Origin of the sequence: Thioalkalivibrio sp. XN279 (genome assembly GCF_011089885.1) — a bacterium.
Classification (GTDB): domain Bacteria; phylum Pseudomonadota; class Gammaproteobacteria; order Steroidobacterales; family XN24; genus XN24.
Window position 1 is genome coordinate 55,431 of the sequence record NZ_JAANBD010000025.1, and the last position, 228,117, is coordinate 283,547.

Consider the following 228,117-nt stretch of genomic DNA (forward strand, 5'->3'; position numbering starts at 1 on the left):
TCGCGGTGCTGCGGGCCACCGGCGCCATGGACGCGCTGCTCGGCGCCATCCTGCGGCGCATCGGCCACAGCCCGGGGCTGCTGATCGGCATCGGCCTGGCGCTGTTCGCGCTGGGCTCGGGGACGCTGGGCGTGTCCACCGAGTACATCCCTTTCGCCGCCATGCTGGTGGGCCTGTGCGTGGCAATGCGGCTGGACGCCATGACCGCCATGGGCATCATGATTGGCGGCTACTGCATCGGCTACGGCGTCGCCACCATCAATCCCTACACCGTGCTGGTGGCCCAGGGCGTGGCGGACCTGCCGCCTGCCTCGGGGATCGGCTACCGCCTGGCGCTGTTCATCCCCTTCGTCGCCATCGGCGTGCATCACACCTGGCGCTACGCGCAGCGGGTGCGGCGCTCACCGGAGGCCAGCCTGGTGGCCGGCGTGCCGGAGGCGCAGCCGGGCCCGCCCGCAGAGTACCCCGCCCTGGAGTCCCGGCACCTCGCCATCCTCGGGCTCACCGGGCTCGCCCTGGCAGGCATGGTCTACGGCATCCTCGTGCAGGGGTGGTACCTGGTCGAGGCCGGCGCGGTCTGGCTCGGGCTGGGGCTGGCGGCCGGGCTTATCGGCCGGCTCGGGGCCGACGCCACGGCGCGCCATTTTGCCTCCGGCGCGGCTGCGCTCGCGGTCGTGGCGCTGCTGGTCGGTTTCGCGCGCGGGATCGGGGTGATCCTCGAGGACGGCCGCGTGCTGCACACCATCGTGCACGGCATCTCGCTGCCCCTGCAGCAGCTTGGACCCGAGCTGTCCGCGGTGGGCATGATGCTGGTGCAGGCGGTGATCAACCTGTTCGTGCCCTCGGGCAGCGGCCAGGCCTTCGTCACCATGCCGATCATGGCGCCGGTGGGGGATATCGTCGGCATAAGCCGCCAGGTGGCAGTGCTGGCGTTCCAGTTCGGCGACGGCTTCGCCAACCTGGTGGTGCCGACCAACGTGGTGCTGATGGCGATCCTCGGGGTCGTGGGCGTGCCCTACGATCGCTGGATGCGCTTCGCCTGGCCGCTGTTCCTGAAGCTGATGGCGGCCGGCGCGCTGGCGCTGGTGCTGGCGGTGCGGATCGGCTACGCCTGAGCCGGGGCCTTTTCAGCCAGGGCCAGCAGATGCCGACCGTAGCTCGCCACGTCGTCCCAGTCGGTGTAATCGATCACCGTGCTGCGGTCGGTGGGGCCGTGGGTGAACTTCATGATCATCTGGATCATGAGCGTGTCCAGCCAGCCCCACGAGGGGTAATCGACCTTGCCGGCGATGACCTTCAGGTCCTGCGGCTTCCACGGCGAGAACTCGAGGAACTTCTGCATGTAGCGGTTGCCCTCGACGGTGGATTTCTCCGGCGTGCGGGCGACCACTGATACGTTGAAGAAGCTGTTGGGCTTGCGGTCGAGCTCGGTCTTGTGGGCCGTGATGAAGTCGTACACCGACTTGTCGTAGGTGCCGTAGTACACAGGCGCGCCGAGCACGACGACGTCGTAGCGCCGCCAGTCCACGCCTTCCTTGTTCGCCTCGACGAGCCCCATCATGTCGGCCTTGCCGCCGGCCGTCTCGATGCTTTCGCAGATGTGCCGGGAGATGCGGGCGGTGTGGCCGCCCTTGCTCATGTAGAGCACCAGTACGGATGTCATGACGGCTGCTCCAGGGTGTCGTATCGCTCCCATCCTGCACCGGCCGCAGGCACCTCGCCATGCGGGTTTTCCCAAGTGGCGGCTGCCGGGCGCTAAACTCTGGTCCTTCTTCACCAGCCCTGGAGCAGTCGTGGTTCAACAGCTCCGCTTCGAGGTCGCCACCCGCGGGCGCGGCACGCTCGACGTCACCACGCAGGTGGCAGACGCCGTGCGCCAGTCGGGCATCGCGACCGGCATCGCACACGTGTTCATTCACCACACCAGCGCCTCGCTGGTGATCACGGAGAATGCCGACCCAGCCGTGCATCGCGACCTGGAGCGCGTGCTGGCGCGGCTGGCGCCCGACGGCGACCCGGCGTTCGAGCATGACGACGAGGGGCCGGACGACATGCCGGCGCATGTGCGCGCCATGCTCACCTGCACCAGCGTGTCGGTCCCGGTGACCTCGGGGCGCCTGGCGCTCGGCACCTGGCAGGGTATCTACCTGTACGAGCACCGCACAGCGCCGCACCGGCGGCGGATCACGGTCACGGTGCTCGGGAGTTGAGTGACGCGGCGCCGCCGTTCGCCGCAGCGCTGGGTGCCTGGGCGCGGATTGCGCTGCTTTCTTTTGGCGGGCCCGCGGCGCAGATCGCCGTGATGCATCGCGTGCTGGTGGAAGAGAAGGGGTGGGTCGACGAGCGCCGCTTCCTTAACGCGCTCAACTTCTGCATGTTGCTGCCGGGGCCGGAGGCCATGCAACTGGCCACTTATCTCGGCTGGATGACCCACGGCGTGCGCGGCGGCCTGGTTGCCGGGACTTTGTTCGTCCTGCCGGGATTCATCTCGATTCTCGCGCTTTCGTATGTCTACGTCCTGCTCGGTGATACGCCGGCTGTCGCAGCCATGCTGTTCGGACTCAAGGCGGCCGTGCTCGCCGTGGTGCTGGTGGCGCTGAACCAGCTGCGCCGGCGCGTGCTGCGTGACCGCGCCAGGCTCGTGCTGGCGCTGGCCGCCTTCGTGGCGATGTTCTTTTTCCAGCTGCCGTTCCCGCTGGTCATCCTGGCGGCCGCGGGCTTCGGGCTGTGGCAGGCGCGACACCTGCGGGCGCCGGCCGGACCGGTCCCCGGTCCCGCGCAAGGGGCGCGGACCCTGGTGACGGCCGCGATCGGGCTGGCGGCCTGGCTGGTGCCCCTCGGCGCCCTGGCCTTGTGGCTCGGGCCGGCGCATGTGCTGAGCCAGGTCGGGCTGTTCTTTAGCCAGGTCGCGGTGGTCAGCTTCGGCGGCGCCTATGCCGTGCTGGCCTACGTGGCACAACACGCTGTGGAGACCCAGGGCTGGCTCAGCCCGGTGGAAATGGTGGACGGGCTCGGGCTGGCGGAGACCACGCCGGGACCGCTGATCCAGGTGCTCCAGTTCGTGGCGTTCCTCGCGGCCTGGCGCGATGCGGCGCCCTTCGGCCCCGTGCTGGCCGGCTTGTTCGCCAGCATCGTCGCGACCTGGGCCACGTTCGTGCCGTGCTTTCTCTGGGTCTTCACGGGCGCTCCATGGGTCGAGCGCTTGTTGCACCAGCCGCGCGTATCCGGCGCCATGGCCGGCATCGGGGCGGCCGTCGTCGGCGCCGTGCTGAACCTGTCGGTGTGGTTCGCCTTGCACGTCCTGTTCCAGCGGCTCGATACGCTGCAGGCTGGGCCGGTGCGCCTGTTGCTCCCGGATCCCGCGAGCCTGGATATAAGGGCGCTGGTATTTGCGCTCGCCGCGCTGGTCCTGCTGGCGTGGCGCGGCTGGGGTCTTCTCACCGTGCTCGGCCTCGCCGTGGCGGCGGGCGTGATCCTCGAGGTGTCAGCCGCCTGACTTGCCCCCCGCCGCGACCGCGGCGCGGATGAATTCCTCGTGGCGGCCGACGCGCAGGTCCGCGAGGACCGCGTCCCGGATCACGCCGTCCGGGTCGATGAGGAAGGTGGCACGGCGCACGCCGATGCCGAGCGGGCCGTCGACGCCATAGGCCTGCACCGCCACCTTGTCGGGGTCGGCCACCAGGGTGAAGGGGAGGCCGTGCTTGTCGCGGAAGCGGGCGTGGCTGTCGGCGTCCTGAGGGCTGACGCCGACCACGCGCATCCCCGCCGCGGCGATCTCGTCGTGCATGTCGCGAATGGAGCAGGCTTCCTTGGTGCATCCGGGCGTGAAATCGGCCGGATAGAAATAAAGCACCACGGGTCCGTCCCCGAGCAGGGCATGCAAAGACACTTGGTTGCCGTCCTGGTCGGGCAGGGTGAAATCAGGGGCCTTGTCGCCGGCTTTCAGCATCCTCAGTCTCCCGCGCCGGCCTCGAGCACGGTGTAACCGCTCTCGTGCATGCCGAGTTTCAGGTAAGTGGCGCGGGCGCGTTCATTACTCTTCAGCACGTAGAGGCGCACGGCACGGACGTCGTCGGTTGCGGCCAGCGCTTCGATGTGGCGGTACAGGCGCGAGAACACGCCGCAGCCGCGGAAGTCGGGATGCACGTAGACGCTCTGGATCCACCAGATCCAGCCGTCGCGCCAGTCGCTCCATTCATAAGTGATCATGGTGGTGCCGACGATGCGACCATCCACCTCGGCGATGAAATAGCGGCCCTTGCCCACATCCTCGAGCAAGCGGCGCACCCCGGCACACAGGGTGTCCCAGTCGAGGTCTTTGTCCTCGGTCTCGGCCGCCAGGGCCCGGTTGAACTCGGCGATGGTCGCCCAGTCGGTGGCTTCGGCATTGCGTACGAGTATGTCCATGCAATAGAATTCCCGGCTTCGCGTGGGGCCGTAGCTCAGTTGGGAGAGCGCCTGGATCGCACCCAGGAGGTCGTCGGTTCGATTCCGATCGGCTCCACCATCCCCCCGCTTCTGTGCACATCATGCAGGATTCATCGGAAGGTACAACCCGCCAGGTCGCCATGGTGGGATTCGATGGCTTTCAGCTGCTCGATGTGACGGGTCCGCTGGAAGTCTTCAGTTCCGCTTCCCGCCTGCTGCGGGCGCAGGGATATCGTGGTCCGGAGCCTTACCGCGTGGAGCTGCTTGCTGCCGCGCCGGGCCTGGTGCGCAGTTCGTCCGGTCTTGGGATTCATGCAGCACGGTCCTGGCGGGACCTGGATGCAGTGGACACCTTGCTCGTGGCCGGCGGCGGCGGGATCGCCGAGGCGCTCGACGACGCTGAGCTGGTGCAGTGGATTCGCGTGCAGGCGCCCCGGGCGCGACGGTACGGCTCGGTATGCACCGGCGCGCTGCTGCTGGCGCGTGCCGGATTGCTCGAAGGGCGTCGCGCAACCACTCACTGGGCGGCCGTCGATGAGCTCGAGCGTCTCGAGCCGGCGCTGCGCCTGGTCCGCGACGTCGTGTTTGTGCGGGACGGACGCCTGTGGACTTCGGCCGGCGTGACTGCGGGCATGGACATGGCGTTGGCGATGGTGGGCGAGGACTGGGGGCGCAAGCTGGCGCTCGAGGTGGCACAGCAGCTGGTGATGTATATCAGTCGAGCGGGCGGGTCGGCGCAGCGCGGGCCGCCACTCGAGGTGCAGGTCCGGGCGCTGGAGAGCCGCTTCGCCCACCTGGCCACGCGGGTCCAGGAGCAGCCCGGAGCGAAATTGTCGGTGGACACGCTGGCGTCCTGGTGCGGGATGAGCCCGCGGCACTTCGCCCGTTGCTTCCGCAAAGAGATGGGCGTTACGCCGGCACAGTTTGTCGAAGGCGTCCGCTTCGAGGCGGCCTGCCAGGCGCTGGGTTCCACCGCTGCTCCAGTGAGCAAAATCGCTGCGCTGTGCGGCTTCGGCAGCTCCGAAACGCTGCGGCGCGTCTTCATGCGCCGGCTTGGCGTCACCCCTGGCATTTACCGGCGCCAACGCCTGGGCGCGGACGCCACTGCGGCCTGAGCCCGGAAGGGGTTTGTGAGCCCGATGCATGGGCTGGCACAATACGTCGCCCCGCCCCGGTAGCTCAGGGGATAGAGCGACCGCCTCCTAAGCGGTAGGTCGCAGGTTCGATTCCTGCCCGGGGCGCCAACTCCCCCCCGCGTGTGCTATTTTTTTGGCACACGAAGGGAGGACGCGCATGCACAAGAGCGCAACCGTTGCGGCCATCGTTGCCGCTGTCCTGCTGTATGGCCCGCCGGCCCCGGCGGCCGATCCACCCCCCAAGGCCGCACTTTGCGCCGCGTGTCACGGCGAGGCAGCGCCGAGTCCCTACGCGGGTGTGCCCACCATCCACGGCCAGCCGGCTACGGCGCTGGAAAACGCCCTGTACGATTTCCGGGCGACGATCCGGCCCTGCCGCAAGCCGGAATGCAGCCCGGGGCAGTCGTGTCCTGAACTGGATTTCTGTGCCATCGTCCGCGACTTGTCGGACGAAGAAATTGCCGCCCTTGCGGCGTGGTATGCATCGCAACCTTATGCGCCGCTGCCGCAGGACTGGAATCCCGCACTGGCAGCGCGCGGCCAGGCCCTGCATGCGGCCCACTGCGAGAGCTGTCACAGCGGCGGCGGCCTGAGCCCGGACAACCAGGCCACGATCCTGCGCGGGCAGCCAAAGTCGTACCTGCATGTCGCTATTCGCGACTTCCGGCACGATCGTCGTATCGCAGTGGCGGAGATGGACGCCATGATCCGCGAGCTGTCCGAGGAGGATATCGCGGCCCTGGTGGAGTTCTACGCGCGCCCGGTGCAGTGACCGTTATGCTCCGGCACGACTGGCCGCCGAGGGAGAAATCATGATCAAGAGAATCGTGTTGCTGGCCCTCGTCCTCGCTTCGCCCGCCGCCGGCGCGGAGGAGGCTGCTGCTCAGGCGGACGCCGCGGCACAGGCGCCAGGCATGGTCGGCTTCTGCGCTGTGTGTCACGGCGAGACCGGTCCGAGCCCGTTCCCTGACGTCCCGACCATTCACGGACTGCCGCACGGCGTGATCGAGAATGCGCTGTTCAGCTACGCCCGCGGGATGCGCCCGTGCCGGCTCACCGCCTGCAGCGAAAGCGGCGCGTGCCCGGGCATGACCATGTGCGATATCGCTGCCGGCATGAATCACGATGTCCGGGACGAGCTGGCGGAGTGGTACGGCCAGCAACCCTTCCCCGCGCACCAGGACCCGTACGACCCCGAGCTGGCCGCCGTCGGTCGCAAGCTGCACGACGAGCACTGTGAAATCTGCCATACCAACCTGGGCTCGGACCCCGTCGACGATGCGAGCATGTTGCGCGGACAACGCAAGGTTTACCTGCGCACCGCCCTCGAAGACGTGCACCAGGGCCGGCGCGTGTTCGGGCTGGCAGCGATGGAAGAATTGATCAAGGGCATGTCTGCACAGGAGCTGGACGCGCTTGCGGAGTTCTATTCCGGCCCGGCGGCCTACCCGTTGGCGGAGGAATAGGGTCCCGCATGCGGTTGAGCTTCCACGGGGCGGTCGGCGGGGTCACAGGCAGTTGTTACCTCCTGGAGTGCGCCGGCCGCCGCGTGCTGCTGGAATGCGGACTGGTGCAGGGCGGGCGCGAGGCCGAGCAACTCAATCGCGCACCCTTCCCGGTGCCGGCCGAGTCGCTGGACGCGGTCGTCCTGAGCCATGCCCACATCGACCACTCCGGGCGCCTGCCCCTGCTGGTGCAGCAGGGATTCAGCGGACGCATCTACGCGCAACGAGCCACCACGGACCTCTGCGACATCATGCTGCGGGACGCAGCATACCTGCAGGAAAAAGACGCCGAGACAGAGAACCGCAAGCGCGCGCGCAAGGGGCTGCCGCCGCTGCCGCCGCTGTACGACACGCGTGACGCGGAAAAGACGCTGCAGCATTTCGAGTCCCTCGACTACGGCGAGATCGTGGCAGTGGCGCCCGGCATCCGGCTCCGGCTCCGGGATGCGGGCCACATTCTGGGCTCGGCCATCGTGGAGCTGTGGGTGAGCGAGGATGACGCCACGCGCAAGGTGGTGTTCTCCGGCGACCTGGGCTTGCGCGACGCCCCGATCCTGCGCGACCCGGAGTTGGTGCATGAGGCCGATGCCGTACTGCTCGAGTCCACCTACGGCGATCGGCGGCATCGTTCGCGGGAAGAAAGCCTGCAGGAGATGGGTGAGATCTTTGCGCGCGCGCATGCGGACGGCGGCAACATCCTCATCCCCGCCTTCGCGGTGGGCCGCACCCAGGAACTGCTTTACCTTTTTATGCGTCATTTCGACGCCTGGGGGCTGAAGCACTGGCGCGTGTGCCTGGACAGTCCCATGGCGATTCGCGCCACCGAGGTCTACGCCAGTCACGTGGGCCTCCACGACGCAGACGCGGTCGCCTTGTGGCGCGGGCAGGGTGACGGCCTTGCCGGCCGGCTCGAATTCATTCGCACGCCGCAGCAGTCGCGCGCCTTGAACAAGGTGCGTTCAGGCCTCGTCATCGTCGCCGCCAGCGGCATGTGCGAAGGCGGTCGCATCCGCCACCACCTGAAGAACCAGCTCTGGCGGCCGCGCTGCCACGTGGTGATCGTCGGCTACCAGGCGCGTGGCACCACCGGGCGCCAGCTGGTCGACGGCAACGCCTACGTCTCCCTGTGGGGCGAGGCCATCCGCGTGAAAGCCCAGGTCCACACCATCGGGGGATTCTCGGCGCACGCCGACCAAGAGGGGCTGGTGGACTGGTACCGGGGCTTCCACCACCGGCCGCCAGTGTGGCTGGTGCACGGCGAGGACGATGCCAGGGCGGCCCTGGCGCAGCGCCTGCAGCAGGTCACAGGGGCCAGGGTGCGGGTGCCGCAGCTCGGCGACGTGCTGGAGCTCGGGGAGCTGCCGGGCCGCGGCTAGAGCTGCTTGTCCTCCAGCCGGAGCGTGCCGATCTGGCGGTCATCGCGCCAGTGTTCCAACTGCACGAAATGGAACACCAGCAATGGCGCCGACCACCCGTCGAGCCACTCGGAGTCCGTGCCAAGGCGAAACGGCAACGCCTGGTAGCTGCCGTCCGGTGTTTCTACCGTGCCGGGCTCCCCGACCTCCAGGCGCCAGGTTTCCATTGCGCCGTCGGCACGCCAGACGGCGTACTCGGCGCTGCGCAGGCCGCGCGCGATATCGGCGCGGGCCCGCAACCGCACGGAAAACTCGTCCAGCGCGGTGCCTGGGTGCGCGGCGGGCGGCGCTACCGGGCCGTCGCCAGGATCGAAATCGAGCACGGACAGCCGGCCGTCGGCAAAGTCCAGGCGGGCGCGGCGCACGCTGGAGCGTGTGAACCAGCGCGCCCAGCCCTGCGGCAGGGTCCATTCCACGTATTCGAGGACGCCGTCGGGCTGTTCGCGCAGGGTGATCTCGACCTTGACCGGCCGCATGCCCTCGCGACCGGTGTATTTCAGGCCATGATCACGCGGCAGGTAGTCCTGGGCCGGTGCGAGGGTCGTAAACGCCAGCAGGCAGAGGGCTCCGGCGAGGCGGCATGGCCGGGTCATGATCTTTGCCCGTCGTGCGGTGGAAGCCATGCCGGCCATGCTAAGAGCCGCTCCAGCCCTCGGCAAGTGAGACCTGCTCGCGTTCCAACGGCCGGTCAGTTGCCTTAGAATGCGTACATCTACTGACCCGCCACGAGTGCCACGCTCCGCGCCATGAGCAAATCCCTTCAGGAACGCTACGCTACAACTCCTCTTTCCGGTGGCAATGCGCCCTATGTCGAGGCGCTCTACGAGCAGTACCTGGAGGATCCCGATTCCGTGGATCCCGGGCTGCGTCGCTGGTTCGACGGCATCGCCGACGGTGGCACAGAAATCCCGCGCGGGCCGATCGAGCAGGCCTTTGCCGCCCGCGCGCTTAAGCCCCGCGCGGCGGCGAGCAGCGGCGTGTCGGACCAGGTGCTGGACAAGCAGGCCGCCGTGCTGCGGCTCATCGAGGCGTACCGGCTGCGCGGGCACCGCATGGCGAAGCTGGATCCACTGGGGCTGGTGGAGCCGCAGCCGTTGCCCGAGCTCGACCCGGCGTTTCATGGCCTGGGCGATGCGGACAACGACACCGTGTTTGCCACGGCCGGCTTCGGCGGTGCTGAGCGGCTCAAGTTCCGTGACATCCGGGCCCGACTGGCACAGGTGTACACCGGCACCATCGCCGCCGAACTCGGCCACATCACCGACACCGAGGAACGGCTCTGGCTGCAACGGCGCTTCGAGGCGGCGGCGGCCGGCGGGCGACTTGAGGCGGCCGAGCGTCGCCACGTGCTGGAGCGGTTGACCGGCGCCGAGGGTATCGAGCGCTACCTGCATACCCGTTATGTCGGGCAGAAGCGCTTCTCGCTGGAGGGCGGCGAGAGCATGATCCCGCTGCTCGGCGACGTCATCCAGCAGGCGGGCGCGCGCGGCATGGAAGAGGTCGTCATCGGCATGGCCCATCGCGGCCGGTTGAACGTGCTGGTCAATGTGCTGGGCAAGCCGCCGAAGGACCTGTTCTCCGAGTTCGAGGGCGCCTACGATCCGATGCAGCGCCGTTCCGGCGACGTCAAATATCATCTCGGCTTCTCCTCGGACATCAGCACGCCGGGCGGCAATATCCACGTCGCGCTGTCGTTCAATCCTTCGCACCTCGAAATCGTCAACCCGGTCGTCACTGGTTCGGTGCGGGCCCGCCAGGACCGGCGTGGCGATCCCATCGGTGCCACCGTGCTGCCGATCCTGATCCACGGCGACGCGGCCTTCGCCGGGCAGGGCGTGGTGATGGAAACCCTGCAGATGTCGCAGACCCGCGGCTTTGCCACCGGCGGGACGCTGCACGTCATCTGCAACAACCAGGTCGGCTTCACCACCAGCCACCCGCAGGACGCCCGCTCCACGCCGTATTGCAGTGACGTGGCGAAGATGATCGAGGCGCCGATTTTCCACGTGAACGGCGACGACCCGGACGCGGTGGGGCTGATCGGCCGGCTGGCCTTCGATTACCGCATGAAGTACCGCAAGGACGTGGTGATCGACCTGGTGTGTTATCGCCGCCACGGCCACAACGAGGCTGACGAGCCGGCGGCCACGCAGCCGACCATGTACAGCGTGGTGCGCAATCATCCGACCACCCGCAAGCTCTACGCCGACCGCCTCGCCGCAGACGGGGTGATCAAGGAAGAAGAGGCCCAGCAGATGGTGGACGCGTACCGCCAGGGCCTGGACGAGGGGCGGGTGGTGTCGGCCTCGGTGGGCTTCGTCGGTAACAAGTTCACGGTCGACTGGACGCGCTTCGACGAGGTCAATTTCAGCCAGCCGGTGCGTACCCGGATCACGCCGCAGCAGGTCAGGGACTTTGCCACGGCGATCACGCATGTGCCGGAGGGGCACAAGCTGCATCCGCGCGTGGAACGCATCATGGCCGATCGCGGGCGCATGGCCGCGGGCGAGATTCCCATGGACTGGGGTTTTGCCGAGACCATGGCCTATGCCAGCCTGGTCACGGAAGGCTACGACGTGCGCATCACCGGCCAGGACAGCGGTCGTGGCACCTTTTTCCATCGCCACGCCGTGCTGCACGACCAGGCGGGCCGCGACCCGTGGATCCCGCTCAAGCACGTGACCGATGACCAGAAGAGCTTCACGGTCATCGACTCGCTGCTGTCCGAGGAGGCCGTGCTGGGTTTCGAGTACGGCTACGCCACCACCAACCCGGACACGCTGGTCATCTGGGAAGCCCAGTTCGGCGACTTCGTCAACGGGGCCCAGGTGGTCATCGACCAGTTCATCAGCTCGGGCGAAACGAAGTGGGGACGTTACTGCGGCCTGATGCTGTTCTTGCCGCACGGCTACGAGGGGCAGGGCCCGGAGCATTCCTCGGCGCGACTCGAACGCTTCCTGCAGCTGTGCGCCGAGCACAACATGTCGGTCGTGGTGCCGTCCAACCCGGCGCAGATGTTCCATCTCATCCGCCGCCAGATGGTCCGGCCTTTCCGCAAGCCCACGGTGGTCATGACGCCGAAGAGCCTGCTGCGCCATAAGCTCTCGGTCTCGCCGCTGGATACGCTCTCCGAGGGCCGCTTCCTGCGCATTATCCCGGAGGTCGACGACATCGCCCCCGAGGCGGTCTCGCGCCTGGTGCTGTGCAGCGGCAAGGTCTACTACGACCTGCTCGAGGCGCGCCGCGAACAGGGGATCGACGACGTCGCCATCGTGCGCGTCGAGCAGCTCTATCCTTTCCCGATCCGCCGCTATGCAGCGCTCATCGAGGAATTCCCTGCGCTCGAGGACGTCGTGTGGTGCCAGGAAGAGCCGCAGAACCAGGGCGCCTGGTACCAGATCCGGCACCGCCTGCAGGAGCCGCTGCATGCAAAGCACCAGCTGTTCTATGCCGGGCGCAAGGGCGCAGCGGCCCCGGCGGCGGGTTACTACGGCTTGCACCAGCAACAACAACAGGCGCTCGTCGAGACGGCCCTCAGCGGCAGCCGTACGGCGCGCCAGAAAGCTACCAGCAATAAAGCGACCAGGAAGAAAGCATGAGTATCGAAGTCAAGGTGCCCCAGCTGCCGGAGTCGGTGGCCGACGCGACGCTCGTCGCCTGGCACAAGTCGCCCGGCGACGCGGTCAGCCGCGATGAGAACCTGGCCGACCTGGAAACCGACAAGGTGGTCCTCGAGGTGCCGGCGCCTGCCGACGGCGTGCTCAAGGAAATCCGCATCTCCGACGGCACCACCGTGACCGCGGGCGAGATCCTGGCGATCCTGGAAGAAGGCGGGCAGGCGGCGGCCAAGGCCGACACGGCCGAGGCGCCCGCCGCTGCCGACGACGAGCCGGAAGAGGACGCAGACGAGAGTGCCGCGGAGCCCGGCAAGGCCTCAGGCAGGCTGAGCCCCTCGGTGCGACGGCTGGTGGAAGAGCACGGGCTGGATCCGGCGGCCATCCCGGGCAGCGGCCGCGACGGCCGCATCTCCAAGGCCGACGTGATGAGCTTCCTCGAGCAGCGCGACAAAGGCGGCAAGCCTGCACCGGCCGCGAAGCCGTCCCCGGCGCCTGCGGCCCCTGCGGCGCCAAGTGGCGCGCGCGAAGAGCGGCGCGTGCCGATGACGCGCATGCGCAGCCGCATCGCCGAGCGCCTCGTCGACGCCCAGGCCACCGCCGCCATGCTCACCTCCTTCAACGAGGTGGACCTCGGCGCGGTGATGGAGATCCGCAAGCGCTACCGCGACAGTTTCGAGAAAAAGCACGGCGTGAAGCTCGGCTTCATGAGCTTCTTCGTCAAGGCCGCCATCGAGGCGCTGCGCAAGTTCCCGGTGGTGAATGCCTCGGTCGAAGGCGGCGACATCATCTACCACGATTACTACGACATCGGGGTTGCGGTCTCGACCGACCGCGGCCTGCTGGTACCGGTGCTGCGCGACGCCGACCTGATGGGCTTCGCCGACATCGAGCGTGCCATCGGTGACTTCGCCGGGCGCGCGCGCGAGGGCAAGATCGGTGTCGACGAGCTCACCGGCGGCACTTTCACCATCACCAACGGCGGCGTGTTCGGCTCGCTGATGTCGACGCCCATCATCAACCCGCCGCAGAGCGCCATCCTCGGCATGCACAAGATCCAGGACCGGCCCATGGTGGTGAACGGCGAGATCAAGATCCGGCCGATGATGTACATCGCGCTGACTTACGATCACCGCATCATCGACGGACGCGAGGCGGTGCAGACCCTGGTCAGCATCAAGGAAAGCCTCGAGGATCCGGCGCGGCTGCTGATCCAGCTTTGATAAAGGTAAAAGAATGAGCGACAGCTACGACGTCATCGTCATCGGCGGCGGCCCCGCCGGTTATCCCGCGGCCATCCGTGCCGCGCAGCACGGCCTCAAGGTCGCCTGTATCGACGACTGGCAGAACTACGACGGCAGCCGCAGCTTCGGCGGCACCTGCCTCAACGCCGGCTGCATCCCCTCCAAGGCGCTGCTGGAGTCCTCCGAGTTGTTTCACCGCGCGCACGAGGAGTTCGGCGTCCACGGCATCAAGACCGGCGGGGTCGAGCTGGACCTGGCCGCCATGCAGAAGCGCAAGGCCGGCATCGTCACGCAGCTCACCGGTGGCATCGGCCAGCTGTTCAAGGCCAACAAGGTTTCGGGAATGCAGGGCCGCGGCCGGTTCCTCGGCGACGGCAAGGTCGAGTTCACGGACCCTGACGGCAAGCAGCAGACCCTGCAGGCGAAACACGTGATCCTCGCCGCCGGCTCGCAGCCCATCGAGCTGAAGAGCGTGCCCTTCGACGGCAAGCAGGTCGTCGACTCCTGGGGCGCGCTCGAGTTCGACACCGTGCCTGGGAAGCTCGGCGTGATCGGCGCCGGCGTCATCGGCCTGGAGCTCGGCAGCGTGTGGAAGCGGCTCGGCTCCGAGGTGGTGATCCTCGAGGCCATGGACACGTTCCTGCCGATGGCCGACGCGCAGATCGCGCGCGACGCGCAGCGCCAGTTCAAGAAGCAGGGCCTCGATATCCGCCTGGGTGCCAAGGTGCAGGGCGCGAAGACCGGCAAGAGCGGCGTCACCCTGAGCTACGAGGACAAGGACGGCACCCACGATCTCAAGGTGGACAAGGTCATCGTCTGCGTGGGGCGCAAGCCCTGCTCAGCCGGGCTGCTCGCCGAGGGCACCGGCGTGGAGACCGACGAGCGCGGCTTCGTCAAGGTGGACGAGGAGTGCCGCACTGGCGTGCAGAACACCTGGGCCGTCGGCGACCTTGTGCGCGGGCCGATGCTCGCGCACAAGGCCACCGAGGAAGGCGTGATGGTGGCGGATCTCATCGCCGGCAAGATCGCCGAGGTGAACTACGAGGTCATCCCCTCGGTGATCTACACCGCGCCCGAGATCGCCTGGGTCGGCAAGACCGAGGCCCAGGCCAAGGAAGCCGGCATCGACTACAAGGTCGGCACCTTCCCCTTCGCCCCCAACGGCCGCGCCAAGGCCATGGAGCAGGCCGCCGGCATGGTGAAGCTCATCGCCAACAAGCGCGACGACTCCCTCATCGGCGCCCACGTGATCGGCCCCATGGCCGGCGAGCTCATCAGCGAGCTCGTCGTGGCCATGGAGTTCCAGGCCAGCATCGAGGACCTCCAGCGCACCATTCATGCGCACCCGACCCTGGCCGAGGCGATCCACGAGGCCGCCCTGGCGGCCGACGGCAAGGCCCTGCACGGCATCAACAAGTAGGCCTCAGGGCGCCTGCACCGGGATGCGCTTGCCCGCGGAATTGGCGGAGCCGAAGGATACCCTCGGGATCGCCGGCGAACTCAGATCCGTGCTCAGGAGCAGCTCGATTGACGACTGGCCGCCGGAGTATGTGTCCCCGCGTAGCGTCGCTTCGGCGCGCACGCTAAGGTACCCGAGATGCTGGCCGGGGAACAGGCAACCAAGGCCGGCGAGCGCTTCGTCCGTTGAATGTTCGAAGCCTGGCCCGCAAAAGACCATCTTCAGGAAGCTGAAGCGGATCTTCCCACCGCCGATGCGCTCCCAGCTGCCGAAGCCGTCGCTGGCCGTCAGGTTGAGAGGTGCCAGCGGAACCGGGTTGGCGTGCAACGATCCGTTGGTCTCCGCCAGCGTGCCGTTGTGATGGAAAGTGAGGAATTCCATGAACGGCGGCGGGGGCTCCGGGGTCTCGGGCGGCGCGCCTGGCGGAAGCGCGGGGAAACTGACCTCCACCAGCCAGGTGCCGACGGGGTCATTGGCGTTGTTGCCTGCCTGAACGGGCATGGCGCCGAGACTGAGCAGCAGGCCGCACAGGGCGGCGAGCCAGGTGGTTTTTTTCATTTCACTGTCCTCTTGTGTTGAGTGTCGGTTAGCGGCGGGTAGAATCGCCTACCTGTAAACGCGACATTCCGACCGAAATCCCGACACCGGGCCAAAGGGGGGCTTGGGAGATGACCGGGTCCAGGGGCCGCGCCGGGCCAGCCGGCGCCGCAAGGGGTGCGTGCCGGTGAGCGGCGAACGCATCACGCGGCTTTTGGAGCAGGCCGAAAACGGCCGGCCCGGCGCTCTCGACGAGGCCGTCACCCTGATGTACCGGGACCTTCACGGCGCTGCCGACCGCCTGTTGCGGGACCGCTACGGCGCCGGCCTGCCCGGGGCCACGCTGGAACCCGCAGCCCTGGTCAACGAGACTTACCTGAGCCTGCTGCGCCAGCGTTCCGGCTACCAGAACCGCAGCCACTTCATCGCCATCGCCAGCCGCCAGATGCTGCGGGTGCTGGCGGATTACGAGCGCGGCAAGGGCCGGCAGAAGCGCGGCGGCGACCAGCTCCGGGTCACGCTGACCGGCGTCGCCGCGGACCTGGTCGCCGCGGACGACACCGGCATCGAGGAGTTCGCCGCGGCGCTGGACCTGCTGGAACAGCTCGATCCCCGCTCGGCCGAGGTGGCCCGCCTGCATTTCGTCTGGGGCCGCGGGCTCGAAGAAGTCGCGACGCTGCTAGGGGTGTCCACCCGCACCATCGAGCGCGACGTGCGTTTCGCGCGGGCCTGGCTGGCCGAGACGCTCGCGGAGGGATCGCGGTGAGTCCCGAGACCTTTGCCGAAATCCGCGCCTTGTTCGATCGCGTCGAGGAGTTGTCGCCGGAGGCTCGCGAGCGCCTGCTCGCGGCGGAGGCGGCGGCACGGCCGCGGGTCGTAGCCGAAGTTCGCCGCCTGCTCGACGCGGAGCCGAGCCGGCTGGCCGCGGTGGAATCCGCGCTCACCGCCGCGCTGGCGGGCCAGGACGGGCGCATGATCGGGGTGTATCGCCTCGAGTCGCTGCTCGGCGAGGGCGGCATGGGCCAGGTCTGGCTGGCCGAGCAAACCAGGCCGATCCGCCGCCGCGTCGCGGTCAAGATGGTCAAGGCCGGCATGGACACGCGCCGGGTCATCGCGCGCTTCGAGGCCGAGCGCCAGGCGCTCGCGACCCTGTCGCACCCCGCGGTCGCAGCCGTGCTGGATGCCGGGGAGACCGCGCTCGGTCGCCCGTATTTCGTCATGGAGTACGTCGACGGGCTGCCGCTGGACCGGTATTGCGACGAGCACCGGCTGGACACGCGGGCGCGCCTGGCGCTGTTCCTGCGGGTCTGCGAGGGCGTCCAGCACGCCCACAACAAGACCATCGTGCACCGCGACCTCAAGCCCTCGAACATCCTGGTCACGACCCAGGAGTCCGGCCCGCAGCCCAAGATCATTGATTTCGGCATTGCCAAGGCGCTGTCGGGCGCGCCGGAGCCGGGCGAGCGGCTGACGGAAATCGGGCGGCCCGTGGGCACGCCGGAATACATGAGCCCGGAGCAGCTGGGGCAAGGCGACGAGGTGGTCGATACCCGCAGCGACGTCTATTCCCTCGGGGTCATGCTCTGCGAGCTGCTGACCGGCTGCCTTCCACATGCCCGGGCGCAGGGCGACACGGCCGGTCCCACTGGCCGCACCGCGCCGGTGTTCGGCCCGACCCAGCCCAGCAGGCTGCTGGCACGCTCCGGCACGCTGGTCGCGGTCGCCCATGCCCGTGCTACGTCCGGGGAGGACCTCCTGCGCCTCGTCCGGGGCGATCTCGACTGGATCATTCTCAAGGCGATCGACCCGGACCCGGAACGCCGTTACGACTCGCCGCGCGCGCTCGCCGCGGACCTCGAGCGCTTCCTCACCGCCCGGCCGGTGCAGGCGCGGCCGCCGACCCTGGGCTACCTGCTTTCGCGCTTCGCCAGGCGGCACCGACTGGCGGTGAGCCTCAGCGTCGCCCTGGCGCTGTCGGTGATCGTGGGGGCAGGGGCCGCCCTGGCAAGCTGGCTGCGCGCACTCGAGGCCGAGCAGGTCGCGCGCCAGGAAGCCGAGACTGCCGGCCAGACAGTGGAGTTCCTCACCGGGCTTTTCAGCGCTGCCGACCCCGCGCTCGGCGGCCGCGCCACGGTGAACATCCTGGAGCTGGTCGAGGCGGGCGCGCGCCGGCTGGAGTCCGGGGAAATTCGCGACCCCGTGGTGGCCGCTTACCTCGCCTCGACCGTCGGCGAGGTCTATAGCAAGCTGTCGGTGCCCGAGCGTGGCTTCGCCTGGCTACTGCGAGCCCACGAGGCGCAATCGCGGTTGCTCGGTCGGGAGCATCCCGACACCCTCAAGACGGCCCGGCGTATTGCGTTCGCCTACTGGGGCTACGGCCCCGTCGAGCGTGGCGTGGCATTCCAGCAACGCGTGGTCGACGCTTACCGGGAGCGCTACGGGGTGGCGGCCGCCGCCACGCTGGACGCGGAGCTGATGCTGGCGCGCATCTGGTTCCGCCTCGGGGAAGGTGCGCGTGCCGAGGCGCTGGCCACCGAGGTGCTGGCGCGCGCGCGAGAGGCGGGCTCCGCCGCCGTGGAACAGGAACTCGCAGCGGGGGCCTTGCTGGCGGCAGCGCTGCGCTCGCAAGGCCGTCTGGCCGAGGCCGAACAGGCGCTGCGGGAAGTCATCGCGGGACGCCGGGAGGCGCTGGGCGCCGATCACATCGACACCGCCGCCGCCGAGCAGATGCTTGCCGCGGTCCTGGTCGCGCTAGGCAATTTCGAAGAGGCCGAGGCCCTGATCGATTCCTTGCGCGGCAAGGTCCTGACGGCCTTCGGGCCCGGCCACAAGGCGGAGTTCCGCCTGCTGAGCAACGAGGCCCTGCTGCGCCGCGCGCAGGGGCGGCTGCCGGAGGCCGAGGCCCTCGAGCGCCGGGTGCTGGCAGGCTTCAGGGGCATGCTGGAACCGGGTCACCCGGATATCGGCCTGGCAGCACGCGCGCTGGCCGAGACGCTGCTGGCGCAGGGCCGGCACGCGGATGCCGAGGCGCTGCTGCTGGACGCGCTGCGCGAGGAGCGACGGGCCAACGGGGGCCTGGGCCCGAACGCCAGGCCGACAATCGCGATGCTCGAGCGCATCCACACCGAGCAGGGGATGCCGGAGCGGACCGCGGTCCTGCTCGCCGCGCTGGAGGCAGGCTGAAGACTCAGGCTTTCCGCCGCACCGAAGTCACGTTCGGCAGGCGCCCGATCCGGTGCAACAACCGGCTCAGGTGCTCGAGGCTGCCGATGCCGGCGGTGATGTCGATCGTGGCCTGGTGGATCGAGCGCTCGGTGCGCGTGGTCATGGCGTTGATGTCGATCTTTTCGTCGGCGAGCAGCGCCGAGATGTCGCGTATGAGCCCGGTGCGATCCCACGCCTGGACCTCGATTTCCACCGGGTAGCTGGCGTGCTCGCGCCGTCCCCAGTCCACCGACATGAGCCGCTCCGGATGCTCCGCCTGCAAGCGCAGCAGGTTCTTGCAGTTGGCGCGGTGGATGGACACGCCGCGGCCCTGGGTGATGTAGCCGGCAATCGGTTCCGGCGGCAAGGGACGGCAACAGCGCGCGAAATTGGTCATGAGGTCGCCGACACCCGAGATGGATACGGCGGCCTCGGTGTAGGCGGGCCGGCGTGCCTTGACCTGGACTTCCTCGGTGACTGCCGGTTGCGCCGCCGGGGCCTCGCGTTCGCAGGCGGCGATCACGGCCGGCAGCGTGAGGTCACCGGCACCCACGGCCAGCCAGAGCTGTTCCTCGCCGTGCAGCCCGAAGCGCGCCGCGACGTGATCGAGGTCGGCCTCGAGTCCCAGCCGGGCGAGTTCCTTTTCCAGGGTCTGCTTCCCGGAGCGGCGGTTCTGGTCCTGGTCCTGCTGGCGGAACCACGAGCGAACCTTGCTGCGGCTGCGCGGCGAGGCCAGGTAACCGGCCTGCGGCAGCAGCCAGTCGCGGCTGGGGCGGGCGTTCTTGGCGGTGAGGATCTCCACCTTGTCGCCGTTCTTCAGCTGGTGCGTCAGCTGCACCATGCGGCCGTTCACGCGCGCGCCGCGACAGTGGTGCCCGATGTTCGTGTGCACCTGGTAGGCGAAATCCAGCGGCGTGGCCCCGGCCGGCATGTCCACCACGTCGCCTGCAGGCGTGAAGGCGTAGACGCGGTCCTCGAAGATCTCGGTACGCAGCTGTTCCAGCAGGTCGCGATCGGCTTCGCCTTCTTCTCCGGGCGCGAGCAGCTGGCGCAGCCAGTTGATTTTCTGCTCGAAGGCCGGGTCGCCGCGGCCGCCTTCCTTGTAGCGCCAGTGGGCAGCGACGCCGAGCTCGGCATGCTCGTGCATTTCCCGGGTGCGGATCTGCACTTCCAGCGGTTCCTGTCCCGGGCCGAGCACGGCGGTGTGCAGCGAGCGGTAGAAATTGCCCTTGGGGTTGGCGATGTAATCGTCGAACTCCCCGGCGATGTAAGGCCACAGGCTGTGCACCTGGCCGAGCACTGCATAACACTCGGGGATGGTGTCGACCAGCACGCGCACGGCGCTGATGTCGAACACCTGCTCGATGCCCACGTGCTTGCGCTGCATCTTGCGCCAGATGCTGTAGATATGCTTCGGACGGCCGTCGATTTCGCCGCGGATACCGGCCTTGGCCAGCTCGGCGCGCAGGATGCGCAGCACCTCCTCGATGCGGGCTTCGCGCCCCTCGCGCGTCTGCTTCAGGTACTGGGCGATGCCGCGATAGGTTGCCGGCTCCAGGTAGCGGAAAGCCAGGTCCTCCATCTGCCACTTGAAATGCCAGATGCCGAGACGGTTCGCCAGCGGGGCGAAGATTTCGCGCGTCTCCATCGCGATGCGCTCACGCGACTCCGGCTCAACGTCCCGGGCGTGCTGCAGGCGGTCGAGCTGGTCCGCCAGGCGCACCAGCACCAGGCGGACGTCCGCCACGATGGCCAGCAGCATCTTGCGCAGGGTCTCCGCCTGCGGGCCGGGGAGGGGTGTGCCGGAACTCCAGTTCTCGGGCAGGCCGAAAGAGCCGAGGCGCTGCAGTTCATCGATCCGTCGCCGCATCTCGGGCCCGTATCGCCTGGCGAGCGCCTCGCCGGTGATCGCTCCGGCGGCGACCAGCGGGTAGAGTACGGCTGCGGCGCGAATTTCCGGCTCCGCCCGGATTTCCTCGAGCAGGGCGGCAATCGCGAGCCCGCGGCCCGCAGCCGATTCATGGCCAGCGGCGGCAAGGTCGCGGGCCTGGACGGTCGCGGCCGCAAGGACGGATTCCGGGGAACTGTTATCCAGGGCGTCGGTCTGCATGTAGGTGTGAAAAAATTCCGTTTATAATACCGAACCTAACAGTTCTTTCTTAAAGTCGATTTGGAGGTCTTATCATGGCGCGCTGGCTGGCCCTGTTGCCGATTCTCGCTTTTTCCACCGTCGCTGCTGCGGCGAACGGGATCGATCTCAACGTAAACGATAAGGCGGTGCGGGTCACGGGGGAGCTCCAGTTGCGCCGCGATATCGTGTTCGATGCAAGTATCTACCACCATGACGACCGCGGCGACGTCTTCGGCGTGGGCATCCATGCCACTGGCGCCGCAACCGGTGGCCCCAATCCGCTGCGCGCTGGCCTGGGCGCCCGGCTGTTCCGCATCGACGCAGACGTCGGCGCGCGAGATTCGGGCACCGCGCTGCCGCTGGGCGGCTTCATGAATTACCGCATCCCGGGGTACGACCGTTTCAGCGTGGGCGGCAGCATGTACTACTCGCCGGACGTGCTTTCTTTCAGCGACGTGCGCAAGTACTGGGAATACAATGCCTGGGCGGCGTACGACGTGTTTCGCGCCGGGCAGGTGTACCTCGGCGTGCGCGGCATCAAGGCGGACTTCGAAGACAGCCCGGAAGTGACCTTCGACACCGGGGCGCACGTCGGCCTGCGGCTCAAGTTCTGATCCGCCCGCCCTCCGGAACGACATTCGAACAGGGTAAAATCCCGATTTCACTCACCCTGCAGGAACTCCATGGCTGGCCACAGTAAATGGGCGAACATCAAGCACCGCAAGGACGCCCAGGACAAGAAGCGCGGCAAGATCTTCACCAAGCTGATTCGCGAGATCACCAGCGCGGCGCGCGCCGGTGACCCGGATCCCGGCATGAATCCCCGCCTGCGCCTGGCCATCGACAAGGCCAAGGCGGCGAGCGTGCCCAAGGACACCATCGAGCGTGCCTGGAAGCGCGGCGCAGGCGAAGACGGCGGCGCGGATTACCAGGAAGTGCGCTACGAGGGCTATGCGCCGGGTGGCGTCGCCGTGCTGGTGGAATGCCTGACGGACAACCGCAACCGTACCGTCGGCGAGGTGCGGCATGCCTTTACCAAGTGCGGCGGCAACCTCGGCGCGGACGGCAGCGTCTCGTATCTCTTCCAGCATTGCGGGGTGCTCAGTTACCCCTCCGGCACGCACGAAGAAAGCCTGCTCAACGCCGCGCTCGAGGCCGGCGCCGAGGATGTGGTGGCGAACGAGGACGGCTCCTTCGACGTGCTTGCGGCGCCGTCCGATTTCGAGCAGGTGCGCGACGCGCTCGTGGCTGCGGGGCTCGAGCCGGAAGAGGCCGAGGTGACCATGCGGGCCGCCACCGGCGTGGAGGTGGATGGGGACGATGCCGACCAGGTGCTCAAGCTGCTGGAGATGCTCGAAGACCTGGACGACGTGCAGGATGTATACAGCAACGCAGAACTTTCGGATGAAGTGCTCGCGGGCGCCTGAACGGGGCCCGGGCGGAGGCGGATGACGGCGTCACTGACCATCCTCGGCATCGACCCCGGTTCGCAGGTGACCGGCTTTGGCGTCATCACCGCCCGGGGGACGACGCTGGCCTACCGGGCCAGCGGCTGCATCCGTACCGGCGGCGGCGAAATGGCCGCGCGACTGCGCATCATCTTCGAGGGCGCTGCACGCCTGGTGGAACAGTACGCCCCGGACGAAATCTGTATCGAGCGGGTGTTCATGCACCGCAACGCGGACAGTGCCCTGAAGCTGGGCCACGCGCGCGCGGCGGCACTGTGCGGCACTTTTACCCGGCCCGTCCCGGTGCACGAGTATGCCGCCCGCGAAGTGAAGCAGGCGGTCACCGGCAGCGGCGGCGCCGAGAAGTCGCAGGTCGCGCACATGGTGCGCCGCTTGCTCGCCCTGGAAGGGCCATTGGCGGCCGATGCGGCGGATGCGCTGGCCGTGGCGATCTGCCACGCCCAGTTGCGCGGTGGCCGTGCCCTGAGGGCCCAGCTCACGGCAGGAGGGCGCGCATGATCGGTTTTCTCAAGGGCGTCCTGGCAGCAAAGCATCCGCCGCAACTGCTGGTGGATGTCGGCGGCGTGGGCTACGAGATCGATGCCCCCATGTCCACCTTTTACCAGTTGCCCGAGACGGGCGAGCCCGTGCACCTGCTCACCCACCTGCTGGTGCGCGAGGACGCGCACGTGCTCTACGGCTTCGCCACGGAGCAGGAGCGGCAGCTGTTTCGCAACCTGATCAAGGTCGGCGGCGTGGGCGCGCGGACTGCGCTCGCCATCCTCTCGGGCATCAGCGTGGAGGCCTTCGCGCGCTGCGTGCAGGCCGAGGACGCGGTCTCGCTGACGAAGATCCCGGGGGTGGGGCGCAAGACCGCCGAGCGTCTCATCGTGGAGATGCGCGACCGGTTGAAGCAGACCGGCGCCGGCGTGGCGCAGTCGATCTCGACCGGCGCCACCGGCTCGCCGTCCGACGAGGCTTTCGGCGCCCTGGTGGCGCTCGGTTACCGCCCCGCCGAGGCGCAGCGCCTGCTGAAGCTGGTGGAAGACAAGGCGGACTCGACCGAGGCCATGATCCGCGCGGCGCTGCAGGCGGCAGCAAGGTGAGCACATGATCGAGCACGATCGCCTGGTGACCGCGGCCGCGGGGAGCGAGGACGAGGCGCTGGACCGGGCCATTCGGCCGCGGCTGCTGGATGACTATGTCGGCCAGTCCTCGGTGCGCCGCCAGATGGAGATCTTCATCAAGGCCGCGCGGCAGCGCCAGGAAGCGCTGGACCACGTGCTGATTTTCGGTCCGCCCGGACTGGGCAAGACGACGCTGGCGCATATCGTGGCCAACGAGCTCGGCGTCCACCTGCGCCACACCTCGGGCCCGGTGCTGGAGCGTGCCGGCGACCTGGCGGCCATCCTGACCAATCTCGAGCCGCGCGACGTGCTGTTCGTGGACGAGATTCACCGCCTCAGCCCCGTGGTCGAGGAAATCCTTTATCCGGCCATGGAAGATTTCCAGCTCGACATCATCATCGGCGAGGGGCCGGGCGCGCGCTCGATCAAGATCGACCTGCCGCCTTTCACGCTGGTGGGTGCGACCACGCGTGCCGGGCTACTCACCTCGCCGCTCAGGGACCGCTTCGGCATCGTGCAGCGGCTCGAGTTCTACGACGACCAGGAGCTGACGCGCATCGTGACGCGTTCGGCGGGGATCCTCGACGTGCCGGCGGACCCTGAGGGCGCGCACGAGATCGCGCGGCGCTCCCGCGGCACGCCGCGCATCGCCAACCGCCTCCTGCGCCGGGTGCGGGACTACGCCCAGGTCGAGGGCGGCGGTCATATCGACGCCGCCGTGGCCCGGGCGGCCATGGACATGCTCGAGGTCGATCCGCGCGGTTTCGACCAGATGGACCGGCGCCTGCTGCTGACCATCATGGAGAAGTTCGACGGCGGGCCGGTCGGGGTCGACAGCCTCGCCGCCGCGATCGGCGAGGAGCGCGGCACCATCGAGGACGTGCTGGAGCCGTTCCTCATCCAGCAGGGACTGATGATGCGCACGGCGCGCGGCCGCATGGCGACGCGCCAGGCCTACCTGCATTTCGGGCTCCCGGCCCCCTCGCGGGCGCTGGATCCCGAGACCCTGTCGCTGTTCGAGCAGGGCGAGTCGGCGTCGCCGGGTTCGGAATGATGGACGCGCGGCTGGCGGCGCCCTTCGCCTGGCGTGTGCGCGTGTATTACGAGGACACCGACCTCGGCGGGGTGGTGTACTACGCCAATTACCTCAAGTACCTGGAGCGCGCCCGCAGCGAATGGCTGCGCCACCTCGGCGTGTCCCAGTCCGCCCTGCTGGCGGAGGCGGGCCTGCTGTTCGCCATCACGGCCGTCAACATCCGTTACCTCAGGCCGGCGCGCTTCGAGGACGAGCTGGTCGTATCCGTGGCGCTCGAGCGCATGCGCCGCGCCAGCATGAGTTTCAGCCAGTCCATCAGGCGCGACACGGCCGATGGGGAACTGTTGTGCACGGCGGAAGTCACAGCAGCGTGCCTGCGCGCGCAGGACATGCGACCTGCGCCGCTCCCGCCGCATCTTTTCCAGGAGTAGAGCCAGCATGCAACACGACCTATCCATCCTGAGACTCATCCTGGAAGCCAGCCTGGTGGTGCAGCTGGTGATGGCGCTGCTGCTGCTCGCATCGGTGGCCTCATGGGCGGTGATCATCCAGAAGAACCGGGTCCTGAACAGCGCCCGCTCGCAGGCCGAGGGTTTCGAAAAGGAGTTCTGGTCCGGCGGCGACCTCAACGGCCTGTATCGCCGCATCTCGGCACGCGAGAGCGCCTCCACCGGCATGGCGGGCATCTTCGAGGCCGGCTTTCGCGAGTTCAGCCGGTTGCGCAAGCAGGAGGACCTGCAGGCCAGCCAGGTGGTGGAAGGGGCGCGGCGCGCCATGCTGGTGTCGCAGATGCGCGAGGCGGACCGGCTGGAGCAGAACCTGGCCTTTCTTGCCACGGTGGGCTCGACCAGTCCCTACGTCGGGCTGTTCGGCACCGTGTGGGGCATCATGAACGCCTTCATCGCGCTGGGTAACGTGCAGCAGGCCACGCTGGCCATGGTCGCGCCGGGCATCGCCGAAGCGCTCATCGCCACGGCCATGGGCTTGTTTGCGGCCATCCCGGCCGTCATCGCCTATAACCGCTACGCCGACACCGTGACGCGCCTGGAAAGCCGCTACGACACCTTCATGGAGGAGTTCTCCACCATCCTGCAGCGGCACGCGCGGCGCGCGGCGGAGGCCTGAGCATGCCTCCCGGTCGCCGCGGCCGCCGGCTCATGGGCGAGATCAACGTCGTGCCGTACATCGACGTGATGCTGGTGCTATTGATCATCTTCATGGTGACGGCCCCGTTGTTGACGCAGGGCATCGAGGTGGAACTGCCCAAGGTGGGCGCACAGCCGCTGGATCCTGCGGACTACCTCGACGAGGAGGCGCTGGTGCTCTCGGTCGATGCCGCGGGCAACCTCTACCTGAATTTCGGCGAGCGCACTGCGCCCGTCAGCGTGGAAGACGCGACCGAGCAGGCCAGGGCGTTGCTCAGCCGGGGACCGGACAGGCCGGTGCTCGTCCGCGCCGACGCGCGTGCCAGCTACGGCGACGTCGCACTCGCCATGCGGGTATTGCAGGACGCGGGCGCCGGACAGATCGGCATGGTGACCGATCCCGAGGAACTGAACATTCCGGGAGGCCGCTAGGCCGTGCTCGATTTCCTGCAGCAGCACGCGCGGGCCCTGGTGCTGGCGGGCTTGATGCACGCGGCGCTGATCGCCGTGCTGGTGCTGGGCCTGCCCGGCCTGCCGGTGACCCAGGTCGGCGCCCCGCCGGTGGAGCGCCCGCCGGTGCAGGCCGTGGCGGTCAGCGAGGCCGACCTGCGCGCGGTGGAGCAGCAACGCGAGGCCGACCGGCAGGCGGAGCTGCGCCGCCAGCGCGAGGCGGAGGAAGCGCGCCGCCTCGAGCAGCTGCGCATCCAGCGCGAGCGCGAGGCCGCCGAACAGCAGGCGCGCGCCGAAGCCGAACGCCAGGCCGAGGCGCAGCGGGCTGCGGAAGCGGCTCGCAAGGCAGAGGAAGCGCGCAAGGTCGAGGAAGCCCGCCAGGCCGAGGCGGCGCGCAAGGCCGAGGAAGCGAAGCGTGCCGAGGAGGCGCGCAAGGCGGAGGAGGCCAGGCGCAAGGAAGAGGCGCGCAAGGCGGAGGAAGCCCGGCGTGCCGAGGAGGCGCGCAAGGCGGCCGAGGCAGCGGCACGGCGCGAAGCAGAGCGCCTGGCCGCAGAAAAACGTGCGCAGGAGGAGCGCCAGCGGCAGCTGGCGGCGCAGATCGAGGAGGAACAACGCATCATGCGCCTGCGCACGTCGCAGGAGTATGGTGCCTGGCTGGGCGCGATCCAGTCCCAGGTCCAGCGCAACTGGAACCGGCCGCCATCGGCTCGTCCCGGGCTGCAATGCGAAGTCCGCGTCGGGCTGATCCCGGGCATGGAAGTCGTCAGCGCGGAAATCGTAAGCTGCAACGGCGACGATGCCGTGCGCCGCTCCATCCTGGCGGCAGTGGAACGGGCCTCGCCGTTGCCTCGCCCTTCCGATCCCGCACTTTTCGAGCGCAGTATTGTCTTCATATTCAAGCCCGAGGATTGAACCGACCCATGAGCCAACGCATCGCCGCCCTGTTCGCCTTCCTTTTCCTGCTCGTGCCTGCGGCGCAGGCCGAGCTGCGCATCGAGATCACCCAGGGCGTGAGCGAGGCGGTACCCATCGCCGTGGTGCCGTTCGGCTACACAGGAGAGGGCAGGCCGGCGCTCGACCTGGCTGCGGTGATCGACAGCGACCTGGCCTCGAGCGGGCGTTTTGCACCCATGGACCGACGTGACATGGTGGCGCGGCCGACGCGCGCCGAGGACGTGCGGCTGGATGACTGGCGCCTGCTGAAGACCGACATCCTGGTGATCGGGCAGGTCAGCCCGCTGGACGGCGACCGCTACGCGGTGGAGTTCCAGGTTTTCGACGTCTTTCGTGGCGAGCCCCTGATGGCTTTCAGCCTCACGGCGGCGGCTGCGAACCTGCGCGGCGCGGCGCACCGCATCGCCGACATGATCTTCGAGCGGCTCACCGGCGTGCCCGGCATTTTCTCGACCCGCATCGCCTACGTCACCGTCGACAAGTCCGGCGAGCGGAATCGCTACCGGCTGTGGCTCGCGGATGCGGACGGCGCCCGGCAAACCGCGATCGCCGAGTCATCCCAGCCGATCATGTCCCCCGCGTGGGCGCCGGACGGCCGGCGCATCGCCTACGTGTCCTTCGAGTCGGGCGTGTCGCGCATTTTCGTGCAGGAAGTGGCCACGGGGCGGCGTGAGGTGGTGTCGGGCCAGCCGGGTATCAACTCCGCCCCCGCATGGTCGCCCGACGGCCGCAAGCTTGCGCTCGTCCTCGGCGGCGTGGACGGCAATCTCGACATCCACGTGCTCTCGCTGGACTCGGGCCGGCTGCAGCAGGTCACGCGACACCCCGCCATCGACACCGAGCCCGACTGGGCACCGGATGGCCGCAGCCTGTATTTCACTTCGGACCGGGCCGGCCGGCCGCAGGTGTATCGCGTGGGCCTGGACGGCGACACCCCGCGACGCGTGACCTTCGAAGGCGTGTACAACGCGCGGCCGCGCATTTCGCCGGACGGCTCGCAGCTGGCCGTGGTGCACAACGACCGGGGGAATTTCCGTATCGCGCTGTTCGACCTGGCGCGCGGCTCGCTGCGGGTGTTGTCCGAAGGGCGCCAGGACGAGTCGCCGAGTTTCGCCCCCAACGGCAGCATGGTCATCTACGCCACGCGTGATGGCGGCCGCGGCGTGCTGGCGGCGACATCCACCGACGGGCGCGTGAAGCAGCGCATCGCGACCACCGAGGGAGAAGTGCGCGAGCCGGTGTGGTCGCCTTACCCCCGCTAGTGCGAACAGTTAACATAGTGCAACTTATCGCCACGCCACCTGCGGCGCGGCAAGGCCAAGAGGAACAAAACGCCATGTCCATGCGCAAGATTTTCATCGTGCTCGCCAGCGCGCTCGTGCTCGCCGCCTGCACCCGGACGACCGAGCCCGAGGAACCGGTTTCCGGCTCCGCCGTGGAGCCGGAGGACGGCTTCGTCACCCAGCCGTTGCCCGACGACGGCAGCTACGTCAATGGCCGCCCGGTGGAAGGCGGCTTCGGCGCCGGGGAAGGCGCCGAGGCGCTGTTGGGCCGGTCCATCATTTATTTCGACTTCGACTCCGCCGCGATCCGCGCCGAGTACACCGAGACGCTGGCGGCGCACGCCGACGAGCTGGTGGGCAATCCCGCCCTGACGGTCCGCCTCGAGGGACACACCGACGAGCGCGGTTCACGCGAGTACAACATCGGCCTGGGTGAGCGCCGTGCACAGGCGGTGCGCCGTGCGCTCATGCTCCAGGGCGTGCCCGCCGCGCAGCTGACCACGGTGAGCTACGGTGAAGAGCAGCCGGCCGTGACGGGGAGCGACGAGGAGGCCTGGGCCATGAACCGCCGCGTCGAGATCGTGTACCCGCAATGAACATGCGCAAGACCTGGCTGGTACTGGCAAGTGCCGCCTTGCTTGGCGGCTGCCTGCTGCCCCCCGAGGAAGATCCCGTGCTGATCAAGCTCGAGGAACTCGACCGTCGCGTCGGCGCGATCGAGCGCGTGGTACGCAACGAGAGCCTGTTGCAGATCGCCACCGAGCTCGAGGTGCTGCGCGAGGAAGTGCGTGGCCTGCGCGGCGCTTCCGAGGCGCTGCAGTACGAGGCGGAGAATGCCGCCACGCGGCAGCGCGACCAGTACCTCGACCTCGACCAGCGCCTGCAGTCGCTGGAACGCCGTACGCGCGGGGGGCAGCCTGAAGACGCAGTCGAGGGGCTGCCGGGGGGCGGTGCGTTGGCCGTGCCTGTGCCGGTGACGCCGGCGCCGGCCGCGAACGGGTCGGCCGGAAACGTGTCGGCCGGCAACGGCCAGGCCGCCTACCAGGCGGCGCTGGAGCTGCTGCGCCAGGGACGTTATGCCCAGGCCGAGGAGGCGTTCCGCCAGTTCCTGGCGGATTTCCCCGACAGCGACCTGGTCGATAACGGCTTGTACTGGCTGGCCGAGACCCATTACGTCAACCGGGACTTCGAGACGGCCCTTGCCACCTTCCGCCAGGTGCTCGAGAAGCATCCGAACTCGCGCAAGGCGCCGGATGCACTCTTGAAGGCGGGCTTCTGCGAGTACGAGTTGCAGCGCTTCGACGAGGCGCAGGCAACGCTACAGGCCGTGATGGAACAATATCCCGACTCGACGGCGGCGCGGCTGGCGACGCAGCGGCTCGAACGCATCCGCTCCGAGCAGCGTTAACGGCAGATGAGCGCGGCGAGCGAGGAGGCCGTGCGCGCCGAGGCGGCGCTGCGGATCACCGAGATATTCCTTTCGGTGCAGGGCGAGGCGAGCAGCGTCGGCTGGCCGACGGTGTTCGTGCGCCTGACCGGTTGTCCCCTGCGCTGCACTTATTGCGACACGGCCTACGCATTCCACGGCGGCGAGCGGCTGTCACTGGACGAGATACTGGCCCGTGTCGCCGGCCACGGCGTGCGCCACGTCTGCGTCACCGGCGGTGAGCCGCTGGCGCAGCGCGCCTGCCTCGACCTGGTGACGCGCCTGTGCGACGCCGGATACGCCGTGTCGGTGGAAACCAGCGGCGCGCTGGATATCGGCGGCCTGGATCCGCGTGCGCAGCGCGTGATGGACGTCAAGACGCCGGCCTCGGGAGAATCCGCCCGCAACCTTCCCACCAACCTGGACGCGTTGCGCCGCCAGGACTGCGCCAAGTTCGTCGTCTGCGACCGCGCCGATTACGATTGGGCGCGGCAGTTCGTCAGTGAACACGGCCTGGCGACGCGCTGCGAGGTGCTGTTCTCGCCGTGCTGGGGCCGGGTGGCGCCGGCAGCGCTGGCGGAGTGGATCCTTGCGGACCGGCTCCCGGTCCGTTTCCAGTTGCAGCTGCACAAGGTCCTGTGGGGCGATGTCCCGGGACGGTGATACGTCGGCCGCACGTGCGGTCGTGCTGCTGTCCGGCGGCCTGGACTCGGCCACCGTCCTCGCCGCCGCGGTGCACGCGGGACTCGAGTGCCACACGCTGAGCTTCCGTTACGGCCAGCGCCACGACGCGGAGCTGGTCGCGGCAGCGCGCATCTCCACCGCCCTGGGGGCGGCTTCGCACCGCGTCATCGGCATCGACCTGGGCACGGTCGGCGGCTCGGCGCTGACCGATCCGGATATCGCGGTTCCCGAGGCGCCGTCCGCGGGCATCCCGGTGACCTACGTGCCGGCGCGCAACAGCGTTTTCCTGGCTCTCGGGATGGGCCTCGCCGAGGTGCTGGAGGCCGACGAACTGCACATCGGCGTGAACGCCGTGGACTATTCCGGATATCCGGATTGCCGCCCCGAGTTCATCGCGGCCTTTACGCGCGTGGCCGCGCTGGCGACGCGTCGCGCGGTGGAGGGCAGGCCGCTGTGCATCCAGGCGCCGCTGATCGAGCTCAGCAAGGCGGACATCATTCGTTGGGGCGTCGCACTCGGCGTGGACTATGCGCTCACCGTATCCTGCTACCAGGCCGACGCGGACGGGACCGCCTGCGGCCGCTGCGATGCGTGTCGCCTGCGTCGCGAGGGCTTCGCGGCGGCCGGCGTGCCCGACCCGACCCGATACCGCAGCCCGGAGTGATGGGCTAAACTGTCGCGCCCGCGGGACCTGCCCGCGCGTGTCCCGCCCGTAAGGGCCGTTAGCTCAATCGGTAGAGCAGCGGGCTTTTAACCCGTTGGTTCTGGGTTCGAGTCCCAGGCGGCCCACCATTCACTCCTGCACGCAGCCTATCGCGGCGGTGCGCCGTGGCGTCCCTGGCCGGCGCTGAAAGCCGCTGCACCGTCACGGGCTTCAGTGCGCAGGGCGTCCAGCCCGGCGGCAAACTCGGCCTGCAGCGCCGCCATCTCGTCGGGAAACACCCCGTAGCGCAGGGCGTCGCGGTCGCTGCGCAGGCAGGCCTGTGGCGCCTCAGCCAGCGCAGCGGCAAGCGCGAGGGCGGCAGAAAGCGCGGCGCCGTGTTCGACGACGCGGTCGCACAGGCCGATGGCGAGGCATTCCTCGGCATCGATCCGCCGCCCGCTGAGCACCAGGTCCAGGGCGCGGCCCAGGCCGACGATGCGCGGCAGCCGGACAGTGCCGCCGTCGATCAGCGGTACGCCCCAGCGCCGGCACAGCACGCCCATCCAGGCGCTGCGCTCCATCACCCGCAGGTCGCACCACAACGCCAGTTCCATGCCGCCGGCGACCGCGGGTCCGGCGATCGCCGCGATCACCGGCTTGCTCAAGCGCAATCGCGTCGGTCCCATCGGGCCGAGGGGCGGCTCGCCGCGCTCGCCGAAATGCAATTGCGCCAGCCAGGCATCGGCCTGCCCGGCGGCCAGGGTCTTGAGGTCGAAGCCGGCACAAAAGCTGTCGCCGCTCCCGGTCAGCACGGCGACCGCGGCGTCGGCATCGGCTTCGAAAGCCAGCATCGCGTGGTAGAGCTGCAAGGCGGTAGCCGGGTCTACGGCGTTGCGCACGCCCGGCCGGGCAAGCGAGATCACGGTGACGTGCCCCTGGCGGGTGCTTTCGACGGTCCGTGGCGAGGTCTGGTCGATGGGCTCGGACATGTTCGTAAGCTATTGATTTGAAATGGGACTGCGCGACATGTTACCCTGCCTTGACTCGACGTGACGACCTGGAGACCGCTGCTCGCGCGGCGCCTAGCCGATGATGCGTGCCGGACCAGACCGCAGGCTTGCCCGGATCACCGGGGGTTTCGCCGCCGCCGTTGCCCTGGGCGACAGGTACAGCGCGGACGTCAATCACTCGCACTAAGACAATACAGGCCCCGGTGCCGAACGCCAGGGTCGCAAGGAGTTTTTTCATGTGTGGAATCGCCGGCGAGATTCGCTTCGACGGCGCTGCGGCCGACACCGGGCGCGTGCAACGGATGCTTGACCTGATGAGCGCGCGCGGGCCCGACGACGACGGGCTGGTGGCACAGGGGCCGGTCGCCCTGGGCCACCGGCGCCTCGCGATCGTCGACCTGTCGGAGCGCGGTGCACAGCCGATGCGCGACCAGGAGCTCGGCCTGACGATCGTCTTCAACGGCTGCATCTACAACCACGACGAGTTGCGCCGTCGCCTCTCCGGCAAGGGTTACCGCTTTTTCTCCCGCAGCGACACCGAAGTGATTCTCAAGGCCTACCACGCCTGGGGCGAGCGTTGCGTCGAGGAGTTCAAGGGCATGTTCGCCTTCTGCCTGCGCGAGCACGACAGCGGGCGGCTGTTCCTGGCGCGCGATCGTCTCGGCATCAAGCCGCTGTATTACAGCCACGAGGCCGGCGTGTTCCGCTTCGCCTCGGCCTTGCCGGCGCTGCTGCGCGACGGCCTGGCGAGCAAGGCGCTCGATCCGGTCGCACTGCATCACTACATGAGCTTCCATTCCGTGGTGCCGGCGCCGCGCACGCTGCTGCAGTCGATCCGCAAGCTGGCCCCGGGCTGCCGCATGCGTATCGAGACCGACGGCACCATCCGCGAAGAGCGCTACTGGTCGCTGGAGTTCGGCGCCCGGGAGGGCGATCCGCAGGGCGCGGAGGAATGGGAAGATGCGGTGCTGGAGTCCATGCGCCAGGCCGTGCGTCGTCGCCTCACCGGCGATGTGCCGGTGGGCGTGCTGCTGTCGGGCGGGCTCGATTCCAGCCTTATCACCGGGCTGCTGGCGCGCGAGGGCGTACCGCACCTGAACACCTTCACGGTCGGGTTCGAGGACGTCGGCAAGGAAGAGGGCAACGAGTTTCGCTACTCGGACCTCGTCGCCCAGACCTTCGGCACCGAGCACCACCAGGTGTTCATCGACTCCAGTACGCTGCTCAAGCACCTGCCGGGCTGTTTCTCCGCCATGGCGGAGCCCATGGTGAGCCACGACAACATCGGCTTCTACCTGCTGTCGCGCGAGGTCTCCAAGCACGTCAAGGTGGTGCAGAGCGGGCAGGGCGCCGACGAGGTCTTCGGCGGTTACCACTGGTATCCGCCGCTGCTCGAGAGCCGTGACCCGGTGGCGGACTACGCCCGGGTGTTCTTCGACCGCGACCATGCCGAGTTTGCCGAAGCCGTGCATCCGGACCTCGTGGAGCGCGACTTCAGCCGCGAATTCGTGGCGGACTGGTTCGACTCGGCGGCGGCGACGGCGCCGGTGGACAAGGCCTTGCACATCGACACCAACGTCATGCTGGTGGACGACCCCGTGAAGCGGGTCGACAACATGACCATGGCCTGGGGCCTGGAGGCGCGGACGCCGTTCCTGGACCACGAGGTGGTGGAGCTCGCCGCGCGTTGTCCCGCGCCGCTGAAGCTGGCGCAGGAGGGCAAGGGCGTGCTGAAAGAAGCCGCGCGGCGAGTGATCCCGGACGGCGTGATCGACCGTCCCAAGGGCTACTTCCCGGTGCCGGCACTGAAGTACCTGCGTGGCGAGAGCCTGGAGATGGTGCGCGACGCCCTGACCGGGCGCGCCGCACGAGAGCGCGGCGTCTTCAACCCCGCCTACGTCGAGCGCCTGCTGCAGGCGCCCGAGGAGCACCTGACGCCGCTGCGCGGCTCCAAGCTCTGGCAGCTGGCGGTGTTCGAACTGTGGATGCAGACACACGGGATCTGAGGTCATGAGCGGAAAGAAAGTCTCAGGCGGCGAGCGTGGTGCGTCGAAGGGCGGACACCCGGCCTCCGACCGCTCGCGTCACCGGCTCGAACGCCAGGGCTCTGCCACGCTGCGCGGCTTCGTCGAGGAGGATCCGCAGCACAAGGGCACCCCGCTGAAACCCAACGCGACGCTGGACTGCGGCTGGGGCCGGCTGGTCTTCGCCCACACTTTCAGCGACAACGCCGAGCTGGCGCGCACCCTGCTGCAGGAGAAGGAAGGGCAACGCGACATCGCGATCTACCTGCGCGACCCGCACGTCGTTCTCGCCATGGCGCCGCAGGACCTGTTCCTCGACCCTTCGCACACCTACCGCTTGTGGTTTTTCAATTACCGCCCGGCACGGGTGCAGCCGCGCGGTTTCCGCGTGCGCCGACTGCGCAGCCGCGAGGACGCCGATGCCATGTACCGCCTGCTCAGCAGCCGCCGGATGGTGCCGCCCAGCCCCGAGTTCGTGCTCGAGCGGCTCAAGTCGCGCGCGTTGTCGTTCTTCATCGCCGAGGACGAGGACAGCGGCAGGATCATCGGTACCGTGACGGGGGTCGACCACGTCCATGCCTTCGGCGACCCGGAAAAGGGCTCCAGCATGTGGTGCCTCGCAGTGGATCCGCAGGCGGCGCAGCCTGGCATCGGCCGCGCCCTGGTGGCATGGGTGGCCGACCACTACGCGGCCCGCGGACGTGCATTCATGGACTTGTCGGTGATGCACGACAACGAGGCCGTCATCCGCCTGTACGAGAAGATGGGCTTCGAGCGCGTACCGGTGTTCGCCCTGAAACGGAAGAACGCCATCAACGAGCCCCTGTTCGTCGGCCCGGAGAACTACGACGCGCTGAACCCATATGCGCGCATCATCGTCGACGAGGCACGCCGGCGCGGCATCGGCGTGGAGCTGGTCGACGCCGAGGAAGGATATTTCGCGCTCACCCTGGGCGGACGCAGCATCCTGTGCCGTGAATCGCTCTCCGAGCTGACCAACGCCGTCGCCATGAGCCGCTGCGACGACAAGCGCATCACGCGCAAATTGCTCGCCGAGGCGGGCCTGAGCGTGCCGGCCCAGCAGGTGGCGGGCGACGCGGACTCCGATCGGGCTTTCCTGGCTGAGCATGGCGCCGTGGTGGTCAAGCCCGCGCGCGGGGAGCAGGGCCGGGGCGTTGCGGTGGACATCACGGATGCAGATGAAATGTCCGCGGCGATCGCGGCGGCCGGGCGCGTCTCTGATCGCGTCATCCTCGAGTCCTGTGCGCGCGGCGATGACCTGCGCGTCATCGTCATCGACTACCGCGTGGTCGCCGCCGCCTTGCGCAAGCCCGCCGAGATCACCGGCGACGGACGGCACGACATCCGCACGCTGATCGAAAAGCAGAGCCGCCGCCGTGCCGCGGCGACGGGTGGCGAGAGCCGGATCCCGCTGGACGAGGAGACCGAACGCTGCGTGAGCCGCAAGGGTCACGCTCTCGACGAGGTGCTGCCGCCGGGCGAGACACTGCGCGTGCGCGCCACGGCCAATCTGCACACCGGCGGGACCTTGCACGACGTGACGGAGCGCCTGTCGCCGCAGCTGCGCAAGGTGTGCGAGACGGCGGCGCGCACGCTGAAGATTCCGGTCGTCGGCCTGGACCTGCTGGTGACGGACCCGGCCGGGGACGACTATGTCTTCATCGAGGCCAACGAGCGGCCGGGACTGGCCAACCATGAGCCGCAGCCCACGGCTGAGCGCTTCGTCGACTTCCTCTTCCCGCAGACTGTACAGGTGAGCGATGCGACCCCTGCAAATTGACCTCGATTACCTGCAGCAGGTGCTGGTGGAACTGCTGCGCATCCCCAGTCCGGCCGGCTTCACCGACGAGGCAGTCCGCTACACCCTGGCGCGCCTCGAGGATCTCGGCATTCCCGCGGAGATCACGCGTCGCGGCGCCATTCGGGCCGACCTGAAAGGTGCACAGCAGAGCCCGGATCGCGCCATCGTCACCCACCTCGACACCCTGGGGGCGATCGTGGCGGACCTGAAGGACAACGGACGGCTGGAGCTCCTGCCCATCGGCACGTGGTCGAGCCGGTTCGCCGAGGGCGCGCGCGTGACCGTGTACACCGATGACGGCAGCTACCGGGGCACGATCCTCCCCATCAAGGCGTCGGGCCATGCCTACAACCTGGAGATCGATACCCTCCCGGTCAGCTGGGACTGCGTCGAGCTGCGTCTCGACGAGGAGTGCTGCACACGCGCGGACCTGGTCCGTCTCGGGCTCAACCGGGGCGACTTCGTGGCGGTGGACGCGCTGCCGGAGATCACGCCTTCGGGCTTCATCAACTCCAGGCACCTGGACGACAAGGGCGGTGTCGCCACCGTCCTTGCCGTGGCCAAGGCCCTGGTGGAGAGCAAGACGCGCCTGCCCGTGGACTGTCACCTGCTGTTCACCATCAGCGAGGAAGTCGGCTCCGGCGCCTCGGCCGTCCTGCATGGCGACGTCGCGGAGATGGTCACGGTGGATACGGGGCCCGTGGCGCCCATCCAGGCCGGCGACGAGTTCGGAGTCACCATCTGCATGAAGGACTCCGCCGGGCCGTTCGACTATCACCTCACGCACAAGCTGCTCGAGCTGTGCAGCGACTACGGCATCCGCCACCAGCGCGACGTGTTCCGGCACTATCGTTGCGACAGTGCCTCGGCCATCGAAGCGGGCAACGACATCCGCACCGCCCTGGTGTGCTTCGGCACGGACGCCACGCACGGTTACGAGCGCTGCCATCTGCGTGCGCTGCAGGCACTGGCAGACCTGCTCGGCCTCTACGTGCAGAGTCCGCCGACGGCGCGCCGCGACCGGCTGGGCCTGGGTTCTCCCGAGGGATTCACGCACCTGCCGGTGGGTGACGGGGGGCGCGACGACTGACCGGGTGCTTCACCTCGCCCGCGCGCCGCCTTAAGCTGCCGCGGGGAGGTACGGCAATGCCATCGAACGCTTTCATCACCGGTGCGGCTTCCGGAATCGGGCGCGCCACGGCACAGTTGTTCGCGCAGCGTGGCTGGCGCGTCGGGCTGGCGGACCGGGATGCCGAGGGCGTCGCGGCGCTCGCCGCCGAGCTCGGCGAGGAGCGCGCCATGGCCTGCCCTTGCGACGTCACGAATCCGGCCTCACTGCAGCGCACACTGGACCAGTTCTGCGGCCCTGGCGGCGCACTGGAGCTGCTGGTCAACAACGCGGGCTTGCTGCATATCGGCCCGTTCGAGGAAATGCCGCCGGCCGCCCACAGGGAGCTCATCGAGGTGAACGCCCGCGGCGTCGTCGAGGTGCTGCTTGCCGCTTTCCCGGCCCTGGCCCGGGCGCGCGGCGCGGTGGTGAACCTCTCCTCGGCGTCCGCATGCTACGGCTCGCCGGACTACGCCACGTACTCGGCCAGCAAGATGTTCGTGCGCGGTCTCAGCGAGGCGCTCGACATCGAGTGGCGCCGTCACGGCATCCGTGTAGCCTGCATCATGCCTGCCTTCGTCAGCACGCCGATGATCGAGGGCTGGCGCAGCAACGCCATGGACCGGCTGGGGGTGCAGTTGCGCCCGGAAGACGTTGCCGAGGTCATCTGGAAGGCGGCGCACGGACGACGGCTGACCTGGCATGTGGGATGGCGTTACCGCGCCCTGCGGGCGCTGAGCGAGCCTCTGCCCGCGGGCGTGAAGCGCACCATGATGCGGTGGGTGTCGGGTTACCCGGGGAGGACGGGATGAGCAGCGCCATGGAGGGATTTCGCGGTCGCACCGCCCTCGTCACCGGGGCCGGTTCCGGGCTGGGGCTGGGCATCGCCACCGTGCTGGCGCGTAGCGGGGCGACCGTCGTCATGACCGACGTGGACGCAGCGGCCTGTGAGCAGGCCGCGGCAAGCTTGCGCGCATCCGGGTTCACGGTCGAGTCCACCGTGCTGGACGTGCGCGACGGCGAAGCGTTCTCGGCCTGTTTCGACGCTGCCTGGGCCCGTCACGGCAGGGTGCACCTGCTGTTCAACAACGCCGGCATCGGCGCCGCAGGCGATGCGCGGGACGTCGATGTGGCCACCTGGAGGCAGGTGGTGGAGATCAACCTGATGGGCGTGATCCACGGCTGCCATGCCGCCTGGCCGCGCATGGCGGCGGCGGGCGGCGGGCAGATCGTGAACACGGCCTCTGCGTTCGGCCTGCTGCCCGGGCCGCTTTACGCGGCCTACAGCGCGACCAAGCACGGCGTCGTCGGCCTGTCCCGCTCGCTTCGGGCCGAGGGCAGGGACCTCGGGATCGGCGTGACCGCGTTGTGCCCCGGTTTCATCCGCACGCGAATCCTGGACAACGCGCTGATGGACGGAGTCGATCGCGCCAGCGCCGAGGCGGCGGTGCCGTTCCGCTTCCTGGACCCTGACAAGGCCGTGCGGACCATACTGCGCGGTGTGCAACGCAATCGCGCGCGCGTGGTGTTCCCCTGGGAAATCCGCGCCCTGTGGTGGCTCGACCGCCTCAGTCCCGCGCTAATGGACGTGATCAGCGCGGCGGCGGCGCGCCGTTACCGCCGCGTCGCGCGCCGCTGACGCTCAGGCGCGGACGCGGCGCTTGTTGCGTCCGTGCAGCTTCTTGCGGCCGACGGCACGCGCGCGCTTCTGCGCCAGCGCGATCAACTGTTCCTGGGCGCCACGTTGTTCTTCTTCGCCGGCCGGGATGCGCTGCACGTAGCTGCCGTCAGGCTGCATGTCCCAGGCGCTGCGCCGGTCGTTGAGCTGGACCTCCAGTATTTCGCGCAGTGCGCGCTGGCAGTCCGGGTCCTCCACCGGCACGACCGTTTCGACGCGGGATTCCAGGTTGCGCTTCATGCAGTCGGCCGAACCGATGAAATATTCTTCGGCGCCGCCGTTTCGGAAGAAATAGATGCGAGTGTGCTCGAGGAATCTGCCGACGATGCTGATGACGCGGATGTTCTCGGACAGGTCCGGCACGCCCGGCCGTACGCGGCAGGTGTCGCGAATGATGAGGTCTACCGCGACGCCGGCCTGGGAGGCGCGGTAGAGCGCGCGCACGATATCCGCATCCTCGAGTGCGTTGGTCTTGAACTGGATGTGCCCCAGCTCGCCGGCCGCCTGCAGCTCGATCTCGCGCTCGATCCGCGCCAGCAACGCGCGTTTCAGGTGGGTCGGCGCGGGCAGCAGCTTGTCGTAGCGACGCTTGGCGACGTAGCCGGTGGTGAGGAAATTGAACAACTCGGTCAGGTCGCTGCCGAGCACCGGGTCGCAGGTGAGCAGGCCGAGATCGCTGTAGAGACGGGCCGTGCCGGAATGGTAATTGCCGGTACCGAGGTGTGCATAGCGCCGCAGGCCGTCATAGTCACGACGCAGCACGAAGATGACCTTGGCATGGGTCTTGAGCCCGAGCACCCCGTAGGAGACGTGGATGCCGGCTTCTTCGAGCGAGTTGGCCCAGCGCACATTGGCTTCCTCGTCGAAGCGGGCCTTCAGCTCCACCGCTACCGCCACCTGCTTGCCGTTCTCGGCCGCGTCGATGAGGTACTCGATGATCTTTGACTTGCGGGCGGTGCGGTAGAGCGTCATCTTGATGGCCAGCACTTTCGGGTCCTGGCTGGCTTCGCGCAGGAAGCGCTCCACCGAGGTGGTGAAAGACTCGTAAGGGTGCTGCAGCAGGATCGGTCCGCTGTTGCGGATGAGGTGGAAGATGTTCGGCGCGTCCACCAGCTTGGGGTGTTCGATCGGGTGGTGCGGCGGGTCCTTCAGCTCGGGCCGGTCCAGCCCGATCAGCTCCATCAGGTCGCGACGCTGCATCAGGCCGTCGACCTCGAAGACGTCCATGCCCTCGTCCAGTCCCAGCTCGGCGGCCAGCATGCCGCGATGGACAGGCGGCATGTCGGTGCTCACTTCCAGCCGCACGGTGGGCGCGAACTTGCGGTCGCGCAACTCGGCCTCGATGACCTGCAGCAGGTCATTGGCCTGCTCCTCGTAGCGTTCGACGATGGCGTTGCGCGTGACGCGGAACAAGTCCCAGCGCTCGATGTCGAGTTCGGGCAGGAGCTGGTCCAGGTTGTGTGCAATCACGTCTTCCAGCGGCACGAAGTGGCTCTGCTCACCGACCCGCACGAAGCGAGGTATACCTTCGCCGACAGGCACCTTGATCCGCACCATGCGCGGGCCGGGCTGGCCGGCGGCGCGGTTGATGCTCACCAGCAGGTTCAGCGACAGGTTGGAGATGAACGGGAAGGGATGCGCCGGGTCCATGCCGATGGGCGTGAGCAGGGGATAGATGTTTTCCAGGTACCAGGCGCGCAGCCCGGCCTGTTGCTCGGCATCGAGTTCCCAGTAGCGGCTCAGCATGATGCCGGCCTCGCGCAACTCGCTCACGAGGCGCGGGAAGAGTTCGTCCTTGCGCTCCTTGATCGCCACCACCTCCGCCTGGCACTCGCGCAGCTGCTGTTCCGGAGTGCGGCCGTCCACGGACAGTTCGTGCACGCCGGCGCCCACCTGCTGCTTCAGGCCGCCGATGCGCTTCATGAAGAACTCGTCCAGATTGGAGCTGACGATGGCGAGGAACTTGACGCGTTCGAGCAGGGGCGTGCGCTCGTCTTCGGCCTCGTTGAGGACGCGCCGATTGAATGCCAGCCAGGTGAGTTCGCGGTTGAGGTACCAGGCCGGATCCGAGAGGTCCACGCCGGCGCCGGCGCCGGCGGTGGTGTCGGGGGCTGCTGCAATCTGTGTCATGGACGGGCTCCCTGCATATCGTTGCCATCTTATACAAGCCGGGTTACAAAAGCGTGGCCGGACACACGGATTGCAATGCCTTGTCCCGAGGAGTAACTTTATTCGTATTCGCCGGCGGCGCAGATCAACAAGCAAGATGCCGCCGCGACTTGACCCCGCCCTCGTGGCGGGTTCTTTTTTTCTCAGCCATGGCCGGAACTGCTAAATTGCACCCAACGGGCCAGGGTTCGGGAGCCCCGATGCGCACGGTCACAGTATTTGCCCCTGCTTCCGTCGGCAACGTCGGCGTCGGATTCGATGTGCTCGGCCACGCCATAGAGGGCGTCGGTGACACGGTGACTTTGCGCCGCTCGCCCGGGCCGGGGATGGTCCTCACCCAGATCAGCGGCGTCATCACCGAATTGCCGCGCGATGTCGAGCAGAACTCGGCGACGCGGCCGTTACTGCGCATGGCGCAGGAGCACGGCGTCGAGGGCGGGCTCGAGATCGAGCTGCACAAGGGGATTCCGCTGGGATCGGGCATGGGCGGCTCGGCGGCGTCGGCCGTGGCGGCCGTGGTGGCGGCGGATGCGCTGTGGGGCCTGGGCCTGCCGATGAATCACCTGCTCGAGTACGCGCTGGAAGGTGAAGGCGCCGCCAGCGGCGCGGCGCACCCGGATAACGCCGCGGCCTCTCTCTACGGCGGACTGGTGCTCACCGAGCCGGGGCCGCCGTTGTGCTGCACCCGCCTGCCTGTTCCCAGCGGCATCGCATGCGTGCTGTGCCACCCGGACCTGGAGGTCAGGACCCGCGACGCGCGCAGCATCCTGGCGGCCACGGTGCCGCGCGAGCTGTGGGTGCGCCAGTCGGCCTGGCTGGCGGGCTTCGTCGCCGGCTGCCTGCGCGACGACCTGGCGCAGGTGGCGCGGTGCCTGCAGGACGAGGTGATCTGGCCCCAGCGTGCGCGCCTGGTTCCGGGCGCTGCCGCCGCGCTGGAAGCGGCGCGCGCGGCCGGCGCCATCGGTGGCTCCTTGTCCGGCAGCGGACCGTCCGTGTTCGCCTGGACGCCGCAAGACAAGGCGGCTGAGGTTGCGACGGCGCTGAGCCACAGCTTCGCCGCGACCGGCATTCCCTGCGAGACCTGGATTTCTACGCCGGACGCCCCGGGCGCGCGCGTGGTATCGGGCGGCTGAGCGCTGTGCCGGACACAGCGCGCACCGGGTCGATCTACGCGACCGCCGCTTTCATGTTCTGGGGCCTGACCCCGATCTACTACAAGCTGTTGCCGCACGTCCCGCCTGCCGAGATCCTGGCTCACCGCGTGGTCTGGAGCGTGGTGTTCGGCGCGCTGTTCGTGGCGCTCTCGCGCAGCTGGCCTGCGGTGCGGGCAAGCCTCGGGGAATGGCGTATCCTGCGGGCCCTGGCGCTGACGGCCGCGCTCGTCAGCACCAACTGGCTGGTCTACATCTGGGCCATCGCCAACGACCAGGTCATGTCGACCAGCCTCGGCTATTACATCAATCCGCTGGTGAATGTCCTGCTGGGCATGCTGTTCCTGGGGGAGAAATTGAACCGGGCGCGGGCCGTGGCCGTGGCGCTCGCAGTCGTCGGCACGACCAGCCTGGCCATCGACGTCGGCAGCCTGCCCTGGGTGTCCCTCACCCTGGCTTTCAGCTTTGGCTTCTACGGGCTCATCCGCAAGCGGCTGGGACTGCCGGGCATCGCCGCCTTGTTCGTCGAGACCTTGCTGGTGGCGCCGCTGGCCCTGGTCGCGCTGGCCTGGTTTCATCGCGACGGTCAAGGGGCTTTCGGCACGGACCTCTCCACCAGCCTGCTCCTGGTGCTGGCCGGGCCGGTGACGCTCCTGCCCCTGCTGTGGTTCGCCGAGGCCGCGCGGCGGCTGCCGCTGGTCACCATCGGTTTCTTTCAGTACCTTGGACCCACCCTGACTTTCCTGCTGGCCACGCTGGTGTACGGGGAGGTGTTTACCTTGGCCTGGGCCATCACGTTCATCCTCATCTGGAGTGCGCTCGCGGTCTTCAGCCTCGACAGCCTGCGCACCCGCGCACGCCTGAAACGTGCGGCGCGCGAGGCCGGTGCGTGACGCTGCCCGTCTCATCCTGGTACCTGCCGGCGGGGGGCGCGTTGCTCGGGCTCATGGCCGTGGCGGGGCTGTGGAGCTGGTACCGGCGGCGCGACCGGCTGGACCTGATGCTGCGCAAGATCGCCTGGAAGCGGCTGACGGACGTGGTGGTCCCGGATGACGTCGATGGCGAGATTCACCTCGACCTGGTGCTGCTCACGGCCAAGGGCATACTCGTGCTGGAGGTGCGGCGGGCGACGGGCACACTGTTCTGGGGCGACCAGCTCGAATACTGGGCCCTGCTCGACGGCCGGCGCCGCAGCCAGATCCGTAACCCCTTGCCAGGGCTGCTGGCGAAGCGCCATGCGGTGCATGCGCTGGCGCCGCGCGTTCCGGTCAGCGGCCGTGTCCTGCTGCTCGGCACAGTGTCCATCTCCGGCGCGACGCCGCCCGGCGTGGTCACGGCTGAGCAACTTCTCGCCGAGTTCCCGCCGCACGGCCGCAAGCCCGTGCCCGAGGCGCTGCAGTCCGCCTGGGCGGAATTGTCCGCCCAGGCCCGCCCCCTGGCCTCGTCCGCCTGAGTCCGGCCGCGCCGCTCAGGCCGCCTGGGCGACGTCCGCGCGGCGGTAATGGTCCGCAAGCACGCGCGCTACGCAGGCCGTGATGCGCTTGCCGGTCTCGATGTGCAGGAACTCGTTCGGCCCATGCGCGTTGGAGTTGGGGCCGAGCACGCCGGTGACGAGGAACTGCACGCCCGGGAATTTCTCGCCCAGCATGCCCATGAACGGGATGCTGCCGCCCGTACCCATGTACAACGCCGGCTTGCCGAAGAAGGCCTCGGACGCGGCCTGCATGGAAGCCTCGAGCCAGGGCGCGACCGGCGGCGCGTTCCAGCCGCCCATCGACGACTCGACGTCGAACTCGACCTCGGCGCCCAGGGGCGGGTCCGTTTCCAGCACCTTCTTTACCGCGGCGGCCGCCCGGGCGGGATCGGCGGTGGGGGGCAGTCGGAAGGAGAGCTTGAGGGAGGTCCAGGGCCGCAACGTGTTGCCGGCCGCGCCCGGCGTGGGCATCCCGGCGGCACCGGTCACCGAGAGGGTCGGCCGCCAGGTGTTGTTGAGGATCAGTTCGACCGGTTCCTGCGCCACCGGGCGCGTGCCGCCGGCCCAGGGGAAGCGCTGGTGCACGTTGTCGCCCAGCACTGCGGCTGCGGCCCTGGCCTGCTCGAGGCGCGCCGCCGGCACGTTGCCCTCGAGTTCCGGCACGCGGCTCGCGCCGGTTTCCGGGTCTTCCAGCCGGTCGAGCAGCAGGCGCAGCACGCGGAAGCTCGAGGGCACGATGCCGCTGGCGCCGCCGGAGTGCACGCCCTCCTTGAGGACGGCGGCCTTCAGGGTGCCGACCAGGTTGCCGCGCAGCGAGGTGGTGGTCCAGAGCTGCTCGTAGTTGCCGCACTCGGCGTCGAGGCAGACCACGAGGCTGGGCGTGCCGATGCGCGCTTCCAGGTGGTCGATGTAGTAGGGCAGGTCGAAGCTGCCGCTCTCCTCGCAGCCCTCGATCAGGACGACGCAGCGGGCATGCGGCAGGCCCTGCTCCTGCAGGGCGCGGATGGCGGCCAGGGAGCCGAACACCGCGTAGCCGTCGTCGGCGCCGCCGCGGCCGTAGAGCTTGCCGTCGCGAATCACCGGCTCCCACGGGGTCAGGCCGTCGCTCCAGCCGTCAAATTCCGGCTGCTTGTCGAGATGGCCGTAGAGCAGCACCGTGTCGTCGTTGTCCCCGTCGATCTCGATGAACAGCAGTGGGGTACGGCCTTCCAGGCGCACGATCTCGACCTGCATGCCCTTGACGGGCTGCTTGCGGCACCAGTCGGCCATGAGCTCCGCGGCCTGGTCCATGTACCCGTGGCTGTCCCAGTCCGGGTCGAAATTGGGGGACTTGTTGGGAATCCTGACGTAGTCACACAGGGTGGGGACGATGCTTTCATCCCAGATCCGGTGGGTGAACTCGAGGACCTTGGCGTTATCCATTGTCTGGCTCCATCTCGTCAGGCATGTCAGCCGGTGATTGTACTAGAGAGCGAACAGCGTCTCGGCATTGGCCGTGGTGGCCGCGGCGAGCCGCTCGGCATCGATGCCCATCAGTCCGGCGAGGGCATGCAGCACGTGCGGCAGGTGCATCGGCTCGTTGCGCCGTGTGCGCGGCTTCGGGTCGAGGTCGCGGGGCAGGAGGTAGGGCGCATCGGTCTCGATCATGACGCGGTCCAGCGGCAGGAAACGCGCCGCGGCGCGCAGGGCGTCACCGCGGCGCTCGTCGCAGATCCAGCCGGTGATGCCGATGTACAGGCCGCGGTCGAGGTAAGCGCGCATCTCCTCCGGCCCCCCGGTGAAGCAATGCGCCACGCCGGCGGGCATGCGCGCGCCACACTCGTCGAGGATGGCGACGAAGCGCTGGTGCGCGTCGCGCTGATGCAGGAACACCGGCAAGCCGGTCTCCATGGCCAGCCCGAGCTGCAGGCGGAAGGCCGCCTCTTGCCTGTCGCGCGGCGAAAAGTCGCGGCAGAAATCGAGGCCGCATTCGCCCACCGCGACGGCACAAGGTTGCGCCAGCAGCTCACGCAGCCGCGGCAGGTCGGTCTCGGCCAGCTCCGACGCGTGGTGCGGGTGCACGCCGACGGTGGCATAGAGCCCGGCGGCGGTCCCGGCCAGGCGGATTGCTGCCGCGCTGGACTCGAGCGTGCTGCCGGTGATGATTATGCGCGTCACGCCGAGCGCGTGCGCGCGCTCGATGACCGCCGCGCGGTCGGCGTCGAAGCTGTCGTGCGCCAGGTTGACCCCGATGTCGACGAGATTCATGTCTTGGGCGCGGCAGGCTTCCTGGCGCTGCGCTTGCGCCGGGCGGGGGGTTTCTTGGCTGCCGCCTTGCGGGACCTGGCGGCGGGCGTTTTGCGGGCGGGTGCAGCCGCCGGCGTTGCGCCGCTGCCAGCCAGCACGCCGCCGGGACCGGATTCCGCTTGCGGATCGCGCTCCGCAGGCGCCTCCAGGACCGCGCGTACTTCCTCTTCGAGCGCTTCCATGGCGTCGTACAGGTAACCGCGCATCTCGGGCAGGTGCGGCATCGCCTCGTAGCCTGCGATCATGCCGAAGAACATGCGTCCGGCGTAGCTGTACACCGTGATGTTCATCACCATGTCCGGCGGAATGGTCGAGATCGGGAACACTTCCTCGAGCCGCGCCCCCTTGAGGTGCAGCTTCACCGGCGAGCCGGGCAGGTTGGAGATCAGGATGTTGCCCGCCGGCGGCACCATCGCCGAGACATGCAGAATGTCGACCGCGATGGCCGCGCCCTGGATGAGCAGCGTATAAGCCATCACTGTCTCGCGCGACAGCGCCATCAACGCATCTTTCATCTCCGCGGTCGAGCGGTGGATTTCGCGCAGGCGCTTGAGCGGGTTGCGGCTCACGCCGGCGAGGCGCACGGGGATGATGCCGAGGATGTTGGTGGACGAGTTTTCTCCCGGGCGACGCAGGTTCACCGGCAGCTGCGCCACCAGCGGCGTGCGCGGCAGTTCCGCGTAGCGCGCCAGGTAGCGCCGCAGGGAGATGTCGCACAGCGTGACGATGACGTCGTTGAGCGTCGTGCCGGTGGAGCGGGCCAGCGCCTTGAGTCGCTCGATCTCTATGCTGCCGCCGGCGATGCGGCGCGCGCGCGTGATGTGGCCGTTCAACGCGGTGCGTGGCGCCGTGAACGGCACGTCCAGCCCCGACTTCGCGAGCCCGAGCCGGTCCAGCGCCATCTTGCCGGCCACGCCGGACAACTCCTTGCCCATGGTGAACAGGCTCTTCAGGTTGCCGCCGATCTCTCCCATCGCGGCGCGGATGTCACGGTGGGGGTGCTCGCGCCGCGAGCCCCCGGCCATCTGCCAGAAGGCCCGGACCGTGGGATCGTCCGGGTCCTCGGTGAGCGAGGCATTCGCCAGGCGCACCAGGGTCGCGCCGTCGCAATAGGCGTGATGGATCTTGGTGTAGATGGCGAAGCAGCCGTCGTCCAGGCCCTCCACGAAGTGCAGCTCCCACAGCGGGTGTTCGCGGTCCAGCATGTAGGCATGCAGCCTGGAGGCCAGGTCGGCCAGCTGGCGGCGGGTGCCGGGCGCGGGGAGTGCTGAGCGCCGCACGTGGAAGTCGAGCTCGAAGTTCCGGTCCGGCACCCACTGTGGCATGCCGGTGAGCGACACCTTGAGCCGCTGGTTGAACGGCTTGTCCACCTTGTGGCGGCGCAGCGCGTCGATCAGGTCGCCGACGAAGTCGCCCTGGTAATCGTCCGGCGGCCGAAAGATCTGCAGCGAGCCCACGTGGCGCGGACTGTCGGCCGTCTCGGTCAACAGGAAGGCGTAGTCGGTGATGGATATCCGGCTCATCGGGGGCTCCGTCGTGGCGCAAATGGTACAACATGCGGCAGCGCCCTTGGCATCGCGACATGCCCCGGCTTTGGCCGCGGCTTTGGTTGCGGCTGGCGTGCCGGTTATAGTCGGCGCGGATTTCCCCCGGCAGGCCGTCATGAACCATTACCCGCATCTGCTCGCGCCGCTCGATCTCGGTTTCACCACGCTGCCAAACCGCGTGCTCATGGGCTCGATGCATACCGGTCTGGAAGACCGCGCTGCAAACTACCCGAAGCTGGCGGCATATCTCGCCGAGCGCGCCGCGGGCGGCGCCGGGCTGATCGTGACCGGCGGTATCGCGCCCAACGTCGCGGGCTGGGTGGCGCCCTTCGCCGGCAAGCTGTCGGCGCGCCGGGAAGTGCCGCGCCACCGGCAAGTCACGCAGGCCGTGCATGAGGCGGGCGGGCGGGTGTGCATGCAGATCCTGCATGCGGGCCGTTACGCCTATCACCCCTTGTCGGTGGCGCCGTCCCCGCTGAAGTCGCCCATTACCCCATTCAAGCCGCGCGGCCTGAGCGCCCGCGGCGTGGAAGCGCAGATCCGGGCCTTCGCCCGCTGTGCTGCGCTGGCGCGCGAGGCGGGCTACGACGGCGTCGAGATCATGGGTTCCGAGGGCTACCTCATCAACGAGTTCATCGCCGCGCGCACCAATCGCCGCGAAGATGCCTGGGGCGGCGACTTCGAGCGCCGCATCCGCTTTCCAGTCGAGATCGTGCGCCGGGTGCGCGAGGCCGTCGGGCCCGACTTCATCATCATTTACCGCCTCTCTGCGCTCGACCTGGTGGAAGGCGGCAGCGACTGGGAGGAGGTGCTCGCCCTCGGACACAAGGTGCAGGCGGCCGGGGCGACGATCATCAACACCGGCATCGGCTGGCACGAGGCGCGGATCCCGACCATCGCCACGCTGGTGCCCCGCGCCGCCTTCGCCTGGGTCACGTCGCGCCTGCGCGAGGCGCTGGACGTACCTGTGGTGGCGACCAACCGCATCAACACGCCGGAGGTGGCGGAGGGCATCCTGGCGCGCGGCGAGGCCGACATGGTGAGCCTGGCGCGCCCCTTCCTCGCGGACGCCGAGTTCGTGCGCAAGGCGGCCGAGGGCCGGGCGGACGAGATCAACACCTGCATCGCCTGCAACCAGGCCTGCCTCGACCACACCTTCGCCGGCAAGCGTTCCAGTTGCCTGGTGAACCCGCGTGCCTGCCACGAGACCGAGCTGGTGATCCGCCCCGCCGAACGGCCGTTGAAGGTCGCCGTGGTCGGCGGCGGGCCGGCCGGGTTGGCTGCGGCGACGACTGCAGCGGAGCGCGGGCATGCGGTGACGCTGTTCGAGGCGGCGCGGGAAATCGGCGGCCAGTTCCAGATGGCGCGACGCATTCCCGGCAAGGAAGAATTCTCCGAGACATTGCGCTACTTCCGCAGGCGCCTCGAGGTGACCGGCGTCGAGCTGCGGCTCGGCCAGCACGCGACTGCCGAGGGGTTGGCCGCGGCCGGTTTCGACCGTGTCATCGTGGCGACCGGAGTGGTGCCGCGCACGCCCGCGATCCCGGGCATCGACGGCCCGCAGGTGCTGTCGTACATCGACGTCCTGCTGGGACGGCGCGAGGTCGGGCGCCGCGTCGCCATCATCGGTGCCGGCGGTATCGGGTTCGACGTCGCCACGTTCCTGTCTCATCCGCACGCGGGCGCGGAGCCGGTGGCCGAGTACAACCAGGAATGGGGCATCGATCCCGCCGCACGCGCCGGCGTCGAAGGCGTCGAGCCCCGTCCAGACGGCACGGGACGCGAGATCTGGCTGTTGCAGCGCAAGCAGGGCAAGCCGGGTCGCGGCCTGGGCAAGACCACCGGGTGGGCGCACCGGCTCGGCCTGCAGCGCCGCGGCGTGCACATGATCCCCGGGGTCACTTACCTCGGCGTCGAGCCGGCGGGATTGCGCGTGCGCATCAAGGAGGCGGAGCAGCTGCTCGAGGTGGACAGCATCGTGGTCTGCGCCGGCCAGGAGTCGCTGAGCGTGCTGGCCACCGAGCTCGAGTCGCGCGGCGTGCGTGCCGACCTGGTGGGCGGGGCGCTGGAAGCGGCCGAGCTGGACGCCAAGCGCGCGATCGACCAGGCCACGCGGCTCGCCGCAGCGCTGTGAGTGCAGCGGACACGCCGGACCAGCTGGCGCTGTTCGGCGCCGAGGCGGCCGTCGTCGTGCGGCGGAGCGCACGCGCGCGCAGGCTTTCGCTGCGCGTTTTCCCCCATGGCCTGGTCGAGGTGGTGGCGCCCCAGCGCGCCGCCGAGCGCAGCATCTATCGTTTCGTCAGCGACCACCAGGCCTGGATCCAGCGGGCAAGGCGCGAGTTCGGCGCCTCCCCGCAGGCGCGCATGGTCGATCCGCCCGCCGAGATCGGCCTCGCAGCGGTGGGCGAGGCGTGGGTGGTGGCTTACGGGGAGGGCACGCGAAGACTGCGTGCGGTCCCTGGTGCGGACGGCGGCTCTATCCGGCTGACCGGCCCGGCGGACCCGGTGTGGCGGGTGCAGCAGTTGCGCCGCTGGCTGCAGCAGCGCGGCCGCGCCGTCCTCGAACCATGGCTGGCGCAGGTGGCGTTCGAGACCGGGCTGGCCTACCGCGGCGTGACGGTGCGAAGGCAGCGTTCGCGCTGGGGCAGCTGCTCGGCGCGCCACGACATCAGTCTCAACTGCGCGCTGCTGTTTCTCGAGCCGGCGCTGGTGCGCCACGTGCTGGTGCATGAACTCGCGCACACGCGCCACCTGAATCACGGCCCGGCTTTCTGGCGGCTGGTGGGTCGCCTGGCGCCCGACTTCGAGGCAGCAGAGCGCGAACTGCGCGCCGCCTGGCGCAGCGTCCCGGCCTGGGTCAATCACGATCCGATGTAACTCAGCCCCCGCAAACTCTGTATGATGCCTCGTGTGCTGCGCTTGGGGGGCGTGAGCGATGAGTAGTGACGGCGAAGGATCCGGTGGCGGCGGGCTGTTCGCGGAGCTGAAGCGGCGTCGCGTCATCCGGGTGGTCGTGCTGTATGCGATCGGCGGCTGGATCGTCATCGAGGTCGCATCCACGGTCCTGCCCAACCTCAATCTTCCGGACTGGTCGGTCACCCTGGTGACGGCGCTGGTCGGGCTCGGTTTCCTCCTCGCGGTGTCACTGGCGTGGGCCTTCGACCTCGGTCCTGGCGGCATAGAGCGCACGCCGCCGCGGGGCGCTGCGGAGCCCGTGCCGCCGCCGCCCCAGCCGGCGCCGCCACCGCCCGCGGCACCGCCCGAGCCCGCTCCTGTCGCGAAGCCGGCGGATACCCGCAAGTCCATCGCCGTCCTGCCCTTCGTCAACATGAGCGGCGACGCAGAGAACGAATACTTCAGCGACGGCATCGCCGAGGAGATCCTGAATCTCCTGGTCAAGCTGCCGCAGCTGCGCGTCGCTTCGCGCACCTCGTCGTTCATTTTCAAGGGCAAGTCGGCGGGCATCCCGGAGGTGGCGGCCAAGCTGGGCGTCAGCACGGTGCTCGAGGGCAGCGTGCGCCGGGCCGGCGACCGCGTGCGCATCACGGCGCAGCTCATCGACGCCGACACGGACTCGCACTTTTGGTCGGAGACCTACGACCGCGAATTGAAAGACGTGTTCCAGATCGAGGACGACATCGCCAAGAGCATCGTCGACGCCCTGCAGATGACGTTGACGCCGAAGGAACGGCGCGCCATCCAGGTGGTGTCGACCTCGGACGCCAAGGCCTACGATTACTACCTGCGCGGCCGCAGCTACATGTACACCATGACGCGCCGGGACTACGAGTGCGCCATCCGGATGTTCGAGCAGGCGATCCTGCTCGACGACAAGTATGCGCTGGCCTATGCGGGGATCGGCGATGCGTATTCCCACCTGTACCGCTATGCCGAGGCTACGCAGGAGAACGTGCGCAAGGCGGTGGAGGCGAGCGAGAAGGCGGTCGCGCTGGATCCGGACTCTGCTGAAGCGCGGGCCTCGCACGGCCTTGCCATGTTCATCAGCGACGACTACGAGGCGGCCGAACGCGAGTTCAGCCGGGCGATCGAGCTGAACCCCAACCTGTGGGAGCCGTACTATTATTTCGGGCTTGCCTGGTCGTCCAAGGGTGAGTTCGAGAAAGCCATCGAGATGTACAAGAAAGCGATGGAAGTGAACCCTGCGGACTACCAGGCGCCGATCTTCATAGCCCAGAGCTACGCGTCCCTGGGGCGCAAGCATGACGAGATGAAAGCCCGGCTGGCCTCGCTGGAACAAATCCAGCGGCACCTCGACATGAACCCCCACGACACGCGCGCGCTTTATGTCGGCGCCAACCAGTTCGCCAACGTCGGCGAGTTCGCCAAGGCCCAGGAGCTGGCCGACCGGGCCCTGGGGCGCGACCAGGGGGAGCCCGTGGTGCTCTACAACGTGGCGTGTTTCTACGCCATGAAAGGCGACACGGACCGCGCCATGGAGCTGTTGGAACGCGCCGTGGATAACGGCTGGGGCGACAAGGCCTGGCTGGAGACCGACCCTGACCTCGACTCGCTGCGCGAAGATGGCCGTTTCCAGGCGCTGATGGAACGGATTCACTGACAGCGAGCCGCACGGGCTATCGCTGGCGACGCGTCAACTCATGAGCCGCCAGGCTATCCAGGCCAGCGAGAACAGCGCCCCCGAAACCAGCCCGACCCACGCCAGCGTCCGCAGCGCCGGCCCCGGCCGTGCCTCCTGCGGCACATGCGGGGCGGTGACGGCGCGGAGCGTGATCCAGGCGATCAAGGGCGCGGCCACGAAGGAGAGGGTGGTGGCGAAGTCGATAAGACGGGTGAATCCCTCGCCCGCAAACACCAGCACCAGCAGCGCGCCGCCGCTGACCACCCCGACGCCGGCCAGGTAGGGGCCGCGCCGCGGCGGGCGTGCGTCGCCGGCGTCATCGACGCGCGCCGCCGCGGCGTCCAGGATGGCCGCAAGCACGCGCGGGTAGGCGTCGGCGACGGCCAGGGTGGTGCTGAACATCGTGCTCAGCGCGGCAATGGTGATCAGGGGCCGGCTCCATGCGCCGAGGTTCTGCGTGTACAACTCGACCAGCTGGCCGGAAAAGCCCACGGCTGAATCGGCAAACCTGAGCCCGCTGGCATGCATGAGCAGGGCGCCGAGCAGGACGAACGCGGCTGCCAGCACCACTGCGCCGGCGTAACCCAGGCGAAAGTCGGTAAGCGCCTCGGCCAGGGTCGGTGCATGCCCCGTCTGGGCGGCGCGCTCGCGCGTCCAGAGCGAATGCCAGGCGGCCACCTCCACCGGGATCGGCATCCAGCCGACCAGCGCGAGGAGGAAGGCGATGCCGGTCGCGGTGCCGAGCGCGGGCAGGCGGTCCAGGCCGCTGAGGCCGCTCCAGTCCGGAGTGCTGACGAGGGTCAGCGCCAGCGCGAGCAGCGTCGACACGGTCAGCACCGCCATGAGCAGCTTCATGGCCAGGTCGAGGCCGCGGTAATTCCCCACCGCGAGCAGCAAGATGCAGAGCGCGAGCACGCCGGCGGAGAGCTGCAGCGGTGGGGCTTCGATGCCCAGCAGCAGTCCCGCCAGGCCGGCGGTGACCAACGTGACCACGGCCAGCACGATGAACATGGTGCCCACGGTGACGAGGCCGAAGAGCCACAGCGCCCACTGCCCCAGCCGCCGGTATCCCACCAGCAGATTCTCGCCGGTGGCCGCCGCATAGCGGGGGCCGAATTCCAGGAACGGGTACTTCAGCAGGCAGGCCAAAAGCACGACCGGTAGGAGCAGCAGGCCGTACTCGGCGCCGGCACGTGTCGACTGCACCAGGTGGGAGACGCCGACCGCAGCGCCGGCCATCAGCAGGCCGGGGCCGAGCACCTTGCGCAAGGCCGGAGCGGCTCGGGAGGGATTGTGGGGCGCCATATGTATTAGTGATAAAACAGTAATATAAACTTCAAAGCTAAGGTGATTTCTTGATCAGGGCGGCGACCATGGCGGGGAGGCTGAGAGCGGCCGGGCCGGTCACGACGAAATCTGCCTGTGCGCTCAGGGGCGTAGGGTGCAGGTTGATCTCGGCGACCCGAGCGCCGGCCTGGCGCGCCACTTCGGGCAGGGCTGCCGCGGGCGTGACGAGGCCGGAGGTGCCTACGGCCAGCAGCACGTCGGCCTCGGCGGCGCCGCGCCACGCCCGTTGCAGGGCTTCACCGGGGATGGCCTCACCGAACCACACCACGCCCGGCCCCATCAGCTCGCCGCAGTCCGGGCAGGGCGGGGGCGCGGCGATTTCCGGATCGAGCTGGGGCGCCTCGTGGCCGCAGGCGCGGCAGCGGTTGGAGAACAGGTTGCCATGGAACTCGACGGTATCGGCGCTGCCCGCGCGCTGGTGCAGGCCGTCGACGTTCTGGGTCACCAGCAGCGTCTCGGGGAGCCAGGCCTGGAGCGCGGCGATCGCGTGATGCGCCGGATTCGGCATGACCGCGGCCACCTGGCGGCGGCGTTCGCGGTACCAGTCCCACACCAGCTGCGGGTCGCGCCGGAACGCCTCCGGCGTGGCGAGTTCCTCCGGCCGGAAGCGGGACCAAAGGCCGGTCAGCGCATCGCGAAATGTCGGCACGCCGCTCTCGGCCGACACTCCGGAGCCGGTCAGGAAAACGACCCGGCCGGCCTGCCGGAGAGCATCCAGCAGGCCGGCCGGCAATGTCGCGGACGCCACGGGCGCCCTGTGCTCAGGCGGCCTGGTCGGCTGAGGCTAGCTGGCGCAGCACGTAGTGCAGGATGCCGCCGTTCTGGTAGTACTCGCGCTCCTTCGGCGTGTCGATGCGCACGCGGGCAGTGAAGACGATGTCCTTGCCGCCCTCGCGCGTCGCCGTGACCGTGACCTCCCGGGCACTGCCGTCACCCAGGCCGTCGATGGTGAAGGTCTCGGTCCCGTCGAGGCCGAGCGAGGCGGCGCTGTCGCCCTCGTTGAACTGCAGCGGCAGCACGCCCATGCCGATCAGGTTGGAACGGTGGATGCGCTCGTAGCTCTCCGCGATCACCGCGCGCACGCCGAGCAGCTTGGTGCCCTTGGCGGCCCAGTCGCGCGAGGAGCCCGACCCGTATTCCTTGCCGGCGAGGATCACCAGCGGCGTGCCGTCCTGCTGGTAGCGCATGGCGGCATCATAGATCGCCATGATCTCGCCGCTGGGCAGGTACCGGGTCCAGCCGCCCTCGACGCCGCCGGCCAGCGCGTTACGCAGGCGGATGTTGGCAAAGGTGCCGCGCATCATGACTTCGTGGTTGCCGCGGCGCGAACCGTAGGAATTGAAGTCGTTCGGGTCCACGCCCTTGCCGACCAGGTACTTCGCCGCCGGGCTGTTGGAGGCGATGCTGCCCGCCGGGGAAATATGGTCGGTGGTCACGGAGTCGCCGAGCACGGCCAGCGCACGCGCGCCCTTGATCGGCTGCACCGGCTCCGGGGTCATGCCCATGCCGACGAAGTAGGGCGGGTTGCGCACGTAGGTCGAGGCCTCGGGCCAGTCGTAGATCTCGCCCTCCGGCACCGACAGGCCGCGCCAGTTCGCATCGCCGTCGAACACGTGGCCGTAGCTGCCCTGGAACATGCTGGAGTCCAGGCTCGAGAGGATCACGTCGTGGACTTCGTGCGCGCTCGGCCACACGTCTTTCAGGTACACCGGGCCGTCGGCGCCTTCGCCCAGCGGCTCGTTCAGCAGGTCCACGTCGAGGTTGCCGGCAAGCGCGTAGGCCACCACCAGCGGCGGCGAGGCCAGGTAGTTCATGCGCACCAGCGGATGGATGCGGCCCTCGAAGTTGCGGTTGCCCGAGAGCACCGAGGTGCCGACGATGTCGTGCTGGGTGACGGCCTCCGCGATGTCCTCGGGCAGTGGTCCGGAGTTGCCGATGCAGGTGGTGCAGCCGTAGCCGACCACGTTGAATCCCAGCGTCTCGAGATCGTCCAGCAGCTCGGCTTTCTTCAGGTACTCCGTCACCACGCGCGAGCCGGGGGCGAGGCTGGTCTTCACCCAGGGCTTGACCTTCAGGCCCTTCGCCGCGGCGTTGCGGGCGAGCAGGCCCGCGGCCAGCATCACCGCCGGGTTCGACGTGTTGGTGCAGCTGGTGATCGCGGCGATGAGCACCGCGCCGTCGCGCACCACGAATTCCTCGTCGCCCCGCGCGACGCGCGCCAGGCCGGGTGCCGGCGCCGTGGCCGGGTTGCCGACAGAGCCGTCGCCGCCCTCGCTCACGAACCGCGACTCGGCGACGCCCTTGCTGTCGGCGCGGGCCGCCTCGATGGGCTGCAGCTGCTTGAGGAAGGCCGCCTTGGCGTCGGCCAGCAGGATGCGGTCCTGCGGGCGCTTCGGGCCGGCGATGCTGGGCTTCACGTCGCCCATGTCCAGCTCGAGGATGTCGGTGTACTCGGCTTCCGCCTGGCCGTCCTCGCGCCACAGGCCCTGGGCCCTGGCGTAGGCCTCGACCAGCGCGATGCGCTCCGGGTCACGGCCGGACAGCTTGAGGTAATGCACCGTCTCGGCGTCGATGGGGAAGATGGCGCAGGTGCTGCCGAACTCGGGCGACATGTTGCCCAGCGTGGCGCGGTCCGCGAGCGGGAGGTTGGACAGGCCGTCGCCGAAGAACTCGACGAACTTCCCGACCACGCCCTTCTTGCGCAGCATCTCGGTGACCGTGAGCACCAGGTCGGTGGCCGTGGCGCCTTCGGCCAGGCTGCCGGTGAGGCGGAAACCGATGACCTGCGGGATCAGCATGGTCACCGGCTGGCCGAGCATGGCCGCCTCGGCCTCGATGCCGCCCACGCCCCAGCCGAGCACGCCGAGGCCGTTGATCATGGTGGTGTGCGAGTCGGTGCCCACCAGGGTGTCCGGGTAGGCGATGAGCGTGCCGTCCTTCTCGGTGTCGAACACCACGCGCGCGAGGTATTCCAGGTTCACCTGGTGCACGATGCCGGTGTTGGGCGGCACGACCTTGAAGTTGTCGAAGGCGTTCTGGCCCCAGCGCAGGAAGCTGTAGCGCTCCTGGTTGCGGCCGAACTCGATCTCGTTGTTCTTCGCCAGCGAGTCCGCGGCGCCGAAGGAATCCACCTGCACCGAGTGATCGATGACCAGCTCGGCGGGAGACAGTGGGTTGATGGCCTCGGCGCGACCGCCCAGCTTCACCACTGCATCGCGCATGGCGGCGAGGTCCACGACGGCCGGGACACCGGTGAAGTCCTGCAGGATGACGCGCGCCGGGGTGAAGGCGATCTCGGTGTCCGGCTCAGCCTTAGGGTTCCATTCCAGCAGGGCGTCGATGTCCTTGCGGGTGACGTTGACCCCGTCCTCGTGCCGCAACAGGTTCTCGAGCAGGATCCGCAACGAATAGGGCAGCCGCGCTACCCGGTCCTTGCCGAGGCTGTCGAGCGACCAGAGCTGGTATTCCTTGCCATTGACCTTGAGCGCTGAACGCGCGTCCACCGTGTCCTTCATGATTCCTCCGAGACCGATCGAGGGCGTACCGACCCGAGCAGCTGCTGCCGGGCGGAGACAGCCGTTGATTATAGCGGATGGCTCAGGCGGAGAGCGGGGCGCCGTGCCTGGCCGTCGCCTCGGGCCGGCTCGCGCCCGGGTCGCCGCCCACGCGCTCGATGGTGGCGCCGCCCAGGCACAGCGGCCCGTCGTAGAAGACGACGAACTGTCCCGGCGTGAGCGCCCTTTGCGGCGCGTCGAACAGGACCTCAAGGGTGCCGTCGGGCCCGGGCATGACAGCGCAGGGCCGGTCGGGCTGGCGGTGGCGCGTGCGCGCGGTGCAGCGCAGGGGCCATGCGTCCGGGGCGTTGCAGATCCAGTGCGGATCGACGGCCAGCAGCCGGCGGTGCAGCAGCGCCGGGTGGTCGTGTCCCTGCACCACGAGCAGCGTGTTGCGCCCCGGGTCTTTGCCGGCGACGTACCACGGAGCGTCGGCCTGCCCCTGGATGCCGCCGATACCCAGGCCCTGGCGCTGTCCGAGCGTGTAACGGCTCAGCCCCTGGTGGCGGCCGAGCAGCGTGCCGTCGGGGCCGACGATATCGCCGTGCCGGTCGGGCAGGTAGCGGCCGAGGAAGTCGGCGAAGGGGCGCTCGCCGATGAAGCAGATGCCGGTGCTGTCCTTGCGGTCGTGGTTGGGCAGCCCGTTGGCCTTGGCGATGGCGCGGACCTCGCTCTTGAGCAGGTCGCCGAGCGGAAACACCGCATGGCGTAGCGCTTCGCGCGGCACGGCATGCAGGAAATAGGTCTGGTCCTTGCCTGTGTCGGCGGCGCGCAGCAGGCGGCCGCTGCCGTCGCTGCGTGCGTAGTGGCCGGTGGCGATGGCCTCGGCGCCCAGCCGGCGCGCGTGGGCGAGGAAGCTGCCGAACTTGATCTCCCGGTTGCACAGCACGTCGGGGTTCGGCGTCACCCCGCGGCGGTAGCCATCGAGAAACGCAGCGAACACGCGCTCGCGGTACTCGCGCGAGAAATCAACCCGGTGCAGCGGAATGCCGAGGATTTCGCACACGGCGCGCGCGTCCTGGAAGTCCTCGGCCGCCTGGCAATAGCCTTCCTCGTCTTCGGCCCAGTTCTGCATGAACAGCCCCTGGACGGCGTGGCCCGCTTCCAGCAGCCGCAGCGCGGCGACCGAGGAATCGACCCCGCCCGACATCCCGATGATGATGTTGCGCCGCTGCATGGCCGCTTATTCTACCCGGCCGTCGCCAGGCGCGTGCGTCGCGGCGTCGTGCCTCAGATGCCGAGTTCCCGCAACTCGGCGGCGTTCTCGCTGCGCTGCCACATCTCGTCGAACTCCGCCAGGTAGCGCCGCGCCATGCGAGGCTCGCAGGTGTCGGCAATGCCCTGCCAGCGTTCGGCACGCGCGCGGTACACCAGGGCGGAACGGTCCGCGATCATGAATGCGTCGCCGCGGCCCTGGAAGGTCTCGGGCAGGTGGCGGAACTCGATGAAGGTGGACAGGCGCCTTCCGACGTAGAGGAAGCGGTTGACGCTGTGCTGGATGCGACCGGGGTCGCTGATGAGCACGCGGATGCGGGCGTGGCTGCGCGACAGCACCAGCCGCTTGATAGCGTCGAGGAAGGGGCGGGTGTCGTATACGCCGTGCTCGAGGTCGGGCGTGAAGATGGCGAGGGAGCGCTGTGCCATGGCGGCCACCTCGGCGACGGCCTGCGCAAACTCTTCCTTGCCGCTGATGACCCGGCGCGTGCCGGCTGCGGTCGCGCTCGTCTCCGGGCGCGTTGACTTCTCAGGCCGCAGGGACAGCCGCATCAGGCGATGCGGAATACCGGCTTCCTCGAATTCCTCGCCCTCGGCGACGAAGCCGTAGCGGCCGTAGAAACCCAGCACCGGGACCTGGGCGTGGAGGTAGAGTGACTCGAGGCCCTGCGCCCGCGCCTCTTCGATGAGCCGGAGCAGGAGCATGGCGCCGACCCCGCGGCCGCGCCAGTGCGGCAGCACCGCCATGCGTCCGACCTTGCCCGAGGGATGCAGCCGGCCCGTGCCGACGATGCCTTCTTCCGTCGCCTCAGCCACGACGTGGCGGCACTCCGGGTCGAGGCCGTCCCATTCTTCTTCCTCGCTGACGGCCTGCTCCTCGACGAAGACGCGCGTGCGCACGGCGCGCAGTCCGGCCTGGTCGCCGTCCCAGTCAGCGACCCGGATGGTCAGGCCGGAGAGGTCTGCGGCAGACGACATGGGTCGTTACAGGTCCCGGGCCAGGCGGGCTGCGAGGCCCGTGTAAGCGCCGGGGGTCATGGCCAGCAGCCGGCGCCGCGTGTCCTCGGGCAACTCGAGCCCGGCGACGAATTCCCGGAGTTGCTCGGGGGTGATCCTGCGCCCGCGCGTGAGCGCCTTGAGCTGCTCATAGGGGTTGGGCAGGCCGTGACGCCGCATCGCGGTCTGGATGGCTTCACCGAGGACCTCCCAGTTCTGGTCCAGGTCCGCGGCCATCCGCTCCGGGTCGGCCTCGACGCGCTCCAGGCCCTTCATGACCGACGCGCAGGCGATCAGCGTATGGGCCAGGGCCACGCCGATGTTGCGCAGCACGGTGGAGTCGGTCAGGTCGCGCTGCCAGCGGGAAATCGGCAGCTTCGCCGCGAAGTGCTCCAGCAGGGCGTTGGCGATGCCCAGGTTGCCCTCGGCGTTCTCGAAGTCGATGGGGTTGACCTTGTGCGGCATGGTCGATGAGCCCACTTCGCCGGCGACCGCTTTCTGGCGGAAATAACCCAGCGAGATATAGCCCCAGAAGTCGCGGCACAGGTCGAGCAGGGCGGTGTTGAAGCGCGCCAGCGCGTGGCAGTACTCGGCAATCCAGTCGTGCGGCTCGATCTGGGTGGTGAAGGGGTTGAACCCGAGGCCCAGCGATTCGACGAAATCACGCGCCACGTTCGGCCAGTCCACGTCCGGATAGGCGGCGAGGTGCGCGTTGTAGTTGCCCACGGCGCCGTTGATCTTGCCCAGCGCCTCGACCGCGAGGAAAGCCTGCTTGAGGCGCTTGAGGCGCCATGCCAGGTTGGCGACCTCCTTGCCCAGGGTGGTGGGCGACGCGGACTGGCCGTGGGTGCGCGAGAGCATGGGCAGGTCGGCATAGCGCTCTGCCATCTCGCCCAGGCGGAAAACCAGGTGGCGCATTTCGGGTTCGAGCACCTGGTCGCGGGCGTCGCGCAACATCAGGGCGTAGGCCAGGTTGTTGATGTCTTCCGAGGTGCAGGCGAAATGCACGAACTCACGCAGACGCCCGCCCGGGTCGACGGGCGCGAGCTGCTCCTTGAGGAAATATTCCACCGCCTTGACGTCGTGGTTGGTGGTGCCCTCGATGGTTTTCACCGTCACCGCCTGCTCCAGCGCCAGGCCGTTCGAGAGCGATTCCAGCACCTCAAGCGCCTTGCCCTCGATCGGGGCCAGTTCGACGATGCCGGACTCCCGGGAAAGCGCCAACAGCCAGCGCGCCTCGACCGCAACCCGGTAGCGGATCAGTCCATACTCGCTGAAGACCGGCCGCAGCGGGGCCACGCGGCCCGTGTAACGCCCGTCGACAGGCGAGACCGCCGTGAGAGGATGCGTCTGCATTGGATTCAAGCCGAAGGTGTTAGGATTGCGCCATCATACCGCAAGGCTTGCCGCGTCCTGAACAGGTCCGGCCGCGACATGGTTTCGTCTTAATAAATAAGCTGTATTTCAAATAGTTGAACGATTGTCTTCTTACCAATTATGAGCTTGGAGGAAGCGCATGAGCGCGCAGGAATATCGCATCGAGAAAGACAGCATGGGGGAGCTGAAGGTGCCGGCAGACGCGCTCTGGGGTGCGCAGACCCAGCGCGCCGTGCAGAACTTCCCGGTCAGCGGGCGTGCCATGCCTCCGGGGTTCATCGCGGCGGTCGGGCTGGTGAAGTGGGCGGCGGCCGGGGCGAACGAGGAACTCGGGCTGCTTGAGCCCGCAGTGGCGGCTGCGATCCGCGAGGCCGCGGCGGCGGTCGCTGCAGGCCGGCACGACGACCAGTTTCCGGTGGACGTGTTCCAGACCGGGTCCGGCACCAGCACCAACATGAATGCGAACGAGGTCATCGCCACCCTGGCCAGCCGGATCGCGGGCGCAACGGTGCACCCGAACGACCACGTCAACATGGGCCAGAGCAGCAATGACGTCATTCCCACCGCGATCCACGTCAGCGCGGCCCTTGCGGTCGAAGGCGAGTTGCTGCCCGCGCTCGACCACCTCGCCGGCGTCATCGAGAAGAAGGCGGTCGCCTGCCGCGACATCGTCAAGACCGGCCGCACGCACCTGATGGATGCCATGCCGGTGCGCCTGGACCAGGAACTCGGCGCCTGGGCGACCCAGGTGCGCTCCGGCATCGCCCGGGTGCGGGGCACCCTGCCGCGGCTATGCCGCCTGGCACAGGGCGGGACAGCAGTCGGCACCGGCATCAACGCTCACCCCGACTTCGGCGCGCGGTTCGCCGCGCAGCTGGCCGGCCGCACCGGTGTCGAATTCCGGCCGAGCGAGGATTACTTCGAGAGCCTGAGCTGCCAGGACACCGCGGTCGAGCTTTCGGGCCAGCTGAAGACCGTGGCGGTGAGCCTGATGAAGATCGCCAACGACCTGCGCTGGATGAACAGCGGCCCGCTCGCGGGGCTCGGCGAGATCGCGCTCCCGGCGCTGCAGCCCGGTTCCAGCATCATGCCGGGCAAGGTCAATCCCGTGATCCCCGAGGCTACGGCGATGGTGGCTGCCCAGGTGATCGGTAACGATGCGGCCATCACGGTGGCAGGCCAGTCCGGCAGTTTCCAGCTCAACGTGATGCTGCCCCTGGTCGCCGATCGGCTGCTCGACAGCCTGCGGGTGCTGGCTGCCGTGGCGCGCGTGCTGGCGGACCAGGCGATCGCCGGGTTCACCGTGAACGAGGACAACCTGCGCGCGGCACTGGAGCGCAACCCGATCCTGGTGACGGCGCTCAACCCCGTGATCGGCTACGAGCTCGGTGCGGCGACGGCGAAGAAGGCGTACGCCCAAGGACGGCCGATTCGCGAGGTCGCGCTGGAGATGACGGACCTCGGCGAGGACGAGCTGGCGCGCCTGCTGGATCCGGCCGGGCTGACGGAGGGCGGCATCCGCAAGTGAGGCAGCTGATCGCGCGGTGCTTTGCCGGCACCAGCCCGGCGCCCCCGGAGCGTTACCGCATTCCCGGGGTGCCCGGCGACCTGCCGCCGGCGCTGGAGCGATTGCGGCCTGCGCGCCTCGTCCCGGCGGCAGTGCTGGTGCCGCTCATCGAGCGGCCGCAGGGGCTGACGGTGCTGTTGACCGTGCGGGCGCCCGGCTTGCGGCACCACGCCGGGCAGGTGAGCTTCCCCGGCGGCAGGCTGGACCCCACGGACACGGGTCCCCTGCAGGCCGCTTTGCGCGAGGCTCGCGAGGAAGTAGGACTGTCCGGGGAGCTGGTCGAGGTGGCCGGCTACCTGCCCAACTACATGACCATCACCGGCTTCTCCGTCACGCCGGTGGTGGGTTTCGTCGCAGGCGAGTTCCAGCCGCACCCGGACACCACGGAGGTCAGCGAGGCTTTCGAGGTGCCGCTCGAGGTGCTGCTCGATCCCGGCAGCATGCAGCTCCGTCACAAGCGTTTCATGGGCGTGAAGCTGCCGTTCTTCGAGATGCCTTGGGGAGAGCACCTCATCTGGGGCGCGACCGCGGCCATGCTGGTGAATTTCCGCGACATCCTGCGGGGGTACGGCGAATGAAGCAGATGGAAGAACTGCTCGAGGTCATGGCCCGCCTGCGCGATCCCGCGCACGGGTGTCCCTGGGACGTGGCGCAGGATTTCGCCAGCATCGCGCCCTACACCATCGAGGAAGCGTACGAGGTCGCCGACGCCATCGAGCGCAACGACCTGGTGGCGTTGCGCGAGGAATTGGGCGACCTGCTGTTCCAGGTGGTGTTCCATGCGCGCATGGCGGAGGAGCAGGGCGCCTTCGACTTCGCCCGCGTCGCGGGCGAGCTCGCCGAAAAGATGCGCCGCCGCCATCCGCATGTGTTCGGTGAAGCCGAGGTGGCCGACGCCGCCGCACAGACCGAGGCCTGGGAGGCCCACAAGGCCCGTGAGCGCGCCGCCAGGCGCCAGGGCGCGCTGGACGACGTCCCGGTGAACCTGCCGGCGCTGGCGCGCGCTCAGAAGCTGGGGCGGCGGGCGGCCCGGGTGGGATTCGACTGGCCGCATGCCCCGGCGGTGCTCGAGAAGCTCGACGAAGAGCGGACCGAGCTGGCCGTGGCCATCGCGCAACGCCGCGACGCACCGGAAGCCGTGGAGGAGGAATTCGGCGACCTGCTGTTCACCATGGTCAACCTGGCCCGGCACCTCGACGTTGACGCCGAAAGCGCGCTGCGCCGTGCGGCGTTGAAATTCGAGCGGCGCTTTCGCCGCATAGAGGAGCGGCTCGCAGCCGACGGGAAGACGCCGGAGGAGGTCGACGCCGCCACGCTGGAACGCCTCTGGAACGAGGTCAAGGAGTCGGAAGCTGGGCGCTGAGACCCCCGCGCCGGACCTGGCGCCGCGCCTGGAATTCCCAGCCGAGCTGCCGGTCTCGGTCGAACGCGAGCGGATCGCCGCAGCGCTCGAGGAAAGCCAGGTCGTCGTGGTGTGCGGCGCCACAGGCTCCGGCAAGACCACCCAGTTGCCGAAGATCTGCCTGCTTGCGGGTCGCGGCCGCGACGGCATGATCGGTCATACCCAGCCGCGTCGCATCGCGGCGCGCGCCGTGGCGGCGCGGGTCGCCACGGAGCTCGGGCCGGCTGGAGACCGGCTGGTGGGCTGGAAGGTGCGGTTCAACGATCGTACCGGGCCGGACTGTCGTCTCAAGCTCATGACCGACGGGATCCTGCTGGCCGAGATACGCAGCGACCCGCTGCTGCGGCGCTACGACACCATCATCATCGACGAGGCCCACGAGCGCAGCCTCAACATCGACTTCCTGCTCGGCTACCTGAAGCAGCTGTTGCCGCGTCGGCCGGAGCTCAAGCTCATCGTCACCTCCGCCACCATCGAGCCGGCGCGCTTCGCCGCGCACTTCGACGGCGCACCGGTGATCGAGGTGGGCGGCACTTCGTACCCCGTGGAGGTGCGTTATCGTCCGCCTGCGGACCCTGATGAGGCCCGACTGCAGGACGGCGTCCTGGCGGCGGTGGACGAACTGCGCGGCCCGGCAGAGTCCGGCGGCCTGCCCGGCGATATCCTGGTATTCCTGCCCGGGGAGCGGGAGATTCGCGAGACCGCGGAAGCACTGCGCAAGCACCACCCGGCCAACACCGAGGTGCTGCCGTTGTACGGCAGGCTCTCGGCGGGCGAACAGGACAGGATTTTTCAGCCGCACGGACGGCGCCGGATCGTGCTCGCCACCAACGTCGCGGAGACCTCGCTCACCGTGCCGGGTATTCGCTGCGTGGTCGACTCCGGGCTGGCCCGGATCAGTCGCTACAGCTATCGCTCCAAGATCCAGCGCCTGCAGGTGGAGCCGATCTCCCAGGCCAGCGCGTGGCAGCGTCGCGGCCGGTGCGGACGCGAAGCTGCAGGCGTCTGCATCCGCCTCTACGAGGAGAGCGATCACGACGCGCGGCCGGAGTACACCGATCCCGAGATCCGGCGCACCAACCTCGCCAGCGTCATCCTGCAGATGGAGACGCTCGGGCTGGGCGAGATCGGCGAGTTCCCGTTCATGGATCCGCCGGACCGGCGTTTCATCAACGACGGTTACCGGTTGCTGCGCGAGCTGGGCGCCGTGGACGAGCGCCGCGGCGTCACCGCATTGGGACGCCGCCTGGCGCGGCTGCCGGTCGATCCGCGTCTCGGGCGCATGCTGCTCGAGGCCGGTCGGCTGGGCTGCGTCGCGGAGCTGCTGGTCATCGCCGCCGGCCTGTCCATCCAGGACCCGCGCGAGCGTCCGGCGGAGACCGCGGCGCAGGCGGACGAGAAGCACGCCTTGTTCCGCGACAAGCAGTCGGACTTTCTCGGCCTGTTGCGGCTGTGGGAGGCCTGGCAGGAGCGGCGGCGGCACGACTCCGGCAGCGCGCAGCGGCGCTGGGCCCGTGAGCATTTCCTGTCTTTCATGCGCCTGCGGGAGTGGCAGGACGTGCACCGCCAGTTGCTCGAGCTCACCGCGCAGATGGGCATGCGCCGCAACGAGGTGGCGGCCGATTACGCCGCCGTGCATCGGGCCATTCTCAGCGGCATGCTGTCGCACATCGGCCGGCTCGACGAGAAGGGGGAGTACCAGGGCGCGCGCAATTTGCGCTTCCGCCTGTTTCCGGACTCCGCCCTGGCGGCAAAGCCGCCCCGCTGGGTGGTGGTGGCTGCGCTGGTGGAGACCGCCCGCGTCTGGGGGCGCATGGCCGCGGCGGTCGAACCGGCATGGATCGAGGCTGCGGGGGGTGACCTGGTGCGGCGCAGCTGGTCGGACCCGCACTGGCAGGAGTCGCGCGGTTTCGTCGCGGCGCGCGCGCAGGCGGCGCTGTTCGGGCTGGTGCTGGCGACCGACCGGCGGGTGGATTTCGCGCGCGTGGACCGGGCCGGGGCGCGGGAAGTGTTCCTGCGTGACGCCCTCGCGGCCGGGCGCCTGCGCACCAGGGGCGCTTTCCTGGCGCACAACCGCGCCCTGGTGCGGACGGTACAGGCGCTCGAGGCGAAGCTGCGCCGGCGCGAGCTGCTGGCAGGCGATGCGGCCATCGCGGCGTTCTACGCGGCCCGTGTTCCTGAAGAGATCTGCTCAACCGCGGCGTTCGAGCGCTGGCGCAAGCGTGCCGAGCGTGATGCGCCGCGGCTCTTGTACATGTCCCTGGACGACCTGCTGAGCGGCGCGCCGCTGCCGCGCGGGGAGGACTTCCCCGACGTGCTGGAGTGCGACGGCAACCGTTTGCCGCTGCGCTATCGCTTCGATCCCGCCGCCGAGGACGACGGCGTGACCGTGCAGGTGCCGCGTCATCTCCTGCCGCTGCTCAGTGAAGACCGGCTGGACTGGCTGGTGCCGGGCTGGCTGGAAGAGAAAGTCGTCGCCATGCTGCGGGCCTTGCCCAAGTCGGCCCGGCGCCGCATCGTCCCGATCCCGGATCATGCGCGTGCCTGCCTCGCCATGCTGCAGCCAGGGCAGGGCCTGCTGCGTGCAGCGCTGGCCGAGGCTTTGCGCCGCGACGCCGGCCTCGAGGTGCCGCCCGAGACCTGGAGCGGCCTCGAGTTCGAGCCCTGGCTGCGTTTTCGCGTCGAGGTGACCGACGGCGACGGCAAAGTACTGGGTGCGTCGCGCGACCTCGACGGACTGAAGCGGGCCTTCGCGCCGGCGGCCGGGGCTGTGACCGAGGGAGCCGTCGCGGAGTGGTCCGGCCAGGGCCTGCGCCGCTGGAGCTGCGGGCTGATGCCGCAGCAAGTCGAAGTGCGACGCGGCCGCACCGTGCAGCGCCTGTTCCCCGCGCTGCAGGATGACGGCGGCGCGGTGTCCTGCCGGTTATTCCCGACTGCCGCGGAGGCCGCGGAGAACCATCGCCACGGCGTGTTGCGCCTGTTGCTGCTGGCGTTGCCCCAGCAGCAGCGTGCATTGCTGCAGCGAGCGCGTGGCGAGCACGCCCTGCTGCTGCGCGGACGCGGCCTGGCGCAGGCCCGGGACCTGGCCGAGGACCTCGTGACTGCGGCTTTCGCGCGCGTATTCCTTGGTGCCGATGCCGAGCTGCCACGGGACGAAGCCGGATTGCAGGCGTGTCTTGACGCCGGCCGGGCCCGGATCATGCCGGACGCCGAGCAGCTGCTGGCTACGGCGGTGCAGGTGCTGGAGCTCCACGACGAATGCAGGTCGAGGCTGGAACGCGGCCTGGTCGGCCCGGGGGCGGCCGAGGCGGCCGCAGACATCGACGGGCAGCTGCGCGAGCTCGTGTACCCCGGTTTCCTGGCGAGTACGCCGCCGGAGCGACTCGACGACCTGCCGCGCTACCTGAAGGCCGTCCTGGCCCGCATGGAAAGGCTGGCGCTGGGCAAGGGCGAAGCACGCCAGGTGCTGGAGCTGCGGCCCCATCGCGAGCGGCTGGCGGAAAGCGCCGCGGCACGCTGGAGCAATCCGGCCGCGGCCGCTGCGTTCAGGCAGTACCGCTGGATGCTGGAAGAGTATCGGGTGCAGCTGTTCGCCCAGGCGCTGGGCGTGCGCGAGAAAGTTTCGCACGCCCGGCTCGAGGCCCAGTGGCAGAAGTGTCGGGAGCTGCAGGCCGGGTTGCGGCCCGCGAATTGACGCACGCGGTGCGCCGCACGGACAATCCCGGCATGTCCGAGCCCAGAGACTGACCATGCGTGTCGGATTCGTCGTCGATGCAAGCTGCGATTTGCCCGACGCATGCCTGGAGCGCCACGGCGTGCGCATCCTGCCGCATGTGCTCGAACTCGGCAGCCGCACCTGGATCGACGAGCGCGATCCCGAGCAGACCATGATGCTGTATCGGCGCTTCATTGCGGATCGCTCGGTCGAGGCGAGAGTGAACGCTGCCAGCACGGCCGAGATCCGTGACATCTTCCTGCAGGAACTGGTGCTTGACTATGACCGCGTGCTGGTCATCAGCGCCGCGGCTGAATTCAGTGACATGCACGCCCACGCGACGGAAGCGTCTTACGCCATCCTGCAGGCCTACCGCGAGCGCCGCGACGCAGCGGACCGCGCCGGAAGCTTCGCCTTGCGCGTGCTGGACAGCCGCAGCCTCGGCGCCGGCGAAGGGGTTGTGCTCTGTCGTGCCCTGGAACTGCTCGAGGACGGCAGGCAAGGCTTCGAGAAGATCCGGCTCACCGTGCGGGACGAGCTGGAGCGCGTCCGGTGCCTGTTTGTGCCCGGGGACCCGTGGTACTTGCGGCGGCGGGGGATGGATGGTCGCGGCAAGGGTATCGGGCGCGGCGAGTACCTGCTCGCCGAACTCGCCGGGGTGCGTCCGATCATCGAGCTTTCCCGCGGCGTGCAGCAGGTGGTGGCGCGCCCGCGCGGCTACGCGGCGGCGTGCGCCCAGGCCATGGATGAGGCCCGCAAGGCGATCGCGCGCGGCCTGGGTACGCCCGCACTGGTGCTGAGCTTCGGCGGCGACCCGCGGGTCATCCGGAAGATGGAGGCCTACCAGGAACTGGAGGCGGCCGCGGTCAGCGCACAACTGGACATGCACCTTGCGGTGATGGGCGCCGGAGCGGGCGCCCGGCTCGGACCGGGCGCTTTTTCCATAGGGTGGCTCGAAGCGTCCGAGTAGCGCCCGGGGTTCAAGCCCGCGGCGCTTGCTCCGGCGCCTTGTCGCCGGGGCGAGACGGCAGCCGGTCGAGCAGCGGTGCGACCAGGTCGAGCGGCAGCGGGAACACGATGGTGTTGGTCTTCTCGCTGGCCACCTGGCTCAGCGTCTGCAGGTAGCGCAGCTGCATCGCCTGGGGTTCGCGGGCCAGCATCTGCGCCGCCTCGAGCAACATCTGCGAGGCCTGCTTTTCGCCCTCCGCATGGATGACCTTGGCGCGCCTGGAGCGCTCGGCCTCGGCCTGCTGGGCGATGGCCCGGATCATGCTCTGTTCGAGGTCGACGTGCTTGATCTCCACGTTGGTGACCTTGATGCCCCAGTTGTCGGTCTGCTGGTCCAGGATGCCCTGGATGTCCGAGTTGAGTTTGTCCCGCTCGGAAAGCATTTCGTCGAGGTCGTGCTGCCCGAGCACGGAGCGCAGGGTCGTCTGCGCGACCTGGCTGGTGGCCTCGTAGACATTCTCCACCTGGATGATGGCGCGCTCGGGATCGACGATGCGGAAATAGACCACGGCGTTGACCTTGACCGAGACGTTGTCCTTGGAGATCACGTCCTGGGTCGGCACGTCCATGACCACGATGCGCAGGTCGGTCTTGACCATCTGCTGGATGACCGGGATGACGATGATCAGTCCCGGGCCTTTCACCTTGTAGAAGCGACCGAGCTGGAAGATCACGCCCCGCTCGTACTCCTTGAGAATCTTGATCGCGCTGATGAGCAGCAGCAGGACGCCGGCCAGGAGCAGCGTGGTGAAGTAGCTAAACATGTCAGTTCTCCTTGGATTCGTCCGCTTCCACTTCCAGGGTCAGGCCGTGCATCGCCTTGACCCGCAGGATCTGTCCCTGGCTCACCGGTGCGCCGGCATGGGCGTTCCACAGCTCGCCGTGCACGCGCACCAGCCCGGTGCCGGAAAAGTCGTCCAGCGCCACCGCCTCGGCGCCGAGCATGTCCTCGCGCCCGCTCACGATCGGTCGGTTGCGGGCCCGTACGGCGAACCAGACGATGGCCATCACCGCGCTGCCGCCGAGCAGGGCGATGGAACCGATCAACGCCAGCGGCACGCCGAAGCCCGGCACGTCGGTGTCCATCAGGATCACCGACCCGACCACGAAGGCGATGATGCCGCCTATCCCCAGCGCGCCGAAGCTCGGCACGAAAATCTCCCCGATCATCATCAGGACCCCAAGGACGATCAGGGCCAGGCCGGCGTAGTTCACGGGCAGGATCTGGAAGGCGTACAAGGCCAGCAGCAGGCAGATGGCGCCGACCACGCCGGGCACGATCGCGCCGGGGTTGTAACCTTCGAAAATGAGACCGTAGATGCCCGCAAGCAGCAGCATGTAAGCGACGGTGGGGCTGGTGATCACGGACAGCAACTCGGTGCGCCAGTCGGGCTGAACGCTCTCCACGGCGAGACCCTGGGTCTGGATCACCACGTCGCCGGCTTCGGTGGACACCGTGCGGCCATCAATGGCGCGCAGCAGCTCGCCCATGTCGGCGGCGACCAGGTCGATGACGTTTTCCTCCACCGCGCGCTCGGCGGTCATGCTCGCCGACTCGCGCACCGCGCGCTCCGCCCAGTCGGCATTCCGACCCCGTTGCTCCGCAAGACTGCGAATATAGGCGACGGCGTCGTTCACCGCCTTGGCTTCGGGGCCGCCCTTCATAGGGGCGGGCTCGGTGTCGTCCGCGCCCACGCCCTCGCTCTCGCCCTGGCCGGAGGCGTCGTCGCCGGGGTCGGCCGGGGGCTCCCCGGGCGCGGGCTGCTGGCCGCCACCCACGGGCACCGGGGTCGCGGCACCGAGGTTCGTCGCCGGGGCCATGGCCGCGACGTGGCTGGCATAAAGGATGTAGGTGCCGGCGCTGGCCGCGCGTGAGCCGCCGGGCGCCACCCAGGTCACGACCGGGACCGGCGAGCTCAAGATGGCCTTGATGATGTCGCGCATGGCGCTGTCGAGCCCGCCGGGCGTGTCCATCTGGATGATGATGAGCTGCGCCCGTTGCGCTGCGGCCTCTTGGATGCCGCGGACCACGTAATCGCTGGTGGCGGGTCCCAGCGGACCGTTGATTTCCAGCAGCACTGCGCGCCCCGTGCCGGCCCCGTCGGGCGGTGCAGCCGCCTGCTGGCTGAGAGCCGCGACGGCGACCAGGCAGAGCACCGATACGAGGAGGGCGCGCAGCGTGTTCATGGGCCCATGTTAACCACAGCGCGTGGCCGGTGCCACACGCCTTCCGCGGCGGCGATATACTTGCGGCCCCAGGCGGCGGCAGGCGCGGAAATGGCATCCAACCGTATCGTTTTTCTCAGCACCGGCGGCACCATCGACAAGGTCTATTTCGACGAGGCCAGCCGCTTCGAGGTGGGCGAGACCGTGGTCGCCAAGATCCTGCGCGACGGTGGCGTGACTTATGACTTCGAGGTCGTGCCCTTGATGCGCAAGGACAGCCTGCAGATCAGCGACCGGGACCGCGCTGCAATCCGTGCCGCCGTGGAGGTGCGTGACGAGTCACGGGTCATAGTGACGCACGGCACGGACACCATGGTGGAGACCGCGAAGGTTCTGGCAGGCATACCGGGCAAGACCATTGTCATGACCGGTGCGCTCAGCCCGGCGCGTTTCCAGGCTTCCGACGCGGTGTTCAACATCGGCATGGCGGTCGCGGCGGTGCAGACCTGCCCGCCCGGCGTCTGGATCGCCATGAGCGGGCAGGTCTTCCCCTGGGACCACGTGCGCAAGAACCGCGGGCTCAACCGCTTCGAACGCCTCGACGGTTGATCAGTCCAGCTCGAACTTGATGCCCTGCGCAAGCGGCAGCTCGTGGCTGAAGTTGATGGTGTTGGTCTGGCGCCGCATGTAGGCCTTCCACGCATCTGAGCCGGCCTCGCGCCCGCCGCCCGTCTCCTTCTCACCGCCGAAGGCGCCACCGATTTCGGCGCCCGAAGTGCCGATGTTGACGTTGGCGATGCCGCAGTCGCTGCCGGTGGCCGAGAGGAAGCGCTCCGCGGCCTGCAGGTCGTCAGTGAAAATGGCGGAGGACAGCCCCTGGCGCACGGCATTGTTGAGGGCGATGGCCTCGTCGAAGTGGTGGAACGGGATCAGGTACAGGATCGGCGCGAAGGTTTCCTCCTGCACCACGTCCCACTCGTTGCTGGCCTTGACGATGGTCGGCTGCACGAAATGGCCCTTGCCCTCGATGACGTGGCCGCCGGTCAGCACGCGACCGCCGCGCACGATGACCTTTTCGATCGCCGCTTCGTAGCGCAGCACGGCGTCGCCGTCGATCAGCGGGCCCATCAGGGTCCCGGCGTCCAGCGGGTCGCCCACCTTGACCTGCTGGTAGGCATGCATCAGGCGATGCGCCAGCTCGTCGAACAGTTTCTCGTGCACCAGCACGCGCCGCGTCGTGGTGCAGCGCTGCCCCGCCGTGCCCACGGCGCCGAACACGATGGCAGGCACCGCCAGCTCGAGGTTGGCTTTCTCGTCCACGATGATGGCGTTGTTGCCGCCGAGCTCGAGCAGCGATCGTCCCATGCGGGCGGCCACGCGTTCGCCCACCTTGCGTCCGACCGGCGTCGAGCCGGTGAAGGAGACGAGGTCCACGCGGGGGTCGTCGACGAAGGCCTCGGCCATGGCGACGTCGCCTTCGATGAAGAGGTTGAAAATCGGCGGATAGTCGTGTCCGGCCAGCGCTTCGTTGCAGATCTTCTGCACGGCGAGCGCGCACAGCGGCGTCTTCGGCGACGGCTTCCAGATACACACGTCCCCGCACACCGCGGCGATGAACGCGTTCCAGCTCCATACCGCGACCGGGAAATTGAAGGCGCTGATGATCCCGACCACGCCGAGCGGGTGCCATTGCTCGTACATGCGATGGCCCGGGCGCTCCGAGTGCATGGTGCGGCCGTAGAGCATGCGCGACTGGCCGACGGCGAAATCGGCGATGTCGATCATTTCCTGCACTTCGCCGTCGCCTTCCGCCTTGATCTTGCCCATCTCCAGGCTGACCAGGCTGCCCAGCGCGTCCTTGTGCCGGCGCAACGCCTCGGCGCACAGGCGCACGGCTTCGCCGCGCTGCGGCGCGGGCATCGCGCGCCAGAGGTGGAACGCTTCTTTCGCGCTGCCGACGATCTCTTCGTACTCGTCCGGCGAGGCGGTGCGGATGCTCGCGATGCGCTCTCCCGTGGCCGGGTTGAACGAATCGATCTTGCGACCGCGGCCAGGCAGTTCCCGGCCGCCGGCCCAGGCGCCGGAGTTCTCGTCCTCCAGGCCAAGGCTCTTCAGGATCTCGTGCATGTCAGTCTCCCTTTGCGCGCTGGTGCCCCACGGCGCCAGTGGCGATCATGCGGGCCGACACCTCGTAGGTGCCCCCGTGTGCGTAGTAGCGCCCGAAGCGGTTATCGAGCACGTCCCTGAGGTGAAAACTCTCCTGCGTCACGAACCCCCGGTGTTGCCCCGGGTTGGCCAGCACCAGGTCGGTGACGGCGCACACGCCGGCGGCCGTCGTCACCTGGATGGCAGACCACAGCCGACCGGCGATGACCTGCGGATAAATCTTGTTGACGTAGTTCTCTTCGCGCAGCTCGCCGTCCTGCTTGCCGACGACCGACACGTAGACGATGACCACGTCCTGCAGGGTCCGCGGCACGGCGTTCTCGAGGACGCGCTTCAGGGTGTCGCGGTCGTGGTTGAGCTTGAGCCCGTTCATGAGCAGGCGCATCTGGTTGCAGTGCCCGGGGTAGCGCATGGTCTTGTAGTTCATCTTGCTCACGCGGCCGCGCCAGGAGTCGGCGAGGGAGCCAAGGCCGCCCGAGGTGTTGAATGCCTCGTACTTGGTGCCGTCGATCTCGATCTCCTCCAGGCCTTCGAGCGGCAGCACCTTGATCACTTCGCCGTCCTGCACGGCCTCGCACATGTTGCCGTACTCGTTGATCAGGCCGTCGGTGGACCAGGTCAGCGAGTACTTCAGCACGTTGTTGGGATGCTGGGGCAGGGCGCCGACACGCAGCTTCACCGTGCGCAGGTCGTCGAAATGTTGCGCCAGTTCGTTGGCGGCGATACTGACGAAGCCGGGCGCCAGGCCGCACTGCGGCGCAAAGGCCGTATCCGCGCCGGCGGCGATGGTGCGGACCTGCTCGGTGACCGCGACGTCCTCGGTGAGGTCGAAGTAGTGCATGCCGCGCTGACGGCAGGCCTCTGCCACCGGCACGTTGCAGAAGTAGGGCAGGCCCGAGATGACGGCGTCCGCCGGATGGGCGTCGAGGTGGGCGTCCAGCGCGCCGCGATCGGTGGCGTCGAAGCCGAAGGCCTGGACGTTGGGCAGGCCGTGCGCCTTGGCCACGGCGGCCGCGGCCACCGCGTCCACGTCGGCCAGGGCCACGTGGTAATCGCCGGATTCGGCCAGCAGGCCGGAAATCAGGGCCCCGATCTTGCCGGCCCCGAGAACGAGAACTCGATGCATGTGGTGCTCCCCAGGCTGGGCCGGCCCCGTGCCGACCCCGGTGTTCAAAGAGCCCGGTCGGACGACCCGGCTCGCGTGTGCGCCAATTATCGCGGCTCAGCCGCATGCGCGCCAGCCGGACTGCCGCGCCCCGGGCTTTTGCACTGCGGCATTAATGGTTACGATGCGCCCATGAGTGCAGATCCCGCAAGAATCGAGTGGCATCCGGGCAGCTGGCAGGCCCGGCCCGCCCTCCAGCAACCTGCGTACCCGGACGCAGCGGCGCTGAACGTCGTGGTGGAGCGCCTGTCGCGGTTGCCCCCGCTGGTGGTCTCGTGGGAAGTCGAGGCGTTGAAAAAGCAGATCGCGCGCGCCCAGCGCGGCGAGGCTTTCCTCCTGCAGGGCGGCGACTGCGCCGAGAATTTCTCCGACTGCAACTCCGACCAGATCGCGCGCAAGCTGAAGATCCTGCTGCAGGTGAGCGTGGTACTGCTGCACAGCCTGAAGAAACCCGTGATCCGCGTCGGGCGCATGGCGGGTCAGTACGCCAAGCCGCGCTCGGCAGACACCGAGACGCGCGACGGCGTGACGCTGCCGAGCTACCGCGGCGACCTGGTGAACCGCAACGCCTTCACGCCGCAGGACAGGGCGCCGGACCCCGAGCTCATGCTCGAGGGTTACCATCGCGCGGCGCTGACGCTCAACTTCGTGCGTGCGCTGGCGGAGGGCGGCTTCGCCGACCTGCACCACCCGGAGTACTGGGACATCGGCTTCGCCAAGTCGACGCCCTTCGAGCAGGCCTACAAGCGCATCGTCAAGAGCATCACGGACTCGATGGATTTCTTCGAGTTCATCTCCGGGCAGCCCGTGCACCGCACCCGGCGCATCGACTTCTACGCCTCGCACGAGGGCCTGCACCTGCTGTACGAGCAGGCGCAGACGCGCCTGATCGAGCGCTGGGGCCGCTGGTACAACCTCTCCACGCATTACCCCTGGATCGGCATGCGCACGGCGCAGCTCGATGGGGCCCACGTGGAGTATTTCCGCGGTATCGCGAACCCGGTCGCGGTGAAGGTCGGCTCGGGCATGAGCGTCGAGTGGCTGGAAGGCCTGCTCGACGTGCTCAATCCCGGCAACGAGCCCGGCCGCCTGACGCTGATTCACCGCTTCGGCTCCGGCAAGATCGCCGAGCACCTCCCGGCCATGATCGACGCCGTGCGCGCCAAGGGGGCCACCGTGCTGTGGGTGTGTGACCCCATGCACGGCAACACCGAGACCACCTCGAGCGGCATCAAGACACGCAGTTTCGATCGCATCCTCTCCGAGGTGGAGCAGGCTTTCCGTATCCACGAGGAAATGGGCAGTTACCTCGGCGGCGTGCATTTCGAGCTCACCGGCGACGACGTCACCGAGTGCATCGGCGGGGCGCGCGGGCTTACCGAGGCCGACCTCGAGCGCGCCTACCTTTCCCAGGTGGACCCGCGGCTGAACTACGAGCAGGCCCTCGAGCTGGCGATGCGGATCGCGGAGCTGCGCGGGCGCTGAGCCAGTCCGGCGGGACTTCCACCTCGCGCCATTCCCCCGGCTGCAGTCCCGCGAGGCTGAACGGCCCCACCCCGGTGCGCACCAGCCGCAGGGTCGGGTAGCCGACCGCGGCGGTCATGCGCCTGACCTGGCGATTGCGGCCCTCGCGGATGCGCAACTCCAGCCAGCTGTCCGGGATTTCGCGCCGCACGCGTATCGGCGGATCCCGCGGCCACAACTCCGGCGCCGGCATGCACCGGGCCTGCGCCGGCAGGGTAAGCCCGTCTTTCAGCTCGACCCCGGCGCGCAGGGCGCGCAGTGCCGCCGCGTCGGGAATCCCCTCGACCTGCGCCCAGTACGTCTTCCAGGTGCGGTGGCGCGGCTGGCTCAGCAGGGCCTGGAGCCGGCCGTCATCCGTGAGCAGCAGCAGGCCCTCGCTATCGAAGTCGAGCCGCCCCGCCGGGTATACGCCGGGCACGTCGATGTAGGCGGCGAGGGTGGCGCGCGCGCCGCTGGCGCTGAACTGGCTCAGCACGTGAAACGGCTTGTTGAAGAGTAGGAGGCGGGGCCCGCTCATCGGGGCATGATGCAGTGGCCATTGCGGAACTGTCACGCCTGCGGCAAGGTCTGTGCCGTTATGAACTCGATCCATGCCCGGAAAGGAAACACCGTGTTGCGCACCCTGGCTGCTTTCTTCCTGCTCACCCTGTCCGCGGCGCCGGCCGGTGCCGCGGTTCGCTTTGCGGACTGGACGCCCGCAACGATCGGCGCGGTGATGGAAACGGCCGCGACGCGGGACGGCTACGTGATGGTGGTCATCACGCAGCCGGACTGGTGTCCGGGCTGCATCCAGCTGGACCGCGAGTTGCTGCGCAACCCGCAGGCAGAGGGCATTGCCGCGCTGACCGCCGACTGGCAGGTGCTGGAAGTGCTGGGCTATGACGAACCTGACGCCACCTTCCTGGCGGAGCAGGGACTGGGCTTTCTCGGTACCCCCACTACCTTGCTGCTGCGTCCGCAGCAGGGCGACCAGCGGCTGGGTGATGCGCGCCAGGTGGCTGCGATCGTGGGATATCCGGAGGACTACGAGGCCCGGCTGCGCCAGGCCGCCGAGGGCTACGACGCCATCGTGGTGGCGCAGGCCGCGGTGCGCGAGCGCAACGACGTCGCGGCGCTGGAAGGCCTGGCCCAGGCCTACCTGGCGGCCGGCCGGGCCGAGCCTGCCCGCCGCGTGTTTCGCAGCCTGCTGCTGCGCGAGGAGCTGACGGCAGAGCAACGGCGCGACATTGCCCTGCGCGGCATCCTGCAGCCCACCCAGCGTGTCGAGAACGACCACGCGCGTACGCTCGAGGAGCTAGAGGAATGGGCCGGGCGTTATCCGGAGGGTCGCAGCAGGCAGGATTTCATGTACGCCAAGGCCTGGGCCCTGCTGGCCACGGGCCAGCTCGACGCGGCCGCGGCCTACATCGACGAGGTCTATGCGGGGAGCGGGGATGCCGAGACCGTGGCGCAATATCTCTACCTCGCATTCCGTGAACCGACCCGGACCCTGCTGCCGGCGGCGGAGGCGCGTGCGCGGGCCGCGATCACGGAGTTTCCGGAGCAGGCCGCGCGGTTCTACTCCGCTCACGGGCGGCTGTTGCGACGCATGGGACGGCTCGAAGAAGCGGAGCGGGCCTTCGCGGCGGCCGTCGGCCAGGCGGCGCCCGACAACCCGAGCCTCGGGACCTACCAGGGCCAGCTCGAGTTCGTGCGCCGGGAGCTCGCATCCCGCGGCAGCTGAGCCCTCTTCTCGAGCCCCCGGACACCCCTGGGCGCCGCATGGCGCTTTGCATTGACCGTGCCGGGGCACTAATATGACGCAGTGCAGAAATCATTCGGCGAGGGTCGCTGCGCTCTCGCCACCAGGCGTTTTTACCCGCCCGGTTCTGTGCCATCCCGCTCCCGATCGAGAAGGACAGCCATGACCCACGCACCGTCCGACACTGGTTACCGGATCCTCGGCCCCATGCGCCCCGGCTACGAGGAAATTCTCACCACCGAAGCGATGAATTTCCTTGCGGACCTCGCGCGCCGCTTCGGGCCCCGGGTCGACGAGTTGCTGGAGCGGCGCAAGGTCCGCCAGGCGGACATCGATGCCGGGACGATGCCGGATTTCCTGCCCGAGACTGCGGATATCCGCGCCGGTGACTGGCGTGTTGGCGAGATCCCGGCCGACCTGCAGGACCGCCGCGTGGAGATCACCGGGCCGGTCGATCGCAAGATGATCATCAATGCGCTCAACTCCGGCGCCAAGGTGTTCATGGCGGATTTCGAGGACTCGATGACGCCGGCCTGGGACAACCTGCTGCCGGGCCAGCTCGCATTGCGCGACGCGGTGGCGCGCACCATCAGCTTCACCTCGCCGGAAGGCAAGCAGTACCAGCTCAAGGACCAGGTGGCGACGCTGTTCGTGCGGCCGCGGGGCTGGCACCTGTTCGAGAAGCACGTCGAAGTCGATGGACGCCAGGTGCCCGGCGGACTGTTCGACTTCGGGCTGTACCTGTTCCACAACGCCCAGGCCACCAAAGAGATCGGCTCGGGCCCGTACTTCTACCTGCCGAAGCTGGAGAGCCACGTCGAGGCCCGGCTGTGGGCCGAAGTGTTCCGCTATGCCGAGGATGCCCTCGGGCTCGAGCGCGGCACCATCAAGTGCACGGTGCTGATCGAGACCATTCTCGCGGCCTTCGAGATCGACGAGATCCTGTACGAGCTGCGTGAGCACATCGTCGGCCTGAATTGCGGTCGGTGGGACTACATCTTCAGCTTTATCAAGAAGTTCCAGAACTATCCTGAGTTTACACTTCCAGACCGGCACCAGGTCACCATGGCCACGCACTTCCTGCGCTCCTACTCGCAGCTGGTGATCAAGACCTGCCACCGCCGCGGCGCGCTGGCGATCGGCGGCATGGCGGCGCAGATCCCGATCAAGGGCGATCCCGAGGCCAACGAGGCCGCGCTCGCCAAGGTGCGTGCCGACAAGGAGCGCGAGGCCGGCGACGGCCACGACGGCACCTGGGTGGCGCACCCCGGCCTGGTCCCGGTCGCGATGGAGATTTTCGACCAGCACATGCCGAATCCGAACCAGCTCGACCGCCTGCGCGAGGACGTCGAGGTCTCGGCGGCGGACCTGCTGCAGATGCCGGAAGGCGATATCACCGAGACCGGCCTGCGCAGCAACGTGTCCGTGGGCATCCAGTACATGGCCGCATGGCTCGGCGGCAACGGCTGCGTGCCGCTGTACAACCTGATGGAGGACGCCGCCACGGCCGAGATCGCCCGGGCGCAGATATGGCAGTGGATCCGGCATCCGCAGGGCGTGCTGGACGACGGACGCAAGGTTACTTACGCCTTGTACGAACAGATTCGAGACGAAGAATTGGCCAAGATCAGGGAAGAAGTGGGCGGGGACGCATTCTCCTCGGGTCACTACACAGAGGCGGCCAAGCTGCTCGACCGGATCACGGCCGAGAAGCATTGCATGGACTTCCTGACGCTGGTGGCCTACGAGGCCATCGACTGAGGGGACACCGGGGACATCACACAGAGGAACACGCGATGACACGCCTGTCGGCAGATGCACTGAAGAAGGACTGGGAAGAGAATCCGCGCTGGAAGGGCGTTACGCGGCCCTATAGCGCCGAGGATGTCGCAAGGCTCCGCGGCACCGTGGACATCGAGTATTCGCTCGCGCGCCAGGGCGCCGAGAAGCTTTGGAAGTACCTCCACGAGAAGCCGTTCGTCAACGCGCTCGGCGCGCTGACCGGCAACCAGGCCATGCAGCAGGTGAAGGCCGGGTTGAACGCGATCTATCTTTCCGGCTGGCAGGTGGCGGGCGATGCCAACCTCGCCGGCGAGATGTACCCCGACCAGTCGCTGTACCCGGCCAACTCGGTGCCCGCGGTGGTGCGCAGGATCAACCGCACCCTGCTGCGCGCCGACCAGTTGCACCACGCCGAAGGCAACGACAGCATCGACTGGATGCAGCCCATCGTGGCGGACGCCGAGGCCGGCTTCGGCGGCGTGCTCAACGCCTTCGAGCTGATGAAGGACATGATCGACGCCGGCGCCGCGGGCGTGCATTTCGAGGACCAGCTGTCCTCGGCGAAGAAGTGCGGCCACATGGGCGGCAAGGTGCTCGTCCCCACCGCGGAGGCTGTCAGCAAGCTGGCCGCCGCGCGCCTTGCGGCCGACGTCTGTGGCGTCCCCACCCTGCTGGTGGCGCGCACGGATGCCGATGCGGCCAACCTGCTGACCTCTGACATCGACGAGCGGGACCGTCCCTTCATCACCGGCGAGCGCACGTCCGAGGGTTTCTTCCGTGTGAACGCGGGTATCGACCAGGCCATTTCACGCGGCCTGGCCTATGCGCCGCTGGCCGACCTGGTGTGGTGCGAGACTTCCGTGCCGGATCTCGGCATGGCGAAGAAGTTTGCCGAGGCCATGCACAAGGAATTCCCCGACCAGATGCTGGCCTACAACTGCTCCCCGTCCTTCAACTGGAAGCGCCACCTGGACGACGCCACCATCGCCAAGTTCCAGAAGGAACTCGGCGCCATGGGCTACAAGTTCCAGTTCATCACGCTGGCCGGCTTCCATGCCCTCAACTACAGCATGTTCACGCTGGCCAAGGGCTACAAGGAAAGCCAGATGAAGGCTTACGTGGAGCTGCAGGAAGCCGAGTTCGCCAGCGAGAAGGACGGCTACACGGCCACCAAGCACCAGCGCGAAGTCGGTGCCGGGTATTTCGACGCCGTGACCCAGGTGGTGACGGCAGGCCAGTCGTCTCTCAGCGCTTTGGCGGGATCCACGGAGGAAGAGCAGTTCCACGCCGGCTGAGGCTGCTTGTGCAACAACAAGGGGTCCCGGCGGCGCGTCTGCCGGGACCCTTCGTTTTTAAGGAGGATGCTTGATTGCGGAACTCGCAGAATTTCTGAATAACTGGACCATCACCATCGTCTGGGCCGCGATCGTGGCTGCCTGCCTGGCGGTGCTGGTATTCGACTTGCGCCGGCGCAATCCGCAGACGATGAGCCTGATGCGCGCCGTGTGGTTCCTGACCGTCCTTTATTCCGGCCCCATCGGACTCGGCGTCTACTGGTTCTCGGGACGCAGGCAGATTCGCCGCGACTCGATCTGGCGCCGCGGCTGGCGCTCCGTGAGCCATTGCTATTCCGGTTGCGGCGCTGGCGAAGTGATCGGCGTGGTGGTGACCATTGGCCTGCTCGCTTGGGCCGCCTGGCCGGCAGCAATCGCGACCTTCACGCTGGCTTACGTGTTCGGCTACGCGATGACCGTCGGGCCGCTGCTGCAGGAAGGCGTCGGACTGCGCGCCGCCCTGTGGGATGCCTTCACTTCCGAGAGCGCCTCGATTTTCTTCATGGAGATCGTGGCCATCGGCGTGGACATGCTGATTGCGGGCGACGCCACCATCGGGCAGCCGCTGTTCTGGAACGGGATGATAGTTTCCTTGTCCTGCGGGCTTATCGCCGCGTGGCCCGTCAACGTGCTGCTGATCCGCTGGGGCGTGAAGTCCGGCATGCACGACCCGCGGGAAACGGCTGCGTCCGGACACCACGGGCAGGAGGGCTGAGCCCATGCAGTATGTCGTGCGCGCCATTCTCCCGCTTCTGCTGCTGGCTTTAACCCTGCCCGCGGCGGCCAGCGCAGCGCCGCGGCAGCGGGTCGAGACGCTGTCGCTGCAACAGGCGCTGGAACTGGCGCAGGCGCAGAACCCGGAGGTGCTCCTGGGTCGGGTCCGGCAGGCCCGGGCCGAGGCGGCGCGCCTGCAAACACAGCGCGGGGTACTGCCGACCGTCACGGCGGATGCAACTTACTTGCACGCAGACCTCGGGCTGCTCGAGGCGCCCTTGCCCGAAATCCCCGGCACTCTTCCCCTCGCCGGCGGGGTGAGCCTCGATCCCTTCGAAGGCACCATCCTCGGGGTGCAGCTGGTGCAGCCGCTCGTAAATGTGGGCGCGTGGCACGCGCGGGAGCAGGCGCAGCTCCAGGTCGAGGCCGCGCGCACCGGGTTGGGGAGAATCTCGGCCGAGGTCGCGGTGACAACGATCGAGGCCTATTTCGCTGCGGTCACTGCCGCCGCGCAGGTGGAGGCCGAGGCCGGGGCGCTTGCCGCGGCGCGGCGCGCGCTGGCACAGGCCGAGGCTGCGCATCGCGAGGGGCTCGTATCGCGCCTCGACGTGCTCAATGCCCGTACCCGGGTGGCCGAGATGGAGGCGCGGCTCGGCAGCGCCGAAGCACGCGTGATTGCGGCCGAGTCGGCCCTGCAGGAAACGCTAGGCATCGACGACGACGTGTCCATCGAACTCACTGACCCCGTCCCGGACCCGCCGCTGCGCCTGGCGGCGGGCGAAGAGCGACTGCTGCAGAGGGCAGACGTGCGCGCACTGCAGCAGGCCGTCGCCGCGGCCGAGGCGGGCGTGAAGCGGGCGCAGGCCGGGCACCTCCCGGACGTGAACCTGTTTGCGCGCTACCAGCGCGTCGATCTCAACAATCCGCTCGATTACGACGAGACCGACTGGATCGTCGGCGTGACTCTCGGCTGGACGCTGTTTTCGGGTTTCGGGGTCGCGGGCGCAGTCGACGAAGCGCAGGCGGACGCATGGCGACGGCGCATCGAACTCAGCGCCCGGCAACGGCGTGTGCAGAGCGAAGCCAGCGACACACGGGCCTGGTGGCAGGCGGAGCTGCAGGCATGGCAAAGCGCCACACGCAGCATCACGGGCGCAGAGGAGGCCCAGGCGCTGGCGGAGCGCCGCTACGCCGAGGGGCTGAACGACATGACCGAAGTGCTGCAGGCACAGGCCAGCGCGCTCGGGGCAAGGACCCGGGCGTTGCAAGCCCGGTACAAGGCCGTGGTCGCCGCACAACGGTACCTGCTCGCCATCGGTGCGCAGGACGCAGGGAGGTTGACACCTTGAGTGATGCAACACGCCGTGTGACGAGAAATCGGGCTGCGGGTTTTCTCGCCGCCTGTGCGCTGGCCGCGGTGCTCGCGGCCTGTGGCGAGCAACAGGCCACGTCCGGGCCTGATGCCGACCGTCCAGTGGAAGTGCATGTCGCGACGGCCGCAGCCGTGTCGCAGAGCGGCGTGATCCGGGTCGCGGGCGTCGTGCGCCCGGCCACTCGCGCGCAATTGAGCACCCGCCAGGCAGGCACGGTCGAAGCCGTCCTGGTGGTGGCCGGCGAACGGGTGGCGATGGGGCAAGAGCTCCTGCGGATCGATGCCCGCGACCTCGTGGCGATGCGCAGCGCCGCGGCCAGCCAGCGGGATGCGGCCCGCGAGGCCTGGACGCAGGCCGTGCGCAACCGCGACCGGTTCGCCCGCCTGTACCAGCAAGACCTGGTGGCGAAGGTCCGGTTCGAAGAGGCCGAGCTGCAGGCCGAGCAGGCCGCAGGGCGTCTTGAGCGGGCCGAGGCCGAGCTTGCCGCCGTCGAGATGAACCTCGAGTACACGCGCCTGCGCGCGCCCTTCGCCGGCGTCGTCAGCGAGATCATCACCGAGGAAGGCGCCTTCGCTTCGCCGGGACGGCCCCTGCTGATGCTCGAAGACCGTACACGCCTGGAAGTCGAAGCCGGCGTGCAACAGGACGGCATCGCCGCCCTCGAAACAGGCACGCGCCTGTCGATCCGGGTCCACGGGATTGCGGAGCCCATCGCCGGTCGAGTGCAGGCCCTGCTGCCGGCGCTCGGTCAGAACGGTGCCGGAATGCGCCTGCGCATGGAGATCGAGGCGCCGCCGGCCGGGCTCATGCCCGGCATGACCGCCGAAGTGCTCCTGCCGTCACCACGGGGCGCGACGGCGGGGGTGAGTATTCCGGCCGAGGCCCTGCTGCGGAGAGGTCAACTCAGCGGCGTGTTCGTGGTAGCAGAGGATGCGCAAGGCGCCCAGCGTGCGCGCCTGCGCTGGGTCACCCTGGATGTGGCGGCCAGCGACGATGCAACGGCGCGGGTCAGGCGCGGGCTTCGCCCGGGCGAGCAGGTCGTTGTCGGCAGCATCGTGAGCGACCTGGCGGACGACCAGGTCGTCGTGCCGAGGGACTGATGGCCAGGCTCGGGCTCGCCGGCCGTCTCGCCGATCGCCTGATCGACTCTGCGCTCGTGCCGCTGCTGCTCGCAGCGTCGCTCATCTTCGGCGCCGCAGGCCTGTTGTTGACGCCCCAGCAGGACCGGCCTGACGTCGAGGTGCCCACCGCCCAGGTCGTCGTGCCGTTCCCCGGCGGTGGCGCCGAGCGGGTGGATGAACTGGTGGCGCGTCCCGTGGCCGCGTGGGCCGGCCAGCTCGAACATGTCGTGGAGGTGCGCAGCGTGGCATCGGCCGATGCCACGCTGCTGGAGGTCGAGTTCGCGACCGGCGTCAGCGATGCCCAGGCGTACGGTGAACTGAAAGAGTTGTTCGACAGTCACCGTCACCGGCTTCCACGCGGCGTCGGCGCGGAGACGATCCGCACGCTCGGCGACGACCTGCTCACCAGCCTGATGGTCACGATGTATAGCGAAAAGCTCGATGGCTTCGAGTTGCGGCGCATCGCCATTGAACTCGCGAGCCGGGTTGGCGCCATCGAGGGCGTGCGCGACGTCATCGTGCATGGCGGCGAGTCGCGGCAGGTTCGTGTCCTGCCCCGGCCCGCGGACCTCGCGGCGCACGGCGTCGACTTTTCCCAGCTGGTCGACGCGATCGAGGGCGCCAGTGTGCGCGTGCCCGCCGACGCATTGTGGGCTGATCCGGTGCGCCAGGTCAGGGCAGGAAGCCTGCCCGCATCGCCCGAAGCGCTGCTGGAAATCCAGGTGGGCGCCGGTACGGCCGGGGTGGTGGAGCTCCGGGACGTGGCCGAGGTGGTCGACGGTCCGGGCCCGGCCCGCTCGCAGGCGCTGCACTGGCAGCGGGGCGCCGATCGTGAAGCCCCGGCGGTCAGCCTGGCGATCACTACGGTCCCGCATTACAACGTCAGTGATGTCACCGATCGAGCCATGGCGCTGATCGAGAGCGCGCAGGGCACCCTCATCCCCGCCGGGATCGACCTGCGGGTGGCTTACGATGCGGGCCGCGCCGCAACCGAAACGGTGCGCAGCGTGCTCCGGAACTTCGCCACTGCCATGGCCGTGGTGGTGGTCATCATCCTGCTCGGGCTCGGCTGGCGGGCCGCGCTCGGCGTGTTCATCCTGATTCCGGCCAGCATGGCTATCGTGCCCTTCGCCTACTGGCTGACGGACTTCACGCTCAACCCGATCTCCATCGCGGCCATGATCCTGGCCATCGGCCTGATTGCCGATGACAACGTCATCATCATGGAGAACATCGGGCGCTACTTCCGCGACGCCGGCGAGCGCAGCCGCGAGCTCACGGTGAAAGCCGTCGACGAGGTGGGGAACCCGACCATCCTCGCGGTGGTCCTGATCATCATCACGCTGTTGCCGACCGCGTTCATCAGCGGCGAGATGGGGCAGTACACCCGCGTCATTCCCGTGGGCGCGTCGTGGGCGCTGTTGTTCTCCCTCACCGTCGCCCTGACGGCGACGCCGTATCTCGCCTTCCGCCTGCTGCGGGCAGGATCTTCGGGCCAGCGCGACCCGGCGGACGGCGCGCCAGGCGAGGGCGCGCCAGGCGAGGGCGCGGGGCAGTCGCAGCCCGAGCGTCCCGCCGGCCGGCTGGCGAGCGCCTACCGGGCGTTGCTCGAACCGCTGTTCGACCATGCCTGGCTGAGATGGTCTTTCTACGGGGTGCTCGTGCTTCTGCTGGCCGGCAGCGCCGGCCTGGTGGTGACCCGCGTGGTCCAGCTGACGCTGGTGCCGTTCCTCGACCGCGAGGCTTTCGTGGTGGAGCTCGAGCTGCCGCCGGGCAGCACCCTGGAGCGCACGCTCGAGGCCAGCGCCGCCCTGGGGCGCACGCTGCGCGCCTTCCCCGAAGTCGAGGCGTACACCACCTTTGCCGGCGTCGACGGCCCGATGCTGATGCCGCGGTCGGGCCCGCCGGATATCGGCGTCGGCGCATCGCACCGGGCAGCGCTCTATGTGCAGCTGCCCCCGGAACACGAGCGCGAGCGGCTCAGCTACGAGCTGGACCGCGAACTGTTCGACCTGCTCGGCCCGACGCTGGAGCCCTTCGCGGGGCTGGCATGGATTCGGCGCATTCCCTCCGGGCCAGCGGCGGACAATGCCGTCCAGGCGGAGATCTTCGGGCCCGCTGCCGATGCACGGTTCGCGTTGGCTGATCGTGTGGCGCAGGCTCTGGATGCACATGATGCGGCCGGCAACCTCGAGCGGTTTCCCGCGGCCTTGGGTCCGGAGACACGGATCAGGGTTGCGCCCCAGCGCAGCGCGGCGCGCGGCGTGCCTCCCGCGCGGGCTGTGGCGGCGCTGCAGACGGCCCTGGCCGGGCGCGAGGTCACGGCGCTCGACCTCCCGGGGGAACGACACCCGGTCCCCGTGGTCGTGGAACTGCGGGACGCCGAGCGCGCGGGGCTGGACGACCTGGCGAGCCTTTACGTGCGCAGCCTGGACGGCAGCATGGTGCCACTCGCCGATGTCGTCGAGATCAGCGAAGGCCGATGGCAGGCGAATCGATATCGCAAGAACCAGTTGCCGGTGGTCTATGTGGCGGCAGAGGTCCATCGCGACCGTAGCCAGCCGCTGTCTGTCCAGCGGGACGTGGTGGCCGCGCTGGCACGCGAGGAGGAGGGCATGCCTCCGGTCAACTGGTTCGGCGTGCCGCGCAGCGACGTCGAGACCACCCTGTTCTGGGGCGGCGAGTGGGAGATGACGCAGCAGGTTTATCGCGACATGGGCCTCGCGGGCCTGGCGGTACTGCTGGTGATCTATGCGCTGCTGGCGGGATGGTTCAACTCCTACCTGCTCCCGGTGATCATCATGGCGCCGATCCCGCTCGTCTTCATCGGCGTGATCCCGGCGCACGGCCTGATGGGCCTGGATATCGCCGGCTTCGGTGTGCTCGGCGTGATCGCGCTGGCAGGCATCGTGGTGCGTAATGCGGTGCTGCTGGTGGATTTCACGCAGAGCAGGGTGAAGGACGGCATGGCCATGCGCGACGCATTGATCGCCGCGGCCACGCTCCGGACACGTCCCATATTGCTGACCGCCGGCACCGTGATGTTCGGCAGCGGGGCGCTGGTGTTCGAGCCGGCACTGAAGCCCCTGGGACTCACGCTGGCCAGTGGGGTGCTGGTGGCCACGCTGCTCACCCTGCTGCTCATCCCGACCCTCTACATGCACTGCCTCGGCCCGCGCGAGTCGCAGCAGCAACGATCTGCGGATCGCCATGGTTGAGTCCCCGCCGAGCCGCGGGGGATAATACGGGGCCCGTCGCCTGGCCTGTTCCGCGCGACGGTCCGTTTCCGCTGCGGAAGAGCCCCGATGCAATACGAGCACATCCAGGTGCCGGACGACGGCCAGCCCGTCACGGCCAATCCTGACTTCACGCTGAACGTCCCCGATCGCCCGATCATCCCCTTCATCGAGGGCGACGGCATCGGCATCGACGTCTCGCCGGTCGCGCGCAAGGTGGTGGATGCGGCCGTGCAGGCGGCTTACGGCAACGAGCGGGCCGTCGCCTGGATGGAGGTCTTTGCCGGCCAGAAGGCCACGACCTTGTACGGCGGCAGCCAGTTCCTACCGGAGGAGACGCTGGACGCGCTGGAACGCTTCGTGGTCTCCATCAAGGGGCCGCTGGCGACGCCGGTCGGCGGCGGTTTCCGCTCGCTCAACGTCTCGATCCGCCAGCGCCTGGACCTGTATGCCTGCGTGCGCCCGATCCGCTATTTCCCCGGCGTGCAGACGCCCATGAAGGACTCCGAACTGGTGTCCATGACGGTCTTCCGCGAGAACACCGAGGACATCTATGCCGGCATCGAGTGGCCGGCCGGGTCGCCCGAGGCGCAGAAGCTGATGAAGTTCCTGCAGGACGAGCTCAACGTCCACGCGGTGCGCTTCCCCTCGAGTTCCGGGCTGGGCATCAAGCCGGTCTCCAAGGAGGGCTCACAACGGCTCATCCGCAAGGCCATCAACTATGCCGTGGACGAGGATCGCAGCTCCGTGACGCTGGTCCACAAGGGCAACATCATGAAGTACACGGAGGGCGCGTTCCGCAACTGGGGTTACCAGGTGGCGCGGGACGAGTTCGGCGCCACGGAGCTGGACGACGGTCCCTGGCTGGCTTTCAACAACCCGCGCACCGGACGCCAGATCGTGGTCAAGGACGTCATCGCCGACAACTTCCTGCAACAGATCCTGCTCAGCCCGGAAGACTACGACGTCATCGCCACGCTGAACCTCAACGGCGACTACATCTCCGATGCCCTGGCGGCGCAGGTCGGCGGCATCGGCATTGCGCCGGGCGCCAACATCGGCGATGCGGTGGCGGTGTTCGAGGCGACGCACGGGACCGCGCCGGGTTTCGCCGGCAAGGACCGGGTCAACCCCGGCTCGCTGATCCTGTCGGCAGAGATGATGCTGCGCTACCTTGGCTGGCGCGAGGCGGCGGACAGGATCCTGCAGGGCGTGGCCCGTACCATCGCGGCCAAGGAGCTGACTTTCGACCTGGCGCGCCTGCGCACGGCCATACGCCTGCCCAGGGGCGACGGTGCGCGCGGCTCGGTTGAGGAGGAGTTGCAGCGCCTGGTGCCGGGCGCCACGCTCGTCGGCACCTCCGGCTTCGGGGAAGCCGTCATCCGTCACATGAAATAAGATCAATTAAAACAGCTATAAAGAAAACTAAGTTAAAGTTGATTGAGACATAAAAATACAGCTTGCGCGCCGTATCCGGCATCCTGGTTCGACGCCGGATGCCGGCGTTGCCCACGCCTGGCGGCCTTCCTCGACCAGGTAAAATCGGAGCGCCCCGGTTACTACGCCGCGCCTGTGCCCCCGTTCGGGCCGGCCGATGCGCCGCTGCTGGTCGTCGGGCTGGCGCCCGGCATGCACGGTGCGAATCGCACCGGCCGTCCCTTCACCGGCGACCATGCCGGGATTCTCCTCTATCGCACGCTGTGGGAACTCGGCCTTGCATCCGGTCCCGAGTCGGTGGCGGCGGACGACGGGTTGCAGCTGGTCGACTGCCGCATCACGAACGCGGTGAAGTGCCTGCCGCCCGCGAACAAGCCCCTGCCGGCCGAGGTGCGGGAATGCAGGGCCTGGCTGGCGGCGGAATTGCGCGAGAGCGCGCCACGCGTGCTGCTGGCGCTGGGGCGCATCGCCCACGACGGGGTCCTCGACGCACTCGGGCTCAAGCGCAGCGCTCACGGGTTTGCGCATGGGGCGCAGCACGCCCTCCCGGGCGGAAGCTGGCTGGTCGATTCCTACCACTGCAGTCGCTACAACACCCAGACGCGCCGCCTGACGGACGCAATGTTCCGTGAGGTCGTGGCCCGGGCCGCGCGCCTGGCCGGCCTGGAGGCGACGGGATGAAACGCGGCAAGCGCGAGGGTGCGCCGGCCGCAGAGGAACGTGGTCGGCGCGCACCCTCGGCAGCCGAATTCGACCCGCGCCCGATCCTGCGCCGGCTGAGCCATCGCCCCGGCGTGTACCGCATGCTGGACGGCAACGGGGAGATTCTCTACGTCGGCAAGTCGCGCGACCTTAAAAAGCGGGTCGCCAGCTATTTCCGCGGCACACCGCGTCCTGGCAAGACAGGATTCCTGGTCAGCCAGGTGCGAGGGATCGAGGTCACGGTCACGCGCACCGAGGCCGAGGCGCTGGTGCTCGAGAACACCCTGATCAAGGCGCACAAGCCGCGCTTCAACGTCCTGCTCAAGGACGACAAGAGCTTCCCGTACATTCGCCTGGACACCAGCCACGAGTTTCCGCGCCTGTCGTTCTATCGCGGCAGCCGCCGTGTGCCGGGACGGCTGTTCGGGCCCTATCCCAACGTGCCCGCGGTGCGCGCCACGCTGCGCGACCTGCAGCGGCTGTTCCGCATCCGGCCCTGCGAGGACAGCTATTTCGCGCATCGCAGCCGGCCGTGCCTGCAATACCAGATCGAGCGTTGCTCGGCGCCCTGCGTCGGGCTGATCTCCCCGCAGGACTATGCGCGCGACCTCGACCACGCCATACGTTTCCTGGAGGGCCGCGGCAACGAGATCCGCGGCGAGCTGGTGAAGCGCATGGAGGCGGCGGCGGAGCGACTCGCTTTCGAGGAGGCGGCGCGCTATCGCGACCAGATCGCACGGCTGGCCGCGATCCAGGAGACGGCGGTGGGCGGCGAGGCTGGCGCGGTGCAGGCCGATGCGCTGGCGGTCCACGAGCAGGGCGGGCTGTACTGCGTGGCGGCGATGTTTATCCGCGGCGGGCGGGTGCTGGGCAGCCGCAGCTGGTTCCCGCGTGCGGCCCCGGGCACCGAACCGGGCGAGGTGCTGGCAGCCTTCGTGGCACAGCACTATCTCGGTGGCAGCCCGCCGGCAGAGATCCTGACCAGCCTCGGGCTCGAGGACGAGGTGTTGCTGTCCGAGGCGCTGACGAAACAGGTGGGCCGCCCGGTGGCCGTGCGGCACCGGGTGCGCGCGATCCGGGCACGCTGGCTGGAAATGGCTGCGGAGAACGCGCGCCAGGCGCTGGAGCTGAAGATTGCGGGCACCGCCGGGTTCAGCGCCCAGATGGAAGCCCTGGGCGAGGCGCTGGGGCTGGAGCGGACACCACGGCGCATCGAGTGCTTCGACATCAGTCACACGTCGGGCGAAGCGACTGTCGCCAGCTGCGTGGTGTTCACGCCCGAGGGACCGCTGAAGTCCGATTACCGTCGCTTCAACATTGCCGGCGTGGCGGCGGGGGACGATTACGCGGCCATCCGGCAGGCGCTGCAGCGGCGTTACAGCCGGGTCAAGCGCGGTGAAGCCCCGATGCCCGACCTGCTGCTGGTGGACGGCGGCGCCGGGCAGCTCGCCGAGGCCCAGGGCGTGCTCAACGAACTGGAACTCGAGGGCGTGGAGATCGCCGCGGTGGCCAAGGGGCCCAGCCGCAGGCCGGGCCTCGAGCGGCTGTTCTTGGCCGGTCGCCCCGAGGCACTTATACTGCCCCGCGACTCCGGAGCCCTGCATCTCGTGCAGCAGGTGCGCGACGAGGCGCACCGCTTTGCCATTGCCGGCCACCGGCAGCGGCGGGCCAAGACGCGTCGGGTCAGCCCGCTGGAAGGCATTCCGGGGCTGGGACCCAGGCGGCGCCGCCAGCTGCTGAACGAGCTTGGAGGGATGCAGGGCGTAGTCTCTTCGGGGGTCGAGGACCTGGCCCGGGTACAAGGCATCAGCCGCGACCTGGCCCATCGCATATATGACGCGTTACACCCCGCGGACTGAGGACCATGCCAGCCAGGCTCAACCTGCCCAATACGCTCACCTGGATCCGGATCATCCTGATTCCGCTGATCGTGCTGGTGTTCTACCTGCCGCACTACTGGCCGTTCATCCCGGCCTACTGGGCGGGACCTGTGGCCGCCATCATTTTTTCCCTGGCCGGGATCACGGACTGGCTGGACGGTTACTTCGCGCGCAAGCTCAACCAGGTCTCGAACTTCGGCGCCTTTCTCGACCCGGTCGCCGACAAGCTGATGATTTCCACCGCGCTGGTGCTGCTCGTCTCGCGCCATCCCGGGTTCGTCGTGGCCATCCCCGCGGCCATCATCATCGGCCGCGAGATCGCCGTGTCCGCATTGCGCGAATGGATGTCCGAGCTGGGCCGGCGGCACCACGTATCGGTGTCGGGCATCGGGAAATACAAGACCACGGCGCAGATCACGGCGTTGATCATGATGCTGTGGGAGCACACGCTGTGGTTTGTGCCCATGTACGAGATCGGTTACGGCTTCCTGCTCGCGGCGGCGGTGCTGACGCTGTGGTCGATGTGGAAGTACCTGGTGGCGGCCTGGCCTCACCTGCGCGGTGACTGAGTCCGGCAGCGGCGCGCCCCGGAGACTTGACAGGCCCCCCGCGTCGCTTAGAATTGCGCCTCCTCAGCGGGAATAGCTCAGTTGGTAGAGCACAACCTTGCCAAGGTTGGGGTCGCGAGTTCGAGTCTCGTTTCCCGCTCCAGATCAAGCCGAAAGCCCGGCCGCCGTGCCGGGCTTTTCTTTGGGTTCCACGGCCTCCGGCTGTGGTAGAGTTCGACCCCGGTTCCCCGCTCGCGGGAACCTCGTGGCGCGGTGGCGGAGTGGTTACGCAGCGGCCTGCAAAGCCGTGAACACCGGTTCGATTCCGGTCCGCGCCTCCAGCTCTTTCCCTAGGGCCCGATCGCCATCATGGCGATGAAGGCCACCAGGGCCGCGAAAACACCGAATGCCGCGGGTCGCCAGTGCGCCGAGAACAGCGGGCCCGGCGGCGGCGCATGGTGTCCGGCAGTCGGGGATGCGCCACGGGCCGGCGGCGGCAATCCCCCAAGTGCCCGATGCAGCCCGCTGGCCAGCTTGGCCCGGAAATCCCCCGCTGACATCCTGTGCATGAAGATGCGGTGGGTGCCGCCCAGGCTGAGCCGCAGTCCCGGAGTGAGTTCCGACGGCTCGACTTCCACGGGGACGATGGGCCGGCCGCACTCCAGGGCGAAGTGGATCTCATCCAGGCAGTAGCGCGAAGAGACCGATCGCGGGCTCATGAAGAAAAGCATCGCACCGCAGCCCTCGATCGCCAGGGCCAGGTCCTCGCTCCAGCGCTGGCCCGCCTCGATAGCCTCGTCGAACCAGACCTCGAAGCCCTGTTCACGCAACCATTCGATTTCGCTCACCACCAGGTCCCGCTGGTCGTGTGCATAGCAGACGAACAGGTAGGCGCCTGGTCCTGTGCCTGCCGAGTTTGCCGTTGCCTGCAAGTCCGCCTCCGGGGATGTCCTGCCGCGCTCGTTTGCCGATGCCGTGAAGCGCAGCATAGAATGCCGGCGGCCGTATTGAAAACGGAATAACAATGACAATGTCGGGGCAGGGGTGGTCGCAGGCCATGGGGGAGGCCCGCGACCGGGGCCTGGGCCGTGCGCTCGGCGCCTACGTTTTTACCCTCGTTCTGCTTGCTACGCTCGAGTGGGTCTCGAACCCCGACCGGGCTCTCCTGCTGCGTGGTACGGATATCCAGCTCGCACTCGGCGGGTTGGCACTGGCCGGGCTGCTGGCGTGGTTCGCACCCCGGCCGAGGCCTCTCGATACAGGCAAAGCAGGGGCACCGACGGTGCCGGAAAGAGCCTTGCCGGTCTCGGACACCGCACAGGCGTCGGTGGCCGTGATGCCGCTGGAGCCGCTGTCGCGGGGCGAGGACGACGCGTTGCTGGCGCAGGGTTTCTCGGCCGAGATTACGCGGGCGCTGTCCGGCGTCCCGGACCTGCGCGTCGTGCCTTTCGCCCAGTCGGCGCCGCTGGCGGGCCAAACCGCCGAAGCCATCGCCAAGACCCTGAACGCGCGCTACATCCTTTCCGGGACGTTCCAGCGCAGCCCGGCTCGTGTGCGTGTCATCGTGCGCCTTACCGATGCCCAGTCGAGGACGGAGGCCTGGGTTGCTTCCTACGAGCATGAACTGGACGACCTTTTCAAGGTGCAGCGGGAGGTCGCCGAGGCGATCGCCGTGGAGACCGGCTCCCAGTACCTGAACATCGTCTCGGAGGACCTCTGCCGGCAGCCTCCCCAGGGGCTCTCGGCGTGGAGCCTGACGCACAAGGCGCTGACCTTCTGGACCGTCTCTTACACGGCGGAGGCGTCGGCGGACGCCATCGGCTGGCTCGAGCAGGCCCTCGAGCTCGAGCCCGACAATGCCATGGCTCACGTCCTGTTGGCATTCGTGCTGAACCAGCGGGTGGTCAACTCCTTCGCTGACGATCCGCTCGGAGAGAACGGGCGCGCGCTGGCGGAGGTGGATGCGGCACTGCGTCTGGCTCCGCGGGACGCCACGGTGATGGAATACGCCGCGCTGGTGTGGCTCAACTGCGGCTTTCGCAAGCGCTCGCTGCAGACTGCGCGCCGCGTTGTCGCCATCGCCCCGTTCAACATGGTGGCATGGGGCTATGTGGGCTGTAACCTGGTGTGGGGCGGGAGCCCGAAAGAGGTCGAGGAAGGCCTCGCCATTCTCCAGCGCCTGCTCGACGAAGCGCCCAATCATCCCTCGGTGCCGTTCTGGCATTACTTTCTTGCCGTCGGCCACACCGAAGCAGGCCGGTATGAACCCGCCCAGGAACACGCCCATACGGCGGTGGGTTTCCACCCCGGCTTCTGCCTCGGGTGGGTGGCCCTGGCCAACGCGCAGGGCGCGCTCGGCGACGGCGCGGCAGCGGCCGAGTCCATCGCCAGGGCCCAGGCCGCGAACCCGCGCTTCGACCTGGAAAAGTTCCGGCAATATTTGACCGCCATCTCCCGGGAGTGGCCCGAGACCGCGAAGCGGCAAACCATCGGGCTGGTAAAGTCCGGCCTGCTCGAGCCGGCACCGGAGGAGATGGCCGCGCATGGCTGAGGGACGGGTCACGCGCATTCTCTCCCGCGCCGGGCGCCGGGTGCTGCGCTGGCTGGGCGCGGTCCTGGCCGTTCTGTTCCTGCCCATTGCCTGGCTGCTGCGGCACTGGTGGGGATTCTTCAGGCGGCGCGGCTGGTTCGGCCGCAGCGCCTGGGTGCTGGCGACCGTGGTGGCGGCATTCGTCGCCTACCTGGCCGTGGCGGTGCCCTGGCCCGGCTATCTCTTCGAGCCGCCGTTCCGGGCAGTGCAGTACCCGGTGATCAACGACCTGCAGTACACCCGCCCGGGCAGCATCAACGCCGGCCCTGAAAAGGACGTGGCTGCATGCCTGGAGCGCCAGGCCATCTGCGCGCGCACCGAAACCCTCGCCGCGCGCGCGGGCGTGTTGTGCGCGGAGGCGGCGCCCGCCTGCGCCGACGTCGCCAAACGCTGTGCGGGGGACCTGGCCATGGACCCGGCCTGTCGCGCCAGCCGCCAGCTGTGCGAGGAGGCGAGCCGCTCCTGCGCCACTGGCGAGGCTGTTGCGTCCTGTGAGGCGATCTCGGCCACGGACTGCAAGGTCGGCGAGGAGACCTGGCAGGGCTGGACCGCCGAGGACCGCAAGCGCTATTACCACCACCCGCAGGGCTCCGCCCAGGTCATGATGGCGCAGCTGCGCTACTGGTGGATGGTCAACCTGGAGTTGCCCTTCGGCCGCGACCGCTTCGCGGCGCCGGAGAACATGGCCCGCTATGGTTTCCTGACGGACCTTCACCAGCAGCCCGACCCGGACTGGAATCCCGGCAACCTGCCCGTAGGCTTCACCAAGTACTACGACGAGAAGGTGGGCGCGGAGCTGCTCGACATGACCTGCAGCCTTTGCCACACAGGCGAACTGCATTACCAGGGCACGGCCATCCGCATCGACGGCGGCCAGGCCATGCACGCCATCACGGATATGAAGCCCGGCCAGTTCCAGGCAGACCTGATGTCCTCCATGCTGGGGACCTACATCAATCCGTGGAAGTTCGAGCGCTTCGCCCGCAATGTGATTGAACCCACCCTCACCGGGGGCACGGACGTCGGCTTTGATTTCGACGCCGCCAAGGAAACGCTGCGCGAGGAGTTCGGCCGGACCATCAGCACGCTGCTCGCGAACGCCTGGACGGATCTGAAGCTGGGCACGTACCCTGTGTTCGAGGGCTACGGGCGCACCGACGCGACGCAGCGCATCGCCAACACGGTCTTCGGCCGCCACATCTCCGCCAGCAACTACCGTCAGGCCACCGCCCCGGTGAGCTATCCGCACCTGTGGGACATCGCCAAGTTCAACTGGGTGCAGTGGGAAGGCTATGCCTCCCAACCCATGGCGCGGAACATCAACGAGTCGCTTGGCGTGGGCGCTCGGCTGGAGCTGTTCGACGCCTACGGTGCGCCGCTGCCTCTGCACTTGCGCTACGACACATCGATCATGCCCGACCGCATTCACCACATCGAGCGCACACTGGCGCGCCTGGAGGCGCCGCGCTGGCCGGAGCACCTGTTCGGCCCGATCGACCTTGAGAAGGCGCGTGAGGGGCGGGTGCTGTTCGACGTGCATTGCCGCCACTGCCACGGCCCACACCTGACGGCGCATGACGAGCCGCCGCAGGCAGACCATCCGCCGGACCCGAACCTGGCCGTCGGCCTGGTCCACAACGCGGACGGAAGCTGCAGCCTGAAGTCGGCAGAGGCGGGCGAGGTCAAGCTCACGGTCCAACAGTGCCTCAACCTGCACAACCCGCAGCGGATCGCCGACATCGAGGGCAGGATCCTTTACGAGCTGGACGACCAGGGGCGCGTGCTGGGCCCGGCCTGCCGGCCGGACATCGAAGACTGCGGCGATGCGCCCACGCACGTGGAGCAGTGGCGCGTGAAACTGATTCCGATACGGGACATCGGCACGGACCGGAATGCGGCACTCAACTTCGCCGACCATCGCTACGACGCCAGCCGGCTCGGCTGGACTCCGGAGGAGCTCAAGCAGCTGTGCGTTGCGGATGCGATCGCGGACAACATCGATCCCAAGGCCGTCAGTGCGGTGGTAGGACTCAACATCATGAGCACGGCCATCACCAACCGGTATTTCGAGAAACACCGCCCGGCCTCGAAAGAGGAATTCCTCAAGTTCATGGGCTTCGGCGTGCTGGATTATCCGCGCACCGACCCGGAAGCCCTGAAGAACTACAAGTCACGGCCGCTGCACGGGATCTGGGCGACGCCGCCGTTCCTGCACAACGGCAGCGTGCGGACGATCTTCCAGATGATTTCGCCGCGCTCGGAGCGCCAGGCTGAATTCTGGTCCGGGACCAGGGAATACGATCCCGTCCACCTCGGTTTCCACGACCTGGACGTGCCGGGCGCCGTGCGTTTCGACACCGGCGTGACGGGTAACGACAACGTCGGCCACGAGTTCCGCCACGGCTGCCAGAAGAACGGGGTCATCGGGCCCTTCCTCGAGGTGGAGGAGCGTTTCCAGGTCCTCGAGTACATCAAGCTCATGGACTACGTCGAGCCGACCCCGAACGGTGAGATTCCGTACGAGCCGGCCCTGTGCGACGACCGGCCCGGCGACGACCGCGCGGCCTGCGAGGCCGAGATGCAGGCGAAGACGGAGCGCCGCATGGTGCTGTATCCGGAGTGGGGCACACCGGCATTCCGTCGCGACGAGTGGCAGCAGCACTGCTCCGCCGACAGGCATGTCTACGGTGATCACATGCCGCCCGCGCCGGCGCCGGACGACGAGGACGCGACCTGGGAACTGGCCTCGGAGTGCAGCCTGTTCACGCTTTACCTGGAATCGGAGGAGGCCGGCCGTGACTAGGCGCTGCTGGGTCCTGGCGGCCGCCCTCGCGGTGACGGCTTGCGGTGAGACTCCAAGGGACGTCGGCGAGAACGTCGACCCGGGTGAGCTGTATTACGTCCCGAGCATTATCGCCTCGGCCCGCAAGCTGGTGGACGACGTGCAGGAGAAGTCCGGCCCGACCTATCGCCGCGATGCGCACGCCAAGGCCCACGGTTGTGTCACGGCGACCTTCACTGTCCGCGACGACCTGCCCGAGGCGCTGCGCACCGGCGTGTTCGTGCCCGGGCGCGAATACAAGGCCTGGATCCGGTTCTCCAACGGCAACGCGGCGTTGCAGCCCGACGACACCAAGGACGCACGCGGCATGGCGATCAAGCTCATGGGGGTCGAGGGCGAGAAGCTGTTGCCGTCACCCCCGGGCGCATCGCCGCTCGAGACCCAGGATTTCCTCATGATCAACCACCCGGTGTTCTTCAACCGGAACGTGGCAGAGTACGAGGGCTTCATCCGTTACCAGGCCGACGGCAGCCAGTTCGGCTATTTCTTCCGCGACGCCAACCCCCTCGACTGGCAGATCCGCGAGCTGGTCATCGGCAGCCAGTTGCTGGGGCGCATTTCCAGTCCCCTGCAGACGCAGTACCACAGCATGACGGCCTATGCGCTGGGCGTGGATGCCGACAGCGACGTGTCGCCGCCGCCCTATCGGGACGCTATGAAATACAGCGCGCGCAGCTGCACGCGGAAATTGCCCGGGAAAGTCGACCGCAGTGACCCGGATTACCTGCGGCGCGCGCTGGCGGAGCACCTCGACAGGGAGGAGGCGTGCTTCGAGTTCCTGGTCCAGGTCCAGGACCCGGAAAAGAACATGCCGATCGAGGACCCGACAGTGAAGTGGAAGACCTCCGACGCACCGTTCCTCAGCGTGGCCTCCATCCGGATTCCGCTCCAGGAGTTCGATACGCCGGAGCGCAACCGCTTCTGCGAGGACCTCTCCTTCACGCCCTGGCACGGCCACGTGGACCATCGACCGCTGGGCGGGCTGAACCGCATCCGCAAGGCGGTGTACGAGGAGATTGCCGTGTACCGGCATGCGCGCAACCAGCGACCCTTCACTGAGCCCCGTGGCTGGTGCCTGCAGCTGGACGGCACGGACTGTACCGATGCCGCTGAGCGGGCGGTAGTGCAGTGAGCCATGCGGGCCTGCTGGGCCGACGGCCGCGGCTGCGTCGGGCCTTGAAGGTCCTCGTCGCGGTTGTCGTGCTCGTGCTCGCTTACCTGCTCGCCTGGCCCACGCCCTTGGACCCCTTCGCGTGGCAGCCGCCCCCGGACCCGGGCACCGGGGCGGACTCGCCGTTCCGGCCCACCCAGTCGATGGAGGGCGCGCAGCCGCTCGCCGAGACCCTGATCCGCGCACGTTTCCTGGCAGCCGGCAGCCCGGAGAATTTCGGCCCGGAAGACATCGCGATAAGCCCGAGAGACGGCCATATCTACACCGGCATTGGCGACGGCAGCATCCTGCGCATCGAGCCGGAGAGCGGCGCCGTCGAGGTCTTCGCCGATACCGGCGGGCGCCCGTTGGGCATGGGGTTCGATCCGAGCGGCGAGCGCCTGTACGTCGCTGACGCGGAGCGGGGGCTGGTTGCGGTGGGGCTGGACGGCCGGGTCACTTACCTCGTCGACGTCGTGGGCGGCGAGCCCCTGACCTTTGCGGACAACCTCGAAGTCGGCCCGGACGGGGTGGTGTGGTTCTCCGCCCCGACCCGCGACCACACGCTGGAGCAGGTGGAACTCGACGTGTGGGACAGTCGCCCGAGCGGCCGCCTGGTGCGCTTCGACCCGGCCAGCGGGGAAGCGAAGGTGGTGCTGGACAACCTGTTCTATGCCAACGGCGTGGCCCTCGCCGATGACGGCGCCTTCGTACTGGTCAACGAGTTCCTGGCCTTCCGCATCCGCCGCCTGTGGCTCACCGGGCCCAAGGCAGGCGCCCACGACATCTTCGCCGACGGGCTGCCGGGCTACCCGGACAACATCACGCTCACGCCGTCCGGGACGTTTCTCGTGGGCCTGTCGCTCGCTCGCATACCGGCCCTGGACGCCCAGCGGGACCGACCCTGGGCAGTGAAAGCTATTTACCGGTTGCCCGGCTTCATGAAACCGCCGCCCCAGTACCCGGGCTACCTGCTGGAGTTCGGCGCGGACGGGCGCCTGCTGCGGATGGTGGCGGACGAGAAAAAGGGCGAGGTCGCGCAGGTCACCGCCGGCGCGGTGCTGCCGGCGGCCTCTGCGGACGACCCGGTCCAGGTCGTCATGGGCAGCCTGCTCGTCCCCGCCGTGCGCAAGCTCCAGCTCGACGCCAGCCGCTGAAACCGGTCGACCCCGCGCAGGTCGGCCGCCCTGTGTTACTTTTTCCGCCTCGCCGCCCGGATGGCGAAATTGGTAGACGCAAGGGACTTAAAATCCCTCGGCTGAAAGGCCGTGCCGGTTCGAGTCCGGCTCCGGGCACCAGCACCGCAGGAGAAGAATCGTGAGCCTACGCAAGCTATCAGTCCTGGTCCTGCTCACCCTGGCATGCGGCGCCGCAGGCGCCGTGGAACGGGTGGAGCGGGGCAACCTCGTACTCGAGAACATGCCCGAAATTCCGCCGGCACTGACCGAGCGGCTGGAGCAGTACCAGAACACGCGCTCGGCCGGTTTCGCCAGCTGGCTCAACGACGGCGGCATCCTGGTCACGACCCGCTTCGGTGACACCAGCCAGGTGCACCGCGTCAGCCAGCCGCTGGGCGCGCGCTACCAGCTCACCTTTTTCCCGGAGCCCGTCAGTAACGCCTCGGTGCCGCCGGACCCGGAGCTCAACGGCTTCGTCTACAGCCGCGACGTCGGCGGTAACGAGTTCTACCAGCTCTACTGGTTCGACTTCGCCAGCGGCGAAAGCACGCTGCTCACCGACGGCAAGTCCCGCAACACGGGCCCGGCCTGGTCCAATCGCGGCGATCGCTTCGCCTATGCCAGCACGCGGCGCGACGGGCGCAATTACGACATCTATGTTGCGAGCCCGCAGCAGGGCCATGATGCGCACCGGATGGTGCTCGAGGGCGAGGGCCTGTGGGTGCCCATGGACTGGTCGCCGTCCGACGATCGCCTGCTGGTGATCAACTATCGTTCCATCACCGACAGCAAGATCTTCGTGGTGGATCTCGAATCCGGGGAAAAGACGCAGGTCTTCCCGCAGGATGAGCCGGTCGGGTTCGGCGGCGCGGCCTTCGACCATACGGGCGATGCCGTTTACGTGATCCACGACCACGGCGGCGAGTTCAAGCAGCTCTACCGCCTGCATCTCGAGTCCGGCAAGTCCACCCCCCTGTCTGCCGGGATTCCCTGGGACGTCTCCTCGCTGGCGCTGACCCGCGACCGCACGCGCCTGGCCTTCGTCACCAACGAGGGCGGCATGTCGCGCCTCTACATGCGGGACGTGAAGCGCGATCGCGAACTGCCGGTGCCGGACCTGCCGGTGGGGCTGGTGGGCGGCCTGGCTTTCAAGCCGGACGGTCATGCCCTGGCGATGACCCTGAACACGCCGCAGTCGCCAAGCGACGTCTTCGTCTACGAGTTCACCGGGCGCAAGCTGGTGCGCTGGACCGAGAGCGAGGTCGGGGGGCTCGATACTTCCGAGTTCCCGGTGCCGGGGCTGGTGAGTTTCGAGAGCTTCGACGGCCTGGAGGTGCCCGCGTGGCTGTACCTGCCGCAGGGGGAAGGCCCGCATCCGGTCATCATCCAGATCCACGGCGGGCCCGAGGCTCAATCGCGCCCCGGTTTTTCCTCCACCTACGCCTACTGGGTCAATGAGCTCGGCGCCGCGGTGATCAGCCCTAACGTGCGTGGGTCATCCGGGTACGGCAAGAGCTACCTGCAACTGGACAACGGGCCGCTGCGCGAGGATTCGGTTAAGGACATCGGCGCGCTGCTCGAGTGGATCGAGTCGCGTCCCGACCTGGATGCCGAGCGCGTGATCGTCTACGGCGGCTCTTACGGCGGCTACATGGTGCTGGCGTCAATGATGCACTTCGACGAGCGCCTGCTCGGCGGCGTCAGCATCGTGGGCATCAGCAGCTTCGCCACCTTCCTCGAGAACACCGAGGCCTACCGGCGCGACCTGCGCCGGGCAGAGTACGGTGACGAGCGCGATCCGGAAATGCGCGCCATCATGGAGCGCATCTCGCCGCTGAACAATGCCGACAAGATCCGCTCGCCGCTGTTCGTGGCGCAGGGTTACAACGATCCCCGCGTCCCGTACACCGAGTCGGAGCAGATCGTTGCCGCTGTCAGGGATAACGGCGTGCCCGTCTGGTACCTGCTGGCCATGGACGAGGGCCACGGCTTCGCCAAGAAGCCGAACCGCGACTATTTCCAGGCCGCCACGGTGATGTTCTTCCGCCAGCTGTTCGCCGGCGAGCTGGCGGAGTAACGGTGCGAGGGCCCGGGCACGAAGCGTGCCCGGGCCCTGCATTCAATCCTTGCCGTAGCCGATCGAGCGCAGCGCTTCGGTGACCTCGTCGAGGATCACCGGGTCGTCGATGGTCGGCGGCACGTTGTAGTCCTGGCCGTCGGCGATCTTGCGCATGGTGGCGCGCAGCACCTTGCCGGAGCGCGTCTTGGGCAGCCGGTCCACGATGGCGACCTTCTTGAACGCCGCCACCGGCCCGATCTTCTCGCGCACCATCTGCACCAGCTCGGCCTTGATGTCGTCCTCCGGCCGGTCCACGCCTGACTTGAGCACTACCAGCCCGACCGGCAGCTCGCCCTTGAGCTCGTCATGGGCGCCAATGACGGCAGCCTCGGCGACGTCCTGGTGCGACGCCAGCACTTCCTCCATGGCGCCGGTGGACAGCCTGTGGCCGGCCGTGTTGATGATGTCGTCGATGCGACTCATGATCCACAGGTAGCCGTCCTCGTCGCGGTAGCCGGCGTCGCCAGTGAGATACCACCCGTCGTGCGCGCTCAGGTAGGCGTCGATGTAGCGCTGGTCGTCGCCCCACAGCGTCGGCAGCGTGCCCGGCGGCAGCGGCAGGCGGATCATGATGCTGCCGATCTCCCCGTCGGGCACTTCCTTGCCGTCGTCGCCGAGCACGCGCACGTCGTAGCCCGGTACGGCGCGCGTCGGCGAGCCGGGCTTGATCGGCAGCTCTTCGATGCCAAGGCAGTTGGCGGCGATCGGCCAGCCGGTCTCGGTCTGCCACCAGTGGTCGATGACGGGGATGCTCAGCTTCTCGCTGGCCCAGTTCAGCGTGTCGGGGTCACAGCGCTCGCCGGCCAGGAACAGGGCGCGCAGCTTCGACAGGTCGTAGCGCCCGATGTGCTCGCCGCGCGGATCGTCGCGCTTGATGGCGCGGAACGCGGTCGGCGCCGTGAACATCACGCTGACACCGTACTCGGCGATCACGCGCCAGAACGCGCCGGCGTCGGGCGTGCCGACCGGCTTGCCTTCGTAGAGTACGGTGGTGCAACCGTGAAACAGCGGGCCGTAGACGATATAGCTGTGGCCGACCACCCAGCCGACGTCGGAGGCGGCCCAGAAGACTTCGCCGGGCTCGACGCCGTAGACATGCTTCATGCTCCATGCCAGCGCCACGGCGTGGCCGCCGTTGTCGCGCACCACGCCCTTGGGAACGCCCGTGGTGCCCGAGGTGTAGAGGATGTACAGCGGGTCCGTCGCCGCCACCGGGACGCAGTCGACCGGGTCGCTGTCCGCCTCGAGCTCCGCCCAGTCGAGGTCGCGCCCGTCCTTGAGGTCCGAGGGCGCCTCAGGGCGAGCCAGGATGACGCAGTGCCGGGGCGGGTTCGTGGCGCTGCGGATGGCTTCGTCGAGCAGCGGCTTGTAGCGGATGACGCGGTTCACCTCGATGCCGCAGGAGGCGGACAGGATCACTTTCGGCTTGGCGTCGTCGATGCGGGTGGCGAGCTCGCGCGCGGCAAAGCCGCCGAACACCACCGAGTGGATCGCGCCGATACGGGCGCAGGCCAGCATGCCGATGACGGCTTCCGGCACCATGGGCATGTACAGGATGACACGGTCGCCTTTTTCCACGCCGAGACTGCGCAGGCCGCCGGCCAGGCGGGCGACCCGGTCGCGCAGCTCGCGGTATGTGAAGGTGTCCTTGCTGGCGGTCACCGGGCTGTCGTAGATGAGCGCCGCCTGGTCCGCCCGGCCGTTCTCGACATGGCGGTCCAGCGCGTTGTAGCAGGTGTTCAATTGTGCGCCGCGGAACCAGCGGTACAGGGGCGGCTTGCTCGCGTCGAGCACGGCGTCCCATGTCCGGTCCCAGCTGATCGCGCTGGCCGCATCGCCCCAGAACAGTTCGGGCGTCTCGATTGAGCGCCGGTAGATCGCGTCATATCCCATCGTCGTCCCCCTCAGTTGCCGGGCGTCGCGGGCGCGGGTGCACTGTTGCGGGCGCCCCTGATGCCGTCTCCGTTTCCCGGGAGTGTATACTGCGCGGCGCCCGTCGGTCGTCCCTGTGCCGGTCCTGGTGGACGCGGCGGGGCGGTACGGCAGAGAAAAGACAGAGGGGAGTGCCTTGCGACGCAGGATTGCGCCGGCGCCGGATCGCGCCGGGGGACGCCAGTCATGACGGCGGATACCGCTGCCGGCCCGGTGCTGATGGAGGGCCGCGACCTGGAGCTGTGGCGCGGCGAGACGCGCCTGTTCACGAAGGTTTCCTTCCAGCTGCGCGCCGGAGAGCTGTTGCACATCGTCGGCCCGAACGGCTGCGGCAAGACCAGCCTGTTGCGCGTGTTGTGCGGGCTGACGCTGCCCGAGACCGGTGAAGTCTACTGGCGCGAGCGCAAGATCTCGCGCAATCGTGCCGATTTTCACGCCAGCCTGTGTTACCTCGGGCACCGCGAGAGCCTGAAGGCCGACCTGACCGCGGAAGAGAACCTGGTGTTCCAGCTCGGGCTCCGCGCCTGGCTGAGCAAGGCGGACATCCATGCCGCGCTCGAGCGGGTCGGGCTGAGCAAGCGTCGCCACGTGCCCGCGCGCAGCCTCTCTGCCGGACAGAAACGGCGCGTATCCCTGGCCAAGGCGCTGGCGAGCGGGGCGAAACTGTGGATCCTCGATGAGCCGTACACCAACCTCGACGTCGCCGGCCGCGAGCTGGTGGACCAGATGATGAGCGAACACCTGTCACGCGACGGGCTGGTGCTGCTGGTGGCGCACCAGGCACACGGCGTCGCTGCCGGCGTGACGCGCCGGCTGGAGCTGGGCTGATGATGGAGTGGCCGGGTCTCGGGACTGCCTTCTGGCTGCAGCTGACGCGCGACCTCCGGCTCGCGTTCCGCCATATCGGCCAGGCGGCCAACCCGCTCATGTTCTTCGTCATGGTGACGACGCTGTTCCCGCTGGCCCTGAGCCCGGCGCCGGAATTGCTGCAGGCGATCGCCCCGGGCGTGATCTGGGTGTCGGCGCTGCTGGCTTCGCTGCTGGCGGCGGAGAGCCTGTTCCGCCAGGACGTGGAGGACGGCACCATGGAGCAGCTGGCGCTCTCGCCGCAGCCGCTGTCGCTGCTGCTGCTGGCCAAGACCACCTCGCACTGGCTCATGACGGGGCTGCCGCTGGTGCTCATGGCGCCCATCGTCGGGCACGCGCTGTTCCTGCCGGGCGATGCCGTGCCCGAGACGATGCTCGCCTTGCTGCTGGCCACTCCCGTGCTCAGTCTTGCCGGCGCGGTGATGGCGGCGCTCACGGTGGGCCTGCGCCGCGGCGGCGGGCTGCTGTCGCTGCTCATCCTGCCGATCGTGATGCCGGTGCTGATTTTCGGTGCGCGCGCCACGGACATGGCGATGCAGGGGCTGGATGTCAGCGGGGTGATGTACCTGCTCGCCGCGGTCCTTTTGCTGGCCATCAGCCTGGCTCCGGCGGGCATGGCCGCCGCGATGCGTATCAGCCTCGACTAGCGGGGCCGAGGCTCGCGCGGGGCAGCGGAATCATCGATAATCCAGCGATTAATTAGTTCATTGGCCGCATGTTTCGGAAAAGGGAGAAAAAGTTCCCCAACCCGCATGCGTATTCGTCGCAATTGAGACTCAATCTACTTGGTTGTTAAATAGCCGCCCATGTGGGAATTCATACATAAGCTCGGTTCGCCACCGCATTTCTGGCGCTTGTCCGGCACGATGGTGCCGTGGTTCGGCTGGTTTGCCGCCATCCTGATCGCCGTCGGCACGGTCGGCGGGTTGTGGATCGCGCCGCAGGACTACCAGCAGCTCGATGCCTTCCGCATCATTTATTTCCACGTGCCGAGTGCCTGGCTGTCGCAGTTCGGCTACGTGGTGATGGCTGCGGCTGCGGCCGTCGGGCTGGTGTGGCGCATCAAGCTGGCGCATGCGGTCGCTGCGGCCTGCGCGCCGATCGGTGCCTCGTTCACCATCGTGGCGCTTGCCACGGGCTCGATCTGGGGCAAGCCCATGTGGGGCACCTGGTGGGTGTGGGACGCCCGGCTGACCTCCACGCTGGTGCTGCTGTTCCTGTACTTCGGCTACATGGCCCTGCGCGCCGCGATCGACGACGAGAACCGCGCGGACCGTGCCAGCGCGCTGCTGGCCATCATCGGCGTCATCAACATCCCGATCATCAAGTACTCGGTGGAGTGGTGGAACACCCTGCACCAGCCCGCCACCATCTCCAAGATCGGCAAGCCGTCCATGGAGCCGGAGATGCTGGTGCCGCTGCTCATCATGTGGCTCGGGTTCACTTTCTTTTTCTTCGCGGTGCTCATGGTGCGCACCCGGGCCGAATTAATCGCCCGGGAGCGGAACAAAAAGTGGCTTCGCGATGTCATCGATAGAGGTTGACGATGGAATTCCTGACCTTCGGAAAATACACATGGTACGTCTGGTCCAGCGTCATCCTGTCCTTCGTAGTACTCGGCGCCAACGTGTTGATGGCGCGTCATCTGCTCAAGTCGCGCATTGAAACGGCCCGCCGTCGGCTGGCCGCAGAGGAGGTCTGAATGAAAGCTCGCAACCAGCGTCTTCTTGCCGTGGGTCTGGTCATCGCAGGCGTGGGCCTGGGCGCCACCTTCCTGCTGAAGGCCATGAACCAGAACATCCTCTACTACTACAGCCCGACGCAGATGGAAGCTGGTGAGGCGCCGCAGGACCGGCGCTTCCGCGTCGGCGGCCTGGTGGTCGACGACTCGATCGTGCGCAAGGACGGCACCATGGAGGTGCGCTTCACCCTGACCGACGAGGCCCACGTCGTGCCGGTGGTCTACAACGGCATCCTGCCCGACCTGTTCCGCGAAGGGCAGGGCATCATCGCGCACGGGCGCATGGACGGCAGCCAGTTCGTCGCTGACGAAATCCTCGCCAAGCACGACGAGAACTACATGCCGCCGGAAGTCGCGGCCTCCCTGGAAGAGACGCACAAGAACGCCGCCCAGAAGTCGGCCGGAGGCTACTAAGTGATACCTGAACTCGGCCACGTGGCCCTGGCCCTGGCGCTCTGCCTCGCCATTGCGCAGGCGTTCTTCGGGCTTGCCGGCCCGATCTTCAACAAGCCGGGCTGGAGTGCGGCGACCAAGCCGGTGTCGATCGGGCATTTCGTGTTCGTCGCCATCGCTTATGCCGGCCTCACCTACGCGCACGCCGTGGATGACTTCACGGTCGCCTACGTGGCGAATCACTCCAACTCGCAGCTGCCGATGATGTACAAGATCTCCGGCGTGTGGGGCGGCCACGAGGGCTCGATGCTGCTTTGGGTCCTGATGCTCGCGGTGTGGGGTGCGCTGGTCGGCGTGTTCACCCGCCGCGTCCCGCTGCAGACCTCGTCCAAGGTGCTGGGCGTCATGGGCATCATCAGCGTGGCCTTCATGTGGTTCGTGCTGGCCACCTCGAATCCCTTCGATCGCCTCATCCCGGCGCCGATGGACGGCCGCGATCTCAACCCGCTGCTGCAGGACCCGGGGCTGGTGATCCATCCGCCCCTGCTCTACATGGGCTACGTCGGCTTCGCCGTGGCTTTCGCATTTGCTATTGCCGCCATGATCGAGGGCAAGCTGGACCAGCAATGGGCGCGCTGGATCCGTCCCTGGACCGCGGCGGCCTGGGCTTTCCTCACCGTCGGCATCGCGCTCGGCAGCTGGTGGGCCTACTACGAGCTGGGCTGGGGCGGCTGGTGGTTCTGGGATCCGGTCGAGAACGCCTCGTTCATGCCCTGGCTGATCGGTACGGCTTTGCTGCATTCCCTCGCGGTGACTGAGCGGCGCGGCCTGTTCAAGGGCTGGACCCTGCTGCTGGCGGTCTCGGCCTTCTCGCTGAGCCTGCTCGGCACCTTCCTGGTGCGCTCCGGCGTGCTGGTGTCGGTGCACGCTTTTGCCACAGACCCCGACCGCGGGCTGTTCATCCTGGCGATGCTGGTGTTCTTCATCGGCGGCGCGCTGGCGCTGTACGGCTGGCGGGCGCCGCAGCTGGCGCAGAAGGGCGGCTTTGCGCCGCTGTCGCGCGAGACATTCCTGCTGGCCAACAACATGTTGTTCGTGGTCGCCACGCTGCTGATCCTGTTCGGCACGCTCTACCCGCTGTTCATCGACGGTCTCGGACTGGGCAAGATCTCGGTCGGTCCGCCGTACTTCAACACCGTGTTCATCATCCCGACCCTGCCGCTGGTACTGCTGATGGGCCTGGGCATGCATGCCGCGTGGAAAAAAACCGACTGGCAACAGCTGAAGGGCAAGCTATGGCCCTATGCGCTGTTCGCACTGCTGTTCTCCATCATCGTGCCGCTGCTCGTCTACCGCCAGTTCGGCGTGATGAAGTTCATCGGCATCCTGCTCGGCGTCTGGGTGATGGCGGTGGCCTTCATCGACCCGGTGAAGTACATCCGGCGCAAGGGCTCGCTGAAGGGCTACTCCCGCACCATGATTTCCATGTGTGTGTCGCACTTTGCAGTCGGCATGTTCGTCATCGGCGTCACCATGGTCTCCACCTACGGTATTGCGCGCGATATCGGCATGAAGCCGGGTGACACGGTCCAGGTGGAGGATTACTCCTTCACCCTGAACAGCACCTCCAACGTGCGCGGCCCCAACTACACGGCGGTGCGCGGCGAGGTGCTGGTGGAAAAGGACGGCGAACAGGTCACCGTGCTGTATCCCGAGAAGCGCACCTACCTGGTGCAGCAAAGCCCCATGACCGAGGCTGCCATCCATGCGCGGCTGCATCGCGACATCTTCGTCGCCATGGGCGAGCCGCTGGGGCAGGGCGCCTGGAGCATGCGCATCCAGTACAAGCCGTACATCCGCTTTATCTGGCTGGCCGCGCTGATCATGGCGCTGGCGGCGTTTTTCGGCATGACCGACAAGCGTTACCGCGTGCCGCGTGAGGCGGAGGCGGGCGCGCGCGTGCAACCGGGCCAGTCGGGTCAGGCGGCCGGGAAGCTGCAGGAGGGCACGGCCTGATGAAGACGCTGAAATACCTGCTGCCGGTCCTGGTGTTCGTGGTCCTGGCCGGCTTCTTCTACAAAGGGCTGTTCCTCGATCCTCGCACCGTGCCGTCGCCCCTGATCGGCAAGCCGGCGCCGGCTTTCCAGCTGGAGGACCTGCGCCAACCGGAGGCGGTTTTTGCCAGGGACGACATGCTCGGCAAGCCGGCCGTGCTGAACGTCTGGGCGACGTGGTGCACGGGCTGTCGCCAGGAGCATCCTTTCCTGATGCAACTGGCGCGCACCAGCGACGTGCCGTTGTACGGCATGAACTACCGCGACGAGCGACCGAAGGCGCTGGACTGGTTGCGCAAACTCGGTGATCCCTATGCCAAGGTGGCGTTCGATCCGGACGGCATGGTGGCGCTCGACTGGGGCGTTTATGGGTCCCCGGAGACCTTCCTGATCGACCCGGCGGGCACGGTGGTCTACAAGCACCTCGGCCCGATGACGCCGGGCGTGTGGCAGCAGGAGTTCCTGCCGCGCATCGCCCAGATGGAGACCAATACCCAATGAAGTTCTTTGTGGCCCTGTTGCTCGCCGGGATGATCCTCCTCGGCGGCGCGGCAGCTTGGGCGGATGACAGCGTCCTGCGGATGAACCCGGAGGAGACTTTCGACACCCCCGAGCAGCTTGAACGCTACGAGCGACTCACGCACGAGTTCCGCTGTGTCGTGTGCCAGAACCAGAGCGTCGCCGAGTCCAACGTGGACCTCGCCAAGGACCTGCGTCGCATCACCCGCGACATGATCCTGGCGGGCAAGACGGACGCCGAGATCAAGCAGTTCATGACGGACAGGTACGGTGACTTCGTGCTCTACAACCCGCCCGTGAAGCCGGTCACTTACCTGCTGTGGGGCGCGCCGGTGATCCTGTTGTTGATCGGCGCCGCCGTCATGGTCTCCGTTGTCGGCCGGCGCTCGCGCGAGACGGGCGAGAACGGCGCAGAAGCCGAAGGGATGGGAGAAAACTCATGACTCAGTTCTGGATCGCGGCCCTGGCCCTCGGGCTGGTGGCCGCGGCGATGGTGCTCGTGCCTGTGATTCGCGCCTGGGCGCGCGCAGACGGCGAGCGTAACTCCTCGGTGCTCGGCGTCGGGATCGTCGTTGCCCTCGCCATCCCCGTGGCCGGCATCATGCTCTATTCGCACTGGACCACCTGGGACTGGGGCACCGGCGGCACACAGGCACAGGCCGGCAGCGACGAGGGCATGCACGAGATGGACGAGGCGCTGCGCGCGCTGGAGCAGCGGCTGGTGCAGAATCCGGAAGAGCTGGAGAGCTGGCTGCTGCTCGGGCGCACGTATATGTCCCTGCGTCGTTTCGAGGACGCTGCCGGCGCGTTCCGCAAGGCAGCCGCGCTGGACGGCGGCGATTCCCCGCAGATCCAGTCGGACCTGGGCGAGGCGCTCGCGCTGTCGCAGCCCGAGGGCCTGCAGGGCGAGGCGGGCGCAATTTTCGAGCGCGTCCTGGTGGCGGAGCCGGCCTATCCCAAGGCGCTGTGGTACGGCGGGCTCAATGCATTCGAGAACGCCAACTGGGATCTCGCGGTGGAGCGCCTGGAGAAGCTGCTCAGCATGAACCCGCCGGAGACGCTGGTGCCGCTGATCGAGGAGCGCATCGCCATGGCGCGCGCCAACAGCGGCGACGGCCCGATGGCAGGCATGTCCATGCCGGGCACTGACGGGACCAACTCCGCGGCGGCTCCGGCTCCAGCTCCGGCTGCGACAGAGGCGCCCGCTCCGGTACCGGCAGCGGGTGAGGGTATCCGCCTCGACGTCTCGCTGGATCCCGCCTTGGCGGCGCGCATTCCGCGGCCTGCGCCGGTGTTCATTATCGCCCGCTTGCCGACGGGCGGGCCGCCCCTGGCGGTGGTGCGAGCGCGGTCCAACGAACTGCCGCTGTCGGTGACGTTGACCGATGCCAACGCCATGATGGAAGGCGTGACGATCCTCGACCAGCCCGAACTGCAGCTGGTAGCGCGCATTTCGCTCTCCGGCGGGCCAGGCCAGAGTCCCGGCGACCTCTACGCTACGGTAGACTATCGCGGCGAGGAAGGCGGCCCGGTCCGCCTGCACATAGACCGCGTAGCCGAATAGCGCCCGAGGGGACACGCGATGACCGACGATCTTAAGGCCCGCTTCGAGCAGGCCATGGTGGACGTGAAGGGGCTGTCACAGCGCCCCAGCGACAACGACATGTTGTCGCTCTACGCCTTGTACAAGCAGGCCACGGAAGGCGACGTGAGCGGCAAGAAGCCCGGCATGTTCGATTTCGTCGCCCGCGCCAAGTTCGAGGCCTGGGAAAGCCTCAAGGGCACCTCTGCCGAGGACGCCATGCAGCGCTACATCGACAAGGTGCGTGCGCTCGGCGCCTGACGCTTGTCCCGCCTCAGTTTCGCTGCACCGCCGTCGCTTGGCGCCGCCTACCTCCGCGCGCTGATCGACCGCCGTCCGCGCCGGCTGCCGCCCGGCAGCGGCGCGTCCGCCCTGGACGCCGAACTGGGCGGCGTCAAGGCGCAACCTGCCAATGTCGCAGCGTATCGCGCGGTCTGCGGGCTGCCGGACGACGGCCGGCTGCCGCTGACCTACCCCCACATCATGGCCGGCGGACTGCACATGCATATGCTGCTGCACCCGGCCTTCCCGGTGAAAGTGCTCGGCCTGGTGCACCTGGCCAACGACATCGAGTTGCTGCGGCCGTTGCCGCAGGACGCGACACTGGCGTTCGCATGTCGCCTGCAGACCGGCCGCAGCAAGCCGCGTGGCGACGAGTTCCAGCTGGTGACCGAGGGTCTCTGCCAGGGTGAACTGGCCTGGCGCGAGACCATGCGCTTCCTCGCCCCGGCGCCGCGCGACGGGCGGCGCTCGCCACGGGAATCCCTCGAGCTCCCCGAGGCGATGGCGGAGTGGTCCGTGCCGGCCGACACCGGGCGTGGCTACGCGCGGGTCTCTGGCGACTGGAACCCGATCCACCTGGCCGGCTTCCTGGCGCGGCCCTTCGGCTTTCCTGCGGCGATCGCCCACGGCATGTGGTCGCTGGCGAGTTGCCTGGCGCACCTGGCCACCAGGTCCCCGGGTGCGGGCGCCAGGCTGGAGGTGCGATTCCTCAAGCCGCTGCTGCTGCCGGGCGAAGTGCGGCTCCACGTGACCCCCCCGGAGGATTCCGGCGCCAGCACCTTCTGGCTGGTATCCGCCAGGGACGCTGCGCCGCATCTCAAGGGCAGCTGGTACCCGGGACCGGATTGAACGGCGGGCCCGCGCGGCGCGGCCCCTGGATCAGCCCAGGCGGGGCAGCAACCACCCGACCCAGGCGACGGTGCCCAGCGGTGTTGCGAATGCCAGTGCGAGACCTGGCGCCAGGAAGGAGCGGCTGTGCAGCTCCCCCGTGGAGTAGGCGATGGCGTTGGGCGGGGTGGCGATCGGCAGGCACATGGCCGTCGACGCGGACAGCGCGATCACCACGGGCAACAATCCGGCCGAGCCCGAGAATCCGATGCCGACCGCGGCGCCGAGTGGCACGAGAATGTTGGCGGCGGCGGTGTTGCTCATGAAATTCGACAGCACCGTCGTGAGCAGGGCGAAGGCCAGGGCCGCGCCGGCGAGGCCCAGCCCTTCGGTGGGCAATCCCGCCACGATCCAGGCGGCCAGGCCGGTCTCCGTGACCGCCACGCCGAGCGACAATCCTCCGGCCATGAGGATCAGGACGTCCCAGCGCAGCTGGCGGATCTCGGCAACTCCGATCACGCCGGTGACCGACAGGACCGTGATCGGAATGAACGCGACCACCGCGGCGGGCGCGGGCCCGAACATCCACAACAGCAGCGTGGTGCCGAAGACGAGCACCACGACCCCCTGCTGCCAGCGCGGTGCGTGGCTCGCGCCTCGATGCACCGTGGACAGCGCGCTGCGGTCCAGCACCAGCCCTGCAGGGCGGTAGCGATAGAGCAGAAAAGCCGCAAGCATGCCCGCGAGTACCAGCGCGGGTGGCAGCCCGAGCAGCATCCACTCGAGGAATGACAGTTCATTGCCGGCCTGGCGCAGGAAGCCGGCGGCGATGGCGTTCGGCGGCGTCCCCACCAGCGTCCCCATGCCGCCGAGGTTGGCGGCGGCGGCGATGCCCAGCGGCAGGGCCGGCCGAAAGCTGTGTCCTGCGGGCAGCGTGCGCAGCAGCGGCGCGACGACCGCGATCATCATCGCGGCGGTCGCCGTGTTGGACATGAACATTGAAAAGACGAAGGTGACGGCCATGGCGGCCAGCAGCACCGCTGTCGCCCTGGCGCCTGCGGCGCGAAAGACCAGGCCGGCGAGGGTGCGATCCAGCCCGGTGCGCGCCGCGGCCTCCGCGAGGATGAAGCCGGCGAGGAACAGCCAGATCAGCGGGCTGGCCATCGGTGCGATGAAGATCTGCCACCGTTCCGGCTCATCCGCGGCCGCGAAGACGCCATCCGGCCGGCCCAGCAGGAGAATCGACAGGCCGATGACCAGCAGGGAGACCGCGAAGGCGGGGATGGCTTCACTGGCCCAGAGCCCCGCCGCGAACAGGAGGATGAAGAGGCAGCGGCGCCCGGCGGCGTCGAGGCCGCTCCAGTCCGGCAGGAAGGCCACGAGGGCGGCGATGCCCAGCGCAGCCAGCAGGCGCAGCAACGCTCCGACGTCGTCAAACTCGACTGCCGCCAGGAACCTCCGGGCGGCGCGCCGCGTATCCCTCATGGCCGCTCGCGGCCCGCGTCAGCCCGAGAGGGAATCGTCAGGCCGCCTTGACGCGCGGCCCGGCGTCGCTGATGGCGCGACCGGCCACGTCCTCGTAATGGGCGAAATTGTCGGCAAAGAGCTTGGCCAGCTTGTGGGCGGTGGCGTCGTAGGCCGACTTGTCCGTCCAGGTGTTGCGCGGCACGAGAATCTCGTCCGGCACGCCGGAGCAGGACTGCGGAATGGCCAGGCCGAAGATCGGGTCGGCCTCGGTCGGCTGCTGTGCGAGCTCGCCCGAGTGGATGGCGTCGACGATGGCGCGCGTGAAGGCCAGCTTCATGCGCTTGCCCGTGCCGTAGGCGCCGCCCGACCAGCCGGTGTTCACCAGCCAGACGTTGGCGTCGTGCTTGCGGATGTGCTCGGCCAGCAGCTCGGCGTACTTGGCCGGGTGCCACACCAGGAAGGGCCCGCCGAAACAGGGCGAGAAAGTCGCCTCGGGTTCGGTCACGCCCACCTCGGTACCCGCCACCTTCGCGGTGTAGCCGCTGATGAAGTGGTACATGGCCTGCTCCGGGGTGAGACGGCTGACCGGCGGCAGCACGCCGAAGGCGTCGCAGGTGAGGAAGATGATGTTTTTCGGATGACCGCCCACGCAGGGGATCTTCACGTTGTTGATGTACTCGATCGGGTACGAGCCGCGCGTATTGGCGGTGATGGAAGTGTCCTCGTAGTCCACCTCGCGCGTGACCTGGTCATAGACCACGTTCTCTAGCACCGAGCCGAAGCGCAATGCGCGGTAGATATCCGGCTCGGCCTCTTCGGACAGGTCGATGACCTTGGCGTAGCAGCCGCCCTCGATATTGAAAATCCCGTCGTCGCTCCAGCAATGCTCGTCGTCGCCGATGAGGCGCCGCTTCGGATCAGCGGACAGCGTGGTCTTGCCGGTGCCGGAGAGGCCGAACAGGATCGACGTGTCACCCTCAGCACCCTCGGTCGCAGAGCAGTGCATGGACAGCACGCCCTGCGCCGGCATCAGGTAGTTCATGATGGTGAATACGCCTTTCTTCATCTCGCCGGCGTACTCGGTGCCGAGGATCACCATTTCGCGATGCCCGAACTGCAGGTTGATGCTGGTGCCGGAGGTCATGCCGGGCACGTTGCGGTTCGCCGGGAAGCTGCCGGCATTGAAGATCACGTAGTCGGGCTCGCCGAACTCTGCCAGCTGCTCTGCGGTCGGCCGGATCAGCATGTTGTGCATGAACAGGGCGTGGTACGGACGGGCGCACACGACGCGGACCTTGATGCGGTATTTCGGGTCCCAGCCGGCGAAGGCGTCGACCACGTAGAGCCGGTCGCGGGTGCCGAGGAAATCGATGGCCTGCGTGCGGTTGATCTCGAAAGCGTGCTGCTCGAGCTTCATGTTGACCTTGCCCCACCACACGTCCTCGGCGACGTTCGGGTCGTCGATGATGCGCTTGTCGGCGGGGCTGCGGCCGGTCTTCACCCCGGAGAGCGCGATCAGCGCGCCGGACGCGGAAATCGCGGACCCGCGGTCCCACCTCAGGGCGTGCTCATAAAGCACGGCCGGGGGGAGGTTGCGGTGAATTTCCTCGACGCCGATGCCGTACTGTTCCAGGGAAAAGCGCGCTGCCATGCGATTGGCCTCCGTGAGTCATTGCGCGGCGGAGGGGTTGCGAACCCGCCGGAAAACCGTGGCTTCCCGGCCCTGGCGGCGAGGAAGCCGTGATGAGCACGTAAGTATATACCGTGGGCCGGCAAATCCCATGCTTGCGGCAATCCACAGTACGCTGCTTCGCGAAAGTCGACATAGACTCGGGCCCGAGAGAGTACGGGGAGCCCGATGCGACAGCCACTTGACGTCCTCGACGCCGAGCGCGTCGCCGCCGAAGCCCGTGCGCCCGCCCATGGGCGTGCGGCGGCGCGGCGTGAGCTCTACTGGGAGATCCTGAGCGGCGGCAGCGGTTTCCTGCTGACAGTCTTCATCTGGTTCCATGTTTTCGACGTCGGCTCGCTGCTGTTCGGGCCTGAGGGTTTCGACCGGCTGGCCGAGTTCCTCGAGGGGCTGTACATCGCCCAGCCGATCGTCATCATCGTCGCCCTGCTGTTCTTCGCCCACGCCGTTGCCGCAGCGCGGAAAATCCCGGCGCGCGTGCGCGAGCGCCGGCGCCTGAACCGCCTGGCGCGAGAGATGGCCGGCGCCGGCAAGCAGTGGGTCGCGGGGGAGGGCGCCGAGCGCCCGCATGAAGACTCCCGGCTCTGGGTATGGCAGGTCCGCACCGGCATGCTGATCCTGGTGCTGGGCAGTTTTCATATCGGTCTGATGACCCTGGATACTTTCACCGCTCTCTGGGGCGAGCGCCACGGCATGGAAGCGGCGACGACCATGGAGCGCGTCGCGGCCGGCCTGTCGTGGTTCTATTTCCTGCTGCTGGTCCTGCTCGCGATCCACGCTTCGGCCGGCATCTACCGGCTCGCCGTGAAATGGGGCGTGGCGTCCCGCAGCTCCCGGCGAGGCCTGAAACGCTTCGCGCGTATCTTCGGGGCCGCCTTTCTTGCCGCCGGGCTTTTCGTGCTGGCCGTCATGGCCGGCTGGCTGCCGGCCCCGTTCGCCTTCCTGCTGGGGTCCTGAGCCGTGAAGATCACCGACGTCCTCGTCATCGGCGCCGGCCTGGCCGGCGAGCGTTGCGCCATCGAGGCAGCTGCGGCGGGCCACTCGGTCCTGATCCTGTCCCTGGTCCCGCCGCGACGCAGCCACAGCTGCGCGGCCCAGGGCGGCATGCAGGCGGCACTGGGGAACTGCGCCAAGGCCGAAGGGGATAATCCCGACGTGCATTTTCTCGACACGGTGCGCGGTTCGGACTGGGGCGCGGACCAGGAAGTCGCGCGCATCTTCGCCGACAACGCCCCCATCGCCGTGCGCGAGCTGGCGCACTTCGGCGTGCCATGGACCCGGGTGAGGCCCGGGAAGAACCGCTACCACATCAAGGGCGAGCAGGTCGAAATCGACGAGCCTGCGGACAAGGCCGGCCTGATCATGCACCGCGACTTCGGTGGCACGGCCAAGTGGCGCGCCTGCTACGCCGCCGCGGGCACCGGGCACGCCACGCTTTATGCAGTGGACAGCCAGGTCGTGCGGCTCGGTATCGACGTGCTCGACCGCATGGAGGCCATTGCGCTGATCCACGACGGCGAACGTTGCCACGGTGCGGTCGTGCGTTGCCTGCGCACGGGGCGTCTCGACACCGTGCTCGCCCGGGCCACGGTGATCGCCACCGGCGGCTACGGGCGCATCTACGGCGGCTACACCAGCAACGCGGTGATCAACGAGGGCACCGGCGCAGCGCTCGCGCTCGACACCGGGATCGTGCCGCTGGGCAACATGGAGGCCGTGCAGTTTCATCCCACCGGTCTCTGGCCGGCAGGGATTCTCGTCACCGAGGGTTGCCGCGGTGACGGCGGCTACCTGCTCAACGCAGCCGGCGACCGGTTCCTGGTCGAGCTGGAGCCGGAGAAACAGGAGCTCGCCAGTCGCGACGTGGTGTCGCGTCACATGATGAACGAGATACTCGCGGGGCGCGGGGTCGACAGCGCGAACGGCCCGCACTTGTGGCTGGACCTGCGTCATCTCGGCGAGGAGCACCTGACGACGCGGCTGCGCGAGATCTACGAGATCTGCCGCGACTTTCTCGGCATCACCCCCTGGCAGGAACTCGTGCCGGTGCGGCCGACGCAGCATTACTCCATGGGCGGCGTGCGCGTGAACAAGGACGGCCAGGCCTATGGCCTGTCGGGACTGTTTGCGGTGGGCGAAGCTGCCTGCTGGGACATGCACGGCTTCAACCGCCTCGGCGGCAACAGCCTGGCCGAGACCATCGTCGCCGGCCGCGTGGTCGGCATGTCCATTGCTGATTTCGTGGCGCGGGGCGGACCGGGGCCTGAAGCCGCCCTGGCTGCGAGCGCGCTGGCCGCACAGCAAGCACGGATCACGGCGCTGGCGGCCCGCCCGGCCGGCGGACGTACCCTGTACCAGGTGCGCGACGAAATGGGCGAAATCATGATGAACCGGCTCGGCGTGTTTCGCACCGGGGACGAGATCGAGACCGCCGTGGCGGACCTGCAGCACCTGCTGCGCGAGGTATCGACCATGGGGCTGCGCTCGAGCAGCCCCGGGCTCAACCCCGAGTTGACCTATGCGCTGCGACTGCCCGGGATGCTGAAACTCGCCCTCGCCACCGCGCTCGGGGCCCTGGCGCGCAAGGAAAGCCGCGGCGCCCATTACCGCACCGATTATCCGCAGCGCGACGACGCCGAATGGCTCAAGCGTACGCTGGCACGCTGGCAGCCGGGCGCGGAGGCGCCGGACCTCAGCTACGAGCCCGTGGGCCTGCTCGACCTGCCGCCGGGGCATCGTGGCTACGGCGCTTCAGGCCATGTGGACCTGCCCGTCACCCTGGAGGAGTACAACCAGGGCGTGGCGAGTGCCCAGGCGGCCCAGGGTTGCCTGGAGACGAAAGAACCCATCGGTGCCCGCCTGCGGCCCGGCGCGTGGCGCGGCGCGTTCAGCGCGCCGAGCTGAGGAGGAGGGCGGCCATGACCATGTCGAAAGCGCGCAAGCTCAAGTTCGAGATCTTCCGTTACAACCCGGAGGATCCGGCCTCGAAGCCGCGTATGGAGACCTTCGAGCTCCAGGAAACCCCTTTCATGTCGCTGTTCATCGCACTTAATAAGTTACGTGAGGAACAGGATCCAAGTCTCCAATTTGACTTCGTTTGCAGGTCGGCAGTCTGCGGTTCCTGCGGCATGATGGTGAACGGGCGACCGGCGCTGGCCTGCAAGACCCTGACGGCCCAGCTCGAGAGCACCATCCGGTTGCACCCGTTGCCGGCGTTCCGGCTGGTCGGCGACCTGTCGGTGGATACGGGCAGCTGGTTTCGCGGCATGACCGAGCGCGTGCAGGGCTGGATCGACGAAAAGGCGCCGTTTGATCCGAATGCACAGGAAGAGCGGATGGACGACGAGCTCGCCCAAGCGATTTACGAACGCGAGCGTTGCATCGAGTGCGGCTGCTGCGTGGCGTCCTGCGCCGTGGCCAACACCCGGCCGGCCTTCGTTGCGCCCGCCGGGCTGAATCGTGTCGCGCGCTTCATGATGGATCCGCGGGACCGGCGCAAGACGGGCGACTGGTTCGAGGTCTTCGCCAGTGACGAGGGCGTCTTCGGTTGCCTGGGCCTGATGGCCTGCCAGGACGTGTGCCCGAAAGAGCTGCCGCTGCGCGAGGTCTACGCTTACCTGCGCCGCAAGGCACTCACGGGCGTGTTGAGCAGGAAAGCCAAGCCCGTCTAGGGATCGCAGAGCCGGGAAAGTGTTTCACGGCAAGATGAGCCCTAAAGAAACACGCGTAACTAGCTGTTAAAACAAACGGAAACGTAATAGGGGATATTGTCGTGCCGGGTGAAATGGGCTCCCCATATCTATACGCGACTTAACATAATATACATTATGCGCAGTTGTTGACGTAGCCCCCCAAGCTGCGGCAAGCTCTCAGCGTCCATTGGCGCTTCCCTTCGGGATAGACGCCCCGACCGGCAAACAGGCGACTGGTCGAGAGCCCCGGGTGGACACCGGGCCCCAGCCGAGCGAAATGCCAGGCTTAAAAAGGGACCAAAGGTCCCGAGGGGAAGCGGGCCGAGTGGCAGCGCAGCTCTGCTACTTGATGGTAGAGCTATGCCCGAGGGTCGGGCCATGACGAATCCGACCCGCCTGAACATCTTCTACGGTACGCCCGCTCGCGTGGTGGCTGAATGGTGCGAGGTCCATCCGAACACGGCCTACCAGTACAAGCGCGGCGAACGCATCCCCAGTCCGCAGGCTCGCCGCCTGTTCCTGCTGCACCGTGACGGCCGTGTGCTCAATGACGCCTGGGCAGGCTGGCGCATTACCGCCGATCGCCTCATTGACCCGCAGGGTCAAGTCACGACGCAGGGCCAGCTCCGCGCCTATGTCCTCGTCTACCAGCTCGCCGCCGAGCTCGCTCGCCATGTCCCCGGGGCTCAGGAGCGGTTCTACAGCATCTTCCGGGAGGCCGTCTGATGGTGACCCTGACCACCCTCTCCGAAACCGTGTTCCGGCTCCTGCTGCGGTTACGCCTTCACCGGCTCGCCTCGAGCTGGGCGCACGCATCCGGCCTCGTGTGGCTCCGGTGCCAGGCTTTGAAGGGTGAGTCCCATGACTGACTCGCGCCGTCCATCGTCACCGCCGCGCGCCCAAGGTACGAAGGGCGCCGGCGTCCCCTGTCGCCACCCCCAGCGGCCTACCCCTACCCCCTGCACTTACCCCCGACCCCGGCGGCCTGGTCAGCCCTCTCTTGTGCGCGAAGCGCACGCCGAACGGCCTTTCCCTGTTGCGCAAATCCAGCCCCGAAGCTGCCCCGCGGCCCCCGCATTATCCGGACTGGATAGACCTGCCTCGCGTCATGTAGACTTAGCAGAAATTCCTTGCCAATCAGGTGACTCGATTCCCTGTCGTAACCCCAACGACGGGGGCTTTTCGGCTGCCCCAAGATATACATTATGCGCAGTGCGTCCGGTATGCGCCCGAGGCCCTGGCGTGTGGCTGGGACCTTCCAGGCAGTCCAGGTTTGATCAGTCCGCGACCTGGCGCCGCAGACTTTCGTACTCTTCCTTCAACCCGGCTTGGGCGGGTCCCGCGTCCAGGGCCATGCGGTAGAAGCGCAGCGCCGCTTCTGTCTTGCCTCGCTCCCTCGAGATCACGGCGAAGCCCCACAGCGCGTACTGGTTGCCCGGATCCAGCATCCACGCCTGATTGAAGCGCTTGATCGCAACGGTTTTGTTGTCCTGGTAGTAGAAGTTCCACCCCGTCCGTGCAAAATGCTCGGCCGCTGCGGCGCGGTCGCCCTGGAATCCGGGCAGTACCATTTCCAGGAACTTCTCGTCGGTGGTCTTCTGCCACGCCGTCTTCTCGTAGCCGCCGAACATCGGCAGCTCGTTGACCGGGACCCAGATGTCGGCTTCCCGGGACAGGCCTGCGGGCACGTTTTTCATCAGCGGCTCACGCCGCAGGCGCACGTCGTCAACGAAAAAGGTGATTGAGCCATCCGTTTGAAGCGCTGCAATCCCCCAGCCATGAACCGCAGAGAGACCCAGCCCGTCGTTCGGCGCGCCGTTCCAGATCTCCTTCCGGGCCATGATCTCGAGGGGAATGGACATCAGCCTCCAGCCGGAGAAGGCATCGGCGAACTCGTATGAATAGCGTTCGGCATCGTCCAAGACCGAGCACAGACGGCGGTTGTCGAGCACGTCGATGACCAGCCGCGTTCCACTGTCGTTGCCGTGGAACCAAAAGCTCAGTTCGAGCGCGCCGCTCCAGTCATAGCCGAGCCACTCGTCGACGGTTTCGTTAGCAAAGCGATGCAGGACACCCGCCCAGGTGTCGACCTCCAGCTCGAGTTTCAGCACGGAATTCCCCGGCCTCTCCCCGGGCACTGGAGGATGATCCGGAGTGGTGGAAATGCGCGCCCTGCTCCTGTCGCCGTTGAAGGTGGAGAAGCCCAGGGGGATGCCGTGGGGATCGAAGCCACTGGGGAGCCCGGTCTCAAAACCATCTATCAGGTCTGAGGCGGGCTGGGTGGGGATCCTGGTCGGCGCCGCTCCTGCGCAGGGTTCCACCCTCGCGAGCTGTTGCTTGAGGGCCTGCATGGCCACCCGGGTCGCGTTCTCGATCATGGCGTCCCTTGCGGCCTGGGACTCGCCGGCAACCAGCCCCGCCGCGGCGAACATCTGGTGGTGCTCGTTGAGAAGGAAGGAGAAGGCGTTCTCCCCTGCCGCGTTCACGACGTAGCACTGGATTCCGAACACCACGCGGTCATCCGGGACCAGGATTTCCAGGACCAGGCTGTATCCGGCATCCACGGGCGCCTCCGCCAGCTGCCCGGCGACGGTCGCCAGCCCGCCCTGGAAGATGTTCCATTGTGAGTCCGGCAACATTCGGCCCCGGTCGATGCGCTTGTGTGCTGCGATTGCCCGACCCGTCCCCTCCTCGTTCAGGAATGCGATCACCAGTTCCTGGGACTTGAAAGAATGGGCCGAACGCTCGGCGCGCCGGATAATGGTCGGATACACCGCGATGGTGGCTCCGCCCAGGTCGGCAAGAAACCGGGCCTCTGCGGGGGCTTCCGGACGAAAGCCCGGCTCGGGTGAGGTCGACTCGGCCTTGTGTGCGTTGCCCAGCGGCGATGCGAGCAGCAAGGCGACCAGCGCCAGGCCGGTAGCAACTTTCATGGCTTTCATGGCTCATCTCCAGGCCGCGGATTCCAGCAAGGCCGGGTGCGAGCCAGTGCCTGAACGGCGGGAGGCGTCGAAAAGGGCGTCCGGTCGTAACCAACCCTTGTTTTGGATATAGCAGACCCGGCCGCGATTGCCAGAACGAGCGGAGGCGATTCTTGACGTGGAATTGAGACCTGGTACAGGGTCTGTTGCTGCCGGACGTTATATGTTCGGATTCGAGCACTCAGGGGGGGATGTGTTGTGTGGCCTTTTTCCCGTTCCAGGGACCGGAAGAACAAGTCAGCCGGCCGGTCCGACAGCGCGCCGGCCAAAAAACCGCCGCGCTTCGACGCGGTCGAAGTCGTCCCCTCCGACTACGGCGCGTGCAATGCGGCCCGGGAACTCGCGGGCCAGCGATTCCTGAGTAATCGGATGCCCAAGTTGCCGTTGCCCGAATGCGACAAGTCGCAGTGCGAGTGTGGTTACCGGCACCACAAGGATCGCCGCACGGAGGTGCGTCGGGTCGCCGATATGGACGGTTCGGTGTTGCAGCTTGCGGATAACGAACAGGATCGCCGGGACTCCGCCCGGCGCGGACGGCGCCGCACGGACAACACGCCCGCCTGAACTTTGCTGGATGGGCGGATTGAGCTCCGCGCTCCGCCGGATCGTCCGTCGGACGCACTGAGCATGCATTGCGCCTGCAATGTGCCTGAAATATCCCTCCCCTATTCTCGATCGATGATCCCGGACCCTTACCCCGTTCCAGGCATGATCGGTCGACTTACCCCTCCCCTGGATCGCCAGGCGCAACTGCTGCGGCAGCTGCAGGACCTGCGGCAAGAGGTCGATGACGAAGCCCTGCGCATGGTCCAGGGATGGGAACAGCGCATCCGTCGCCCGGGATTCCGTGAACGCGCGCTCAACCTGGCCCATTACATCGTGCTGCGCCGACGGGACCTGAGACCATTGCAGGACGGGTTGACTCTTCTCGGGCTGTCTTCCCTGGGCAGGCTCGAAGGGCGGGTTCTCGCCAACCTGGATGCCGTCATCGCCGCATTGGCTGCAATCACCCGGGATCCCAGGCCGGAGCCATTCCCCTCGCCCGCCGAAATGTTTCATGGGCGCGACCTGGCGCGCCTGAACGCCGATGTGGCGTTTGGTCGGAGGCACGACGGCCGCCCGGTCCGCCTCATGGTGACGCTCCCCGTCGAGGTCGGGGATAGCCCGCGGCTGGCTGAGGAATTGCTCGACAGCGGTGCTGATCTCGTGCGCATCAATTGCGCGCACGACGCCCCGGCGCAGTGGCGCGCGATGCTCGACAACGTGCGGCGGGCGGCACGGGAAGCTGGGCGCGAGACACGCATTCTCATGGACCTCGCCGGGCCCAAGTGCCGCACGGGTGAAGTCCACGTGGCCAAGGGCCGCAAGCGACTGCATGCTGGCGACGAATTCCTCCTGCTGCGAGACGGTTTCGCGCCGCTGGCGCAGTTTCCCGTCCAGGTGAAGTGCACCTTGCCGAGCGTGTTCCAGGACCTCCGCTTCGGCGCCCGTGTCTGGCTGGACGAGGGCCGGCTCGGCGGCGTCGTGAAGGCGGTCATGGACGAGGGGGCGCTGGTGAGCGTGGAGTCTGCCCCGCCGCGTGGGCTGCGCCTGAAGCCCGACAAGGGGCTCAATTTCCCGGGCACCGATCTCGGCGTCGCGCCCCTTACGCCGAAGGATCTCGCTGACCTCGATTTCGTCGCCGCGGAAGCCGATCTCGTGGGCTATTCCTTTGTGCAGGACGCCGCGGACATTGCCCTGCTGCAGCGCGAACTCGAGCAGCGCGTGGGCGGGAGGAAGGCGCACGACATTGGCATCGTCGCCAAGATCGAGACCGCCAGGGCGGTGCGCAACCTGCCCGATATCATCGTGCAGGGCGCGGGAAGCCAGCCCTTCGCTATCATGATCGCGCGTGGTGACCTGGGCGTGGAAATCGGGTTCGCGCGCCTGGCCGAGATCCAAGAGGAGATCCTGTGGCTCTGCGAGGCGGCCTACGTGCCGGTGATCTGGGCGACCGGGGTGCTCAACGGGCTCATCAAGGAAGGCCAGGCCAACCGCGGCGAGATGACTGATGCCGCCATGTCGGCTCGCGCCGAGTGCGTGATGCTGAACAAGGGGCCGCACGTCCTGGAGGCGCTCCGGTGCCTGGACCAGCTTTTTGCCAGGATGGCAGAACACGTCGAGAAGAAAACCCCGCGGCTCCGGGCCCTGAAGTCCTGGTAGCCAGGACCGCCCGGTGCGGGCGCGGCTCGACTACAAGTCGAACTCGATGGTGTCGAAGCGGGTGGTGTCCTCGTGCCGGGCCTGGCGCCGGATGGCGTCCACGATGCTGCGCGAGTCCCAGCCGACCACTTCGGCGGCATGCCCCTTGAGGCGCGGATCCATGTTCTTGGGACCGAAGTGCTCCACGGCGACGATCGGCAGGTCCAGCATGCGCGCCGTGTCGATGGTGTAGCGGGCCCAGTCGTTGAAACGCTCCCAGGTGCCGGCCGGGCACACCACGCATTCCGCTTCCTTCAGGGCCTCACTGATCAGGGTGCGCCGCGCGGCGACCCCGTCTCCCTGCGGGCTCGGCGCATCCGGGTCCAGGACCACGCGGTAGAAGAAATTATCGGCGCTCTCGATGAACTCGAACAGGCGGGCATAGTCCTCATCACGGTGCCAGCCGTGGACGGCATAGAGCTTGATGGGGTTGTGTTCCGACATGACGCCCTCCTCGGCCTGCCCAGCTTTCACGGGATTTTACCCTATGCGCATAAGGATGGTGCTGCTCCGGGAGCACGGTCCCCCGGGGTTGGATAGAATTGCCTCTTGCGGTCATCGCCGAGCCTGCTCTGCCACACGTGAAATTCCTGCTATACAACATCCGTTACGCTGCCGGGACCGGCGCGCGCTTCCACCTGCCCGTCCCCGGGGCAGGTTACCTGCGCGGCAACCAGGGCAATCTCGACGCGATCACGACCTTCATCAAGGAACACAGTCCCGACGTGGTCGGCCTGATCGAGGTCGACACGGGCTCGATCCGCACCGGCATGGTGAACCAGGCCGAGGCCATAGCGCGCCAGCTCGGGCATTACAGCACCTACCAGTGCAAGTACGGCGAGAGCTCGATGAACACCCGGCTGCCCATCGTGCGCAAGCAGGCGAACGCCTTCCTGGCCGCGCCCCGGGTGTACGGTGAGCGCTTCCATTACTTCGATACCGGTATCAAGCGGCTGATCATCGAGCTCGAACTCGACGACGTCGCCATCTTCCTGGTGCACCTGTCGCTGAAATACCGGCATCGCCACTGGCAGCTGCGGCACCTGCATGACCTGGTCAAGGCGGCGTCCAAGCCGGTGATCGTGGCCGGCGACTTCAACACCTTCTGGGGCGAGAACGAGATGTACCTGTTCATGCAGGCCGCCGGCCTGCAGAGCGCTAACGAGGCGCGCCTGCCCTCCTATCCCAGCCATGCGCCGCGCAAGGAGCTGGATTTCATTCTCTACGGCGAGGGCCTGCGGCCGCGCAGCTTCGAGATCCCGCAGGTGCGCTTGTCGGATCACCTGCCGCTGATCTGCGAGTTCGATCCCGCCTGACGGTGTGTCGGCGCACGGTCGCGCTTTCGCCCCCGTCCGTCCCGCCCGACCGTCGCCGCCCGTGGCTTTGTTGCGGTGACGCATGGCTGCGCCTACCATTAAACAGTTGTTTCAATCGGGCCGAACATCTTGACCAGCCTGCTCGACTCCACGCGGGACCGCATCATCGTCGCAGCCGAGGAGCTGTTCGCGCGCACCGGCGTGGCGCGCACCTCGCTGCGCGCCATCACCGCCCTGGCGCGCGTGAACCTCGCTGCGGTGAATTACCATTTCGGTTCCAAGGAAGGCCTGGTCGACGAGGTTTACCGGCGGCGCCTGGAGCCCCTGAACAGGGCCCGGCTCGCCAACCTGGAAAAGCTCGAGAAAAGGCGCCGCAAGCCGACGCTGGAAGAGATTCTCGAGGCCTTCATGACCCCGGTCGCCAACCTGGCGCGGGACCCGGCCCAGGGCGGGCCGACAGTGATGCGGCTCCTGGGCCAGACCCATGCGGAAGCCGAGGCGCCCTACAAGTCCTGGTTCGCGGGCGAGTACAAGCGCGTGCTCGAGCGCTACCACGCGGCGCTGTGCCGCGCCCTCCCCGACCTGCCGCCCGAGGACGTCCGCTGGCGGCTGCAGTTCCTGGTCGGCGCCCTGACCTACCCGGTCGCGGAGCGCCAGCTGGTCGAGCTGGTGTCGGGGGAGTCCATGAGTCCCGACGACGTCATCCACGTGGTGCACCGCCTGATGCCTTTCGTGGCTGCAGGCTTCCGCGCCCCGGTCTCAGCATCCAAGCCCGTCCGCCGCCGCGTGCCGGCGCGGTCGACCCAACCCCGGAAACGCTAGGAGTAAATCATGGCCAAGACCCGCCACGCGACCCACGCGAGCCGCGCCTATGTGGTGGATGGCGCGAGAACGCCTTTTCTCAAGGCGCGCGGGCGCCCCGGGCCGTTCAGCGCCTCGGACCTCGCCGTCGCCGCCGGGCGCGCCTTGCTGGCGCGCCAGCCCATCGCCCCCGACCAGATCGACGAGGTCATCCTGGGCTGCGCCATGCCCAGTCCGGACGAATCGAACATCGGGCGCATCACCGCCCTGCGCCTGGGGTGTGGCAACAAGGTCCCGGGCTTCACGGTGATGCGCAACTGCGCCTCCGCCATGCAGGCCCTGGACTCCGCGGCCCGCAACATCTGGCTCGGTCGTGCGGACCTGGTGCTGGCCGGCGGCACCGAGGCCATGAGCCGCGCACCCGTGCTGTTCAATGACGACATGGTGAACTGGCTGTCCGACCTGGCACGGGCCAAGTCGCCGGTCGACAAGGCGGTACAGATGACCCGCCTGCGGCCGAAGCATTTCGCCCCGGTGATCGCCCTCATCAAGGGCCTGACCGACCCGGTGGTGGGCCTGAACATGGGCCAGACCTGCGAAGTCATCTCCCACCGCTTCGGCATCAGCCGCAAGGAGATGGACAAGTTCGCGGCGCGCAGCCACCAGAGGCTTGCTGCCGCCTTCGACGAGGGGCGCATGGACGAGGTGGTGGCCGTGTACGACGCCGCCGGTCGCGCCCACGAGGAGGATGACGGGCTGCGGCGCGACAGCACCGAAGAGAAGCTGGCCACCCTGAAGCCTTTCTTCGACCGCAAGGTCGGCCAGGTCACGGCCGGGAACAGTTCCCAGATCACCGACGGCGCGGCGTTGTTGCTGCTGGCCAGCGAGGCCGCCGTCAAGAAGTACGGCCTCGAAGTGCTCGGTGTCATCGAGGACTGCGAGTGGGCTGCACTGGACCCGGCCGAAATGGGCCTGGGCCCGGCGCACGCCTCGGCGCCGCTGCTGCAGCGTCACGGGCTCGGCCGCGACGACATCGATCACTGGGAGATCAACGAGGCGTTTGCCGGCCAGGTCTTGGCCTGCCTTGCTGCGCTCGACGACGAGGATTATTGCCGCAACGTGCTGGAGCTCGAGGGCGCGTTCGGGCGCATCGACGAGGACAAGCTGAACATCGACGGCGGCGCCATCGCGGCCGGGCACCCGGTCGGCGCCAGCGGTGCGCGCATCGTCCTGCACGCCCTCAAGGTCCTCGAGCGCCAGGGCGGTGGCACCGCCGTGGCCACCCTTTGCATTGGCGGCGGCCAGGGCGGCGCCATGCTGCTGAAGAGCAAGCCGGAGTAGCCTCATGAACGACACTCTCAAGAACTGGACACTGCGCCGCGACGATGACGGCATCGCCTGGCTCTGCTTCGACAAGGCGGACGCCTCCACCAACGTCCTGTCGCGCGACGTCATGGTCGAGCTCAATACCATGCTCGAGGCGATCGAAAAGGACCTGCCCAAGGCGGTGGTGGTCACGTCGGGCAAGAAATCCGGCTTCGTCGCCGGCGCCGACATCAAGGAATTCACCGGCCTCAAGGACTCTGAGCAGGCCTACGAGATGGTGCGCGCCGGCCAGCAGGTGCTGGATCGCCTCGAAGCCCTGAAGTGCCCCACCATCGCGCTGATCAACGGCTTCGCCCTCGGCGGCGGCCTCGAACTGGCACTGGCCTGCCGTTATCGCATCATCAATGACGACCCGAAGACGGTGATCGGGCTGCCCGAGGTGAAGCTGGGCATCCACCCGGGCTTCGGCGGCACCGTGCGCTCCGTGCAGCTGGCAGGCCCGCTCAAGGCCATGGACATGATGCTGACGGGCAAGAACATCCGCCCGAAGCCAGCCCGCGCCATGGGCCTGGTCGACCAGGTCGTGCCGGCGCGCCATCTCGAGCGCGCCGCGCGCATGATGGCGCTCAAGCCACCCAGGCCGCGCCAGCTGCCGCTGCAGGACAAGCTCATGAACCTCGGCCCGGCGCGCAACGTGCTCGCCGGCGTGCTGGAGAAGCAGGTCGCCAAGAAGGCCCGCCGCGATCACTACCCCGCCCCCTACGCCATCATCGACCTGTGGAAACGCTACGGCGACAAGCCGGCGCTGATGATGGAGAAAGAGGCGCGCTCGATCGCCGAGCTGTTCTGCACCGACACCTCGCGCAACCTGGTGCGAGTCTTCCTCCTGCAGGACAAGCTGAAGGCGCTGGGCGGCAAGACACGACACCAGTTCAAGCACGTGCACGTGGTCGGCGCCGGCGTGATGGGCGGCGACATCGCCGTGTGGTGCGCCTTGCGCGGCATGACGGTGACCCTGCAGGACCGTGAGCCGAAGTACATCGCGCCGGTGATCAAGCGGGCCGCCAAGCTGTACCAGAAGAAGCTGCGCGAACCGCGCCTGGTGCAGGCGGCGCTGGACCGGCTGATGCCGGACGTCGAGGGCCGCGGCGTGGCCGGCGCGGACGTCGTCATCGAGGCGATCTTCGAGGACGCCGAGGCGAAGAAAGCGCTGTTCCGCGACCTCGAGCCGCGCATGAAGCCGGATGCGGTGTTGGCCACCAATACCTCCAGCATCCGCCTCGAGGACCTGCAGGATGCGCTCGACAAGCCGGGCCGCCTGATCGGGCTGCACTTCTTCAATCCCGTGGCGATGATGCCGCTGGTGGAGGTGATCCACACCCCGGACACGCCCCAGGCCGAGATCGACAAGGGCATCGCGTTCGCGCGCAAGATCGACAAGCTGCCCCTGCCCTGCCTCAGTTCGCCTGGCTTCGTGGTGAACCGGGTGCTGATGCCGTACATGATGGAGGCGCTGCTGGCCGGCGAAGACGGCGTGCCGATGCCGCTCATCGACTCTGCGGCGAAGCGCTTCGGCATGCCGATGGGGCCGGTGGAGCTGGCCGACACCGTGGGCCTCGACGTGGCGCTGCACGTGGCCAAGATCCTCGGCGCAGCCTACGGCATCCCGGTACCGGACCGCCTCGTCGAGATGGTGGACAAGAAGCGCCTGGGGCGGAAGACGGGCCGCGGCTTCTACGAGTGGAAGGACGGCAAGGCCGTGAAGCCGCAGGTCAAGGACGCCACGCCGCCCCAGGACCTCGCCGACCGGCTGGTGCTGCCGATGGTGAACGAGTGCGTGGCCGTGTGGCGCGACGGCGTGGTGACGGATCTCGACCTGCTGGATGCGGGCGTCATCTTCGGCACCGGCTTTGCGCCGTTCCGCGGCGGCCCGATCAACTTCGCGCGCGCGCGCGGCGTCGCCGATGTCGTCGAATCGCTGCAACGGCTGGAAGAGCGCTACGGTGAGCGCTTCGCCCCCGACCCGGGGTGGAAGGACTTGCCGCGCTAGGCCCTATTTGCGAACTGGAACACAGCCGGGCACCTGCCTGATCGTGTGATATTCTTGGCACCGGCGCGGCTCCTGGCCGCGCCGGTGGCCAGTGCGGCCAGGAAACAAAACAACAGGGAGCAGCAATCCCGCTATGCCCGACAAGTCTCTCGAAGTTGAAGCACTGAAGGCTTTCTCCCCTCTCGACGGGCTGAAGGCGGAGAACCTCCGTGCCCTTTCCGAGAAGACCAAGGTGCAGGAGATTCCCGGTGGGCGCTTCCTGTTCCGCAAGGGCGATACGGACCGCCGCACCATCTACGTCATTTCCGGTGAAGTGGAGTTGCGCGACGGCGATCGCGTCCTGTCGGTGATCGAGGGCGGGACGCACGACGCCCGCAGCCCGTTGTCGCCGGGGCTGCCGCGCCGAGCCAGCGCCCGGGCGCGTAGCCGCGTCGAGTACATCGCCATCGATTCGGACCTGCTCGACGTGATGCTGACCTGGGACCAGACCGGCACCTACGAGGTGAGCGAATTACGCATCGGCAGCCTGCCCGAAAGCGACGACTGGATGACGACGCTGCTGCAGACCAAGGCCTTCCACCGTATTCCTGCGGCGAATATCCAGGCCATTTTCATGCGCATGCAGCAGGTCAATTTCAAGGCCGGCGATGTCGTGATCAAGCAGGGCGACGAAGGCGACTATTTTTACGTCATCACCGACGGCCGCTGCGCCGTGACGCGCGAGACGCCGCTGAACAGGGACGGCATCAAGCTGGCCGACCTGGGGCCGGGCGACACTTTCGGCGAAGAAGCCCTCATCTCCCACGCCAAGCGCAACGCCACCGTCACCATGGTGACGGACGGTTCGCTGATGCGCCTGGGCCAGGATGATTTCAACACGCTGATGAACGAACCCATGTTGCAGTGGGTCGATTTCGAGGAAGCCTCGCGCATCGTCGCCAACGGCGGCCAGTGGGTCGACGTGCGCCTGCCCTCCGAGTTCGAGAGCTACCACCAGGACGGCGCGATCAACATCCCGCTGTACTTCATCCGCCTCAAGTTGAAGACCCTGGATCCGTCGAAGCCGTACGTGGTGTGCTGCGATACCGGCCGGCGCAGCAGTGCCGCCGCGTACATCCTCAGCGAGCGGGGCCTGGACGCCCACGTGCTGCGGGGCGGCCTGACCATGGCGGACATCGAAGGCCGCTAGGACAGGCATCCCCCGCAGGGACCAAGCTCATGATCCAGATGATTTCTGCCTTTGCGGCGCCGCTCGTGACAGCCCAGATGCAGGATTGCGAGGCGCTCAACCAGGAACTGCGCGAGCTGTTCATGGCGCGTGCCGCCGAGGGCGACAAGTATCGCAACAAGACGCCCTTCGTGGATCGCAACGACGCGCTCTACGAGAGCAATTTCCGCCTGTTCGACTGGCCGCACGACTGCATCCGCAAGCTGCGGGATTTCTGCTGGGCCGCGCTGTATAGCACCGTCGGCGAACTCAACGGTTACGACCAGGCATTCCTGGCCCGGCTGCAGGTTGCGTACGAGGCGTGGTTTCACCTGACGCGGCGCGGCGGCTTCTTCGCCGCCCACAATCACCCGCTGCACAGCTGGTCCGGCGTCTATTGTGTCTGTCATCACGGCGACGACCCCGAGTCTGACAGCGGCAAGCTGACCTTCATCAACCCCTTCTCCACCAACACCATGTACATCGACATGGGGTCGGCGAAGCTGAAGCCGCCTTTCGGCGGTGGGCATCGCAAGATCCGGCTGCAGCCGGGACAGCTGGTCATGTTTCCGTCGTGGATGCTGCACGAGGTGCTGCCCTACGATGGCGATGACGTGCGCATCACCGTCGCTTTCAACGCGCGTTTCCGGCTGGCGGGCGCCGAGCGGCCGGACGAGCCGCTGGGCTGAACCGGCTACATGGTGTGCGTGGGCTTGTCGCCGCCGAGTGCGCCGGCCAGGTAAGTCTCGATACGGCGCTGGGTGCTGCCGCGGTCCTGCTCGCTGAACTGGACGCCGATCCCCGCCGTGCGCTTGCCCTGCGCGCCCTTGGGCGTCACCCAGATGACTTTACCGGCCACCGGGATCTTTTCGTCCTCTCCCATCAGGTTGAGCAGCATGAAGACCTCGTCGCCGAGGCGGTAGCTGCTGCTCGTGGGGATGAAGAGGCCGCCGTTCTTCACGTAGGGCATGTACGCCAGGTACAAGGCGCTCTTGTCCTTGATCGTGAGGGTCAGAAGGCCGGGTTTGTTTGTAGTCATTACCTTACCGGTCGCCAAGGAAGCCCTGCGCCGCATCCCCCCGGATCGAGGCCAGCTGATCCGCCCAGGGCAGCAGCAGGTTCTCCATCACCATTTGCGGGTTGAAAACCCCGTCGCTGCGCACCATGGCCGAACGCACCTCGTCGCGGTAGCGGAACAGGCGTTGCAAGGGTATTCGCTCCAGCGCCTTTTGCAAAGTCCGCGCTGATTCGGCGTCTCCCGCCGGCCCTTCACCCAGCGTCTTGAGGCGCACCAGCGCTGCGGTCCAGACGTCGAGCCAGCGCAGGGTCACGGGCACGGGGCGGCGGGCCCACTCCGCAGCCACCTCGAGCGGCTCGCGCCGGCCGCCGAGGATGCCCAGCAGGTCCTTCCGGCAGCGCATATCGAGTTCGTCGGCGCCCTCGTCCGCGAGCAGCAGCGCCATCAGCGGCGCGCCCCCTGCCAGGTCGAGCAGCGGTTCCCAGTTGCCGTCCCTGCCGCGCGGCGCCAGCCACTGCAGCGCTTCCGCGCGCGGCGGCGACGAGATCCGGATGCGCTGGCAGCGGCTGGCAATGGTGGCCGGCAGCGTGTCCATCCGGCTGCGCACCAGCAGCAGCAGCGTACGGGGCGTCGGTTCCTCGAGTGTCTTCAGCAGCGCGTTGGCCGCGTTCGGATTGAGCGTCTCTGCCGGCCAGATCACTGCAACCTTCCAGCCGCCGCCGTGGCTCGTCATGGCGAGCTCGGCGCACGTCTCGCGTACCTGGTGAACCGCAATCTGCTTCTTCTGCTTGCCTTCGTCATCCGTTTCCAGCGTCACCCAGGTCAGGTCCGGGTGCTGCAGCGGGATGGGCGGGTCCTCTGCAGGCCATGGCGCGCCGAGCACGCGCGCGGCCATGCGAAACGCGAGGTGCAGCTTGCCCAGCCCCTGCAGGCCCTCGATCAGGTAGGCATGGGACAGGCGGTCATGCTCGAGCGCGGCCGAGAACGCGTTCCAGGCGTCTTCATGCCATGGAAAGTCAAGTTTTGACATTGGCTTGCAAGTATTCGTTAATGTGCGTTCTTATCTGCGCCTGGACCTGTTCCAGCGGCGCCTCGGCGTCGATGATGCGGAAGCGGGCCGGTTCGGCCGCAGCGCGCGCCAGGTAGCCCTCGCGCACCCGGCGGAAGAAATCCAGCCGCTCCTGCTCGAAGCGGTCTGCCGCACCCCGGGCCCCGGCGCGCGCCATGCCGATCGCGGGATCCGCGTCCAGCAGCAAGGTCAGGTCGGGGCGCAGCTCGCCCTGTACCTGGGTTTCGAGCCAGCGCACCGGCGCATCCCCCAGCCCGCGTCCCGCGCCCTGGTAAGCATAGCTGGCGTCCGTGAAGCGGTCGCACAGCACCCATTTCCCGGCCGCCAGGGCAGGACGGATGAGCCCGTCCACGTGCAGCGCGCGCGCGGCAAAAATCAGCAGCAGTTCCGCCAACGGCGAAATCGCCTCACCCGACGGCGCGACGATCACCTGGCGCACGCGCTCGGCCAGCGGAGTGCCGCCGGGCTCGCGAGTCAGTTGCAGGTCGATGCCGGCGTCTTCCAGCAGTCCGGCCACGAAACCTACGTTCGTGCTCTTGCCTACGCCCTCGCCGCCCTCGAGCGTGATGAAACGGCCGCGTCTCACCGTGCCGGCGTTCTCCATCACTTGCTGTTTCTCCGTTCGCGCAAGGTGGCAAGATACCGGGCCACGGCGCGGTTGTGTTCCTCGAGGGTGGTGGAGAAGTAATGACTGCCGTCCGGGCGCCCCGTGGCGACGAAGTAGAGGGCCTTGCCGTCGGCGGGATTCACTGCGGCTGCAAGCGCCCCCCGGCCCGGCATGGCAATCGGCGTCGGCGGCAGGCCATGGCGCGTGTAGGTGTTGTAGGGCGTGTCGGCGCGCAGGTCGGCGCGGCGCAGGTCGCCGTCGAATTCAGGACCCAGGCCGTAAATCACGGTGGGGTCGGTCTGCAGGCGCATGCCGCGCTCCAGGCGGCGCGCGAAGACCCCGGCGATTTCCCGCCGCTCGTCCGCGAGCCCGGTCTCCTTCTCGATGATCGAGGCCAGCACCAGCGCCTCGTAAGGCGACTCCAGCGGCAGGTCATCCGCGCGCGCCGCCCAGGTTTCCGCCAGCGCCCGTTCCATGGCCGCATGCGCCATGCGCAGCAGCTCGAGTTCCGTGGTGCCGCGCGGGAACCGATACGTCTCCGGCAGGAACCAGCCCTCGGGGTGCATGCCGGGCTTGCCCAGCCGTGCCATGAGCTCCGCGTCCGGGACCTCGGCAAGCTGCAGCGCAATGGCCTCGTGGCCCGCGAGGGCCGCCCGCAGCTGGCGGAAATTCCAGCCCTCGACGATGGTGAGGGCGTGCAGCACGACTTCCCCGGAAACGAGGCGTGCCATCGCCTCGCGCGCAGTGCCATGCGCGGGGAAACGGTACTCGCCGGCGCGCACCTTGCCGGCCTGGCCGCTCGCGCGACCGTACCACTCGAACAGCAGCGCATGCTCGATCACCCCGGCGTCTTCAAGGCGCCGGGCGATGCGGGACAGGGACGCGCCCGCCGGTATCTCGACGACCACGGCCGCGGCAGCCGGCCCGGGCTGGTCGAGCGAGCGCCAGGCCCACCAGCCGGCCGCACCCGCCGCCAGCGTGCCGAGCACCAGCAGCGCGAGCAGTACTTTCATCACGCGAGCCATGTGACACCGTGCGCTGCCAGCAGCGCGCGCATCCGCGCCAGCAGCGCCGATTCGGGCAGCGGCCTGCCGTCGAGCCGCTTCACGCCCCGCACTCCGGCCACCGCGTTGCAGACCACCATCTCCTCGATCTCATGCAGCGCATCATAACGGAGCGGCGCCTCGCATCCGGCCTCCCCGGCTGCTGCCAGGGCTTCCAGCAGCAGTGTGCGCATCACGCCGTCCACTGCCAGCATGCTGGCCGGCGGCGTCTCCAGCCGGCCGGCGCGGCGCCAGAAGACATGATGGCGGGTGCCTTCCGCCACGAACCCGTGGGCATCCAGCATCAGTCCCTCGCCCCAGCCGGCAGCCGTCGCTTCCCGTGCCGCCAGGACCTGCTCCAGCCGGCCGAGGTGCTTGAGGCCGTCAAGCGCCGGGCTCCGGCCGAGGCGTGTGCGACACACCCCGACCTCGAGCGGGTGTCCCAGCGCGGCGGGCAGCGGGTGGCTCGAGAGGATGCGGCGCCCCGTCGCCTGCGGATCCGGCACATAGCCGCGACCGCCGTCGCCGCGCGTGAGCACGATCTTCAATACGCCATCGCCGCCTCCGGCCGCTGCCAGCCGCTCGATCTCCATGCGCAGCACCTGGTCCCCGGGCCAGGGCAAACCGAGCCTCTCTGCCCCTGCGCGCAAGCGCGCCAGGTGCCGTTGCAGCAGCGGCACGGCGCCGGCATGCAGGCGCATGGTCTCGAACAGCCCGTCGGCGTAATTCAGGCCGCGGTCGGATGCCGGGACGAGATCGCAGGCCTGCCCGTCGACGAGAATCATCCGCCCGGCTCCAGCGCGAGCAGGAGTCCCTTGGCCTTGGCGCGCGTCTCTGCCAGTTCGAGCTCCGGGATCGAGTCGTAGACGATGCCGGCGCCGGCGCGGAAGCGCAGCTCGTCGGGACCGAGCTCCATGGTGCGGATGAGGATGTTGAGATCCAGCGAGCCGTCCAGTCCCAGCCAGCCCATGGACCCGGTGTAGGCGCCGCGTGGCGCCGCCTCGAGTTCATGGATGATCTCCATGCAGCGCACCTTGGGACAGCCGGTGATGGTGCCGCCCGGGAACACGGCGCGGATGGCCGCGCCCGGGCCGATGCCCTCCTCCAGCCGGCCACGCACGTTGGAGACGATGTGGTGCACATGGGCGTAGCTCTCCAGCACCATCATCTCGTTGACTTCCACGGTGCCGGGTTGGCAGATGCGGCCGAGATCGTTGCGCTCGAGGTCGATGAGCATGACGTGCTCCGCCCGCTCTTTGGGATGTGCGATCAGCTCCTGCTCCAGTGCGGAGTCATCTGCGGCGCTCTGCCCGCGCGGACGCGTGCCGGCGATCGGGCGCGTTTCCACCCAGCCGTCGCGGATGCTGATCAGGCGCTCCGGAGAGGAGCTGATCACCGCGTGCGCGTCCCAGCACGCCAGCCCGGCGAAGGAGCCCGGATTGCTGCGCCGCAGCTGCGCATACAGCGCGGCGGGATCGACAGGCGCAGTCAAGGGCACGCGCCAGGCGCGGGACAGGTTGGCCTGGAAGATGTCGCCCCGGATGATGTACTCGCGCGCCCTGGCCACGGCCGCCAGGAAACGCGCGGGCGCTTCCTCCTCCGGGGCGGCGTCCAGCCCCTGGAACAGCGGCGGGGAGAGTCTGCGGGCCTGCTCCAGGTCCGCCTCGACCTGCGCCAGCATCGCGCTGTCGGTCGCGCTGAGGGTGCATGCGCCATCGCGGCGGTTGCGCAGGATGACCACGTCGCAGCGTACCGCCAGGGCGATCGGCAGGTGGCGCGGCCGTTGCAGGCGCAGGCTGGGCTCCACCTGCGCGGCGAGTTCGTAACCCAGGAAAACAAACCAGCCGCCGGCCACGGGTCCTGGAGGCGGTACGGCCGGTCCTCGCGCCGCGGCATGCCAGCGGTCCAGGGCGCGAAGAAAATCGTCGTCAGGACCTGCACCGGGCCCTGCGAGCCGGCCCGCGCCGTCCAGGACCAGCGATTCGCCCGGCCATCCCAGGAGCATGTCGCAGCGGCCCTGGGGCGTGCCGCTGGCGGCGCTCTCGAGCAGGAATGGATAACGCGCAGGGTTGACCCGGTGCAGCGCCAGCAGGTCGCCCAAGTCGTGCAGCTGCACTGTGAGCGGCGCAGCGCGGTGCGCGGATGAGAGCATGGACGCCCGGCGCTCCGGCCGGTCCCTAGTCCAGCGCCCGGAACAGGAGGCTGCCGTTGGTGCCGCCGAACCCGAAGGAGTTGGACAGCGCCAGCCGGACCCGCGCCTCGCGCGCCGTGTTCGGCACGTAGTCCAGGTCGCACTCCGGGTCGGGCGTATCCAGGTTGATGGTCGGCGGCAGCACGCCGTCGCGCATGGCCAGCAGGCAGAACACCGCTTCGACCCCGCCGGCAGCGCCGAGCAGGTGGCCGGTCATGGACTTGGTCGAGCTCACGGCCACGCCGGATGCGTGGGTGCCGAAGGCCCGCTTGATGGCCGTGGTCTCGGCCTTGTCCCCCAGCGGTGTCGAGGTGCCGTGGGCATTGATGTAGTCCACCTCGTCCGGGTTGACGCCCGCGTCGTGCAAGGCGTTCAGCATGCAGCGGCGGGCGCCGTCGCCGTCCTCGGGCGGTGCCGTGATGTGATGGGCGTCGGCGCTCATGCCGAAGCCGACCAGCTCGCCGTAGATCTGCGCTCCGCGCGTGCGGGCATGCTCGTATTCTTCCAGCACCACGCAGCCGGCGCCGTCCCCCAGCACGAAGCCGTCGCGGTCACGGTCCCAGGGCCGGCTGGCCCGCACGGGGTCGTCATTGCGCGTGGAGAGCGCCCGGGCCGAGCAGAAGCCTCCCAGTCCGAGGGCCGTGGTCGCCATCTCGGCGCCGCCGGCCACCATCACGTCGGCGTCGCCGTACTGGATGCAGCGGGCGGCCACGCCGATGCTGTGCGTGGCAGTGGTGCAGGCGGTGACCAGCGACAGGTTCGGACCGGTCATGCCGTACTGGATCGAGACGTGCCCGGAAATCATGTTGATGATGCTGCCGGGAATGAAGAACGGAGAGATCTTGCGCGGCGACTCCTCGGCGTCGAGGAAGGCGCGGAAATTGCGTTCGATGGTCTCGATGCCGCCGATGCCGGCGCCGACGGCGACGCCGATGCGATGGGCGTTGCCCTCCGTGACCTCGATGCCGGCGTCCTCTATGGCCTGGCGCGATGCCGCAAAGCCGTAGTGCATGAACGCGTCCATCTTGCGCGCGTCCTTGGGCGGCAGGTAGTCGTCCGCGTCAAAGCCCGCGACCGCGCCGCCGAAGCGCGTGCTGAAGCGGCTGGCGTCGAACCGGGTGATCGGCCCGATGCCGCTGCGCCCCGCCAGGATGTTCTCCCACGCGGTGGTTACGCTGCTGCCCACGGGCGAAACGATACCCAGGCCGGTGACGACGACGCGGCGCCTGCTCAAGCGGTTACCTCCGGCATTGCTGCACGGCGACAGGAGAAGCGGCGCCCCTGCGCGGGGCGCCCGGGTCGCCGGCTCAGTTGGAGCGGGCCTTGATGTAGTCGATGGCCTGCTGCACGGTCGTGATCTTCTCGGCTTCCTCGTCCGGAATCTCGCACTCGAAGGCCTCTTCGAGCGCCATCACGAGTTCGACGGTATCCAGCGAGTCTGCGCCCAGGTCGTCCACGAAAGAGGCGTCGTTCGTCACTTCTTCTTCTTTGACGCCAAGCTGTTCGGCGACGATGTTCTTTACCTGTTCCTCGATGCTGCTCATCTCGTCATGGTCCTCGTTGCTGGCGGCAGGATCATCCCGGCGTCCCCATGACCCGGACTGCACCGCGCGCCGTATTGTATTGGAATGTATCGGGTCGTTCTACACGCCAGCGGCCCCGGGCTCAAGCCATGTACATGCCGCCGTTGACGTTGATGACCTCCCCGGTGATATAGCTCGCCCCGGCGGAACAGAGGAAAAGCACGGTCTGCGCGATGTCTTCCACGGCGCCGAGGCGCTCCAGCGGGATCTGTTTTTCGAGCGCGCTGCGCTGCTCTGCCGACAGCGTTGCGGTCATGTCGGTGGCAATGAAACCCGGCGCCACAGCGTTCACCGTGATGCCGCGAGATCCCACCTCGCGGGCCAGGGAGCGCGTGAAGCCGACCAGGCCGGCCTTTGCGGCGCAGTAGTTGGCCTGCCCCGGGTTGCCCATGAGTCCGACCACCGAGCCGATGTTCACGATGCGGCCGCGGCGCGCCTTCATCATGCCGCGCAGGCAAGCCCGGCTGGTGCGGTAGATGCCGGTGAGATCAGTGTCGATGACCTGCTGCCAGTCCTCGATCTTCATGCGCAGCAACAGGCCGTCCCGGGTGATCCCGGCGTTGTTGACCAGCAGGGTCACGGCACCCTCGGCAGCAGATATGTCCGCCAGGGCCTGTTCCACGCTGTCGTCGCTCGCCACGTCGAGCTTGATGCCGCGGCCGGCGATACCGGCCTCGGCCAGCGTCGCGCTGATGGCCTGTGCCCCCCTGTCGGAAGTGGCCGTGCCGACGACCGTCGCGCCCGCACCGCCAAGCGCGAGCGCGATGGCACGGCCGATGCCGCGGGACGCACCGGTCACCAGGGCCACTTCGTTGTTCAGGTCATGCATGCTGCGCTCCTCCGGTCGCTTCCAGTGCCGTCGCCAGTGTATCCGCGTCTTCGACCGGAAGCGCGTCGAGTGCGCGGTCGATACGCCGCGCCAGGCCGCACAGGACCCTGCCCGGGCCGTACTCGACCATGGTCGTCGCGCCGGCCCGTTGCATCGCCAGCACGCATTCCACCCAGCGCACCGGGCTGTGGACCTGGCGCGCCAGCGCGTGCCGGATCTCGTCGGGCGCCGTGCGCGGGGTGGCATCGATGTTGTGGTACACCGGCACGACCGGGGGCCTGATCTCGATACCCGATAGCGCTTCCTGCAGCTGCGCGCCGACCGGGTCCATGAGGGCGCAATGCACCGGCACGCTCACTGGCAGGGACATGGCGCGTCGTGCGCCAGCGGCCCGCGCATGCTCGATCGCGCGCGCCACGGCCGCGGCATCGCCGGCAATGACGACCTGGCCCGGGGCATTGAAATTCACCGCCTCGACCACGCCGCCCTCGGCGGCCGCAGCCTCACAGGCTGTGCGCACGGCATCGTCGTCCAGGCCCAGCACCGCGGCGACGGCGCCTGCCCCGGCAGGGACGGCCTCCTGCATCCTGCGGCCGCGCAGCTGGACGATGCGCAACGCATCGGCGAACTCCATGGCGCCGGCGCAAACCAGCGCGGTGTACTCGCCCAGGCTGTGCCCGGCCATGGCGGCGGCCATCCTGCCGCCGTGCGCCTGCCATGCACGCCACGCAGCGACACCCGCCGCCAGCATTGCGGGCTGGGTGATTTCCGTCTGGTTGAGGCGTTCGGCGGGGCCGTCGCGCAGCAGGGCGGCCAGGTCGTAACCGAGTGCTTCGCTCGCCTCTGCCAACGCGGCGGCCGCTGCCGGCTCCGCTGCCAGCAGCCCGGCCAGCATGCCCACGGATTGCGATCCCTGGCCGGGAAATACGGCGGCGATGGACATGGCTGAAACTCCTTCCTCTCGGGGCGGTCATTATAGTCAGACCCGCGGCCTACTGCGGCCGGCCACAGGCGAGACCTGCCGGGCCGTTCTGATATCATCCACTCCATTCCACTGAAGGCGGCCGGGCCCCGGCCCGGCGCCTGCAATTCGAGGCCAAGCAATGTCCCTTAGCAACACAATATCGAGTGCCGTTCGCACCGGGCCCGGCGGGCTCCGCCAGGGCGGCTTCACGCTCATCGAGATCATGGTCGTGGTCGTGATCCTCGGCATTCTCGCCGCGATCGTCGCGCCCAACGTCATCAGCCGCATCGACGATGCCTCGATCAATCGCGCCAAGCAGGACATCCGCGGTATCGAGAGCGCGCTCAAGCTCTACTACATGGACAACTCGCGCTACCCCACCACGGACCAGGGACTGGAAGCGCTGACGACGCGCCCCAACGACCCCTCGCTGCGCAACTGGCGCGGTCCTTACCTCGACAAGCTGCCGCGGGATCCTTGGAACAACACGTACCGGTACCTGTACCCGGGCCGCAACGGCGAGTTCGATGTCTTCACCTACGGAGCCGACAACCAGCCGGGCGGCGAAGGCATTAATGCAGAAATCGGCAACTGGTCTGTCTACTGAGCCGCTTTCGCGGCCCGGCCGCGCGTCGGGCTTTTCGCTCATCGAGCTGCTGGTCGTCATCGTCATCCTGGCGATCACGGCCGCCATGGTCGTGCTCGGCACCGCGACGCTGAAGGCCGGGGACCCGGCTGAGACCGAGTCACGCCGCCTCGCCGCGTTGCTGCAGTTCGTCGCCGAAGAAGCCCTGGTGCAGGGCCGCGACTACGGCGTCGAGTTTTTTCCTGACGGCTACCGTTTTTTGTCCTGGGACCCGGATTCCCGCTTGTGGTCGGTAGTGGAGGACGAGGCGGCGCTGCGCCGACGCACCCTGCCGCCGGGACTCGAGCTGGTATTGGCGGTGGACGGGCGTGAGGTCGTCGTGGAACCAGAGGGACGGCGCCGGCAGGCCGATGCTGAGTCCCTTGCGCCCCAGGTGGCGATCTTTTCCAGCGGTGAGCTGACCCCCTTCGAACTTTTCCTGGTGCAAGACTTCGCTGCGGACGCGTGGTTGCTGCGCGGCCAGGTGGACGGCGAGGTGGCCTTGCTCTCGCCTGAGGAAACGCGATGAGACGCGGCCGCGGCTTCACGTTGCTCGAGGTCATGGTGGCGCTCGCCATCGTCTCCATTGGGCTGATCGCCGCTTTCAACGCCGTGATCCAGATGGCCCACTCCACGACCACGCTGCGGGAACGCGCCTTCGCCGACTGGATCGCCATGAACCAGCTGACCGAGCTGCGCGTGACCGGAGAATTTCCGGACGTCGGCCGCTTCGACGGTGATGTCGAGTTCGCGGGCCGTGAATGGCGCTGGGAGGCCAGCGTGTCGGAGACCGGGGTGGAGGACCTGCGTCGCGTCGACATCTCCGTCGCCTACATCGAGCGGCCGGAGGACCTGGTGACCCTCCTGACCGGATTCATCGGTCGCGACAGCGGACCGGCGGCGCTGATCGACTGGTGGGGCGCAACGGACGCCGAGGCGGCGCCGCCGGGCGGGGAAGGGACCGAGGAAGTCGAGCCGGAGCCGGCGAATCCTCCGCCCCCGACGCCCGATGAAAACGAGGAAGACGAATGAGGCGCGCGCGCGGTTTCACCTTGCTGGAGGTGCTGATCGCGGTGGCCGTCTTTGCCGTGGTCGGCGTCATGGCTTACGGCGGCCTCCAGGCCGTGCTTGCCCAGCAGGCCATCGCGCGCGACAACGCGGATCGCTTTCGCGAAATCCAGTTTGCCGTGCAGCAGGTCAGCCGCGACCTCCTCCAGCTGAACCCGCGCCCCGTGCGCGAGCCCCTGGGCGACGGTTATCGTGCCGCGCTCTACTCCGATCCGCGTGGCGAGGTGCTGCTCGAGTTCACGCGCGGCGGCTGGACCAATCCTCTCGGCCAGCCGCGTGCCGCCGTGCAACGCGTCTCCTACGTCCTGGAGGAGGACCTGCTGCTGCGACGACACTGGTTCGTACCCGACCAGACGCTGGGCGTGGATCCGGTGGAACGCGAGGTGCTCAGTGGCGTGCAGGAGGTGCGGCTGCGCTTCTTCGGTCCCGGCGGCTGGAGCGAGGAATGGCCGGCCGGCGGCACCGGTGCCGATCCGTCGCTGCGACCACTCGCGATCGAGGTCACGCTGGAACTCGAGGACTGGGGCGAGATCCGCCGCCTGCTCGAGGTCCCGAACTGAAATGGCCATGCGCAGGCAGCACGGGGCCGCATTGATCACGGCGATACTGGTGGTCGCGCTCGCCTCCGCCATCGCCGCCACGCTGACCTGGGAATTGTTCCTGGACCAGCGCCGGGCCCTTGGACGCATCACGGTCGATCACGGCCTGATGTACAGCCTGGGCGCCGAGGCGTGGGCCAGCCAAGTGCTGCGCGACGATGCGGAGGACAACCAGGTAGACCACCCGCGCGAAGCCTGGGCGCTCCAGATCACGCCGCTGCCTATCGAGGGCGGCCAGATCCAGGGCCGGATCGAAGATCTCAACGGACGCTTCAACCTCAACAACCTGGTCGACGCCGGGGGCGCCACCGACGCGATTGCAGTCGAAGGCTTCCGTCGCCTGTTGCAGTCGCTGGAGCTCGACGTGCGCCTCGCCGATCGCATGGCCGACTGGATCGACCGCGACCTGGAGCCGAATTTTCCGGACGGCGCCGAGGACGGTGAGTATCTCTCGCGGCAGCCGCCGTTTCGGGCCGCCAATCGACCGGTCACCAGCGTGTCCGAGCTGCTGCTGGTGTTTCCCGAGCTCGGCGCCGAGGGTTATGCGCGCCTGCGGCCCTATGTGACCGCCCTGCCACGCGGGACCCTGATCAACATCAACACGGCGCTGCCAGAGGTGCTGCTGTCGACCTCGGAACAGTTCGGCTTCACCGAGGCCGAGCGGATCTTTCTCGACCAGCCCGAAGGGGGCTGGGAGACGCTGGAGCAGCTCGGCGACATGATCCCTGAGGATGCGCGTGCACTGCTGGGGACCACCAGCGAATGGTTCCGCCTTTCGGTCCGCGTCGATGTTGGCACCCAGCGGTTCACCATGTACAGTCTCCTCCACCGTAATCCGGCGGGTTCCGTGAACAGCGTTATCCGCACCTTTGCAGACGAGTGAGCGCGCCAGACCGATGACAGAAACCCTCGTCATAAGGCTTGATGCCGTGGATTCCGGCCAGGCGGCCTGGGTGGCCGTGGACGACCAGGGCCGCCGCGTCGGGGCCCCGGGGCGCGGCGCACTGGCCGAGGCCGCCGCGGCTGCGGCCGGCCGCAGCGTCACGGTACTCGTGCCGGCAGTCGACGTGCTGCTGACCCGCACCGAGCTGCCGGTGCGCGGCGCGGCGAGGATCCTGCGCGCGCTCCCGTTCGCGCTCGAGGAACAGATCGCCGAGGACATAGAGGCCCTGCATTTTGCCGCGGGCCGTCCCAGCGGCAGCGAGGTGCCCGCCGCGGTGGTGGATCGTGAACAGCTCGAGGGCTGGCTGGCCGACCTGGCGGAGGCCGGGATCGAGCCGCAGGTGATCTGTTCGGAGGCCGAGGGCTGTCCTGCAGCGCCGAACCATCTCAACTGGCTGCTGGACGAACGTCGCTGCCTCGCGCGCAGCGGCACCGGGCTGCCCCTCATGCTCGAGATCGACAGCGTCGATGACGCGCTGCGCTTCGGCCCGGGGTTCCCCGTGGAAGAAGGCCAGCCGCGCCATCTCACGGCTTACCTGACCCCGGAGGCGCGGCTCAAGCACAACGATGCGCTCGAGGCCCTACGCCCGGACCTCGCGACGCTCGAGGTGCGCCTGCTGCCCGACGGCGTACTGCCCCATCTCGCCGCGGGGGTGGTCACGCGCGAACCCATCAACCTGCTGCAGGGCCAGTTTGCGCCCCGTACCCAGCTCGACCGCCTGTGGAAGCCCTGGCGGGCCGCGGCGGCCCTGCTGGCACTCTTCATTGTTGTCGTGGTGGTGCGCGACGGGCTCGAACTGGTCCACCTGCAGCGCGAGGAAGCGCAGCTGAACGAGGCCATCGCTGCGGCCTTCCAGCAGGCCCTGCCCGGCGCCCGCATGGAGGATCCGCGCTTCCAGGTGGAGCGCCGGCTGGCGGCATTGCGCGGGACGGTCGATCCGGGCAACCAGGGATTCCTGGACGCGCTCGAGACGGTCGGCAGCGCGCTGGGCAATAGCGCCAATATCCGCCTCGATGCCCTGAGCTACCGCGCCGGCGTGCTCGACCTGAAATTGATGGCGCCCAACGTGGAAGCACTTGAACAGGTGCGCCAGGCGGTGGGCCGCGACGGGCGTTACACGGCCACCATCCAGCAGGCGGATCCGCGCGGCGACGGCGTCGAGGGCCGGATCCAGCTGACGGGAGAAGGCGCATGAAGGACTGGTACCTCGGCCTGGAGCCCCGGGAACGCCTGGTAGTGACCGTCGGCGGTGTCGTCGTCGTGCTGCTGCTGTTCTGGGGCCTGGTGCTGAGTCCGATCTACGGTGCCTCGGCAGCGGCGTCACAACGGGTCGACGAGAAGCGGGCCACCCTCGCCTTCCTGCGCACGGCTGCCGCCGAACTGGCCGGTGCCCCGGCCATGAGTGCCGGCGGTCCCGACTTGTCGGGACAGTCGCTGGTGGTGGTGGTGGACCGCAGCGCTCGCTCGGCCGGCCTCGGTGCGGCGCTGGCGCGCAATCAGCCGGTCGGGGAAGACGGTATACGGGTGCGGCTGGAAAACGCCTCTTTCGACGCCCTGGCCGCCTGGCTGGGCACGCTCAGCAGTGGCTCCGGCCTGACCATCGAGTCCGCCAGTTTCGAGCGCGCGCCCGACGACGGCCGCGTCAACGCCAACCTGACGCTGCGCCTGGGACAGCCGTGAACTCCCGTCGCCGCATCGTGCTGCTCGCGGGCGCGGGCATCCTCGCCGCGCTCGCCGGCATAGTGGCTCACTTCCCTGCCCGCCTGGCGCTGGCCTGGTTCGCACCCCCCGGCGTCGTTGCCTGGGGTGTCGAGGGCAGTGTGTGGGAGGGTCGGGCCGCGGGGATCATCGTGCGCGGCCACGGCCTCGGCGCGCTGTCCTGGGACGCCCAGCCCGCCGGCCTGCTGACGCTGCAGCCTGCCTGGCGACTCGACCTGCGCACGGCCGACGGGTTCGTGTCGGGACGTTTCGCCACTTCCCTGCTCGGCAACAGGCAGCGCATCGACGACCTGGAAGGCGCGCTCGAGCTCGCCTCCCTGCCGCCGGCGCTGGTGCCGGATGGCGTGGCGGGGCAGGCACGCATCGGGTTGCAGACCTTGCTGCTCGAGTCGGGCTGGCCGGCCGCAGTGACCGGGCGTGCCACCGTGGCCGGGCTGGAGTTGCCGGGCGTGATTCTCGCCCTGGGTCCGTTTGAATTCGTCTTCCCGGAGCATGACGGCACCCCCGTCGGCGCCATCCGGTCGCTGGGCGGGCCGCTGGAGGTCGACGGGCAGATCGAGCTGCCCGGGTCCGGACAGTGGCGGTTCAGCGCCGAGCTCGCGCCGGGCGAGAATCCGCCGCGCGAACTCGTGGACGGGCTGCGCTTCGTCGGCGAAGACCTGGGCAATGGCCGACGGCGCCTGGAGATGAGCAGCGAGCCCTAGCTGGCCCTGGCTAGTCTCCCCCCAGGCTTGTCGCCGGCGCCCATTCGCGCCAGCCGGCGTGCTGGGGAAAGAACAGCCCGAGCCTGACCGGGCCCGGATGGTGCGGCGCCAGCAGTTGCGCGTAGCGCTCCAGCTGGCCGCGGTACCGCTCCCGCTCGCGGTCGAGAAAGGCTTCCAGTTCACCGCCTTCATGCCGGCCGGCCTTGTAGTCGACGATCCATAGCGTGCCCGCGGCATCGACGAAGCTGCGGTCGATGATGCCGGTGACGACGCGCCCCTCGATCCAGCCGCTCACCGCCAGTTCGCTGCACGCCTGCGCATGGCTGGCGTCGAGCAGCCATCGTCCGCGCTCATCGTCGAGCGTGCTGCGCAGCGCGGCCAGGGCCTGGGCCAGCGCACCGGGAAGCTCCGTCGCCCCGATGCCGTTCTCGACCAGCAGCGTTTGCAGCAGGGGCCGCTGCGCCTCGAGGCGTTGTGTCGGCCAGCTCGCAGCCCCCTCGGCAGCGATCACCTGCAAGAGGCGATGGACGACGACACCGACCGCCCGCGCCTGCCGGCCCGACCAGTCGTACTCGATCACGGCGCCCGCTGCGGGCGCCTGCGCTTCGAGTGCGGTCCATTGCGCCGGCGGTGAAGGATCGGGTGCCTGCCAGTCCCCTGGCAGCCGGCGCAGCATGGCCGGCGGACGTGGTTCCCGGTCTTCCGGCGGCGCAGCGGCAGCCGCCAGGGAGGCGCGGAAAGCGGCGGCTGTCGCCGGCCACAGGCGACCCAGCAGGCTGTCGTCACGCGGGGCGAACGCCTTGCCGTGCTCGGGTTCGTCCGGCTTGATGCCGGCGACCAGGAACAGGCGACGCCTCGGTCGGGTAGTCGCGACATACAGCAGGCGATCCAGTTCCAGCCGGTCGCGACGGGCGTCGAGCGACTGCAGGGCGCGATGCAGCTTGTCAGGCGCCTCCCCGAGCGCCTCCAGCGGGGCGAGCACCAGCTCCGGCCCGCCCGCCCGGGTCTGTTCCAGCCAGCGCAGGAGTTGCTTGTCGCGACCGCCGGTGGTGCGATCCAGGCCCGGCAGGATGACATGATCGAACTCGAGTCCCTTGGCCTTGTGAATGGTCAGCAGCTCGACTGCGTTCTGCGCCGTGGCTTCCGGAGCCGCATACTGGTCGGCGAGTCGTTCCTCGAGGCGCAGCGGGTCGTCGATGTCACCGCCCTCGGCGGCATGGTCGAGAAACTCGAAAAACGCCTCGGCGTCGGTGAGCTCCGAGTCGCGTTCCAGCGTCGCCGGCCCGCCCAGCGCCAGCCACGCCCCGTGAATCACGCGCGCCAGCGGCACCCGGCCACGCGCCGCCATTGCCGGTTGCAGGGCAGCCACGAGCCTATCGACGCGCCGGCGGGCCTCGAGCGGGAGTTCCTGGCGCACGGCGGGGTCGAGCAGGCGCTGCCAGATGTCGTCGTCCCTTGCGCCCGCGAGTGGCAGCAGCTCCCGCAGCTCAAGGCCACACCAGGGCGCCCGCAGCACGGCCAGCCAGGCGGTACGGTCGGCGCGATGGCACAGTGCGCGGGTGAGCGCCTCCAGGTCGCGTATGGCGGGCGACTCTGCGAGGGGTTCGATCTCGATTGCGCGGCAGGGGATGCCGGCGTGGCGCAGGGCCGGGTAGATCTGAGCCAGGTGGCGTCGGCCGCGCACCAGCACCGCGATCCGTGCGCCCTCGTCGCTATCCTTGAGACCGCGAATGATGTCGCGGACCGCCTCGGCCTCGGCCTGGAAGTCGCGCGCGGGCACGGCAATGCACGCGACCGGAGGCCCGTCCAGCGGCGGGTTCCATGCCGTGGACGGGGCGAATGGCACGGCCCCCAGCGACATGTCGTCATGCGCCGGAAAGATGTCCGGGAACGTGGCCGACACCCATTCCACCAGTCCGGCCTGGCTGCGGAAGTTGACGCTCAGCTGCAGCGACTCGAGGGGTACGTCGCCGATGCCGTGGCGCTGGGCGCGTATGAAGCGGCCGACGTCGGCTTCGCGGAAACGGTAAATCGACTGCATCGGGTCCCCGACGCAGAACAGGCTGCGGCCGTCGCCCGGCGTCCAGCCGGCCGTCAGCCTGGCGAGCAATTCGACCTGTCCCTGCGAGGTGTCCTGGAACTCGTCCACCAGGAGGTGGCTGATGCGAGTGTCCAGCGCCAACGCCAGGTCCGTGGGCGCGTCCGGTTCACCGAGCGCGTCCAGCGCTGCACGCGCGATGCCCACGTAGTCGCTTTCGCCGCGTGCGGCGAACTCGACTTCCAGCGCCGCGGCAGCGACCGGCAACAACGCGAGTAGGTGTTCGAGGATGCGCCAGCGACGGTCGTCGTAGGCCGGGGCCGGCAGTTCTGCGACGCGGGCCAGGGGCGCCGGATCAGCTGCTTCGGGCAGGCCGTCCAGGACCCTTGCCATGTCTGCCTTGGCCTTGCGCGCAGTCGGCGGGAAGCCCTCGTTCCTGGTCAGCTTCTTGCGCCACGTGCCCCCGCTCGTGAGCAGTACCCGGGCCATGGCCTGCCAACGCGACAGCTCAGCGCCGGTCGGCGCCGGGAAGTCGCGGTGCGTGTCCCAGGCGGCGAGCCACTCGAGTTCCGGGCATTGGCCCGCCGCGGCCGCCATGCCTGCGGCGATATCGGCGCGCCACTGCTGCGGCACGCTCTCCCCGGCCCGCCGCAATTCGTCCGCGACGAAGTTGGCCAAGGCGCGATCCAGCGTGGCGCGGAGCTCGGCCGGGTCCATGCGGCCCGGTGCGATGATCCTGCCGAGCCAGTGGTCGCGCGACTTGAGCATGGCGACCAGGAGATCTTCTGCCTGGCTGAAGCGACCGCCGAGATGCTGCAGCAGGGCGGCTGCATGCGCGGCATGGGCATCGTTCCCGCCGGCGGCCAGCAGGATGTCGCGCGCGGCCTGCCTGCAGGCAGGTTCGGGATCGTCGCTGATGACAGGCGCGGCACCCAGGCGCGACGAGACGGGGAGCTGGCGCGCGAGCCAGGCATTCAGGGCGTCGATGGTCTCGATACGCAGGCGCCGCGGGTTGTCCTGCAGCCCCCAGCCAAGTTCGGCATCGCGTGCCAGGGCCGCACGGGCCAGCCGCCAGCCGTCGAGCGCATGCGCGTTGCCCGGGGGCGTCGGATCGGCCCCGCGCCTGAGCGCGCCAAGGATGCGGTCGCGCATTTCACCGGCCGCCTTGCGCGTGAACGTGATGGCCACGATCTCCTCGGGCCGCTGCACTACCGCGAGCAGGCGGAGAAAGCGTTGCGTCAGCAGCTCGGTCTTGCCGGAACCCGCAGGCGCCTGGACGATGAAGCTGCGCCCCGGGTCGAGCGCCGTCTCACGCACGGGCTGGTCGAGCGGGCGCCTGTCAGTCATCGCCTATTGCTCCCGCGCGCAGCAGTTCGTCCCGGCGACACAAGGTCGCGAGGCGGCAATAGGCGCAGCTGCCGTTGCGCCGCGTGGGCCAGAGCGGGTCCACCGCGGCGTGGCCGGCGCCGAAATCGTTCGCCAGGTGCGCCAGCACGCCGTGCCAACCTGCCAGCATGGCGTCCCACTCCACGGGCTCGAGCTGCCGGACCGCCCGCCCGCCGATCGGCGGCGGTTCGGCCTCACGCTGGCGTCCGCTGAAGCCGATCGCCCCGGGCTTGAGCGAGCCGTAAAACAGTCCCGCGACGGACGCCTCCAGGGCAATGGCGTACAGCGGCATCTGCGGTTCAGCCGGCCGCTCGTCGTCCCAGCCACGGGGATCCGCAGTGCCGGTCTTGTAATCGATCACCAGCAGGCCGGCGCCGACGCGGTCGACCCGGTCCATACGACCGCGGACCCGGAGCGGTCCAAGCGTGATCTCAAATGGATGCTCGCAGGCGACGACCTCGAATTCAGGCCGTTCGAGGTCGATGGCGAGCAGGGCCTCGATCACCTGGGCGCCGGCCTCGATCTCGATCTCCATCAGGCCGCGGGGCTGGTCAGCCAGGTTGCGCGCGCTCGCGCTGCGCAGGGCCGCGCGGATCGCGGCGGCACGCGCCGCCGGGCCTGCTGCAGCCGCTACCGCGCGCTGCTGCCAGCCTGCCCACAGGATCCGCAGCGCGTCGTGCAGGAACGAACCCCGGCGGCGCGGATCCACGCCGGACCGCGGCGATTCCAGGGGCCGGGCGTGAAGCCGATGCAGGGCGAAGGCGCGGAAGGGGCAAGCCGACTGGTCGGCGAGCAGGTTGCTGCCCCCCCGGACCTCCCCCGCCACTGCGGGTCCCCGGACGTCACGCACCTCGGCCACGCGGCGCGCGGCGAAGGTGCGCAGCGCAATCCCGCCCGGGACCTCGGCGCCCGCCTCAGGTGTCCCCAGTCGCGCCAGCACCGGGCTCGGGCGCAGGGGTTCGTCACCGTCGCTCAGCGGATAACTGAAGCAGGCCTCAGCTGCCGCTGCGCCGAGCTGTTCTACCAGCCTGCGCGCGAGCACCTGCTCCGTGTCCGGGCAGGCGCGCGGCATGCCAAGCTCGCGCTGCAAGCTCGCCGGTAACAGGGGGGAAGGACGCACCGAAGCCGGCAGAACACCGTCGTGCAGCCCGGTGACCCATATGGCGTCGAACTGCATGCCCGCGGTTTCCGGTATCCCGAGCACCTGGACGGGAACGTCCGGGCTTTCCGCCTGGAAGCGCCGCTCGGCGAGGATCCGACGCAAGCGCTGCAAAGCTTCTGAATAGGTGAACGACGGACCGAGGCTGTCGAGGCTGGCGAGGGCGTCGAGCGCCTCTGCCCAGGCCTGCACTGCCTGCCATTCGGTACTCCCGGGCGGTGTCTCTCCGGGCCAGCCCAGTTGCCCCAGCGCCCGGACGAAGCCCGCGGCCCAGTCCGATGGACGGCGGCGGCGCTGGCCGCCCGCCACGATTTCCTGCGCTGCGCTGAGGCCGCGTTCCAGCAGGGGGCACGCCGGCGCCCGGCCGTCGCCCCGCAAGCCCGCCATGAGAGCGCCCGGTGTCACCGGCTCGCTGCCGTGTTCCCGCAGCCAGGCTTCGAGCCGGGCCCGCTGCGGTGCCTCCGTCGTAGCCCCGGCCAGGAAGGGCGAGCGCAGGACCCGGCTCACCTCGGCGAGGTTCATCGGTCCCTGCGCGCATCCCAGCAGCCGCATCGCGGCGTCCACGACGGGCGACTCCGCGAGGGGTAACGCCAGCGAGATATTCCAGGGGCGCGGGTCGTGCTCCCGGCCGGGCCAGAGACGTTGCGGCGCCAGGGCGTCATCGAGCAGGCGTTCCAGCAGCGGGGCGTGGGCACCGAGATCCGGCACGATCAGCCCGATGCGGGCGGACGGGTTCTCCTCCAGGCGCATCCGCGCCCAATGCGCTGCGGCGGCGAGTTCGCGACGTGTGTCCGCGTAGGCCAGTACCCGCGACCTTCCCTGTCGCGTGGTTGCGACGACGCGCCGGGCGCGGTCGCCGAGTGCATCCACCAGCGCCTGCTGTGCCGGGAGCCAGCGGTCGAAGCCGGCGAACGCGACCGGTCCGCCAGCCGTCCCGTGCAGTGCTTTGCACAGCAGTCCGGGCAGCTGTGCGGCGTCGATCGCGTTGAGTTCGCGCAGGCGCTGCTCATAGGCTCGCGCGGTGCGCAGGAACACGCGACAGTCTTCGCCGGCTCTCGCCTCGAGCCCGGGCCAGGCAAGATTCCATTCGTGCACCAGTTGCCATGCCTCGCGGAAGCCCTGCGTTACACGCCCGGACATGAGCAGTCGTCCTGCCGTGTCGTCCCGGGACAGCACCTCTTCCCACAGTGCAGCCGCCTGCGTCTCATCCAGGCACCTGCGCGCGTCGGCTAAGCGGCCGAAATCGCGCAGCGCCCGGTACTGGTCGAGCAGCCACGCGGACCAGGGCAGGATCCGGGGCGTCAGCCAGCTGTCCGCGCCACGGCTGCGCGCGTACTCGAGGTGCAGGGCGCGCGCCAGGCGTCGCGTCGCCGTGACCACCTGCATTCCCGAGTCCAGCGCATCCGCCAGCGCCTCGCGCCGCACTTCTGCCAGAGAGGAACTAGTCGAATCTTTCAATTACAGAATCTTAGCGTGCTTAATCAAAGTTCTTTCTTGCTTTCTTTCGCGCCCCGTCGGGCGGCGTTGACGCGTGCGGCGAAAGCCCGTACCCGGTCCGACGCCATGAATTCCGGCCAGTCGGCGGCGAGCTTGCGACGCCAGTTAGGGTAACTCTGGTGCGTCCCCGGCACGTTCACCGGGCGGGTCTCGCGCAGCCAGTCTTCTGCCTGGAGCATGAGGATGGCCGCGCAGCTGCGGGCGACGTAAAGCTGTGCGCCGTCGATTATCGCGTCGACCGAGGCGCTATCGGCCGCCCCCCCGGCAGCGCCCAGCGCCTCTGCCAGCGCGCGGCGGGCCGCTTCGCGCTCGTCCAGTTCGTGTGCCGGCACGCGGTCATCCGCATACAGCCCCAGCGCAGCGCGGAGCACAAGGTCATCGCCCCGCCAGTAGCCCGCCAGGGTGGGCAGGTCGTGCGTGGTGGGCGTCACGAGGCTGAGCTGCGGATAGTCCGCGGGGGCGCGAAAGGCGCCGTCGCCCTCGCGCTCGAAAAGCAGCACACGGTAGCTGAGCACGCCGTTTTGTTCCATTGCCGCCCGCACCTCGTCGGGGACCGTGCCCAGGTCTTCGCCCACCACCAGGCAACGCCGTGTGTGGCTTTCCAGTGCCACGATCGCCATCAGTTCGTCGAGACGGTAGTGGACGTAACCGCCTGCCGCAGAGGGACGTCCATGCGGGATCCACCACAGCCGCATGAGCGCCATGACATGATCGATGCGCACTGCGCCACCCTGGGGCATGTTGGCGCGCAACAGCCGGATGAACGGCGCATAGCCCTGCTCCCGCAAGCGCTGCGGGTGAAAGGGCGGAATGCCCCAGTCCTGCCCCTGGGGTGCGAGCGGGTCAGGTGGCGCGCCCACGCTCACCTTGCTCGCCAGCACCTGGTCGCCTGCGCCGGCCTCCGCGCCCGTGGCGTCGGGTCCCACGGCCAGGTCCAGGTAGAGGCCGATCCGCATGCCGGCCTCGCGGGCTGCATTCGCGGCAGACTCCAGTTGCGCGCGCGCCACCCACTGGAGCCAGCAGTGGAAGCGGATTTCGGCTGCCTCCGATGCAGGTGCCGCAGCGGCATGCGCGGCATGGTGGCGGGCAAACCGTTGCAGCGACGCCCCCGCGCACGCCACGAAATGGTCACAGGCCTGGCGCCGGGAAGGCGCCGCGTTGTCCTCGAACCAGCGAAACAGCAAGCGCAGGACGGCGAACTTGCAGGCGGTCACGCCCGCATAGTCGACATGCTCGAGACGCCGCAGCCGCACCAGTTCGTCCTGGAAATCCTTGCTCGAGACCAGCCGCTGCACCGGCCCGGCTACAGCAAACTCAGGTACTGCCTCCGGGTCGATGTAGAGGGCGTTGAGAAACAGCCGGCTCGATGGGCTGTAGGGCGAGGCCCGGCCCGGGTCCTCGGGAAACAGGGCATGCAGGGGGTTGAGCCCGAGCAGGTCGGCCCCCAGCCCTGCGGCAGCTGCGGCGATGCCGGCCAGGTCGGTGAAATCCCCGATGCCCCAGTTGCGTGGCGAGCGCAGGGTGTAAAGCTGCACCCCGAGCCCCCAGCATCGTTCGCCTTGCGCCAGGAAGCCCGGCAGGTGGCAGCGCGCCGGCGCGACGATCAGCAATGCGCTGCCGAGCGGATTGCCCTGCTCCATCTCCAGCGTCAGCCGATGGTAGCCGGCAGGCAGTGCGGGGAGCGCCAGGCGACGACGCTGGTACCACAGCCCGTCGCGCTCCTGCTCGGCAGTGAGCGGGCAAGCGGACGGCTCGATGCACCCGGTCAGCTGCGTGCCGTCCTCCTGGTCGATGTACCAGCGGATCCGGGGCGGCACCGGCGCGATCATCACGGGATGCGCGGCATGCTCTTCCTGCTCTCGCAACACGACCACGGGCGGCAGGACGCGGGTCCACTCGAGTGCCTCCAGCTGGTCGGCCGCGGCGTGCAGTGTCGCGGCGTCGCGGGCGTCGTGCCCCAGTGTCTCCAGCAGGCGGGCCAGGTCTGCGTCGGCCAGGGCGTGCCACTGGCCGCGGTAGTCCGTGAATCCCCGCTCCACGCCAGCGCGGCGGCGCACACGCTCCAGCGCCGCGGCATACTCACTCATGGTCGACGAGCAAGGCCAGCGAGCCTTGGTCCAGCAGGTAGACATGCCCGCTGCGATAGCCGCGGGCCGGCACCGTCAGGGCCTCCTGGCTGGTGTCCAGCGTGACCACCCAGGTTTCGCCGGAGATGGGTGGCGGCAGCGTGAACTCCGCCGCCTCCGCGCCGGCATTGAACAGCACCAGGAAATTGTCTCCGCGCCGCGCGTCGGCCTGGGCCGGCGGCAGGCCGGTGCCGTCCAGCAACATGCCGAAGGTCCGCAGGCCGGGGTCGTGCCAGTCGTCGTGTCCGAGCTCGGCGCCGTCGGCCCGGAGCCAGAGCACGTCCTTGAAGCGCTCATGGTGCTGCTGCACGCCGGCGAGAAAGGCGCGGCGCTGGAACACCGGGTTCTCGCGCCGCAGCTGGATGAGCCGGCGCACGAAATCCACTTGCGCGGCATGCGCGGGCGCGAGGCGCCAGTCCAGCCAGGCCAGCTCGTTGTCCTGGCAATAGGCGTTGTTGTTGCCGCGCTGGGTGCGGGCGAACTCGTCGCCCGCCTGCAGCATCGGAATGCCCTGCGACAACAGCAGGGTGGCCAGCAGGTTGCGCCGCTGGCGCGCCCGCTCGCGCTGGATGACAGGATCGTCCGTCGGTCCCTCCACGCCGAGGTTCCAGCTCACCGCATGGCCGTCGCCGTCGCGGTTGTCCTCGCCGTTGGCCTCGTTGTGCTTGTGGGCGTAGCTCACGGCGTCCGCCAGCGTGAAGCCATCATGGCAGGCGACGTAATTGACCGAGTGCTGCGGGCCGCGGCCTGCAGCGCCGAACAGGTCGCTGGAGCCGGCCAGCCGTTCCGCCAGCCGCGGCACCAGGGCCGCGTCCCCGCGCCAGAAGGCGCGCGCCGTGTCCCGGAAGCGATCATTCCATTCACTCCAGGGCCGGGGGAATTCCCCGAGCCGATAGCCGTCGGGGCCCAGGTCCCACGGTTCGGCGATGAGCTTGAGCCGTGACAGCACCGGGTCGGCCTGTAGCGCAGCGAAGAAGTCGCCAGCGGGATTGAAGGCTTCCTGTTCCCGTCCCAGGGTCGTCGCCAGGTCAAAACGAAACCCGTCCACGCGCATGTCGGTGGCCCAGTAGCGCAGGCAGTCCAGTGCCAGCCGTCGCGCCATCGGGCGCCCGAAATCCAGCGTGTTGCCGCAACCGGTCCAGTTGACGTTGCGCCGCAGGTCGTCGGCTTCCAGCCGGTAGTAGCCGAGGTTGTCGATGCCGCGCAGGCTCAGGGTGGGGCCGTCCTCGCCTCCTTCGGCGGTGTGGTTGAAGACCACGTCGAGGATCACCTCGATCCCGGCGGCGTGCAGGGCCCGGACCATTTCACGAAACTCCCGCACCGGGTCCGCCAGCGCGTAACCGGCATGCGGCGCAAAGAAGGCCAGCGTGTTGTAGCCCCAGTAGTTGCTCAGGCCCTTGGCGCGCAGGTGCGGTTCGCTGACGAAATGCTGCACCGGCATCAGCTCGACGGCCGTGACGCCCAGCCGCAGCAGGTAGTCGAGCACTGCGGGCTGGGCCAGGCCCAGGTACGTTCCACGCAGGTGTGCCGGCACGTCCGGGTGCATGCGCGTGAACCCTTTCACGTGCAGTTCGTACACCACGCTCTGTTCGAGGGGGTGGCAGGGCCGTCGGTCCCCCTGCCAGTCGAAAGCCCGGGGGTCGACCACCCTCGCCTTCGGCATGCAGCCTGCGCTGTCGCTGATGTCCTGGCGCCAGGCATCGGCGCCGTGGCGCGCGTAGCCGTACACGGCAGCGTCGTACGTGAGTTCTCCGCTCAGGGCGCGCGCATAGGGATCGAGCAGCAGCTTGTGCTTGTTGAAACGATGTCCCTGGCGCGGGGCGTAGCGGCCGTGTACCCGGTAGCCGTAGACCAGGCCGGGGCCGGCGCCCGGCAGGAAGCCGTGCCAGGTGTCGCCAGTGCGGGCCGGCAGTGCCACGCGGGCTGTTTCGCGCCGGCCGTCGGCGTCGAACAGGCACAGCTCTACGGCCTCGGCATGCATCGAGGCGAGGGCAAAATTGACGCCGTCGCCGGTCCAGGTCGCCCCCTGCGGACCAGGGCGTCCCGCAGTCATGGGCCGCCTCACGTCTCGGGTACCAGGAACACCGCCCCCAGCGGAGGCACCGTCAACCGCAGGGAATGATCACGTCCGTGGCTCGGTACGGCAGAGGCGGTCACGCGACCCTGGTTGCCGACGTTGCCGCCGCCGTAGCAGTCGGCATCCGTGTTCAGCAACTCGCGCCAGGCGCCGCCGAGCGGCACGCCGAGCGGATAACTTTCACGCACCACGGGGGTGAAGTTGAATGCGGCCAGCAGCCCCGCTCGCCCGGCGTGATCGCGGCGCAGGAAAGCCAGCACGCCGTTTGCCGGGTCGCTGCATTCCAGCCATTCGAAGCCGCGCGACGAGGCGTCCGCTTCCCAGAACACCGCGTGTTCCCGGTAGCAGGCGTTCAGGTCGCGCACCAGTGCCTGCATGCCCGCATGCGGCGCCTGTTCCAGCAGGGCCCAGTCGAGCCCGGTGTCGTGGTTCCACTCGCGCTCCTGCGCCAGCTCCGCGCCCATGAAGAGCAGCTTCTTGCCCGGATGGGCGAACATGAAGGCCAGGTAGAGCCGCAGGTTGGCCAGCTGCTGCCAGCGGTCGCCGGGCATCTTGCCCAGCAGCGAACCCTTACCGTGCACCACTTCGTCGTGGGACAGCGGCAGCACGAAATTCTCGTTCCACGCATACAGCAGGCCGAAGGTCATCTCGTCCTGGTGGTAGCGACGGTGCACCGGCTCGCGCGCCATGTGGCGCAGCGTGTCGTTCATCCAGCCCATGTTCCACTTGAAGCCGAAGCCGAGCCCGCCGTCGTAGGTCGGCCGCGACACGCCGGGCCAGGCCGTGGACTCCTCGGCGACGGTCAGCACCCCGGGATGCTCGTGGTGCACCACCTCGTTGAAGCGTTTCATGAACGCGATCGCCTCGAGGTTCTCGCGCCCGCCGTAAACGTTCGGCCGCCACTGGCCCGGCCCGCGCGAGTAATCCAGGTAAAGCATCGAGGCGACGGCATCGACGCGCAGGCCGTCGACATGGAAATGCTCGATCCAGTGCAGGGCGCTGGAGACCAGGAAATCGCGCACCCATTCGCTGCCGTAGTCGTACACCAGCGTCTGCCAGTCCGGGTGCCAGCCGCGCAGCGGGTCAGGATCCTCGTACAGCGCGGAGCCGTCGAATTGCGCCAGGCCGTGCGCATCGGTGGGGAAGTGCCCGGGCACCCAGTCCATGATCACGCCGATACCGGCCGCATGCAGGCGGTCCACCAGCAGGCACAGGTCCTGCGGCGGCCCGAAGCGGCTGGTCGCCGCGAACAACCCGGTCGGCTGGTAGCCCCAGGAGGCGGCGAAGGGATGCTCCGTGAGCGGCATGAATTCCACGTGCGTGAAACCCATCTCGACGAGGTAAGGCACCAGTTCATCGGCCAGTTCGCGGTAGCTCAGCGCCCGCCCGTCGCGGCGTCGCCAGGAGCCGGCATGCAGCTCGTAGACGCTCATCGGCAGGTCGTTCCGGTAGCCCATGGCGCGCCGGGCAGCGATCCACTCTGCGTCCGACCAGCGATACGTCTCCGCGCCTGGCACGATCGCCGCGTTGCCCGGCGCCTGCTCGCAGTACAGCGCGAAAGGATCGGTCTTGAGCGGCAGCAGCCGTCCATCCGCCGCATGGATCTCGTACTTGTACAGGGCACCCGGTTCCAGGCCGGGAATGAACAGGCGCCAGTCCCCGCTCGCGGACCGCTGCATCGGATGGCGCCGTCCATCCCAAAGGTTCCAGTCGCCCACCACGCTGACAGAGCTCGCCTGCGGCGCGTGCACGATAAAGCGCACGCCGTCATGCATGCTCCCGTTATCGGCCGCCAGGGCCACGGCACGAGCACCGTAATGCTGGTGCAGGCGGTTGCGGTCCGGCGGCGGGAGCGCCGCCAGGGCGGCGAAGAACGCGTCGGGTGAGAGGCTGTGGCTCATGCCCTACCCGATCGGTCCCGCGCCCCAGATGCGCTCGGCGTACTCGCGCACGGCGCGGTCGGAGGAGAACCAGCCCATGCTGAAGGCGTTGATCACCGCGCGGCGGCTCCATGCGTCGGGATCGCGATAAAGAGCATCGACGCGGGCCTGCGCGTCCACGTAGTCCTGGTAGTCCGCGAGGCAGAGAAAATGCTCGCCGTCGGCGGTCAGGGCGTCGACGACGGGCGCGAAGCGGCGCGGTTCGTCGGGCGAGAACACGCCGTCGCGCAGCTGCCTGAGGACTTCCGCCAGCTCCGCGTTGTGGCGCACCAGCTCGATGGGGTAGTACCCCTGGGCTCGCCTGGCCGCAGCCTCCTCTGCCGTGAGCCCGAAGATGAAAATATTGTCCTCGCCGACGGCGTCGCGAATCTCGATGTTGGCGCCGTCGAGCGTGCCAATGGTCAGGGCGCCGTTCATGGCCAGCTTCATGTTGCCGGTGCCTGAAGCCTCCATGCCCGCGGTGGAGATCTGCTCCGAGAGGTCCGCGGCGGGAATGATGAGCTCGGCCAGGGAAACGCTGTAGTTCGGCAGGAACACCACCTTGAGCCGGTCGCCGACTTCAGGGTCGCTGTTGATCATGTCGGCCGCGTTGTTGATGAGCTGGATGATCCGCTTGGCCATGACGTAGCCGGGCGCTGCCTTACCGGAAAATATGACGGCGCGCGGCTGCCAGTCGGCGTCCGGGTCCTGGCGGATGCGGTGGTATCGCGTGATCACGTGCAGGAGGTTGAGCAGCTGGCGCTTGTACTCGTGGACACGCTTGATCTGCACGTCGAACATGGCGTCGGGATCGAGCGCGATGCCGAGTTCGCGCTGCACTTCGCGCGCGAGTCGCAACTTGTTGTCGCGCTTCACGCCACGGAAGCGCTCGCGGAACCCGGCGTCCTCCGCCAGGGGCCGCAATTCCGCCAGGCGCTCGAGGTCGTTCTCCCAGCCCCGTCCCAATTGCTCGTCCACCAGCCCGCTGAGCCCGGGGTTGGCGGCGCGCAGCCAGCGCCGTGGCGTGACGCCGTTGGTGACGTTGACGAAACGCCCGGGGAAGTGGGTGTCGAAGTCACCGAACAGTGTCTCGCGCACCAGCCTGGAGTGCAGCGCGGCCACGCCGTTCACCTTGCGCGAACCGATGGTCGCCAGCCAGGCCATGCGTACGCGGCGCCCGTCGTGCCCGGCCTCGTCCACCAGCGACATTCTCCGGCGGCGTTCATGGTCGCCCGGATAGCGCTCCCAGACCTCGTCGAGAAAATCGCGGTTGAGCCGGTAGATGATCTCCAGGTGGCGCGGCAGGAGTTTCTCCAGCATGCGTACCGGCCAGCTCTCGAGCGCCTCGGGCAACAAGGTGTGGTTGGTGTAGCAGAACACCCCGCGGCAGATGTGCCAGGCGGAGGCCCAGTCCATGCCGTGTGCATCGACCAGCAGCCGCATCAGTTCAGGTATCGCGAGCGCGGGATGCGTGTCGTTGAGCTGGATGGCCACGCGCTCCGGCAGCTCTTCCAGTGCATGCCCGGCGGCGACATGTTCCTCGAGGATGTCCTGCAGGCTGGCGGAGACGAAGAAGTACTCCTGCTTGATGCGCAGCTCCTTCCCCTCCTCCGTGGAGTCGTCCGGGTAGAGCACGCGCGAAATGTTCTCCGCCTCGTTCTTCTCCTGTACCGCAGCTTCGTAGTCGCCGCGGTTGAACAGCGCGAGATCGATCTCCGGGGCATAGCGCGCGCCCCACAGCCGCAGGTGGTTGACGGTGTGCCCGTTGTTGCCCGGCACGGGCGTGTCATAGGCTACGGCCTCGATGCGCTTGCCGCCGATACAGACTTCGTAGCGCACGTCCTCGCGCTGGATCTCCCACAGGTTGCGCAGCCGCAGCCAGGTGTTGGGGAACTCCTGTTGCTCGCCATTCGGCCCGATACGCTGCTCGAACAGCCCGTAGTCGTAGCGAATGCCGTAGCCGAAGCCGGCGAGGTCGAGCGTCGCCATGGAGTCCAGGAAGCAGGCGGCAAGCCGGCCGAGACCGCCGTTCCCGAGCCCCGCGTCCTGCTCTTCCTCGACCAGTTGTTCCAGGCGCACCCCGATCTCCTCGAGCAGCACCCGCGCGTTTTCGTCCAGGTCCATGTTGACCGCTGCGTTCAGCAGCGTGCGTCCCATGAGGAATTCCAGTGACAGGTAATACACCTTGCGCGGATTCCTGCCGCGGATGCGGCGCTGGGTCTCGTGCCAGCGGCCGAGCAGGCGGTCCCGCAAGGTCAGCGCCACGGCGCTGTAGAGGTCGTGGAGCGTGGCATTGCCCATGTCCTTGCCGACGCCGTAGAGCAGCTTTCTCAGGGTGTCGCGACGCAGGCTGTCGGCATCGAAGCCGAGGGGCTCCGGCAGGTGGTGCTCGGGGATGTTCACGCTTTCTTGGCTCTCCTGCACAGCGGGGGTTTGCCCTGCGGCAAAGCGGCAACGATACTGTTTTCCATGCGTCGCATTCTACTGTGTCTTGCCCTGCTTGCCCTTACCGCGCTGGCGGCGGCCGAACCACGCCTTGGCCCCGAGCAGCGCGTGGCCGAGCGGCTGGAGCGGCTGTCGGGCCTGGTTGCCGCCTGCCGCCTGCCTCTTGCGGTGGACCCGGCGGCCGTGCGCGGCATCATCGACCAGGAGCTGAGGCCCTACGCCGACGTGCTTTATGCCGGCCAGCTCGTGCTCGGACGCCACTGGCCGCAGGCCTCGCCGGAACAGCGGCGACGCTTCGCCGAGGCACTGTACGGTGCCCTGGTGAATCGCCATGCCACGGGCCTGCTGCTGCTGACCCCGCACAATGTGCGGGTGGCAAAGGGGGACGGGCCGCGGGGCGGCGAGACGGCGCAGGTGGAGTTGAGCATCGATGCCGGGCTGTCCCGTCGCGTCCCCGTCCTGCTGGAACTCAGGCGTCACGATGATCGCTGGCGCATCTACGACGCGCGCTGGGAGGGCCAGTCCTTCGTCCTTGGCCTGCGACATACCTACGCCGAAGAGATCGGCCGGCGCGGCCTGGAGACGGTGATCCGCGAGCTGGAAACGCGCGCGGGCACGCCGCCCGGCCCGCCCGCGCAACGCAACACGCCGGCCGGCCGTTGCCTGCAGGCCAGGGAATCCCTCTGATGTCCTGGCGGCCGGCTCTCTGCGCCGGGCTGCTGGGCCTGGCCTGCCTGCCGTCCACCGCGCAGGCATGGGGGCCGTCCGCGCACCGCATCGCTGCCGAGGTCATGGATGCGTTCCTGTGCACCGCCGCGCGCGCCGAGGTGGAGGCGATGACGGGGCACATGCCGCTGGCCGAGCTGGTGGTGTGGCCGGATCGCATCAGGGACACGGCGGCCTGGTCGCATACCCGCGACTGGCATTACATGAACGTCGCCGATGACACGCCTGTGCGCGCGGACACCCAGCCCGAAAGCGGGCGCATCCTGGCGGCCATTCGCGACAACCTGGCGCTGTTGCCGCCAGGCGAGGCCGGCCCGGAACGCCGGCGCCAGGCACTGGCTTTCGTGCTCCACCTCGTGGTCGACCTGCACCAGCCGCTGCATGTGGGCCGCGCTGCGGATCGCGGCGGCAACAGCGTCCGGGTGCGCTTCGCGGAGCGCGAAACGAACCTGCACCGGCTCTGGGACAGCGGCTTGCTGTACAGCACGGGCCTGCGACCCGAGGAGCATGCGAACGCCCTGCGTGCGCTCGCCGCCGCGGGCGGCGCGAACTGGGCCCAGGGCAGCCTGGAAGACTGGGCGGACGAATCCCGGCGGTTACGGCCGTGGGTGTATGACTTCGACGCGCGACGCGAGGTGCCGATCATCTCGCGCCGCTATGCGGAAACCGGGCGCCAGCTCGCATCGCTGCGGCTCGCCCAGGCGAGCGTGCGCTCGGCACGGCTGTTGAACGGCGTGTGGTGCCCGGACCAGTGAGCCCGGCGGCAGCGCCGCCGGGCCCTTGCCGGGATCAATAGGTGTACGTGGCCTGGAAGCCCAGCGGGATACCCAGCGCCCAGTAAATCAGCAGGAAGACCGTCCACGCGACCAGGAACACCACCGAGTACGGCAGCATCATGGCCACCAGCGTGCCGATGCCGGCCTTGGTCACGTAGCGCTGGCAGAACACCACGATCAGCGGGAAATACGGCATCAGCGGCGTGATGATGTTGGTGGTGGAGTCGCCGACACGATAGGCGGCCTGCGTCAGGTCGGGGGAAATCCCGAGGCTCATCAGCATCGGCACCAGGATCGGCGCCAGCAGCGCCCACTTGGCCGAGGCCGAGCCCACCAGCAGGTTGACCACGCCGGTGACGATCACGATCCCGACCAGGGTCACCTGCGCGGGCATGCCCATGGCGCGAATGAAGTTTGCGCCCTCGATGGCGATGAGCGGGCCCAGGTTCGACTGGCCGAAAGCGTAGATGAACTGGGCCGCGAAGAACGCCATCACCATGTAGTAACCCATGTCGCTCATGGCCTTGGTCATGCCGTGGACGACGTCGCGGTGGCTCTTGAACTTGCCCGATGCATAGCCGAAGACGATGCCGGGGACGACGAACAGCAGGAAGATCAGGGGCACGATGGAGCCCATCAACGGCGACCCCGACCCGGCGAGCTTGCCCTCCGCGTTGCGCCACACCGAATCCGCCGGCAGCGACGTCAGTACAAGGGCAAGGATCATCAGTCCCATGGAAGCCAGCGCCCAGCGCAGGGCGCGCCGCTCCGGAGGCTCCAGCGGCTCCATCTTCGGCAGTTCGCTGAGATCGCCATCGAGCTCCGTGTTCCTCAGGCGCGGCTCCACCACCTTGTCGGTAATGAACCAGCCTAGGGCGATGATCAGCAGCGAGGAGATCGCGGTAAAGAAATAGTTGTTCAGCGGGTTGATCAGCAGTTCCGAGTCGAGCACCTGGACGCCGGCCTGGGTGATGCCGGCGAGCATCGGGTCCACGCTCGAGGGCACGAAATTGGCCGAAAAGCCGCCGGACACGCCGGCGAAAGCCGCGGCGATGCCTGCCAGGGGATGCCGCCCCGCGGCATAGAAGATCACGCCGCCAAGCGGCACCACGAGCACGTAGCCGGCGTCTACCGCAGTGTGGCTGATGATGCCCACCGTGATCACCATCGGCGTCAGCAGCGAGCGCTTGGTGAAGGACAGCAGGGAGCGCAGCGCGGCGTTGATGAAGCCGGAGTGCTCGGCCACGCCGATGCCGAGCATCGCCACCAGTACCACGCCCAGCGGCGGGAAGGCGACGAAGACCTGCACCATCTGCGCCAGGAAGCCGACGAAGTCCTGCCCGGCGAGCAGGTTGCGGATCACCACCGGCTCGCCGCTGCGCGGGTCGATGGCCGAAAACGAGACGGGCGCCAGCAGGGCGGAGACGATCCAGGTGATCACGAGCGCGAGCAGGAACAGCACCGCGGGGTCCGGAAGCTTGTTGCCGGCGCGCTCGATCCAGTCGAGGATCCGCGCGATGCGGGGGTTCACGTTCGCGTTATCTGCTGCTGGTTCTTGACCGGACATGCGCCGCCTCCTCTTCGCGAAGGCGGCAGTATAGCCGTGTCAGCGCCGATATGCGGCCTGCAGGCCGCGCCCGGGCGCCGGCGGATCAGTGCCCGCGCCGGCGGTGCCTGGCTTTCATCGCCACGATGCCACCAATTACGGCCAGCACGCCCGCAACGGCGTACATCGCGACCACCACCACAGTGCCCATGTCACCCTGCTCGATCATTGCTGCCTCCCGTAGTTACGAGGAGGATAGCGCGTCGCGGTGGCGTGTTCATCTCCTGCCGGTGGGATGCGTCGGTGCGGGTTGGCGGCTGCGCCAGATTGCCTTGGCGCTGACGATGCGTCAGCATCTGGCGCCGACGTCTATCCGCAAGGAATGAGCCATGCCGCGCAGCTTCCGCGTCCCGCATACCCTGGTCCTGCTGTTCGGCATGATGGTGCTGGCGCTCGTCGCTACGTGGCTGTTGCCGCAGGGTGAGTTCCAGACCGTCGTCAACGACGCCGGCCGCGAGGTCGTGGTTCCCGGGACCTACGCGGTGCTCGCGGATGCGCGCACGCTCATGCCGTGGGAGCTGCTCACCGTGGTGCCGCGCGCGCTCGCCGATGCACAGGACATCATTTTCTTCGTGCTGATCGTCGGCGGCGCGATCCGCGTGCTGCGCGCTACCGGCACCATCGACGCCATGCTGGGCGCGGTACTGCGCCGGGTCGGCCACAAGCCCGGGTTGCTGATCGCGGTCGGCATGGGTGTGTTCGCGGCGGGATCGGCGACCCTCGGCGTGGCCGAGGAGTACATCCCGCTCACCCTGGTGCTGATCGCCCTGTGCGTGGCCATGCGCATGGATACCGTCACCGCCATCGGCATCATGGTCTGCGGCTATGGCATCGGTTACGGCGTTGCCGCGCTCAATCCGTTCACGCTCCTGGTGGCGCAACGCGTTGCCGAGCTGCCGCCTGCGTCGGGACTGGGTTTCCGGCTCGCCATCTTCCTGCCGTTCCTGGCCATCGGCGTCCATCATGTCTGGGCCTACGCACGCAAGGTCCAGGCCGATCCAGCCGCCAGCCTGGTCCATGACATCGACGCGGCCCAGCACGCGCCCACGGAGCTGCCGGCCGGACTGGACGGACGCCACAAGCTGGTCGTCCTGCTCACCCTGGGAACCCTCGGGCTGATGGTCTACGGCATCGCCGTGCCCAAGTGGTACGTGCTCGAGCTCAGCGCGATGTTTCTAGGGCTGGCACTGTTCGCCGGGCTGGTGGGCGGGCTCGGGGCCGATGGCACCGCCAGGCGTTTCGCCGAAGGCGCAGCAGAGCTGGCGGGCACGGCCCTGCTCATCGGTTTCGCACGCTCTATCGCGCTGATCCTGGAAGACGGCCTGGTCCTGCATACCATCGTCAACGCACTGGCGGCGCCGCTGCAGCTGGTCGGCGCGGAGGTCGCCGCGATCGGCATGCTGCTGATCCAGACGCTGATCAACTTCTTCATCCCTTCGGGGTCGGGCCAGGCCTACGTCACCATGCCGCTGATGGCGCCGATCGGCGACCTGGTCGGCGTGACACGCCAGACCGCCGTACTGGCGTTCCAGTTCGGTGACGGCTTCGCCAACATGATCGTCCCCACCAACCCGGTGCTGATGGGCATACTCGGCATCGCCGGCATCCCCTACGACCGCTGGCTCCGGTTCGTCCTGCCGCTGATGCTGAAGCTGCTGGTGGCCGGGTCCGTGACGCTGGTGATCGCCGTGATGATCAACCTGCAATAGGCGGCTCCCATCCTCAGTCTCGCCCAGTTCGCTTTGCGCCGCGGTCCCGAGCGCCTGCTCTCTGGCGTTGATCTCACTCTGCACGCCGGCTGGCGGGTCGGCGTGGTGGGCCGAAACGGCAGCGGGAAATCCAGCCTGTTTGCCGCCATCCGGGGCGAGATCGAGGCGGACCAGGGACAAATCAGCTTGTCGTCCAAGGTTCGCATCGCCAGCGTTGCGCAAGAGACCCCTGCCCTGTCCATGCCGGCGCTCGATTTCGTGATCTCGGGTGACGCGGCGCTATGGACCAGCCTGCAGGACGAACGCGAGGCGACCCGGAGCGGTGACTTCGAGGCGGCGGCCCGGGCCCATGAGCGACTCGGTGAGCTGCAAGGCTACGACGCGGAGGCCAGGGCCGGCCGGCTCTTGCACGGGCTGGGTTTTGCCGCGGCCACGCATCGCCAGGAAGTGCGAACCTTTTCCGGCGGCTGGCGTGTGCGGCTGAACCTGGCGCGTGCGCTCATGACGCCCTCCGAGCTGTTGCTGCTCGACGAACCCACCAACCATCTCGACCTCGATGCTGTGCTGTGGCTGGAGCAGTGGTTGCTGCGCTATCCCGGCACCCTGCTGGTGATCTCGCACGATCGGGAATTCCTCGACGGCGTATGCACTCACGTAGTCCACCTGCACGATCGCCGCGCCCGGCTATACGCCGGCAACTACTCTTCCTTCGAGCGGCAGCGAGCCGAACAGCTGCGCCAGCAGCAGCTGAACTTCGAGAAGGAGCAAGCGGAGCGCGAACGGCTGCAGCGCTTCGTCGACCGCTTTCGGGCCAAGGCGACCAAGGCCTCGCAAGCCCAGTCCCGCCTGAAGCGCCTGGAGAAACTCGCCGGCACCGAAGCCATCCGGGCAGAGCGCTCGCTGGATATCGAGTTCCCGGCCCCGGCAAAGCTCCCCTTCTCCCTCGTGACACTTGACGGCGTCACCGCCGGGTACCGGAGTGGCGAGCACGAGGCGCAGGTGCTCGGCGATGTCAGGTTTGCACTGGAGGCCGGGGACCGGGTCGCTTTCCTGGGGCCGAACGGCGCGGGAAAATCCACGCTCGTAAAGACCCTGGTCGGCGAGCTCGCTCCTCTGCACGGGGCGCGACGTGCCCACGAAGACCTGGTCGCCGGCTATTTCGCCCAACACACCGTGGAAAGCCTGCGTGCCGGCGAGAGCCCCTACCAGCACTTGCAGGTCCTCGCACCCGACGCTGCGCCCCAGGCGTTGCGTGACTTCCTCGGTCGCTGGTTTTTCAGCAGCGATCGGGCCTTCGAGCCGGTGGATAACTTTTCCGGCGGGGAACGAGCGCGGCTGGCGCTGGCGCTGATCGCCTGGCAACGGCCGAACGTGTTGCTGCTGGACGAACCGACCAACCACCTCGACCTTGACATGCGGGAGGCGCTGGCCGAAGCGCTGGCGGACTACGAAGGCGCCATCGTGCTGGTTTCACACGACCGTCACCTGCTCGGGCTGGTCTGCGAGAGCTTCTGGCGCGTGGCCGATGGCCGCGTGGCCCGGTTTGATGGCGACCTGGATGACTATGCCGGCTGGCTGGGCTCCCGCGGTGCGCGAGACGATGATAAGCCGGGGGCACCCAGCGACCGGCAACAGGCCAGGCTGGAGACCCGGGCGCGCTCGCGCGAGCTGGCCCGACAAAGGAAAAAGCTCTACCAGCTCGAGGCTCGCCTCGAGGCGCTGCAGGAATCACGCAAATCGCTCGAAATCCGGCTATCGGACCCCGCCTGCTACGCGGGGGATACCGGTGCGCTCGCGCGCCTCAGCAGCGAGCACCGCGAGATCAGCCGACAGATCGAGTCCGTGGAGAGGGATTGGCTGGAATTGTCGGAGGCGCTCGAAACACAGGGCGGCGGCGACGGGACCGGGTAGGCGCATGGGCCGATCAGAACCCGAGCGGGATGCCGAACACGAAGAAAGCCACCAGCAGCGCCGTCCACACCACCAGGAAGACCATCGAGTACGGCAGCATGATCAGCAGCATGTCGCCGAAGCCCAGTTCCGGCCGGTATTTGCGCATGAAAGCCAGGATCACGCCGCAGTAGGTCATCATCGGCGTGATGATGTTGGTGGCCGAGTCCGCTACGCGGAAGGCCGCGGACACCAGGTCCGGCGTCATCTCCTGGTTCACGAAATACAGCATGGGCACGAAGATCGGCCCGAGCAGCATCCACTTGGAAGTCAGCCCGCCGATGAACAGGTTGATCGTGGCGGTGGTGAGCACGAAGCCGATCAGGAGCAGCACCGGGAATTGCTGCAGGCCCATGGCGACCAGCGCCTCGGCGCCGAGGTAGGTGATGTAGGAACCGAGGCCGCTGTAGCGCAGCAGGCCGAGGAAGTTGTAGCTGAAGAAGGTGAGCACCAGGATGTAGCCCATGGTGTTCATCTGCTTGACCATCGCCTTGACGACGTCCGCGACGCGGCGGAAGTTGCCCGAGGCGTAACCGAAGAACACCCCCTCGATGATGAAGAACAGGGAGATCAGCAGGATGATGTTGTTGAGAAACGGCAGCACCTCCTGTCCCGACTCGTCGGTGTAAGGGCCGAGGGGGCCCAGGATGAGTCCCCCGATCACTGCGGCGGCGACCAGCAGCCCCCAGCCCGCCGCCTTGAGCCCCCGTTGCTCCGCCTCGCCCACCTCGAACTGCCCCAGGTCGATCTCGGGCGGCACCTCGAAGGGCGCATGTTCCAGCTTTGGCTCCACGAACCGCTTCGTGACCCAGGCGCCGGTAAAAGCCAGCACGATGGTCGAAGTGGCGATGAACCAGTAATGCATCGTCGCCGGACGCAGGATTGCACCGTCGGCCGTGGTGAACGGAATGCCCTGGGATTCGGCGAAGACCTGGGCGTTCATGCCGATGATGACGTCGATGGGCGTGCCCGGGATGAGGTTGGCGCTGAACCCTGCCGACACGCCGGCGAAAGCTGCGGCCATGCCGATGAGCGGGTTGCGGCCGAGGCCCGCGTAGAGCAGGCCGGCCAGCGGGATCAAAACGAGGTAGCCGGCATCTGTGGCCACTGAACTGGTGATGCCGAGGAACATCAGCAGCAGCGGCAGCCACTTCTGCGGGATCTTGGTTCCGGCGCGCTTGATCAGGGCGCCGAACAGCCCGGAGTTTTCCGCCACGCCGATGGCCAGCATCACGACCATGATCACGGCCAGCACACCGTTGCCGAAGGCCAGCCAGTTCTGCAACAGCGCATTGTCGAAGATCCAGCGGACGTGCTCGGACTGGTACATGGGCAGGATCTGGTAGCGCACCGGCTCGCCGCCCGCCCCCATGGTCTCGAAGGTGTGCCCGCCCAGCAGCACGGTCGCCAGGAAGGCCATCGGGTAGAAGGACATGAAGATGATGACGGGATCCGGGATCTTGTGACCCACCCGCTCGACGAAGCGGGTGAAGGACTGTCCCCTGGTTGGCTGATCCTGGCTCATGGCTCCCTCTGTCCCGGCGCGACACGAATCAGCGGCGAAGTATACGGGAGAACGTCCGCAGCCCTGCACCCCGGACGCGACACAGGGGTGTTGTCAGTGGCCGCCGGGCGGGTTTAGGCTTGATTAGACTTGGTTCAATTACTGGACCCGGAAAACAAGACTCAAGAGGATTCGTCAATGCGCAAATTCAAGACACTTTCATTCGCGGCCTGTGCAGCGCTGGCGGCCGGCGCCGTTCATGCGGACAATCATGGCGTGGCGGAGGCCGGCGCCGATTTCATCGACAAGGAGAGCAAGTCGGTGGGCACCGCCACCCTCACGGAGGGCCCGAACGGTGTAGCGATCTACCTCGACCTGCACGGCCTGCCCCCGGGCCCCAAGGCGATTCATATTCACAGCGTCGGCACCTGTGAGGACCCGGAAGCCGGTTTCGTCGCTTCCAAGGGTCACCTCAACCCCGACGGCAAGGAACACGGCCTGATGAACCCCAAGGGGCCGGACGCCGGTGACCTGCCCAACCTCGTGGTGCTGGATGACGGCAGCGTCAAGGTCGAGATGTTCACGCCGCTCGCCTCGCTCGGCGGCGCCGAAGGACGCGCCACCATCCTCGACGCGGACGGCGCGGCCCTGGTGATCCACATCAACCGTGACGACCACATCACGCAGCCCATCGGCGGGGCCGGCCCGCGCATTGCCTGCGGAGTCGTCAAGGCCAAGTGAGGCTTCGCGCTGCACTGACTGTCGGAGTGACGCTCGTCGCCTTGCTGGCGGCGAGCGTCTATTCCCTGGCGCGCACGCCCGATGCGCCCGACCCCCTGGCGATTTCTGCCCAGGGTATCGGGCCGCTGCAAATCGGCCGGCCCTATGACGAGGCAGCCGAGCTCGCCGTCCGGGTTGCACCGGACAATGCGCTGGCAGGTATCGGCTGCGGCGGGCTCGACGAGGTCCGCTACAGCGGCCAGCTCCAGGGACGTCCCGTGAGCGCGATGGGGATGGCCGATAAGGGCAAGCTGGTCGAGATCGAGCTCACGCTCGATGCGCCGCTACAGGCGCGCAGCGAGGCCGCCTGCGTCGCCCTGCGTGACGAGTTCGCGGCGCCCTTCGTCGCCCGCTTCGGCCCCGTCGAGAAAAGCTGGGAAGAGCGCAAGCCCGTTTCCCGCGAGCACCTCGCCGCCACCGGTCCGGTGGTGCTGGCCGCACGGTGGTTCGCGACCGGCGGCAGCTGCTATGTCAGCGCCCACTATGGCTATGGCGCAAGCCTCAGCGCTGCAGATGCAGCCTGGTAAGTCTCCCGGCTGAGCTTGCCCCTTAGCCCACCAGGGCCACGATCCCCAGCGCCACGGCGCCCATCCCGACAGCAGTGAGCAATGCCACGACCGCGGGCTTCGGGCCGAGCGCGCGCAGTGCCGCGAGGCGTATCTGCATGCCTATGGCGGCCATCGCCATGGCGAACAACAGCCCGCTCAGCCAGCTGCCCAGTGACAGGAACGAGGCCCAAGCCGGGCTCTCCCCAAGAAGCATGTCGCCGGCACTACGTAGCGTTGCGAACGCGACGAATCCGAGCACGAACAGGGGGAAAGCCGGACGCGCCCTGGTCTCTGCCTCACCCTTCAGAGCCCACCAGACGACCGCAGGTATGACTGCGAGCATGGAAAGGTTACGCAGCAGCTTGGTGACGGTCGCAGCGGCGACCGTCTCGGTGGCGGCAAAAGTCTGCTCGTGGAGGATGGCCGCCGCAGTAACCTGGGCGGTGTCGTGCACCGCCGCCCCAAGCACCATTCCGATCTGGCGGCTGTCCCCGAGCCAGGCCTCCAGCAACCATGGGTAGAGTAGCGTGGCGGTCAAGCCGAACAACGCCACGCAGGCAAGCGCGTAGGCAGTCTGTTCGGGACGTGTTTTTAGCGCCGGGGCCGTTGCGGCGATCGCGGAGGCGCCGCAGATGGCGGATCCCACAGCCAGTAATGCGGCAAACTTCCGGTCCAGCCCCAGGGTGCGCTGGAGCCACCAGGTAATCCCGAGCCCGGCTGCCAGGGCGCCGGCCACCAGGGGCAAGGCCTGGATGCCCAGCACTCCGACCTGGGCAAGGGACAATCGCAGCCCGATCAACATGACTGCTAGCTTGAGGACAGCGCCTGCGGCGAGCGCCAGCCCCGGCTGCCAACCCGGCCGGCGTTGGGCGATTCCGCTGAGACCGATCCCGAGCAGGATGGCGACGAGAATCGGGCTGATCGGCAGGCGGGAAACCGACTCGGGCGCCATGGACCACAACGCCGACACGCCCAGCGCCGCCAACGCCGTGCCCAGCGCGACCGTCACGCCTGCAAAATATCGGGTCGCGGATGAAGGTGGAGGCACCGGGTCAGCCTGTCTTCATTACCGCACGCAGCTCCGAGATCCCCCGATGCAAGGCTGCAAAGGCCACCCGCATCTCGCCGAGCCTCGCATCAGGCAGGTCACCCGTGGTCGCCTGGTGTTTGCAGAGTTGCTCGAGGTCCCGTGCTGGCGCCTGCAGAAGCTCCAGCCCCATGTTCCCTGCGGCGCCCTTGATACGATGCGCACGCGCCGCGGCCCCGGCCCAGTCGCGAGCCTCGACAGCGTTCTCTCCATGGGCCAGGTCGTCCTCGGTGACAGTGAGCATTTCCTCCAACAATTCGAGATAACGCTCCTGCTTGTTCCGAAAAATACCCAGGATCCTGTCCAGGTCAACGCCGGGAAGCACCGAGAGGCGTTGCATCGACGCGTGCAGGCCGGCATTGCCCTCGGGCACCGCACCTTCGGGAGGTGCCGGCTTACCCTCTCCGAGCGGGACCATGGCAAGCCATTTCAGTACCTTCTCGTACAGGACATCGGGCTTGACGGGCTTTGTAATCACGTCGCTCATTCCGGCTTCCTCACAGGCCTTCCGGTCTTCGGCGAAAGCATTGGCCGTGACGGCCAGTATCGGCACTCCTTGCTGTCCGGGCATGGCGCGCAGCAGGCGCGTCGCTTCCAGTCCGTCCATCCTGGGCATTTGCACGTCCATAAGGATGACTGCGTAGCCCATCCGCGAAGCGGCATCGATGGCTTCTTGTCCATCCTCGGCAGTATCTGCGACCAGGCCGACAGCCGTCAGTAACTGCACGGTGATTTCCCGGTTGACGGCATTGTCGTCGACCACCAGTATTCGGGTGCCCGCATAGCGGCGACGCAAGAAATTCTGCGCCTCGGCGGCAGGCATCTCCTGCTCCGGGCTTGTCATCGCAGTGCCGCCCACCCGCAGCTGCGCCGTAAACCAGAAACGACTGCCTCGACCTTCTATGCTCTCGACGCCCGCATCTCCGCCCATGAGCACGGCCAGGTGCCGGGTGATCGACAGGCCCAGGCCCGTACCTCCGAAGCGCCGCGAGATCGAGTTATCAGCCTGCTCGAAGGAACGAAAGAGTTCACCCAGCTTGTGCTCCGGAATCCCTACCCCGGTGTCCTCGACCTCGAACAGGACCGTGAGGACATTGCAGTCGTGCGCCACGACGCGCACACGCAGGTGGATCTTTCCTTTGTCCGTGAATTTCACCGCGTTGGCGGCGTAGTTCAACAGGGCCTGGCGCACCCGGGTCGGATCACCCTCAAGCCATTGCGGAATCGGGTCGTAGTCCACGCATACTTCGAGACGCTTTTCGCTGGCCTCCTCGCAGATGATCGCCGCCACGTTGTCGACCAGTGCCGGGAGATTGAACAGTTCGGAGCCAAGCTCCATCCTCCCCGCTTCGATCTTGGATAAGTCGAGCATGTCGTTGACCACCGCCAGCAGGTGCCGCCCGGCCTGGTCGATCTTGTCCAGCTTTTCACGTTGTGCCGCATTCTCTTCTCGCTGCCGTAGCAGGTAAGTCAGGCCAATGATGGCGTTCAGCGGAGTTCTTATTTCGTGGCTCATATTGGCGAGGAACGCGCTCTTGGCGCGGTTCGCACTCTCCGCCTGTTGTCTCGCTGCCGCGAGGTCGGCTGTACGTTGCGCGACGAGTTCTTCCAGGTGATTGCGGTGCCGTGCGAGCTCTTCCTCGCGCTCGCGCCGCTCGGTCACGTCCTGGACCACGCCCGCCATCCGCGGCGGCTGGCCCGCGATTGGCTCAAGGTGTTTTCCCGCCAGCCACAACCATCGCACTGCACCATCCACTCGGCGGATACGAAGTTCGTGCGTGAAGTCGGCCCGCTCGCGTGCCACGCGCTGGAACAGCGCCTCTGTGGCGTCCTGGTCTTCCGCGACCACGTGGGACATGAACGTTTCACGAGTCCACGCGGGCTGGTTGACGCCGTACCCGAAGATCTGGTCGTGGTCGAAAGAGCGCTCGATGGTCTGATCCAGCAGGTTGATCTCCCAATGCGCAATCCGGCTGCTGCGCATGGCGAACGCCAGCTTGTCCCGGGTCTCGCGCAGCCGCAACTCAGCCTGCTTGCGCGCGGTGACGTCGTTGACGATGGAGTACAGCAGTTCCCGGCCCTCCAGCCTGATCGGACCGCTGGACACCTCCACGTCCCGCAGCGAACCGTCGGCCAGGCGATGCTGGAAATTAAAGAAGCGCCGCTCCTCTGCGCGTGCGAGCTGCATCTCGGCTGCCAGCGCCGCGTCCGACATCGGGTTGATGTCGAAGATTTTCATCTTGCAGAGCTGGTCCCGGGTCCAGCCGTAGTATTCCGCAGCAGCGGGATTGGCATCAACGATTTCGCCCGTGGCGGGATCGACCAGCAGCATCACGGAATGCTTGTTCTCGAACAGGCTGCGGTAACGCGCCTCGCTGGCGCGGAGCGCCCTCGCCGCAGCCTGCTGCTGGAGCCTGAGACGTAGGAGCAGGCCGAGTGCGATGGTGGCGACCGGATAGATCAACAGGATCGGAACGCCGATACTGCGCAGCGTTTGCGGCCCAAGGTCGCCAGGCAAGACCGTGCCCATGATCCCGAGCATGACCAGGTGCACGGCCAGGCCGAGCGCATAGAGCTCACGCCAGTCGATACGTGCGAGCCGGCCATGCGCATGGGTTCGCCAGGCGATACCGATCACCGCCGAGGCGATGATCACGCTGATCCCGCCGACTACCCCCACGCCGCCCTGGTACCAGCGGAAAAGCGCGGTCATGAGCATTGCGATGACCGTCGGCAGGAAGCCGAAGAACAGGCCGCACAGGCTCAGCAGCACGGAGCGCACGTCGAACACGAGGCCCTGGCGCAAGACCAGGGCAAAGGACATCACGCCGATCCCGATGGCCCCGACGAGCAGGCCCACGGCCAGCTTCCACGCAAAGTGCTTGTCACCTCCCAGGCCCCGCGCAGAGACGGCGAGCACCTGCGTCATGGCGAGCAGTAAGGCCGCGTTAAGGAACAGGGCCTGGAAAATTTCTCTATTCATGAGGGCGGCAGATCGGGGCGGAAATGTCGTGGCGAATCCCGGTCAGCCGGATGGCATTCACCGCGCATGGCCATCACAGGTCCCGCCGTGGGCGCAGCAAGTATGATGCCGGGGGATGCTGCGGAAAATTCGTAGTTTACGCAGGACAAGTAGCAGCTAAAGTAGCGCGAGTTCAATCTGCTGCCGCCGCGCCGGGCCCGATGCTCCACGCACATATGTCAAACGCCCCCTCCTCGCGCCTGCGGCCGGATCCCGTCGCCGACGATCCCGCCCTGCGCGGCAAGCAATTCGTACTGCGCCGTGCAGTGATGCTGGCGATTGCCTGGAGCGTGCTCATAATTTCCGCGCTGTTATGGGGCCGGCACACGGAACAACAGCAAACTCTCGACCTGGCTGCCCACGAGGCCCGTGCTCACTTTAACAAGGACCAGGCGTTCCGCCTTTGGTCTACTCAGCACGGCGGTGTCTACGTGCCCGTCACCGAGCATACGCCGCCCAACCCTTACCTTGCGCACATCGACGAGCGAGACCTCGAGACGCCATCGCAACGTCAGTTCACATTGATGAACCCAGCCTACATGGTCCGCCAGATGATGGTGGAATATGAGGCCCTTTACGGGGTGCGCGGTCGCATCACCAGCCTGAAACCGCTGAATCCCGACAATGCACCCGACGCCTGGGAGCGCGAGGCCCTGCTGGCCTTCGAGGATGGCACCGGAGAGATCTCCCAGTACGTTGAGAACGACCAGGGGCATTTCCTGCGCCTGATGCAACCCATGGTGACCGAGCCTGGCTGTCTCAAGTGCCACGCACACCAGGGTTACGAAGTAGGCGACATCCGCGGCGCCGTGGGCGTCACAGTCCCGATGGCGCCGTACCTTCAGGCAGAGGCTACGACGCTTGGCAACTTGGGATGGTCCTTCGGCGGGATCTGGATACTGGGCCTGGCCGGCATCGGATTCCTTGCAAGAAGGGACCTTGAGCATGCGCACAGAGAGGCCGTGACGAAAGCCGGTCTGGTCGAGCGGGAGCGCCGCCTGGAGGCCGCGCAGAGTATCGGCGGGCTCGGCGACTGGGAACTGGACCTCTGCAACCGCACGGTGCACTGGTCGAAGCAGATGGAGTGCATCCTGGGCTTTGCGCCCTCGCAAGACCTGGACACCACCCTGAACCGGTTCATGGCGATGGTGCACCCGGAAGATCGCCCGGTCGTGGAGGATGCTTTGCACCGTGCGCTGGTGCTCGGCCGTCCCGCAGTGAGCGCCTATCGACTGACGACGCCATCCGCGGGCGTCCGTTGGCTGGAGATGCGCAGCGAAAGCGTACTGGACGATGACGGGCAGCCGCTAAGGGTGCGCGGAACTTCCCAGGACATCACGGCGTTGAAGACCGTCGAAGACGCCTTGCGCCAGGAGCGTAGTGAGCTCGAGTCCAAGGTGTTGGCGCGAACACATGACTTGGTACTGGCGAAAGAGGCGGCCGAGGCTGCCAATAAAGCGAAGAGTGCCTTCCTTGCCAACATGAGCCATGAGATCCGAACGCCGCTGAACGCTATTCACGGTATGGCATTCCTGATCCGAAACAACCCGGAGCGTGCCGCGGACTCCGGGTATTTTGGGAAACTCGAAGCTGCAGCAAACCACCTCCTGGGCATGGTCGACTCCGTGCTTGACCTGGCGCGCATCGAATCCGGCACACTGGAACTGGAAATCGCCTCGCTTGACGTCGCGGAGATTGTCGAGGAAGTGGCAGCAATGTTCGCAACGGATGCCCGAAAGAAAGGTCTTGGCCTGCGTATCGAGCAAGACCCCTGCCCCGGCGCGCTCGCCGGGGACGCGAAACGCATCCGGCATGCCTTGGCCAACTACGTCAGCAATGCCCTGAAGTTCACAGAATCGGGCGAGGTCATCATTCGCACTCGGATGCTCGAGACTTTCGGCAACGACGTCCTGGTGCGCGTCGAGGTCGCTGACACGGGAATAGGTGTCGACCCGGAGATCATGCCGCGGCTCTTCTCCGCATTTGAACAGGGTGACAACTCCCCGACGCGCTCGCATGGTGGCACCGGCCTCGGCCTCATAATCACGCGCCGGCTCGCCGAGCTGATGGGCGGCTCCGCAGGTGCCGAGCGCCGTTCCAACGGCGGCAGCGTGTTCTGGTTCACCATGCATCTACGCAGGGCCGAATCGCCTTCGAAGGCCCGGCCGACCGTCCGCGTCGGCAGCGGATACGTATAGATTTCCGTAGCCTGCGGCCGCGCGCAGATTAGCCCTCATGGGCTCTCCATGTTAGGTTGTCCTTTCATCCGCGGTTCCCGGATGAGGCGCAACTCGCGTCCCTTCCACGAGAAAACTAAAGATTAGCCACAGGCACAGGGAGGTAACGGGCATGTTTACCAAAATCATGGTTCCCGTCGACCTGGCGCACCTGGGGGCACTGGAGAGATCACTCCAGGTTGCCGCTGACATGGCGCGCCATTACAAGGCTGAAGTCTGCTATGTCAGCGTCACGGCCAACACGCCGGGATCCGTCGCACGGACCCCGGCGGAATACGAAAAGAAGCTCCGCGCCTTCGCCGATGAGCAGACTGCTCACCACGGTCAGCAGACCAGTGCCCGCGTCCTGATCAGCCATGACCCCAGTGCGGACATGGAAAAACTGCTGGTCCGGTGTGCCGAGGACATCGGCGCAGACCTGGTGCTCATGGCGACGCACCTGCCCCACAAGATCGACGCCATCATGCCGTCGCATGGCGACAAGGTGGCCAAGCACACCGGCGTTTCCGTATTCCTCGTGCGCCCACCGCACAACAGCTAAAAAGAAAGGAGGTAGGCCCCGTGGAAAAAGACGACCACAAGGGAACACCTGAACAGACCGCGGAAATCAGCGAAGGCGTACCCTCGCCCGAGGGCGAAGCGACGCTGATCGATACTGATTACGTCATCGGCCAGGATAACTACACCGCATCACCCCTCGGCATCGCGCTGGACATACACGGCAAGGTTTTCGCCATTTCGGCTGTGGTGACGCTGTTTTTCGTCATCATCACGCTCGCGCTGCAGACCGAGGTCGAGCCGCTGTTCGGCGCCATACGTGACTGGCTCACCGGCAACCTGGCCTGGTTTTTCATCTTCGCCGGCAACATCTTCGTGGTGTTGTGCCTGGGCCTGATCGTCTCGCCCCTCGGCAAGGTGCGCATCGGCGGCACCGAGGCAATGCCGGATTTCAGCTATATCGGCTGGTTCTCCATGCTGTTCGCTGCCGGCATGGGGATCGGGCTCATGTTCTACGGCGTCTCCGAGCCCATGTCGCACTTCGAGACGGCGCTCGGCGGGATCAGCATGGAGAACGGCGTGCGCACCGACTGGGCGCCGCTGGGGGGCGCTGCGGGCGACACTGAGGCGGCGCGCAAGCTCGGCATGGCCGCGACGATCTTCCACTGGGGCCTGCATCCCTGGGCCATCTACGCCGTGGTGGCGCTGGCGCTGGCCCTGTTTTCGTTCAACAAGGGGCTCCCGCTGACCATCCGCTCGATCTTTTACCCGATCCTGGGCGAACGGGTGTGGGGCTGGCCGGGCCACGTCATCGACATGCTGGCCGTGTTCGCCACGCTGTTCGGGCTGGCGACGTCGCTGGGCATCGGCGCTTCGCAGGCCGCCGCCGGGCTGGGTTACCTGTTCGGTATCCCTGAGGGCAACGTCACCATGGTGCTGCTGATTTTCGGCATCACCTGCGTTGCCACGCTCTCGATCGTCGCCGGCGTGGACAAGGGCGTGAAGAGGCTCTCCGAGGTCAACATGGTGCTGGCCTTCGTGCTGTTGCTGTTCGTGCTGATCGTCGGCCCGACCATGGTGATATTCAGCGGCTTCTTCGAGAACCTGTGGGCCTACGTGGGCCACCTGCCCGCGCTGTCCAACCCCTTCGGTCGGGAAGACGCGAATTTCAGCCAGGGCTGGACGGCCTTCTACTGGGCGTGGTGGATCAGCTGGTCGCCCTTCGTCGGCATGTTCATCGCCCGGGTCAGCCGCGGCCGCACGGTGCGCGAGTTCCTCATCGCCGTGTTGCTGGTGCCGTCGCTGGTCTCCGTGCTGTGGATGACTGCCTTCGGCGGCACGGCCATCGACCAGTTCATCAGCTCCGGTTTCACGGACGTGAAGGAAGCGGCCCTCGAGGTGAAGCTGTTCGTGATGCTGAGCGAGCTGCCACTCACCGAGATCACCTCTTTCGTCGGCATCGTGCTGGTGATCGTGTTCTTCATCACCTCTTCAGACTCCGGCTCGCTGGTGATCGACACCATTACTGCCGGCGGCAAGGTGGATGCGCCCAAGGCGCAGCGCGTGTTCTGGGCCTTCATCGAGGGCGGCATTGCCGTCGCACTGCTGCTGGGCGGCGGCCTGGTGGCGCTGCAGGCCATGGCGGTTTCGACCGGACTGCCGTTCACCGTGGTGCTGCTGGTGGGCTGCTACGCCATCATCAAGGGGCTGCTCAGCGAGCCGAGGGGTTGAGCCTGGCGGGGAGCGGCTGGCCTCGCTGCTCCCCGCTCCATCCCTAGCACCACAGGTCGCCGAGCGGCGTTTCCGGGCTGAAGCGCGCCGCCACCTGGGCCTGGAACAACTCCGCCGTCGCCAGCGCGTCCAGCACCGCATGGTGCGGCTGGTAGGCAGGCAGTCCGTAACGCGCGCGGCTGTCCTGCAGGCGAATGGACACGGGACGGCGGCCCAGCCAGCGCTTGAAGCGGGCCGGCAGGGATTGCCGGTACAGCCGGGCCTCCAGGGCCATGGTGTCGATCACCGGGAACTGCAGGCTCTCGCCGAGTCGGAACTGCACGGCCGACTCGATGAAGGCGCGCTCGACGTTGCGGTAATGCACCACGGGCACGCTGCCAGACAGCACATCGAGCACTTCTTCGAGCACCTCGCGCAGGTCCGGGGCATCCGCCAGGTCTGAATGGGTGATGTGATGCAGCGTGACGGACAAGGCCTGTAGCGGGAACCGCGGTCGCACCAGCCAGTGCCGTCGTCGCGAGAAATGGATTCGCTGCAGGTCGAACGGCACCACTCCGATGCTGACTATGGAGTGGCGGTTCGGGTCCAGTCCCGTGGTTTCTATGTCCAGCGCCACCAGCCGCGTATCGGCCAGCCTCTGGCCGGGCTCCAGTGCCCAGGCGTCGTAGAACCGTTTCAGGCGCGGGTCTTTCGCCGCCGCGCCCCGTTGCGCCATGAAAAGGGGCCAGTCGAATTGTTGCGCCGGGCTCAATACAGTCTTCCGTCGGGCGCGGGGTCAACCCCGGCGTGTCGGTATCGGGTAGCGGAACTGCAGGAACTTCTGCGCGTCGCTGAGCAACTGGAAGGCGTCCTTGAGGTTATGCCGCTCCGTGCTGGAGATGTTCTCCGGCTCGATGCTGTTGGTCGGCACATGGTCGCGTTTCAGTGCGATCGCCTGGTGCCGGATGCGCACCATGGAGATGAATTCCAGCGCATAGCGGATGCGGTCGCCCACCCCTGAAGGCAGCAGATCGGTGCGCGCGATGTCGTCAAGGCGATCGAAAGAGTTCTGTGCCGTGGAGCCGCAGGCCAGGGCGTGGACGCGAATCAGGTCGACCATCGGCGCCGTGCCGCGGCGCTTCACGTTGATGGTGTTGTTCTGCTTGCCGTCCTTCTCCATGACGAAGTTGCGGAAGAAGCCCAGTGGCGGCGTCCGGTTCGAGGCATTGCGGGCCATGGCGGCGAGGAACAGCGGGCTCTTGGGCGCCTTATCCGCCACCAGGTCCTGCAGCTGCGTGACGAAGGACTGGTCCCCGCTGACACTGTCGAGATCGAAGAAGATCGAACTGTGCAGCAACCGCTCCGGCGTCGGGTTTTCGATCCAGTCGTTGAAGTAGCGCTTCCAGTTCTTGAGCGGCTGGCGCCACCTTGAATTGGTGGCCATGATTTCGCCGGTGCAGTAGGTGTAGCCGCAGGCGGCAAGCCCGTCGCTGACGAACTTGCCCAGCGCCGCGAAATAGGCATCGTGTTGCGCCGGCTCGAAGCTGTCGTCCAGTACCAGCGCATTATCCTGGTCCGTGACGATGCTTTGCTCGTTACGGGCCATGGAGCCCAGCGCCATGAAACTGTACGGGATCGGAGGCGGCCCGAGCTCGGCCTCCCCGAGCTCCAGCAGCCGCCGGGTAAAGCTGCGCCCGATGGTCGACAACGCGCTGCCGATCATCTGCGAGTCAGCCCCCTCGTCCACCATGCGCACGAAGGACTGGCGCACGTCCGGCAGCAGGCGCCCCAGCGCCTCCGCGCTGTCCTGCGTGAATATCCGCTCCACCAGGTACAGGCTGGTATGGGTCTGGTGCCGCACGATATCCGAGATGTGCAAGATGCCGATGGGTTGCCGGCGATGCAGCACCGGCAGGTGCTGCAGGTTGTTGCGCAGCATCAGCAGCATCGCTTCCTGCAGGGTCTCGTCGGACTGCACCACGAACGGCAGACCCTCGACGACCTCCCCAACGGGGGTTTCCGGCGGCAGGCCGCCGGCCACCACGCGGCTGCGGAAGTCGCTGTCAGTGAGGATGCCGAGCAGCCGGCGCGCATCGCCTGCAGCGTCGGTGACGTTGTAGCGCGGATTGTCGTCCGGTTCCCCGAGCACGAGCACCGCGGTGGCGTGAGCAGCGGTGATTTCCTGCGCCGCCTTGCGTACGGGTACCGAAGCTTCCACCACGACCGGCGCACGCGTGATCAGCTTGCGCACGCGCGTCGTCATGACCCCGTCGTCGCCGGCGCGTTTTTCCACCACGGTCTTCAGCCGCGGCTGCTCGAGTTCCACGAAATCCGCGAACTGTTCGTCCTGCGTGCACAACTGCTGGAAGACTTCGTCCGGGATCAGGTAAACCAGAGTGTCCTCGATCGCCCGGACCGGGAAATGCGTGCGATGGTTACGCAACAGGCTGAAGTGACCGAAGATGTCGCCCTCTTCGAGCCGGTTGTGCAGCGCGCCGTTGCGGCGGTAGATTTCTATCGCGCCACTGCGGATGTAATACAAGTCATGGATTTCCTGCTCACGCTGCAGGATGTCCGCTCCGGCCTTGAAATAGGCCACGTCGACTTTCTCGGCAACCTGGTCCAGCAGTTCGTCCGGCAAGGCTTCGAAGGGTGCGAAGCGCGCCAGGTGTTGCCTTATTTCAAGGGCCTCGGTATCCATTCATCTCGTCAATATGCAGCGTCCGGTGCCTGGCCAGTGTGGTGTTCTCGCGGCACGCTGTAAAGTTGCGATGCGGCCGGGCACGTTGTCAGCGGCGGAGAAATCGAGATGGTGATGAAGAGATTCCCAGTATTTCGCGACGTCGTGGTCTTCCAGGCCAAGCTCCTTGTAGACGGCCTGCGGGACCTCCTCATCAGTCCGGTGTCCGTGCTCGCTGCACTGGTGGACCTGCTGGTCCCGGGAAACGACGGCGGCAAGCGTTTCTACGCCGTCGTGCGCTTCGGGCGCCGTACCGAGGAGTGGATCAATCTCTTTGGCGCTGCCGACACGTTGGACGCGAGGCAGGATCCGAGCGGCCTCGATGTCGTCATTGCAGACCTGGAAGAGATGCTCAGGGATCCGGCCCGTCGCGACGAGGCGCGGTTGAAAGCCCAGGCGCTTGTCGACCGACTGAAGGGCGGCGGCAAGGACGAGCCGAACTGGTGATCCGCATGCCCGCCATCGACATCTCGGCCGCGAGTAAAGCGGCACATTTCGATACGGCTTGCCTCAGATCGCGCCGACGGCCTCCTTGAGCAGGTCGCGGACTTCACTCGCGACGCCCGTCAGCGCATCGTTCTCGATTGCCTGCATCGAGGCCACCGGGTCGATCGCGCTGACCTCCACCCCGCCTTCGACTTCGCGCAAGATGACATTGCAGGGGAGCATTGCGCCCACCCGAGGCTCGATGCCGATCGCCTGGTGTGCCATCTTCGGGTTGCACGCACCGAGAATCCGATAGGCCGGCATCTCGACATCCAGTTTCTTCTTCATCGTCGCCTTGACGTCGATTTCGGTCAGCACACCGAAACCGTGTTTCTCGAGCGCCTCTCGCGTCCGAGCATCTACGTCATCGATATTGGCGCCGGAGATCTTCCGGTCGATTGTGTAGCTCATTGCCAGTTCCTTTGCGTCATTGCCGGAGCTATACGCCCCGTGTCTCCAGTTTAGGACACGCAAAGAAAACCGAGTCCCGGAGGACTCGTGTCACTTGAAAGTTCTTGGTTGTTTAGATGGTCGGGGCGAGAGGATTTGAACCTCCGACCCCCTGCACCCCATGCAGGTGCGCTACCAGGCTGCGCCACGCCCCGACCGAGAGAGAAACGGCGATTCGCCGTCGAGAGGCGGGCATCATACCCGATGCCGCCGCAGGGAAAAACACCGCCAGGCTACTTGCCGCGAAGGATCTTGAGGATTTCCTCGAGCTCCGTGCGAATCTGGCGCACGATCTGCACGCTCTGGGTGAGGTCTTCCTTGGCCTCTTCGCCGGTGAGCCGCTGGCGCGCGCCGCCGATGGTGAAGCCTTCTTCGTACAGCAGGCTGCGGATCTGGCGAATCAAAAGCACGTCGCGCCGCTGGTAATAACGCCGGTTGCCGCGCCGCTTGACCGGCTTGAGCTGCGGGAACTCCTGCTCCCAGTAACGCAGCACGTGCGGCTTCACGCCGCAGAGCTCGCTCACTTCCCCGATGGTGAAGTAGCGCTTGCCCGGGATGACCGGGAGCTCGTCGTTATTCCCCGGTTCCAGCATAGGCTTCCACCCGCGTCTTCAGCTTCTGTCCGGGACGGAAAGTCACCACCCGTCGCGCCGTGATGGGAATCTCCTCGCCCGTCTTCGGGTTGCGGCCCGGGCGACGATTCTTGTCCCGCAGGTCGAAATTGCCGAAACCGGACAGCTTCACCTGTTCGCCGTTCGCCAGCGCGGTACGCAATTCCTCGAAGAACATTTCCACCAGTTCGCGCGCCTCGCGCTTGTTCAGGCCCATGTCCTGGAACAAGGCTTCCGCCATCTCAGCCTTCGTCAGCGCCATGTCAGTCTCTTATCCTGGCCCCAAAATCGCGTTCCAGGCGGGCGACCACCGCCGCCACGACCCCGTCCGCATCTTCGTCGGTAAGAGTGCGCGAAGATTCCTGTAAAATCAAGCCAAAAGCCACGCTTTTTAGACTCGAATCTATGCGCTCGCCCTGGTAGACGTCGAAAACCCGACATTCTGTCAAAAGCCCGCCCCCGGCCTCGCGGATCGCGCCCGCCAAGGACGCGACCGGCACGTTCCGCTCCACCAGCAGGGCGATATCGCGGCGAATCGCGGGATAACGCGATATCTCCTTGAAAACAGGCAGTTCCGCCGCGAAGCTCACTTCGTCATCGAGCTCCCACAGCAGCGGCGCCAGGTCGAGGTCCAGGGCGCGGGCAAGCCGCGGATGCAGTGCCCCGACCCAGCCGGCCTCGCGATCGTCCCGCAGGATGCGGGCGGACTGGCCAGGGTGCAGTGCGGGATGCGCCGCCGGCTCGAAGCTGAAGTGCGAGCCGGTCAGGGCCAGCAGGCTTTCCACGTCCCCCTTGGCGTCGTGGAAGTCCAGCGGCGCCGAGCGGGCGCCCCACTGCTCCGGCAGGCGCCGCCCGGCCACGAGGCCGGAAGTAGTGTTAAGTTGTTTTAATTCATCGCCATCCACGACAAACCTCAGGCCATGCTCGAAGATTCGGACACGGTCCTGGCGCCGGCTGAGGTTGCGTCCCAAGGTGTGCAGCAGGCCGGGCCAGAGCGAGACCCGCATCACGCCGAGCTCGGAAGAGATGGGATTGCTGAGCGGCAGCGCTTCGGCCCCTGGGAATACCTGCGCCTGCAATTCCGGGTCGACGAAGCTGTAAGTGACCACTTCCTGGTAGCCGCGCGCCACGAGTACATCCGCAATGCGCGCGCCGGGCACCCGCATTTCTGTCGCCACGCCGAGGCTGGCGCCGCCTGCACCACGCGTCTCGGGGAGGCGGTCGTAGCCGTGAATGCGCGCAACCTCCTCGACCAGGTCGACCTCCAGCGCGATGTCGAAGCGATGGGATGGCGGTGTCGCCAGCCAGCCCTCGTCCGTCGCTTCGACCGTCATACCGAGGCCGGCCAGGATCCGCTCCACCTCCTGGTCCGCCACGGCATGCCCGAGGAGGAGCGCCAGGCGCTGGCGCCGCAAGGACACGGGCGCGCGCGGCGGCAGCTGTTCGGGCGTGACCCGCTCTATGACCGGCCCCGGCTCGCCGCCGGCAATTTGGCACAGCAGGGCCGTGGCGCGCTCGATAGCGCGTCGCTGGTGCGCCGGGTCCACGCCGCGCTCGAAGCGCTGCGACGCGTCCGTATGCAAGCCCAGCCGCCGTGCACGCCCGGCGATGGCCAACGGCGAAAAGAACGCGACCTCGAAGAACACGTCGCGGGTCTGCGCGGAAACGCCAGAGTCCTCCCCGCCCATGATGCCGGCGACCGCACGCGGCCCGCCGTGGTCGGCGATTACCAGGGTGTCCGGCGCCAGCGCCGCCTCGCGCCCGTCGAGCAGCACGATCTTCTCGGCGGGTTCCGCGAGGCGCACGATGATCCCTTCGCGCAGCGTCGCGAGGTCGAAACCGTGCATCGGTTGCCCGAGTTCGAGCATGACGTAATTCGTGACGTCGACCACGGGATGGATCGGGCGCAGGCCGGAGCGGCGCAGTTTCTCCTGCATCCACAGCGGCGTGGTGGCGTCCGCACGGATGTTGCGGATGACGCGGCCGACGAAACGCGGACAGGCCTCCGGGGCACGCACTTCAATCGGGAACTGGTCGCCTGTCAGCGGTGGGACCGGCGCCAGTTCCGGCCCGCCGAGCGGCATACCGTTGATCAGCGCGACCTCGCGCGCAATCCCCAGGACGCTGAAGCAGTCCCCGCGGTTCGGCGTCAGGTCGACGTCGATGACGTGGTCGTCGAGACCGAGCCAGTCGCGCAGGTCAGTGCCGACCGGCGCATCCTGCGGCAGGTCCCACAGCCCTTCGTGGCTCTCGCCCAGGCCGAGCTCGCGCACGGAGCACAGCATCCCCTGGCTCTCGACGCCGCGCAGCCGGGCGCGCTTGATCTTCATGCCGCCGGGCAACACGCCGCCCACCAGTGCCACTGGGGCCCGCATGCCGGCATAGACGTTCGGCGCGCCGCACACGATGCCGAGCGTCTCGCCCGTGCCGGCATTCACCTGGCAGACCCTGAGCTTGTCGGCGTCAGGATGGGGTGCGACCGACTCCACCACGCCAACCACGACCCCTGAGAACTCCGGCGCAGCGGGCTCGACGGAGTCGACCTCCAGGCCGGCCATGGTGAGCTGCCGCACGATGCCGGCGGCATCGACCGGCGGATCGACCCATTCCCGCAACCAGCGCTCATTGAACTTCATCGCACGGCCCCCTGGTTGAACTGGCGCAGGAAGCGCAGGTCGTTGTCGAAGAACAGGCGCAGGTCGCGCACGCCGTAGCGCAGCATCGCAAGGCGCTCCACGCCCATGCCGAAGGCGTAGCCGGTGAACTCCTCCGGGTCGATGCCGCCGAACTCCAGCACGCGCGGATGCACCATGCCGCAACCCAGCACCTCCAGCCAGCCGTCGCCCCACTCCACGTCGACCTCTGCCGATGGCTCGGTGAAGGGGAAATAGGACGGCCGGAACCGCAGCCGCACCTTGCGCTCGAAGAAGCGCTCGAGGAAGTCGTGCAGCACCGCCTTGAGGTGCGCGAAGCTCACCCCGCGATCCACCACCAGGCCTTCGACCTGGTGGAACATGGGGGAATGAGTCTGGTCGGAGTCACAGCGGTACACGCGGCCGGGCGCAATCAACCTGATGGGAGCGCCCTGGCGCCGCATGGAGCGAATCTGCACCGGCGAGGTGTGGGTGCGCAGCAGCCGTCCATCGCCGAAATAGAAGGTGTCGTGCATCGCCCGCGCGGGATGATGCTCCGGGATGTTCAGTGCCTCGAAGTTGTGGAATTCGTCCTCCACCTCCGGCCCGGTGTGGACCCCGAAACCGGCCTGGCGAAAGATGGTCTCCATGCGCCGCATGGTCCGGGTCACCGGGTGCAGGCCGCCGATGGCCTCGCCGCGACCGGGCAGGGTCACGTCGACGCGCTCGGACTCGATCGCGGCGCTCTCGCGCTGCGCCTCGAGATAGTCCTTGCGCGCCCCCAGCGCGGTCTGGAGCGCCTGCTTGGCCTCGTTGATGACCTGGCCGGCGGCCGGCCTGTCTTCGGCGGAGAGGCCGCCGAGCGACTTCAGCAGCCCGGTAAGCAGGCCCTTCTTGCCGAGGTAACGCACGCGCACCTCGTCCAGTCCCGCCAGGTCCTCACATGCCGCGATCTCCTCGCGGCCCTGCTCCAGCAGCTTCGCTGCATCTTCCACGCTATTCCCCCTTTAGAACGGAAAAGGGGAAGGCCCCGCAAGGCCCTCCCCCTTTGCGCCGTGGCCGCGCCGGAGCGCGGCCGAACCGGATGATGCCCTATCCGGCTCAGGCGGCGAGTGCGGCCTTGGCCTGCGCAGCGACTGCGCCAAAGGCCTCGGGCTCGTGCACTGCCATGTCAGCCAGGACCTTGCGGTCGAGCTCGATCCCGGCTTTCTTCAGGCCGTCGATGAGGCGGCTGTAGGAAAGGCCGTGAATACGGGCGCCGGCGTTGATACGGACGATCCACAGCGAGCGGAAATCACGCTTGCGGGCCTTCCGGTCGCGATAGGCGTACTGCCCCGCCTTGGTCACGGACTGCTTGGCGGTGCGGAAGCTGGCGCTGCGCTGGCCGTAGTGGCCCTTCGCCTTCTTCAGGATCTTCTTGTGCTTGGCACGGGCGGTGACGCCACGCTTGACTCTAGCCATGGGTCACCTCCTCAGGCGTACGGGAGCATCTTGCGGACCGACTTGACGTCGCTCTCGTGCACCATCTCCGTCGACCGGAGGTGGCGCTTCCGCTTGGTGCTCTTCTTGGTGAGGATGTGGCTGGTGTGGGACTGGCCGCGCTTGAAGCCGCCGCCTCCCGTAGCGCGGAACCGCTTCGCGGCCCCACGATTGCTTTTCATCTTGGGCATGTGTTTCTCCGTTTATGGCCTGTTCGGGCAAAAGCCCCTGCAGGCGTAGATACGGCTTCGGGCCTGGGCCCTCCGTCCGCAGCTCACTTTTTCTTGGGCGTCAGCACCATCGTCATCTGCCGCCCTTCCATTTGCGGGAACTGTTCCACCGAGGCCAGCTCGGCAAGATCATCCCGCACTCTCTCGAGGAGCTTGGCGCCAAGATCCTTGTGCGCCATCTCCCGGCCGCGGAACCGCAGGGTTACCTTGGCCTTGTCTCCTGCCGTGAGGAAGCGCACCAGGTTCTTCATCTTCACCTGGTAATCGCCCTCTTCCGTCCCCGGCCGGAATTTCACTTCCTTGACCTGGATCTGTCGCTGCTTCTTCTTAGCGACCTGGTTCTTCTTGTTCTGCTCGAAGACGAACTTGCCGTAGTCCATCACCTTGCAGACCGGCGGCTCCGCCGTGGGCGCAACCTCCACGAGATCCAGCCCTTCGTCCGCGGCGAGGCGCAGGGCGTCCTCGCGATGCATGATGCCGAGCTGCTCGCCGTCCGAGCCGATGATCCTCAATTGCGGCGCGCCGATATCCTCGTTGCGCCTGACACGTTTGGACGCCGTGATGCGTCAATCCTCCATAACAGACCGGCCGCGCTTCGCTACTTCAGCTGCGAGGAAGTTACCCACCTGGTCGATGCTCATCGACCCGAGGTCCTCGCCGCTGCGCGAACGCACGGCCAGCAAACCAGCCTCCACCTCCCGGTCGCCAGCGACGAGGAGGAAAGGCACCTTTTGCACAGTATGCTCGCGGATTTTAAAGCCGATCTTCTCATTTCTCAAGTCTGCTTCCACCCGAAACCCCTGATTGACGAGGGTTTTCACGGCGGATTCCACGTATTCGGCCTGGCGGTCCGTGATATTCATCACCATGGCCTGCACCGGGGCCAGCCAGGCGGGGAAGCGGCCCTCGTAATGTTCGATCAGAATGCCGAAGAAGCGCTCCAGCGACCCGAGCAGCGCGCGGTGGATCATGATCGGTCGCCGGCGCTCCCCGCTGGCCGCCACGTACTCCATGTCGAAGCGCTCCGGCAAGTTGAAATCCAGCTGGATGGTGGAGCACTGCCACTTGCGGCCGATCGCGTCCTCGATCTTCAGGTCGATCTTCGGGCCGTAGAAGGCGCCGCCGCCCGCGTCGAGGATGTATTCCAGGCCCTTGCGCTCCAGCGCGCCCTTGAGCGCGACCGTCGCCTTGTCCCAGATCTCGTCCGAGCCCACGGCCTTCTCGGGCCGGGTCGAGAGGTTGACCTCGAACTGGGTGAAGCCGAAGTCGCCGAGCATTTCCAGGGTCAGGTCCAGCACCCGCAGGACCTCTGCCTCGATCTGCTCCTCGCGGCAGAACACGTGGGCGTCGTCCTGGGTGAAGCCGCGCACACGCATCAGGCCGTGCAGCGCGCCAGACATCTCGTGCCGGTACACGGTGCCGAGCTCGGCCCAGCGCATGGGCAGTTCGCGGTAGGAGCGCAGGCGGTCCTTGTAGACCAGCACGTGGAAGGGGCAGTTCATCGGCTTCAGCTGGTAAGGCTGGCCGTCCTCCTCCATCGGCTTGTACATGGACTCGCGGTAGAAATCCGTGTGCCCCGAGGTGTGCCAGAGGTCTTCGAGGGCAATGTGCGGGGTGAACAGCAGCTCGTAGCCGTGCTTCGTGTGCTGCTCGCGCCAGTAATCCTCCATCACGCGCCGGATGCGGGCGCCGCGCGGATGCCAGAACACCAGGCCGCCGCCGGCGTCGTCCTGGATGCTGAACAGGTCCATGTCCCGCCCGATCCGGCGGTGGTCGCGCTTTTCGGCTTCCTCGAGGCGCGTCAGGTAGGCCTTGAGCTGCTTGGCGTCCGGCCAGGCGGTGCCGTAAATGCGCTGCAGCTGCTCGTTGCGCGCGTCGCCGCGCCAGTAGGCACCGGCCACCTTGGTCAGCTTGAAGGCCTTCAGCAGCCCCGTGCGCGGGACATGCGGTCCGCGGCAGAGGTCCTTGAAGTCGCCCTGGCCGTAGATGCTGAGCGTCTCCTCGGCCGGGATGTCCTCGATGATTCGCGCCTTGTATTCCTCGCCCATGCCGCGGAAGAAGGCCACCGCCTCGTCGCGCCCCATGACCTCGCGGTGCACGGGCTGGTCGGCCTCGGCCAGCTCCGCCATGCGCTGCTCGATGGCGGCGAGATCCTCGGGCGTGAAAGCGCGATCGAAGGCGAAGTCGTAGTAGAAGCCGTCCTCGATCACCGGCCCGATAGTGACCTGGGCGCTGGGGAACAGCTGCTTCACGGCCTGCGCCAGCAGGTGCGCGGTCGAGTGGCGGATGATCTCCAGCCCGTCCTCGTCGCGACCCGTGACGATCGCCGCCTCGGCGTCGCCCTCGATGCGGTGGGAGGTGTCCACCAGGCGGCCGTCCACGCGGCCGGCGACCGCGGCCTTGGCGAGGCCGGGGCCGATGTCTGCAGCCAGCTCCGCCACCGTGATGGGCGCGTCGAAGCTGCGCTGACTTCCGTCAGGGAGCGTGATGACCGGCATGGGAACTCTGTCTGCTCAGAATCGGACTGCACGCTCCGGCGAGAGTCCCTGGCGGGCTTCGCGCCGGGGCGTGCGGGTCTCGGATTTGGTAGGCGCGGGCGGGTTTGAACCGCCGACCCCTACGATGTCAACGTAGTGCTCTACCACTGAGCTACGCGCCTAGTTCAAGACGCGGAAGGATACCGGCGAAGTCCCCGCCGGGCAAGGGCTTTACTAGCCCGCCATGTCCGCGGGCAAACCGAGCCCTTCGTGGCGCAGCCGTTCGATCTCATCGCGCAACTCCGCGGCTTTCTCGAACTCCAGCTCCCGGGCATGGCGATACATCTCGGCCTCGAGCTTGCGGATACGCTTCATGACCTCTTCCGTGCTGAGCTTCTCGTAGGCGAGGCGCGGCTCGGCCACTTTGCGCCGGCCCTTGTCCGCACCCGGGCGGCCGCCCTCCTCCCGGGCCCCCTCCATCACGTCGGCGATGCGCTTGACGATCGTCTGGGGCGTGATGCCGTGCTCGGCGTTGAAAGCGATCTGCTTGGCCCGCCGCCGGTTGGTCTCGTCGATGGCCCGTTGCATGGAGCCGGTCTCGCGGTCGGCGTACAGGATCGCCTTGCCGTGGACATTGCGCGCCGCCCGCCCGATGGTCTGGATCAGCGAACCCTCCGAGCGCAGGAAACCCTCCTTGTCGGCGTCCAGGATCGCCACCAGCGACACCTCGGGCATGTCCAGGCCTTCCCGCAGCAGGTTGATCCCCACCAGCACGTCGAACTCGCCGCGGCGCAGGTCGCGGATGATCTCGCTGCGTTCGACGGTGTCGATGTCGGAATGCAGGTAGCGCACGCGCACGTCGTGCTCCGCGAGGTACTCGGTGAGGTCCTCCGCCATGCGCTTGGTCAGGGTCGTCACCAGCACGCGCTCGTTGCGTGCGGCGCGCAGCCGGATCTCGGACAGCACGTCGTCCACCTGATGGGTCACGGGCCGCACTTCGACTTCGGGGTCCACCAGGCCGGTCGGGCGCACGACCTGCTCCACCACCTGTCCCGAACGCTCCAGCTCGTAGGACCGCGGCGTGGCGGACACGTAAATCGTCTGCGGCGACAGGGCCTCGAACTCGTCGAAACGCAGCGGGCGGTTGTCCAGCGCCGACGGCAGGCGGAAACCGTATTCCACCAGCGTCTCCTTGCGGCTGCGATCGCCCTTGTACATGCCGCCGAGCTGGGGCACGGTGACGTGGGATTCGTCCACCACCAGCAGGGCGTTGGCCGGCAGGTAGTCGAACAGGCAGGGCGGAGGCTCGCCGGGGGCACGGCCGGACAGGTAACGCGAGTAATTCTCGATGCCCTGGCAGTAACCCAGTTCCTGGATCATTTCCAGGTCGAACATGGTGCGCTGTTCGAGGCGCTGGGCCTCCAGCAGCTTGTCCGCGGCACGCAGCACCTGCAGCCGTTCCTTCAGCTCGGCCTTGATCTCGTCGATGGCGGCCAGCAGCCGGTCGCGAGGCGTCACGTAGTGCGTCTTGGGGAAGATCGTGAGGCGCGGCACCTTGCGCAGCAGTTCGCCGGTGAGCGGGTCGAACCAGCTCAGCGCCTCGATTTCGTCGTCGAACAGTTGCACGCGCACCGCCTCGCGCTCCGACTCCGCCGGGAATATGTCGATGACGTCGCCGCGCACGCGGTAGGTGCCCTGCCGCAGGTCCATCTCGTTGCGCTGGTATTGCATGTCCGCCAGGCGCCGCAGGATGGTCCGCTGCGGCATGCGGTCGCCACGGTCCAGGTGCAGGACCATTTTCAGGTAGGCGGCGGGGTCGCCCAGTCCGTAGATGGCCGACACCGTGGCGACGATGATGCTGTCCGGCCGCGACAGCAGGGCCTTGGTGGCCGACAGTCGCATCTGTTCGATGTGCTCGTTCACCGAGGCGTCCTTCTCGATGTAGGTGTCGGAGGACGGCACATAGGCTTCGGGCTGGTAGTAGTCATAGTAGGAGACGAAGTACTCGACCGCGTTGCCCGGGAAAAACTCGCGGAACTCACCGTAGAGCTGCGCCGCCAGCGTCTTGTTGTGCGCCAGCACGAGCGTCGGGCGCTGCCGGGCCTGGATCACGTTGGCGATGGTGTAGGTCTTGCCTGACCCCGTGACGCCGAGCAGGGTCTGGGCGGCCAGGCCCGCGTCGAGCCCGCCGATGAGCTGTGCGATGGCCTCCGGCTGGTCGCCGGCGGGCGCATAGTCGGAAACCAGCTCGAAAGGCCGGATCTCGCCAGTGGGGTTGATTGGTTCCTGCATGTTCTCGCGGCAATTCCTGACTGGACGGCGGCCCGCTTTCATTTCACCATGTCGACCGAGGCTGTTCAGTTCGCTCCAACGGAGCGGCCCGATGCCGCCAGCCACCCATTATGCACCAGGGGGAAAATCGTGGATCTTCGCCTGTCTGAGCGGGTCGCCCGCGTCAAGCCGTCACCCACCATGGCCGTGACGGCGAAAGCCGCCGAGCTGAAGCGTGCGGGCCGGGACATCATCGGCCTGGGGGCCGGCGAGCCCGATTTCGACACGCCTGAGCACATCTGCGCCGCGGCCATCGAGGCCATACGCGCCGGGCGCACCCGCTATACCGCCGTCGAAGGCATCCTTGAGTTGCGCGAGGCGATCTGCGAAAAGTTCCGCCGCGAGAACCGGATCGAGTACCAGCCGGACCAGGTACTGGTCTCCAACGGCGCCAAGCAGAGCCTGTACAACCTCTGCATGGCCCTGCTGGGCCCTGGCGACGAGGCGGTGATCCCGGCCCCCTACTGGGTGTCCTACCCGGACATGGTGCTGCTGGCCGAGGCCACCCCGGTGGTCGTGGCGGCAGGACCCGAGCAGCATTTCAAGATCAGCCCGCAACAGCTCGAGGCCGCGATCACGCCGCGCACCCGCCTGCTGTTCCTCAACAGCCCGAGCAACCCCACCGGGGTCGCCTACAGCGCCGCCGAACTGGCAGGCCTGGCGGACGTGCTGCGCCGCCATCCGCAGGTGCTCGTCGCCACGGACGACATCTACGAGCACATCTACTGGGGCGACGAGCCGTTCTCGAGCCTCCTCACGGTGGCGCCCGACCTGCACGAGCAAGTGGTGACCGTGAACGGCGTGTCCAAGGTCTACGCCATGACCGGCTGGCGCATCGGCTATGCCGCGGGCCCGCGCAAGCTCATCGGCGCCATGAAAAAGATCCAGGGCCAGAGCACGTCGAATCCGAACTCCATCGCCCAGTACGCATCGCTGGCGGCGCTTACTGGCGACCAGGGCTGCATCGCTGAGATGCGGGCCGCGTTCCGGCAACGGCACGACTGGCTGCTGCAGGCACTCAACAGCCTCCCCGGCTTCAGCTGCCTGCCGGCGGACGGTGCCTTCTATGCCTTCCCGGACGTGAGCGATGCGATCGCCGCACTCGACGGCGTCGACGACGACACCGCGTTCGCGGGCTACCTGCTGGAGAAAGCGGGCGTGGCCGTGGTGCCGGGTACTGCGTTCGGCGCGCCCGGCCACGAGCGGCTGTCTTATGCCTGCTCCCTGGACACGCTGGAACAAGCCGTGGACCGCATCCGCAGCGTGCTGTAAGGATTCGCCTTGACAGTGGCCGGGGCCGTCCTAGAAAATTGCGCGCTTACCCGGCTTCGTGCCGGGTGCAGAAATTCCCCGGTAGCTCAGTTGGTAGAGCGACGGACTGTTAATCCGTTGGTCGCTGGTTCGAGTCCGGCCCGGGGAGCCAGACATGCAGAGGGGTCGCGGCGCCAGCCACGGCCCCTCTTTTTTTCCGGCGTCGGCACAAGGGACGGCCTGCGTTGAACCCCGGCGCGGAAGTTTATGCCACGCGCCAGCGCATCGGCCTGCTCCTCGGGCCGGCCGTATTCGTCCTGCTTCTCGTGCTGCCGGCACCGGATGGCATGTCCAGCCAGGCCTGGGCCACGGCCGCCGTCGGCAGCCTCATGGCCACCTGGTGGATCACTGAAGCCATCCCGATCCCCGCCACGGCACTGCTGCCCATCCCGCTGTTTCCCCTGCTCGATATCGGCACTGTCGCCCAGGCCACGGCGCCTTTTGCCAACCCCCTGATCTACCTCTTCATGGGCGGCTTCCTCATCGCCATCGCCATGCAGCGCTGGAACCTGCACCGGCGCATCGCCCTGGGGATCATCGACCGGGTCGGCACGCGGCCGTCGTCGATCATCCTGGGGTTCATGATCGCCTCGGCCTTTCTCAGCATGTGGGTCAGCAACACGGCCACGGCGCTGATGATGCTGCCGATCGGCATGTCCGTCATCAACCTGAGCAAGAAGCTCCCCTCCACCACGGAGGCTGAGAAGCGCGAGTTGACGCACTTCGGCATCGTGCTGGTCCTGAGCATTGCTTACGCCTGCAACGTCGGCGGACTGGGGACGCTGATCGGCACGCCGCCCAACGCCCTGCTGGCCGCGTTCGTGCTCGAGAACTACGGCCTCGAGATCGGGTTTGCGCAGTGGATGATGCTCGGCGTGCCACTCGTGGTGATCGGTATCATCGCCGCCTATTTCGTTCTCACCCGCCTCAGTTTCCCCCTGCACCTGAGGGAGTTGCCCGGGGGGCACGACATCATCCACGCCGAGCGCGAGAAGCTGGGGCCGATCTCGGCGGAGGAAAAAAAGGTCGCAGCGGTGTTCGTGCTGACGGCCGCGCTGTGGATGTCCCGACCGCTGCTGCAGGATTACGTGCCGGGACTCAGCGACGCGGGGATCGCCATCGCAGCCGGCCTGTTGTTGTTCCTGGTGCCGGTCGATCTAGCGCGTGGCCAGTTCCTGCTCGACTGGGAGGACGCACGCAAATTGCCGTGGGGCATCCTGGTCCTGTTCGGCGGCGGCCTCAGCCTGGCCTCGGCCGTGACCCGTAGCGGCTTCGATGCCTACATCGGCATGCTGGTGGCCGGCTTCGATGCCTGGCCGACGCTCCTGTTGCTGGCCCTTTGCATCGTCATCATCCTGCTGCTCACGGAGATGACGAGCAACACCGCCACGGCGGCTGCCTTCCTGCCCATCCTCGCTGCCGCCGCACTCGGCGTCGGCGAGAACCCCTTGCTGTTTGCAGTGCCTGCGGCGCTGGCGGCTTCCTGCGCCTTCATGCTCCCGGTGGCCACGCCGCCGAACGCCATCGTCTACGGCAGCAAGCTGCTCACCATTCCCATGATGATGCGCGCCGGCCTGTGGCTGAACGTGGTGTTCGTGGGACTGATCCTGGCTGCAGCCTACACGGTCATGATGACCGTATTCGACATCGAGCCGGGCGTGGTGCCCGGCTGGGCCGGGTCGAACTGAGGTTCAATCGGCGCCGGCCAGCCCCGGCTCGGTCGTCGCGCCGTGCTGATGCTCGTGGTCGTGGTCGTGGTCGTGCTTGCCATGTCCGGCAGCGCGACAACGCTCGCAGTCCACCCAGGCCGATTCGCCCTCGATGTAGTGCTCTTTCTTCCAGATCGGCAGCCGCTGCTTCAGTTCGTCGATCACGTAGCGACAGGCCTTGAAGGCTTCGTCGCGATGCGGCGCCGCCGCCCCTACCCAGACCGCCAGGTCGCCCACGGCGAGGTCGCCGACGCGGTGCACGCAGGCGAGCCGCACCGGGCCGAACTTCTCCTCCGCTTCCTGCAGGATCTTCATGCCCTCGGCGCGGGCGAGATCCTCATAGGCTTCGTAGTGCAGGCCGGATACCGCGCGCCCCTGGTGATGGTCGCGCACCCAGCCCTCGAAGGCCGTATATCCGCCGCAACCGGGACTCATCAGCTCGCGACGCCACGCCCCGATATCGACATCCTGACTGCTGATCTCGAATTTCACCGTGCTAGCCTCCCGATACCGGCGGGATGAACACTACGCGATCGCCCGGGTTGAGCGCGGCGTCCCACTCGGCAAATGTGTCGTTGACCGCCACGCGCAGGTGGCGTCGCTCAGTGGCGAAATCGTGCCGCGCGTCCAGCTCGGTCCACAGCTGCGCAGGGGTGGCCGCAGACGTGTCGAGGGTTTCCCCGTCACAGCCGGCCTTCTCCCGCAACCAGGCAAAATAATTGACCTGTACTTGCATCAGCCTGCAACCCTCCAGTCTCCGCTCTTGCCGCCGGTCTTTTCCAGCAGTTTCGCTTCCCGCAACACGATGCCCTTGGAAAGCGACTTGCACATGTCGTAGACGGTCAAGCCGGCCACTGTGGCGCCCGTCATAGCTTCCATTTCCACCCCGGTGCGGCCGTGCAGGCTGGCGCGACAGTCGATGACTGCCTCGTCTCCCTCCATGGCGATCTCGATGCTGCAGTCCTCGAGGCCGAGGGGGTGGCAAAAAGGTATCAGCTCGTGCGTGCGCTTCGCGGCAAGCACGCCGGCCACGATCGCGGTGTGGAACACCGGTCCCTTGGCAGTGGCGAAATCCCTGGCAGCCAGCGCGCGCGCGGCCTCGGGCGGGAAACTCACCCGCATGCGGGCGTGCGCCGTGCGTCGCGTCACCGCCTTGCCGCCGACATCGACCATCCGCGGGCGTCCCGCCTCATCCAGGTGCGTCAGCTTGTCTTCGGCCATGACGCTCACCCGCCGATGTAATACATCTCGATCTTTTCGACCCGGACCTCGCGGCCGCCTTCGGCGCGCAGCTCACTGTAACGATCCGCCCGGTTGGACCAGACGCGATCGATGATCTGCCCGAGCTCGGCATCATCCGCCCCGGCCCGCAGCGGGCCACGCAGGTCGGTGCCGCGGGCGGCGAACAGGCAAGTGTAGAGACCGCCGTCCGACGACAGGCGTGCACGGGTGCAGTCGCCGCAGAAAGGCTGGGTGACGGAGCTGATGAAACCGATTTCGCCGGCGCCGTCCTCGAACTCCCAGCGTTCGGCCACCTCGCCGCGGTATCCCGCCTCCAGCGGCCGGATCGGCCAGCGCTCGGCGATGCGCTCGACCAGCTCGGACGAGGGCACGAGCTCCTTTTCGTTCCACTTGTTGAGCGTGCCGACGTCCATGTACTCGATGAAACGCACCACCACGCCCGTGTGGCGGAAGCGCTCCAGCAGCGCGTATATGCCGCGCTCGTTGATGCCGCGCTGGACCACCGTGTTCACCTTGACCGGATCGAGCCCGGCCTCGATCGCGGCGTCGATGCCTTCCAGCACGCGCTCCGGCGTGCCGCGCCCGCCGCTCATGCGCCGGAACGTGGCCTCGTCCAGCGCGTCCAGGCTCACGGTGACACGATCCAGCCCGGCCCCCTTGAGGGCGGCTGCATGCTGCGCCAGCAGGATGCCGTTGGTCGTCAGGGCCAGGTCCTCGACGCCCTCGATCAGGCTGAGCTCGCCGATCAGGTCCACCAGTCCGGGGCGCAACAAGGGCTCGCCGCCGGTGAGGCGCAGCTTGGTGACGCCGCGCTCCACGAACAGGCGTGCCACGCGCGAAATCTCGCGGAACGACAGGCGCTCGTCGGAATGAAGAAACTGGAAGTCGCGATGATACTGGTCCTCGGGCATGCAGTACGGGCAACGGAAGTTGCACCTGTCCATGACCGAGATCCGCAGATCTTTCAGCGGGCGCCCGCGGCGATCTTCGAGCTTGTGGCCCGCCGGTAATTTCGTTTCCGAATTCATGAAGTTGGGATCCACGCCCACTCCCCTGTTAAATTATCGGGCAAGTATCGCATGCCCTGTACAGGGGGTGCCACCGGTGGCCCGCCCGGGAGGTGTGCTGCAGTGCTGCAAAAAAGAGGGCGCCCGCAGGCGCCCTCTTCCCGCGTCACTGCTGCGGCCGGCCTATTCCTCGGCCTCCGGGCGAATGAAACGGTAGGTGAAACCGACCAGGAACACGTTGACGTCGTAGTCGAGCGTGTCGGCACCAAAGGTCAACACGTTGTCGATGGTTCCGGGTCCGACGCCGTCCTTGGCCCAGTCGTCGGCTTCAAATTCCTCCCAGCGCCAGCCCGCATTCAGGCTCCAGCGCGCGTCGAGATGCCAGTCGGCCATGAGCTGGACGCCGGTGAGCTTCGAATCGAGCGTCGGCAGTGCGTCGCTTGCGCCGCCCAGCGGATCTTCGATGCGAATGTCCCCGCGCGTGTCGGCGCGGTTGAAGTCCGCCCGCAGGTCCAGCTTGCCGTCCTTCAGCCCCGGCCAGTTGAAAGCCAGGCCGTAGACATCGTGCCGGTCCTCGCTGACGCCGGCCCAGTTGGGCGGAGCCAGGTTAGGCACCTGGAAGCTCGCCGCCCCGATGGTGCGCGAGTCGTAGTTTTCGCGGCTGAAGTAGCCCGTAACCCCGAGTTTCTCGCCGATACGGACGCTTGCCTCGGCGCTGTACTGGTCGTAGTCCGCCGAGACCAGGCCCACCTCGCTCTGGTCGTAGCTGTCGCTGGCCGACTCGAAGCGCATGGCCAGGCTGAAGCGCCCCGCGGGCGTGAAGTCCACGTCCGCCTGCAGGGTGTCGCGATCACGGTCGGCGAGATAGTACTTGCGCAACAGGGGGTTTTGCTGGCTGCCGGCGCCGACCACGGGCAACACCAGCGCCTGGCGCGCATCGCGCGAACTGCTTTCGGCGCGCAGGCCCAGGCTCAGCTGGTCCACCGGACGGAAGCGCACGCGCGCCCAGGTCGCGTCTTCATCGGTTCGCGTCACGTCCTGGTAATCCCGGTCGCGGACCTTGTTGTCCCAACCGGCAGCCACCTGCACCATGCGGCTGAAGCGGTAGTCGGTGGCTAGCAGGGTGTCGCGTGTCTCGTAGCTGTAGACGGGGTTGAATGCCGACTGCGCCTGGAAGGCGTCTGCCTGCACGATCGCCCATTCGTATCGCCCGGACTGGTTGTCCCGCTCGCTGGAGCGGTATTCACCGGTCACCCGCAGCTTGTCCAGGGGGCGCATGCTCACGCGCAGGTTGGTGTGCGTCGTGTCGGCCTCGCCGTCGAAACTGGCCACGGGCAGGGGCAGCGCGGCCACGCCCGGGTTGATGGTGTACTGCAGCAGCGCATCGGATTGCTCCATGCGCCCGACGGCATAGCTTGCGTTGACCGAAGTGTCCCAGGTCTCGAAGCGGTAGCCGCCCGACAGCATGGCCTGCTGGTAGGTGTTGTCAGGCGCCAGCGCCATGCGTCCCTGGTCCGGCCCGTTAAACGGGTTGTCCCAGGTCAGCGCGGTGTCCTTGTTGCTGAAGAACGAGCCGTAGTAACTGGCGCGTATGTTCCATCGGTCTGCGGCGTAGACAATGGCGGCGTCCACCTGGTCGGTCTGGTAATCCAGCGGCTTCACCAGGTCCGCTGCGGTGCCGAGGAAGCTGCCCCAGGTCAGGCCGCGCCCTTCCTTGGTCTGGCTGCTGAAATCGACCTCGTAGCGCAGGTGCTTCGACTGCACGAACTCGAGCCCGAGCCCCAGCGTCTGGCGGTCCCAGCCGAGCGTGAAATCGCGCAGGCTGTCATCGAGTGCCGTCAGTTCCGAGGTGAAGTTGCCGCGCACCCACGAGGATGGGAGCGTGAGCCGGCTGCTGCCCAGGCCGCTGTACACCGTGCGCACCGAATCGTCGAGGCGACGCGGGATTTCGTCCCAGGACAGGTCCACCATCCAGTGGCCGCGCCGTCCGGCGCTCATCTCGAGGAAACGCGAGTCCAGTCCCAGATCCTGGGCCTGCAGGCCGACGGCATAGCCGCCCTCTGCACGGTAAAGCATGTCCGCCTCTGCGTTGACGTAGGCGCCGCTCTCGTCCAGCCCGGTGTAGTCGCCGAAACGCGCCGAATCATCCGAGACGTTCAACGCCGACGCCCCGGCAGAGCCTTCCAGGCCCTTCTCGGGGAAGGGGCAGAACTTGCACTTCCACTCCTCGAAATCCGGCATTTCCTGCGCCAGCGCAGCCTGCCCTCCGAGCGCGCCGGCGCCGAGCAGGGTGGCCACTACGAGCCTGAGGTAAGTCTTTCCTTTCATCTCTTGCGCCTCCTGCATCGCTCAGCGCATCAGCGCCTTGCCGGAAGGATGGTTCGACCCGTGCACCTGCGTATGGCAGCTCAGGCAATTCCCCGAGAGGAGGAACGGGGACGCCGACCCGGTGGCCAGGTCGTTGCTGTCGTACGGCACGGAGGGATGGCCGCTGGGCGTGTGGCAGGACTGGCACAGCAGCGGCGGGCGTCGGGTCAGCATGGCCGGATGCACCGCACCGTGTGGGTCATGGCAGTTGCTGCAATCCTCGACCACCGGCGCATGCTCCCAGACCAGCGGCCCACGCTTCTCCGCATGGCAGGTGAAGCAGGTCTCATTGACCGTAGAGCGCACCAGCAGCCCGTCGGCATCACTGCCGTGCGGCTTGTGGCAGTCGGTGCAGCCCACCTGCCCCTGGCGCACGGGATGCGCCGAGGGCTTCATGAAATGCGCTTCCACGTTCGCGTGGCAGGCGTAACAGGCCTCGGACTGCGTACGCTTGTCCAGCATCGGATCCTTCACGGGATGCGAGCTGTGGCAGTCGGCGCAGGCCACGGTGTTGACGTCATGCGCGCTGCCGGCCCACTGCTCGCCGACGTGGCCCTCGTGGCATTGCAGGCACATGGCGTTCTGCTGCGGGATCGGCGTCCAGGCATCGGAACCGAAATTGATGATCGGCGGGCGCGGATCGCCACGCGCGACGCGGCCACCGTGGGCATCGCCCGGCCCGTGGCAGGCCTCGCATTGCAACTGCTTTTCACCGAAAGGCGAGCGCGGGTCGTGCGGGTTGCCGTGGGGCGTCTCGAAGATACCCATCAAGGGGACTTCCCAGCGACGATGACAGCCGATGCAGCCGTCGGCACCGCGACGGCTGTAGCTCGCAGCTTGTTCTTCAGCCTGTTCCGCGGCCTGTTCCTCGGCCTGCGCGAACGCCGGCGAGGAATGGACCGCGCCGATCAGCAGCAGGGCCAGTGAGAGTACGCTCAGTCTGAACAGCATGTTTTCTTCCTTCCTGCTTGCTTAGCGCAAACCGTGCATCACGTCGACGTCGGCGATGCCCCCGGGCCCGTGACAGATGCCGCAGGTCTCGAGGTAGGTCGAGATGGCCTGGGATTCAAGGTCGTCCTTGGTGATGCTGGCGTCCGTGGCCGACGGCAGGTATCCGCCGGTCTGCATGATGTGCAGCCGCGTGAGGTTCGCGATCTGCTCGGGAGCGCCCTGGTGACAGGACCAGCAGGCTGCCGCCGTCGGGGTAATGGCCACGTCGTCGCGCCAGTCGGAACGGTCACTCCCGGTGTTGATGGTGACGGAGCGACCCTGGGTCGCAGTCGGGTAATACGTGCCTTCCAGGTGGCAGGCCTTGCAGTTGGCAACGTCCTGCGGGTAGGTGATGTCGCGGTAGTCGTGCGACCTGTTGCCGAAGCCGTAGACCACGTTCTGCGCCGCATGGATGGCATGGACCATGTAACGCATGTCCACGCTTTCCTCGCCTTTGCCGTCCAGCGGTGAGGGCGTCGTCCAGTCGAAACCGGCGCCGTCGCGCCGCCGCACGTCGGTGGCGTCGGGATTGTGGCAGGTGGCGCACAGCTGGATATTGTCGGCCCGGTTGGCGCCGTGCAGGGACAATGCTTCGTGGCAATCGTTGCACTTGTCGATCGACACGATTTCGCGCCGCGGCGGGCCGGCGAAGAACACGGCGCCTGCCACCGGGATGCTCGTGGCGGCGCCGGTTGACGGCACCTCGACCACCGGATGGCCTTCGAGCGCGACGGCGACGCCCTCCTCGACACTTGCGGGCAGGGGTGCGGGCGCTGTGACCGTGTAGCTGCCGTCGCCGTTCCTCACCGCATTGGCCTTGAGGTCCGCGAGCGGAATCGTCACCGGCTGGGCCGGCGCGCCTGTGTCGACCGTGGCGCTGCCGCTGCCCTCGTTGGAGTAATCAGCGGTGTTCCATGCGATGTTCAACGTCAGGCTCGGCGAACCGATGTTGAAGGCAGGGTCGGTGTTGATGTCATAGCGTGTGCCCGTGGCAGGATTATTCACCGCGAAGGTGATGACGGGCTGTGCGCCGGCTGTTGCGTTCTCCACGGCGAGGATCTCGTAGGCGAAGGACTCTCTGCCGATCAGCACGGCCTCCTTCACGCCCTTGAGATGATTGACCTCGTTGCCGCCCGCCGAGCTGCCGGGCGCGTGACAGCTCACGCACGTCCCTTCGGCAGCCGGCCCGAAGCTATGCCCGAAAGCTTGCAGCGCCTGTCCGGTCAGCGGGTCACGCTCGGCCGTCAGCAGGCCCTCGATGTGGCAGCCGCCGCAGTCTGCAGCTGTAGCCACCGACTTCCAGTTGTCCCCCTCCGGGGCGATCGCGCTGGCCTCGTGGCAGTTCTCGCAAAACAGCGGCGATTGCGGGTAAGTGACATCACTGTAGTCGTGCGGCGTGCCGCCAAAGCCGTAAACCACGTAGGGCTCTGCGCGGTCGACGCCGAGGTGAATGGCGTGCGTCATGTAGGCCATGTCGACCGACTCGCCGGAATCCGGGTCGATGGTGCTGGGGTTATGACAGGTCACGCAGTACTCGACCGTGACGCGCGGACCGCCGTGGAGTTCCAGGCGCTCGTGGCAATTGCTGCAGTTCTCGGTGGCGGCGATGGTGCGCGCGAGGGGCACGGCAGCGCCGGTGGCCGGAACGAAGTCGAACACGGGGTTGTCCGGGAAGACCTGGTTGCCCGGGGCCTGCATGCGCAGCTCGAACCCGACCCGGTGCACTGCCTGGGGTTCAAAACTCACTGCGACCGGCGTGGTGACAGCGGCTGGATCGGTGGCGAATGTGTAGCGGTAGGCGCCGCCGCCGAGCTCCTCGAGGGTGCCTGCGGCGCCGGGCTCGGTGGTGGCCTGGAGCGCGCGCTCGAGCACCTGGGGTGTCGTGGCGCCGGGGGTCTGCACCCGGTTGATGTAACTCACCCACTGCGGTCCGGTCACGCCGGAACCCGGGCTCAGTTTCGCCAGCGTGAAGCTGATGACGGCGGGGTCCAGGCGGATGATGCCTGCCCCCGACGGTGTCGTCAGGGTGAAATCGACCACCGGGGTACTGTTCATGCTGACGCTCGTGATCTCCGCCACGATGCGGCCGATGGCATCCGCCTGGGACTGGGTCAGCCGGCTCCCATTGCCGATGGCGATGTCAGTGGCCGAGCCGGGGGGGCCCTCTTCGCCCGGCGGGCCGCCGGTGCCCGGATCGCCGCCTGGGCCAGCCGGTCCTGGCGGACCGTCGTCACCGCTGCACGCGGTCAGCGCCAGGGAGAAAAACCCCATGGCGAACAACATCTTGAGCCCAGAGAAGCGTCCTGAAATCACGCTCATTTGCTTACCCCATCCCCTTGATTCAGCTGCGGCGCCATGCGGCGCCGCAGCACGAAATTGCGCTGGTTTGGCACGCTTCATTTCACGGGAGAACACCCCGTTCAAGAATCAGGACTTATACCTAAACCACGGAAAATAAAGCATTCCCGGCATTATTCCCGGCGTAAAAAGAAGGGGCCGGGTGATCCCGGCCCCTTGACTTGATGACGTTCCGGCCGACTAGAACTGGCCGTGCGACACCGCCGTATCTGCAACCCGGCCGGGGCCGTGACAGATCAGGCAGCTCTCGCTCTGGGACGACGGGATCGGCATGGATCCCTTGGTGCCGCCGAAGACGCCGCCGTTGACCACCATGTGGGCCTTGGCCTGGTCGCTCGAGTGGCAACCGGCACAGGCCTCGGACGTGGCCGAGTTGGCAATGTCGTCCTTCCAGTTCAGGAGGTCCGGGCCGGCGTCGACGGAGACCGGGCGGGCGGTGTCACGCGCGGCGTAGAAGGTCCCCTCCGCATGGCACGCCAGGCAGTTGCCCACGCTCTGCGGATAGGTGATCTCCCCGAAGCCGGGATATGCGGCCGCATGCACCTGGTGCAGCATCGGCCCCAGGGCGATCGTGCCGATGTCCGGATACGCTGCATCCGGGTTATGGCAGGTGACGCACATCTGCGGGTCGCCGGCGCGGCTGCCGCCATGGAAGGCGAGGAACTGGTGACAGCTGTCGCACTTCTCTTCCTCGATGATCCGCGCCCGCGGCTCGGCGGTATAGAAGATCGCACTCTCGGGGTAGGCCCGCTCACCATCCGCAAACACCCGGCGGCCCTCGAGGGTCACCATGACGTTCGCAGGCGCGTCCATGGCGTTCACCTCGGGCTGCGTGTACGTGAAGCTGCCGTCGGCGTTCTCCACCAGGTCGCCAAGCACCTCGAGCAAGTTGAGAGCCACCGGCTGCGCGCGCTCATTGGCCAGGAAGCCCTCTTCCACGCCGTTGTAGATGTCGCCCGTGTCCCACGCGAAGCGCAGCGTGAATCGCGCCCCTGTGGACAGGAACGTCTCGTCGGTGGTGACGTCGATGGGGGTTCCGGCTGCGTCCAGCACGCGGAAGGTGATGGATGCCTGCTGGCCGGCCTGGAAGCCGTCCACCCCGAGGATTTCGTAGGTGAAGTCCTGGCCAAGCGTCTCGCGCAGGCGGTTGGAGCCCGGGATATTGGCATGGATGGCCTGCGCCGTCGGCACGATCTGCCCATTGTGACAGTTGACGCAGAAGCCGTCGTTGAAGGCCAGCCCGCCGACCGAGGAACCCTCGTTATGCTGGTACTGGTAAACCGGCTTGCCGGTAACCGCGTCGGGCGCATCGAGCAGTAGTCCCTCGACATGGCAGCCGCCGCAGGTCGTGGGCGTCACCGTGACGTTGAAATCGTCGCCGTCCGGCGTGGTCTCGGAGGCCGCGTGACAGTTCTCGCACCACAGGATGTCCTGCGGATAGGTCACGTCGCCATAGTCATGCTGGCTGTCGCCGAAACCATAGACCACGTAGGCCTGGGCACGATCGACCCCCAGGTGAATGGCATGGGCCATGAAGCCCATGTCGAGCGACTCGCCCGTGTCCTGGTCGATGGTGTCGGGATTGTGGCAGGCCACGCAATACTCGGTGGTGATGCGCGGGCCGCCGTGGAATTCGAGCCGGTCGTGGCAGGCGTTGCAACTTGCGGCGTCGACGACACGCTTGGCCAGCGACACGATCTCGCCCGTGGCCGGGATGAAATCGAGTACGGGGTTGGCGGGCGCGATTTCGCGCAGCGCGCTGCCGTGGCCGCCGCGGATTTCCAGGCCGACGCGGTGGACGAGTTCGGGCTCGTAGTCCACCGGCACCGGTGCCGTGACATTGGCCGGGTCCGTGGCGTAGGTGTACTCGTACACGCCGTCGCCCAGCTCGACCAGGGTGCCCGCGCTGCCGGACTCGGTGGTTGCCTGGAGCGCCTGCTCGAGCACGTTGGGCGTGTCGGCGGCGTTGCTGGACTCGATACGATTGATGTAGCTGACCCAGCTCGAGGGACGGCCATCCCCGGCCGGCTCGAGCTTGTTCAGGGTAAAGGCCAGCAGGCTCGGGGCGATCTCCAGCGCCGGCCGCCCGTCCGCGGCAGTCACCTTGAAGGTGATGGTCGGCGGGCTGGCGATGGTGACGTCGGTGATCTCGGCCACCAGCGTGCCGATCTGCGCCGCCTCGGCCGAGTCGATGGCGCCGGACCCGATGACCACGACCTCGGATGCGGTGGGTCCCTGCGGGCCCGTGGGGCCTTCCGGCCCTTCGGCTCCCGGCGGCCCTTCCGGACCGACCGGCCCGGGCTCCCCATCATCCCCGCTACAGCCGGCGAGCATGAGTGAAAGGCAACCAAGCGCCGCCAGTGCGGCAATGCTTCCTGTACGGAATTTTGCAGTATTCATGGGTCAGTCAATCCCCCGGGGTGTCGACTCTTTAACGTGCGTCGCGCACGTTCTTACACCAAGGCATTGCAGCCCAGCCCAGCCGCAAGGACTATCCGTGAATCTACCTAAGGCCTTGCGCTGGAAAGGAATTGGCAGCGCGCGGCTAGACGTCCAGCGAGGCAAGGTGCCGGCGGAACTCGGTGCCCAGTTCCGGGTGCTTCAGGGCATAGTGCACGGTCGCCTCGAGATAGCCGAGCTTGCTCCCGCAATCGAAGCGCAAGCCCTTGAATTCATGACCGAAGACAGGCTCCTCCCGCAACAGGCGCGCAATCGCGTCGGTGAGCTGGATTTCGCCCCCGGCGCCGGCGCCGGTGTCGGCCAGCAGGTCGAAGATGCGCGGCGTGAGGATGTAACGCCCCACCACGGCGAGATTCGAGGGCGCATCCGCGGGATCAGGCTTCTCGACGATGCCCCGCAGCCGTCGCAAGCCTGCGCCCGCGGGCTCCCCATCGATGATGCCGTACTGCCGAGTCTGGGCGTGGGGCACTTCCTCGACGCCGAGCACGCTGCCGCCATGAGCGGCAAACACCCGCGCCATCTGTGCCAGGCAGGCTTCCTCGGCGTCGATCAGGTCGTCCGCGAGGTGCACGAAGAAGGGCTGGTTGCCCACCACCGGCCGCGCGCACAGGACGGCGTGGCCGAGACCCAGCGGCTCGCCCTGGCGCACGTAAATGCAATTGACGTCCGGAGGCACGGTGTTGCGCACCATCTCGAGCAGGGCTTCCTTGTCCTTGCTCGCCAGCAGGCGTTCCAGCTCCGGCTCGACGTCGAAGTGGTCTTCGATGGCCCGCTTGTGACGCCCGGTGATGAAGACCAGGTTCTTCGCTCCCGCCTCGATCGCCTCCTCCACCGCATACTGGATCAGCGGCTTGTCGACCACCGGGAGCATCTCTTTCGGGCTCGCCTTGGTGGCCGGAAGGAAACGTGTGCCCTTGCCGGCAACCGGGAAGACGGCGTATCGGATCTGCGTGCTCAAGCTGGGCCTCCTGCAATGCTCGGTCGCTGCGATGCCGGCATGCTTGCACAAGGCTTGTTGAGGCGCAACGAACGGGGTGGCGCGGTCGGGTGCGCCACCCCGTCCCGACTTTACTCCGGCTTCTCCGGCGCGGACACGATGATGTTGTCGCGATTGTCCTCCAGCACGCGCTCGCCGATGCCCTGCACCAGCACGATGTCCTCCGGCGCCCGGAACGGACCGTTGGCTTCGCGCCACGCGATGATGGCTTCGGCCCGCGCGGGGCCGATCCCCTTGAGTTCGCGGGCGAGCGTTGCGGCGTCCGCGGTGTTCAGGTCGACCGGGCCGGCCCACGCCAGCACGGGCATGAGAGCCAGGGCCGCACACAGGTTTCTGGCAATTCGGATCATGAGAGTTCCCTCCGTGGCAGTGATCACGGCCACCATGGCCGCAAGGGGAATCCTCGCGCGGAAGCCCTTCCGGAACGAGAGGGAAAATTCAGGTCTTGCGCCCGGATTCGCGCGGCACTGCGCGCGGATCCAGCATGGCCTCGAAACGGAACTTGGTGACCGGCCGCGTAGCGCCCCAGGTACGGCAGCTCGGGCACTGCCAGTAGAGCACGTTGCCGGAGAAGCCGCAGACGTTGCAGCGGTAACGCGGGCTGGCCTTGGCGATGCGGCGCATGGCACGGCTGATGCGGCGCACCGCGGCGTCCTTGCCGCCCTCCTGTTCCAGGGTCGGCCGCAGGGTCTCGAGAATCTCCGTCAGGATCGGGTTGCTCTCGACGAAATCGATGATGCACTGGCGTGTGACGGGGTCGTCGAAACCGCCGTCGGTGATAGCGGCGAACGCCACGCCGGGGCGCCATTCGGGGTGCCGCGACAGCGCGCCCGCCAGCCAGCGCCCGAACTCGCCGGCCTTCCCCAGCTCGGCGTAGCTGCGCCTTAACTCTGGCAGGACGTCGGCCAGGAACCCGCCGTCTTGCTCCAGTGCCTGCTCGTAAAGCTTCACCGCCAGGCGATGATCCCCCTCGCGCTGGCCTACTGCGGCCCGCATCATGGCGCCCCGGACGCCGTCGGGATCCGCGCTCTGGGCCCGCTTCAGCCAGTGCTTGGCCGCGCCCAGGTCGCCGCGGCCGAGCGCATCCTGGGCGAGCTCGCAGCAGTAGTGCGCGACGGTTTCCCCGCCGGCCTGCCCGGCCTGGCTGGCCAGCTGGTCCATCGCGCCGATGGCCTTGTCCCAGTCGCGTTGCAACTCGTAGATCCGCACCAGCCCGCGCAGGCCGAGATCCCGGTGCGCGCCGCCGCGCGCGACCTGGGCATAGACCTGTTCGGCGCGGTCGAACAGGCCCGCCTTGAAATAGTCCTCGGCCAGTTCGTTCAGCGCGCGCGCCTTGGCGTCGCGCGGCAGGTCGGGACGCGCGACCAGGTTCTGGTGCACCTTGATGGCCCGCTCGGTCTCGCCGCGACGGCGGAACAGCGCGCCGAGGGCAAAGTGCGTGTCAACCGTGTCTGCATCCATGTCGACCATGCGGATGAAGACTTCAAGGGCCTTGTCGGGCTCCTCGTTGAGCAGGTAGTTCAGTCCCTGGAAGTAGTCGGCGCTCACGTGGCCGCGCGCGGCCGCCTTGCTGCGCGGCTGGCTGCGCCGCGCGAAATACCAGCCAAGGCCGGCCGCCGCAGCGAACAGCAGCAGCAGCAAGTAGCTGTCAGCCGCGCTCATCCGGCACCGCGAGTTCGGTGGCCCCTGGTGTCTTGCGCAGCTCGCCACGCAGCCGGCGACGCTCGTTCGCCAGGCGCGCAAGGCGCGGGACTGCCGAAAGGATGCCCAGCAACCAGCCGAGGGCGATGGCGAGAATGAACGCGAGGCCGAGCGGCACGCGCAGCACGGTGTACCCGAGTTCGAGCTCGATTTCACCGGGGTTCATGGCAGTGAACAACACTGCGACCGCGAGCGCGAGGATAAACAGTACGGCTGTGAAGATCCGCTTGATCATGGCGAACTGCCCGTGTGGGGCGCCGGGGCGCGTTACAGGCAGGATTGTATCAGCGGAACCGGATACGCGCGGCCGTGGCCGCGCACCGAGGATCAATCCTTGATCGGGTTGTCCCGTCCGTCATTGACGCGCTCACGCAGGTCCTTGCCGGGCTTGAAGTGAGGCACGTACTTGCCGGACAGCGCCACGGCCTCCCCGGTCTTCGGGTTGCGCCCGATGCGCGGCGGCCGGAAGTGCAGGGAAAAACTGCCGAAACCGCGGATCTCGATGCGTTCGCCGCCGGCCAAGCTGTTGCTCATCACCTCGATGAGGTGCTTCACGGCCAGTTCCACGTCCTTCGAATTGAGGTGATTCTGCCGCCGGGCGATCGCCTCGATCAGTTCAGACTTTGTCATTGTCTCGACCCGTCCCTTGCCCCAAAACGACCCCGTCCAGGCCGGAAACGCGGGCCGCCCCGAAGGGCGGCCCGCTGCCGCAGCAATCAGGAGTTTTCCTGGCTGGAGATCTGCTCCTTGAGCAGGTCGCCCAGGCTGGTGCCCGTGCTGCTGTCCGACTTCTTGTAGCTCTGCACCGCCTCGGCCTCTTCCCAGGCTTCCTTGGCCTTGATGGAGAGAGAGATCTGGCGGCTCTTGCGATCCAGGCCGATGAAACGCGCCTCGATCTCTTCGCCCTGCTTGAGCACGGCGCGGGCATCCTCGACGCGCTCGCGCGACAGCTCGGAAGCACGCAGGTAGGCCTCGAGCCCGTCCACGTCCACCGTCGCGCCCTTGGCGTCCACCTCGGTCACCGTGCCGCGCACGATGCTGCCCTTCGGGTGCTCGGCCAGCCAGGCCGACATCGGGTCGCGATCGAGCTGCTTGATGCCCAGGGAGATGCGCTCACGCTCCGGGTCGATGGAAAGCACCACGGCCTCCAGCTCTTCGCCCTTGCGGTAGTTGCGCACGGCTTCCTCGCCCTGCAGTTCCCACGACAGGTCCGACAGGTGGACCAGGCCGTCGATACCGCCGTCCAGGCCGATGAAAATGCCGAAATCGGTGATCGACTTGATCACGCCGCGGACGCGGTCGCCCTTGTTGAAGGTCGCAGCGAACTCGTTCCACGGGTTGGGCATGCACTGCTTGATGCCGAGGGACACGCGGCGGCGCTCCTCGTCGATCTCCAGCACCATGACCTCGATCTCGTCACCGATCTGCACCACCTTCGACGGATTGACGTTCTTGTTCGTCCAGTCCATCTCGGAGACGTGCACCAGGCCCTCGACACCGTCCTCGATCTCGACGAAGGCGCCGTAGTCGGCCAGGTTGGTGACACGGCCGAACAGGCGGGAGCCCGCCGGGTAGCGGCGCGCGATATCCTGCCACGGGTCTTCGCCGAGCTGCTTCAGGCCGAGGGAGACGCGGTTGCGCTCACGATCGAACTTCAGCACCTTGACCTGGATCTCGTCGCCGACGTTGACCACCTCCGAGGGGTTCTTGACGCGGCGCCAGGCCATGTCGGTGATGTGCAGCAGGCCGTCGATACCGCCGAGGTCGACGAAGGCGCCGTAGTCGGTGAGGTTCTTCACGATGCCCGGGAGCACTGCGCCCTCGGTGAGGTTCTTCAGCAGTTCCTCGCGCTCGACGCTGTGCTCGGCCTCCACCACGGCGCGGCGCGAAACCACGACGTTGTTGCGCTTGCGGTCCAGCTTGATGACCTTGAACTCGAGCATCTTGCCTTCGAGGTAGCTGGGATCGCGCACCGGGCGCACGTCCACCAGCGAGCCGGGCAGGAAGGCACGCACCAGTTCGAGTTCGACGGTGAAACCGCCCTTCACGCGACCGGTGATCATGCCCTGGACGACTTCTTCCTTCTCGAAGGCTTCTTCGAGGACGGTCCAGGTGCGGGCGCGCTTGGCCTTGTCGCGCGACAGGCGCGTCTCGCCGAAGCCATCCTCGACGGCATCCAGCGCGACTTCGACCTCGTCGCCGACTGCGACCTCGAACTCGCCCCTTTCATTCTTGAACTGCTCGGCCGGGATGACCGATTCGGACTTCAGCCCGGCGGAAACGATGACGACGTCATCGTTGATCTCGACCACCGTCCCCTTGAGGATGGCGCCCGGACGAATCTGCTGGCTGGCAAAACTCTGCTCAAAGAGCTCGGCAAAACTTTCTGACATGGTTGATTGATCCAACGGCCCGCGGGCCGACCTGTGAGTTAATCCAACGCTCGCTCCGTGCTGCGCTGGTCATGCTATATAAAGGCCTCCGTGTCCCTGGAGACCGACGTTGCTCATGGCCGGGATGCAAGCCCCCGGCGCGCCATTTCCTCCAGCACACACGCCACCACTTCGTCGATGTCGAGCGTCGTGCTGTCCACCACAACGGCATCAGGCGCCGGGCGCAAAGGCGCCACGGCGCGTTCCGCGTCCCGGCGATCCCGGGCCGCAACCTCCGCCGAAAGACCGGCAAGGTTAACATCAAACCCCTTTTCCTTCAACTGCTTATAGCGGCGCCGGGCACGTTCCTCCGCGGATGCTGTGAGGAACACCTTGAGCTCGGCATCGGGGAAGATCACCGTGCCCATGTCGCGGCCGTCGGCGACCAGCCCGGGCGGTCGCCTGAACTCGCGCTGCAGCCCGACCAGCGCGGTTCTCACGCCGGGCAATGCGGCCACCCTGGAGGCCCGGTTACCGCAGTCCTCGGTGCGAATCTCCTCGCTCACGTCCTCGTCGCCGAGCCACACCTTGCCCCCGGCGAAGCGCACCGGGAGGTCCCGCGCCAGCCCGGCCAGGCCGGCTTCATCATCGAGACCCGTGCCGGCGCGCGCGGCTGCCGCCGCTACGAGGCGATAAAGAGCGCCGCTGTCGAGCAGGTGCCAGCCGAGGCGTTCGGCGACCACGCGGCACAGCGTGCCCTTGCCCGCACCCCCCGGGCCGTCAACGGCCAGCACCGGCGCCGAGCTCATGCCGCCCTCCCCGGCGGCACAGCCTCGATCGGCAGCCCGAGCCGCGCCGCGTCCGCGGCGAAGCCGGGGTAAGAGGTGGCGACGTTGGCCACGTCGTTGATCCGGATCGGGCCTTCCGCCCGCGCCGCCCCTACGGCGAAAGCCATTGCTACACGGTGGTCGCCGGCGCTGTCTACCGTACCGCTACCCAGGCGGCCGCCGCGGACGTCGAGCCCGTCCGGATGCTCAGTCACGCGGACATTCGTGGCCTGCAGGGCCCGGGCCATGACCCCGATGCGATCGGATTCCTTCACACGTAATTCCTCCGCCCCTCTGACGCGCGTCACGCCCTCGGCCAGCGCCGCGGCGACGAACAGCACGGGAAACTCGTCGATGGCCAGCGGTACCAGCTCAGGCGGCACGTCGATGCCTTTCAGCTCGCTACGCCACACCCTCAGGTCTGCCACGGGCTCGCCGCAGGCCTCGCGTTCATCCAGCAGCTCGATCCTGCCGCCCATCAGGCGCAGGATGTCCAGCAGGCCGGTGCGCGTGGGGTTGAGGCCGACGCCCGCCAGCTCCAGCGGCGCGTCGCCTGCGGCCAGCAACCCGGCAACGATGAAGAAAGCCGCCGAGGAGAAGTCGCCCGGCACCACGACCCGCCCGCCGCAAGGACGGCACGGCCCGTGGACCGCGGCACCCCAGTCACCGCGCTCCACCCGGCATCCAAGCGCTGCGAGCATGCGCTCGGTATGGTCCCGCGTCACCGCGGGCTGCCGCACCACGGTGCGCCCCGCAGCCGACAGCCCGGCGAGCAGGACGGCGGATTTCACCTGCGCGCTCGCCACCGGCATGGCGAAATCGAGCGCCGCAAGACGGCCGCCCGGCGATAGGGTCACCGGCGGGAATCCCCCGCTGGTTTCGATCTGCGCGCCCATGTCGCGCAGGGGCCTGGCGACGCGCTCCATGGGGCGGCGTCGCAGCGACTCGTCGCCGCTCAGCACGGCCGCGACCTGGCGCCCGGCGAGCAGCCCCATCATGAGGCGGATCCCGGTGCCCGAGTTGCCGAAATCCAGCGCCGCGGCGGGCGACGCCAGCCGCTCCGGCGGCGTCACGCGAACGACACCGCCAGGCAGGTCTGCGACCACGGCGCCCAGCATCTCCACCGCGCGGCGCGTCGCCAGGCAATCCTCGCTGCGCAGGAATCCCTCGGCTTCCAGCGGCGCCGAACCGATGGCGCCGAGCAGCATGACGCGGTGCGAGACCGACTTGTCGCCAGGCACCCGGACCGAGCCCTGCAGGGCATCGCACGGGCCGACCTGCCAGGAGGCGGCGCTCACTGCTGCAGCACCTCGCCCAGCGCCTTGATGAGCCGGTCGTTTTCACTCTCGGTGCCGATACTGATGCGCAGGTGTTGCGGCAGGCCGTAGTTGCCCACGGGCCGCACGATGACGCCACGACGCAGCAAGGCCTCGAACAGTGGCGCGGCCTGCGTCCCCGTGTCGACGAGGATGAAATTGCCGACCGAGGGGATGACGCCGAGGCCGAGTGCGCTGCAGGCGGCGGACACGCGTGCCAGCTCCCGGCGATTGAGCGCCACGCCGCGTGCCAGGTGGGCGTGATCACCAAGCGCGGCAAGCGCCGCAACCTGGGCCACCAGGCTGCTGTTGAACGGCTGGCGCAGGCGGTTGAGGACGCCGGCCAGCCCGGGGTCGCTCAGTCCGTAGCCGATACGCAGGCCGGCGAGGCCGTAAGCCTTGGAGAAGGTCCGTGTCACCACCAGGTTCGGATAACGCTGCAGCCACTGGCTGGCGTCCGGATAGCCCGGCACGTCGACGTATTCGAAGTAGGCTTCATCCACCACGGCGATGACGTGCGCCGGCACGCCGTCGAGGAAGCGTTCCAGCGCCACGGCATCAACCCAGGTGCCGGTCGGGTTGTTCGGATTGGCAATGAACACCACGCGCGTGCGGGGCCCGATGAGGGCCGCCATGGCGTCGAGGTCATGACCGAGAGGCTGGTCCGGATGCGATGCCGGCAGGGCATCGGCAACACGGTGCTCGGCACCCGTGGCCTGCACCGCGAGCCCGTACACGGCGAAGGCGTAGCGCGAATACACCGCCTCGAGTCCGGGCGCGAGAAAGCTCTCCGCCAGCAGCACCAGCACGTCGTTGGAGCCGTTGCCCAGGGTGATGCACTCCGGCGGCAGCCCGTGGCGGCCGGCCAGCGCCGCCTTGAGCTCGAAACCATTGGCATCGGGATAGCGGGCCAGCGCGGGCAGCACAGTGGCGATGGCCGCGTTGACGGCCTCGCCGGGGCCCAGGGGGTTCTCGTTCGAGGCCAGCTTGACGATATCGGAGATGCCGTACTCGCGCTCGAGTTCGGACACGGGTTTGCCGGGCTGGTACGGATGCAGGCCCTGGATGCCGGCCACGGCCAGGTCGAGAAACTTGTCAGTCATGAAACCTCCTGCGCGGAGGCGGCAAGTTTACAGGATCGCCACGGGGTAGGAGCCGAGCACACGGCACCATGCCGCGGCGTGCTCGAGCTCGGCCAGCGCGGCGGCGACATCAGGATCGGCGCGGTGCCCCTCGATATCGACGAAGAACACGTAATCCCATTTGCGCCGGCGCGACGGGCGGGACTCGATCCGGGTCATGCTCACGCCGTGGCTCGAAAGGGGTTGCAGCAGTCCTTGCAGGGCGCCTGCCTGGTGCCGCGAGGAGAGCAGCAACGAGGTCTTGTCCCGGCCGCTCGGCCCCGGCATCTCCCGCCCCACGACCACGAAGCGCGTCGTGTTGTCGGGCCGGTCCTCGATGTTCTCCATCAGCACGCCCAGGCCGTAGACCTCGGCGGCAGTATCCCCGGCGATCGCCGCGGCGCCCTCTTCGCCTGCCGCGAGCCGCGCCGCCTCCGCATTCGAAGCCACCGCGACCTGTTCCACGCCGGGCAACCGTTGCTCCAGCCACGCGCGGCACTGGGCCAGCGACTGCTGGTGGGAATAGATCCTGCGCACCTCGGCGAGCGTCGCCATCCGCCCCAGCAGGTGCTGGCGTATGCGCAGCTCGACCTCGCCACCGATGTGCAGTGGCGTGTTCATCAGCATGTCGAGGGTGGTGCTCACGGTGCCTTCCGTGGAGTTCTCGACCGGCACCACGCCGAAATCCGCGACGCCCGACTCGACGTCGTGGAACACTTCCTCGATCGACGGCACGGCGAGCGTACGCACGGAGTGGCCGAAATGCTTGAGGACGGCGGCCTGTGAGAACGTGCCCTCCGGGCCGAGGAAGGCGATCTTCAGCGGCTCCTGCTGCGCCAGGCAAGCCGACATGATCTCGCGGAACAGGCGCACGATCTCCTCGTCCTTGAGCGGGCCCTCGTTCCGCGCCACCGCCTGGCGCAGGATCTCGGCCTCGCGTTCCGGCCGATAGTAGTCGCGCGGACCCTCCGACAAGGCGATGCGCTCGGGGTACTTGGTGGCGCCGACTTCCAGCGCCAGCCGGGCGCGCTCGCTGATCAACGCCTGGAGCTGCTGGTCGATGGCGTCGATCTGGCGCCGGATCTCGGCCAGCCGCTCCTTGCTGCCCGCCTCGCTCATGGACGCCTCACGCTGCGTCCGGGATCACCCGCATGGAGAGCACGCCCTCGATGCTGGCGATGCGTTCGACGATGGCGTCCGGGATCGGCCCGTCGACATCGACCAGCGTGTAGGCCAGCTCGCCGCGCGACTTGTTCAGCAGGTCTGAGATGTTCAGCCCGCCCGAGGCCAGCGCGGTGGAGATCTGGCCGACCATGTTGGGCACGTTGGCGTTGGCGATGGCGATGCGCGTGTTGCCTTCCATGCGCGGCAGCAACGCCTCGGGAAAGTTCACGGAGTGGCGGATGTTGCCGTTTTCGAGGAAGTCGCGCAGGTTCTGCGCCACCATGATGGCGCAATTCTCCTCCGCCTCGCGGGTGGAGGCGCCGAGGTGCGGCAGGGCAATCACCTTGGGGTGGCTCTTGGTCGCGGTGCCGGGGAAGTCGGTCACATATCGCCCCAGCCTGCCGGCGTCCAGGGAGGCGAGCACCGCGGCGTCGTCCACGATCGGGCCGCGCGCGAAGTTGAGCACGATACCGCCCGGCTTCATCAGCGCCAGGCGGTCCGCATTGACCAGGGCGCGGGTGGCGTCGCCCAGCGGGACATGGACGGTGACGATCTGGGCGCGGCTGAACAGGTCGTCGAGGCTGACCGCCTGCCGCACGCCGGAGTCGAGCTGCCAGGCGCGCTCCACCGTGATCTTGGGATCGAATCCCACCACCTGCATGCCGAGGGCCAGCGCGGCGTTCGCGACCTCGACACCGATGGCGCCGAGGCCGACCACGCCGAGCGTACGTCCGGGCAGCTCCATGCCGACGAAGCGCTTCTTGCCGCTTTCTACCGCGCGGTGGAGTTCTTCTTCGTCGCCCTCCAGGGTGCGCACGTAATCCCACGCCTCGCACAGGTTGCGCGCCGCCAGCAGCATGCCGCCGATGACCAGCTCTTTCACCGCGTTGGCGTTCGCGCCCGGCGCGTTGAACACGGGAACCCCGCGCTTGCTCATGTCCGCCACGGGGATGTTGTTGACGCCCGCGCCGGCGCGGCCGATCGCCTTGACGCTGGCCGGGATATCGGTCTTGTGCATGTCCGCCGAGCGCACCAGCACCGCGTCCGGGTGGCCGATTTCCGAGGCTACCTCGTAGCGGTCCCGCGGCAGCCGCTCGAGGCCCGCAAGTGCGATGTTGTTTAGGGTGAGAACCTTGAACGTCATGGCGATCTCCGTCGGCGGGGCATCATCCGCCCGATAGTGGCAGATTCATGCGGCAATGCAACACCGGGGTTAACCGCAACTCCGCTCGAACTCCTGCATGAAGGCGACCAGCGCATCGACGCCCTCCTGGGGCATGGCGTTGTAGATGCTGGCGCGCATGCCGCCGACTGAGCGGTGCCCCTTCAAAGTCATCAAGCCGGCCGCTTTCGCCTGCTCCAGGAAGCGCGCGTCCAGCGCCGGGTCGGCGAGCGTGAACGGCACGTTCATCCACGAGCGGCAGTGCTTCGCCACCGGGTTGGCGTAGAAGTCGGAGCCGTCGATGGCCGCGTACAGCGTCTCCGCCTTGCGGCGATTGCGCTCCTCCATGGCCGCCAGCCCGCCCTGCTCGAGCAACCACTGGAATACCAGTCCGGCGATATACCAGCCCCAGGTCGGCGGCGTATTCAGCATCGAGCCCGCTTCCGCCTGCTGGTGGTAATCCATCATCACCGGCGTGCCTTCGCGGGCCCGACCCACCAGGTCTTCGCGCACGATGATGATGGCGAGGCCGGCGGGCCCGATATTCTTCTGTGCGCCGGCGTAGATCAGGCCGAAGCGACTGACGTCCAGCGGCCGCGACAGCAGCGTCGAGGACATGTCCGCCACCAGTGGGGCGGGCGTTTCGGGAATGAAATGAAACTCCACGCCGCCGATCGTCTCGTTCGGCGTGTAGTGGAGGTAGGCTGCATCCTGGCTCAGGTTCCAGCCGGCGGGATCCGGGATCTCGGTGTGCTTGTTGTCCGCCGAGTCGGCTGCGACGTTGGCGGCGAGAAAACGGCGGCCCTCGGCCAGCGCCTTCTTGGACCAGGAGCCCGTGACGACGTAGTCGGCCTTGTCCGCAGGGCCGGCCAGGTTGAACGGCACCGCGCCGAACTGGGCGCTGGCACCGCCCTGCAGGAACAGCACGCGATAGCCCGCGGGGATGTCCAGCAGGCGACGCAGGTCCGCCTCGGCCCGCTCGGCGATGGACATGAACTCCTTGCCGCGATGGGACAGTTCCATGACGGACATGCCTGAGCCGCCCCAGCTGGTCATTTCCTCGCGTGCCCGTTCCAGCACCGGCAGGGGAATCGCCGCCGGTCCCGCGCTGAAGTTGTAAACCCGATCCATTGTGGTGCTCCCTCTGAGCTCAGGAATGGTTTGCCGGCAATCCGCGGCTGCGTCCTCAGCCTGCGTCGCCGGCCTCGTCGCCGTCATCCGCATCGTCGCCCTGCTCGGCGGCCACACGGCCCATGCCGACCAGCCGTCCGCCCTCGTCCAGCTTGATCAGCCGCACGCCCTGTGTATTGCGGGACAGGACGGGAATGCCTTCCACCGCGGTGCGCACCAGCACGCCGGTGCTGGAAATCATCATCACCTGGTCGTCGGGCTGCACCAGCAGCGCCCCGACCATCTCGCCGTTGCGCTCGCTGGTCTGGATGGCAATGACACCCTGGCCGCCGCGGCCGCGCAGCGGAAAGTCCGGAATACGCGTCAGCTTGCCGTAACCATTCTCGGTGGCGAGCAGGAGCTGGCCTTCGTCGGCGATGATCAGGGCGATCACGCGCTGGTCCTCGGCCAGGCGGATGCCGCGCACACCGGCTGCGGTGCGTCCCATGGCCCGCACATCGGCCTCGCGGAAGCGGATGCCCTTGCCGTTCGATGCACACAGCATGATCTCCTGGCGCCCGTCGGTGATGCCGACGTCGATCAGGTAGTCGTCCTCGCGCAGGTCGATGGCGATGATGCCGTCGCGCCGCGGGCGCGAGAATGCGATCAGCGGCGTCTTCTTGACCGTGCCTCGGCTGGTGGCCATGAATACGTACGGCCCCTCGATGAACTCGCGTACCGGGAGCACGGCGTTGATGCGTTCGTCCGCTTCCAGCGGCAGCAGGTTCACGATGGGCTTGCCGCGGGAGCCGCGCCCGGCGAGCGGCAGTTCATAGACCTTCAGCCAGTAGACCTTGCCGCGACTCGAGAAGCACAGCAGCCAGTCGTGGGTGTTGGCGATGAAGAGCTTGTCGACGAAGTCTTCTTCCTTGATCTTGGTCGCGCTCTTGCCGCGCCCGCCGCGACGCTGGGCCTGGTAGTCGGCCACCGGCTGCGCCTTGGCATAGCCCCCGTGCGACAGCGTGACGATCACGTCCTCCTCGCTGATGAGGTCTTCCATCGAGAGGTCGAGGTGGGTGTGCAGGATTTCGGTGCGACGCCCGTCGCCGTACTCCTCGCGCACTGCCTGGAGCTCCTCGCGAATGACTTCAGACAGCCGGTCGGGACTTTCGAGAATCAGAGAAAACTCTTGAATTTTCTCAATTATCTCTTCGTATTCCTTGATTATTTTGTCCTGCTCCAGGCCTGTGAGCCGGTGCAGGCGCAGGTCGAGGATGGCCTGGGCCTGGGCGTCTGACAGCTGGTAGGCGCCATCCACCAGGCCGATGCCTGCATCCAGCCCGGCGGGCCGCGTGGCTTCCGCTCCGGCCCGCTCCAGCATCCCCGTCACCACCCCGGGTGCCCAGCCGCGGGCCGTAAGCGCCGCACGGGCCTCGGCCGGCGACGGCGATGCCTTGATCAGGGCGATGACCTCGTCGATGTTCGCCAGGGCCACCGCCAGGCCTTCGAGGACGTGGGCGCGTTCACGCGCCTTGCGCAGCTCGAAAATGGTACGGCGGGTGACGACCTCGCGGCGATGCCGGAGGAAGGCCTCGAGCATTTCCTTGAGTGTGAGGAGCTTCGGCTGGCCGTCGACCAGCGCCACCATGTTGATGCCGAACACCGTCTGCAGCGGCGTGTGCTTGTAGAGGTTGTTCAGCACCACGTCCGCGTTCTCGCCGCGCTTGAGCTCGATGACGACGCGCAGGCCGTCCTTGTCGGACTCGTCCCGCAGCTCGCTGATGCCCTCGAGTTTCTTCTCGCGCACCAGCTCGGCGATTTTCTCCACCAGCCGCGCCTTGTTCACCTGGTAGGGCAGCTCGGTGATGATGATGGCCTGCCGGGCCCCGTCACGCAGGTCCTCGTAATGGCTGCGGGCCCGGATATAGACCCGGCCGCGGCCGGTGCGGTAGGCCTCGACGATGCCGGAAGCGCCGTTGATCAGGCCCGCGGTCGGGAAGTCCGGGCCCGGCACGTGCGCCATCAGCTCGTCGATGCTCAGCCCGGGCGCGTCGATCAGCGCCACGCAGGCGTTGATGATCTCGCCAAGGTTGTGTGGCGGAATATTGGTTGCCATGCCCACTGCAATGCCGGCCGAGCCGTTCACCAGCAGGTTCGGCACGCGCGTCGGCAGCACCGACGGCTCGTGTTCGGACTCGTCGTAGTTGGGGACGAGGTCGACCGTTTCCTTGTCGATGTCGGCCAGCAGCTCGTGCGCGAGCTTCGCCATGCGCACCTCGGTGTAGCGCATGGCCGCGGGGGAATCACCGTCGACCGAGCCGAAGTTGCCCTGCCCGTCCACCAGCACGTAGCGCATGGAGAAGGGCTGCGCCATGCGGACGATGGTGTCGTAGACGGCCGTGTCGCCGTGCGGATGGTACTTGCCGATGACGTCGCCGACGACGCGCGCAGACTTCTTGTAAGGCTTGTTCCAGTCGTTACCGAGCTCGCGCATGGCGTAGAGCACGCGACGGTGCACCGGCTTCAGTCCGTCCCTCACGTCGGGCAGCGCTCGCCCCACGATCACGCTCATGGCGTAATCCAGGTAGGACTGCTTCATCTCGTCTTCCAGGTTGACCTGGAGAATCTCTTTCGCGACTTCTGTCATGGAGTGGCCGGCCGTTACCTTTCAATAACTTGAACTACCCCAGCGCGCCACTGCTGCAGCGCGTCATAGGGGCTTGTTACAAGCTGGTCATGTTACCACAGGGGACCCGGTCCGACCGGGCCGCGGCGCGCCTCAGCTGGCCAGCAGGCGCGCCACGGAATCGGGCCCCGGGGGTGCCGCCACGCCCTTCTCCGTCACCAGCGCATCGACCAGGCCCGCCGGGGTCACGTCGAACGACGGGTTCGCAGCCGCGGCGCCCTCGGGCCTGCCGCCGGCAGCGCGCCACAGCTCCTCGGGGTCACGCTGCTCGATGGGTACGGCGTCGCCGTCCGGCGTCGCGGCATCGAGGGTCGAGCTGGGGGCGACCACCATGAAGCGGACGCCGTGGTGTCGCGCCGCGACCGCGAGCGAATAAGTCCCGATCTTGTTCACCACGTCGCCGTTGGCCGCCACCCGGTCCGCGCCCACGATCGCCCAAGTGGGTGGATCTCGACGCATCAGTTGCGCCGCCGCCGAGTCGGTGATGACGGTGGCCGGGATCCCCTCGCGCGCCAGTTCCCACGCAGTGAGACGCGCGCCCTGCAGCCAGGGCCGGGTCTCGTCTACCCAGACGCGGGTCACGCGGCCGCGCCGGAAAGCTTCGCGGATTACGCCCAGCGCCGTGCCCAGGCCACCGGTGGCGAGGGCGCCGGCATTGCAGTGCGTGATGACGGTGCCGGGCTCGGTGACCAGGTCGGCGCCGAAGCGCGCCATGGCCTGGTTCATGGCGATGTCTTGTGCGTGAATCCGGCGCGCCTCGGCGAGGAGCTCGGCTTCAGGCGCGTCACCTGCGCGCGCCGCGGTGGCGAGCATGCGGTCGACGGCCCATCCGAGGTTGACGGCGGTCGGGCGGGCCTGGCGCAGCCGCTCCAGATCCTGTTGGAACCCGGCGCGCCAGTTCGTGCCGTCCCGCCGCAGGCGTTCGCGCGCCGCGAGCACGGCGCCGTAGGCCGCGCTCACCCCGATCGCCGGAGCGCCGCGCACCACCATGTCGCGGATGCAGAGAATCACCGCGTCAACGTCTTCGCAGACGACGCGGCGCACATCCTGCGGCAGGCGCCGCTGGTCCAGCAGGTCAAGCCTGCCTTCGGCCCACGCTACGGCGTTGATCCCGGTGGGATCGACAGGCAGCGCGGCATCCATGGAGGTCTCATTCACTGTCACAACTCGTTCGTTCACCCGAGGAACGATAGAATGTCGGACTTCGGCCGCGCCCGCATCGCGGGGAGCCGCAACGAGTATCGAGCATGGAGAAAGTCGACACCCTGATCAAGGCCCGCTGGGTCGCTCCGGTTGCGCCTGCGGGCGCCCCGCTCGAGCACCATGCGGTGGCCGTGCGCCAGGGTCGCGTCGTCGATCTCCTGCCGGCAGCCGTGGCCGACAGCCGCTACGAGGCCGACGAGACGCTGGACAAGCCGACTCACGTGCTGATTCCAGGCCTTGTGAACGCCCACACGCATGCCGCCATGACTCTGCTGCGCGGCCTCGCCGACGACCTGCCGCTGATGGAATGGCTGCAGGCCCACATCTGGCCGGCCGAGCAGCGCTGGATGAGCGCCGAGTTCGTGGAACACGGGACCGAGCTCGCCATGGCCGAGATGCTGCGCGGCGGCACCACTACGTTCAACGACATGTACTTCTTTCCCGAGGTCGTGGCGCGTTCGGCGGCGCGCATCGGCATGCGTGCCTGCGTGGGGATGATCCTGATCAAGTTCCCCACCGTCTGGGCCAGCGAGATGTCGGAATACCTGCGCAAGGGACTGGCGCTGCGTGACGAGTACAAGGGCCACCCCCTCGTGAGCGCGGCCTTTGCCCCGCACGCGCCCTACACGGTGGACGACGAGTACCTGGTGAAGATCCGCAAGCTGGCCGACGAACTCGAAGTGCCGGTGCACACCCATGTGCACGAGACCGCGGACGAGGTCCTCGGCAGCGTGGTGGACTGCGGCGAGCGGCCGCTGGCGCGGCTGGACCGCCTGGGGCTCGTTTCGCCCATGCTCATGGCGGTGCACATGACCCAGCTGGAGGACGACGAGATCGCGCGCATGGCCGCGGCGGGCGCCAGCGTCGTGCACTGTCCTGAATCCAATCTCAAGCTCGCCAGCGGATTCTGTCCCGTGGCCCGCCTGCTCGAAGCCGGGGTGAATGTCTGCCTCGGCACCGACGGCGCGGCCAGCAACAACGACCTCGACATGCTGGGCGAGATGCGCAGCGCGGCCCTGCTGGCCAAGGGCGTGGCGGGCCGGGCCGACGCGCTGCCGGCGTCGCAGGTGCTGGAGATGGCGACGCTGAATGGCGCCAGGGCACTGGGACTGGCTGAAGAAACCGGCTCCATCGAGGCCGGCAAGTGGGCTGACCTGTGCTGTGTGGACCTCGCCCAGCCCGCCACGTGGCCGGTGTACGACCCGGTGGCGCAGCTGGTCTATGCCGCCGGGCGCGACCAGGTCAGCGACGTCTGGGTTGCCGGCCGGCGCATGGTGGCCGAGGGCCGCCTCACCCGTCTCGATCCGGCTGTGAGCATGCGTCATGCCGAGGACTGGCGTTCACGAATTGCCGGAGCAGAAGCGAATGACTGAAAACCACACAGCCAACGTCGACACCGCTGAGATCGCGCGTTTCGAGGCACTGGCGGACCGGTGGTGGGACAGCGAGGGCGACTTCAAGCCGCTGCACGACATCAACCCTGCGCGCCTCGAGTACATCGACCAGCGGGTCGGGCTCGATGCCAAGCGGGTTCTGGACATCGGCTGCGGCGGCGGCATCCTCGCCGAGTCGATGGCCCGTCGCGGCGCCACGGTCACGGCCATCGACATGGCCGCGGCGCCGCTTGCCGTGGCGCAACTCCACCTGCGCGAGTCCGGACTGGAGGTCGAGTACCTGAAATCGACGGCCGAGGACCATGCCGCGGCGCGCCCCGCCAGTTATGACGTGGTGACCTGCCTGGAGATGCTCGAGCACGTGCCGGACCCGTCGCAGGTGGTCGCCGCCTGTCGCAGCCTCGTCAAGCCGGGCGGCCACGTGTTTTTCTCCACCATCAACCGCAACGCGAAGGCCTGGGTCATGGCGATCTTCGGCGCCGAGTACGTGCTGCGGCTGCTGCCGCGCGGCACGCACGAGTACGCCAAGCTCATCCGGCCGTCCGAGCTGGCGGACTGGATGCGGCACGCCGGCCTGGAATTGAACGAGTTCACCGGCATGCACTACAACCCGTTCACGCGCGAATGCACGCTGGGCGGCAACGTGCACGTCAATTACCTCGCCCATGGCCGCCGGCCGGAGGATGCATGAGGCGCCACGCGGCAGTCCTGTTCGATCTCGACGGCACGCTGGCCGACACTGCGCCCGACCTGGCTGCAGCGCTGAACCAGATGCTGCAGGAGGACGGTCGCTCGCCCCTGCCTTTCGCCCAGCTGCGCCCCTGGGTGTCGTGGGGGGCGATGCGCATGATCCGGGTGGGTTACGGTGACGCGTTGGGCGAGGTCGAGTTGCAGGCCCTTCGCGGGCGCTTCCTGTCCTGTTACGAGGCCGGCCTGTGCCGTGAGTCGCGCCTGTTTCCCGGCGTCGCGGAATTGCTGGCAGCGCTTGAATCCGCCGGTGTCCCGTGGGGCATCGTCACCAACAAGCCGGGCTGGCTCACCGAGCCCCTGCTCGGCGCACTCGGTCTCGGCGGTCGCGCCGGCACCGTGATCAGCGGCGATACACTGCCCCACGCCAAGCCGCATCCCATGCCGCTGCTGCATGCGGCCCGCGAGCTCGAAGTAGAGCCGCGCGGCTGCACCTACGTGGGCGACAACATTCGTGACATCGAGGCGGGACGGGCCGCCGGCATGCGCACCGTCGCCGCGGCCTGGGGTTACATCCCGCACGACGACGACCCCGCGGCCTGGCTGGCCGATGCGCTGCTCGAGGATGCCTGGGCCCTGGCACGCTGGCTCGACCAGGCCGACGCGCTGCCGGGGGTGGCATGAACCAGCTGGATCTCCAGGCGCTGCTGCCCTACCTGCTGTTTGCCGGGGGCCTGCTGGTCGGCATCGTCGCCACAATTCTTGCCCTGCAACCGCGTGCCGCCCGCTTGCGCGAGAAGCTGGCGGTGGCGCAGAGTCGCCTCGAAGCGCAGGCGCGCACCGAGGAAGAGCTGAACAGCTCCATCAACATGCTGGAGCAGCGCCTGGCACGCATTTTCGACGATCTTGCCAAGCGCTCGCTGCAAGACAACAGCCGCCAGTTCCTCGAACTGGCGCAACAGAACCTGGAAGTCCACCGCACTCGTGCCCAGGGCGATCTCAAGGCACGCGAGCAGGCCGTCGAGGCCATGGTGAAGCCGATCCGCGAGGCGCTGGAGAAAACCGAAAGGCAGATTTCCCAGATCGAGCGCGAACGCAACGAGGCCTTCGGCAACATCCGCGGCCTGCTCGAGGCGATCAATGTCAGCCAGCAGACGCTGAGCTCCGAGACCCGGAACCTGGTGACCGCGCTGCGCCGTCCCGAGGTGCGCGGACAGTGGGGCGAAATGACGCTGCGCCGCCTGGTCGAGCTGGCCGGCATGGTCGAGCACTGCGACTTCACCGAGCAGGAGCACACCGTGTCTTCCGAGGGCGTCCTGCGGCCGGACATGATCGTCCACCTCGCGGAAGGCCGCCAGTTGGTAGTGGACGTCAAGACCCCGCTCGACGCCTACCTGGCGGCGGTCGAAGCGAGCGACGACGCGACCCGCGAGGCCGCCCTGCAGCGGCATGCGCGCAAGGTGCGCGAACGCGTGCGCGAGCTGGCCGCGAAGCGTTACTGGGCGCAGTTCGAGCGCAGCCCGGAGTTCGTGATCCTGTTCATACCCGGCGACCAGTTCCTCAGCGCCGCCCTGGCACGCGATCCCGGCCTGCTGGACGAGGCGCTCAACCAGCACGTCATACTCGCGACGCCTACCAGCCTCGTCGCCCTGCTCAAGGCCGTCGCCTACGGCTGGCGCCAGGTGGCGCTGGCCGAGAACGCGCGGCAGATCCGTGATCTCGCGGCGGAGCTGCATCGACGGCTTGCCACCTTCACCGGGCACCTCGCTCGCGTCGGCCGCGCGCTGTCCAGCAGCGTCGACGCCTACAACAGCGCGGTCGGGTCGCTGGAACGCCAGGTGATGCCCGGGGCGCGGAAGTTCGTGGAGCTCGGCGTGCAGGCGCAGAAACCCCTCGACTCGGCGCCGGAGGTCGATCTCATTGCGCGCACGCCCCGCGGCGACCCCGGCGACAGCGCTGCCGATGCGGCAGACGACGACGGCGCGGGCGAAGCAGCCAAGGGCCCCGACGCGTGACCCCCGTGGATCCCGGAACCAGCAAGGCGGCGCCCCCGGGCTCGCCGACCTGGTACGCCCTCCTCTTCACCCCGCACGCCAGGCGCGATGCGATCGGCGCCCTGTTCGAGGTGCGCGCAGAGATCATGGACTCCGTGCGCACGCCCGCAGAACCGGCGGTCGCACAGGCCCGGCTGGAGTGGTGGCGCGCCGAGATCGCCGGCTTCGGCGCCGGACGTGCGCAACATCCCGCGCTGCGCCGCGTGCAGGCGGCAGGGCTGTCCGGCGTGGTGCAGCCGGAGTACCTGCTGGAGATCGTCGATGCTTTCGCGAGCGAACTGGCCGAGGCACCGTGCAGCACTTACGCGGAACTCGCTCTCTACTGCTATCGCAGCGGAGGCGTCCTTCACGAGATGGTAGCCGGGGCGCTGGGGCTCGCTGATTCCCGGAACGAGCGGGCCGTGGTGCGCTATGCCCAGCGGCTCGGTACCGGCGCGCGCCTGGTGGAACTGCTGGCGAACCTGCGCGGCGACATGGCTGCTGGCCGCCACCTGTTGCCGCGCGACTGGATTGCCGAGACCGGCGCCGCGGAACGATTCGACGGCACGCAAATCGACCCGGCGTTGGCCGCATGCGCCGACCGCCTGGCCGGCGAGGCGCGCGTCGCCCTGGACGATGCCGAGTCGCTGTTGCCGCCCGCCGAACGGCCACGCCAGCGCACCGGCCTGGTGCTGGCCGCTCTGTATCGCCGGCACCTGGACCGGTTGCACCGGCGCGGGTTCGACCCGGCGGGCCTGCCAGGGAACCTGGACAACCTGTGGACCTGCTGGCGTGCGGCGCGCAAGGCGCGCGCCGCCGGCTGACGAACGAGGGACAGCAAAATGGATGCACGGAAATTCACCCGGTACACGGCGCCCGAAGGGCTGCTGCGCGACCGGGTCATTCTCATCACCGGTGCCGGCAGCGGCATCGGCCAAGCCCTGGCCAGGGCGGCCGCGGGCCTGGGCGCCACGGTCATCCTGCATGGGCGGTCGGTGCGCAAGCTCGAGGCCCTGTACGACGAGATCCGCGCTGCCGGCCACCCCGAGCCCGCCATCTTCCCGCTCGATCTCGCCCGCGCCAGGGGCGAGGATTACGACCGTCTCAGCGGCGCCATCGAAGAACAGTGGGGCCGGCTCGACGGCCTGGTGCAGAACGCCGGCATCCTGGGCTCGCGCACACCGATCGAGCACCACGACGTCGCGGAGTGGCAACGCGTGCTGCACGTGAACCTGACGGCGCCATTCATCCTGTGTCGCTGCCTGCTGCCCCTGATGTTCAAGTCCGACGACGCGTCCGTGATCTTCGCTTCCAGCGGCGTCGGTCGCCGCGGCAAGGCTTACTGGGGCGCTTACGCAGTGTCCAAGTTCGGCGTCGAGGGTCTCAACCAGGTGCTCGCTGACGAACTGGAAAACAAGCCAGGCATCCGGGTGAACGCGGTCAATCCGGGCCCTACGCGCACTGCCATGCGGGCCGCCGCTTACCCTGCCGAGGATCCCATGCAGCTCAAGACGCCGGAAGAGATCCTGGGCGTCTACCTGTACCTGCTCGGGCCCGAGAGCCGCGGCACCAGCGGCGCCAGTTTCGACGCCCAGTGAGCCGGCCGCCGCCGCGTTTGGCTCATTCCTTGCGGGATGAGGCGAAGCGCTTGCGCCGCGGCTTGAGGGCCCTGCGGTCCGGCACCGCGAGGGCCGGAGGCGCGAGGCCCACGCATTCGTAGAGCGCGCGCACTTCGTCGGCCTCGAGGTCACGGAAGCGGCCGCGACGCAGCTGGCGCTCCAACGCCACCGGCCCGTAGGCGACTCGTGTCAGGCGGCTCACCGTGAGCCCGACGGCTTCCCACAGCCGCCGGACTTCGCGGTTCCTTCCCTCGCGCAGGGTCACCCGGTACCAACGGTTGCGCCCTTCGCCGCCTGCGGCTTCGACCGACTCGAATGCGGCCATGCCGTCTTCGAGTTCCACGCCCTCGCGCAAGCGCCGCAGGGCCTCTTCATCGGGCTCACCGAGCACCCTGACGGCGTATTCCCGCAACACCTCCGAGGACGGGTGCATCAACCCGTTGGCGAGACTGCCGTCCGTGGTGAACAGCAGGAGGCCGGTGGTGCTGATGTCCAGGCGGCCGACGGCGATCCAGCGTTGGCCACGCAGTCGTGGCAGCGACTCGAACACCGTGCGGCGGCCCTCGGGATCGCTGCGTGTACAGACCTCGTCCGCAGGCTTGTGATAAGCCAGGTAGCGATGGCGGGAGGGCTCGGCGAGCCGCAACGGGCGGCCGTCCAGCGTGATGCGCTCGTTGCCGGAGAGGCGCTCGCCGATTTCAGCCGGCCGGCCGTCCACGGTGAGCCGTCCCTCGGCGATCCATCGCTCGATCTCGCGGCGCGAACCAAGGCCGGCGTCTGCCAGCAGCTTGTGGATGCGGACGGGCTCCCGCTCAGGCGCGCGGGGCGTCTGGCGTCGACTCAGTGTCGGTCTCTTCTTCATACGCTTCGGCCTCCTCCTGCGGCGGCTCGGATGCGGATTCGGCGAGGTCGAGGCCGAGGTCGAGCTCTACGTTGATGCTGTCCAGATCGCGAATCTCCGCCAGCGGCGGGAGATCCTCGAGTCGCTTGAGCCCGAAATAGTCGAGGAATTCCCGCGTGGTCGCATACATGCCCGGGCGGCCCGGCACGTCGCGGTGCCCGACGATACGCACCCAGCCACGCTCCATCAGGGTACGCATGATGTTCGAGCTCACCGACACGCCGCGGATGTCCTCGATCTCGCCGCGCGTGATGGGCTGGCGATAGGCGATGAGCGCGAGCGTCTCCAGCAGGGCGCGGGAATAACGCGCGGGACGGTCCTGCCACAGGCGTGAAAGCCAGGGCGCCATCTCTTCCCGGACCTGGATACGCCAGCCGCTGGCCACCTCGCGCAGCTGGATACCGCGCTCGGCGTACTCGGCCTCGAGCGTTTCCAACGCCGCCCGGACGTCCTGGCGCTCGGGCGCTTCGTTCTCCGGGAAAAGGTTGAGCACCTGCTCGATGCTCATCGGACGACCCGCCGCCAGCAGCGCGGCCTCGACGATGTTCTTCAGTTTTTGGGAATCCATACGGTCTCTCGTCCTCAGGCCCCGGTCGCCGGCCGGGGCTCGGCTTCATCCGCGGCGCCGTGGTTGCCGCGAGCCTTGATGTGGATAGGCGCGAAAGGCTCGGACTGAACGATGTCCAGCAGGCTCTCGCGGATCAGCTCGAGTATGGACAGGAAGGTCACGACCACGCCCATCCGGCCTTCCTCCGGCGTGAACAGGCTGGTGAACGCCACGAACTGCCCGCCCTGCACCCGCTCCAGGACGTCCGACATCCGCTGGCGCACCGACAACGGCTCGCGTTGCACCTGGTGGTGCGCAAACATGTCCGCTCGCACCAGCACTTCCTGGAAGCTGAGCAGAAGCTCGCGCAGGCTCACGTCCGGCTGAATCTCCACCACCTTGCGCTCGCACATCTCCGCGCTGGCCTGGAACACGTCGCGTTCCAGCCGGGGCAGTGCATCGACGTCCTGCGCCGCCTGCTTGTAGCGCTCGTATTCCTGCAGCCGCCTGACCAGCTCTGCGCGCGGGTCCTCGCCATCCTCCTCCTGGGCGGCGGGTCGCGGCAACAACATGCGCGACTTGATCTCGGCGAGCATGGCCGCCATTACCAGGTATTCCGCCGCCAGCTCCAGCTGCAGTTCCTGCATCAGCTCGATGTAATGCATGTACTGGTGCGTGATCTTGGCGATCGGGATATTGAGGATGTCGATGTTCTGCCGCTTGATCAGGTACAGGAGCAGGTCCAGCGGTCCCTCGAAGGCGTCGAGGATCACCTCCAGCGCATGCGGCGGGATGTACAGGTCCATGGGCAGCTGGGTCAGCGGCTCGCCCTCGACGATCGCGAAAGGCATCTCGGCCTGGCCCGCGCCCATGGTCTCCGGCTGGTCGCTCATCGGTACTCCAATCCCATCGACTCGCGCACCTCCTCCATGGTCTCGCGGGCCGCATCGCGCGCCCTTTCCCGTCCTTCCGCGAGGA

At 67.9% G+C, this 228,117-nt stretch carries 196 protein-coding genes and 9 tRNA genes (2 of these 205 running past the window's edge); 116 read left to right on the forward strand and 89 right to left on the reverse strand.

Annotated features, from left to right (window positions below; genetic code table 11):
- Positions 1–1,115 carry the 3' portion of a YfcC family protein gene (locus G8346_RS05055; RefSeq protein WP_166048856.1) on the forward strand. Its footprint begins 253 nt before the window's first position, so 1,115 of the gene's 1,368 nt are visible here — the last part of the coding sequence; its start codon lies beyond the left edge, outside the window; the stop codon is at positions 1,113–1,115.
- On the opposite strand, the gene hemG is transcribed toward G8346_RS05055, so the two are convergent.
- Positions 1,106–1,663 carry a menaquinone-dependent protoporphyrinogen IX dehydrogenase gene (gene hemG / locus G8346_RS05060; protein WP_166048858.1) on the reverse strand — a complete coding sequence of 186 codons (558 nt, stop codon included), beginning with the start codon at positions 1,661–1,663 and terminating at the stop codon, positions 1,106–1,108. The two genes, G8346_RS05055 and hemG, sit on opposite strands and share 10 nt — an antisense overlap.
- A gap of 130 nt (positions 1,664–1,793) precedes the next feature.
- Here hemG and G8346_RS05065 point away from each other — a divergent pair, with 130 nt between their 5' ends.
- Together G8346_RS05065 and chrA are read left to right on the forward strand one after the other, a co-directional pair.
- Positions 1,794–2,210: a secondary thiamine-phosphate synthase enzyme YjbQ gene (locus G8346_RS05065; RefSeq protein WP_370520541.1), complete on the forward strand. Its 417-nt coding sequence runs from the start codon at positions 1,794–1,796 to the stop codon at positions 2,208–2,210.
- Entirely contained in the window at positions 2,207–3,496 is a 1,290-nt protein-coding gene (gene chrA, locus G8346_RS05070; RefSeq protein WP_166048863.1) for a chromate efflux transporter, read from the forward strand. Before G8346_RS05065 ends, chrA begins: the two co-directional genes overlap by 4 nt.
- On the opposite strand, the gene G8346_RS05075 is transcribed toward chrA, so the two are convergent.
- Positions 3,485–3,949 carry a peroxiredoxin gene (locus G8346_RS05075; RefSeq protein ID WP_166048865.1) on the reverse strand — a complete coding sequence of 155 codons (465 nt, stop codon included), beginning with the start codon at positions 3,947–3,949 and terminating at the stop codon, positions 3,485–3,487. The two genes, chrA and G8346_RS05075, sit on opposite strands and share 12 nt — an antisense overlap.
- Before the next feature lie 2 nt (positions 3,950–3,951).
- On the reverse strand, positions 3,952–4,407 hold the full coding sequence (locus tag G8346_RS05080; RefSeq protein WP_166048866.1) for a GNAT family N-acetyltransferase: 456 nt from the start codon (positions 4,405–4,407) through the stop codon (positions 3,952–3,954).
- 24 nt (positions 4,408–4,431) lie between these two features.
- On the opposite strand from G8346_RS05080, the gene G8346_RS05085 reads away from it, so the two are divergent.
- The 6 genes from G8346_RS05085 (at position 4,432) to G8346_RS05110 (ending at position 8,445) form a co-directional block, all read left to right on the forward strand.
- Positions 4,432–4,507 (forward strand) — tRNA-Ala (locus G8346_RS05085).
- Positions 4,508–4,529: 22 nt separating this feature from the next.
- Complete coding sequence (locus tag G8346_RS05090; RefSeq protein ID WP_166048867.1) at positions 4,530–5,543, forward strand: GlxA family transcriptional regulator; 1,014 nt, start codon at positions 4,530–4,532, stop codon at positions 5,541–5,543.
- 53 nt (positions 5,544–5,596) lie between these two features.
- Positions 5,597–5,672, forward strand: a tRNA-Arg gene (locus G8346_RS05095).
- A gap of 49 nt (positions 5,673–5,721) precedes the next feature.
- Entirely contained in the window at positions 5,722–6,336 is a 615-nt protein-coding gene (locus tag G8346_RS05100) for a c-type cytochrome (RefSeq protein ID WP_166048868.1), read from the forward strand.
- A 40-nt stretch (positions 6,337–6,376) separates the two neighbouring features.
- Positions 6,377–7,030: a hypothetical protein gene (locus G8346_RS05105; RefSeq protein ID WP_166048869.1), complete on the forward strand. Its 654-nt coding sequence runs from the start codon at positions 6,377–6,379 to the stop codon at positions 7,028–7,030.
- Positions 7,031–7,038: 8 nt separating this feature from the next.
- Positions 7,039–8,445 (forward strand): MBL fold metallo-hydrolase RNA specificity domain-containing protein, encoded by a 1,407-nt coding sequence (locus tag G8346_RS05110; RefSeq protein ID WP_166048870.1) that lies wholly within the window; start codon positions 7,039–7,041, stop codon positions 8,443–8,445.
- On the opposite strand, the gene G8346_RS05115 is transcribed toward G8346_RS05110, so the two are convergent.
- The gene (locus tag G8346_RS05115; RefSeq protein WP_166048871.1) at positions 8,442–9,116 is read right to left on the reverse strand and encodes a hypothetical protein; all 675 of its coding nucleotides are present in this window, start codon (positions 9,114–9,116) and stop codon (positions 8,442–8,444) included. The genes G8346_RS05110 and G8346_RS05115 overlap by 4 nt on opposite strands.
- A 114-nt stretch (positions 9,117–9,230) precedes the next feature.
- Between G8346_RS05115 and G8346_RS05120 the strand changes: the two genes are divergently transcribed.
- Genes G8346_RS05120 through lpdA form a run of 3 tightly spaced genes read left to right on the forward strand, consistent with a single transcriptional unit; the run spans position 9,231 to position 14,762 of the window.
- Complete coding sequence (locus tag G8346_RS05120) at positions 9,231–12,083, forward strand: 2-oxoglutarate dehydrogenase E1 component (protein ID WP_166048873.1); 2,853 nt, start codon at positions 9,231–9,233, stop codon at positions 12,081–12,083.
- Positions 12,080–13,321: a 2-oxoglutarate dehydrogenase complex dihydrolipoyllysine-residue succinyltransferase gene (gene odhB / locus G8346_RS05125; RefSeq protein WP_166048875.1), complete on the forward strand. Its 1,242-nt coding sequence runs from the start codon at positions 12,080–12,082 to the stop codon at positions 13,319–13,321. Before G8346_RS05120 ends, odhB begins: the two co-directional genes overlap by 4 nt.
- Positions 13,322–13,334: 13 nt before the next feature.
- Complete coding sequence (lpdA, locus tag G8346_RS05130) at positions 13,335–14,762, forward strand: dihydrolipoyl dehydrogenase (RefSeq protein WP_166048877.1); 1,428 nt, start codon at positions 13,335–13,337, stop codon at positions 14,760–14,762.
- A 3-nt stretch (positions 14,763–14,765) separates the two neighbouring features.
- Here lpdA and G8346_RS05135 read toward each other — a convergent pair whose 3' ends face one another.
- Positions 14,766–15,359: a hypothetical protein gene (locus G8346_RS05135; protein ID WP_166048879.1), complete on the reverse strand. Its 594-nt coding sequence runs from the start codon at positions 15,357–15,359 to the stop codon at positions 14,766–14,768.
- A gap of 166 nt (positions 15,360–15,525) precedes the next feature.
- Between G8346_RS05135 and G8346_RS05140 the strand changes: the two genes are divergently transcribed.
- Positions 15,526–16,104 carry an ECF-type sigma factor gene (locus tag G8346_RS05140; protein ID WP_166048881.1) on the forward strand — a complete coding sequence of 193 codons (579 nt, stop codon included), beginning with the start codon at positions 15,526–15,528 and terminating at the stop codon, positions 16,102–16,104.
- Positions 16,101–18,521 carry a serine/threonine-protein kinase gene (locus tag G8346_RS05145; RefSeq protein ID WP_166048883.1) on the forward strand — a complete coding sequence of 807 codons (2,421 nt, stop codon included), beginning with the start codon at positions 16,101–16,103 and terminating at the stop codon, positions 18,519–18,521. The genes G8346_RS05140 and G8346_RS05145 overlap by 4 nt, the downstream gene beginning before the upstream one ends.
- 4 nt (positions 18,522–18,525) lie before the next feature.
- Here G8346_RS05145 and G8346_RS05150 read toward each other — a convergent pair whose 3' ends face one another.
- Positions 18,526–20,652, reverse strand: coding sequence for a bifunctional (p)ppGpp synthetase/guanosine-3',5'-bis(diphosphate) 3'-pyrophosphohydrolase (locus tag G8346_RS05150; RefSeq protein WP_166048885.1), 2,127 nt, complete (start codon positions 20,650–20,652; stop codon positions 18,526–18,528).
- Between the two features lie 74 nt (positions 20,653–20,726).
- Here G8346_RS05150 and G8346_RS05155 point away from each other — a divergent pair, with 74 nt between their 5' ends.
- From G8346_RS05155 to G8346_RS05225, 15 genes are all read left to right on the forward strand, one after another.
- Positions 20,727–21,287 (forward strand): YfaZ family outer membrane protein, encoded by a 561-nt coding sequence (locus tag G8346_RS05155; RefSeq protein WP_166048887.1) that lies wholly within the window; start codon positions 20,727–20,729, stop codon positions 21,285–21,287.
- Between the two features lie 69 nt (positions 21,288–21,356).
- Positions 21,357–22,100 (forward strand): YebC/PmpR family DNA-binding transcriptional regulator, encoded by a 744-nt coding sequence (locus G8346_RS05160; RefSeq protein ID WP_166048889.1) that lies wholly within the window; start codon positions 21,357–21,359, stop codon positions 22,098–22,100.
- A gap of 21 nt (positions 22,101–22,121) precedes the next feature.
- Positions 22,122–22,640 (forward strand): crossover junction endodeoxyribonuclease RuvC, encoded by a 519-nt coding sequence (gene ruvC, locus G8346_RS05165; protein ID WP_166048891.1) that lies wholly within the window; start codon positions 22,122–22,124, stop codon positions 22,638–22,640.
- Positions 22,637–23,227, forward strand: coding sequence for a Holliday junction branch migration protein RuvA (ruvA, locus tag G8346_RS05170; protein WP_166048893.1), 591 nt, complete (start codon positions 22,637–22,639; stop codon positions 23,225–23,227). Before ruvC ends, ruvA begins: the two co-directional genes overlap by 4 nt.
- Positions 23,228–23,231: 4 nt before the next feature.
- Positions 23,232–24,302: a Holliday junction branch migration DNA helicase RuvB gene (gene ruvB / locus G8346_RS05175; RefSeq protein ID WP_166048895.1), complete on the forward strand. Its 1,071-nt coding sequence runs from the start codon at positions 23,232–23,234 to the stop codon at positions 24,300–24,302.
- On the forward strand, positions 24,299–24,715 hold the full coding sequence (gene ybgC / locus G8346_RS05180; RefSeq protein WP_304940779.1) for a tol-pal system-associated acyl-CoA thioesterase: 417 nt from the start codon (positions 24,299–24,301) through the stop codon (positions 24,713–24,715). Before ruvB ends, ybgC begins: the two co-directional genes overlap by 4 nt.
- A gap of 7 nt (positions 24,716–24,722) precedes the next feature.
- Positions 24,723–25,409, forward strand: a complete 687-nt coding sequence (gene tolQ, locus G8346_RS05185) for a protein TolQ (RefSeq protein ID WP_166048897.1) — start codon at positions 24,723–24,725, stop codon at positions 25,407–25,409.
- Between the two features lie 2 nt (positions 25,410–25,411).
- Positions 25,412–25,861, forward strand: coding sequence for an ExbD/TolR family protein (locus G8346_RS05190; RefSeq protein WP_166048899.1), 450 nt, complete (start codon positions 25,412–25,414; stop codon positions 25,859–25,861).
- A gap of 3 nt (positions 25,862–25,864) precedes the next feature.
- A complete protein-coding gene (gene tolA / locus G8346_RS05195) occupies positions 25,865–26,791 on the forward strand; it encodes a cell envelope integrity protein TolA (RefSeq protein WP_166048901.1) in 927 nt (308 codons plus the stop codon).
- 8 nt (positions 26,792–26,799) lie between these two features.
- Entirely contained in the window at positions 26,800–28,095 is a 1,296-nt protein-coding gene (gene tolB / locus G8346_RS05200; protein ID WP_166048903.1) for a Tol-Pal system beta propeller repeat protein TolB, read from the forward strand.
- A gap of 74 nt (positions 28,096–28,169) precedes the next feature.
- Positions 28,170–28,712 (forward strand): peptidoglycan-associated lipoprotein Pal, encoded by a 543-nt coding sequence (gene pal, locus G8346_RS05205; protein WP_166048905.1) that lies wholly within the window; start codon positions 28,170–28,172, stop codon positions 28,710–28,712.
- Entirely contained in the window at positions 28,709–29,524 is an 816-nt protein-coding gene (ybgF, locus tag G8346_RS05210) for a tol-pal system protein YbgF (protein WP_166048907.1), read from the forward strand. The genes pal and ybgF overlap by 4 nt, the downstream gene beginning before the upstream one ends.
- Positions 29,525–29,530: 6 nt before the next feature.
- Positions 29,531–30,205 (forward strand): 7-carboxy-7-deazaguanine synthase QueE, encoded by a 675-nt coding sequence (gene queE, locus G8346_RS05215; protein ID WP_166048909.1) that lies wholly within the window; start codon positions 29,531–29,533, stop codon positions 30,203–30,205.
- Positions 30,189–30,890 (forward strand): 7-cyano-7-deazaguanine synthase QueC, encoded by a 702-nt coding sequence (gene queC / locus G8346_RS05220; protein WP_166048911.1) that lies wholly within the window; start codon positions 30,189–30,191, stop codon positions 30,888–30,890. The genes queE and queC overlap by 17 nt, the downstream gene beginning before the upstream one ends.
- Positions 30,891–30,942: 52 nt before the next feature.
- Positions 30,943–31,018: transfer RNA gene (locus G8346_RS05225), tRNA-Lys, on the forward strand.
- An 18-nt stretch (positions 31,019–31,036) separates the two neighbouring features.
- Here the strand turns inward: G8346_RS05225 and G8346_RS05230 are convergent.
- Positions 31,037–31,858 carry a crotonase/enoyl-CoA hydratase family protein gene (locus tag G8346_RS05230; protein WP_166048913.1) on the reverse strand — a complete coding sequence of 274 codons (822 nt, stop codon included), beginning with the start codon at positions 31,856–31,858 and terminating at the stop codon, positions 31,037–31,039.
- Positions 31,859–32,115: 257 nt separating this feature from the next.
- Between G8346_RS05230 and G8346_RS05235 the strand changes: the two genes are divergently transcribed.
- From G8346_RS05235 to G8346_RS05255, 5 genes are read left to right on the forward strand one after another with little or no spacing between them, the layout of a single operon-like run.
- On the forward strand, positions 32,116–33,885 hold the full coding sequence (locus G8346_RS05235; RefSeq protein ID WP_166048916.1) for an N-acetylglutaminylglutamine amidotransferase: 1,770 nt from the start codon (positions 32,116–32,118) through the stop codon (positions 33,883–33,885).
- A gap of 4 nt (positions 33,886–33,889) precedes the next feature.
- The gene (gene ngg / locus G8346_RS05240; protein ID WP_166048918.1) at positions 33,890–35,704 is read left to right on the forward strand and encodes an N-acetylglutaminylglutamine synthetase; all 1,815 of its coding nucleotides are present in this window, start codon (positions 33,890–33,892) and stop codon (positions 35,702–35,704) included.
- Positions 35,685–36,815: an osmoprotectant NAGGN system M42 family peptidase gene (locus tag G8346_RS05245; protein ID WP_166048920.1), complete on the forward strand. Its 1,131-nt coding sequence runs from the start codon at positions 35,685–35,687 to the stop codon at positions 36,813–36,815. Before ngg ends, G8346_RS05245 begins: the two co-directional genes overlap by 20 nt.
- A gap of 56 nt (positions 36,816–36,871) precedes the next feature.
- Positions 36,872–37,645 (forward strand): SDR family oxidoreductase, encoded by a 774-nt coding sequence (locus G8346_RS05250; protein ID WP_166048922.1) that lies wholly within the window; start codon positions 36,872–36,874, stop codon positions 37,643–37,645.
- Entirely contained in the window at positions 37,642–38,472 is an 831-nt protein-coding gene (locus tag G8346_RS05255; protein ID WP_166048924.1) for an SDR family oxidoreductase, read from the forward strand. Before G8346_RS05250 ends, G8346_RS05255 begins: the two co-directional genes overlap by 4 nt.
- 3 nt (positions 38,473–38,475) lie before the next feature.
- Here the strand turns inward: G8346_RS05255 and ppk1 are convergent, their stop codons facing one another.
- Entirely contained in the window at positions 38,476–40,641 is a 2,166-nt protein-coding gene (gene ppk1 / locus G8346_RS05260; RefSeq protein ID WP_166048926.1) for a polyphosphate kinase 1, read from the reverse strand.
- Between the two features lie 239 nt (positions 40,642–40,880).
- Here ppk1 and G8346_RS05265 point away from each other — a divergent pair, with 239 nt between their 5' ends.
- Genes G8346_RS05265 through G8346_RS05275 form a run of 3 tightly spaced genes read left to right on the forward strand, consistent with a single transcriptional unit; the run spans position 40,881 to position 43,284 of the window.
- Positions 40,881–41,813: a homoserine kinase gene (locus G8346_RS05265; RefSeq protein ID WP_166048928.1), complete on the forward strand. Its 933-nt coding sequence runs from the start codon at positions 40,881–40,883 to the stop codon at positions 41,811–41,813.
- Between the two features lie 5 nt (positions 41,814–41,818).
- Complete coding sequence (gene rarD / locus G8346_RS05270) at positions 41,819–42,724, forward strand: EamA family transporter RarD (protein WP_206202595.1); 906 nt, start codon at positions 41,819–41,821, stop codon at positions 42,722–42,724.
- Positions 42,721–43,284, forward strand: coding sequence for a nuclease-related domain-containing protein (locus G8346_RS05275; protein WP_166048930.1), 564 nt, complete (start codon positions 42,721–42,723; stop codon positions 43,282–43,284). The genes rarD and G8346_RS05275 overlap by 4 nt, the downstream gene beginning before the upstream one ends.
- A gap of 15 nt (positions 43,285–43,299) precedes the next feature.
- Here the strand turns inward: G8346_RS05275 and G8346_RS05280 are convergent, their stop codons facing one another.
- Genes G8346_RS05280 through G8346_RS05290 form a run of 3 tightly spaced genes read right to left on the reverse strand, consistent with a single transcriptional unit; the run spans position 43,300 to position 47,114 of the window.
- Complete coding sequence (locus G8346_RS05280) at positions 43,300–44,727, reverse strand: M20 family metallopeptidase (RefSeq protein ID WP_166048932.1); 1,428 nt, start codon at positions 44,725–44,727, stop codon at positions 43,300–43,302.
- A gap of 42 nt (positions 44,728–44,769) precedes the next feature.
- A complete protein-coding gene (locus tag G8346_RS05285; RefSeq protein ID WP_166048934.1) occupies positions 44,770–45,552 on the reverse strand; it encodes a TatD family hydrolase in 783 nt (260 codons plus the stop codon).
- A complete protein-coding gene (locus G8346_RS05290) occupies positions 45,549–47,114 on the reverse strand; it encodes a wax ester/triacylglycerol synthase family O-acyltransferase (protein WP_166048936.1) in 1,566 nt (521 codons plus the stop codon). The genes G8346_RS05285 and G8346_RS05290 overlap by 4 nt, the downstream gene beginning before the upstream one ends.
- Before the next feature lie 139 nt (positions 47,115–47,253).
- Between G8346_RS05290 and G8346_RS05295 the strand changes: the two genes are divergently transcribed.
- Genes G8346_RS05295 through G8346_RS05305 form a run of 3 tightly spaced genes read left to right on the forward strand, consistent with a single transcriptional unit; the run spans position 47,254 to position 51,717 of the window.
- Positions 47,254–49,272, forward strand: coding sequence for an NADPH-dependent 2,4-dienoyl-CoA reductase (locus G8346_RS05295; protein ID WP_166048938.1), 2,019 nt, complete (start codon positions 47,254–47,256; stop codon positions 49,270–49,272).
- A complete protein-coding gene (locus G8346_RS05300) occupies positions 49,269–50,015 on the forward strand; it encodes a SprT family zinc-dependent metalloprotease (protein ID WP_166048940.1) in 747 nt (248 codons plus the stop codon). The genes G8346_RS05295 and G8346_RS05300 overlap by 4 nt, the downstream gene beginning before the upstream one ends.
- Before the next feature lie 58 nt (positions 50,016–50,073).
- Entirely contained in the window at positions 50,074–51,717 is a 1,644-nt protein-coding gene (locus tag G8346_RS05305; RefSeq protein ID WP_166048942.1) for a tetratricopeptide repeat protein, read from the forward strand.
- Positions 51,718–51,750: 33 nt separating this feature from the next.
- On the opposite strand, the gene G8346_RS05310 is transcribed toward G8346_RS05305, so the two are convergent.
- The 6 genes from G8346_RS05310 to purB form a co-directional block, all read right to left on the reverse strand.
- Positions 51,751–53,043 carry an Nramp family divalent metal transporter gene (locus G8346_RS05310; protein WP_240901311.1) on the reverse strand — a complete coding sequence of 431 codons (1,293 nt, stop codon included), beginning with the start codon at positions 53,041–53,043 and terminating at the stop codon, positions 51,751–51,753.
- 37 nt (positions 53,044–53,080) lie between these two features.
- Complete coding sequence (locus G8346_RS05315) at positions 53,081–53,833, reverse strand: NAD-dependent deacylase (RefSeq protein ID WP_370520542.1); 753 nt, start codon at positions 53,831–53,833, stop codon at positions 53,081–53,083.
- A gap of 13 nt (positions 53,834–53,846) precedes the next feature.
- Positions 53,847–56,600: an aconitate hydratase AcnA gene (gene acnA, locus G8346_RS05320; protein ID WP_166048944.1), complete on the reverse strand. Its 2,754-nt coding sequence runs from the start codon at positions 56,598–56,600 to the stop codon at positions 53,847–53,849.
- An 82-nt stretch (positions 56,601–56,682) separates the two neighbouring features.
- A complete protein-coding gene (mnmA, locus tag G8346_RS05325) occupies positions 56,683–57,816 on the reverse strand; it encodes a tRNA 2-thiouridine(34) synthase MnmA (RefSeq protein ID WP_166048946.1) in 1,134 nt (377 codons plus the stop codon).
- 53 nt (positions 57,817–57,869) lie between these two features.
- Complete coding sequence (locus G8346_RS05330; RefSeq protein ID WP_166048948.1) at positions 57,870–58,832, reverse strand: GNAT family N-acetyltransferase; 963 nt, start codon at positions 58,830–58,832, stop codon at positions 57,870–57,872.
- 6 nt (positions 58,833–58,838) lie between these two features.
- Entirely contained in the window at positions 58,839–60,206 is a 1,368-nt protein-coding gene (gene purB / locus G8346_RS05335) for an adenylosuccinate lyase (protein ID WP_166048949.1), read from the reverse strand.
- A gap of 160 nt (positions 60,207–60,366) precedes the next feature.
- Here purB and G8346_RS05340 point away from each other — a divergent pair, with 160 nt between their 5' ends.
- From G8346_RS05340 to G8346_RS05360, 5 genes are all read left to right on the forward strand, one after another.
- On the forward strand, positions 60,367–61,755 hold the full coding sequence (locus G8346_RS05340; RefSeq protein ID WP_166048950.1) for an aspartate ammonia-lyase: 1,389 nt from the start codon (positions 60,367–60,369) through the stop codon (positions 61,753–61,755).
- Positions 61,752–62,372, forward strand: a complete 621-nt coding sequence (locus G8346_RS05345) for a CoA pyrophosphatase (protein WP_206202596.1) — start codon at positions 61,752–61,754, stop codon at positions 62,370–62,372. The genes G8346_RS05340 and G8346_RS05345 overlap by 4 nt, the downstream gene beginning before the upstream one ends.
- Complete coding sequence (gene mazG, locus G8346_RS05350; RefSeq protein ID WP_166048951.1) at positions 62,369–63,157, forward strand: nucleoside triphosphate pyrophosphohydrolase; 789 nt, start codon at positions 62,369–62,371, stop codon at positions 63,155–63,157. Before G8346_RS05345 ends, mazG begins: the two co-directional genes overlap by 4 nt.
- A gap of 73 nt (positions 63,158–63,230) precedes the next feature.
- A complete protein-coding gene (gene hrpA / locus G8346_RS05355; RefSeq protein WP_370520553.1) occupies positions 63,231–66,890 on the forward strand; it encodes an ATP-dependent RNA helicase HrpA in 3,660 nt (1,219 codons plus the stop codon).
- A gap of 55 nt (positions 66,891–66,945) precedes the next feature.
- The gene (locus tag G8346_RS05360; protein ID WP_166048952.1) at positions 66,946–67,881 is read left to right on the forward strand and encodes a DegV family protein; all 936 of its coding nucleotides are present in this window, start codon (positions 66,946–66,948) and stop codon (positions 67,879–67,881) included.
- A gap of 10 nt (positions 67,882–67,891) precedes the next feature.
- Here the strand turns inward: G8346_RS05360 and G8346_RS05365 are convergent, their stop codons facing one another.
- Together G8346_RS05365 and G8346_RS05370 are read right to left on the reverse strand one after the other, a co-directional pair.
- Positions 67,892–68,683, reverse strand: a complete 792-nt coding sequence (locus tag G8346_RS05365) for a slipin family protein (RefSeq protein WP_166048953.1) — start codon at positions 68,681–68,683, stop codon at positions 67,892–67,894.
- Between the two features lies 1 nt (position 68,684).
- Positions 68,685–70,106 (reverse strand): nodulation protein NfeD, encoded by a 1,422-nt coding sequence (locus G8346_RS05370; protein ID WP_166048954.1) that lies wholly within the window; start codon positions 70,104–70,106, stop codon positions 68,685–68,687.
- 90 nt (positions 70,107–70,196) lie between these two features.
- Between G8346_RS05370 and G8346_RS05375 the strand changes: the two genes are divergently transcribed.
- Positions 70,197–70,694 (forward strand): asparaginase domain-containing protein, encoded by a 498-nt coding sequence (locus tag G8346_RS05375; RefSeq protein WP_166048955.1) that lies wholly within the window; start codon positions 70,197–70,199, stop codon positions 70,692–70,694.
- Here G8346_RS05375 and G8346_RS05380 read toward each other — a convergent pair whose 3' ends face one another.
- Together G8346_RS05380 and G8346_RS05385 are read right to left on the reverse strand one after the other, a co-directional pair.
- A complete protein-coding gene (locus G8346_RS05380) occupies positions 70,695–72,212 on the reverse strand; it encodes an aldehyde dehydrogenase family protein (RefSeq protein ID WP_166048956.1) in 1,518 nt (505 codons plus the stop codon).
- 1 nt (position 72,213) lies between these two features.
- On the reverse strand, positions 72,214–73,377 hold the full coding sequence (locus G8346_RS05385; RefSeq protein ID WP_166048958.1) for a saccharopine dehydrogenase family protein: 1,164 nt from the start codon (positions 73,375–73,377) through the stop codon (positions 72,214–72,216).
- 171 nt (positions 73,378–73,548) lie between these two features.
- Between G8346_RS05385 and G8346_RS05390 the strand changes: the two genes are divergently transcribed.
- Positions 73,549–74,901 carry a class II 3-deoxy-7-phosphoheptulonate synthase gene (locus G8346_RS05390; protein ID WP_166048960.1) on the forward strand — a complete coding sequence of 451 codons (1,353 nt, stop codon included), beginning with the start codon at positions 73,549–73,551 and terminating at the stop codon, positions 74,899–74,901.
- Here G8346_RS05390 and G8346_RS05395 read toward each other — a convergent pair.
- Positions 74,792–75,457, reverse strand: coding sequence for a pseudouridine synthase (locus tag G8346_RS05395; RefSeq protein ID WP_206202597.1), 666 nt, complete (start codon positions 75,455–75,457; stop codon positions 74,792–74,794). The two genes, G8346_RS05390 and G8346_RS05395, sit on opposite strands and share 110 nt — an antisense overlap.
- A gap of 93 nt (positions 75,458–75,550) precedes the next feature.
- Here G8346_RS05395 and G8346_RS05400 point away from each other — a divergent pair, with 93 nt between their 5' ends.
- The 13 genes from G8346_RS05400 (at position 75,551) to G8346_RS05460 (ending at position 91,149) form a co-directional block, all read left to right on the forward strand.
- A complete protein-coding gene (locus G8346_RS05400) occupies positions 75,551–76,663 on the forward strand; it encodes a hypothetical protein (protein WP_166048964.1) in 1,113 nt (370 codons plus the stop codon).
- 180 nt (positions 76,664–76,843) lie between these two features.
- Positions 76,844–78,442: a malate synthase A gene (gene aceB, locus G8346_RS05405; protein ID WP_166048966.1), complete on the forward strand. Its 1,599-nt coding sequence runs from the start codon at positions 76,844–76,846 to the stop codon at positions 78,440–78,442.
- Between the two features lie 35 nt (positions 78,443–78,477).
- Positions 78,478–79,758: an isocitrate lyase gene (gene aceA / locus G8346_RS05410; protein WP_166048969.1), complete on the forward strand. Its 1,281-nt coding sequence runs from the start codon at positions 78,478–78,480 to the stop codon at positions 79,756–79,758.
- A gap of 70 nt (positions 79,759–79,828) precedes the next feature.
- On the forward strand, positions 79,829–80,512 hold the full coding sequence (locus G8346_RS05415) for a DUF4396 domain-containing protein (protein WP_240901312.1): 684 nt from the start codon (positions 79,829–79,831) through the stop codon (positions 80,510–80,512).
- 4 nt (positions 80,513–80,516) lie between these two features.
- Positions 80,517–81,860 (forward strand): TolC family protein, encoded by a 1,344-nt coding sequence (locus tag G8346_RS05420; protein ID WP_166048972.1) that lies wholly within the window; start codon positions 80,517–80,519, stop codon positions 81,858–81,860.
- Positions 81,857–82,984, forward strand: coding sequence for an efflux RND transporter periplasmic adaptor subunit (locus tag G8346_RS05425; RefSeq protein ID WP_166048974.1), 1,128 nt, complete (start codon positions 81,857–81,859; stop codon positions 82,982–82,984). Before G8346_RS05420 ends, G8346_RS05425 begins: the two co-directional genes overlap by 4 nt.
- A complete protein-coding gene (locus G8346_RS05430; protein WP_166048975.1) occupies positions 82,984–86,223 on the forward strand; it encodes an efflux RND transporter permease subunit in 3,240 nt (1,079 codons plus the stop codon). The genes G8346_RS05425 and G8346_RS05430 overlap by 1 nt, the downstream gene beginning before the upstream one ends.
- A gap of 87 nt (positions 86,224–86,310) precedes the next feature.
- Positions 86,311–87,639, forward strand: coding sequence for an NADP-dependent isocitrate dehydrogenase (icd, locus tag G8346_RS05435; RefSeq protein WP_166048977.1), 1,329 nt, complete (start codon positions 86,311–86,313; stop codon positions 87,637–87,639).
- Positions 87,640–87,681: 42 nt separating this feature from the next.
- Complete coding sequence (locus G8346_RS05440; protein ID WP_166048979.1) at positions 87,682–88,359, forward strand: uracil-DNA glycosylase; 678 nt, start codon at positions 87,682–87,684, stop codon at positions 88,357–88,359.
- Complete coding sequence (gene uvrC, locus G8346_RS05445) at positions 88,356–90,239, forward strand: excinuclease ABC subunit UvrC (protein ID WP_166048981.1); 1,884 nt, start codon at positions 88,356–88,358, stop codon at positions 90,237–90,239. The genes G8346_RS05440 and uvrC overlap by 4 nt, the downstream gene beginning before the upstream one ends.
- A 5-nt stretch (positions 90,240–90,244) precedes the next feature.
- The gene (gene pgsA, locus G8346_RS05450; RefSeq protein WP_166048984.1) at positions 90,245–90,829 is read left to right on the forward strand and encodes a CDP-diacylglycerol--glycerol-3-phosphate 3-phosphatidyltransferase; all 585 of its coding nucleotides are present in this window, start codon (positions 90,245–90,247) and stop codon (positions 90,827–90,829) included.
- Between the two features lie 66 nt (positions 90,830–90,895).
- Positions 90,896–90,971 (forward strand) — tRNA-Gly (locus G8346_RS05455).
- 104 nt (positions 90,972–91,075) lie between these two features.
- A tRNA-Cys gene (locus G8346_RS05460) sits at positions 91,076–91,149 on the forward strand.
- A gap of 9 nt (positions 91,150–91,158) precedes the next feature.
- On the opposite strand, the gene G8346_RS05465 is transcribed toward G8346_RS05460, so the two are convergent.
- Complete coding sequence (locus G8346_RS05465) at positions 91,159–91,740, reverse strand: toll/interleukin-1 receptor domain-containing protein (protein WP_166048986.1); 582 nt, start codon at positions 91,738–91,740, stop codon at positions 91,159–91,161.
- A 92-nt stretch (positions 91,741–91,832) separates the two neighbouring features.
- Here G8346_RS05465 and G8346_RS05470 point away from each other — a divergent pair, with 92 nt between their 5' ends.
- From G8346_RS05470 to G8346_RS05495, 6 genes are all read left to right on the forward strand, one after another.
- Positions 91,833–93,359 carry a hypothetical protein gene (locus G8346_RS05470; protein WP_166048988.1) on the forward strand — a complete coding sequence of 509 codons (1,527 nt, stop codon included), beginning with the start codon at positions 91,833–91,835 and terminating at the stop codon, positions 93,357–93,359.
- Positions 93,352–96,201, forward strand: a complete 2,850-nt coding sequence (locus tag G8346_RS05475; RefSeq protein ID WP_166048990.1) for a di-heme-cytochrome C peroxidase — start codon at positions 93,352–93,354, stop codon at positions 96,199–96,201. Before G8346_RS05470 ends, G8346_RS05475 begins: the two co-directional genes overlap by 8 nt.
- Positions 96,194–97,372, forward strand: a complete 1,179-nt coding sequence (locus G8346_RS05480; RefSeq protein ID WP_166048992.1) for a catalase family protein — start codon at positions 96,194–96,196, stop codon at positions 97,370–97,372. The genes G8346_RS05475 and G8346_RS05480 overlap by 8 nt, the downstream gene beginning before the upstream one ends.
- Positions 97,369–98,547, forward strand: coding sequence for an SMP-30/gluconolactonase/LRE family protein (locus G8346_RS05485; protein ID WP_166048994.1), 1,179 nt, complete (start codon positions 97,369–97,371; stop codon positions 98,545–98,547). Before G8346_RS05480 ends, G8346_RS05485 begins: the two co-directional genes overlap by 4 nt.
- Positions 98,548–98,601: 54 nt before the next feature.
- Positions 98,602–98,688, forward strand: a tRNA-Leu gene (locus G8346_RS05490).
- Between the two features lie 19 nt (positions 98,689–98,707).
- Positions 98,708–100,645: a S9 family peptidase gene (locus G8346_RS05495; protein WP_206202598.1), complete on the forward strand. Its 1,938-nt coding sequence runs from the start codon at positions 98,708–98,710 to the stop codon at positions 100,643–100,645.
- 42 nt (positions 100,646–100,687) lie between these two features.
- Here G8346_RS05495 and G8346_RS05500 read toward each other — a convergent pair whose 3' ends face one another.
- Positions 100,688–102,580 (reverse strand): propionyl-CoA synthetase, encoded by a 1,893-nt coding sequence (locus G8346_RS05500; protein WP_166048996.1) that lies wholly within the window; start codon positions 102,578–102,580, stop codon positions 100,688–100,690.
- Positions 102,581–102,805: 225 nt separating this feature from the next.
- Between G8346_RS05500 and ccmA the strand changes: the two genes are divergently transcribed.
- The 11 genes from ccmA (at position 102,806) to G8346_RS05555 (ending at position 110,906) form a co-directional block, all read left to right on the forward strand.
- Complete coding sequence (gene ccmA / locus G8346_RS05505) at positions 102,806–103,447, forward strand: cytochrome c biogenesis heme-transporting ATPase CcmA (RefSeq protein ID WP_166048998.1); 642 nt, start codon at positions 102,806–102,808, stop codon at positions 103,445–103,447.
- Positions 103,447–104,133: a heme exporter protein CcmB gene (ccmB, locus tag G8346_RS05510; protein WP_240901313.1), complete on the forward strand. Its 687-nt coding sequence runs from the start codon at positions 103,447–103,449 to the stop codon at positions 104,131–104,133. Before ccmA ends, ccmB begins: the two co-directional genes overlap by 1 nt.
- Positions 104,134–104,292: 159 nt before the next feature.
- Complete coding sequence (ccmC, locus tag G8346_RS05515) at positions 104,293–105,030, forward strand: heme ABC transporter permease CcmC (RefSeq protein ID WP_166049000.1); 738 nt, start codon at positions 104,293–104,295, stop codon at positions 105,028–105,030.
- A 2-nt stretch (positions 105,031–105,032) separates the two neighbouring features.
- On the forward strand, positions 105,033–105,188 hold the full coding sequence (locus G8346_RS05520; protein ID WP_206202599.1) for a heme exporter protein CcmD: 156 nt from the start codon (positions 105,033–105,035) through the stop codon (positions 105,186–105,188).
- Entirely contained in the window at positions 105,189–105,641 is a 453-nt protein-coding gene (ccmE, locus tag G8346_RS05525) for a cytochrome c maturation protein CcmE (RefSeq protein WP_166049004.1), read from the forward strand. It begins immediately after the preceding gene.
- A complete protein-coding gene (locus tag G8346_RS05530; protein ID WP_166049006.1) occupies positions 105,642–107,636 on the forward strand; it encodes a heme lyase CcmF/NrfE family subunit in 1,995 nt (664 codons plus the stop codon).
- Complete coding sequence (locus G8346_RS05535) at positions 107,636–108,175, forward strand: DsbE family thiol:disulfide interchange protein (protein WP_166049008.1); 540 nt, start codon at positions 107,636–107,638, stop codon at positions 108,173–108,175. Before G8346_RS05530 ends, G8346_RS05535 begins: the two co-directional genes overlap by 1 nt.
- Complete coding sequence (locus G8346_RS05540; protein ID WP_206202600.1) at positions 108,172–108,636, forward strand: cytochrome c-type biogenesis protein; 465 nt, start codon at positions 108,172–108,174, stop codon at positions 108,634–108,636. The genes G8346_RS05535 and G8346_RS05540 overlap by 4 nt, the downstream gene beginning before the upstream one ends.
- The gene (locus tag G8346_RS05545; RefSeq protein ID WP_166049010.1) at positions 108,633–109,757 is read left to right on the forward strand and encodes a tetratricopeptide repeat protein; all 1,125 of its coding nucleotides are present in this window, start codon (positions 108,633–108,635) and stop codon (positions 109,755–109,757) included. Before G8346_RS05540 ends, G8346_RS05545 begins: the two co-directional genes overlap by 4 nt.
- An 18-nt stretch (positions 109,758–109,775) precedes the next feature.
- Complete coding sequence (locus G8346_RS05550) at positions 109,776–110,036, forward strand: acyl-CoA-binding protein (protein ID WP_166049011.1); 261 nt, start codon at positions 109,776–109,778, stop codon at positions 110,034–110,036.
- Between the two features lie 3 nt (positions 110,037–110,039).
- Positions 110,040–110,906 (forward strand): MaoC/PaaZ C-terminal domain-containing protein, encoded by an 867-nt coding sequence (locus G8346_RS05555; RefSeq protein WP_166049013.1) that lies wholly within the window; start codon positions 110,040–110,042, stop codon positions 110,904–110,906.
- A 30-nt stretch (positions 110,907–110,936) separates the two neighbouring features.
- Here the strand turns inward: G8346_RS05555 and G8346_RS05560 are convergent, their stop codons facing one another.
- Entirely contained in the window at positions 110,937–112,370 is a 1,434-nt protein-coding gene (locus tag G8346_RS05560) for a DASS family sodium-coupled anion symporter (protein ID WP_166049015.1), read from the reverse strand.
- Positions 112,371–112,407: 37 nt separating this feature from the next.
- The gene (gene pckA, locus G8346_RS05565) at positions 112,408–114,003 is read right to left on the reverse strand and encodes a phosphoenolpyruvate carboxykinase (ATP) (protein WP_166049017.1); all 1,596 of its coding nucleotides are present in this window, start codon (positions 114,001–114,003) and stop codon (positions 112,408–112,410) included.
- Positions 114,004–114,210: 207 nt separating this feature from the next.
- Between pckA and G8346_RS05570 the strand changes: the two genes are divergently transcribed.
- From G8346_RS05570 to G8346_RS05585, 4 genes are all read left to right on the forward strand, one after another.
- Positions 114,211–114,999, forward strand: coding sequence for a hypothetical protein (locus tag G8346_RS05570; RefSeq protein ID WP_166049019.1), 789 nt, complete (start codon positions 114,211–114,213; stop codon positions 114,997–114,999).
- Between the two features lie 3 nt (positions 115,000–115,002).
- On the forward strand, positions 115,003–116,946 hold the full coding sequence (locus G8346_RS05575) for a fumarate reductase flavoprotein subunit (protein WP_166049021.1): 1,944 nt from the start codon (positions 115,003–115,005) through the stop codon (positions 116,944–116,946).
- Between the two features lie 14 nt (positions 116,947–116,960).
- Entirely contained in the window at positions 116,961–117,713 is a 753-nt protein-coding gene (locus G8346_RS05580) for a fumarate reductase iron-sulfur subunit (RefSeq protein ID WP_206202601.1), read from the forward strand.
- A 399-nt stretch (positions 117,714–118,112) separates the two neighbouring features.
- A complete protein-coding gene (locus G8346_RS05585) occupies positions 118,113–118,460 on the forward strand; it encodes a DUF3653 domain-containing protein (protein WP_166049024.1) in 348 nt (115 codons plus the stop codon).
- 551 nt (positions 118,461–119,011) lie between these two features.
- On the opposite strand, the gene G8346_RS05590 is transcribed toward G8346_RS05585, so the two are convergent.
- On the reverse strand, positions 119,012–120,676 hold the full coding sequence (locus tag G8346_RS05590; protein WP_166049026.1) for a carbohydrate binding domain-containing protein: 1,665 nt from the start codon (positions 120,674–120,676) through the stop codon (positions 119,012–119,014).
- Between the two features lie 237 nt (positions 120,677–120,913).
- Between G8346_RS05590 and G8346_RS05595 the strand changes: the two genes are divergently transcribed.
- Positions 120,914–121,279: a hypothetical protein gene (locus G8346_RS05595; protein ID WP_166049027.1), complete on the forward strand. Its 366-nt coding sequence runs from the start codon at positions 120,914–120,916 to the stop codon at positions 121,277–121,279.
- Between the two features lie 63 nt (positions 121,280–121,342).
- Entirely contained in the window at positions 121,343–122,917 is a 1,575-nt protein-coding gene (locus tag G8346_RS05600) for a pyruvate kinase (RefSeq protein ID WP_240901314.1), read from the forward strand.
- A gap of 30 nt (positions 122,918–122,947) precedes the next feature.
- Here the strand turns inward: G8346_RS05600 and G8346_RS05605 are convergent, their stop codons facing one another.
- Positions 122,948–123,400 (reverse strand): hypothetical protein, encoded by a 453-nt coding sequence (locus G8346_RS05605; RefSeq protein ID WP_166049029.1) that lies wholly within the window; start codon positions 123,398–123,400, stop codon positions 122,948–122,950.
- A 137-nt stretch (positions 123,401–123,537) separates the two neighbouring features.
- Between G8346_RS05605 and G8346_RS05610 the strand changes: the two genes are divergently transcribed.
- From G8346_RS05610 to G8346_RS05635, 6 genes are all read left to right on the forward strand, one after another.
- Entirely contained in the window at positions 123,538–124,272 is a 735-nt protein-coding gene (locus tag G8346_RS05610; RefSeq protein WP_166049031.1) for an endonuclease/exonuclease/phosphatase family protein, read from the forward strand.
- Between the two features lie 129 nt (positions 124,273–124,401).
- Positions 124,402–125,094: a TetR/AcrR family transcriptional regulator gene (locus tag G8346_RS05615; protein ID WP_166049032.1), complete on the forward strand. Its 693-nt coding sequence runs from the start codon at positions 124,402–124,404 to the stop codon at positions 125,092–125,094.
- Between the two features lie 9 nt (positions 125,095–125,103).
- Positions 125,104–126,414 carry an acetyl-CoA C-acetyltransferase gene (locus tag G8346_RS05620; protein ID WP_166049034.1) on the forward strand — a complete coding sequence of 437 codons (1,311 nt, stop codon included), beginning with the start codon at positions 125,104–125,106 and terminating at the stop codon, positions 126,412–126,414.
- Between the two features lie 4 nt (positions 126,415–126,418).
- Entirely contained in the window at positions 126,419–128,449 is a 2,031-nt protein-coding gene (locus G8346_RS05625; protein ID WP_166049036.1) for a 3-hydroxyacyl-CoA dehydrogenase NAD-binding domain-containing protein, read from the forward strand.
- Positions 128,450–128,582: 133 nt separating this feature from the next.
- The gene (locus G8346_RS05630) at positions 128,583–129,638 is read left to right on the forward strand and encodes a cyclic nucleotide-binding domain-containing protein (RefSeq protein ID WP_166049038.1); all 1,056 of its coding nucleotides are present in this window, start codon (positions 128,583–128,585) and stop codon (positions 129,636–129,638) included.
- 29 nt (positions 129,639–129,667) lie between these two features.
- Entirely contained in the window at positions 129,668–130,345 is a 678-nt protein-coding gene (locus G8346_RS05635; protein WP_166049039.1) for a putative 2OG-Fe(II) oxygenase, read from the forward strand.
- Between the two features lie 5 nt (positions 130,346–130,350).
- Here the strand turns inward: G8346_RS05635 and G8346_RS05640 are convergent, their stop codons facing one another.
- The 10 genes from G8346_RS05640 to fabD form a co-directional block, all read right to left on the reverse strand.
- Positions 130,351–130,695 (reverse strand): PilZ domain-containing protein, encoded by a 345-nt coding sequence (locus tag G8346_RS05640; RefSeq protein ID WP_166049041.1) that lies wholly within the window; start codon positions 130,693–130,695, stop codon positions 130,351–130,353.
- Positions 130,696–130,699: 4 nt separating this feature from the next.
- Positions 130,700–131,704, reverse strand: a complete 1,005-nt coding sequence (locus tag G8346_RS05645) for a hypothetical protein (RefSeq protein ID WP_166049045.1) — start codon at positions 131,702–131,704, stop codon at positions 130,700–130,702.
- Positions 131,691–132,347 (reverse strand): dTMP kinase, encoded by a 657-nt coding sequence (tmk, locus tag G8346_RS05650; protein WP_166049537.1) that lies wholly within the window; start codon positions 132,345–132,347, stop codon positions 131,691–131,693. Before tmk ends, G8346_RS05645 begins: the two co-directional genes overlap by 14 nt.
- Entirely contained in the window at positions 132,347–133,363 is a 1,017-nt protein-coding gene (gene mltG, locus G8346_RS05655; RefSeq protein ID WP_240901315.1) for an endolytic transglycosylase MltG, read from the reverse strand. Before mltG ends, tmk begins: the two co-directional genes overlap by 1 nt.
- The gene (gene pabC, locus G8346_RS05660) at positions 133,363–134,178 is read right to left on the reverse strand and encodes an aminodeoxychorismate lyase (protein ID WP_166049049.1); all 816 of its coding nucleotides are present in this window, start codon (positions 134,176–134,178) and stop codon (positions 133,363–133,365) included. The genes mltG and pabC overlap by 1 nt, the downstream gene beginning before the upstream one ends.
- On the reverse strand, positions 134,175–135,545 hold the full coding sequence (locus tag G8346_RS05665) for an aminodeoxychorismate synthase component I (RefSeq protein ID WP_166049051.1): 1,371 nt from the start codon (positions 135,543–135,545) through the stop codon (positions 134,175–134,177). The genes pabC and G8346_RS05665 overlap by 4 nt, the downstream gene beginning before the upstream one ends.
- 25 nt (positions 135,546–135,570) lie before the next feature.
- On the reverse strand, positions 135,571–136,818 hold the full coding sequence (gene fabF / locus G8346_RS05670) for a beta-ketoacyl-ACP synthase II (protein WP_166049053.1): 1,248 nt from the start codon (positions 136,816–136,818) through the stop codon (positions 135,571–135,573).
- A gap of 73 nt (positions 136,819–136,891) precedes the next feature.
- The gene (gene acpP, locus G8346_RS05675) at positions 136,892–137,128 is read right to left on the reverse strand and encodes an acyl carrier protein (protein WP_165281833.1); all 237 of its coding nucleotides are present in this window, start codon (positions 137,126–137,128) and stop codon (positions 136,892–136,894) included.
- Positions 137,129–137,249: 121 nt separating this feature from the next.
- A complete protein-coding gene (gene fabG, locus G8346_RS05680) occupies positions 137,250–137,996 on the reverse strand; it encodes a 3-oxoacyl-ACP reductase FabG (protein WP_166049054.1) in 747 nt (248 codons plus the stop codon).
- On the reverse strand, positions 137,989–138,939 hold the full coding sequence (gene fabD, locus G8346_RS05685; RefSeq protein ID WP_166049056.1) for an ACP S-malonyltransferase: 951 nt from the start codon (positions 138,937–138,939) through the stop codon (positions 137,989–137,991). Before fabD ends, fabG begins: the two co-directional genes overlap by 8 nt.
- Before the next feature lie 160 nt (positions 138,940–139,099).
- On the opposite strand from fabD, the gene gspG reads away from it, so the two are divergent.
- Genes gspG through G8346_RS05725 form a run of 8 tightly spaced genes read left to right on the forward strand, consistent with a single transcriptional unit; the run spans position 139,100 to position 144,618 of the window.
- Positions 139,100–139,567 carry a type II secretion system major pseudopilin GspG gene (gene gspG / locus G8346_RS05690; protein WP_166049058.1) on the forward strand — a complete coding sequence of 156 codons (468 nt, stop codon included), beginning with the start codon at positions 139,100–139,102 and terminating at the stop codon, positions 139,565–139,567.
- Positions 139,536–140,114, forward strand: a complete 579-nt coding sequence (gspH, locus tag G8346_RS05695; protein WP_166049060.1) for a type II secretion system minor pseudopilin GspH — start codon at positions 139,536–139,538, stop codon at positions 140,112–140,114. Before gspG ends, gspH begins: the two co-directional genes overlap by 32 nt.
- A complete protein-coding gene (gene gspI, locus G8346_RS05700; protein ID WP_166049062.1) occupies positions 140,111–140,617 on the forward strand; it encodes a type II secretion system minor pseudopilin GspI in 507 nt (168 codons plus the stop codon). The genes gspH and gspI overlap by 4 nt, the downstream gene beginning before the upstream one ends.
- The gene (gene gspJ, locus G8346_RS05705) at positions 140,614–141,213 is read left to right on the forward strand and encodes a type II secretion system minor pseudopilin GspJ (RefSeq protein WP_166049064.1); all 600 of its coding nucleotides are present in this window, start codon (positions 140,614–140,616) and stop codon (positions 141,211–141,213) included. Before gspI ends, gspJ begins: the two co-directional genes overlap by 4 nt.
- 7 nt (positions 141,214–141,220) lie before the next feature.
- Positions 141,221–142,135 carry a type II secretion system minor pseudopilin GspK gene (gene gspK / locus G8346_RS05710; RefSeq protein WP_166049066.1) on the forward strand — a complete coding sequence of 305 codons (915 nt, stop codon included), beginning with the start codon at positions 141,221–141,223 and terminating at the stop codon, positions 142,133–142,135.
- A gap of 13 nt (positions 142,136–142,148) precedes the next feature.
- Entirely contained in the window at positions 142,149–143,390 is a 1,242-nt protein-coding gene (gene gspL / locus G8346_RS05715) for a type II secretion system protein GspL (protein ID WP_166049068.1), read from the forward strand.
- Positions 143,387–143,875 (forward strand): type II secretion system protein GspM, encoded by a 489-nt coding sequence (gene gspM, locus G8346_RS05720; protein ID WP_166049070.1) that lies wholly within the window; start codon positions 143,387–143,389, stop codon positions 143,873–143,875. Before gspL ends, gspM begins: the two co-directional genes overlap by 4 nt.
- Complete coding sequence (locus G8346_RS05725) at positions 143,872–144,618, forward strand: type II secretion system protein N (protein WP_166049072.1); 747 nt, start codon at positions 143,872–143,874, stop codon at positions 144,616–144,618. Before gspM ends, G8346_RS05725 begins: the two co-directional genes overlap by 4 nt.
- A gap of 10 nt (positions 144,619–144,628) precedes the next feature.
- Here G8346_RS05725 and G8346_RS05730 read toward each other — a convergent pair whose 3' ends face one another.
- Genes G8346_RS05730 through G8346_RS05755 form a run of 6 tightly spaced genes read right to left on the reverse strand, consistent with a single transcriptional unit; the run spans position 144,629 to position 159,223 of the window.
- The gene (locus G8346_RS05730) at positions 144,629–148,003 is read right to left on the reverse strand and encodes an exodeoxyribonuclease V subunit beta (RefSeq protein WP_166049074.1); all 3,375 of its coding nucleotides are present in this window, start codon (positions 148,001–148,003) and stop codon (positions 144,629–144,631) included.
- Complete coding sequence (locus G8346_RS05735; RefSeq protein ID WP_166049076.1) at positions 147,996–150,659, reverse strand: PD-(D/E)XK nuclease family protein; 2,664 nt, start codon at positions 150,657–150,659, stop codon at positions 147,996–147,998. Before G8346_RS05735 ends, G8346_RS05730 begins: the two co-directional genes overlap by 8 nt.
- Positions 150,660–150,682: 23 nt before the next feature.
- On the reverse strand, positions 150,683–152,785 hold the full coding sequence (gene malQ, locus G8346_RS05740) for a 4-alpha-glucanotransferase (protein ID WP_166049078.1): 2,103 nt from the start codon (positions 152,783–152,785) through the stop codon (positions 150,683–150,685).
- Positions 152,778–154,877 carry a glycogen debranching protein GlgX gene (gene glgX / locus G8346_RS05745; protein ID WP_166049080.1) on the reverse strand — a complete coding sequence of 700 codons (2,100 nt, stop codon included), beginning with the start codon at positions 154,875–154,877 and terminating at the stop codon, positions 152,778–152,780. The genes malQ and glgX overlap by 8 nt, the downstream gene beginning before the upstream one ends.
- Before the next feature lie 8 nt (positions 154,878–154,885).
- On the reverse strand, positions 154,886–156,802 hold the full coding sequence (glgB, locus tag G8346_RS05750) for a 1,4-alpha-glucan branching protein GlgB (RefSeq protein WP_166049082.1): 1,917 nt from the start codon (positions 156,800–156,802) through the stop codon (positions 154,886–154,888).
- A 3-nt stretch (positions 156,803–156,805) separates the two neighbouring features.
- Complete coding sequence (locus G8346_RS05755; protein ID WP_166049084.1) at positions 156,806–159,223, reverse strand: glycogen/starch/alpha-glucan phosphorylase; 2,418 nt, start codon at positions 159,221–159,223, stop codon at positions 156,806–156,808.
- A 66-nt stretch (positions 159,224–159,289) separates the two neighbouring features.
- On the opposite strand from G8346_RS05755, the gene G8346_RS05760 reads away from it, so the two are divergent.
- Together G8346_RS05760 and G8346_RS05765 are read left to right on the forward strand one after the other, a co-directional pair.
- Positions 159,290–159,952 (forward strand): phospholipid-binding protein MlaC, encoded by a 663-nt coding sequence (locus G8346_RS05760; protein ID WP_166049086.1) that lies wholly within the window; start codon positions 159,290–159,292, stop codon positions 159,950–159,952.
- Positions 159,952–160,746: a S1/P1 nuclease gene (locus G8346_RS05765; protein WP_166049088.1), complete on the forward strand. Its 795-nt coding sequence runs from the start codon at positions 159,952–159,954 to the stop codon at positions 160,744–160,746. Before G8346_RS05760 ends, G8346_RS05765 begins: the two co-directional genes overlap by 1 nt.
- Before the next feature lie 34 nt (positions 160,747–160,780).
- Here G8346_RS05765 and G8346_RS05770 read toward each other — a convergent pair whose 3' ends face one another.
- Both G8346_RS05770 and G8346_RS14950 read right to left on the reverse strand, forming a co-directional pair.
- On the reverse strand, positions 160,781–162,298 hold the full coding sequence (locus tag G8346_RS05770; protein WP_370520545.1) for an AbgT family transporter: 1,518 nt from the start codon (positions 162,296–162,298) through the stop codon (positions 160,781–160,783).
- A gap of 121 nt (positions 162,299–162,419) precedes the next feature.
- The gene (locus G8346_RS14950) at positions 162,420–162,542 is read right to left on the reverse strand and encodes a hypothetical protein (protein WP_255453961.1); all 123 of its coding nucleotides are present in this window, start codon (positions 162,540–162,542) and stop codon (positions 162,420–162,422) included.
- A 160-nt stretch (positions 162,543–162,702) separates the two neighbouring features.
- Between G8346_RS14950 and G8346_RS05775 the strand changes: the two genes are divergently transcribed.
- Together G8346_RS05775 and G8346_RS05780 are read left to right on the forward strand one after the other, a co-directional pair.
- Positions 162,703–164,082, forward strand: coding sequence for a YfcC family protein (locus G8346_RS05775; RefSeq protein ID WP_166049092.1), 1,380 nt, complete (start codon positions 162,703–162,705; stop codon positions 164,080–164,082).
- Positions 164,083–164,115: 33 nt separating this feature from the next.
- Positions 164,116–165,993 carry an ABC-F family ATP-binding cassette domain-containing protein gene (locus G8346_RS05780; protein ID WP_206202602.1) on the forward strand — a complete coding sequence of 626 codons (1,878 nt, stop codon included), beginning with the start codon at positions 164,116–164,118 and terminating at the stop codon, positions 165,991–165,993.
- 13 nt (positions 165,994–166,006) lie between these two features.
- Here the strand turns inward: G8346_RS05780 and G8346_RS05785 are convergent, their stop codons facing one another.
- Positions 166,007–167,557: an AbgT family transporter gene (locus G8346_RS05785; RefSeq protein ID WP_166049093.1), complete on the reverse strand. Its 1,551-nt coding sequence runs from the start codon at positions 167,555–167,557 to the stop codon at positions 166,007–166,009.
- A 177-nt stretch (positions 167,558–167,734) separates the two neighbouring features.
- Here G8346_RS05785 and G8346_RS05790 point away from each other — a divergent pair, with 177 nt between their 5' ends.
- Positions 167,735–168,277, forward strand: coding sequence for a superoxide dismutase family protein (locus G8346_RS05790; protein ID WP_166049095.1), 543 nt, complete (start codon positions 167,735–167,737; stop codon positions 168,275–168,277).
- Between the two features lie 26 nt (positions 168,278–168,303).
- On the forward strand, positions 168,304–168,843 hold the full coding sequence (locus G8346_RS05795; RefSeq protein WP_166049097.1) for a hypothetical protein: 540 nt from the start codon (positions 168,304–168,306) through the stop codon (positions 168,841–168,843).
- 22 nt (positions 168,844–168,865) lie between these two features.
- On the opposite strand, the gene G8346_RS05800 is transcribed toward G8346_RS05795, so the two are convergent.
- Positions 168,866–169,873 (reverse strand): putative sulfate exporter family transporter, encoded by a 1,008-nt coding sequence (locus tag G8346_RS05800; RefSeq protein WP_166049100.1) that lies wholly within the window; start codon positions 169,871–169,873, stop codon positions 168,866–168,868.
- A 43-nt stretch (positions 169,874–169,916) separates the two neighbouring features.
- Positions 169,917–172,934 (reverse strand): PAS domain S-box protein, encoded by a 3,018-nt coding sequence (locus G8346_RS05805; RefSeq protein ID WP_166049102.1) that lies wholly within the window; start codon positions 172,932–172,934, stop codon positions 169,917–169,919.
- Positions 172,935–173,149: 215 nt separating this feature from the next.
- Here G8346_RS05805 and G8346_RS05810 point away from each other — a divergent pair, with 215 nt between their 5' ends.
- From G8346_RS05810 to G8346_RS05820, 3 genes are all read left to right on the forward strand, one after another.
- Positions 173,150–175,171, forward strand: coding sequence for a DUF3365 domain-containing protein (locus G8346_RS05810; protein ID WP_166049104.1), 2,022 nt, complete (start codon positions 173,150–173,152; stop codon positions 175,169–175,171).
- 151 nt (positions 175,172–175,322) lie between these two features.
- A complete protein-coding gene (locus G8346_RS05815; protein WP_166049106.1) occupies positions 175,323–175,751 on the forward strand; it encodes a universal stress protein in 429 nt (142 codons plus the stop codon).
- Between the two features lie 20 nt (positions 175,752–175,771).
- Entirely contained in the window at positions 175,772–177,439 is a 1,668-nt protein-coding gene (locus tag G8346_RS05820; protein WP_166049108.1) for a BCCT family transporter, read from the forward strand.
- Positions 177,440–177,482: 43 nt separating this feature from the next.
- On the opposite strand, the gene G8346_RS05825 is transcribed toward G8346_RS05820, so the two are convergent.
- Together G8346_RS05825 and G8346_RS05830 are read right to left on the reverse strand one after the other, a co-directional pair.
- Positions 177,483–178,190, reverse strand: a complete 708-nt coding sequence (locus G8346_RS05825; protein ID WP_240901316.1) for a 3'-5' exonuclease — start codon at positions 178,188–178,190, stop codon at positions 177,483–177,485.
- A 24-nt stretch (positions 178,191–178,214) separates the two neighbouring features.
- Positions 178,215–180,119 carry a DUF294 nucleotidyltransferase-like domain-containing protein gene (locus tag G8346_RS05830; RefSeq protein ID WP_166049110.1) on the reverse strand — a complete coding sequence of 635 codons (1,905 nt, stop codon included), beginning with the start codon at positions 180,117–180,119 and terminating at the stop codon, positions 178,215–178,217.
- 114 nt (positions 180,120–180,233) lie between these two features.
- On the opposite strand from G8346_RS05830, the gene G8346_RS05835 reads away from it, so the two are divergent.
- Positions 180,234–180,605, forward strand: a complete 372-nt coding sequence (locus G8346_RS05835) for a hypothetical protein (protein WP_166049112.1) — start codon at positions 180,234–180,236, stop codon at positions 180,603–180,605.
- Positions 180,606–180,668: 63 nt separating this feature from the next.
- Here the strand turns inward: G8346_RS05835 and G8346_RS05840 are convergent, their stop codons facing one another.
- The 12 genes from G8346_RS05840 to uvrB form a co-directional block, all read right to left on the reverse strand.
- Entirely contained in the window at positions 180,669–181,055 is a 387-nt protein-coding gene (locus G8346_RS05840) for a DUF302 domain-containing protein (protein WP_166049115.1), read from the reverse strand.
- Between the two features lie 117 nt (positions 181,056–181,172).
- Positions 181,173–181,249, reverse strand: a tRNA-Pro gene (locus tag G8346_RS05845).
- Between the two features lie 78 nt (positions 181,250–181,327).
- On the reverse strand, positions 181,328–181,687 hold the full coding sequence (locus tag G8346_RS05850; protein ID WP_166049117.1) for a MerR family transcriptional regulator: 360 nt from the start codon (positions 181,685–181,687) through the stop codon (positions 181,328–181,330).
- A complete protein-coding gene (gene ihfA / locus G8346_RS05855; protein WP_165348991.1) occupies positions 181,668–181,967 on the reverse strand; it encodes an integration host factor subunit alpha in 300 nt (99 codons plus the stop codon). The genes G8346_RS05850 and ihfA overlap by 20 nt, the downstream gene beginning before the upstream one ends.
- A gap of 1 nt (position 181,968) precedes the next feature.
- The gene (pheT, locus tag G8346_RS05860) at positions 181,969–184,341 is read right to left on the reverse strand and encodes a phenylalanine--tRNA ligase subunit beta (protein ID WP_166049119.1); all 2,373 of its coding nucleotides are present in this window, start codon (positions 184,339–184,341) and stop codon (positions 181,969–181,971) included.
- Positions 184,338–185,333 carry a phenylalanine--tRNA ligase subunit alpha gene (gene pheS / locus G8346_RS05865; RefSeq protein WP_166049121.1) on the reverse strand — a complete coding sequence of 332 codons (996 nt, stop codon included), beginning with the start codon at positions 185,331–185,333 and terminating at the stop codon, positions 184,338–184,340. Before pheS ends, pheT begins: the two co-directional genes overlap by 4 nt.
- A gap of 106 nt (positions 185,334–185,439) precedes the next feature.
- Positions 185,440–185,799, reverse strand: coding sequence for a 50S ribosomal protein L20 (gene rplT / locus G8346_RS05870; protein WP_166049124.1), 360 nt, complete (start codon positions 185,797–185,799; stop codon positions 185,440–185,442).
- An 11-nt stretch (positions 185,800–185,810) separates the two neighbouring features.
- On the reverse strand, positions 185,811–186,008 hold the full coding sequence (gene rpmI / locus G8346_RS05875) for a 50S ribosomal protein L35 (RefSeq protein ID WP_166049126.1): 198 nt from the start codon (positions 186,006–186,008) through the stop codon (positions 185,811–185,813).
- Positions 186,009–186,091: 83 nt separating this feature from the next.
- Complete coding sequence (gene infC, locus G8346_RS05880) at positions 186,092–186,610, reverse strand: translation initiation factor IF-3 (RefSeq protein ID WP_166049544.1); 519 nt, start codon at positions 186,608–186,610, stop codon at positions 186,092–186,094.
- Positions 186,611–186,613: 3 nt separating this feature from the next.
- On the reverse strand, positions 186,614–188,545 hold the full coding sequence (thrS, locus tag G8346_RS05885) for a threonine--tRNA ligase (protein WP_166049128.1): 1,932 nt from the start codon (positions 188,543–188,545) through the stop codon (positions 186,614–186,616).
- An 86-nt stretch (positions 188,546–188,631) separates the two neighbouring features.
- A tRNA-Val gene (locus G8346_RS05890) sits at positions 188,632–188,706 on the reverse strand.
- 52 nt (positions 188,707–188,758) lie between these two features.
- Entirely contained in the window at positions 188,759–190,816 is a 2,058-nt protein-coding gene (gene uvrB / locus G8346_RS05895; protein ID WP_206202604.1) for an excinuclease ABC subunit UvrB, read from the reverse strand.
- 129 nt (positions 190,817–190,945) lie between these two features.
- On the opposite strand from uvrB, the gene G8346_RS05900 reads away from it, so the two are divergent.
- From G8346_RS05900 to G8346_RS05910, 3 genes are all read left to right on the forward strand, one after another.
- Entirely contained in the window at positions 190,946–192,127 is a 1,182-nt protein-coding gene (locus G8346_RS05900) for a pyridoxal phosphate-dependent aminotransferase (RefSeq protein WP_166049130.1), read from the forward strand.
- Positions 192,128–192,202: 75 nt separating this feature from the next.
- Positions 192,203–192,278: transfer RNA gene (locus G8346_RS05905), tRNA-Asn, on the forward strand.
- A gap of 73 nt (positions 192,279–192,351) precedes the next feature.
- The gene (locus tag G8346_RS05910) at positions 192,352–193,854 is read left to right on the forward strand and encodes a DASS family sodium-coupled anion symporter (protein WP_166049131.1); all 1,503 of its coding nucleotides are present in this window, start codon (positions 192,352–192,354) and stop codon (positions 193,852–193,854) included.
- Between the two features lie 3 nt (positions 193,855–193,857).
- Here the strand turns inward: G8346_RS05910 and G8346_RS05915 are convergent, their stop codons facing one another.
- The 22 genes from G8346_RS05915 to mtnA all read right to left on the reverse strand — a co-directional run bounded on the left by G8346_RS05915 (position 193,858) and on the right by mtnA (position 219,913).
- On the reverse strand, positions 193,858–194,367 hold the full coding sequence (locus G8346_RS05915; protein ID WP_206202606.1) for a molybdenum cofactor biosynthesis protein MoaE: 510 nt from the start codon (positions 194,365–194,367) through the stop codon (positions 193,858–193,860).
- Between the two features lie 4 nt (positions 194,368–194,371).
- Positions 194,372–194,611, reverse strand: a complete 240-nt coding sequence (gene moaD / locus G8346_RS05920; RefSeq protein WP_166049132.1) for a molybdopterin converting factor subunit 1 — start codon at positions 194,609–194,611, stop codon at positions 194,372–194,374.
- The gene (gene moaC, locus G8346_RS05925; protein ID WP_166049134.1) at positions 194,611–195,096 is read right to left on the reverse strand and encodes a cyclic pyranopterin monophosphate synthase MoaC; all 486 of its coding nucleotides are present in this window, start codon (positions 195,094–195,096) and stop codon (positions 194,611–194,613) included. The genes moaD and moaC overlap by 1 nt, the downstream gene beginning before the upstream one ends.
- Positions 195,097–195,101: 5 nt before the next feature.
- Positions 195,102–196,145, reverse strand: a complete 1,044-nt coding sequence (gene moaA / locus G8346_RS05930; protein ID WP_166049136.1) for a GTP 3',8-cyclase MoaA — start codon at positions 196,143–196,145, stop codon at positions 195,102–195,104.
- A 162-nt stretch (positions 196,146–196,307) separates the two neighbouring features.
- The gene (locus G8346_RS05935) at positions 196,308–198,452 is read right to left on the reverse strand and encodes an MtrB/PioB family decaheme-associated outer membrane protein (RefSeq protein WP_166049138.1); all 2,145 of its coding nucleotides are present in this window, start codon (positions 198,450–198,452) and stop codon (positions 196,308–196,310) included.
- Positions 198,453–198,473: 21 nt separating this feature from the next.
- Entirely contained in the window at positions 198,474–199,442 is a 969-nt protein-coding gene (locus G8346_RS05940) for a DmsE family decaheme c-type cytochrome (protein ID WP_166049140.1), read from the reverse strand.
- A 21-nt stretch (positions 199,443–199,463) separates the two neighbouring features.
- Positions 199,464–201,800 carry an OmcA/MtrC family decaheme c-type cytochrome gene (locus G8346_RS05945; RefSeq protein ID WP_206202607.1) on the reverse strand — a complete coding sequence of 779 codons (2,337 nt, stop codon included), beginning with the start codon at positions 201,798–201,800 and terminating at the stop codon, positions 199,464–199,466.
- Between the two features lie 219 nt (positions 201,801–202,019).
- On the reverse strand, positions 202,020–204,053 hold the full coding sequence (locus G8346_RS05950; protein ID WP_166049144.1) for an OmcA/MtrC family decaheme c-type cytochrome: 2,034 nt from the start codon (positions 204,051–204,053) through the stop codon (positions 202,020–202,022).
- Between the two features lie 331 nt (positions 204,054–204,384).
- On the reverse strand, positions 204,385–205,257 hold the full coding sequence (gene galU / locus G8346_RS05955; RefSeq protein ID WP_166049146.1) for a UTP--glucose-1-phosphate uridylyltransferase GalU: 873 nt from the start codon (positions 205,255–205,257) through the stop codon (positions 204,385–204,387).
- A gap of 110 nt (positions 205,258–205,367) precedes the next feature.
- On the reverse strand, positions 205,368–205,646 hold the full coding sequence (locus G8346_RS05960) for a ComEA family DNA-binding protein (protein ID WP_166049148.1): 279 nt from the start codon (positions 205,644–205,646) through the stop codon (positions 205,368–205,370).
- Between the two features lie 88 nt (positions 205,647–205,734).
- Entirely contained in the window at positions 205,735–206,958 is a 1,224-nt protein-coding gene (lapB, locus tag G8346_RS05965; RefSeq protein ID WP_166049150.1) for a lipopolysaccharide assembly protein LapB, read from the reverse strand.
- Positions 206,945–207,232: a lipopolysaccharide assembly protein LapA domain-containing protein gene (locus G8346_RS05970; protein WP_166049152.1), complete on the reverse strand. Its 288-nt coding sequence runs from the start codon at positions 207,230–207,232 to the stop codon at positions 206,945–206,947. Before G8346_RS05970 ends, lapB begins: the two co-directional genes overlap by 14 nt.
- Positions 207,233–207,324: 92 nt before the next feature.
- The gene (locus G8346_RS05975) at positions 207,325–207,627 is read right to left on the reverse strand and encodes an integration host factor subunit beta (RefSeq protein WP_166049155.1); all 303 of its coding nucleotides are present in this window, start codon (positions 207,625–207,627) and stop codon (positions 207,325–207,327) included.
- 86 nt (positions 207,628–207,713) lie between these two features.
- Positions 207,714–209,390: a 30S ribosomal protein S1 gene (gene rpsA / locus G8346_RS05980; RefSeq protein ID WP_166049157.1), complete on the reverse strand. Its 1,677-nt coding sequence runs from the start codon at positions 209,388–209,390 to the stop codon at positions 207,714–207,716.
- A gap of 113 nt (positions 209,391–209,503) precedes the next feature.
- A complete protein-coding gene (gene cmk / locus G8346_RS05985) occupies positions 209,504–210,178 on the reverse strand; it encodes a (d)CMP kinase (RefSeq protein ID WP_166049159.1) in 675 nt (224 codons plus the stop codon).
- Positions 210,175–211,494, reverse strand: coding sequence for a 3-phosphoshikimate 1-carboxyvinyltransferase (aroA, locus tag G8346_RS05990; RefSeq protein WP_166049160.1), 1,320 nt, complete (start codon positions 211,492–211,494; stop codon positions 210,175–210,177). Before aroA ends, cmk begins: the two co-directional genes overlap by 4 nt.
- Positions 211,491–212,615, reverse strand: coding sequence for a histidinol-phosphate transaminase (gene hisC / locus G8346_RS05995; RefSeq protein WP_166049162.1), 1,125 nt, complete (start codon positions 212,613–212,615; stop codon positions 211,491–211,493). The genes aroA and hisC overlap by 4 nt, the downstream gene beginning before the upstream one ends.
- Positions 212,616–212,642: 27 nt before the next feature.
- On the reverse strand, positions 212,643–213,752 hold the full coding sequence (pheA, locus tag G8346_RS06000) for a prephenate dehydratase (RefSeq protein WP_166049164.1): 1,110 nt from the start codon (positions 213,750–213,752) through the stop codon (positions 212,643–212,645).
- 7 nt (positions 213,753–213,759) lie between these two features.
- The gene (locus G8346_RS06005; RefSeq protein WP_166049166.1) at positions 213,760–214,941 is read right to left on the reverse strand and encodes a phosphoglycerate dehydrogenase; all 1,182 of its coding nucleotides are present in this window, start codon (positions 214,939–214,941) and stop codon (positions 213,760–213,762) included.
- Between the two features lie 69 nt (positions 214,942–215,010).
- Positions 215,011–216,090: a 3-phosphoserine/phosphohydroxythreonine transaminase gene (gene serC, locus G8346_RS06010; RefSeq protein WP_166049168.1), complete on the reverse strand. Its 1,080-nt coding sequence runs from the start codon at positions 216,088–216,090 to the stop codon at positions 215,011–215,013.
- 55 nt (positions 216,091–216,145) lie between these two features.
- Positions 216,146–218,716 (reverse strand): DNA gyrase subunit A, encoded by a 2,571-nt coding sequence (gyrA, locus tag G8346_RS06015; protein WP_166049170.1) that lies wholly within the window; start codon positions 218,714–218,716, stop codon positions 216,146–216,148.
- Between the two features lie 132 nt (positions 218,717–218,848).
- Positions 218,849–219,913: an S-methyl-5-thioribose-1-phosphate isomerase gene (gene mtnA / locus G8346_RS06020; RefSeq protein WP_370520547.1), complete on the reverse strand. Its 1,065-nt coding sequence runs from the start codon at positions 219,911–219,913 to the stop codon at positions 218,849–218,851.
- An 89-nt stretch (positions 219,914–220,002) separates the two neighbouring features.
- Between mtnA and G8346_RS06025 the strand changes: the two genes are divergently transcribed.
- The 6 genes from G8346_RS06025 to G8346_RS06050 are packed head-to-tail and all read left to right on the forward strand — an operon-like array spanning position 220,003 to position 225,670.
- Positions 220,003–221,331, forward strand: coding sequence for a TRZ/ATZ family hydrolase (locus G8346_RS06025; protein WP_166049172.1), 1,329 nt, complete (start codon positions 220,003–220,005; stop codon positions 221,329–221,331).
- Positions 221,324–222,043, forward strand: a complete 720-nt coding sequence (gene ubiG, locus G8346_RS06030) for a bifunctional 2-polyprenyl-6-hydroxyphenol methylase/3-demethylubiquinol 3-O-methyltransferase UbiG (RefSeq protein ID WP_166049174.1) — start codon at positions 221,324–221,326, stop codon at positions 222,041–222,043. The genes G8346_RS06025 and ubiG overlap by 8 nt, the downstream gene beginning before the upstream one ends.
- Positions 222,040–222,723 (forward strand): phosphoglycolate phosphatase, encoded by a 684-nt coding sequence (gph, locus tag G8346_RS06035; protein ID WP_166049176.1) that lies wholly within the window; start codon positions 222,040–222,042, stop codon positions 222,721–222,723. Before ubiG ends, gph begins: the two co-directional genes overlap by 4 nt.
- On the forward strand, positions 222,720–224,054 hold the full coding sequence (locus G8346_RS06040) for a DNA recombination protein RmuC (RefSeq protein WP_166049177.1): 1,335 nt from the start codon (positions 222,720–222,722) through the stop codon (positions 224,052–224,054). Before gph ends, G8346_RS06040 begins: the two co-directional genes overlap by 4 nt.
- A 5-nt stretch (positions 224,055–224,059) precedes the next feature.
- The gene (locus G8346_RS06045; RefSeq protein WP_166049179.1) at positions 224,060–224,896 is read left to right on the forward strand and encodes a squalene/phytoene synthase family protein; all 837 of its coding nucleotides are present in this window, start codon (positions 224,060–224,062) and stop codon (positions 224,894–224,896) included.
- 18 nt (positions 224,897–224,914) lie between these two features.
- On the forward strand, positions 224,915–225,670 hold the full coding sequence (locus G8346_RS06050) for a YciK family oxidoreductase (protein ID WP_166049180.1): 756 nt from the start codon (positions 224,915–224,917) through the stop codon (positions 225,668–225,670).
- Between the two features lie 22 nt (positions 225,671–225,692).
- On the opposite strand, the gene rluB is transcribed toward G8346_RS06050, so the two are convergent.
- The 4 genes in view from rluB to G8346_RS06070 are tightly spaced (at most 14 nt apart) and all read right to left on the reverse strand, a layout consistent with a single transcriptional unit that may run on beyond the window.
- Positions 225,693–226,553, reverse strand: a complete 861-nt coding sequence (rluB, locus tag G8346_RS06055) for a 23S rRNA pseudouridine(2605) synthase RluB (protein WP_166049182.1) — start codon at positions 226,551–226,553, stop codon at positions 225,693–225,695.
- Positions 226,504–227,160 (reverse strand): SMC-Scp complex subunit ScpB, encoded by a 657-nt coding sequence (gene scpB / locus G8346_RS06060; protein WP_166049184.1) that lies wholly within the window; start codon positions 227,158–227,160, stop codon positions 226,504–226,506. The genes rluB and scpB overlap by 50 nt, the downstream gene beginning before the upstream one ends.
- 14 nt (positions 227,161–227,174) lie before the next feature.
- Complete coding sequence (locus tag G8346_RS06065; protein ID WP_166049187.1) at positions 227,175–228,032, reverse strand: ScpA family protein; 858 nt, start codon at positions 228,030–228,032, stop codon at positions 227,175–227,177.
- Positions 228,029–228,117: the 3' portion of a tryptophan--tRNA ligase gene (locus G8346_RS06070; RefSeq protein ID WP_166049189.1), read on the reverse strand. It continues 1,129 nt past the right edge of the window; the window shows 89 of its 1,218 coding nt (coding positions 1,130–1,218); its start codon lies off the right edge, out of view — the gene reads right to left on this strand; its stop codon occupies positions 228,029–228,031. The genes G8346_RS06065 and G8346_RS06070 overlap by 4 nt, the downstream gene beginning before the upstream one ends.

What these genes read in the sequence shown, in the direction of transcription:
- G8346_RS05080 (WP_166048866.1), bottom strand. Translation starts at nt 4,407, where the DNA reads ATGGACATACTCGTACGCAATGCCGAAGCCACCGACTGGGCGACCATC.
- G8346_RS05380 (WP_166048956.1), bottom strand. Translation starts at nt 72,212, where the DNA reads ATGCACGAGATCCTGAAGAGCCTTGGCCTGGAGGACGAGAACTCCGGC.
- G8346_RS05850 (WP_166049117.1), bottom strand. Translation starts at nt 181,687, where the DNA reads ATGCTGGAACCGGGGAATAACGACGAGCTCCCGGTCATCCCGGGCAAG.
- G8346_RS05545 (WP_166049010.1), top strand. Translation starts at nt 108,633, where the DNA reads ATGACTCAGTTCTGGATCGCGGCCCTGGCCCTCGGGCTGGTGGCCGCG.
- G8346_RS05625 (WP_166049036.1), top strand. Translation starts at nt 126,419, where the DNA reads ATGAACGACACTCTCAAGAACTGGACACTGCGCCGCGACGATGACGGC.
- uvrB (WP_206202604.1), bottom strand. Translation starts at nt 190,816, where the DNA reads ATGCAGGAACCAATCAACCCCACTGGCGAGATCCGGCCTTTCGAGCTG.
- gspG (WP_166049058.1), top strand. Translation starts at nt 139,100, where the DNA reads ATGTCCCTTAGCAACACAATATCGAGTGCCGTTCGCACCGGGCCCGGC.
- G8346_RS05570 (WP_166049019.1), top strand. Translation starts at nt 114,211, where the DNA reads ATGCGACAGCCACTTGACGTCCTCGACGCCGAGCGCGTCGCCGCCGAA.
- G8346_RS05310 (WP_240901311.1), bottom strand. Translation starts at nt 53,043, where the DNA reads ATGGCGCCCCACAATCCCTCCCGAGCCGCTCCGGCCTTGCGCAAGGTG.
- cmk (WP_166049159.1), bottom strand. Translation starts at nt 210,178, where the DNA reads ATGAGCTCGGCGCCGGTGCTGGCCGTTGACGGCCCGGGGGGTGCGGGC.
- G8346_RS05135 (WP_166048879.1), bottom strand. Translation starts at nt 15,359, where the DNA reads ATGAAAAAAACCACCTGGCTCGCCGCCCTGTGCGGCCTGCTGCTCAGT.
- G8346_RS05110 (WP_166048870.1), top strand. Translation starts at nt 7,039, where the DNA reads ATGCGGTTGAGCTTCCACGGGGCGGTCGGCGGGGTCACAGGCAGTTGT.
- G8346_RS05645 (WP_166049045.1), bottom strand. Translation starts at nt 131,704, where the DNA reads ATGTCAAAACTTGACTTTCCATGGCATGAAGACGCCTGGAACGCGTTC.
- G8346_RS05935 (WP_166049138.1), bottom strand. Translation starts at nt 198,452, where the DNA reads ATGAAAGGAAAGACTTACCTCAGGCTCGTAGTGGCCACCCTGCTCGGC.
- G8346_RS05500 (WP_166048996.1), bottom strand. Translation starts at nt 102,580, where the DNA reads ATGGGATATGACGCGATCTACCGGCGCTCAATCGAGACGCCCGAACTG.
- G8346_RS05340 (WP_166048950.1), top strand. Translation starts at nt 60,367, where the DNA reads ATGAGCGCGCAGGAATATCGCATCGAGAAAGACAGCATGGGGGAGCTG.
- acpP (WP_165281833.1), bottom strand. Translation starts at nt 137,128, where the DNA reads ATGAGCAGCATCGAGGAACAGGTAAAGAACATCGTCGCCGAACAGCTT.
- G8346_RS05830 (WP_166049110.1), bottom strand. Translation starts at nt 180,119, where the DNA reads ATGGATACCGAGGCCCTTGAAATAAGGCAACACCTGGCGCGCTTCGCA.
- purB (WP_166048949.1), bottom strand. Translation starts at nt 60,206, where the DNA reads ATGCAGACGCATCCTCTCACGGCGGTCTCGCCTGTCGACGGGCGTTAC.
- G8346_RS05600 (WP_240901314.1), top strand. Translation starts at nt 121,343, where the DNA reads ATGCATTGCGCCTGCAATGTGCCTGAAATATCCCTCCCCTATTCTCGA.
- G8346_RS05255 (WP_166048924.1), top strand. Translation starts at nt 37,642, where the DNA reads ATGAGCAGCGCCATGGAGGGATTTCGCGGTCGCACCGCCCTCGTCACC.
- G8346_RS05235 (WP_166048916.1), top strand. Translation starts at nt 32,116, where the DNA reads ATGTGTGGAATCGCCGGCGAGATTCGCTTCGACGGCGCTGCGGCCGAC.
- G8346_RS05940 (WP_166049140.1), bottom strand. Translation starts at nt 199,442, where the DNA reads ATGCTGTTCAGACTGAGCGTACTCTCACTGGCCCTGCTGCTGATCGGC.
- G8346_RS05120 (WP_166048873.1), top strand. Translation starts at nt 9,231, where the DNA reads ATGAGCAAATCCCTTCAGGAACGCTACGCTACAACTCCTCTTTCCGGT.
- G8346_RS05090 (WP_166048867.1), top strand. Translation starts at nt 4,530, where the DNA reads ATGCAGGATTCATCGGAAGGTACAACCCGCCAGGTCGCCATGGTGGGA.
- gspM (WP_166049070.1), top strand. Translation starts at nt 143,387, where the DNA reads ATGAAGGACTGGTACCTCGGCCTGGAGCCCCGGGAACGCCTGGTAGTG.
- gspI (WP_166049062.1), top strand. Translation starts at nt 140,111, where the DNA reads ATGAGACGCGGCCGCGGCTTCACGTTGCTCGAGGTCATGGTGGCGCTC.
- moaD (WP_166049132.1), bottom strand. Translation starts at nt 194,611, where the DNA reads ATGCAAGTACAGGTCAATTATTTTGCCTGGTTGCGGGAGAAGGCCGGC.
- pal (WP_166048905.1), top strand. Translation starts at nt 28,170, where the DNA reads ATGTCCATGCGCAAGATTTTCATCGTGCTCGCCAGCGCGCTCGTGCTC.
- G8346_RS05970 (WP_166049152.1), bottom strand. Translation starts at nt 207,232, where the DNA reads ATGATCAAGCGGATCTTCACAGCCGTACTGTTTATCCTCGCGCTCGCG.
- G8346_RS05280 (WP_166048932.1), bottom strand. Translation starts at nt 44,727, where the DNA reads ATGGATAACGCCAAGGTCCTCGAGTTCACCCACCGGATCTGGGATGAA.
- queC (WP_166048911.1), top strand. Translation starts at nt 30,189, where the DNA reads ATGTCCCGGGACGGTGATACGTCGGCCGCACGTGCGGTCGTGCTGCTG.
- G8346_RS05285 (WP_166048934.1), bottom strand. Translation starts at nt 45,552, where the DNA reads ATGAATCTCGTCGACATCGGGGTCAACCTGGCGCACGACAGCTTCGAC.
- G8346_RS05190 (WP_166048899.1), top strand. Translation starts at nt 25,412, where the DNA reads ATGCCTCCCGGTCGCCGCGGCCGCCGGCTCATGGGCGAGATCAACGTC.
- mltG (WP_240901315.1), bottom strand. Translation starts at nt 133,363, where the DNA reads ATGAAAGTACTGCTCGCGCTGCTGGTGCTCGGCACGCTGGCGGCGGGT.
- lpdA (WP_166048877.1), top strand. Translation starts at nt 13,335, where the DNA reads ATGAGCGACAGCTACGACGTCATCGTCATCGGCGGCGGCCCCGCCGGT.
- glgX (WP_166049080.1), bottom strand. Translation starts at nt 154,877, where the DNA reads ATGACTGCGGGACGCCCTGGTCCGCAGGGGGCGACCTGGACCGGCGAC.
- G8346_RS05785 (WP_166049093.1), bottom strand. Translation starts at nt 167,557, where the DNA reads ATGAGCCAGGATCAGCCAACCAGGGGACAGTCCTTCACCCGCTTCGTC.
- rluB (WP_166049182.1), bottom strand. Translation starts at nt 226,553, where the DNA reads ATGAAGAAGAGACCGACACTGAGTCGACGCCAGACGCCCCGCGCGCCT.
- gspL (WP_166049068.1), top strand. Translation starts at nt 142,149, where the DNA reads ATGACAGAAACCCTCGTCATAAGGCTTGATGCCGTGGATTCCGGCCAG.
- gyrA (WP_166049170.1), bottom strand. Translation starts at nt 218,716, where the DNA reads ATGACAGAAGTCGCGAAAGAGATTCTCCAGGTCAACCTGGAAGACGAG.
- G8346_RS05960 (WP_166049148.1), bottom strand. Translation starts at nt 205,646, where the DNA reads ATGATCCGAATTGCCAGAAACCTGTGTGCGGCCCTGGCTCTCATGCCC.
- ccmE (WP_166049004.1), top strand. Translation starts at nt 105,189, where the DNA reads ATGAAAGCTCGCAACCAGCGTCTTCTTGCCGTGGGTCTGGTCATCGCA.
- G8346_RS05420 (WP_166048972.1), top strand. Translation starts at nt 80,517, where the DNA reads ATGCAGTATGTCGTGCGCGCCATTCTCCCGCTTCTGCTGCTGGCTTTA.
- ruvB (WP_166048895.1), top strand. Translation starts at nt 23,232, where the DNA reads ATGATCGAGCACGATCGCCTGGTGACCGCGGCCGCGGGGAGCGAGGAC.
- G8346_RS05805 (WP_166049102.1), bottom strand. Translation starts at nt 172,934, where the DNA reads ATGAATAGAGAAATTTTCCAGGCCCTGTTCCTTAACGCGGCCTTACTG.
- acnA (WP_166048944.1), bottom strand. Translation starts at nt 56,600, where the DNA reads ATGAAGGACACGGTGGACGCGCGTTCAGCGCTCAAGGTCAATGGCAAG.
- pheT (WP_166049119.1), bottom strand. Translation starts at nt 184,341, where the DNA reads ATGAAGTTCAATGAGCGCTGGTTGCGGGAATGGGTCGATCCGCCGGTC.
- moaC (WP_166049134.1), bottom strand. Translation starts at nt 195,096, where the DNA reads ATGGCCGAAGACAAGCTGACGCACCTGGATGAGGCGGGACGCCCGCGG.
- G8346_RS05390 (WP_166048960.1), top strand. Translation starts at nt 73,549, where the DNA reads ATGAGTGCAGATCCCGCAAGAATCGAGTGGCATCCGGGCAGCTGGCAG.
- G8346_RS05620 (WP_166049034.1), top strand. Translation starts at nt 125,104, where the DNA reads ATGGCCAAGACCCGCCACGCGACCCACGCGAGCCGCGCCTATGTGGTG.
- G8346_RS05385 (WP_166048958.1), bottom strand. Translation starts at nt 73,377, where the DNA reads ATGCATCGAGTTCTCGTTCTCGGGGCCGGCAAGATCGGGGCCCTGATT.
- G8346_RS05560 (WP_166049015.1), bottom strand. Translation starts at nt 112,370, where the DNA reads ATGAGGGATACGCGGCGCGCCGCCCGGAGGTTCCTGGCGGCAGTCGAG.
- G8346_RS05115 (WP_166048871.1), bottom strand. Translation starts at nt 9,116, where the DNA reads ATGGCCGGCATGGCTTCCACCGCACGACGGGCAAAGATCATGACCCGG.
- tmk (WP_166049537.1), bottom strand. Translation starts at nt 132,347, where the DNA reads ATGGAGAACGCCGGCACGGTGAGACGCGGCCGTTTCATCACGCTCGAG.
- gspK (WP_166049066.1), top strand. Translation starts at nt 141,221, where the DNA reads ATGCGCAGGCAGCACGGGGCCGCATTGATCACGGCGATACTGGTGGTC.
- G8346_RS05815 (WP_166049106.1), top strand. Translation starts at nt 175,323, where the DNA reads ATGTTTACCAAAATCATGGTTCCCGTCGACCTGGCGCACCTGGGGGCA.
- G8346_RS05775 (WP_166049092.1), top strand. Translation starts at nt 162,703, where the DNA reads ATGCCGCGCAGCTTCCGCGTCCCGCATACCCTGGTCCTGCTGTTCGGC.
- gph (WP_166049176.1), top strand. Translation starts at nt 222,040, where the DNA reads ATGAGGCGCCACGCGGCAGTCCTGTTCGATCTCGACGGCACGCTGGCC.
- G8346_RS05840 (WP_166049115.1), bottom strand. Translation starts at nt 181,055, where the DNA reads ATGAGCTACACAATCGACCGGAAGATCTCCGGCGCCAATATCGATGAC.
- G8346_RS05470 (WP_166048988.1), top strand. Translation starts at nt 91,833, where the DNA reads ATGACAATGTCGGGGCAGGGGTGGTCGCAGGCCATGGGGGAGGCCCGC.
- G8346_RS05290 (WP_166048936.1), bottom strand. Translation starts at nt 47,114, where the DNA reads ATGAGCCGGATATCCATCACCGACTACGCCTTCCTGTTGACCGAGACG.
- aceA (WP_166048969.1), top strand. Translation starts at nt 78,478, where the DNA reads ATGACACGCCTGTCGGCAGATGCACTGAAGAAGGACTGGGAAGAGAAT.
- mazG (WP_166048951.1), top strand. Translation starts at nt 62,369, where the DNA reads ATGAAGCAGATGGAAGAACTGCTCGAGGTCATGGCCCGCCTGCGCGAT.
- G8346_RS05245 (WP_166048920.1), top strand. Translation starts at nt 35,685, where the DNA reads ATGCGACCCCTGCAAATTGACCTCGATTACCTGCAGCAGGTGCTGGTG.
- G8346_RS05945 (WP_206202607.1), bottom strand. Translation starts at nt 201,800, where the DNA reads ATGAGCGTGATTTCAGGACGCTTCTCTGGGCTCAAGATGTTGTTCGCC.
- ccmA (WP_166048998.1), top strand. Translation starts at nt 102,806, where the DNA reads ATGACGGCGGATACCGCTGCCGGCCCGGTGCTGATGGAGGGCCGCGAC.
- G8346_RS05765 (WP_166049088.1), top strand. Translation starts at nt 159,952, where the DNA reads ATGTCCTGGCGGCCGGCTCTCTGCGCCGGGCTGCTGGGCCTGGCCTGC.
- G8346_RS05810 (WP_166049104.1), top strand. Translation starts at nt 173,150, where the DNA reads ATGTCAAACGCCCCCTCCTCGCGCCTGCGGCCGGATCCCGTCGCCGAC.
- G8346_RS05150 (WP_166048885.1), bottom strand. Translation starts at nt 20,652, where the DNA reads ATGCAGACCGACGCCCTGGATAACAGTTCCCCGGAATCCGTCCTTGCG.
- G8346_RS05630 (WP_166049038.1), top strand. Translation starts at nt 128,583, where the DNA reads ATGCCCGACAAGTCTCTCGAAGTTGAAGCACTGAAGGCTTTCTCCCCT.
- G8346_RS05100 (WP_166048868.1), top strand. Translation starts at nt 5,722, where the DNA reads ATGCACAAGAGCGCAACCGTTGCGGCCATCGTTGCCGCTGTCCTGCTG.
- G8346_RS06040 (WP_166049177.1), top strand. Translation starts at nt 222,720, where the DNA reads ATGAACCAGCTGGATCTCCAGGCGCTGCTGCCCTACCTGCTGTTTGCC.
- G8346_RS05605 (WP_166049029.1), bottom strand. Translation starts at nt 123,400, where the DNA reads ATGTCGGAACACAACCCCATCAAGCTCTATGCCGTCCACGGCTGGCAC.
- G8346_RS05665 (WP_166049051.1), bottom strand. Translation starts at nt 135,545, where the DNA reads ATGCTCTCATCCGCGCACCGCGCTGCGCCGCTCACAGTGCAGCTGCAC.
- pgsA (WP_166048984.1), top strand. Translation starts at nt 90,245, where the DNA reads ATGCCAGCCAGGCTCAACCTGCCCAATACGCTCACCTGGATCCGGATC.
- fabD (WP_166049056.1), bottom strand. Translation starts at nt 138,939, where the DNA reads ATGTCCATCGCCGCCGTATTTCCCGGCCAGGGATCGCAATCCGTGGGC.
- G8346_RS05835 (WP_166049112.1), top strand. Translation starts at nt 180,234, where the DNA reads ATGAAGAGATTCCCAGTATTTCGCGACGTCGTGGTCTTCCAGGCCAAG.
- tolQ (WP_166048897.1), top strand. Translation starts at nt 24,723, where the DNA reads ATGCAACACGACCTATCCATCCTGAGACTCATCCTGGAAGCCAGCCTG.
- hisC (WP_166049162.1), bottom strand. Translation starts at nt 212,615, where the DNA reads ATGACTGACAAGTTTCTCGACCTGGCCGTGGCCGGCATCCAGGGCCTG.
- gspH (WP_166049060.1), top strand. Translation starts at nt 139,536, where the DNA reads ATGCAGAAATCGGCAACTGGTCTGTCTACTGAGCCGCTTTCGCGGCCC.
- G8346_RS05230 (WP_166048913.1), bottom strand. Translation starts at nt 31,858, where the DNA reads ATGTCCGAGCCCATCGACCAGACCTCGCCACGGACCGTCGAAAGCACC.
- icd (WP_166048977.1), top strand. Translation starts at nt 86,311, where the DNA reads ATGCAATACGAGCACATCCAGGTGCCGGACGACGGCCAGCCCGTCACG.
- G8346_RS05640 (WP_166049041.1), bottom strand. Translation starts at nt 130,695, where the DNA reads ATGACTACAAACAAACCCGGCCTTCTGACCCTCACGATCAAGGACAAG.
- G8346_RS05295 (WP_166048938.1), top strand. Translation starts at nt 47,254, where the DNA reads ATGAACCATTACCCGCATCTGCTCGCGCCGCTCGATCTCGGTTTCACC.
- G8346_RS05370 (WP_166048954.1), bottom strand. Translation starts at nt 70,106, where the DNA reads ATGAACACGCTGCGCGCCCTCCTCGTATCGGTGCTCTGCCTGGTCGCC.
- G8346_RS05585 (WP_166049024.1), top strand. Translation starts at nt 118,113, where the DNA reads ATGACGAATCCGACCCGCCTGAACATCTTCTACGGTACGCCCGCTCGC.
- pheA (WP_166049164.1), bottom strand. Translation starts at nt 213,752, where the DNA reads ATGAGCGAGGCGGGCAGCAAGGAGCGGCTGGCCGAGATCCGGCGCCAG.
- fabG (WP_166049054.1), bottom strand. Translation starts at nt 137,996, where the DNA reads ATGCATGACCTGAACAACGAAGTGGCCCTGGTGACCGGTGCGTCCCGC.
- G8346_RS05520 (WP_206202599.1), top strand. Translation starts at nt 105,033, where the DNA reads ATGGAATTCCTGACCTTCGGAAAATACACATGGTACGTCTGGTCCAGC.
- G8346_RS05540 (WP_206202600.1), top strand. Translation starts at nt 108,172, where the DNA reads ATGAAGTTCTTTGTGGCCCTGTTGCTCGCCGGGATGATCCTCCTCGGC.
- G8346_RS05430 (WP_166048975.1), top strand. Translation starts at nt 82,984, where the DNA reads ATGGCCAGGCTCGGGCTCGCCGGCCGTCTCGCCGATCGCCTGATCGAC.
- uvrC (WP_166048981.1), top strand. Translation starts at nt 88,356, where the DNA reads ATGAAACGCGGCAAGCGCGAGGGTGCGCCGGCCGCAGAGGAACGTGGT.
- G8346_RS05075 (WP_166048865.1), bottom strand. Translation starts at nt 3,949, where the DNA reads ATGCTGAAAGCCGGCGACAAGGCCCCTGATTTCACCCTGCCCGACCAG.
- lapB (WP_166049150.1), bottom strand. Translation starts at nt 206,958, where the DNA reads ATGAGCGCGGCTGACAGCTACTTGCTGCTGCTGCTGTTCGCTGCGGCG.
- G8346_RS05590 (WP_166049026.1), bottom strand. Translation starts at nt 120,676, where the DNA reads ATGAAAGCCATGAAAGTTGCTACCGGCCTGGCGCTGGTCGCCTTGCTG.
- ccmB (WP_240901313.1), top strand. Translation starts at nt 103,447, where the DNA reads ATGATGGAGTGGCCGGGTCTCGGGACTGCCTTCTGGCTGCAGCTGACG.
- G8346_RS05730 (WP_166049074.1), bottom strand. Translation starts at nt 148,003, where the DNA reads ATGACTGACAGGCGCCCGCTCGACCAGCCCGTGCGTGAGACGGCGCTC.
- G8346_RS05305 (WP_166048942.1), top strand. Translation starts at nt 50,074, where the DNA reads ATGAGTAGTGACGGCGAAGGATCCGGTGGCGGCGGGCTGTTCGCGGAG.
- G8346_RS05265 (WP_166048928.1), top strand. Translation starts at nt 40,881, where the DNA reads ATGCGCACGGTCACAGTATTTGCCCCTGCTTCCGTCGGCAACGTCGGC.
- G8346_RS05790 (WP_166049095.1), top strand. Translation starts at nt 167,735, where the DNA reads ATGCGCAAATTCAAGACACTTTCATTCGCGGCCTGTGCAGCGCTGGCG.
- glgB (WP_166049082.1), bottom strand. Translation starts at nt 156,802, where the DNA reads ATGAGCCACAGCCTCTCACCCGACGCGTTCTTCGCCGCCCTGGCGGCG.
- queE (WP_166048909.1), top strand. Translation starts at nt 29,531, where the DNA reads ATGAGCGCGGCGAGCGAGGAGGCCGTGCGCGCCGAGGCGGCGCTGCGG.
- rplT (WP_166049124.1), bottom strand. Translation starts at nt 185,799, where the DNA reads ATGGCTAGAGTCAAGCGTGGCGTCACCGCCCGTGCCAAGCACAAGAAG.
- G8346_RS05550 (WP_166049011.1), top strand. Translation starts at nt 109,776, where the DNA reads ATGACCGACGATCTTAAGGCCCGCTTCGAGCAGGCCATGGTGGACGTG.
- ruvC (WP_166048891.1), top strand. Translation starts at nt 22,122, where the DNA reads ATGACGGCGTCACTGACCATCCTCGGCATCGACCCCGGTTCGCAGGTG.
- G8346_RS06050 (WP_166049180.1), top strand. Translation starts at nt 224,915, where the DNA reads ATGGATGCACGGAAATTCACCCGGTACACGGCGCCCGAAGGGCTGCTG.
- G8346_RS05360 (WP_166048952.1), top strand. Translation starts at nt 66,946, where the DNA reads ATGCGTGTCGGATTCGTCGTCGATGCAAGCTGCGATTTGCCCGACGCA.
- ngg (WP_166048918.1), top strand. Translation starts at nt 33,890, where the DNA reads ATGAGCGGAAAGAAAGTCTCAGGCGGCGAGCGTGGTGCGTCGAAGGGC.
- G8346_RS05365 (WP_166048953.1), bottom strand. Translation starts at nt 68,683, where the DNA reads ATGTTTAGCTACTTCACCACGCTGCTCCTGGCCGGCGTCCTGCTGCTG.
- G8346_RS14950 (WP_255453961.1), bottom strand. Translation starts at nt 162,542, where the DNA reads ATGATCGAGCAGGGTGACATGGGCACTGTGGTGGTGGTCGCGATGTAC.
- malQ (WP_166049078.1), bottom strand. Translation starts at nt 152,785, where the DNA reads ATGAGTGAGTATGCCGCGGCGCTGGAGCGTGTGCGCCGCCGCGCTGGC.
- ccmC (WP_166049000.1), top strand. Translation starts at nt 104,293, where the DNA reads ATGTGGGAATTCATACATAAGCTCGGTTCGCCACCGCATTTCTGGCGC.
- G8346_RS05395 (WP_206202597.1), bottom strand. Translation starts at nt 75,457, where the DNA reads ATGAGCGGGCCCCGCCTCCTACTCTTCAACAAGCCGTTTCACGTGCTG.
- G8346_RS06005 (WP_166049166.1), bottom strand. Translation starts at nt 214,941, where the DNA reads ATGACGTTCAAGGTTCTCACCCTAAACAACATCGCACTTGCGGGCCTC.
- ybgC (WP_304940779.1), top strand. Translation starts at nt 24,299, where the DNA reads ATGATGGACGCGCGGCTGGCGGCGCCCTTCGCCTGGCGTGTGCGCGTG.
- tolB (WP_166048903.1), top strand. Translation starts at nt 26,800, where the DNA reads ATGAGCCAACGCATCGCCGCCCTGTTCGCCTTCCTTTTCCTGCTCGTG.
- G8346_RS06025 (WP_166049172.1), top strand. Translation starts at nt 220,003, where the DNA reads ATGGAGAAAGTCGACACCCTGATCAAGGCCCGCTGGGTCGCTCCGGTT.
- G8346_RS05580 (WP_206202601.1), top strand. Translation starts at nt 116,961, where the DNA reads ATGACCATGTCGAAAGCGCGCAAGCTCAAGTTCGAGATCTTCCGTTAC.
- G8346_RS05155 (WP_166048887.1), top strand. Translation starts at nt 20,727, where the DNA reads ATGGCGCGCTGGCTGGCCCTGTTGCCGATTCTCGCTTTTTCCACCGTC.
- serC (WP_166049168.1), bottom strand. Translation starts at nt 216,090, where the DNA reads ATGGATCGGGTTTACAACTTCAGCGCGGGACCGGCGGCGATTCCCCTG.
- pabC (WP_166049049.1), bottom strand. Translation starts at nt 134,178, where the DNA reads ATGATTCTCGTCGACGGGCAGGCCTGCGATCTCGTCCCGGCATCCGAC.
- moaA (WP_166049136.1), bottom strand. Translation starts at nt 196,145, where the DNA reads ATGAATTCGGAAACGAAATTACCGGCGGGCCACAAGCTCGAAGATCGC.
- ihfA (WP_165348991.1), bottom strand. Translation starts at nt 181,967, where the DNA reads ATGGCGCTGACGAAGGCTGAGATGGCGGAAGCCTTGTTCCAGGACATG.
- aceB (WP_166048966.1), top strand. Translation starts at nt 76,844, where the DNA reads ATGACCCACGCACCGTCCGACACTGGTTACCGGATCCTCGGCCCCATG.
- G8346_RS05535 (WP_166049008.1), top strand. Translation starts at nt 107,636, where the DNA reads ATGAAGACGCTGAAATACCTGCTGCCGGTCCTGGTGTTCGTGGTCCTG.
- G8346_RS05635 (WP_166049039.1), top strand. Translation starts at nt 129,668, where the DNA reads ATGATCCAGATGATTTCTGCCTTTGCGGCGCCGCTCGTGACAGCCCAG.
- thrS (WP_166049128.1), bottom strand. Translation starts at nt 188,545, where the DNA reads ATGCCGGTCATCACGCTCCCTGACGGAAGTCAGCGCAGCTTCGACGCG.
- G8346_RS05375 (WP_166048955.1), top strand. Translation starts at nt 70,197, where the DNA reads ATGGCATCCAACCGTATCGTTTTTCTCAGCACCGGCGGCACCATCGAC.
- G8346_RS05475 (WP_166048990.1), top strand. Translation starts at nt 93,352, where the DNA reads ATGGCTGAGGGACGGGTCACGCGCATTCTCTCCCGCGCCGGGCGCCGG.
- pckA (WP_166049017.1), bottom strand. Translation starts at nt 114,003, where the DNA reads ATGGCAGCGCGCTTTTCCCTGGAACAGTACGGCATCGGCGTCGAGGAA.
- scpB (WP_166049184.1), bottom strand. Translation starts at nt 227,160, where the DNA reads ATGGATTCCCAAAAACTGAAGAACATCGTCGAGGCCGCGCTGCTGGCG.
- gspJ (WP_166049064.1), top strand. Translation starts at nt 140,614, where the DNA reads ATGAGGCGCGCGCGCGGTTTCACCTTGCTGGAGGTGCTGATCGCGGTG.
- mnmA (WP_166048946.1), bottom strand. Translation starts at nt 57,816, where the DNA reads ATGCAGCGGCGCAACATCATCATCGGGATGTCGGGCGGGGTCGATTCC.
- G8346_RS05250 (WP_166048922.1), top strand. Translation starts at nt 36,872, where the DNA reads ATGCCATCGAACGCTTTCATCACCGGTGCGGCTTCCGGAATCGGGCGC.
- G8346_RS05760 (WP_166049086.1), top strand. Translation starts at nt 159,290, where the DNA reads ATGCGTCGCATTCTACTGTGTCTTGCCCTGCTTGCCCTTACCGCGCTG.
- rpsA (WP_166049157.1), bottom strand. Translation starts at nt 209,390, where the DNA reads ATGTCAGAAAGTTTTGCCGAGCTCTTTGAGCAGAGTTTTGCCAGCCAG.
- odhB (WP_166048875.1), top strand. Translation starts at nt 12,080, where the DNA reads ATGAGTATCGAAGTCAAGGTGCCCCAGCTGCCGGAGTCGGTGGCCGAC.
- G8346_RS05105 (WP_166048869.1), top strand. Translation starts at nt 6,377, where the DNA reads ATGATCAAGAGAATCGTGTTGCTGGCCCTCGTCCTCGCTTCGCCCGCC.
- ubiG (WP_166049174.1), top strand. Translation starts at nt 221,324, where the DNA reads ATGACTGAAAACCACACAGCCAACGTCGACACCGCTGAGATCGCGCGT.
- ybgF (WP_166048907.1), top strand. Translation starts at nt 28,709, where the DNA reads ATGAACATGCGCAAGACCTGGCTGGTACTGGCAAGTGCCGCCTTGCTT.
- rpmI (WP_166049126.1), bottom strand. Translation starts at nt 186,008, where the DNA reads ATGCCCAAGATGAAAAGCAATCGTGGGGCCGCGAAGCGGTTCCGCGCT.
- hemG (WP_166048858.1), bottom strand. Translation starts at nt 1,663, where the DNA reads ATGACATCCGTACTGGTGCTCTACATGAGCAAGGGCGGCCACACCGCC.
- G8346_RS05975 (WP_166049155.1), bottom strand. Translation starts at nt 207,627, where the DNA reads ATGACAAAGTCTGAACTGATCGAGGCGATCGCCCGGCGGCAGAATCAC.
- ruvA (WP_166048893.1), top strand. Translation starts at nt 22,637, where the DNA reads ATGATCGGTTTTCTCAAGGGCGTCCTGGCAGCAAAGCATCCGCCGCAA.
- G8346_RS06065 (WP_166049187.1), bottom strand. Translation starts at nt 228,032, where the DNA reads ATGAGCGACCAGCCGGAGACCATGGGCGCGGGCCAGGCCGAGATGCCT.
- G8346_RS05160 (WP_166048889.1), top strand. Translation starts at nt 21,357, where the DNA reads ATGGCTGGCCACAGTAAATGGGCGAACATCAAGCACCGCAAGGACGCC.
- ppk1 (WP_166048926.1), bottom strand. Translation starts at nt 40,641, where the DNA reads ATGACACAGATTGCAGCAGCCCCCGACACCACCGCCGGCGCCGGCGCC.
- G8346_RS05330 (WP_166048948.1), bottom strand. Translation starts at nt 58,832, where the DNA reads ATGTCGTCTGCCGCAGACCTCTCCGGCCTGACCATCCGGGTCGCTGAC.